The organism is Streptacidiphilus sp. MAP12-20 (assembly GCF_041262525.1).
In the GTDB taxonomy this organism is placed as follows: Bacteria; Actinomycetota; Actinomycetes; order Streptomycetales; family Streptomycetaceae; genus Streptacidiphilus.
Genome location: NZ_JBGCCK010000004.1, coordinates 1 through 230686 on the forward strand (window position 1 = coordinate 1; position 230686 = coordinate 230686).

Annotated in this window: 200 protein-coding genes, 2 pseudogenes and 1 riboswitch (1 of these 203 cut by a window edge); of the genes and pseudogenes, 89 read left to right on the forward strand and 113 right to left on the reverse strand. The window is 71.5% G+C overall.

The genetic code is table 11. The features are described from left to right. Window positions 1-179: 179 nt before the first annotated feature. From ABIA32_RS06145 to ABIA32_RS06155, 3 genes and pseudogenes are all read right to left on the reverse strand, one after another. Window positions 180-851, reverse strand: a complete 672-nt coding sequence (locus ABIA32_RS06145) for a class I SAM-dependent methyltransferase (protein WP_370092821.1) — start codon at window positions 849-851, stop codon at window positions 180-182. Then, window positions 848-1489: a DUF2064 domain-containing protein gene (locus ABIA32_RS06150; RefSeq protein ID WP_370093151.1), complete on the reverse strand. Its 642-nt coding sequence runs from the start codon at window positions 1487-1489 to the stop codon at window positions 848-850. The genes ABIA32_RS06145 and ABIA32_RS06150 overlap by 4 nt, the downstream gene beginning before the upstream one ends. After that, a pseudogene (locus tag ABIA32_RS06155) lies at window positions 1463-2170 on the reverse strand (glycosyltransferase family 2 protein); the annotation flags it as partial. The pseudogene ABIA32_RS06155 and the gene ABIA32_RS06150, both read right to left, overlap by 27 nt. A gap of 124 nt (window positions 2171-2294) precedes the next feature. Here ABIA32_RS06155 and ABIA32_RS06160 point away from each other — a divergent pair. From ABIA32_RS06160 to ABIA32_RS06170, 3 genes are all read left to right on the forward strand, one after another. Continuing rightward, on the forward strand, window positions 2295-3104 hold the full coding sequence (locus ABIA32_RS06160) for a response regulator transcription factor (RefSeq protein WP_370092822.1): 810 nt from the start codon (window positions 2295-2297) through the stop codon (window positions 3102-3104). Continuing rightward, window positions 3097-4227, forward strand: coding sequence for a sensor histidine kinase (locus ABIA32_RS06165; RefSeq protein ID WP_370092823.1), 1131 nt, complete (start codon window positions 3097-3099; stop codon window positions 4225-4227). The genes ABIA32_RS06160 and ABIA32_RS06165 overlap by 8 nt, the downstream gene beginning before the upstream one ends. Window positions 4228-4395: 168 nt before the next feature. Further along, the gene (locus ABIA32_RS06170) at window positions 4396-4857 is read left to right on the forward strand and encodes a cupin domain-containing protein (protein ID WP_370092824.1); all 462 of its coding nucleotides are present in this window, start codon (window positions 4396-4398) and stop codon (window positions 4855-4857) included. Here the strand turns inward: ABIA32_RS06170 and ABIA32_RS06175 are convergent. Further along, the gene (locus ABIA32_RS06175) at window positions 4854-5861 is read right to left on the reverse strand and encodes an NAD-dependent epimerase/dehydratase family protein (RefSeq protein WP_370092825.1); all 1008 of its coding nucleotides are present in this window, start codon (window positions 5859-5861) and stop codon (window positions 4854-4856) included. The two genes, ABIA32_RS06170 and ABIA32_RS06175, sit on opposite strands and share 4 nt — an antisense overlap. Before the next feature lie 89 nt (window positions 5862-5950). Between ABIA32_RS06175 and cofD the strand changes: the two genes are divergently transcribed. Together cofD and ABIA32_RS06185 are read left to right on the forward strand one after the other, a co-directional pair. Then, window positions 5951-6919, forward strand: a complete 969-nt coding sequence (cofD, locus tag ABIA32_RS06180) for a 2-phospho-L-lactate transferase (RefSeq protein ID WP_370092826.1) — start codon at window positions 5951-5953, stop codon at window positions 6917-6919. Beyond that, window positions 6916-8214 carry a coenzyme F420-0:L-glutamate ligase gene (locus ABIA32_RS06185; protein ID WP_370092827.1) on the forward strand — a complete coding sequence of 433 codons (1299 nt, stop codon included), beginning with the start codon at window positions 6916-6918 and terminating at the stop codon, window positions 8212-8214. The genes cofD and ABIA32_RS06185 overlap by 4 nt, the downstream gene beginning before the upstream one ends. A gap of 232 nt (window positions 8215-8446) precedes the next feature. On the opposite strand, the gene ABIA32_RS06190 is transcribed toward ABIA32_RS06185, so the two are convergent. Then, the gene (locus tag ABIA32_RS06190; protein WP_370092828.1) at window positions 8447-9499 is read right to left on the reverse strand and encodes a DNA-3-methyladenine glycosylase; all 1053 of its coding nucleotides are present in this window, start codon (window positions 9497-9499) and stop codon (window positions 8447-8449) included. On the opposite strand from ABIA32_RS06190, the gene ABIA32_RS06195 reads away from it, so the two are divergent. The 4 genes from ABIA32_RS06195 (at window position 9498) to ABIA32_RS06210 (ending at window position 14177) form a co-directional block, all read left to right on the forward strand. Then, window positions 9498-10262: a TIGR03089 family protein gene (locus ABIA32_RS06195; RefSeq protein WP_370092829.1), complete on the forward strand. Its 765-nt coding sequence runs from the start codon at window positions 9498-9500 to the stop codon at window positions 10260-10262. The genes ABIA32_RS06190 and ABIA32_RS06195 overlap by 2 nt on opposite strands. A gap of 118 nt (window positions 10263-10380) precedes the next feature. Further along, the gene (locus tag ABIA32_RS06200; RefSeq protein WP_370092830.1) at window positions 10381-11574 is read left to right on the forward strand and encodes an LCP family protein; all 1194 of its coding nucleotides are present in this window, start codon (window positions 10381-10383) and stop codon (window positions 11572-11574) included. Between the two features lie 66 nt (window positions 11575-11640). Then, complete coding sequence (locus ABIA32_RS06205) at window positions 11641-12258, forward strand: LytR C-terminal domain-containing protein (RefSeq protein ID WP_370092831.1); 618 nt, start codon at window positions 11641-11643, stop codon at window positions 12256-12258. Window positions 12259-12659: 401 nt separating this feature from the next. Continuing rightward, the gene (locus ABIA32_RS06210; RefSeq protein ID WP_370092832.1) at window positions 12660-14177 is read left to right on the forward strand and encodes an LCP family protein; all 1518 of its coding nucleotides are present in this window, start codon (window positions 12660-12662) and stop codon (window positions 14175-14177) included. Between the two features lie 22 nt (window positions 14178-14199). Here ABIA32_RS06210 and ABIA32_RS06215 read toward each other — a convergent pair whose 3' ends face one another. Next, window positions 14200-15228 carry a glycosyltransferase family 2 protein gene (locus ABIA32_RS06215; RefSeq protein ID WP_370092833.1) on the reverse strand — a complete coding sequence of 343 codons (1029 nt, stop codon included), beginning with the start codon at window positions 15226-15228 and terminating at the stop codon, window positions 14200-14202. Between the two features lie 145 nt (window positions 15229-15373). Here ABIA32_RS06215 and ABIA32_RS06220 point away from each other — a divergent pair, with 145 nt between their 5' ends. Continuing rightward, on the forward strand, window positions 15374-16618 hold the full coding sequence (locus tag ABIA32_RS06220; RefSeq protein WP_370092834.1) for an LCP family protein: 1245 nt from the start codon (window positions 15374-15376) through the stop codon (window positions 16616-16618). 31 nt (window positions 16619-16649) lie between these two features. On the opposite strand, the gene ABIA32_RS06225 is transcribed toward ABIA32_RS06220, so the two are convergent. From ABIA32_RS06225 to ABIA32_RS06240, 4 genes are all read right to left on the reverse strand, one after another. Further along, window positions 16650-17444, reverse strand: coding sequence for a ZIP family metal transporter (locus tag ABIA32_RS06225; RefSeq protein ID WP_370092835.1), 795 nt, complete (start codon window positions 17442-17444; stop codon window positions 16650-16652). A 106-nt stretch (window positions 17445-17550) separates the two neighbouring features. Then, window positions 17551-18174 (reverse strand): DUF4865 family protein, encoded by a 624-nt coding sequence (locus ABIA32_RS06230; protein WP_370092836.1) that lies wholly within the window; start codon window positions 18172-18174, stop codon window positions 17551-17553. An 18-nt stretch (window positions 18175-18192) separates the two neighbouring features. Then, entirely contained in the window at window positions 18193-18774 is a 582-nt protein-coding gene (locus tag ABIA32_RS06235; RefSeq protein ID WP_370092837.1) for a TetR/AcrR family transcriptional regulator, read from the reverse strand. A 69-nt stretch (window positions 18775-18843) separates the two neighbouring features. Beyond that, on the reverse strand, window positions 18844-19587 hold the full coding sequence (locus ABIA32_RS06240; protein WP_370092838.1) for a GntR family transcriptional regulator: 744 nt from the start codon (window positions 19585-19587) through the stop codon (window positions 18844-18846). Window positions 19588-19820: 233 nt separating this feature from the next. Between ABIA32_RS06240 and ABIA32_RS06245 the strand changes: the two genes are divergently transcribed. The 10 genes from ABIA32_RS06245 to ABIA32_RS06290 all read left to right on the forward strand — a co-directional run bounded on the left by ABIA32_RS06245 (window position 19821) and on the right by ABIA32_RS06290 (window position 29797). Beyond that, window positions 19821-20984, forward strand: a complete 1164-nt coding sequence (locus tag ABIA32_RS06245; RefSeq protein ID WP_370092839.1) for an ABC transporter substrate-binding protein — start codon at window positions 19821-19823, stop codon at window positions 20982-20984. After that, on the forward strand, window positions 20981-21865 hold the full coding sequence (locus tag ABIA32_RS06250; RefSeq protein ID WP_370092840.1) for an ABC transporter permease: 885 nt from the start codon (window positions 20981-20983) through the stop codon (window positions 21863-21865). Before ABIA32_RS06245 ends, ABIA32_RS06250 begins: the two co-directional genes overlap by 4 nt. Then, a complete protein-coding gene (locus ABIA32_RS06255) occupies window positions 21853-22770 on the forward strand; it encodes an ABC transporter permease (protein WP_370092841.1) in 918 nt (305 codons plus the stop codon). Before ABIA32_RS06250 ends, ABIA32_RS06255 begins: the two co-directional genes overlap by 13 nt. 55 nt (window positions 22771-22825) lie before the next feature. Next, on the forward strand, window positions 22826-24001 hold the full coding sequence (locus ABIA32_RS06260; RefSeq protein WP_370092843.1) for an ABC transporter ATP-binding protein: 1176 nt from the start codon (window positions 22826-22828) through the stop codon (window positions 23999-24001). A 271-nt stretch (window positions 24002-24272) separates the two neighbouring features. Then, window positions 24273-24944, forward strand: a complete 672-nt coding sequence (locus ABIA32_RS06265; protein ID WP_370092844.1) for an HAD family hydrolase — start codon at window positions 24273-24275, stop codon at window positions 24942-24944. A gap of 11 nt (window positions 24945-24955) precedes the next feature. Next, window positions 24956-25282, forward strand: coding sequence for a multidrug efflux SMR transporter (locus tag ABIA32_RS06270; protein WP_370092845.1), 327 nt, complete (start codon window positions 24956-24958; stop codon window positions 25280-25282). Window positions 25283-25291: 9 nt separating this feature from the next. Continuing rightward, window positions 25292-26446: a low temperature requirement protein A gene (locus tag ABIA32_RS06275; protein WP_370092846.1), complete on the forward strand. Its 1155-nt coding sequence runs from the start codon at window positions 25292-25294 to the stop codon at window positions 26444-26446. A gap of 88 nt (window positions 26447-26534) precedes the next feature. Beyond that, on the forward strand, window positions 26535-27992 hold the full coding sequence (locus ABIA32_RS06280) for a nucleobase:cation symporter-2 family protein (RefSeq protein WP_370092847.1): 1458 nt from the start codon (window positions 26535-26537) through the stop codon (window positions 27990-27992). 11 nt (window positions 27993-28003) lie between these two features. Continuing rightward, window positions 28004-29317, forward strand: coding sequence for a UDP-glucose/GDP-mannose dehydrogenase family protein (locus ABIA32_RS06285; RefSeq protein WP_370092848.1), 1314 nt, complete (start codon window positions 28004-28006; stop codon window positions 29315-29317). Window positions 29318-29386: 69 nt separating this feature from the next. Further along, window positions 29387-29797, forward strand: a complete 411-nt coding sequence (locus ABIA32_RS06290; protein WP_370092849.1) for a CoA-binding protein — start codon at window positions 29387-29389, stop codon at window positions 29795-29797. Here the strand turns inward: ABIA32_RS06290 and ABIA32_RS06295 are convergent. Then, window positions 29769-30419, reverse strand: a complete 651-nt coding sequence (locus ABIA32_RS06295; RefSeq protein ID WP_370092850.1) for a DUF4188 domain-containing protein — start codon at window positions 30417-30419, stop codon at window positions 29769-29771. The two genes, ABIA32_RS06290 and ABIA32_RS06295, sit on opposite strands and share 29 nt — an antisense overlap. A 58-nt stretch (window positions 30420-30477) precedes the next feature. Here ABIA32_RS06295 and ABIA32_RS06300 point away from each other — a divergent pair, with 58 nt between their 5' ends. Continuing rightward, a complete protein-coding gene (locus tag ABIA32_RS06300) occupies window positions 30478-31146 on the forward strand; it encodes a MerR family transcriptional regulator (protein WP_370092851.1) in 669 nt (222 codons plus the stop codon). A gap of 9 nt (window positions 31147-31155) precedes the next feature. Here ABIA32_RS06300 and ABIA32_RS06305 read toward each other — a convergent pair whose 3' ends face one another. The 4 genes from ABIA32_RS06305 to ABIA32_RS06320 form a co-directional block, all read right to left on the reverse strand. Further along, on the reverse strand, window positions 31156-32748 hold the full coding sequence (locus ABIA32_RS06305) for an amidohydrolase (protein ID WP_370093152.1): 1593 nt from the start codon (window positions 32746-32748) through the stop codon (window positions 31156-31158). 248 nt (window positions 32749-32996) lie between these two features. Then, entirely contained in the window at window positions 32997-34190 is a 1194-nt protein-coding gene (locus ABIA32_RS06310) for a dipeptidase (RefSeq protein ID WP_370092852.1), read from the reverse strand. A gap of 2 nt (window positions 34191-34192) precedes the next feature. Continuing rightward, window positions 34193-34729, reverse strand: a complete 537-nt coding sequence (purE, locus tag ABIA32_RS06315) for a 5-(carboxyamino)imidazole ribonucleotide mutase (protein WP_370092853.1) — start codon at window positions 34727-34729, stop codon at window positions 34193-34195. Then, window positions 34726-35865, reverse strand: coding sequence for a 5-(carboxyamino)imidazole ribonucleotide synthase (locus tag ABIA32_RS06320; RefSeq protein ID WP_370092854.1), 1140 nt, complete (start codon window positions 35863-35865; stop codon window positions 34726-34728). The genes purE and ABIA32_RS06320 overlap by 4 nt, the downstream gene beginning before the upstream one ends. 188 nt (window positions 35866-36053) lie before the next feature. Here ABIA32_RS06320 and ABIA32_RS06325 point away from each other — a divergent pair, with 188 nt between their 5' ends. Next, a complete protein-coding gene (locus tag ABIA32_RS06325; protein ID WP_370092855.1) occupies window positions 36054-36578 on the forward strand; it encodes a GtrA family protein in 525 nt (174 codons plus the stop codon). A 228-nt stretch (window positions 36579-36806) separates the two neighbouring features. Here the strand turns inward: ABIA32_RS06325 and ABIA32_RS06330 are convergent, their stop codons facing one another. Together ABIA32_RS06330 and ABIA32_RS06335 are read right to left on the reverse strand one after the other, a co-directional pair. Then, window positions 36807-38054 (reverse strand): ATP-binding protein, encoded by a 1248-nt coding sequence (locus ABIA32_RS06330; RefSeq protein ID WP_370092856.1) that lies wholly within the window; start codon window positions 38052-38054, stop codon window positions 36807-36809. A gap of 480 nt (window positions 38055-38534) precedes the next feature. Then, window positions 38535-39209, reverse strand: a complete 675-nt coding sequence (locus ABIA32_RS06335) for a response regulator transcription factor (RefSeq protein ID WP_370092857.1) — start codon at window positions 39207-39209, stop codon at window positions 38535-38537. A 147-nt stretch (window positions 39210-39356) separates the two neighbouring features. On the opposite strand from ABIA32_RS06335, the gene ABIA32_RS06340 reads away from it, so the two are divergent. Together ABIA32_RS06340 and ABIA32_RS06345 are read left to right on the forward strand one after the other, a co-directional pair. Continuing rightward, a complete protein-coding gene (locus tag ABIA32_RS06340; protein ID WP_370092858.1) occupies window positions 39357-40850 on the forward strand; it encodes a peptide MFS transporter in 1494 nt (497 codons plus the stop codon). Window positions 40851-41093: 243 nt separating this feature from the next. After that, a complete protein-coding gene (locus ABIA32_RS06345) occupies window positions 41094-42614 on the forward strand; it encodes a peptide MFS transporter (protein WP_370092859.1) in 1521 nt (506 codons plus the stop codon). A gap of 70 nt (window positions 42615-42684) precedes the next feature. Here the strand turns inward: ABIA32_RS06345 and ABIA32_RS06350 are convergent, their stop codons facing one another. The 9 genes from ABIA32_RS06350 to hutU all read right to left on the reverse strand — a co-directional run bounded on the left by ABIA32_RS06350 (window position 42685) and on the right by hutU (window position 54818). Beyond that, window positions 42685-44463: a hypothetical protein gene (locus tag ABIA32_RS06350; protein WP_370092860.1), complete on the reverse strand. Its 1779-nt coding sequence runs from the start codon at window positions 44461-44463 to the stop codon at window positions 42685-42687. Continuing rightward, window positions 44460-45593: a hypothetical protein gene (locus ABIA32_RS06355; RefSeq protein WP_370092861.1), complete on the reverse strand. Its 1134-nt coding sequence runs from the start codon at window positions 45591-45593 to the stop codon at window positions 44460-44462. Before ABIA32_RS06355 ends, ABIA32_RS06350 begins: the two co-directional genes overlap by 4 nt. Further along, the gene (locus ABIA32_RS06360; RefSeq protein WP_370092862.1) at window positions 45590-46648 is read right to left on the reverse strand and encodes a DUF916 domain-containing protein; all 1059 of its coding nucleotides are present in this window, start codon (window positions 46646-46648) and stop codon (window positions 45590-45592) included. Before ABIA32_RS06360 ends, ABIA32_RS06355 begins: the two co-directional genes overlap by 4 nt. A gap of 85 nt (window positions 46649-46733) precedes the next feature. Then, window positions 46734-48059 (reverse strand): WxL domain-containing protein, encoded by a 1326-nt coding sequence (locus ABIA32_RS06365; protein WP_370092863.1) that lies wholly within the window; start codon window positions 48057-48059, stop codon window positions 46734-46736. A gap of 269 nt (window positions 48060-48328) precedes the next feature. Next, a complete protein-coding gene (locus ABIA32_RS06370; RefSeq protein ID WP_370092864.1) occupies window positions 48329-49054 on the reverse strand; it encodes an LPXTG cell wall anchor domain-containing protein in 726 nt (241 codons plus the stop codon). Between the two features lie 151 nt (window positions 49055-49205). Continuing rightward, window positions 49206-50363 carry an imidazolonepropionase gene (gene hutI, locus ABIA32_RS06375; protein ID WP_370092865.1) on the reverse strand — a complete coding sequence of 386 codons (1158 nt, stop codon included), beginning with the start codon at window positions 50361-50363 and terminating at the stop codon, window positions 49206-49208. 138 nt (window positions 50364-50501) lie between these two features. Further along, complete coding sequence (locus ABIA32_RS06380; protein WP_370092866.1) at window positions 50502-51905, reverse strand: formimidoylglutamate deiminase; 1404 nt, start codon at window positions 51903-51905, stop codon at window positions 50502-50504. Continuing rightward, a complete protein-coding gene (locus tag ABIA32_RS06385) occupies window positions 51896-53086 on the reverse strand; it encodes an allantoate amidohydrolase (protein ID WP_370093153.1) in 1191 nt (396 codons plus the stop codon). Before ABIA32_RS06385 ends, ABIA32_RS06380 begins: the two co-directional genes overlap by 10 nt. Window positions 53087-53147: 61 nt before the next feature. Then, window positions 53148-54818: a urocanate hydratase gene (hutU, locus tag ABIA32_RS06390; RefSeq protein ID WP_370092867.1), complete on the reverse strand. Its 1671-nt coding sequence runs from the start codon at window positions 54816-54818 to the stop codon at window positions 53148-53150. A 152-nt stretch (window positions 54819-54970) separates the two neighbouring features. Here hutU and ABIA32_RS06395 point away from each other — a divergent pair, with 152 nt between their 5' ends. Next, window positions 54971-55399, forward strand: coding sequence for a DUF6325 family protein (locus ABIA32_RS06395; RefSeq protein WP_370092868.1), 429 nt, complete (start codon window positions 54971-54973; stop codon window positions 55397-55399). Between the two features lie 5 nt (window positions 55400-55404). Beyond that, window positions 55405-55596 (forward strand): SHOCT domain-containing protein, encoded by a 192-nt coding sequence (locus ABIA32_RS06400; protein WP_370092869.1) that lies wholly within the window; start codon window positions 55405-55407, stop codon window positions 55594-55596. A gap of 50 nt (window positions 55597-55646) precedes the next feature. Here ABIA32_RS06400 and ABIA32_RS06405 read toward each other — a convergent pair whose 3' ends face one another. The 5 genes from ABIA32_RS06405 to hutH all read right to left on the reverse strand — a co-directional run bounded on the left by ABIA32_RS06405 (window position 55647) and on the right by hutH (window position 60261). Continuing rightward, window positions 55647-56573, reverse strand: a complete 927-nt coding sequence (locus tag ABIA32_RS06405) for a hypothetical protein (RefSeq protein ID WP_370092870.1) — start codon at window positions 56571-56573, stop codon at window positions 55647-55649. A 50-nt stretch (window positions 56574-56623) separates the two neighbouring features. Next, window positions 56624-57178, reverse strand: coding sequence for a hypothetical protein (locus ABIA32_RS06410; protein WP_370092871.1), 555 nt, complete (start codon window positions 57176-57178; stop codon window positions 56624-56626). A 133-nt stretch (window positions 57179-57311) separates the two neighbouring features. Next, entirely contained in the window at window positions 57312-57485 is a 174-nt protein-coding gene (locus ABIA32_RS06415; protein ID WP_370092872.1) for a hypothetical protein, read from the reverse strand. A 152-nt stretch (window positions 57486-57637) separates the two neighbouring features. Then, window positions 57638-58564, reverse strand: a complete 927-nt coding sequence (locus ABIA32_RS06420) for a MurR/RpiR family transcriptional regulator (RefSeq protein WP_370092873.1) — start codon at window positions 58562-58564, stop codon at window positions 57638-57640. A 119-nt stretch (window positions 58565-58683) separates the two neighbouring features. Then, window positions 58684-60261, reverse strand: a complete 1578-nt coding sequence (gene hutH / locus ABIA32_RS06425) for a histidine ammonia-lyase (protein WP_370092874.1) — start codon at window positions 60259-60261, stop codon at window positions 58684-58686. A 248-nt stretch (window positions 60262-60509) separates the two neighbouring features. Here hutH and fdhD point away from each other — a divergent pair, with 248 nt between their 5' ends. After that, window positions 60510-61328 (forward strand): formate dehydrogenase accessory sulfurtransferase FdhD, encoded by an 819-nt coding sequence (gene fdhD, locus ABIA32_RS06430; protein WP_370092876.1) that lies wholly within the window; start codon window positions 60510-60512, stop codon window positions 61326-61328. Window positions 61329-61461: 133 nt separating this feature from the next. On the opposite strand, the gene ABIA32_RS06435 is transcribed toward fdhD, so the two are convergent. Together ABIA32_RS06435 and ABIA32_RS06440 are read right to left on the reverse strand one after the other, a co-directional pair. Continuing rightward, on the reverse strand, window positions 61462-63189 hold the full coding sequence (locus ABIA32_RS06435) for a hypothetical protein (RefSeq protein ID WP_370092877.1): 1728 nt from the start codon (window positions 63187-63189) through the stop codon (window positions 61462-61464). A gap of 118 nt (window positions 63190-63307) precedes the next feature. Further along, window positions 63308-65050, reverse strand: coding sequence for a diguanylate cyclase domain-containing protein (locus ABIA32_RS06440; protein ID WP_370092878.1), 1743 nt, complete (start codon window positions 65048-65050; stop codon window positions 63308-63310). A 160-nt stretch (window positions 65051-65210) separates the two neighbouring features. On the opposite strand from ABIA32_RS06440, the gene ABIA32_RS06445 reads away from it, so the two are divergent. The 5 genes from ABIA32_RS06445 to ABIA32_RS06465 all read left to right on the forward strand — a co-directional run bounded on the left by ABIA32_RS06445 (window position 65211) and on the right by ABIA32_RS06465 (window position 73926). Beyond that, entirely contained in the window at window positions 65211-65933 is a 723-nt protein-coding gene (locus ABIA32_RS06445; RefSeq protein ID WP_370092879.1) for a WXG100 family type VII secretion target, read from the forward strand. Between the two features lie 14 nt (window positions 65934-65947). After that, a complete protein-coding gene (locus ABIA32_RS06450) occupies window positions 65948-69772 on the forward strand; it encodes a DUF6531 domain-containing protein (protein ID WP_370092880.1) in 3825 nt (1274 codons plus the stop codon). Then, a complete protein-coding gene (locus ABIA32_RS06455; RefSeq protein ID WP_370092881.1) occupies window positions 69769-70254 on the forward strand; it encodes a hypothetical protein in 486 nt (161 codons plus the stop codon). Before ABIA32_RS06450 ends, ABIA32_RS06455 begins: the two co-directional genes overlap by 4 nt. Next, the gene (locus ABIA32_RS06460) at window positions 70251-70892 is read left to right on the forward strand and encodes a DUF4291 domain-containing protein (protein ID WP_370092882.1); all 642 of its coding nucleotides are present in this window, start codon (window positions 70251-70253) and stop codon (window positions 70890-70892) included. The genes ABIA32_RS06455 and ABIA32_RS06460 overlap by 4 nt, the downstream gene beginning before the upstream one ends. A gap of 184 nt (window positions 70893-71076) precedes the next feature. Further along, window positions 71077-73926, forward strand: coding sequence for a PKD domain-containing protein (locus ABIA32_RS06465; RefSeq protein ID WP_370092883.1), 2850 nt, complete (start codon window positions 71077-71079; stop codon window positions 73924-73926). A gap of 62 nt (window positions 73927-73988) precedes the next feature. Here ABIA32_RS06465 and ABIA32_RS06470 read toward each other — a convergent pair whose 3' ends face one another. Continuing rightward, a complete protein-coding gene (locus ABIA32_RS06470; protein ID WP_370093154.1) occupies window positions 73989-75125 on the reverse strand; it encodes an adenylate/guanylate cyclase domain-containing protein in 1137 nt (378 codons plus the stop codon). 151 nt (window positions 75126-75276) lie between these two features. Further along, complete coding sequence (locus tag ABIA32_RS06475) at window positions 75277-76140, reverse strand: biotin--[acetyl-CoA-carboxylase] ligase (RefSeq protein ID WP_370092884.1); 864 nt, start codon at window positions 76138-76140, stop codon at window positions 75277-75279. Window positions 76141-76290: 150 nt separating this feature from the next. Here ABIA32_RS06475 and ABIA32_RS06480 point away from each other — a divergent pair, with 150 nt between their 5' ends. The 5 genes from ABIA32_RS06480 to ABIA32_RS06500 all read left to right on the forward strand — a co-directional run bounded on the left by ABIA32_RS06480 (window position 76291) and on the right by ABIA32_RS06500 (window position 79854). Then, entirely contained in the window at window positions 76291-77886 is a 1596-nt protein-coding gene (locus tag ABIA32_RS06480; RefSeq protein ID WP_370092885.1) for an acyl-CoA carboxylase subunit beta, read from the forward strand. A 36-nt stretch (window positions 77887-77922) separates the two neighbouring features. Next, the gene (locus ABIA32_RS06485; RefSeq protein WP_370092886.1) at window positions 77923-78132 is read left to right on the forward strand and encodes an acyl-CoA carboxylase epsilon subunit; all 210 of its coding nucleotides are present in this window, start codon (window positions 77923-77925) and stop codon (window positions 78130-78132) included. Between the two features lie 74 nt (window positions 78133-78206). Next, a complete protein-coding gene (mmpB, locus tag ABIA32_RS06490; protein ID WP_370092887.1) occupies window positions 78207-78332 on the forward strand; it encodes a morphogenic membrane protein MmpB in 126 nt (41 codons plus the stop codon). Between the two features lie 50 nt (window positions 78333-78382). Then, window positions 78383-78982, forward strand: a complete 600-nt coding sequence (locus ABIA32_RS06495) for a nucleoside triphosphate pyrophosphatase (RefSeq protein ID WP_370092888.1) — start codon at window positions 78383-78385, stop codon at window positions 78980-78982. A gap of 77 nt (window positions 78983-79059) precedes the next feature. Continuing rightward, window positions 79060-79854, forward strand: coding sequence for a hypothetical protein (locus ABIA32_RS06500; protein WP_370092889.1), 795 nt, complete (start codon window positions 79060-79062; stop codon window positions 79852-79854). Here the strand turns inward: ABIA32_RS06500 and ABIA32_RS06505 are convergent. Then, complete coding sequence (locus tag ABIA32_RS06505) at window positions 79757-80227, reverse strand: hypothetical protein (RefSeq protein ID WP_370092890.1); 471 nt, start codon at window positions 80225-80227, stop codon at window positions 79757-79759. The genes ABIA32_RS06500 and ABIA32_RS06505 overlap by 98 nt on opposite strands. Before the next feature lie 183 nt (window positions 80228-80410). Here ABIA32_RS06505 and ABIA32_RS06510 point away from each other — a divergent pair, with 183 nt between their 5' ends. The 3 genes from ABIA32_RS06510 (at window position 80411) to ABIA32_RS06520 (ending at window position 84982) form a co-directional block, all read left to right on the forward strand. Further along, complete coding sequence (locus ABIA32_RS06510) at window positions 80411-82171, forward strand: biotin carboxylase N-terminal domain-containing protein (protein WP_370093155.1); 1761 nt, start codon at window positions 80411-80413, stop codon at window positions 82169-82171. Window positions 82172-82199: 28 nt separating this feature from the next. Then, window positions 82200-83204, forward strand: coding sequence for a bile acid:sodium symporter family protein (locus ABIA32_RS06515; RefSeq protein ID WP_370092891.1), 1005 nt, complete (start codon window positions 82200-82202; stop codon window positions 83202-83204). A gap of 95 nt (window positions 83205-83299) precedes the next feature. Then, window positions 83300-84982 carry an Ig-like domain-containing protein gene (locus tag ABIA32_RS06520; RefSeq protein WP_370092893.1) on the forward strand — a complete coding sequence of 561 codons (1683 nt, stop codon included), beginning with the start codon at window positions 83300-83302 and terminating at the stop codon, window positions 84980-84982. A gap of 104 nt (window positions 84983-85086) precedes the next feature. Here ABIA32_RS06520 and ABIA32_RS06525 read toward each other — a convergent pair whose 3' ends face one another. Beyond that, window positions 85087-85974: a DeoR/GlpR family DNA-binding transcription regulator gene (locus tag ABIA32_RS06525; RefSeq protein ID WP_370092894.1), complete on the reverse strand. Its 888-nt coding sequence runs from the start codon at window positions 85972-85974 to the stop codon at window positions 85087-85089. Between the two features lie 156 nt (window positions 85975-86130). Further along, window positions 86131-87582 carry an NAD(P)H-quinone dehydrogenase gene (locus tag ABIA32_RS06530; protein ID WP_370092895.1) on the reverse strand — a complete coding sequence of 484 codons (1452 nt, stop codon included), beginning with the start codon at window positions 87580-87582 and terminating at the stop codon, window positions 86131-86133. A gap of 83 nt (window positions 87583-87665) precedes the next feature. Here ABIA32_RS06530 and ABIA32_RS06535 point away from each other — a divergent pair, with 83 nt between their 5' ends. From ABIA32_RS06535 to ABIA32_RS06550, 4 genes are all read left to right on the forward strand, one after another. Continuing rightward, window positions 87666-88103, forward strand: a complete 438-nt coding sequence (locus ABIA32_RS06535) for a gamma-glutamylcyclotransferase (protein ID WP_370092896.1) — start codon at window positions 87666-87668, stop codon at window positions 88101-88103. A gap of 253 nt (window positions 88104-88356) precedes the next feature. Then, on the forward strand, window positions 88357-89187 hold the full coding sequence (locus ABIA32_RS06540; RefSeq protein WP_370092897.1) for a purine-nucleoside phosphorylase: 831 nt from the start codon (window positions 88357-88359) through the stop codon (window positions 89185-89187). Between the two features lie 137 nt (window positions 89188-89324). Beyond that, a complete protein-coding gene (locus ABIA32_RS06545) occupies window positions 89325-91058 on the forward strand; it encodes a phospho-sugar mutase (RefSeq protein WP_370092898.1) in 1734 nt (577 codons plus the stop codon). A gap of 56 nt (window positions 91059-91114) precedes the next feature. After that, window positions 91115-91855, forward strand: coding sequence for a tyrosine-protein phosphatase (locus ABIA32_RS06550; protein ID WP_370092899.1), 741 nt, complete (start codon window positions 91115-91117; stop codon window positions 91853-91855). Between the two features lie 243 nt (window positions 91856-92098). Here ABIA32_RS06550 and ABIA32_RS06555 read toward each other — a convergent pair whose 3' ends face one another. Beyond that, window positions 92099-92785 carry a PH domain-containing protein gene (locus ABIA32_RS06555; protein ID WP_370092900.1) on the reverse strand — a complete coding sequence of 229 codons (687 nt, stop codon included), beginning with the start codon at window positions 92783-92785 and terminating at the stop codon, window positions 92099-92101. 170 nt (window positions 92786-92955) lie between these two features. Between ABIA32_RS06555 and deoC the strand changes: the two genes are divergently transcribed. From deoC to ABIA32_RS06575, 4 genes are all read left to right on the forward strand, one after another. Continuing rightward, window positions 92956-93927, forward strand: coding sequence for a deoxyribose-phosphate aldolase (gene deoC, locus ABIA32_RS06560; RefSeq protein ID WP_370093156.1), 972 nt, complete (start codon window positions 92956-92958; stop codon window positions 93925-93927). A gap of 5 nt (window positions 93928-93932) precedes the next feature. Beyond that, the gene (locus ABIA32_RS06565; protein ID WP_370092901.1) at window positions 93933-95372 is read left to right on the forward strand and encodes an aldehyde dehydrogenase family protein; all 1440 of its coding nucleotides are present in this window, start codon (window positions 93933-93935) and stop codon (window positions 95370-95372) included. Further along, window positions 95365-96267, forward strand: coding sequence for an aldehyde dehydrogenase family protein (locus ABIA32_RS06570; protein WP_370092902.1), 903 nt, complete (start codon window positions 95365-95367; stop codon window positions 96265-96267). Before ABIA32_RS06565 ends, ABIA32_RS06570 begins: the two co-directional genes overlap by 8 nt. 133 nt (window positions 96268-96400) lie before the next feature. After that, entirely contained in the window at window positions 96401-97030 is a 630-nt protein-coding gene (locus ABIA32_RS06575; RefSeq protein ID WP_370092903.1) for a uridine kinase, read from the forward strand. Window positions 97031-97086: 56 nt separating this feature from the next. Here ABIA32_RS06575 and ABIA32_RS06580 read toward each other — a convergent pair whose 3' ends face one another. Together ABIA32_RS06580 and ABIA32_RS06585 are read right to left on the reverse strand one after the other, a co-directional pair. After that, window positions 97087-98214: an NADH:flavin oxidoreductase gene (locus ABIA32_RS06580; RefSeq protein ID WP_370092904.1), complete on the reverse strand. Its 1128-nt coding sequence runs from the start codon at window positions 98212-98214 to the stop codon at window positions 97087-97089. Window positions 98215-98468: 254 nt separating this feature from the next. Next, on the reverse strand, window positions 98469-99122 hold the full coding sequence (locus tag ABIA32_RS06585; RefSeq protein ID WP_370093158.1) for a SigE family RNA polymerase sigma factor: 654 nt from the start codon (window positions 99120-99122) through the stop codon (window positions 98469-98471). A gap of 330 nt (window positions 99123-99452) precedes the next feature. Here ABIA32_RS06585 and ABIA32_RS06590 point away from each other — a divergent pair, with 330 nt between their 5' ends. From ABIA32_RS06590 to ABIA32_RS06610, 5 genes are all read left to right on the forward strand, one after another. Beyond that, window positions 99453-100130 carry a response regulator gene (locus ABIA32_RS06590; protein ID WP_370092905.1) on the forward strand — a complete coding sequence of 226 codons (678 nt, stop codon included), beginning with the start codon at window positions 99453-99455 and terminating at the stop codon, window positions 100128-100130. After that, window positions 100127-101611, forward strand: coding sequence for a sensor histidine kinase (locus ABIA32_RS06595; protein ID WP_370092907.1), 1485 nt, complete (start codon window positions 100127-100129; stop codon window positions 101609-101611). The genes ABIA32_RS06590 and ABIA32_RS06595 overlap by 4 nt, the downstream gene beginning before the upstream one ends. A gap of 41 nt (window positions 101612-101652) precedes the next feature. Then, window positions 101653-102066: a hypothetical protein gene (locus ABIA32_RS06600; RefSeq protein ID WP_370092908.1), complete on the forward strand. Its 414-nt coding sequence runs from the start codon at window positions 101653-101655 to the stop codon at window positions 102064-102066. Window positions 102067-102122: 56 nt separating this feature from the next. Continuing rightward, a complete protein-coding gene (locus ABIA32_RS06605) occupies window positions 102123-102764 on the forward strand; it encodes a VanZ family protein (protein ID WP_370092909.1) in 642 nt (213 codons plus the stop codon). Between the two features lie 63 nt (window positions 102765-102827). After that, window positions 102828-103019, forward strand: coding sequence for a PspC domain-containing protein (locus tag ABIA32_RS06610; RefSeq protein ID WP_370092911.1), 192 nt, complete (start codon window positions 102828-102830; stop codon window positions 103017-103019). Window positions 103020-103086: 67 nt separating this feature from the next. Here ABIA32_RS06610 and ABIA32_RS06615 read toward each other — a convergent pair whose 3' ends face one another. The 5 genes from ABIA32_RS06615 to ABIA32_RS06635 all read right to left on the reverse strand — a co-directional run bounded on the left by ABIA32_RS06615 (window position 103087) and on the right by ABIA32_RS06635 (window position 107273). Next, window positions 103087-103485, reverse strand: coding sequence for a hypothetical protein (locus ABIA32_RS06615; protein WP_370092912.1), 399 nt, complete (start codon window positions 103483-103485; stop codon window positions 103087-103089). Window positions 103486-103649: 164 nt separating this feature from the next. Next, on the reverse strand, window positions 103650-104771 hold the full coding sequence (locus tag ABIA32_RS06620; RefSeq protein ID WP_370092913.1) for an adenosine deaminase: 1122 nt from the start codon (window positions 104769-104771) through the stop codon (window positions 103650-103652). Between the two features lie 61 nt (window positions 104772-104832). Beyond that, window positions 104833-105912, reverse strand: coding sequence for a methyltransferase domain-containing protein (locus ABIA32_RS06625; protein WP_370092914.1), 1080 nt, complete (start codon window positions 105910-105912; stop codon window positions 104833-104835). 16 nt (window positions 105913-105928) lie between these two features. Continuing rightward, window positions 105929-106225 carry a hypothetical protein gene (locus ABIA32_RS06630; protein WP_370092915.1) on the reverse strand — a complete coding sequence of 99 codons (297 nt, stop codon included), beginning with the start codon at window positions 106223-106225 and terminating at the stop codon, window positions 105929-105931. A 79-nt stretch (window positions 106226-106304) separates the two neighbouring features. Continuing rightward, a complete protein-coding gene (locus ABIA32_RS06635) occupies window positions 106305-107273 on the reverse strand; it encodes a LysR family transcriptional regulator (RefSeq protein ID WP_370092916.1) in 969 nt (322 codons plus the stop codon). Between the two features lie 63 nt (window positions 107274-107336). Here ABIA32_RS06635 and ABIA32_RS06640 point away from each other — a divergent pair, with 63 nt between their 5' ends. Beyond that, entirely contained in the window at window positions 107337-108587 is a 1251-nt protein-coding gene (locus ABIA32_RS06640) for an MFS transporter (RefSeq protein WP_370092917.1), read from the forward strand. Here ABIA32_RS06640 and ABIA32_RS06645 read toward each other — a convergent pair. Next, the gene (locus ABIA32_RS06645) at window positions 108569-109867 is read right to left on the reverse strand and encodes a DUF222 domain-containing protein (protein ID WP_370092918.1); all 1299 of its coding nucleotides are present in this window, start codon (window positions 109865-109867) and stop codon (window positions 108569-108571) included. The two genes, ABIA32_RS06640 and ABIA32_RS06645, sit on opposite strands and share 19 nt — an antisense overlap. A gap of 158 nt (window positions 109868-110025) precedes the next feature. Between ABIA32_RS06645 and ABIA32_RS06650 the strand changes: the two genes are divergently transcribed. Further along, complete coding sequence (locus tag ABIA32_RS06650) at window positions 110026-111213, forward strand: phosphodiester glycosidase family protein (protein ID WP_370092919.1); 1188 nt, start codon at window positions 110026-110028, stop codon at window positions 111211-111213. Window positions 111214-111240: 27 nt separating this feature from the next. After that, complete coding sequence (locus ABIA32_RS06655; protein ID WP_370092920.1) at window positions 111241-111804, forward strand: Uma2 family endonuclease; 564 nt, start codon at window positions 111241-111243, stop codon at window positions 111802-111804. A 10-nt stretch (window positions 111805-111814) separates the two neighbouring features. Here the strand turns inward: ABIA32_RS06655 and ABIA32_RS06660 are convergent, their stop codons facing one another. From ABIA32_RS06660 to ABIA32_RS06695, 8 genes are all read right to left on the reverse strand, one after another. Further along, window positions 111815-113098, reverse strand: a complete 1284-nt coding sequence (locus ABIA32_RS06660) for a thymidine phosphorylase (RefSeq protein WP_370092921.1) — start codon at window positions 113096-113098, stop codon at window positions 111815-111817. A gap of 160 nt (window positions 113099-113258) precedes the next feature. After that, entirely contained in the window at window positions 113259-113657 is a 399-nt protein-coding gene (locus ABIA32_RS06665) for a cytidine deaminase (protein ID WP_370092922.1), read from the reverse strand. Further along, window positions 113654-114904 carry an ABC transporter permease gene (locus tag ABIA32_RS06670; protein WP_370092923.1) on the reverse strand — a complete coding sequence of 417 codons (1251 nt, stop codon included), beginning with the start codon at window positions 114902-114904 and terminating at the stop codon, window positions 113654-113656. Before ABIA32_RS06670 ends, ABIA32_RS06665 begins: the two co-directional genes overlap by 4 nt. Further along, window positions 114901-116034, reverse strand: coding sequence for an ABC transporter permease (locus ABIA32_RS06675; protein ID WP_370093159.1), 1134 nt, complete (start codon window positions 116032-116034; stop codon window positions 114901-114903). The genes ABIA32_RS06670 and ABIA32_RS06675 overlap by 4 nt, the downstream gene beginning before the upstream one ends. A 50-nt stretch (window positions 116035-116084) precedes the next feature. Beyond that, entirely contained in the window at window positions 116085-117692 is a 1608-nt protein-coding gene (locus ABIA32_RS06680) for an ABC transporter ATP-binding protein (protein ID WP_370093160.1), read from the reverse strand. A gap of 166 nt (window positions 117693-117858) precedes the next feature. Next, window positions 117859-118935, reverse strand: coding sequence for a BMP family protein (locus ABIA32_RS06685; RefSeq protein ID WP_370092924.1), 1077 nt, complete (start codon window positions 118933-118935; stop codon window positions 117859-117861). A gap of 193 nt (window positions 118936-119128) precedes the next feature. After that, window positions 119129-120373 carry an amidohydrolase gene (locus ABIA32_RS06690; protein ID WP_370092925.1) on the reverse strand — a complete coding sequence of 415 codons (1245 nt, stop codon included), beginning with the start codon at window positions 120371-120373 and terminating at the stop codon, window positions 119129-119131. A gap of 238 nt (window positions 120374-120611) precedes the next feature. Continuing rightward, window positions 120612-122195 carry a methylmalonyl-CoA mutase gene (locus tag ABIA32_RS06695; RefSeq protein WP_370092926.1) on the reverse strand — a complete coding sequence of 528 codons (1584 nt, stop codon included), beginning with the start codon at window positions 122193-122195 and terminating at the stop codon, window positions 120612-120614. A gap of 158 nt (window positions 122196-122353) precedes the next feature. Here ABIA32_RS06695 and ABIA32_RS06700 point away from each other — a divergent pair, with 158 nt between their 5' ends. From ABIA32_RS06700 to ABIA32_RS06725, 6 genes are all read left to right on the forward strand, one after another. Continuing rightward, entirely contained in the window at window positions 122354-123100 is a 747-nt protein-coding gene (locus ABIA32_RS06700) for an SDR family oxidoreductase (protein WP_370092927.1), read from the forward strand. Window positions 123101-123506: 406 nt separating this feature from the next. Next, entirely contained in the window at window positions 123507-123998 is a 492-nt protein-coding gene (locus ABIA32_RS06705; protein ID WP_370092928.1) for a 2-oxo-4-hydroxy-4-carboxy-5-ureidoimidazoline decarboxylase, read from the forward strand. 288 nt (window positions 123999-124286) lie between these two features. Then, window positions 124287-124664: a succinate dehydrogenase, cytochrome b556 subunit gene (sdhC, locus tag ABIA32_RS06710; protein ID WP_370070962.1), complete on the forward strand. Its 378-nt coding sequence runs from the start codon at window positions 124287-124289 to the stop codon at window positions 124662-124664. Between the two features lie 7 nt (window positions 124665-124671). Then, a complete protein-coding gene (locus ABIA32_RS06715) occupies window positions 124672-125145 on the forward strand; it encodes a succinate dehydrogenase hydrophobic membrane anchor subunit (protein WP_370092929.1) in 474 nt (157 codons plus the stop codon). Window positions 125146-125171: 26 nt separating this feature from the next. Beyond that, window positions 125172-126926, forward strand: a complete 1755-nt coding sequence (gene sdhA / locus ABIA32_RS06720; protein ID WP_370092930.1) for a succinate dehydrogenase flavoprotein subunit — start codon at window positions 125172-125174, stop codon at window positions 126924-126926. Continuing rightward, a complete protein-coding gene (locus ABIA32_RS06725) occupies window positions 126926-127708 on the forward strand; it encodes a succinate dehydrogenase iron-sulfur subunit (protein ID WP_370092931.1) in 783 nt (260 codons plus the stop codon). Before sdhA ends, ABIA32_RS06725 begins: the two co-directional genes overlap by 1 nt. A gap of 63 nt (window positions 127709-127771) precedes the next feature. Here ABIA32_RS06725 and ABIA32_RS06730 read toward each other — a convergent pair whose 3' ends face one another. Next, window positions 127772-130429: a glycosyltransferase 87 family protein gene (locus tag ABIA32_RS06730; protein ID WP_370093161.1), complete on the reverse strand. Its 2658-nt coding sequence runs from the start codon at window positions 130427-130429 to the stop codon at window positions 127772-127774. A 227-nt stretch (window positions 130430-130656) separates the two neighbouring features. On the opposite strand from ABIA32_RS06730, the gene ABIA32_RS06735 reads away from it, so the two are divergent. Both ABIA32_RS06735 and ABIA32_RS06740 read left to right on the forward strand, forming a co-directional pair. Then, window positions 130657-132585: a glycosyltransferase family 39 protein gene (locus ABIA32_RS06735; RefSeq protein WP_370092932.1), complete on the forward strand. Its 1929-nt coding sequence runs from the start codon at window positions 130657-130659 to the stop codon at window positions 132583-132585. 11 nt (window positions 132586-132596) lie between these two features. Continuing rightward, a complete protein-coding gene (locus ABIA32_RS06740) occupies window positions 132597-133043 on the forward strand; it encodes a GtrA family protein (RefSeq protein ID WP_370092933.1) in 447 nt (148 codons plus the stop codon). Here the strand turns inward: ABIA32_RS06740 and ABIA32_RS06745 are convergent. Then, window positions 132957-133280, reverse strand: a complete 324-nt coding sequence (locus ABIA32_RS06745; RefSeq protein WP_370092935.1) for an SCO4848 family membrane protein — start codon at window positions 133278-133280, stop codon at window positions 132957-132959. The genes ABIA32_RS06740 and ABIA32_RS06745 overlap by 87 nt on opposite strands. A gap of 95 nt (window positions 133281-133375) precedes the next feature. On the opposite strand from ABIA32_RS06745, the gene ABIA32_RS06750 reads away from it, so the two are divergent. Continuing rightward, the gene (locus tag ABIA32_RS06750) at window positions 133376-134596 is read left to right on the forward strand and encodes a D-alanyl-D-alanine carboxypeptidase family protein (protein ID WP_370092936.1); all 1221 of its coding nucleotides are present in this window, start codon (window positions 133376-133378) and stop codon (window positions 134594-134596) included. 119 nt (window positions 134597-134715) lie between these two features. Here the strand turns inward: ABIA32_RS06750 and ABIA32_RS06755 are convergent, their stop codons facing one another. After that, window positions 134716-135633 carry a YihY/virulence factor BrkB family protein gene (locus tag ABIA32_RS06755; protein WP_370092937.1) on the reverse strand — a complete coding sequence of 306 codons (918 nt, stop codon included), beginning with the start codon at window positions 135631-135633 and terminating at the stop codon, window positions 134716-134718. Between the two features lie 61 nt (window positions 135634-135694). Here ABIA32_RS06755 and ABIA32_RS06760 point away from each other — a divergent pair, with 61 nt between their 5' ends. Then, window positions 135695-137014, forward strand: a complete 1320-nt coding sequence (locus tag ABIA32_RS06760) for a glycosyltransferase 87 family protein (RefSeq protein WP_370092938.1) — start codon at window positions 135695-135697, stop codon at window positions 137012-137014. Here ABIA32_RS06760 and ABIA32_RS06765 read toward each other — a convergent pair. Together ABIA32_RS06765 and ABIA32_RS06770 are read right to left on the reverse strand one after the other, a co-directional pair. Next, entirely contained in the window at window positions 136959-137714 is a 756-nt protein-coding gene (locus ABIA32_RS06765; RefSeq protein ID WP_370092939.1) for a decaprenylphospho-beta-D-erythro-pentofuranosid-2-ulose 2-reductase, read from the reverse strand. The genes ABIA32_RS06760 and ABIA32_RS06765 overlap by 56 nt on opposite strands. Window positions 137715-137906: 192 nt before the next feature. Beyond that, complete coding sequence (locus ABIA32_RS06770) at window positions 137907-139247, reverse strand: FAD-binding protein (RefSeq protein WP_370092940.1); 1341 nt, start codon at window positions 139245-139247, stop codon at window positions 137907-137909. Between the two features lie 190 nt (window positions 139248-139437). On the opposite strand from ABIA32_RS06770, the gene ABIA32_RS06775 reads away from it, so the two are divergent. Both ABIA32_RS06775 and ABIA32_RS06780 read left to right on the forward strand, forming a co-directional pair. Continuing rightward, window positions 139438-140415 carry a decaprenyl-phosphate phosphoribosyltransferase gene (locus ABIA32_RS06775; RefSeq protein ID WP_370092941.1) on the forward strand — a complete coding sequence of 326 codons (978 nt, stop codon included), beginning with the start codon at window positions 139438-139440 and terminating at the stop codon, window positions 140413-140415. Next, entirely contained in the window at window positions 140412-142148 is a 1737-nt protein-coding gene (locus tag ABIA32_RS06780) for a hypothetical protein (RefSeq protein ID WP_370092942.1), read from the forward strand. The genes ABIA32_RS06775 and ABIA32_RS06780 overlap by 4 nt, the downstream gene beginning before the upstream one ends. Here the strand turns inward: ABIA32_RS06780 and ABIA32_RS06785 are convergent. Then, on the reverse strand, window positions 142101-144329 hold the full coding sequence (locus ABIA32_RS06785; RefSeq protein ID WP_370092943.1) for a CDP-glycerol glycerophosphotransferase family protein: 2229 nt from the start codon (window positions 144327-144329) through the stop codon (window positions 142101-142103). The two genes, ABIA32_RS06780 and ABIA32_RS06785, sit on opposite strands and share 48 nt — an antisense overlap. Window positions 144330-144576: 247 nt before the next feature. On the opposite strand from ABIA32_RS06785, the gene ABIA32_RS06790 reads away from it, so the two are divergent. From ABIA32_RS06790 to ABIA32_RS06800, 3 genes are read left to right on the forward strand one after another with little or no spacing between them, the layout of a single operon-like run. Continuing rightward, the gene (locus ABIA32_RS06790) at window positions 144577-148161 is read left to right on the forward strand and encodes a CDP-glycerol glycerophosphotransferase family protein (protein WP_370092944.1); all 3585 of its coding nucleotides are present in this window, start codon (window positions 144577-144579) and stop codon (window positions 148159-148161) included. Then, window positions 148161-149690, forward strand: coding sequence for a DUF6020 family protein (locus tag ABIA32_RS06795; protein WP_370092945.1), 1530 nt, complete (start codon window positions 148161-148163; stop codon window positions 149688-149690). Before ABIA32_RS06790 ends, ABIA32_RS06795 begins: the two co-directional genes overlap by 1 nt. A 10-nt stretch (window positions 149691-149700) precedes the next feature. Next, complete coding sequence (locus tag ABIA32_RS06800; RefSeq protein ID WP_370092946.1) at window positions 149701-151239, forward strand: hypothetical protein; 1539 nt, start codon at window positions 149701-149703, stop codon at window positions 151237-151239. Here the strand turns inward: ABIA32_RS06800 and ABIA32_RS06805 are convergent. The 4 genes from ABIA32_RS06805 to glyA all read right to left on the reverse strand — a co-directional run bounded on the left by ABIA32_RS06805 (window position 151236) and on the right by glyA (window position 155890). Next, entirely contained in the window at window positions 151236-151784 is a 549-nt protein-coding gene (locus ABIA32_RS06805; protein ID WP_370092947.1) for a 2'-5' RNA ligase family protein, read from the reverse strand. The genes ABIA32_RS06800 and ABIA32_RS06805 overlap by 4 nt on opposite strands. A gap of 8 nt (window positions 151785-151792) precedes the next feature. Continuing rightward, entirely contained in the window at window positions 151793-152809 is a 1017-nt protein-coding gene (trpS, locus tag ABIA32_RS06810) for a tryptophan--tRNA ligase (RefSeq protein ID WP_370092948.1), read from the reverse strand. A 482-nt stretch (window positions 152810-153291) separates the two neighbouring features. Then, complete coding sequence (locus ABIA32_RS06815) at window positions 153292-154593, reverse strand: hemolysin family protein (protein ID WP_370092949.1); 1302 nt, start codon at window positions 154591-154593, stop codon at window positions 153292-153294. Between the two features lie 28 nt (window positions 154594-154621). Then, a complete protein-coding gene (gene glyA, locus ABIA32_RS06820) occupies window positions 154622-155890 on the reverse strand; it encodes a serine hydroxymethyltransferase (RefSeq protein ID WP_370092950.1) in 1269 nt (422 codons plus the stop codon). 51 nt (window positions 155891-155941) lie between these two features. Continuing rightward, window positions 155942-156032, reverse strand: a riboswitch (ZMP/ZTP riboswitch). A 26-nt stretch (window positions 156033-156058) separates the two neighbouring features. On the opposite strand from glyA, the gene ABIA32_RS06825 reads away from it, so the two are divergent. Further along, on the forward strand, window positions 156059-156493 hold the full coding sequence (locus ABIA32_RS06825) for a hypothetical protein (RefSeq protein ID WP_370092951.1): 435 nt from the start codon (window positions 156059-156061) through the stop codon (window positions 156491-156493). Here the strand turns inward: ABIA32_RS06825 and ABIA32_RS06830 are convergent. The 3 genes from ABIA32_RS06830 to ABIA32_RS06840 all read right to left on the reverse strand — a co-directional run bounded on the left by ABIA32_RS06830 (window position 156486) and on the right by ABIA32_RS06840 (window position 158944). Then, window positions 156486-157475 carry a malate dehydrogenase gene (locus ABIA32_RS06830; RefSeq protein ID WP_370092952.1) on the reverse strand — a complete coding sequence of 330 codons (990 nt, stop codon included), beginning with the start codon at window positions 157473-157475 and terminating at the stop codon, window positions 156486-156488. The genes ABIA32_RS06825 and ABIA32_RS06830 overlap by 8 nt on opposite strands. A 202-nt stretch (window positions 157476-157677) precedes the next feature. Then, entirely contained in the window at window positions 157678-158103 is a 426-nt protein-coding gene (locus ABIA32_RS06835) for a DUF3017 domain-containing protein (protein WP_370092953.1), read from the reverse strand. Continuing rightward, window positions 158090-158944, reverse strand: a complete 855-nt coding sequence (locus tag ABIA32_RS06840) for a bifunctional methylenetetrahydrofolate dehydrogenase/methenyltetrahydrofolate cyclohydrolase (protein WP_370092954.1) — start codon at window positions 158942-158944, stop codon at window positions 158090-158092. The genes ABIA32_RS06835 and ABIA32_RS06840 overlap by 14 nt, the downstream gene beginning before the upstream one ends. Before the next feature lie 183 nt (window positions 158945-159127). Between ABIA32_RS06840 and ABIA32_RS06845 the strand changes: the two genes are divergently transcribed. Together ABIA32_RS06845 and ABIA32_RS06850 are read left to right on the forward strand one after the other, a co-directional pair. Next, entirely contained in the window at window positions 159128-159565 is a 438-nt protein-coding gene (locus ABIA32_RS06845; protein ID WP_370092955.1) for a DUF2752 domain-containing protein, read from the forward strand. A 73-nt stretch (window positions 159566-159638) separates the two neighbouring features. Continuing rightward, a complete protein-coding gene (locus ABIA32_RS06850) occupies window positions 159639-160337 on the forward strand; it encodes an RDD family protein (RefSeq protein ID WP_370092956.1) in 699 nt (232 codons plus the stop codon). Window positions 160338-160412: 75 nt separating this feature from the next. Here ABIA32_RS06850 and purH read toward each other — a convergent pair whose 3' ends face one another. Further along, on the reverse strand, window positions 160413-161996 hold the full coding sequence (gene purH, locus ABIA32_RS06855) for a bifunctional phosphoribosylaminoimidazolecarboxamide formyltransferase/IMP cyclohydrolase (protein WP_370092957.1): 1584 nt from the start codon (window positions 161994-161996) through the stop codon (window positions 160413-160415). An 88-nt stretch (window positions 161997-162084) separates the two neighbouring features. Continuing rightward, window positions 162085-162759: a phosphoribosylglycinamide formyltransferase gene (purN, locus tag ABIA32_RS06860; RefSeq protein WP_370092958.1), complete on the reverse strand. Its 675-nt coding sequence runs from the start codon at window positions 162757-162759 to the stop codon at window positions 162085-162087. Window positions 162760-163111: 352 nt separating this feature from the next. Between purN and ABIA32_RS06865 the strand changes: the two genes are divergently transcribed. After that, on the forward strand, window positions 163112-163939 hold the full coding sequence (locus ABIA32_RS06865; protein ID WP_370092959.1) for a hypothetical protein: 828 nt from the start codon (window positions 163112-163114) through the stop codon (window positions 163937-163939). Between the two features lie 31 nt (window positions 163940-163970). Continuing rightward, a complete protein-coding gene (locus ABIA32_RS06870) occupies window positions 163971-164567 on the forward strand; it encodes a Uma2 family endonuclease (protein WP_370092960.1) in 597 nt (198 codons plus the stop codon). Here the strand turns inward: ABIA32_RS06870 and ABIA32_RS06875 are convergent. Next, complete coding sequence (locus ABIA32_RS06875) at window positions 164540-165799, reverse strand: DUF6350 family protein (RefSeq protein ID WP_370092961.1); 1260 nt, start codon at window positions 165797-165799, stop codon at window positions 164540-164542. The two genes, ABIA32_RS06870 and ABIA32_RS06875, sit on opposite strands and share 28 nt — an antisense overlap. 583 nt (window positions 165800-166382) lie before the next feature. On the opposite strand from ABIA32_RS06875, the gene ABIA32_RS06880 reads away from it, so the two are divergent. Continuing rightward, a complete protein-coding gene (locus ABIA32_RS06880; protein WP_370092962.1) occupies window positions 166383-167480 on the forward strand; it encodes a hypothetical protein in 1098 nt (365 codons plus the stop codon). A 75-nt stretch (window positions 167481-167555) separates the two neighbouring features. Here ABIA32_RS06880 and sucD read toward each other — a convergent pair whose 3' ends face one another. Together sucD and sucC are read right to left on the reverse strand one after the other, a co-directional pair. Beyond that, on the reverse strand, window positions 167556-168437 hold the full coding sequence (gene sucD / locus ABIA32_RS06885) for a succinate--CoA ligase subunit alpha (protein ID WP_370092963.1): 882 nt from the start codon (window positions 168435-168437) through the stop codon (window positions 167556-167558). A gap of 17 nt (window positions 168438-168454) precedes the next feature. Beyond that, complete coding sequence (gene sucC / locus ABIA32_RS06890; protein ID WP_370092964.1) at window positions 168455-169630, reverse strand: ADP-forming succinate--CoA ligase subunit beta; 1176 nt, start codon at window positions 169628-169630, stop codon at window positions 168455-168457. A gap of 442 nt (window positions 169631-170072) precedes the next feature. Between sucC and ABIA32_RS06895 the strand changes: the two genes are divergently transcribed. Beyond that, window positions 170073-170525, forward strand: coding sequence for an ATP-binding protein (locus ABIA32_RS06895; RefSeq protein ID WP_370092965.1), 453 nt, complete (start codon window positions 170073-170075; stop codon window positions 170523-170525). A gap of 8 nt (window positions 170526-170533) precedes the next feature. Here ABIA32_RS06895 and ABIA32_RS06900 read toward each other — a convergent pair whose 3' ends face one another. Genes ABIA32_RS06900 through ABIA32_RS06910 form a run of 3 tightly spaced genes read right to left on the reverse strand, consistent with a single transcriptional unit; the run spans window position 170534 to window position 175052 of the window. Continuing rightward, window positions 170534-171676, reverse strand: a complete 1143-nt coding sequence (locus ABIA32_RS06900; RefSeq protein ID WP_370092966.1) for a VWA domain-containing protein — start codon at window positions 171674-171676, stop codon at window positions 170534-170536. Next, window positions 171673-173937 carry a DUF5682 family protein gene (locus tag ABIA32_RS06905; RefSeq protein ID WP_370092967.1) on the reverse strand — a complete coding sequence of 755 codons (2265 nt, stop codon included), beginning with the start codon at window positions 173935-173937 and terminating at the stop codon, window positions 171673-171675. Before ABIA32_RS06905 ends, ABIA32_RS06900 begins: the two co-directional genes overlap by 4 nt. Beyond that, window positions 173937-175052 (reverse strand): AAA family ATPase, encoded by a 1116-nt coding sequence (locus ABIA32_RS06910; RefSeq protein WP_370092968.1) that lies wholly within the window; start codon window positions 175050-175052, stop codon window positions 173937-173939. Before ABIA32_RS06910 ends, ABIA32_RS06905 begins: the two co-directional genes overlap by 1 nt. Before the next feature lie 189 nt (window positions 175053-175241). Here ABIA32_RS06910 and ABIA32_RS06915 point away from each other — a divergent pair, with 189 nt between their 5' ends. Then, on the forward strand, window positions 175242-176564 hold the full coding sequence (locus tag ABIA32_RS06915) for an SWIM zinc finger family protein (protein ID WP_370092969.1): 1323 nt from the start codon (window positions 175242-175244) through the stop codon (window positions 176562-176564). A 41-nt stretch (window positions 176565-176605) separates the two neighbouring features. Beyond that, window positions 176606-178042, forward strand: coding sequence for a DUF5691 domain-containing protein (locus ABIA32_RS06920; RefSeq protein ID WP_370092970.1), 1437 nt, complete (start codon window positions 176606-176608; stop codon window positions 178040-178042). 2 nt (window positions 178043-178044) lie between these two features. On the opposite strand, the gene ABIA32_RS06925 is transcribed toward ABIA32_RS06920, so the two are convergent. Then, window positions 178045-178458 (reverse strand): cobalamin B12-binding domain-containing protein, encoded by a 414-nt coding sequence (locus ABIA32_RS06925; RefSeq protein WP_370093162.1) that lies wholly within the window; start codon window positions 178456-178458, stop codon window positions 178045-178047. Between the two features lie 359 nt (window positions 178459-178817). Here ABIA32_RS06925 and ABIA32_RS06930 point away from each other — a divergent pair, with 359 nt between their 5' ends. After that, complete coding sequence (locus tag ABIA32_RS06930) at window positions 178818-179597, forward strand: esterase/lipase family protein (protein WP_370092971.1); 780 nt, start codon at window positions 178818-178820, stop codon at window positions 179595-179597. 111 nt (window positions 179598-179708) lie between these two features. Continuing rightward, entirely contained in the window at window positions 179709-180746 is a 1038-nt protein-coding gene (locus tag ABIA32_RS06935; RefSeq protein WP_370092972.1) for a M23 family metallopeptidase, read from the forward strand. A 13-nt stretch (window positions 180747-180759) separates the two neighbouring features. Here ABIA32_RS06935 and pcrA read toward each other — a convergent pair whose 3' ends face one another. Together pcrA and ABIA32_RS06945 are read right to left on the reverse strand one after the other, a co-directional pair. Beyond that, window positions 180760-183324, reverse strand: a complete 2565-nt coding sequence (pcrA, locus tag ABIA32_RS06940; RefSeq protein WP_370092973.1) for a DNA helicase PcrA — start codon at window positions 183322-183324, stop codon at window positions 180760-180762. A 43-nt stretch (window positions 183325-183367) separates the two neighbouring features. Next, window positions 183368-183841, reverse strand: a complete 474-nt coding sequence (locus ABIA32_RS06945) for a low molecular weight protein-tyrosine-phosphatase (protein ID WP_370092974.1) — start codon at window positions 183839-183841, stop codon at window positions 183368-183370. Window positions 183842-183935: 94 nt separating this feature from the next. Between ABIA32_RS06945 and ABIA32_RS06950 the strand changes: the two genes are divergently transcribed. Together ABIA32_RS06950 and ABIA32_RS06955 are read left to right on the forward strand one after the other, a co-directional pair. Next, window positions 183936-184544, forward strand: a complete 609-nt coding sequence (locus ABIA32_RS06950) for an RNA 2'-phosphotransferase (RefSeq protein ID WP_370092975.1) — start codon at window positions 183936-183938, stop codon at window positions 184542-184544. A gap of 209 nt (window positions 184545-184753) precedes the next feature. Then, window positions 184754-185761: an NlpC/P60 family protein gene (locus ABIA32_RS06955; RefSeq protein WP_370092976.1), complete on the forward strand. Its 1008-nt coding sequence runs from the start codon at window positions 184754-184756 to the stop codon at window positions 185759-185761. Window positions 185762-185771: 10 nt separating this feature from the next. Here the strand turns inward: ABIA32_RS06955 and ABIA32_RS06960 are convergent, their stop codons facing one another. Together ABIA32_RS06960 and ABIA32_RS06965 are read right to left on the reverse strand one after the other, a co-directional pair. Further along, window positions 185772-186437: a LuxR C-terminal-related transcriptional regulator gene (locus ABIA32_RS06960; protein ID WP_370092977.1), complete on the reverse strand. Its 666-nt coding sequence runs from the start codon at window positions 186435-186437 to the stop codon at window positions 185772-185774. Continuing rightward, window positions 186434-187855 carry a PspC domain-containing protein gene (locus ABIA32_RS06965; protein WP_370092978.1) on the reverse strand — a complete coding sequence of 474 codons (1422 nt, stop codon included), beginning with the start codon at window positions 187853-187855 and terminating at the stop codon, window positions 186434-186436. The genes ABIA32_RS06960 and ABIA32_RS06965 overlap by 4 nt, the downstream gene beginning before the upstream one ends. Before the next feature lie 83 nt (window positions 187856-187938). On the opposite strand from ABIA32_RS06965, the gene ABIA32_RS06970 reads away from it, so the two are divergent. Together ABIA32_RS06970 and ABIA32_RS06975 are read left to right on the forward strand one after the other, a co-directional pair. Further along, entirely contained in the window at window positions 187939-189282 is a 1344-nt protein-coding gene (locus tag ABIA32_RS06970; protein WP_370092979.1) for a PspC domain-containing protein, read from the forward strand. Then, complete coding sequence (locus ABIA32_RS06975) at window positions 189279-189518, forward strand: hypothetical protein (protein ID WP_370092980.1); 240 nt, start codon at window positions 189279-189281, stop codon at window positions 189516-189518. The genes ABIA32_RS06970 and ABIA32_RS06975 overlap by 4 nt, the downstream gene beginning before the upstream one ends. On the opposite strand, the gene ABIA32_RS06980 is transcribed toward ABIA32_RS06975, so the two are convergent. The 16 genes from ABIA32_RS06980 to ABIA32_RS07055 form a co-directional block, all read right to left on the reverse strand. Then, window positions 189467-189958, reverse strand: coding sequence for a DoxX family protein (locus ABIA32_RS06980; RefSeq protein WP_370092981.1), 492 nt, complete (start codon window positions 189956-189958; stop codon window positions 189467-189469). The two genes, ABIA32_RS06975 and ABIA32_RS06980, sit on opposite strands and share 52 nt — an antisense overlap. Before the next feature lie 89 nt (window positions 189959-190047). After that, entirely contained in the window at window positions 190048-190815 is a 768-nt protein-coding gene (locus tag ABIA32_RS06985) for a class II aldolase/adducin family protein (RefSeq protein WP_370092982.1), read from the reverse strand. A 220-nt stretch (window positions 190816-191035) separates the two neighbouring features. Beyond that, window positions 191036-192631, reverse strand: a complete 1596-nt coding sequence (gene guaA, locus ABIA32_RS06990) for a glutamine-hydrolyzing GMP synthase (protein ID WP_370092983.1) — start codon at window positions 192629-192631, stop codon at window positions 191036-191038. A gap of 75 nt (window positions 192632-192706) precedes the next feature. After that, complete coding sequence (locus ABIA32_RS06995; protein ID WP_370092984.1) at window positions 192707-193039, reverse strand: chorismate mutase; 333 nt, start codon at window positions 193037-193039, stop codon at window positions 192707-192709. Between the two features lie 954 nt (window positions 193040-193993). Then, the gene (locus tag ABIA32_RS07000) at window positions 193994-194659 is read right to left on the reverse strand and encodes a TMEM175 family protein (protein WP_370092985.1); all 666 of its coding nucleotides are present in this window, start codon (window positions 194657-194659) and stop codon (window positions 193994-193996) included. A 28-nt stretch (window positions 194660-194687) separates the two neighbouring features. Further along, window positions 194688-196514: a GMC oxidoreductase gene (locus ABIA32_RS07005; protein WP_370092986.1), complete on the reverse strand. Its 1827-nt coding sequence runs from the start codon at window positions 196512-196514 to the stop codon at window positions 194688-194690. Window positions 196515-196559: 45 nt separating this feature from the next. After that, window positions 196560-198182, reverse strand: a complete 1623-nt coding sequence (locus tag ABIA32_RS07010) for a succinic semialdehyde dehydrogenase (RefSeq protein WP_370092987.1) — start codon at window positions 198180-198182, stop codon at window positions 196560-196562. A gap of 100 nt (window positions 198183-198282) precedes the next feature. Then, window positions 198283-199668, reverse strand: a complete 1386-nt coding sequence (locus ABIA32_RS07015; RefSeq protein WP_370092988.1) for an NAD(P)/FAD-dependent oxidoreductase — start codon at window positions 199666-199668, stop codon at window positions 198283-198285. Between the two features lie 63 nt (window positions 199669-199731). Next, window positions 199732-201594 (reverse strand): serine/threonine-protein kinase, encoded by a 1863-nt coding sequence (locus ABIA32_RS07020; RefSeq protein ID WP_370092989.1) that lies wholly within the window; start codon window positions 201592-201594, stop codon window positions 199732-199734. A 188-nt stretch (window positions 201595-201782) separates the two neighbouring features. Next, the gene (locus tag ABIA32_RS07025) at window positions 201783-202997 is read right to left on the reverse strand and encodes a hypothetical protein (RefSeq protein ID WP_370092990.1); all 1215 of its coding nucleotides are present in this window, start codon (window positions 202995-202997) and stop codon (window positions 201783-201785) included. Window positions 202998-203001: 4 nt separating this feature from the next. After that, entirely contained in the window at window positions 203002-204594 is a 1593-nt protein-coding gene (locus ABIA32_RS07030) for a serine/threonine-protein kinase (protein WP_370092991.1), read from the reverse strand. A gap of 282 nt (window positions 204595-204876) precedes the next feature. Next, window positions 204877-206586 carry a glycerol-3-phosphate dehydrogenase/oxidase gene (locus ABIA32_RS07035; protein WP_370092992.1) on the reverse strand — a complete coding sequence of 570 codons (1710 nt, stop codon included), beginning with the start codon at window positions 206584-206586 and terminating at the stop codon, window positions 204877-204879. Window positions 206587-206812: 226 nt separating this feature from the next. After that, window positions 206813-207925 carry a GuaB3 family IMP dehydrogenase-related protein gene (locus ABIA32_RS07040; RefSeq protein WP_370092993.1) on the reverse strand — a complete coding sequence of 371 codons (1113 nt, stop codon included), beginning with the start codon at window positions 207923-207925 and terminating at the stop codon, window positions 206813-206815. A 123-nt stretch (window positions 207926-208048) separates the two neighbouring features. Further along, on the reverse strand, window positions 208049-209548 hold the full coding sequence (guaB, locus tag ABIA32_RS07045) for an IMP dehydrogenase (RefSeq protein ID WP_370092995.1): 1500 nt from the start codon (window positions 209546-209548) through the stop codon (window positions 208049-208051). A gap of 338 nt (window positions 209549-209886) precedes the next feature. Continuing rightward, window positions 209887-210504 carry a sigma-70 family RNA polymerase sigma factor gene (locus ABIA32_RS07050; RefSeq protein WP_370092996.1) on the reverse strand — a complete coding sequence of 206 codons (618 nt, stop codon included), beginning with the start codon at window positions 210502-210504 and terminating at the stop codon, window positions 209887-209889. Between the two features lie 187 nt (window positions 210505-210691). Further along, window positions 210692-211303 carry a response regulator transcription factor gene (locus ABIA32_RS07055; protein WP_030251459.1) on the reverse strand — a complete coding sequence of 204 codons (612 nt, stop codon included), beginning with the start codon at window positions 211301-211303 and terminating at the stop codon, window positions 210692-210694. A gap of 465 nt (window positions 211304-211768) precedes the next feature. Between ABIA32_RS07055 and ABIA32_RS07060 the strand changes: the two genes are divergently transcribed. Next, a complete protein-coding gene (locus tag ABIA32_RS07060) occupies window positions 211769-212086 on the forward strand; it encodes a WhiB family transcriptional regulator (RefSeq protein WP_370092997.1) in 318 nt (105 codons plus the stop codon). Between the two features lie 84 nt (window positions 212087-212170). On the opposite strand, the gene ABIA32_RS07065 is transcribed toward ABIA32_RS07060, so the two are convergent. From ABIA32_RS07065 to groES, 3 genes are all read right to left on the reverse strand, one after another. Next, window positions 212171-213064, reverse strand: a complete 894-nt coding sequence (locus tag ABIA32_RS07065; protein ID WP_370092998.1) for a LysR family transcriptional regulator — start codon at window positions 213062-213064, stop codon at window positions 212171-212173. Between the two features lie 295 nt (window positions 213065-213359). Then, window positions 213360-214994, reverse strand: coding sequence for a chaperonin GroEL (groL, locus tag ABIA32_RS07070; protein WP_370092999.1), 1635 nt, complete (start codon window positions 214992-214994; stop codon window positions 213360-213362). Between the two features lie 104 nt (window positions 214995-215098). Then, the gene (gene groES, locus ABIA32_RS07075) at window positions 215099-215407 is read right to left on the reverse strand and encodes a co-chaperone GroES (protein ID WP_370093000.1); all 309 of its coding nucleotides are present in this window, start codon (window positions 215405-215407) and stop codon (window positions 215099-215101) included. A gap of 384 nt (window positions 215408-215791) precedes the next feature. Between groES and ABIA32_RS07080 the strand changes: the two genes are divergently transcribed. Beyond that, window positions 215792-216943 carry an SAM-dependent methyltransferase gene (locus ABIA32_RS07080; protein WP_370093163.1) on the forward strand — a complete coding sequence of 384 codons (1152 nt, stop codon included), beginning with the start codon at window positions 215792-215794 and terminating at the stop codon, window positions 216941-216943. On the opposite strand, the gene ABIA32_RS07085 is transcribed toward ABIA32_RS07080, so the two are convergent. From ABIA32_RS07085 to tsaB, 4 genes are read right to left on the reverse strand one after another with little or no spacing between them, the layout of a single operon-like run. Beyond that, window positions 216933-217799: a polysaccharide deacetylase family protein gene (locus ABIA32_RS07085; RefSeq protein WP_370093001.1), complete on the reverse strand. Its 867-nt coding sequence runs from the start codon at window positions 217797-217799 to the stop codon at window positions 216933-216935. The two genes, ABIA32_RS07080 and ABIA32_RS07085, sit on opposite strands and share 11 nt — an antisense overlap. Window positions 217800-217836: 37 nt before the next feature. After that, complete coding sequence (gene tsaD / locus ABIA32_RS07090) at window positions 217837-218913, reverse strand: tRNA (adenosine(37)-N6)-threonylcarbamoyltransferase complex transferase subunit TsaD (RefSeq protein ID WP_370093002.1); 1077 nt, start codon at window positions 218911-218913, stop codon at window positions 217837-217839. Then, window positions 218903-219424, reverse strand: coding sequence for a ribosomal protein S18-alanine N-acetyltransferase (gene rimI / locus ABIA32_RS07095; RefSeq protein WP_370093003.1), 522 nt, complete (start codon window positions 219422-219424; stop codon window positions 218903-218905). The genes tsaD and rimI overlap by 11 nt, the downstream gene beginning before the upstream one ends. After that, on the reverse strand, window positions 219421-220095 hold the full coding sequence (tsaB, locus tag ABIA32_RS07100; protein WP_370093004.1) for a tRNA (adenosine(37)-N6)-threonylcarbamoyltransferase complex dimerization subunit type 1 TsaB: 675 nt from the start codon (window positions 220093-220095) through the stop codon (window positions 219421-219423). The genes rimI and tsaB overlap by 4 nt, the downstream gene beginning before the upstream one ends. 195 nt (window positions 220096-220290) lie before the next feature. Here tsaB and ABIA32_RS07105 point away from each other — a divergent pair, with 195 nt between their 5' ends. Then, a complete protein-coding gene (locus ABIA32_RS07105; RefSeq protein ID WP_370093005.1) occupies window positions 220291-220860 on the forward strand; it encodes a hypothetical protein in 570 nt (189 codons plus the stop codon). Window positions 220861-220951: 91 nt separating this feature from the next. Here the strand turns inward: ABIA32_RS07105 and ABIA32_RS07110 are convergent, their stop codons facing one another. The 9 genes and pseudogenes from ABIA32_RS07110 to glmS form a co-directional block, all read right to left on the reverse strand. After that, window positions 220952-222916, reverse strand: a complete 1965-nt coding sequence (locus tag ABIA32_RS07110; protein WP_370093006.1) for a protease pro-enzyme activation domain-containing protein — start codon at window positions 222914-222916, stop codon at window positions 220952-220954. Window positions 222917-223137: 221 nt separating this feature from the next. Beyond that, window positions 223138-223341 (reverse strand): hypothetical protein, encoded by a 204-nt coding sequence (locus tag ABIA32_RS07115; protein ID WP_370093007.1) that lies wholly within the window; start codon window positions 223339-223341, stop codon window positions 223138-223140. A gap of 91 nt (window positions 223342-223432) precedes the next feature. Beyond that, on the reverse strand, window positions 223433-223966 hold the full coding sequence (gene tsaE, locus ABIA32_RS07120; RefSeq protein ID WP_370093008.1) for a tRNA (adenosine(37)-N6)-threonylcarbamoyltransferase complex ATPase subunit type 1 TsaE: 534 nt from the start codon (window positions 223964-223966) through the stop codon (window positions 223433-223435). A 65-nt stretch (window positions 223967-224031) separates the two neighbouring features. After that, window positions 224032-225435 carry an alpha/beta fold hydrolase gene (locus ABIA32_RS07125; RefSeq protein ID WP_370093009.1) on the reverse strand — a complete coding sequence of 468 codons (1404 nt, stop codon included), beginning with the start codon at window positions 225433-225435 and terminating at the stop codon, window positions 224032-224034. Next, a complete protein-coding gene (gene alr, locus ABIA32_RS07130) occupies window positions 225435-226571 on the reverse strand; it encodes an alanine racemase (protein ID WP_370093010.1) in 1137 nt (378 codons plus the stop codon). Before alr ends, ABIA32_RS07125 begins: the two co-directional genes overlap by 1 nt. A 95-nt stretch (window positions 226572-226666) precedes the next feature. Then, window positions 226667-227038, reverse strand: a pseudogene (locus ABIA32_RS07135) (L,D-transpeptidase); the annotation flags it as partial. Between the two features lie 206 nt (window positions 227039-227244). Further along, window positions 227245-228879 (reverse strand): NAD(P)H-hydrate dehydratase, encoded by a 1635-nt coding sequence (locus tag ABIA32_RS07140; protein ID WP_370093011.1) that lies wholly within the window; start codon window positions 228877-228879, stop codon window positions 227245-227247. A gap of 32 nt (window positions 228880-228911) precedes the next feature. After that, window positions 228912-229280: a holo-ACP synthase gene (locus ABIA32_RS07145; protein ID WP_370093012.1), complete on the reverse strand. Its 369-nt coding sequence runs from the start codon at window positions 229278-229280 to the stop codon at window positions 228912-228914. Between the two features lie 70 nt (window positions 229281-229350). Beyond that, on the reverse strand, window positions 229351-230686 hold the 3' portion of the coding sequence (gene glmS / locus ABIA32_RS07150) for a glutamine--fructose-6-phosphate transaminase (isomerizing) (protein ID WP_370093013.1). The gene runs 524 nt beyond the window's last position; the window shows 1336 of its 1860 coding nt (coding positions 525-1860); the start codon falls outside the window, past its right edge; its stop codon occupies window positions 229351-229353.

The following is a 230686-nucleotide window of genomic DNA, read 5'->3' on the forward strand; positions in this document are numbered from 1 at the left end:
CGCGAGGAACTGCGCGACAAGCCACCGACATGCGGATGGTCCTCAACGCGCAGGGCCATCCGCACGCGGGGGGTTGCTCGCGCAGTTCCTCGCGCCCCTGGTGGTGCAACGGACCCTCCGTCGAGACCTGTCGCGCCCACGCGGCGCAGCCGCATATCAGCAGAGCCTCGCGCCCCTGGTCAGCGCATCAGTGTGAGGAACGTTCGACCGTCGGCGTGCCAACTCTCAGTGGGGCGGAGGCCCGCCGCGGCAGCCGCGTGGCGGGTGGCCGCAAGGCCCAGGCGGGCCCAGGGGAAGGCGGGGCCGGGAAGCGCCGAGGGCGATTCGAGGCGGACGGTGAGGCGTTCGTCGACCTCGGCCGGTTCGACCTCGACGAGCAGCTGACCGCCCGGGGCCAGCAGTTCGGCGGCGCGCGTCAGCAGGGCGAGCGGGTCGCCGCCGATGCCGAGGTTGCCGTCGGCGAGCAGGGCGGTCCCCCAGCGGCCCTCGCCAGGCAGGCGGTCGAAGACCGAGCGGCACAGCGCGCTGCCGCCGAGCCCGACCGTGCGGACCACCGCCGCGTGCGTGACGTCGACGCCCAGGGCCGGGAGGCCGCACCGCTGCAGGGCGGTCACCAGGCGGCCGGGTCCGCAGCCGATGTCCAGCGTCGGGACACCGCGCCGCAGCGCGCGGGCCAGCAGGCTCGCGTCCGCCCCGTCCGGCTCGCCGCACCAGCGCTCGACATGAAGGGGGACGCGTTCGCCGGTGTCCTCGCGGCGCAGCCACAGCGGGCCGCGCCCGGTGCGCATCGCCTCCGCGAACGGATCGTCGACCCGGCCCCAGCCGAGGGGGACCGCGACCGCGACGCTCACCCGCGCACCGCCCCTACCCGCGCCTCACGCCAGGCCGCCGCGAAACGGGAGGTCGGGGCGAGGGCGGCGACCTCCGCCGCCGACGCCGCCGTGTCCACGTCCGTCAGCGCCGACAGCTCCCGCACCCGCAGGCCCGCCGCCGCCAGGCGGGAGCGCAGCACCGCCCCCGTCGTGTCCGTCGAGATCGGCAGCCCGTGCAGCAGCCGCGCCGCGAGCTCCGGCGTCGGACGGGCCAGGCCGAAGGCCCAGAAGCCGCCGTCCGTCGCCGGGCCGAACCAGGCGTCCACACCCGCCCGTGCCGCAGGCGACAGCGGCTCGGCCAGCGTGCGCGCGGCGAGCTGCGGCGTGTCCATCCCCACCAGCAGCGCTGGAGTGGAGCCCGCCACCGCCGCGAAGGCCGCGGCCAGCCTGCGGTCCAGGCCGCCCTCCGCCTGCGGGACGACCTCCCAGCCCGGCCGCAGCCACGGTCCCGGCGCGCCGTCCAGGACCAGGACCCGCCGCGAGGCCGGGACCTGATCCAAGGTCACGAGTGTGTCCGCGAGCGCCGCCTCCGCCACCTGCGCCGCCTGATCCGCCGTCAGTCCGTCGCCGATCAGCCGGGTCTTGACCCGGCCGGCGACCGGCGCCTTCGCCAGCACCAGCAGGACCGGCGCGGGCGCGGCCAGGATCGCGCTCATGTCCCGCACCGCCTGCCGCGTGCCGCGCAGTGTGCCGGTCACCTTCGAGCGGCCCGCGCGCGGCCGGTAGGTGACCGGAACCTCGCCCACCCGCATCCCGGCCGCCGAGGCGGCGAGCACCATCTCCAGCGGGTAGCCCGAACGCCGGTCCCCCAGCCCGAGGGCCAGCAGCCGCTCGCGGGAGGCCACCCGCATCGGTCCGAGGTCGTGCAGCGGCGCGCCCGTCCGCGAGCGCAGCCGCCGGGCCAGCTCCGCGTTGGCCAGCCGGGCGTGCGCGGGCCACGCGCCCCGTCCGGCCGGGATCCGGCGCCCGAGGACGAGGTCGGCCCGGTCCGCCGTGAGCTGTGCGAGCAGTCGGGGCAGCTCCGCCGGGTCCAGCGAGGCGTCGCAGTCGCAGAACGCGACCCACGGCGCCCGCGCCGCCAGCAGACCCGCGTGGCAGGCGGCGCCGAAGCCGCGCCTCGGCTCGTGGACGACGGTCGCGCCGAGCGAGGCGGCCAGTTCGGGCGAGCCGTCCGTCGATCCGTTGTCCACCACGATCGGACGAACCCCTGCGGGCATCCGGCCGAGCACCCAGGGCAGTGCCGCTGATTCGTCCAGACAGGGAAGTACCAGGTCGACGGCGTCCGCGGCGTTCTCCATACGCGTCATGGGCCTCACGCTACGAGCGCGACCCGGCCCGCAGACCGCAGCGGCACCTTACGGAACGCGAACGTCGGTGCCTCGAAAGGGATCACCGCAGGCCGAAGACTCCTACGGTGGAGGTGTGACCCAACCACTCGACGACGCGGCCGCCTCCGTACAGGCAGACGTACCGGTAGCCGTGCCCGCCCCGCTGCCTCGCCGGATCCTGGTCGTGGACGACGACCCGACCGTGGCCGAGGTCGTCACCGGCTACCTGCTGCGCGCCGGCTACACCGTGGACCGGGCCGGCGACGGCCGCGCCGCGCTGGAGCAGGCCGCCGCGCGACGGCCGGACCTCGTCGTGCTCGACCTGATGCTGCCGGAGATCGACGGCCTGGAGGTCTGCCGCCGCCTGCGCGCGGAGCCGGCGACGCGGAACGTGCCCGTCGTCATGCTGACCGCCAAGGGCGACGAGCACGACCGGATCCTCGGCCTCGAGCTGGGCGCGGACGACTACGTCACCAAGCCCTTCTCGCCGCGCGAGCTGGTGCTGCGGATCCAGTCCGTGCTGCGCCGCAGCGCGGGCGTCCCGACGCCGGCCGAGGAGGGCGGCCCGCTCGCCGCGGGCGACCTGCGGGTCGACCCCGCCGCCCGCCGGGCCTGGCGCGGCACCCGCGAACTGACATTGACCCTGCGTGAGTTCGACCTGCTGGCCTTCCTGCTCGCGCACCCGGGCACGGCCTTCGGCCGCGAGGAGCTGATGCACCGGGTCTGGGGCTGGGACTTCGGCGACCTGTCGACGGTGACGGTGCATGTGCGGCGACTGCGCGAGAAGGTCGAGGACGACGCCGCCGCGCCGCGCCTGATCACGACGGTCTGGGGCGTGGGCTACCGCTTCGACCCCTCGGACGGGCCGACCCGCGCCCAGGAGACGGTGGTACCCGATGCATGACCTGCTGGTGATGGCCGCCTACGCGGCCCTCGGCGCGGGCCTGGCCGGACTGGCCGGCTGGCCGGCGGTACGGCTGCTGCGGCGGCGCTCACTGTCCTGGTCGCTGTTCACGGTGGCGCTGGTGACGGTGCTGGCCGTGGCCGCCGGGACGATCGCGGTGGCGCAGGCGATGTTCCTGTCGAAGCACGACTACGGGGTCGTGGTCGTGGTGCTGTGCATGGGCTCGCTGGTCTCGCTGTTCGTGGCCTGGCTGCTGGGACGCCAAGTGGCGATCGGCAGCCAGGAGTTGACGCGCGCGGCGCGGACCGTCGGCAGCGACGCCGGCTTCTCGGCGCCTGCGGTGCCGCTGAGCTCCGAGATGTCCGCGCTCGGCGCGGAGCTGGCCGCGACCAGCGCGCGCCTGGCCGAGTCGCGGCAGCGCGAGCGCGCGCTGGAGTCCTCGCGGCGTGAGCTGATCGCCTGGATCTCGCACGACCTGCGCACCCCGCTGGCGGGCCTGCGGGCGATGGCGGAGGCCCTGGAGGACGGCGTCGCCGACGACCCGCGCCGCTACCACGCGCGGATCCGCACCGAGGTCGACCGGCTGACCGGCATGGTCGACGACCTCTTCGAGCTCTCCCGCATCCAGGCGGGCGCGCTCACCCTCACCCTCTCCCGCGTCTCCGTCTACGACCTGGTCGGCGACGCGATAGCGGGGGCGTACCCGCTGGCGCGCGAGCGCGGGGTGCGGCTGATCGGCGACGGCATCGTGCCCGTCCCGGTGGAGGTGGACCCGCGCGAGATGACCCGCGTGCTGGGCAACCTGCTCATGAACGCGATCCGCGCCACGCCGGTCGACGGCACCGTCGCCGTCGCGGCGCGCTCGCGGGACCGCGAGGTCGTCGTCTCGGTCACCGACGGCTGCGGCGGCATCCCGGAGGCCGACCTCCCCCGCGTCTTCGAAACCGGCTGGCGCGGCGCGGCCGCGCGTACCCCGCGAGCCCCGGTGGCCGGCGAGGCGGGCGCGGGCCTCGGCCTGGCCATCGTCCGCGGCATCGTCGAGGCCCACGAGGGCCGCGCGAGCGTCCACAACGTCAGCGGCGGCTGCTGCTTCGAGATCGCGTTGCCGACGGCGGGTCTCTGACGCCCGGCGCGCCGAGTCAGCGTGGCAAGCAGCCTGCCGAAGGCGATAGCTTCGGACCGTGGCTGCGCGGCGACGCAGTGCCGTTCGGCCCCTGCACGATCGACACCGCGTTGTTCAAGCAGTACAGCCGCTGACAGGCCGGTCGGCGGGCGAGCGAAAGACAGGGAATTGCGCGCGCAGGAGCTGATCGAGAGCCTCGGCCTGGAGCCGCACCCCGAAGGGGGCTACTTCCGCCGGATCTACACCAGCCCACACGGGCTCGCCACCGAGAGCGGCGAGCGGCCGACGGCGACGTCGATCTACTACCTGATGACGGACGCTCAGCCGTGCGGGCGACTGCACCGCAACCGCAGCGACATCCTGCACTTCTTCCTCGAAGGCGACCTGGTCGAGTACCAGCTCCTCGACCCGGACGGCGGGCGCAGCGTCCGGCCGCTGGGCGGTGCTGAGGAGCGCCACCTGCTGGTGCCCGGCGGCTGGTGGAAGGCATCCCTCCTGCCGGAAGGCTCCCGCTATGCGCTGGTGGCCGAGGTGGTCACGCCCGGGTTCGACTTCGCCGACCATGAGTTCGCGCGGGAGCAGGATCTTCCGTTGGACCATCGCCCGGCGCTCCGCCCGTTCCTGGGTTAGTCGGCTTCCCGCGAGAACTCCGCCATGCCGTCGGCGAAGGAGATCTGCGGCTTCCAGCCGAGTTCCTCCCGCAGCCGCTGCGAGTCGGCGGTGATGTGGCGGACGTCGCCGAGGCGGTACTCGCCGGTCACCTTGGGTTCCGGGCCGCCGCAGGCGGCCGCCAGCGCGGAGGCGAGGTCGCCGACGGTGTGGATCACGCCGCTGCCGACGTTGTAGCTGCGGAGGGAGCCGGGTTCGCGATCGTCCAGAGAAGCCAGCGCCGCCACGTTCGCCGAGGCGACGTCGGAGACGTGGACGAAGTCGCGGCGTTGGGCGCCGTCCTCGAAGACGCGTGGGGCCTCGCCGCGGGCCAGCGCCGAGCGGAAGAGGGCGGCGACGCCCGCGTAGGGGGTGTCACGGGGCAGGCCGGGGCCGTAGACGTTGTGGTAGCGCAGCGCGACGGCCGTGCCGCCGGAGGCGCGCGCCCAGGCGGAGGCGAGGTGTTCCTGGGCGAGCTTCGTCGCCGCGTAGACGTTGCGCGGATCGGTCGGAGCGTCCTCGTCGACCAGGCCCGGCGTCAACTCCGCGCCACAGCGCGGGCAGCGGGGCTCGAAGCGGCCCGCGTCCAGGTCCGCGACCCGGCGCGGCGGCGCGGCGACCCTGCCGTGCTCCGCGCAGTCGTAGCGACCCTCGCCATAGACCACCATCGACCCGGCCAGCACCAGCCGAGGCACTGATGCCCGCGCCATCGCGGCCAGCAGCACGGCCGTCCCCAGGTCGTTGCAGCCGACGTAGTCGGGGGCGTCGTCCAGGTTCACACCCAGGCCGACCTTCGCCGCCTGATGGCAGACCGCGTCGACGCCACGCAGGGCGTCCGCGACGACGGAAGGGTCGCGGACATCACCCTGGATGCCGCCCGGCACAGGCCGCAGATCGAGCACCCGCACGTCGTGCCCCGCCGCGAGCAGCGCCCGCGCCACGGCCGTTCCGATGAAACCGGCTCCGCCGGTGAGCAGTACCTGCATGCCTGCGACGCTAGGCCCGCCCACCCCCCGGCGCAGCACGCAGCGCCCGCGCGTCATGACTCCGTAAGACGCCTGCGAGGATAGGGCGCATGCGCATCACGGTACTGGCCGGAGGAATCGGCGGAGCGCGCTTTCTGCGCGGACTCAAGGCGGCGATCGGCGAAGCCGATGAGATCACCGTCATCGGGAACACGGGCGACGACATCCACCTGTTCGGGCTGAAGGTCTGCCCTGATCTGGACACCGTGATGTACACGCTCGGCAGCGGCATCAACGAGGACCAGGGCTGGGGCCGCGCCGAAGAGACCTGGTCCGTCAAGAACGAGCTGGCCGCCTACGGCGTCGGCCCCGCCTGGTTCGGGCTGGGCGACAAGGACTTCGCCACCCACATCGTCCGCACCCAGATGCTCGGCGCCGGCTACCCGCTCAGCGCGGTCACCGAGGCCCTGTGCGACCGCTGGCAGCCGGGCGTCCGGCTGCTGCCGATGTCCGACGACAGGATCGAGACCCACGTCGTCATCGAGGACCCCGAGCTGGACGGCAAGCGCCGTGCGGTCCACTTCCAGGAGTACTGGGTCAAGCTGCACGCCGCCGTCCCCGCACAGGCGATCCTGCCCGTCGGCGCGGAGACCGCGAAGCCCGCGCCCGGCGTGCTGGAAGCGATCGCCGAGGCGGACGTCATCCTCTTCCCGCCGTCCAACCCGGTGGTCAGCATCGGCACGATCCTCGCGGTGCCCGGCATCCGCGAGGCGATCGTCGCCGCGGACGCGCCCGTCGTCGGCCTCTCCCCCATCATCGGCGGCGCGCCGGTGCGCGGTATGGCGGACAAGGTGCTGGAGGCCGTCGGCGTGGAGACGACCGCCGCCGCGGTGGCCAGGCACTACGGCCCCGGCCTGGTCGACGGCTGGCTCGTGCACACCTCCGACGCCGGTTCGATCGCCGAGGTCGAGGCCGCCGGCATCACCTGCCGCGCGGTGCCGCTGCTGATGACGGACGTCGAGACGACGGCCGCGATGGCGCGTCAGGCGCTCGAGCTGGCCGAGCAGGTGCGCGGATGAGCGAGGTGCGGATCGTCGGGATCGACGGCCTGCCGGAGGTCGGCGCGGGGGACGATCTCGCCCAGCTGCTCTTCGCCACCGGGGCGGAGCTGGCGGACGGCGACATCCTGCTGGTCACCTCGAAGGTCGTCAGCAAGGCCGAGGGCCGCCTCGTCCGGGCGACGGACCGCGAGGCCGCGATCGACGCGGAGGCGGTCCGCGTCGTCGCCCGGCGCGGGCGGACCCGGATCGTCGAGAACCGGCAGGGCCTGGTCATGGCGGCCGCGGGCGTCGACGCCTCCAACACGCCGTCAGGCACGGTCCTGCTGCTGCCCGAGGACCCGGACGCCTCGGCGCGGACGCTGCGGAAGCGGCTGCACGAGCTGACGGGCAAGCGGGTCGGCATCGTGATCACCGACACCTTCGGCCGCCCCTGGCGTAACGGTCTGACCGACGTCGCCATCGGCGCGGCGGGCGTCTCGGTCCTGGAGGACCACCGCGGCCGGGTGGACAGCCACGGCAACGAGCTCGCGCTGACGGTCACCGCGATCGCGGACGAGCTGGCCGCGGCGGCGGACCTCGTGAAGGGCAAGACGTCGGGCCGTCCGGTGGCGATCGTGCGCGGCCTGGCGCACTTCGTGACGGAGGAGGACGGCGACGGCGTCCGTCCGCTGATCCGCCCGGCCGAGGAGGACCTGTTCCGGCTCGGCACGTCGGAGGCGATCCGCGAGGCGGTCCACGGCCGGCGCACCGTGCGCAGCTTCACCGCCGAGCCGGTGGACGCGGGCGCGGTCCGCCGCGCGGTCGCGGCGGCGATCACGGCCCCGGCCCCGCACCACACCACTCCGTGGCGGTTCGTGCTCGTCGAGTCGGCGGTCGCGCGAACCCGGCTGCTGGACGCGATGCTGAGCGCGTGGAACCGCGACCTGGTGGAGCTGGACGGCTGGGACCCGGACCGCGTCGCCCGCCGCGTCCGGCGCGGCGACGTGCTGCGCAACGCGCCGTACCTGGTCGTCCCGTGCCTGGTCATGGACGGATCCCACGCCTACCCGGACGCGCGGCGGGCGGCGGCGGAACGGGAGATGTTCGTGGTGGCGATGGGCGCGGCGGTGGAGAACATGCTCGTCACGCTCGCAGGTGAGGGCCTGGGCACGGCGTGGGTCTCCTCGACCATGTTCTGCCGTCCGACCGTGCGGTCAGCGCTCGATCTCCCTGCCAGTTGGGACCCGATGGGCGCGATCGCCGTTGGCCGTCCAGCCGCTCCGGCGCCTTCGCGCCCACCCCGCGACCCGGAAGCCTTTTACACAGTGCGGTAGTTGCACTCACCTCAGGGGCGCGAGGCTCTACCGATTTGCGGCTCCGCCGCGTGGGCGCGACAGCGCACGACGGAGGGCCAGTTGCACTGTCAGGGGCGCGAGGAACTGCGCGACAAGCCACCCACGCAGGTACTGATCCGAACGCACAGGGCCATCCGCACAGGGTGGTATCTCGCGCAGTTCCCCGCGCCCCCAGATAGTGAAGCTTCCCTGCGTGCCCCCGTGACCCGGACTACATCTGCCGAAAGTCCAGCGGAGCGTAGCGCGGCGCACGCCGGGGCGCGGCGACGTGCAAGGTGTGCAACAAGCGGCAGACGCGGTAGCGGTGGGGCCGATACGGCTCCAAGAGCTCCAGCATCACCGCGTCGTCGCTCCGCTCCCGCCCGGCAAGGGCCCAGCCGACCGTGTTCGGCAGGTGCAGGTCCCCCACTGACACGGCGTCCGCGTCGCCGTTACTGCGCTGCAGCGTCTCCGCCGCCGTCCAGGCGCCGACGCCCGGGACCGTCGTCAGCCGGGCAGCCGCATCGGCCGGGGACATCGCCGAGGCCTCCTCCAACCGCGGAGCGACCTTCGCAGCCCGCACGACAGTGCCCGCGCGCTTGCCGTCGACGCGGGCGCGGTGCCAGGCCCAGGAGGGGATCATCGCCCAGTCCCGCGCCGCCGGCGGCGCGTACATGTGCGGAGGCACCGCCGCGCCGCCAGGGGCCGGTTCGCCGTACTGACGCAGCAGCGTTTGCCACGCCTCGTACGCCTCGCCCGTGGTGACCTTCTGTTCCAGGATCGCCGGGACCAGCGACTCCATCACCAGCCCCGTCCGCCCGATCCGCAGCCCGGGGTTGCGGGCGTGCGCGTCCCGCAACAGCCGCTGGCCGCGTGGGTCGAAGCCGGCCGGGTCGTCCTCCGCGCCGAGCCAGCGCGGGACCGCGTCCAGCAGCCAGGACGCGCCCGCGCCCCACGCCGTGGCCTCGACCGCGCCCTCGGCCGGGCGCGTGCGAAGGCGCAGCGTGCCGACGCCACCGGGGGTGCGGGAGACCCGCCACAGCGCGCCGTCGCGGGCGCGGCGGTAGGACGGATCGAGGGGCCCGCGCCGCAGGAACCCGAAGGTCTGCGCGACGTCGAGCGGCCCGTCCGGCCTCCACACGCGCGTTGCCGCGCCCGTTGCCACGCCCGTCGCCGCAGCCGCACTCGTCCCGCTGTTCACGCGAGCCAGGCTACCCGGAAGGAAAGTTAGCGGTGGGGGTCTGGTCTCTTCACCCGTCCCACGCCGTAGGCTGGGCACCACCATGAGCCAGACACCCCTCAGCGGCGCAGAGACCCCCGCCGATCTGCTGCGCTCCCTCCTCGAAGTCGATCCCGCTCGTCCGCTGATCACGTACTACGACGACGCCACCGGCGAGCGGGTCGAACTGTCCGTGAAGACCTTCGACAACTGGGTGGCCAAGACGGCCAACCTGTTGCAGGACGAGCTCGCCGCCGCCCCGGACGACCGCGCGGCTCTGCTGCTGCCGGCGCACTGGCAGACCGCGATCTGGCTCTTCGCCTGCTGGTCGGTAGGCGTGCTGGCCTGTCCGGGCGGTGACCCGGCCAAGGCGCAGCTGGTGGTGAGCGGGCCGGACAGCCTCGAGGAGGCGCTCGCCTGCGACGGCGAACGGGTGGCCCTCGCCCTGCGTCCGCTCGGCGGGCGGTTCCCGCAGCTGCCGGCCGGCTTCGTGGACTACGCGGTCGAGGTGCCCGCCCAAGGGGACCGCTTCGTCCCTTACGCCCCGGTCGACCCGGAACGCCCGGCCCTGGAGATCGACGGCGAGCAGCTCAGCGGCTCGCACACGGTCGCGCTGGCCGTCGAGCACGCCCGTCAGCTGGGGATCGGCGCGGAGGACCGAGTGCTCTCGACGCTGACCTACGGGGACTGGGACGGCCTCGCGGGCGGCCTGCTCGCGCCGCTGGCCGCGGGCGCGAGCGTGGTGCTCTGCCGCAACAGCGAGTCGCTGGCCCCGGAGACGCTGGCCCGCCGCATCGCGGACGAGCGGGTCACGCGTCATCTGAGCTGAGCTGCTCGGCAGTCGAGGCCTTCCCTCGGACGGACCAGCCTGCCGTGTGCCCGAGCGACCCCCCGGTCATGATCAATGGACGGCAGCAGCGGGCTGCCCTCTCTCGACCGGGGGTTCCGTGGGCGGCAGCCGAAACGACCGCGACAAGGCTCCCGGCCGCCGCAGGCGCCGGGTGCTGCTGTGGATATCGCTGGGTCTCGGGGTCCTCCTCGTCGCCGCGATCGGCACGGCCTGGTTCGGCTACACCAAGCTGAACGGCAACATCCACACCGACACCACGACCGAACGCCTGCTCGGCCCCAACTCCTCCCGGCCGACCCAGGCGAACAGCGCCGAGAACATCCTGCTCATCGGCTCCGACTCGCGCGTCGGCGCGAACGCCGCCTACGGCAGCGCGGTCGGGGCCCGCTCGGACACGACGATCCTGCTGCACCTCTCCCGCGACCGCCGCCGCGCGGTCGGCGTCAGCATCCCGCGCGACGCGATGGTCGACGTGCCCGCCTGCACGCTGCCGGACGGGCGGGTGACCGACCCCTACCTGGGGATGTTCAACTCCGCCTTCGAGCAGGGCGGCACCGCCTGCACGATCCGCACGGTCGAGCAGATGACGGACATTCGGATCGACCACTTCGTCGTGGTCGACTTCACCGGCTTCAAGAAGATGGTCGACGCGATCGGTGGGGTCGACGTCTGCCTGTCCCAGCCGGTCGTGGACAAGGACTCCCAGCTGAACCTGCCGGCCGGGCGGCAGACGCTCGACGGCGAGCAGGCCCTCGGCTACGTCCGCGTCCGCTACGCGCTCGGCGACGGCAGCGACACCCAGCGGATGGGGCGTCAGCAGGACTTCCTCTCCTCGCTGGTGCAGAAGGTCGAGAGCTCGGGGGTCCTGTTCAACCCGACCCGGCTCTACCCCTTGCTGGACGCGGCGACCTCGTCACTGACCGTCGACCCCGGGCTGAACACGCTCAACAAGCTCTACGACCTCGCGTCGAGCCTCTCGCAGACGTCGGCCGGTCAGGTCGAGTTCCTCACCGCCCCCCGCGAGCCCTACGCGTACGACAACAACCGCGACCAGCTCAAGCAGCCGCAGGCGAACGAGCTGTTCCGGCAACTGCGCGACGACGAGCAGATCGCGGTCACCCCGCCGGTCCCGAGCGGGTCCGCGTCGGCGAACCCCGCCGCTGCGGGCACCACGGTGGGCGCCGCGTCCGCGCAGCTGGCCCGGCTGCTCAGCGCCGGGACGACCGTTCCTTCGCCCGCGCCCACCTTCACCGGGCGCACCGGCTCGCAGGACATCTGCGCCACGCCCTGAGCCGGTCCCGATACGCTGACGCCCGCAAGACCGATCGGTCCTAGGTCGGCAGGAACGGAGCGGGACGTGGGCACGCGCGGCAGGAACAGTCGACGGGCAGACTCCCAGGGTTCGAAGGGCAACCGACGCGCGGCCCGCGGTGGCGCGCGCAGCGGGCCGTGGCTGGCGGGCGCGGCCGGGTTCCTGGCGCTGAGCGGCCTCGGCGGCTTCCTGCTGCTTCAGGGCGGCAGTCCCAGCGCGGCCACACATGAGGCGCCGCCTGTGAGCGCCTCCGCATCGGCGTCCCCCACCGCCACGGCCACGCCCACGCCCAGCTGCACCGCGGAGCCCGCCGACGCGGCCTTCGCCGCGTCCGGGCCGAAGGCGAAGCCGATCGACGTCCGGGTGACCGTACTGAACGGCAGCGGGACCTTCGGTCAGGCCGAGTCGGTGCTCAGCTGGATGCAGAACACCGAGAAGTTCCTGCGCACCAGCAACGGCGGCCCGGCCGCGCACAAGCAGCCGACGACGACCCTCGGCTACGCCCCTAACCACGCCGACCAGGCGCGCACGCTCGTCGCCGCGCTGGGTCTGCCCGCCTCCGCGCTGCACGGCAACGGCACCGCGCGCGGCGCCCGCGACCCGATGGTGCTGACCCTGGGCGCGGACTTCCGCGGGATCGGGAAAACTCTCTCCGTCTGCTGAGGAACCGCGCCGCACAGCACTGCGTCCGTGCTGCGCAGGGAGAGAAAACGGCAGGTGAACCCAGCGGAATTCCCTAGGCACGGTGTGTGACGGAGCGCACCGGAACTAGAGATTTCTCTTGCCTGCTCCTTGACTTCGCCCTGTGAATCGTTGGACAGAAATCGCTAAAGTCTCCGGATGCAGCGCGCGGGGGCAGGGCTGCGCACGGACACCGCCTAGGGGGGATCTCGCCCTTGATGTACGAGGATGAACGCGCCGGTGGCACGACAGCGGACACCGAGGGGCAAATGCCCCGAACAGGCGGCCGCGCCGCAGCCAGAAAGGCGCAGCACTCACGGCGAAAGAAAGGAAGCCGGGCCAAACGAATACTGAAGTGGACGGCTATCGGCACGACTGCGGCCGTGCTGACCACGGCAGGAATCGGCTATCTCTACATCAAGAGCCTGGATGCGAATTTCAAGACCGGAGCCCTGGGCAACGGCAAGGTGGACGTCGCCGCGCCCAAGCCCGACAGGTTCGGCCACGTCCCGCTGAACATCCTCGTCATCGGCTCTGACGGCCGCGCCAGCTCCTCCGACTGCAGCCTCGGCGGATCCTGCGACGGAAGCCCGCCGCACGCGGACGTCGAGATGCTGCTGCACGTCTCTGCGGACCGCACCAACGCCTCCGTGATGAGTATTCCCCGGGACACCCGCGTGGACATACCCGCCTGCACGGACGCCAAGGGGGTGACGCACCCGTCTCGGCACTTCCAGATCATCACCGACAGCCTGAACTACAACGTGCCCGGCTGCGTGGTGGACACCTGGGAGTCGCTGACCCACATTCACATCGACCACTGGGTGATGGTCGACTTCTCCGGCGTGGTGAAGATGGCCGACGCCATCGGCGGTGTGCAGGTGTGCACCCGACAGAACGTGGTGGACTACCAGGTCCAAACCGACGCCAACGGGGTCGTCCACACGCCCGGGTCCCACCTCGTCCTGCCCGCCGGCACGCACTCCGTTTCAGGCGTACAGGCACTGGAGTGGCTACGCACCCGCCACGCCTTCGAGGACGGGTCCGACCTCGGCCGCGCCAAGGCACAGCACCTCTACCTCAACTCGATGATCCGTCAGATGAAGAGCCTGAACACGCTGGCGAACCCGTTCAAAATCAACTCCCTGGCCCAGGCCGCCACCAAATCGATCGCGGCCGACAAGGACCTCGGCAGCATCGAGGCGCTCAGCTCACTGGCGCTGGACCTGAACAAGGTCCCGTCAGACCGCATCACCACGGTCACCGTGCCGAACCACTACAGCACCGATCCCAACACCCCGAACAACGAGCCGGTCCTGCTGAGCGATTCGGCGAGCTCGCTCTTCGCCGCGATCGCCAACGACGTTCCGCTCGACAAGCAGGCGAGCAGCGCGCCCGCGCCCTCCGCGACCCCGGCGCCCGCGGCGCCGGTGGACAAGTCCACCGTCCAGCTCGACGTACAGAACGGCAGTGGCACCAACGGCCGCGGCGGGGCGATGACCGCGCTCCTGGTCGGCAAGGGCTTCACGCACGCCCTCCGCGACACCCGCACCGTCAGTTACAGCCTGACGACGCTGGTCTACCCGAGCAGCCAGCAGGCGGAGGCGCAGGCCGTGGCCTCGACGCTGGGGCTGCCGGGCTCGGCGCTCAAGAGCTCCTCCTCGGCGACGAAGCTGACCCTGCAGATCGGGACCGACTGGAAGACCGGCGACACGTTCGCGTCGGCCGCCCCGAAGGGCGGCGGGGTACCCACCGACGCCAAGGCGCAGAACGCGGCGGACACGAGCCAGTGCATGGACGTGAACCCGGCGCCGTACAGCTCGTTCTCGCCGAGCCACACGCACTACATCTACAGCTGGGTCGGCTCGACCCCGCCCAACGTGCCGCAGGCCACTGGCTGAGCCGAATGGCACCGCCCGCGCGTCACTCCGGACGCGCGTCGCCCGCCGTGCTCGCGATCACCTTGTTCGCAAGGGACCTGGGGCTGGTCAGGAAGCCCCAGCCCCAGGACATGTGCATGGTCGCGAGCGCCAGCGGCAGCTGCGCGCGGGCCGCGGGTGAGAGCCCGCGGCCCTCCTTGGCCGAGCCGAGGAGGATCGCCGCCGCGTAGCCGCCGGGCAGCAGGAAAGCGGCCGGCGTCAGCGCGACGCCGGCCACCAGGCCGACCGCGCAGCCGAGCAGCGCAGCCGGCGGGGCGAGGTAGCGCAGGTTGACCGAGCCGCGGTGGTAGCGGGTGACCACGCGCCGCCAGCGGCCGTAGTCCTTGTACTGCTTGGCCAGCGCGCGGACGCTCGGGCGCGGCCGGTAGGTGACCTTGAGGTCCGGGGTGAACCAGATCAGGCCGCCGTCCTGGCGGATGCGGTAGTTCAGCTCCCAGTCCTGGGCGCGGATGAACTCCTCGTTGTAGCCGCCCTGCCGCTCCAGCACCTCGCGCTTGAAGACACCCAGGTAGACGGTGTCCGCCGGGGCGGCCTCGCCGCCGGTGTGGAAGGCGGCGTTGCCGACGCCGATCTTCGAGGTCATCGCCGCCGCGACGGCTTTCTCCCACTCGGTCTCGCCCTCGGCGTTCATGATGCCGCCGACGTTGGCCGCGCCCTTCTCCTCGAGCAGGCGGACGGCGGTGGCGATGTAGCCGGGGGTGAGCAGACCGTGGCCGTCGACCCGGACGACGATCGGGAAGCGCGAGCCCTTGATCGCCGCGTTGAGCGCGGCGGGCGTGCGACCGGTCGGGTTGGGGACGGTGTGCACCTCACGCGAGGTGCCGGCGGTCTCCTCGACCAGGTGCGCGGCGATCTCGTCGGTGTTGTCCGTCGAGGGGCCGAGGGCGATCACCACCTCGACGTCGCCGGCGTACTCCTGTTCGAGGATGCGCTCGACGGCGGTTCGCAGGTGCCGGGACTCGTTGAGCACCGGCATGATCACGGAGACGGCGGGGTGGGGCGTGGCGTCCATAGTGGGGCCACGGTACAGCGGGCCCCCGGCCCGCTTCCAACGCGCGTATGGAGAAGGTCGGCAGTTCGCATCAGGATTGCTACAGCTTTCCCTTTTGCGGCTTTCGTCATACCGCAGGCCACCCGGATCCGGCATGCTCGGCTCCATGAGCGATCAGTCCGACCCCGGCGGCTTCCACAACTGGGAGACCCACACCTCCCCCGTGGGCGGCACCCCGAGCGGCGAGCCTCCCCTGCCCCCCGAGCTCAACCCGCGCGGCGGCGCGAGTGCGCGTCCGCGCCTGCGTCCCGGCCGCGCCGCGTCGAGCCCCGCGCCCGCGCCGGCCTCGGTCCCCGGCGGGCCCTCGGTCGGCACGCCCGCCGCGACGCCGTCGGGCGCACCCACGGTCGGCCGTCAGGGCAAGTGGTCGCGCAAGCGCAAGCTGCGGCTGACCGCGACCGTCCTGGTCGTCGGGCTGGTCGTCGTGGGCGGCGGCAGCTACGCCTGGGCCAGCTCCAAGCTGAACCACACCAACGTGCTCGCCGACTACGCGGGCCGCCCACCGGCCGGCAAGGGCACGAACTGGCTGATCCTCGGCTCCGACAGCCGCCAGGGCCTCTCCACGGCGGACCAGCAGCGCCTGCACACCGGCTGGGACACGGGCGCGCGCACCGACTCGATGATGGTGCTGCACATCGGCGCCAACGGCGACACGCTGATGAGCATCCCGCGTGACTCCTACGTCACCATCCCGGCCTGGACCGACAGCAAGGGCGTCCAGCACCGGGCCAACAAGCACAAGATCAACGCGGCCTTCGCCGAAGGCGACGGACCACTGCTGGTCAAGACGATCGAGTACAACACCGGCCTCCACATCGACCACTACGCGGAGATCGGCTTCTCCGGCTTCGTCAACGTGGTGGACGACCTCGGCGGCGTCGACATGTGCCTGGACAAGGCGATCGTCGACAAGGCCTCCGGCGCGAACCTGAAGGCCGGCTGCCAGACCCTGAACGGCACCCAGGCGCTCGCCTTCGTCCGCGAGCGGCACCAGGAGGCCTCCCAGGACCTCGCCCGGATGCAGCACCAGCAGCAGTTCCTCAACGCGCTTGCCCACAAGGCGACCTCGATGGGCACGCTGCTGAACCCCTTCACGCTCTACCCGACGCTCAACAGCGGCCTGTCGATGCTCTCCGTCGACGACAGCACCGGCCTGACCGACCTCAGCTCGATGTTCTTCGCCATGAAGGGCCTGAAGAGCGGTAGCGGCAAGACGATGACCGTCCCGATCTCGACGGCGAACTACCAGACGCCGGCCGACGGCGTCGCCGTGAAGTGGAACATGAGCGAGGCGCAGCAGGTCTTCGACGCCTTCAAGAACGACACCAAGGTGCCGACCTTCTCCAACTGACGCAGGCTTGCACCTTCGGGGGCGCGGGGGGCTACGCCCCCGCCGCAGTCACGACCGCGTCGGTCAGGAAGCCCGCCGTCACGCCGGCGAGGATGCCCCAGGTGACGAGTTCCTTCATGGCGACCTTGCGGGCGACAGCCAGGAGCTCGATCACGACGTAGAGGATCGACCCCGCCGCCAGCGTCAGGAAGCCGATCGAGAGCGTGTCGTTCGTGACCGACTGGCCCACCACCGTGCCCAGGAACGTCGGGCCGCCGCCGATCAGGCCCAGCACGGCGAGACGGCCCCACGAGGGCCGGCTGCCCTCGGCCGCCAGCGGAGCGACGATGCCGAAGCCCTCGGTCGCGTTGTGCAGGCCGAAGCCGATGATCAGCAGGACCGCCAACTGCAGCTGGCCCGTCGCCGCGCTGTTGCCGATCGCCAGGCCCTCGGCGAAATTGTGCAGGCCGATGCCGATGGCGATCATCATCGCCAGCGTGTCGAAGCGCGAGCGTCCCGCCCCCGCGAGCTCGCCCGCCGCCGCGGCCTTCCTGGCCATCAGCCGGTCGAAGTAGACCAGGCCCATCAGCCCGACCGCGAAACAGCCCACGAAGACCAGCCCGTTGCCCGTCGCAGACCCGTAGTGGTGCCCCGAGAGCGCGCTGTCGATCGGCTCCCAGGCGTGCGTGAGCACGTCCCACAGCAGGAAGACCAGGATCCCGATCGCCACCGCGTTCAACAGCGCGCGGGTGCGCGGCAGCGGTGCGCGCAGGCGGCCGATCGGGAGGCCCAGGAAGATGGTGAACCCGGCGATGGCGCCGAGCAGCGCGATCTCGGAGGAGGACATGGCGGTGAGGCCTCTCGACGGCAGGCGTAGTTGCGGCGAGTTAGGTTAGCCTAAGCACCCTTTTTGGGGAACCTGCCCGGCAGCGACCCGCGTCACACCTTCCCCCCTACGCCCAGCTGCGCCCCTGCGGGAGCTCCTCGAGGCCGGGCGACGAGACGTGCAGCACCTCGTACCGCTCGGTCGCCTGCTCCTCCTGCGCGGCCGCGTCCATGCCGCGCCACAGCACGAAGCGCACCAGTCGCCAGGCGTCCGGGTCGAGACCGAGCGCGGCGGTGTGCACGCCCGGGAGGGCGGCCAGCGCGCGCAGCTGCTCGATCTCCTTGTCGATCAGGGCGGCGAGCCCCATCCCCGTCCCGTCGGCGTCCGCGTCGACCGGGATCATGCCGAGACGGCGCGTCGCCGCGCGTGGGGCACTGTCGCGGGCGGAGCCCGCGACGCAGGCGAGGCCGGTCCAGCGGAGCACGGAGGGTCGGCCGAAGTCGCGCAGGATGTTCTGGAATCCGCCCCCGCCGAACAGGAATTGGGCCATCGCGCCGGAGTCGTTCCAGAGGTAGAACGGCGCGTACTCGTTGACCGGCGAGTCGGCGACGCCGCGCTCGCGGATGATCCAGGCCTTCAGGCCGAGCCCGGCCCGCTCGTCAAGGATCGGGCCGCCGAGGGCGACCCGCTTGCGGATGATCTCCATGTCGTAGTCGGCGGGCAGGGTGATCTGGTACTGGGCTGCTTCCATGCGGGCACGGCCTTCCGGTCAGCTCTGAACGGACGTGGAATGGGCGGCGAGCAGGCCGAGGACGCCGTCGACCGCCCGGTCGAACGGCTCCGGCGAACCGGCCGCCCGAGCCAGGACGTAGCCGCCCTGCAGCGTGGCGACGATCGTCGCCGCCGTGGCGCCCGGCTCCAGCGATTCGCTCAACTCCCCTGCCGCACGGCCCTCTTGCAGCACCTCGGCGAGGCGGCCACGGAGCCAGGCGAGGGTCTGCTCGACCGGTTCGCGCAGGGCGGGGTCGGCCATGATCTCCGGGTCCTGGGTGAGGCCGCCGATCGGGCAGCCCTTGAGCACGTCCCGCTCCCGCCGCAGGTACGCGGTGACGCGGTCCAGCGCGGGACCGGGCGCGGCGAACTGCGCCTCGGCCTTGGCGCGCATCTCGTCCGCCGTACGCCGGATCGCGGCCTGCGCGAGATCGGCCTTGCCGGAGAAGTGGTGGTACATGCTGCCCTGCCCGGCTCCGGCGCGCAGCTGGATGGCCTTGGGGCTGGTTCCCGTGTAGCCGCGTTCCCACAGCAGTTCGCGGGTGCTCTCGATCAGGCGGTCGGCGGTGCTCGCGTCCATGACCACGACTGTACATACCAGTAGGTACAGCCACAACCCACGGCCCGCCCTCTCCCCGACCACGCCCGGTCAGGCCTGGCCGGCCTGCCGCGCCAGCGGGTTGGAGCCGATGGAGTTGGCCACCGCGAAGCTGACCGTGCCGGAGACGTAGCGGTCGTCCGACCACTCAATGGGCCTCCCGGCCGGCGTCGTGGTCACCCGGCGGATCCGCAGCAGCGGGCTGCCGCGCCGGATGGCCAGCAGCCGGGCGTCCTCCGCGCCCGCCGCGACGGCGTCGATGACGTGCTCGCCGTAGGCGAAGATCATGCCGATGTCGTCGTAGAGCGCCTGGACCACCGACTCGCAGTCGGCCGGCAGCCGCTCCACCGCGTCGGCCATCCACTGCGCGTAGACGTTGCGCTCCAACAGTACTGACTCGCCGTCAAGTCCCCGCACCCGCAGGACCTGCAGCACCTCCTCGCCGGGTTGGACCAGCAGTCGCTCGGCGTCCTCGACGGTCGCCGCGCGGCGGAACTGCTGGATCACCTCCCCGGTAGCCGTGCGGCCCATCGCGCGCGCCCACTGCGCGAAGCTGCGCAGCTCCGCGAAGCTCTGGCTGCGGCGGCTGCCGAGCACGACCCGGCGGGCGCCCTGGCGGGAGCCGATCCGGCCCTCGGCGGTCAGCGCCGCGACCGCCTGGCGGACCGTGCCGCGGGAGACCGAGTAGCGGGCGGACAACTCGGTCTCCGTGGGCAGGGGGCCGCCCACCCGGTACTCGCCGCGGTCGATGGCCTCGCGCAACGCCTCGGCGATCTCCTCATGCCGTGCGGCCACAGTGCGCTCCTCATTCGGTCCGAACATGCCGTTCCGCGTGCGTCGCGGCGGCGGCGTGATCGTACCGTTACGTGCACGACCTGCGAAATGCCGTTCCAGCTGCGGAAAATCCGACAGCGAATCGCATACGGCTGTTGACGCGCCGTTAACCGTCCAGACACCATGCTCGGGCGTACTGTCATCGACTTGTTCGGACAAGTGATTCGCAACTGACGCCTCCTCAGGAGACCATCGTGACCTCCACCCCTGCCCGGGCCGCCGCTCTCACCGGCGTACTGGTCGCCTCCGCTCTCGCGCTCACCGCCTGTGGTTCCGCTGCCTCTGTCAAGGGCAACGCCCCCGGCTCCAATGACGCGGCCAAGGCCTCCTCCGCCACCTCCGTCGCCGACTTCGGTGGCATGGACGCGCTCGTCGCGGCGGCGAAGAAGGAGGGCACGCTCAACGTGATCACCCTCCCCAAGGACTGGGCCAACTACGGCAAGCTGATGGACGGCTTCACCGCCAAGTACGGGATCAAGATCAACGACGAGAACCCCGAGGGCTCCAGCCAGGACGAGATCAACGCGATCACGACCCGGAAGAACCAGGACCGCGCGCCCGACGCCGTCGACGTCGGCGGCGCCTTCGCGATCCAGGGTCAGAAGCAGGGCCTCTTCGCGTCCTACAAGGTCGCCAACTTCGCCGAGATCCCGGCCGGCCGCGCGGCCACCGACGGCACCTGGTTCAACGACTACGGCGGCTACGTCTCCATCGGCTGCAACGCCACCAAGGTCAAGGTCTGTCCGAAGAGCTTCGCCGACCTGCTCAAGCCCGACTACAAGGGCATGGTCGCCCTCAACGGCGACCCGACGCAGGCCAACGCCGCCTTCTCCGCCGTCTATGCGGCCGCGCTCGCCAACGGTGGCTCGCTGGACAACGTCCAGCCCGGCATCGACTTCTTCGGCAAGCTCAAGAAGGCCGGCAACTTCAACCCGGTCAAGGCCAAGCAGAGCACGGTCGAGTCCGGCGAGACCCCGATCACGATCGACTGGGACTACCTGAACGCCGGCTACGCCACCGAGTTCCAGTCCAAGGGCATCAACTGGCAGGTCAACGTCCCGACGGACGGTCTGTACGCGGGTTACTACAACCAGGCCATCAACAAGTGGGCGCCGCACCCGGCCGCCGCCCGCCTGTGGGAGGAGTACCTGTACTCCACCGAGGGCCAGAACGGCTTCCTCGGCGGCTTCGCCCGCCCGGTCCTGATGGACTCGCTGAAGACGGCCGGCACCCTGGACACCGCCCTCGCCGCCAAGCTGCCGGCCGTGACCGGCACCGCGCCGATCCCGAGCCAGGACCAGATCACCAAGGCCAAGGCGACGGTTGCCGCCAACTGGACCAAGGCCATCGCCGGGTGAGCACCGCTCCCCTGAGCGCGACGCCCGCCCGCCGCCGCCTGCGCAAGGCGGCGGCGGGCCGGCTCGCCGTTGCTCCGCTACTGGTCTTCGTCGCCCTGGCGTTCGGCGTCCCCGCCCTCGCCATGGCCTTCGGCGCCTTCACCACGTACAACCCCGGACAGCCCAGTCAGTACACGATGGGCAACATCAGCGCCTCACTGCACGGCGGCTACCTCGACTCCCTGCTCGGCAGCGTCAAGCTCTCGGCGCTCTCCGCGCTGATCGGCGTGGTGGCCGGGCTGATGCTCGCACAGGCCGTGGTCACCTCCCGCTTCACGTTGCTGCGCACGGCGGTGCTCAGCGCCTCCGGCGTGCTGGCCAACTTCGGCGGCGTGCCGCTGGCCTTCGCGTTCATCACCACGCTCGGCAACGCCGGGATGCTGACCACCCGGCTGCACCTGGACCAGCACGGCTGGAGTCTCTACTCCTTCAACGGCCTGACCCTGGTCTACCTGTACTTCCTGATCCCGCTGATGGTGCTGAGCGTCATCCCGTCCCTGGACGGCCTGCGCCGCCAGTGGCGCGAGGCCGCGCAGAACAACGGCGCGACCACCTGGCAGTACTGGCGTCACGTGGCCCTGCCGGTGCTGGCCCCCTCGCTGCTGGGCGGCTTCGTGCTGCTCTTCGGCACCGCGTTCGCCGCCTACGCCACGGCCGCGGCCATGGTCGGCGCGAGCGTCCCGCTGATCACGCTGCAGATCGCCACGGCGCTCAGCGGCAACGTCGACCCGAACGCCACCAACGTGGCCCTGGCCATGAGCCTCGACATGGTGGTGATCGCCACGCTGGTCATGGTCGTCTACCTCCCCCTGCAACGCCGGAGCGCCCGATGGCTGGTCTGACCGCGTCCGCCCCGATCCCCGAGCTCGCCGCCACGGACCCGAACGCGGGCGGCCGTCCGTCGCGCGGCCGCGGGGTGCTCTCCAGGCTCGGCCGGATCCGCTTCGGCCGCAGCGCGGTGCTGCTGATCTCCGGGCTGTACTTCGTCACCCCGCTGATCAGCACGCTCTGGTTCACGGTCGACAACTCGCCCTCCGGCTTCAGCCTGGACGCGTACCGGCAGATCTTCACGGTGTCGGGCCTGTGGCCCGCGCTGCAGCTCTCGCTGCTGCTCGCCGCCGGGACCATCCTGCTGGTCTACCTGCTGCTGATCCCGACCGTGGTCGCGGTCCGCCTGGGCGGCCCGAAGCTGCGCACCGTCGTCGAGCTGACCTGCACGCTGCCGCTGGTCGTCCCCTCGATCGCGCTGACGGCGGGCATCTCGACGGTGCTCCGCTGGTGCAACGACAACCTGGCGCCGACCCCCTTCTACCGGACCTACCTGCTCACGCAGAACGGGAACTTCCCGGTGGTGCTGCTGCTGGCCTACGTGGTGATGGCGCTGCCGCTGGCGTTCCGCACCCTCGACGCCGGTATGCGCGCGCTGGACGTGCGCACCCTGCTGGAGGCCGCGCAGAACAACGGCGCGAGCCGGGGCCGGGCCATCGTCAGCGTCATCCTGCCCAACATGCGCACGGCGCTGCTGAACACGGCGTTCCTCACGCTGGCGCTGGTGCTGGGCGAGTTCACCGTGGCCTCGATCCTCGGGTACGTGCCCTTCGCCGTCTGGATCGTCAACGGGAACAGCGCCGGACAGGGACCCGTCACCGTGGCCGTCTCCATTGTCAGCCTGCTGCTCACCTGGCTGCTGCTGCTCGTGCTCTCCGCCGGAGGCGGACGCCGCGGCGGCGCACCGGCCGGCAGCTGACCGGGCAACCGAACCACCTTCACAGCATCACCTCCGAGGAGCTCCAGGAGTGTCCATGACCACCGACCCCGCGCCCGCGACGTCCGTCGCCGCCGTGCCCTCCCCTGCGGGGCCGACGAATGACACTGTCGCCATTGCAGCACCCGCCACTGACAGGTCCCCGGAGAAGGCCGCCGCGAACGCAGGCGCGACCGTGGAATTCGTCGGCCTGCGCCGCGCCTTCGGCGCGACCACGGCCCTGGACGGCCTCGACCTGACGGTCCGCCCCGGCGAACTGCTGGCCCTGCTCGGCCCCTCCGGCTGCGGCAAGACCACCGCGCTGCGGATGCTGGCCGGCTTCGAGACCCCCGACTCGGGCAAGGTCCTGGTCGACGGCGAGGACGTCACGCACATTCCCGCGCATCGCCGTGACGCGGGCATGGTGTTCCAGTCCTACAGCCTCTTCCCGCACCTGAACGCCCGCGACAACGTCGCCTTCGGCATGAAGATGCGGAAGACGCCGGCCGCGGAGCGCCGCCGCCGCGCGGACGAGCTGCTGGAGCTGGTGGGTCTGCCGACCCACGGCGACCGCTACCCCCACCAGCTCTCCGGCGGCCAGCAGCAGCGGATCGCGCTGGCGCGCGCGCTGGCCCTGCAGCCGCGGGTGCTGCTGCTGGACGAGCCGCTGTCCGCGCTGGACGCGAAGGTCCGACTCAACCTGCGCGAGGAGATCCGCAGGCTCCAGCAGGAGCTGGGCATCACCACGCTCTTCGTCACGCACGACCAGGAGGAGGCGCTGTCGATGGCGGACCGCGTCGCGGTCATGCACGCGGGCCGCCTTGAGCAGTGCGACACCCCGGCGGAGCTCTACGCGCGCCCGACGACGGCGTTCGTGGCGGAGTTCGTCGGCACGATGAACCGGATCCCCGGCGCGGTCGCCGCGGCGGGCGACGTGGTCGAGGTCCTCGGCCAGCGCCTGCCGATCGACGGGACGACGACGGTCCGGGGCGACGCGGACGTGCTGGTCCGCCCGGAGAACGTGAACGTCACGGCGGGCGGCGGCCAGGGCGCGTTGGTCGCCGGCACGACCTTCCTCGGCGCGGTCACCCGCCTCGCGGTCCAACTCCCTGACGGCTCCATCCTCAAGGCCGACCTCTCCACCCACGACGCGGCGGTGCTCCCCGCGGGCACGGGCGTCACCGTGTCCCTCCCCGAACGCGCGGTCCTCGTGGACTCCCGCACCAAGAGCTAGTTGCACTATCTCTTCAGGGGCGCGAGGCTCTGCCGATTTGCCCCTCCGGCGCGTGGGCGCGACAAGGCTGCACTATTCGGGGGCGCGAGGAACTGCGCGACAAGCCACCCGGGGTGGGGAGCCGCCGAACGAGCAGGGCCATCCGCACAGGGTGGTTGCTCGCGCAGCTCCTCGCGCCCCCGAGGTGCAACTGCACGCGGCAGCGCACAGCAGAACCTCGCGCCCCCGAAGATTGCAACCGACCCATTCACTTCAACGAAAGGCGAGCTTCGTGCCCAGCCGCACCACCCTGCAGGCAGTCCTCTTCGACATGGACGGCACCCTGGTCGACACCGAAGGGCTGTGGTGGCAAGCGGCTGAAGAGGAGGCACGGCAGCTGGGTCTCACGCTCAGCGACGCCGACGTCCCCGACGTCCTCGGCCGCGCCGTCGAGCACACCGCAGCCCACCTCCACGGCATCTCGGACGGCGCGAAGTCGGAGGCGTCCATCGCCGCCGCTCTCGACCACCGATTCGTCGAGTTGGTGTCACAGCAGGTCGTCCCGCTGCCCGGCGCGCTCGAGCTGCTCGACGGCCTCGCCGACGCGGGGATCCGCACCGCGCTCGTCTCCGCGTCGCCGCGCCACGTCGTCGACCTCGTGCTCGACGCGCTCGGCCGGCGTCGCTTCGCGACGTCCTTCGCCGCAGGGGAGACGCCGCAGACCAAGCCCGCGCCCGACCCGTACCTCGCCGCCGTCCACGCTCTCGGCGCCTCCCCGGAGGGCTGCGTCGCCGTCGAGGACACCCCGACCGGCGTCGCCTCCGCCGAGGCCGCCGGGGTCGCGGTCGTCGCCGTGCCCTCCCTGACGCCGATCGCACCCGGCCCCGGCCGCGCCGTCGTGCGCAGCCTCCTGGACGTGGACCTCTCGCTGCTCCAGCGCCTGCTCGACTCCGCCGCCGCGTAGCCTCGTCGATCATGCCTGTTCTCTTTCTCGCCCTCGCCATCAGCTCGGAGATCTGCGCGACGGTCTCGCTCAAGTACACCCACGGCTTCACCCGGCTGCTGCCGAGCGTCGTCGTCGTGGTCGGCTACGTCGCCTCCTTCGCGCTGCTCAGCCAGGCGCTGAAGCAGATCCCGGTGAGCACCGCCTACGCGATCTGGTCGGGGGCCGGCACGGCTGTCGTCGCCGCGATCGGCTTCGCCTTCCTCGGTGAGGGTGTGAACCTGTGGAAGGCCGTCGGCATCGCCCTGATCATCGCCGGCGTCGTCGCCCTCAACCTAGGTGGCGCGGCGCACTCGTAGCATGGCGACATGACGGACGGGGTGGGGTTGGCAGAGGAGGACGCCGAGGGTCGGGAGGAGCCGGCGGAGAAGCGGGTCAGCTACGCGGAGGCCTTCTTCGACCTCGTCTTCGTCCTGTGCATCACCCAGATCTCCGGCCTGCTGCACGGTGACCACGACTGGGCCGGGGTCGGCCGCGCGCTGATCGTCTTCATCCCCGTCTACTGGTGCTGGGTCGGCACCAGCGTGCTGGCCAACACCCGCGACATGGACAACCCGCGCGGTCGGATCGGCATCTTCTCCGTCGGACTGTGCGGGCTCTTCCTCGCGCTCGCACTGCCGCAGGCGTACGGGTCGCGCGGGCTGCTGCTCGGCGCCTCCTACCTCGCCGCCCGCTGGCTGCTGGGTGGTCAGATAGCGGCCGGCCGAGGCGTACTGGTCGGCCCGATGGGCGTGGGCGCCCTGGTCACCGGCCCGCTGATGCTGGTCGGCGGCCTGGTCCACGACGGCCACCTCAGGGTCCTGCTCTGGGCCGTCGCCGCCGTGCTGGACCTGCTCACCCCGATGCTGGCCCGCCGTCAGCTGCGGGCGATCCGCTTCCACCCCACCCACCTGCCCGAGCGCTTCGCGCTCTTCCTGCTCATCGCGCTCGGCGAGGCGATCGTCTCGATCGGCGGACCGGTCGCGGCCGGGCCGACGCTGCGGGCGGACGAGGTACTGGCGGTGGCCGTCGCGTTCGTCGCCGCCTGCGGCCTGTGGTGGGTCTACTACGGCTACGCGGCGGACGCGATGCGGCACGCGATGACCACCACCCAGGCGCCCACGGACATCGTGCGCCAGGTGCTCTCGTACGGGCATCTGGCGTTCACGGGCGGCGTGATCGCCTTCGCCGCCGGGGTCTCGGCCGCTGCGACGCACCCCGGCGAGCGACTGCCGACCGGCGCGCTCGCCCTGCTCTTCGGCGGCTGCGCGCTGTTCCTGGCGACCTTCGGCTACACCCGCTGGCGCATGTTCCGCGCCATGGCCTGGACCAGGATCATCGCGGCGGCGGTCGTGCTGCTGATCGCGCCGCTCTGCTCCCGCCTCCCGGCCCTCGGCGCTCTCGGCGCGCTGGCCGCGGCGCTGGTCCTGCTGAACGTCGTGGAGTATGTGCGGGTCGAGCGCTCACCGAACCACACGATCTGAGCCCCCGAACGGCCTAGAGATTCCTCCAAAGCCTTACACATTCTGTTGACGCGGATCTTGGCCAGACCTACGTTTTCCTTCAGTCGAAATGCGGATACCACATCGCGGAATTCTGCCTCGCCCTGGCCACCCCCGGAGGTCCCGAGTGCCTGCTTCGCCCGCGTCCCACAACCAGTCCAGCCCCCACCCCGTCGACGAACTGCTGCCGCCGCCGAAACTCGTCGCCTACGGCCTCCAGCACATCGCCGCGATGTACGCCGGCGTCGTCGCGCCGCCACTGATCGTCGGCACCGCCGTCGGCCTGACCGGCAGTGAACTCACCCTGCTCATCGGCGCGGCGTTGCTCACCTCCGGCATCGCGACGCTGCTGCAGACTCTCGGCTTCTGGCGGATCGGTTCGCGGCTGCCCTTCGTCAACGGCATCAGCTTCGCCGGCGTCGCGCCGATGCTCGCGATCGTCAAGCAGTCCCATCCGGGCCAGGCGCTGCCCGCCATCTACGGCGCCCTGCTGATCGCCGGCGCGGCCGCGTTCCTGGCCGCTCCGTGGTTCGGCCGGCTGAACCGCTTCTTCCCACCCGTGGTCAGCGGCACCGTCATCACGCTGATCGGTCTCTCCCTCTTTCCGGTGGCGGCCGGCTGGGCGCAGGGCGGCAACCCGACCGCGGCCGACTTCGGCTCGGCCTCCAACATCGCCCTGGCCGGCGTGACGCTCGCGGTCATCCTGATCCTCAACCGCTTCCTGCGCGGCTTCCTCGGCAGCATCTCGATCCTGCTGGGCCTGGCCGCGGGAACGCTGCTGGCGATCCCGTTGGGCAAGAGCGACTTCGGCGCGCTGAGCAAGGTGCCGGTCTTCTCGATGCCCTCGCCGTTCCACTTCGGGGCGCCCACCTTCCAGCTCGGTGCGGTCATCTCGATGCTGATCGTCATGCTGGTCTCGATGACCGAGAGCACCGCCGACCTGCTCGCCCTCGGCGAGATCGTCGAACGCCCCGCCGACGAGCGCGTCATCGAGGGCGGCCTGCGAGCCGACGGCGCGGCCACCGTCCTGGCCGCCCTCTTCAACGGCTTCGCCGCCACCGCCTTCGCCCAGAACATCGGCCTGATCGCGCTGACCAAGGTGCGCAGCCGCTTCGTCGTGGCGACCAGCGGGGTGATCCTGATCCTGCTCGGCCTCTTCCCCGTGGCGGGCGCGCTGGTCAGCGTGGTGCCGCAGCCCGTGCTCGGCGGGGCCGGTCTTGCGCTCTTCGGCACGGTCACCGCGAGCGGCATCCGGACGCTGACCGCGGCGCGGCTGGACGAGAACGGCAACCTGCTGACGGTCGCGGTGGCGCTCGGCTTCGGCGTACTGCCGATCGCGGCGCCCAACTTCTACGCGCACTTCCCGCAGCTGGTGCAGACGGTGATGAACTCCGGGATCAGCGCGGGCTGCCTGGTGGCCATCACCCTGAACATCTTCTTCAACCAGCTCGGCCGCCGCCCGGCCCTGCCGCTCCCGACCGAAATCGTCGCCTCCGCTCCCGACCGGGCGGGAGCACCGACCGGGTAGGCTCCGGAGCCATGAGGATCACCGTCATCGGAACCGGATACCTGGGCGCGACCCACGCAGCCTGCATGGCCGAGCTCGGCTACGAGGTGCTGGGCCTGGACATCGACCCGGAGAAGATCGCCACCCTCTCCCAGGGCCGGTCCCCGATGTACGAACCCGGCCTCGACGAGCTGCTGGAGCGCCACGTCTCCTCCGGCCGGCTCCGTTTCACCACCGACTGGGCCGAGGTCGGCGGCTTCGGTGACGTGCACTTCGTCTGCACCAACACCCCGCAGCGCAAGGGCGAGTTCGCCTGCGACATGTCGTACGTGGAGTCGGCCTTCGACTCCCTCGCCCCGCACCTGCGCGAGAACGCGGTCGTCGTCGGCAAGTCGACCGTCCCGGTCGGCAGCGCGGCCCGGCTGGCCGAACGGCTGGCCGGGGTCGCGCCCGCCTCGGTCGAGCTGGCCTGGAACCCGGAGTTCCTGCGCGAGGGCTACGCGGTGCAGGACACCCTGCACCCGGACCGTCTGGTCGTCGGCGTCCGCAGCGAGCTCGCGGAGGCGGTGCTGCGCGAGGTCTACGCACCGCTGACCGAGGCCGGGGTGCCCTTCGTGGTGACCGACTTCGCCACCGCCGAGCTGGTGAAGACGGCGGCGAACTCCTTCCTGGCGACCAAGATCTCCTTCATCAACGCGATGGCCGAGGTCTGCGAGGCCTCTGGCGCGGACGTGGTCCAGCTCTCGGCGGCGCTCGCGTTCGACGAGCGCATCGGCGGCAAGTTCCTGAACGCCGGGCTGGGCTTCGGCGGCGGCTGCCTGCCCAAGGACATCCGGGCCTTCATGGCCCGCGCGGGCGAGCTGGGCGCGGACCAGGCGCTGACCTTCCTCCGCGAGGTCGACTCGATCAACATGCGCCGCCGCTCGCGCATGGTCGAGCTGGCCCGCGAGCAGTGCGGCGGCGGCTTCCTCGGCCGCCGCATCGCCGTCCTCGGCGCCGCCTTCAAGCCCAACTCGGACGACGTCCGCGACTCCCCCGCGCTCAACGTCGCCGCGCAGATCCAGCTGCAGGGCGGCCAGGTCACCGTCTACGACCCGAAGGCGATGGACAACGCCCGCAAGCTCTTCCCCGGCCTCTCCTTCGCCCCGACCGCGCTCGAAGCGGCGGCGGGCGCCCACGTCGTCCTCCACCTGACGGAGTGGCAGGAGTTCCGCGACCTCGACCCGGCCGCCCTCTCCTCGATCGTCGCCGAACGCCGCATCCTCGACGGCCGCAACGTCCTCGACCCCCAGCGCTGGCGCGCCGCGGGCTGGACGTACCGCGCGCTGGGACGCCCGGGGGAATGACCGGCGGCGGACCCTGGTTGTCCGTGGCGGAAGCGGTTACAGCGGTTGACCAGGAGGCGGAGGCGACGCGTGTACGGCGACGGCGAGACGGTACGGAAGATCCTCACGGAGTCCGGTGACACCTGGGCGATCGTCGGGCTCTCCTCCAACGAGCACCGCGCCGCCTACGGCGTGGCCCGGGTCCTCCAGCGCTACGGCAAGCGCATCGTCCCCGTCCACCCGAAGGCCGAGACCGTCCACGGCGAGCAGGGCTATGCGAGCCTCGCCGAGGTGCCGTTCCCGGTGGACGTGGTGGACGTGTTCGTCAACAGCGACCTGGCCGGAGCCGTCGCGGACGACGCCGTCGCGATCGGCGCGAAGGCCGTCTGGTTCCAGCTCGACGTCATCGACGTCGAGGCCTACGCGCGCACCCGCGAGGCGGGCCTCGCGATGGTGATGGACCGGTGCCCGGCTATCGAGATCCCGCGTCTCGGCGACTGAACGCCTCCTCCAGGGCGGCATCGGCCTCCGCCTCGGTGGTCGCGGCGAAGAGCGGGTCCTCGCCGCGCTCGTAGCCGTGGCCGTCGGGCGTGGCGACGGCCGGATCGAGGCCCATGATGGCGCCGAGACCCATCGGGGGCATGTCCCCGTAGAGGCACTGGTAGGCCCCCGCGCGGATCGAGAGCATCTCGTGCCAGATGCCGATGGCGCCGTTGCTCTTGAAGTAGCGCTTCCAGAAGGCGTCCTGGGCGGGGCGGTGGCCACGGTCGGGGGCGTGGGCGAAGGCGCGGATGTCGCCGGCGCGACGCCAGTACTGGATGACGGTCGCCTGCCCGGGGGCAGGGCCCAGGAGCATGCGGTAGCCCAGCAGCCCGCTGTCCGCGTCGGCGGCGAGTTCGCGCAGCATGCGCGGCATCGCCATCGCGACCGGGAGCCAGGAGCGGACCGCGCGCCAGCGGTTGACCCGCAGTCCGATCAGCAGGATCGCCACCGGCTCGCCGTTCTCGGCAGTGAACCGGCCGCGCATCGGTCCGGGCCCGTACTCGGCGGTGCGGGGGCCCGGACGGGTCCATTCAAGACGGGCGAGCAGACGTATACCGTTGGTCCTGTCGATTCCATCCATAGATGGATAGTGGCACTATCCATAGCATCTGTCGAGCCGTCAGAACGGAGATTCTCCCTTGCAGCTCTCGGAGTTGAGCGAACGCAGCGGAGTCTCCGTCGCCAGCGTCAAGTACTACCTGCGCGAGGGCCTGCTGTCGCCCGGCACCCCGGTGAGCGCCCGCAAGGCCGAGTACGACGAGGAGCATCTGCGCAGGCTGCGCCTGGTCCGGGCGATGCTGACCGTCGGCGGCATGTCCGTCGCCCAGGCGCGCGACGTGCTCGCCGTCGCCGAGGACCCGGCCTTCGGGCGGCACGAACGCCTCGGCGTCGCCCAGTACATGCTCCCCCCGCACGTCACGCCCCCGGCGGAGGACGCCCCTGAACGAGACGCCTGGAACGCGCTGCGCGGGGAGGTCCTCCAGCTGCTGCAGCGCGAGCTGGGCTGGCGGATCCACGACGCCGCCCCCGCTGTGGACACGCTGACCCAGGCCATCAGCACGCTGCGCGCGCTGGGCTATCGCAGCAGCACGGACGTGCTGCGGCACTACGCCGAGGCGCTGCAGCCGATCGCCGAGGCGGAGTACCAGGTGATCGAGGAGTTCCCGGTCATGGAGGAGGCCATCGAGGCGATGATCGCCTACACCCTCCTCTACGAACCGGTGCTGCTGTCGCTGCGGCGGCTGGCCCATGAGGACGTCTCCGCCGCCAGACTGCTGCACGCCGAGCCGACGGACGCACCCGCGTAGCGGCGACTGCTACCCGCCGAGCGCGAAGACCCGCTCGCCGCCGACGAAGGTCTGCTCGACGCGGGTCGCGCCGATCTCCTCCTGCGGCCCCGCGAAGGGGTCGCGGTCCAGGACCGTCAGGTCGGCGAGGGCGCCGGGGCGGATGACGCCGGCGTCGTCGAGGTGGTTCACGTGGGCGCTGCCCGCCGTGTAGGCGGCGATCGCCGTCGTCAGGTCCAGGCGCTGCTCAGGGAGGAAGACCTCGCGGTCGTCGCCGTGGTTGACGCGGTTGACCGCGACGTGGATGCCCTCCCACGGGTTCGGCGTGGACACCGGCCAGTCGCTGCCCGCGGCCAGCGTCGCGCCTGCCCGCAGCAGGTCGCCGAAGGGGTACTGCCAGGAGGCCAACTCGCCACCGAGGAAGGGGATGCAGAGCGCGTCGAGCTGCGGCTCGTGCGCCGCCCACAGCGGCTGCAGGTTCGCGACCGCCCCCAGCCGCGCGAAGCGCGGGACGTCCTCGGGGTGGACGACCTGCAGGTGGGCGAGATGGTGCCGGTTGTCGCGGCGGCCATTGGCCACGACGGCGGCCTCGACCGCGTCCAGCGCCTCGCGCACCGCGCGGTCGCCGAGGGCGTGGAAGTGCACCTGGAAGCCCAGCGCGTCCAGCTCGGTGACGTGCGAACGCAGCGCGACCGGGTCCACGAAGCTCAGGCCGGCGTTGCCGGTCGCGCAGCCGCAGGCGTCCTTGTAGGGGACGGTCATCGCCCCGGTGAAGTTCTCGACGATGCCGTCCTGCATGATCTTGACCGAACCGGCCCGGAACCGACCCACCGTCAGCTTGTCGCGTCTGGCGACCAGTTCGGGGATCTGCTCGGCCCCGCGCTCGCGGTCCCACCACAGCGCGCCGTTGACGCGCGCGGTCAGCCGACCGTCGGCCGCGGCGGCGAGGTAGGCGTCGGAGACGTCGGGCTGGCCGTTGAAGACGCCGAGGATGGCGTCCTGCCAGGCGGTGATCCCGAGCGAGTGCAGGTGCGCCTGCGCGCGGAGCAGCCCCTTGACGCGGTCCTCGACCGTCGCCTTCGGCACCAGACGGGCGACCAGAACCGTCGCGCCCTCCTGCAGCATGCCGCCGGGCGTGCCGTCGGGCTCCCGCTCGATCCGGCCGTCGGCCGGGTCCGGCGTGTCTGCGGTGAGGCCGGCCATCTCCAGGGCGCGGGTGTTGGCCCAGGCGCCGTGGTGGTCGCGGTTGAGCAGGAAGACCGGGCGGTCCGGCACGATCTCGTCGAGCTGGGCCCGGCTGGGCAACCCGCCCTCGAAAGCCTCCATGGCCCAGCCCGCGCCGGTGATCCACGGCCGGGTCGGCTGCGCGGCGGCGTACTCGGCGATGCGACGCCGGTACTCGCCGAGGTCGGTGGCCCCGGAGAGGTCGCACTCGCCCATCTCGACGCCTGCGTACACGGCGTGGACGTGAGCGTCCTGAAAGCCGGGCAGCAGGGCGCGTCCGCGCAGGTCGACGATCTCGGTCCCAGGCCCCGCGAGCTCCCGCAGGTCGTCGTGCCCGACGGCGAGAATCCGCTGCCCACTGACCGCGACGGCGGTCGCCCTGGTCCGGGCGGCGTCCATGGTGAGGACGGGACCGCCCACGAAGAGGACGTCGATGTCGTTTACCACGCGGTATCCCCCTGTCAACGGCGTTGTCACCAGGAATGCTAACCGCAAGATTCAGCCGCGGACGCGAAGGGCACGTTGCACCACCTCAGGGGCGCGAGGAACTGCGCGACAAGCCACCGGCATGCGGATGGTCCTCAAGGAGCAGGGCCATCCGCACAGGGTGGTTGCTCGCGCAGTTCCCCGCGCCCCTGAGGGAAAAGCTAGCCGTCCAGGCCGTCGATCGTCGCGATCGACGGCGCCTGCCCGCGCAGGTCGCGGGCGACCAGCTCGGCGTCGCGGAGGACGCGGACCGCGTTGCCCCAGGTCAGCTTCGCGAGGTCCGCGCGGGACCACCCGCGCCTCAGCAGTTCGGCGATCAGGTTCGGGTAGCCCGCCACGTCGTCCAGTCCCTGCGGGGTGAACGCCGTGCCGTCGTAGTCGCCGCCCACACCGATGTGGTTGACGCCGGCCACCTCACGCAAGTGGTCGAGGTGGTCGGCCACCGTCGCCTCCGTCGCCACCGGGCGGGGATTCGCCGCCTCGAACGCGGCCTGGACCGCCAGCCCCGCCGGAGAGAGGTCCAGCGGATGGAAGCCGTGCTCGACCATGTTCGCGTCCGCGTCCTCCGTCCACGACACCGCCGCAGGCAGCACGAACTTCGGCACGAACGTCGCCATCGCCACACCGCCGTTGGCCTGCAGCTGCGCCAGCACGTCGTCCGGGATGTTACGCGGGTGGTCGCAGACCGCACGCGCGGAGGAGTGCGAGAAGATCACCGGCGCCCGCGTCACCCGCAGCGCCGCCCGCATCGTGTCGGCGGACACGTGCGAGAGGTCGACCAGCATGCCGAGGCGGTTCATCTCGCGGACGACCTCCTCGCCGAAGCGGGTCAGGCCGCCGGCCTTCGGCTCGTCCGTCGCGGAGTCCGCCCAGGCGGTGTTGTCGTTGTGCGTGAGCGTCAGATAGCGCACGCCCAGCGTGTACAGCACCCGCAGCGTCGCCAGCGAGTCGTTGATCGAGTGGCCGCCCTCCGCGCCCAGCAGCGAGGCGATCCGGCCCCGGGCCCGCGCCTGCTCCATGTCGTCCGCGCTCAGCGCGAGCCGCAGCCGGTCGGGGTAGCGGGCGACCAGCGCGTACACGCAGTCGATCTGCTCCAGCGTCGCGCTGACCGCGTTGTCCCCGCCGAGGCTCGACGGCACGTAGACCGACCAGAACTGCGCGCCGACGCCGCCCGCGCGCAGCCGGGCGAGGTCGGTGTGCAGGTGGGCGCGCTGGTCCGTGGCGATGTCACGTCGCGTCAGGTCGTAGCCGACCTGCTCGCGCAGCTTCCACGGCAGGTCGTTGTGCCCGTCCACGATCGGGTACTCGGCCAGCAGATCACGCGCTTCCGCCAGCAGTTCGGCGTCCGCCACCACGCTCAGCCCCCGAAGCCGAAGCTGGCGCCGCCGCCCGCGACCTTGGACCGCAGCTTGCGGCCCTTCTCCGCGGCCTGCTCGTTCAGCTCCTGCTGGAAGTCCGCCATCTTCTGCGCCAGGTCTGCGTCGAACGCCGCCAGCAGCCGGACCGCCAGCAGGCCCGCGTTGCGGGCGCCGCCGATGGAGACCGTGGCCACCGGCACCCCGGCCGGCATCTGCACGATGGACAGCAGCGAGTCCATCCCGTCCAGGTACTTCAGCGGCACCGGCACGCCGATGACCGGCAGCGTGGTGACCGAGGCCAGCATGCCCGGCAGGTGCGCCGCGCCGCCCGCGCCCGCGATGACCGCCTTGAGGCCGCGGCCCGCGGCCTGCTCGCCGTAGGAGATCATCTCGCGCGGCATCCGGTGCGCGGAGACCACGTCAACCTCGAAGGGGACCTCGAACTCCTCCAGCGCCTGCGAGGCGGCCTCCATGACCGGCCAGTCGGAGTCCGAACCCATGACGATGCCGACGAGCGGACGCCCGTTCTCGGTCATTCTGTGATGTCCCCTCGGATGTAGGCGGCGGCGTGACGGGCGCGCTCGCGCACGTCGTCCAGGTCGTCGCCGAACACTGTGACGTGGCCCACCTTACGGCCGGGCTTCACGTCCTTGCCGTACATGTGGATGCGCAGCCCGGGATCGCGCGCCATGCAGTGCAGGTACGCGCTGTACATGTCCGGGTAGTCCCCGCCGAGCACGTTCACCATGACCGTCCACGGCTGACGCGGACGCGGGTCGCCGAGCGGCAGGTCGAGCACGGCGCGGACGTGGTTCTCGAACTGCGAGGTGACCGCGCCGTCGATGCTCCAGTGCCCGGAGTTGTGCGGACGCATGGCCAGCTCGTTGACCAGCACCCGGCCGTCGCGCGTCTCGAAGAGCTCGACCGCGAGGTGGCCGGTGATGTCCAGCTCCCCGGCGATCCGCAGCGCGAGCGCCTGAGCCTGGGCGGCGAGGGAGTCCGGCAGCTCGGGGGCGGGGGCGACGACCTCGTGGCAGATGCCGTTCACCTGGACCGACTCGACGACCGGGTACGCCACGGCCTGCCCGTGCGGGGAGCGCACGACGTCGGCGGCGAGCTCGCGGACGAAGTCGACCTTCTCCTCGGCGAGCACGGGCACGCCGGCGCGGAACGGCTCTGCGGCCTCCGCCTCGTCGGCGACAACCCAGACACCCTTGCCGTCGTAACCCCCACGGGTGGTCTTCAGCACGACGGGATACCCGTCACCCTCTTGGGCGAATTTCGTCACGTCGGCCGGGTCGGCGACGAGCCGGTGGCGCGGGCAGGGGGCCCCGATGGCGTCCAGCTTGGCCCGCATCAGGCCCTTGTCCTGCGCGAACACCAACGCGTCGGGCCCCGGCCTGATGACGACGCCCTCGGCCTGGAGGGTGCGCAGGTGCTCGGTCGGCACGTGCTCGTGGTCGAACGTGATCACGTCGCACCCGGCCGCGAAGCGGCGCAGCGTGTCGAGGTCGCGGTAGTCGCCGAGGACGACGTCGCCCACCACCAGGGACGCCGAGTCCTGCGGCGTGTCCGCCAGCAGCTTGAACCGCACGCCCAGCGGGATCGCCGAGTCGTGCGCCATCCGGGCCAGCTGCCCGCCACCGATCATGCCAACCACGGGAAAAGTCACACCGCAAGGATATCGGTACCCGGAATGCCCGGATCCGCCCACGTCGCAGCAGGTGCAGGTGGGGCAAAGTTCCATGAGGATTTAACAGGAGAAGTATTTGTCACACCGGCGCGCCGTCTATCGTCGTGTAGGGCACCCAGGCATCGTGCGCGGTTCTCCGCGCCGAGTAGAGACGGAAACCAGCAGCCATGACCGTAACCCCCCTCAGCGGTGGACGTACGCCGAGTGCTCTGCGCCGCCTTGCCAACGAGGTGGCGAAGTTCGGCATCGTCGGGATATCGGGCCTCGTGATCCAGCTGGTCGCGCTCGCGGTGCTGCTGGACTTCATGCAGCCGGTGCGCGCGAACATCGTCGCGACCCTGATCGCTATCGCGACGAACTACGTGGGCTACCGCTACTGGGTGTACCGGGACGCTGACAAGAAGACCAGGTCGCGGGAGATCACCCTGTTCCTGATCTTCAGCGGGGTCGGTCTGGTGATCCAGAACGGTGTGCTGTTCGCGCTGACCTACGGTCTGGGCTTCCACACCAAGCTGGAGAACATGATCTGCACGGTGGTGGGCATCGGCGTGGCCACGCTCTTCCGCTTCTGGGCTTACCGCACGTGGGTCTTCAAGGCCGTGCCCCAGGTCGAGGAGGCGGTGGAGGCGGCTGAGCAGATCCTCGCCGCCGAGCACGTCAAGCGCGCGGCTGCTTCCCGCAGCGCCCGCTGAGCCTTCCGCAAGCGAGGTAGTTGCACTGCCTCAGGGGCGCGAGGCTCTGCCGATATGCGGCTCCGCCGCGTGGGCGCGACACGTCACGACGGAGGGCCAGTTGCAACCTCCCAGGGGCGCGGGGAACTGCGCGACAAGCCACCGGCATGCGGATGGTCCTCAACGCGCAGGGCCATCCGCACAGGGTGGTTTCTCGCGCAGTTCCTCGCGCCCCTGACGTGCTGCAAGTCACTCTTCGTGGTAACCGGTGAGGAACAGCGCGAAGACCGGGGGTCGCTGCGAGAGCAGCTCCAGACGCCCGCCGTCCGCCTCCGCGAGGTCGCGGGCGACGGCGAGGCCGATGCCAGTCGAGTTGTGGCCGCTGACCGCCCGCTCGAAGACCCGCGCGCCCAGCTCGTCGGGTACGCCGGCGCCCTCGTCCTGGACCTCGATGACGACCTTCGTGTCCCGCACCCGGGTCCGCAGCGTGACGGACCCGTCACCGTGCATGAGCGAGTTCTCGATCAGCGCCGCGATCACCTGGGCCACCGCGCCGGGCGTGCCCACCGCCCACAGTCCGGGCGGGCCCTCCAGGTAGAGCTTGCGCCCGTAGCGCCGCAGCGCCGGGCGCCACTCCTCCGCCTGCTGCTTGATGACCTCGTCGATGTCGAAGGCGACAGCCGACGTGTTCCGCGACTCCCTGCTGTTGGTGAGCAGCCGCTGGACCACGTCCGTCAGGCGTTCCACCTGGCCCAGGGCGATCGCGGCCTCCTCCTTCACCGTGCCGAAGTCGTCCGTCTCTACGATCTCCTCCAACCGCATCGACAGCGCGGTCAGCGGCGTCCGCAGCTGGTGCGAGGCGTCGGCGGCGAGCCTGCGCTCCGCGGTCAGCATCCGGCCGATCCGCTCCGCGCTCTGGTCGAGCACCTCGGCGACGCGGTCCAGCTCGGCCATGCCGTAGCGGCGCTGTCGCGGTCGCGGGTCGCCGGAGCCGAGGCGCTCCGCGGTCTCCGCGAGTTCGAGCAACGGGCGAGTGATCCGCTTGGCCTGCCAGATCGCGAGCGCCATCGCCGCCGCGACGGTCAGCGCGGCCACACCGGCGAGCAGCAGCAGCATCCGCAGCACGGACGAGTCGACCGGCTCACGGGACTCCTGGACGACGACCGTCTCGCCGTGCGCGCCGGTCTCGGTCGCGGTCACCGGGTTGTCGCCCGTGGGCGGACTCCCGAGCTTGATCGTCTCCCGGCCGGGGATCTGGACGGTGGCGTAGCGCTGGGAACCCTTGTCGTTCAGACCGGTCAGCGCCGAGGGGTCGATCGGCTCCTTGGCCGCGTAGCGGTTCTCGACCACACCGAGCAGGTGCACTGCTTCGGTCTTCACCGAGTCCTGCGCCGCGCCCTCGATGCTGCGCTTCTCGACCAGCGCCAGCGGCACGCTGAACAGGGCGACGGTCACCAGCACCACAGCCAGCGTGGAGTTCAGCAGCCTCCGCCTCACCGAACCAGCCCTGCCCGCATCAACGCCCTCACCCTCTCCGACCCTCGCTGCAGGCCAGCGTACCGGGGGCCCCCACCCCTGCCGCCGCGCCCGCATCCCGCCCTACGCTGTCCGCCAAGCCCCCTCGCCACCCACGGATCACGGTGTCGCCGTCATCCGACGCAGGGGATCCTTCCGCTCCCGCCCTGCACGGCGGGGCCCAGTTGAGGGGGCACGTGCCCGCAGGACTGCCCGCAGACCGACACCCACGCCCGGTATCGCCGCCGCAAAGCAGGCCAACCGAACACGCACGCAGGCCACCGGAATGCGTTACCGGTATGGCTTGTTCATGTTGCCCGTTTTGACTGGCCAGCGCCCGCGCTTCCGCCCGGTCGCGCCGAGGGCGCTATGCTCCTCGATCCGCAGTCGCGGTCTGGTGACGCGGAGTTGGCAAGCGCGCAAGCTACCGAGGGGCCTGGTGCCCGCTCCGTGCCCCTGGCGTCAGCCCTTTTCGAAGCGGAAGCCGACGCCGCGCACCGTGGTGATGTAGCGGGGGCTGGCCGCGTCGTCGCCGAGCTTCTTGCGGAGCCAGGAGATGTGCATGTCCAGCGTCTTGGTCGAGGTCCACCACGTGGTGTCCCAGACCTCGCGCATGATCTGCTCGCGGGTCACGACGCGTCCGGCGTCGCGGACGAGGACGCGGAGCAGCTCGAACTCCTTGGCGGAGAGCTGCATCTCCTCGTCGCCGAGCCAGGCGCGGTGGGAGTCGACGTCGATCTTGACGCCGTGCGCGCCCGTCGTCAGGTCGCCGGTGCCGCGGCGCAGCAGTGCGCGGACGCGGGCCAGGAGCTCGGCCAGGCGGAAGGGCTTGGTGACGTAGTCGTCCGCGCCCGCGTCGAGGCCGACGACGGTGTCGACCTCGTCGGCACGCGCGGTCAGCACCAGCACCGGGAAGCCGTGGCCCTCGGCGCGGAGCCGGCGGGCGACCTCCAGGCCGTCCATGCCAGGGAGGCCGAGGTCGAGCACGAGCAGGTCGACGCTGCCGCCCGCGCTCGCGGTCTCCAGCGCGGAGGGGCCGTCCTCGCGGACGATCACCTCGTAGCCCTCGCGGCGCAGCGCGCGAGCGAGCGGCTCGGAGATGGCGATGTCGTCCTCGGCGAGCAGTACACGCGTCATGGCTCGATCGTAGTCCGCCCAGCGGCCGCCGTTCCGCTTCCATCGAACGGAGCATGACGGCCTGTTCCTCCGGGCCGATCGTGATCGACTGCCCTAACGTCAGCAAAAGGCATAAATGGAACATAAAGGGGAGAGGCGGCTCGGGCGATGACTCAGGACGTGGTTCGGGACCTCTCGGCGAAACCGGACCGCACCTTCTTCGGCCAGCCCTGGGGGCTGGCGACGCTCTTCACCACGGAGATGTGGGAGCGGTTCAGCTACTACGGCATGCGCGCGCTGCTCGTCCTCTACCTCACGGCCACGCCCGCCGAAGGCGGTCTCGGCTTCTCCACGAGCACGGCCACGGCGATCTACAGCGTCTACGTGTCCATGGTCTACCTGCTGACCCTGCCCGGCGGCTGGGTCGCGGACCGGATCTGGGGCCCGAAGAAGACGGTGGCCGTCGCCGGCTGCGTCATCATGATCGGCCACTTCACCCTGGCGGCGCCCGCGCCGTCCGCCTTCTTCATCGGCCTGGTCCTCATCGCGCTCGGCTCGGGCCTGCTCAAGGCCAACATCTCGACGATGGTCGGCCATCTCTACAGCGGCCCCAAGGACCCGCGCAGGGACGGCGGCTTCACCATCTTCTACATGGGCATCAACCTCGGCGCCTTCGCCGCCCCGCTGGTGATCGGCACCGTGGGACAGCGGGTCAACTGGCACCTCGGCTTCGCCCTCGCCGGAGTCGGCATGGGCATCGGCCTGATCATCTACCTGTTCGGGATGGGGACGCTGAGCCACCACAGCGACGCCGTGCCTACCCCCCTGAGTCGCGAGCAGCGGCGCAGCGTGCTGCGCAAGGGGCTGGCGTGGCTGGCCGTCGCCGTCGTCTTCTACGCCGTCGTCGGCGGGACCGGCCACTACACGGTGAACTGGGTGACGATCCCGCTGACCGTCATCGGCCTGCTCTTCCCTGCCTGGACGCTGCTCCGGATCAAGCGGGACCGCGACCTCTCCGCCGAGGAGAGCGCGAAAATGACCGGCTACATCTGGTTCTTCGTCGCTGCCGCCGTGTTCTGGATGATCTACGACCAGGGTGGCTCGACGCTCAACATCTTCGCCCAGAACAACACGGCCAACAGCCTCCTCGGCATCCACTTCCCCTCGAGCTGGTTCCAGTCGCTTAACCCCCTCTACATCATGGCGCTGGCTCCCGTCTTCGCCGTGATGTGGCAGCGCCTCGCCGCCCGGAACAAGGAGCCGGAGACCGCGACCAAGTTCTCGATCGGCCTGATGCTGGTCGGCGCCTCCTTCGCGGTCTTCCTGCTCGCCCTGGCCGCGGCCTCCGGCGGCACGAAGGTCACCCCGCTCTGGCTCTGCGTCGTCTACCTGATCCAGACCGTCGGCGAGCTCTGCCTCTCCCCCGTCGGCCTCTCGGTCACGACGAAGCTGGCGCCGGAGAAGTACGGCAGCCAGATGATGGGCGTCTGGTTCCTCGCGGTCACGGCGGGCGACTGCACGACCTCGCTCGCGACGACGGCCGGCGCGGACCTCAACAGCCGACCGTACGTCACGGCGGAGATCGCACTCGCGGTGCTGGCCGGCGTGGCGATCCTGCTGAACCGGCGGAAGATCCGGCGGTACCTCGGCGAGGTGCGCTGAGAACCATCTCACAGCGGGGAACCGGAGGCAGGACCTCCGGAAGCCATCGAATCAGCGGGCAAGTGGGTAAATCGCCGGAAGATTCATAGGCATCTCCGAGAATCGACGGAGGAATCTATGGCAGCTTTCGGGAAATACGTGAACCGGGCATAAAGATCAATAGCTCCGATCATGGTCAGACCCGCTCAAACGCTGACCTACAGTGGTCCGAATCCCGTAGCACCCGTTGCAAGGAACACAGCCATGCCGCCGATACCTGTCGACGTCGTCGCCGAGGCCACCGCCGTCGCCGCGAACGTCCCGAGCAAGAAGTCGTTCTTCGGTCACCCCCGAGGACTCTCGACGCTCTTCATGACCGAGATGTGGGAGCGGTTCAGCTTCTACGGCATGCGCGCGCTGCTGGTGCTCTACCTGGTCGCCCCGGCGAGCCAGGGCGGCCTGCACTTGAACGCCGCCACCGGCGCCGCGATCTACAGCGTCTACAACGCGATGGTCTACCTGCTCGCCCTCCCCGGCGGCTGGATCTCCGACCGCTTCTGGGGCGCGCGCAAGACCGTCATGGTCGGCGGCGTGGTCATCATGATCGGCCACTTCCTGCTGGCGGTTCCGGCCTCGGTCTCCTTCTTCGTCGGCCTCGGCTTCATCGCCCTCGGCTCCGGCCTGCTCAAGGCCAACATCTCGACGATGGTCGGCCACCTCTACCCGGACAAGAACGACCCGCGCCGGGACGGCGGCTTCACGATCTTCTACATGGGCATCAACCTCGGCGCCTTCGCCGCCCCGCTGGTGATCGGCACCGTGGGCCAGAAGGTCGACTGGCACCTGGGCTTCGCCCTCGCCGGAGTCGGCATGGCGGTGGGCCTGATCGTCTACATCTTCGGCGGTCGCCACCTGAGCCCGGTCAGCTCCGTCGTCACCTCGCCGCTGCCGGCCGCCGAGCGCGCGCCGCTGCTGCGCAAGGGACTGTTCTGGCTGGCCCTGGCCGTCGCCTTCTACGGCGTCGTCGCGCTGACCGGCAACTTCTCGATGCAGTGGATCATCTGGTCGCTGACCCTGGTCGGCCTGATCATCCCGATCATCGTCTTCGCCCGAATCAAGCGGGACCCCGACCTGTCCGGCGACGAGCGCAGCAAGCTCTCCGGCTACATCTGGTTCTTCGTCGCCGCCGCGATCTTCTGGATGATCTACGACCAGTCCGGCTCGACGCTGAACCTGTTCGCCCAGAACAACACGTCCAGCAAGCTCTTCGGCTTCGACTTCCCGAGCAGTTGGTTCCAGTCGCTCAACCCGCTCTACATCATGGCGCTGGCGCCGCTCGTCGCCTGGCTCTGGGTCTGGCTGCACCGTCGCGGGCAGAACCCGAGCACGGCCGTGAAGTTCGCCATCGGACTGGTGCTGATCGGCGTCTCCTTCGGCGTGATGATGCTGGCCATGGCCGCGGCCTCGGGCGGCGTGCTGGTCACCCCGCTCTGGCTGGCGCTTGTCTACCTGATCCAGACGGTCGGCGAGCTGACGCTCTCCCCCGTCGGGCTCTCGGTCACCACCAAGCTCGCGCCGAAGAAGTACGCCAGCCAGATGATGGGCATCTGGTTCCTCGCCGTCACGGCGGGCGACTGCGTCGCGGCGGTCCTGCAGCAGCTGATGGGCAACGCGTTCCTCAGCACGGCGTCCTTCGCGATCCAGGGCGCGGCGGCCGCGCTGGCCGGTGTCGCGATCTGGATGTACCGCAGGAAGGTGCGGGCCCTGATGGGCGACGTGCACTGACCTGACCCGTCTCGCGAAGAAGAGGGTGCCCCCGTCGGGGCACCCTCTTCTTCGCGTCGCGTCGCCGGGGTCAGCGCTGCTTGCGCAGTCGCCGCCACGGGGTCAGCACGAACACCGCCGCACCGAGCAGCAGCACCGTGCCGCCGACCAGGCCGAGCGCCTGGTACGGGGCGCTGCTGCCACCGGTGTTGGCGAGCCCGCCGTCCGCACCGCTGCTGCCGCCGATGCCGCTGGAGGCGGCTGCGGTCACCTGGAGGGTGAGCGAGGCGCCGGGCTTGCTGGCGGCGGTGCAGGTGGTGGTCGTGCCGAGCGCCTTGATCGTCAGCACGCCGGGGGCGAACTTCACCTCACCGGTGTGGCCGGGGGTGTAGGTCCCGGTCATGTCGCTGGGCTTGATGGGCGTATTGGCCGGGATGGCGGCCGGGTTGGCCTGACCGGTCAGGTTCAACTGCCCGTTGTCGGCGCCGGCGACGATGACGGTGGTGCTGGGCGTCATCGCCCCGGCCGGGATCGGCACCGGCGCGGTCGAGACGCCGGTCGCGAAGGACTCGGTGAGGGTGTACGAGGCACCGGACTTCACCGCGCTGATGGTGATGTCGGACGTGGCCGACTTGTTGCCGATCGGCGTGACGCAGTTGTAGTCGACGCTGACGGGCGTCCCGGGGAAGCTGGTGCCGCCACCGCCGCCGGTCGTGCCGCCCGTCGTCGTCCCGCCCGTCGTGGTTCCACCCGTCGTGGTCCCGCCGGTCGTGGTGGTGCCGCCGGAGGCGCCTGCGGTCACCTGGAGCGTGAGCGAGGGGCCGGGCTGGTTGGTGGCGGTGCAGGTGGTGGTCGTGCCGAGCGCCTTGATCGTCAGCACGCCGGGGGTGAAGGTCACCGAGCCACTGCCGTGCGGGGTGTAGGTGCCGGTCATGTCGGTGGGCTTGATCGGCGTGTTCGCCGGGATGTCGGCCGGATTGCCGGGGCCGGTCAGCGTCAGGCTGCCTTGGTCCGCGCCGCCGAGGACGACAGTGGTGCTGGGCACCATCGAACCGGCCGAGAGCGCGACCGGCGAAGAGGAGACACCGGAAGCGAAGGACTCGGTCAGGGCGTAGGAGTCACCGGACTTGACCGCGCTGATGGTGATGTCGGAGGTGGCGGACTTGACCCCGATCGGCGTCTGGCACGTGTAGGCGACGCTGACAGCGGTCCCGGGGAAGCTACTGCCGCCCCCGCCACCGGTCGTGCCGCCGGTCGTGGTTCCGCCCGTTGTCGTCCCACCAGTGGTCGTTCCCCCGGTCGTGGTCCCGCCCGTCGTGGTCGTGCCTCCCGTCGTGCCGCCTCCGCCCGACGCGACGTGAAGGGTCAGGCCGGGGGCGGGCGTGGAGTCCGGCTTGCACGAGGTGTCCGTGGACATCACGTTGACGTTGTAGTCCGCAGGCGTGAAGGTCACGTCGCCCGCCGTGGTCAGCTTCACCGTGGCCTTCATGTCCGAGAGGACCATCGGCGAGTTCTTCGGTATCGGCGGGTTGGTGCGGGTTCCGGCGACCGCGAGGGTCCCGGTCTGCGCGCCGCCCAGGGTCAGGTGGCCGGTCGGCAGGACCGAGTTGGCGCTCAGGTCGATGTAACCGGGATTGTCCGACGCCGCCTTCACCGTCTTCCAGGTGATGTTGACGGTGTCACCCGCCTTCGGACTGCTGTTGTCGCTGGTGATGTCCACGGTCGTGGTCCCGTGCACCGTGCTGCCGATCGGTGGGTTGCACGTGGTCGCGAAACTGAGGTCGGCCGCCGACGCGCTCGGCGCGCCCACAATGAGTGAGGTGCCGGCCAGGGCCATCACGATGCCCCCGGCCAGCCGGATCCTGTTCACGTGTCAGTGAGCCTTTCCGCTTGAGGTGGTCGGACCAGGGGTGCGGGCCTGGGTGGTGCGGTCGTGGTCACCGTGCCGGGGGCGAACCACGGCAGGGTGAGCTCGGAAGGTCGCGGGGGCCGGGCGGAGCGGTGGGCCGCCGTCGGCGCGTAGTCGGGCATCGGCGGCAGGAGCTGCGTCGGCGGTTCCGGGACCTCCGGACGATCCTCGGCCGGGGGCGGGTCGCCCGCGCGGCGGCGGCCGAGGCGGGCGCGTCGGCGTTCCCTGCGGCGTTCGGTGACGTCGGGGCGGACCTTGTCCAGCACCGCCAGTCCGGCCCGGAAGAGGCCGACCGCGACGACGATCCCGAGCAGCGCCCAGAAGACGTCCACGCCCCAGGCCACCGGCAGGTCCTCGCTCTCGGTGGCGAGCGTCCGGCCCTGGTAGCGGAGGGCCACGTAGTAGCGGCCGTTGGCCCCCGAGGCGAACTGCACCGGCAGGTCGATCTCCGCCTTCTGGCCGGGCTGCAGCACGCCCTGCCAGGGCGCGGCGCTCCAGTCGGGCGCGAAGACCGAGTGCCAGGTGCCGAGTTCGAACTCCGGGTTGGCGAGCGGGCTGCCGCCCATATTGGCGACGATCGCCTTGAACGTCCGGTTCGGTGGCGCGCCGAAGATGTTGAGCATGCCGTTGTCGCCGCTCAACGATGCGCTCAGCAGCACGAGTTGGCCGTTGCCTGCGGCGTCCTGCGGGATCGGCTTCGTCGGTGCGCCGATGACGTCGAAAGCGGTGTCGAGGCTCAGCTGTGCGCCGGTGACGGTGCTGACGTGGATCACGCAGGGGCACGGCTGCGGCGGCGTCTGCACGGCCAGCTGCTGCACGAAGCGGCCGGCGGCGTCGGTGGTGACCGCGCGGCCGGAGGCGTTGGCGCAGTCGTCGGTCCCGGCCACCGCGTTCTGGCCGCAGAGCAGCACGGTGAGCAGCGCGTGGGCGGGCCAGCCGGAGCCGGCCACGGTCGTGGTCGCGCCCGGCTTGGCCGCGTCCGGCAGCGGTGCGGCGACCGGGCCGCCCGCCGCGTGCGCGGTGGCGGCCGGAAGCGCGAGCACCGAGAGGGTGAGCAGAAGCGCCGTGAGCAGCGCGCGGAGGGTCTTCACGCCGCGGCCTCCACGGGCTCGCGGGTCCATCGGCGTCCGCCGCGGTGGATCCTGCGACGCTTGGCGCGCCGCCAGAACCACCAGCCCGCACCGGCCAGCAGCAGCACGACCACCCCGACCACCAGCCAGGGCATCGCCAGGTAGCCGCCGCTGCCGACCGCGCTCGTCGCGCCGTCGCTGGCCTTGACCGTCACCGACACGTCGTCGAACTGCGGCGGGCTCGGCAGCGCGAGAGTGAGCTGCACGGACTGGCCCGGCAGGAGCTCGATCCCGGTGTCTGTCGGTGCCCGGTGATAGACAGAACCGAACCAGCCGCTCTCGCTGATCTCGACGCGCGGGTGGAGCGTCGCGTTGCCGTGGTTGGTGAGCGTGAAGTGCAGTGTGCCCTTGCTCGCGCCCAGTCCGGGGAGGAGCGGGGCGGTGCGCTGCACGCTGACGGAGTCGACGCTGAGAGCCGGTACGGAGGTGCCGGACACGTGCAGGTAGATGCGCGCGCCCACGGCGCGCTTGATGCCTACGGCCATGCCGCCCTGCTGGGTGGTGGCCTCGGTCCCGGTCTCGACCGCGACGATCGCACCGGGGTGGTCGCCCGGCTCGGCGGTGGCGGGGATGGCCAGGGTGAAGGGGATGTCGGCGCGGGTCCTGGCGGGCACGGTGAGCTGCTGGGTGTTGAGTGTGAGCCACCTGCCCACGCCGGTCATCGGCTGGCCCGCCGTACGCAGCGCGAAGCCGCCGTCGCGCGGGGTGTTGTAGGCGTCGGCGCCGTAGAACTGGAAGGCCATCGGCTTGTCGGTCAGGTTGACCACGGAGACGCGGTCGCTGATCGTCCGGCCGGGGGCGGATTCGAGGTAGAAGTACTGCCGGTCACTCGGCCCCGGCGTCGCCGTACCGGCGGGCGGGGTCGGGAAGACGGCCCAGGTGCCGTTGTTCGCGGCCTGCGCGGCGCCTGCGCCGCCGAGCAGCAGCGCACCGAACGCCAGCAGCGCGGCCAGCACGGCCGCGAGAGGTCTGAGCAGCCATGCCGCTGGGGACGGTCGGGACGGTGGTACCGGCATGGGTCAGCCTCCCCTTGCGGGGCCCGGGGGTGTGCGCCCCCGGGCCCCTTGGACAAGTACGGTGGTGCGTCGTGCGCGGTGCTCCTTACGCCAGGGTCAGCGTCAGGGTCGAGGTGTAGGCCCCGGGCGCGGTGAACGCCGGGACGGTGAGGGTCAGGCCCGCGTTGGCCGCGAACTGACCACCGGTCAGCGTCGCTGCCGGGGTGCTGGCCAGGGTCGCGCCGGTCGCGCCGACGACACCGGCGGAGCCGGCGACGCAGGTGCTCGGGCTGCCCGTGGTGGTGGTGCAGGACGGCGTCCAGCTGAGGGCGGCGGCCGGGAGGCTCGCCGTGCCGGGGCCGGTGAAGTTGGTGTTGCTGGCCGTCAGGGTCCAGCCCGTGGATCCACCGCGGTAGTCCAGGACGGTGACGGTGTTGAGGGTGCCGGTCGACGCGCCGCCGGTACCGAAGGGCACGGGCGTCATGGTGACCGAGGTGCCCGACTGCGTCATGCTCAGGGTCCCCGCCAGTACGGTCGAGTTGAGCGACTGCTGCAGGTCACCGGGCTTGACGGTGGCGGTGACGGTGAACGGGATCGGCGGAGCGGCCTTGGTCGGGTCGTAGGTCGATCCCTCGAAGGCGATGATTCCGGTCGTGGTCGGCGCGTTGACGGTCAGCGTGCCGCTGATGTTGCCGCTGGCGTCCGAGGTCACCTGGGCCACGTCGCCGGTCCCGGCGGTGCCCGCGAAGCCCGCGATGATGACCGGGGAGCTCGCGGTGAAGCCGGATCCGGACACGCTCACCTTGGTGCCGACCGGGCCCTGGTTCGGCGTGGCCGTCGCGGTGCGGTTGTTCGGGATGGTGACGGTCAGCGAGTTGGACGTCGGCGCGGGCGGGGTGTCCACGGTGCAGACGGTGTTGGTTCCGGCCACGCTGATGGTGTCGCCGTCCGGCGCGAAGTTGATCGTTCCGGTGGCCGGAGCCACGAAGGTGCCGGTCATCTTGATCTCGGGGAAGGCCCCGCCCGGCGGGATGGCCGGGTTGTTGATCTGGGCCGCCGTGGCCGCGACCTGGACCTGCGCGGTCGACGCCCCGCTGAGCTGCACGTCACCGGTGGCGCTGACGCTGCCGGCCGGCACGGTGAAGCTGGAGACGTTGCCGGAGGCCGCCTTGACGACGTCGAAGGTGACCGTCACCGTCTCCCCCGCCGTCGGCGTGGTGTCGGAGAGGCTGACCGTCGCCTGCGTGGTGCCGTGCTGAGCAGGGAGACCGGCGATCGCCGGCGGCACGCAGGTGGTGGCGTAGGAGACGGTCGTCCCCGCCGACGAGGCGGCGCTCGCGGACCCGGCGAGGGCCAGCGGCAGGCCGACGACGAGCGCGGCAGCCCCGCCCCATGCTGCGGCTCGTCTGCGACGAGAAGAGTGCTGGAACACGTTGGTGGTGCTCCTTTCGGTGGTCGGACGGCGTACACGCCCAGTGCGTGACCGCCGTCACGGTCACCGCGGCTCCGCCGTCAGGAACACCAGCTACCGAGGGGTGCGGCCCCGGACTATCCTGCGATCGGCGCTACGGTGCCGTGCGGGCCGGCCGCCCTGATTCCCTTGCTGTGGACGGGGCGGTCGGCCTCGTGCACAGGGAAGTCCCATCCCCCCTGCAGGCCAATATTGACGACCCGTCAGATTTAGAAGTCAAGGCAAAACGTTCACATGCGCACATTGGGACGACCGGGGCGGTTGCGGCGGGTGAGCCAGAGGGCGCCGGAGACGCCGACGAGCAGCACGGTGCCGCCGAACAGGCCGAAGGCGACGGCGTCGTCCGCCGGTCCGGTCTGAGGCAAGCTGCCGCTACCGCTCGTGGTGCTGCCGGTGCTGCCCGTGCTGCCGGTACTGCCGCCGGTGCTCGTGGTGCTGCCCGACGAGGCGCCGGTGACGTTGAGCGTGAGTGCGACGGGGACGTTCGCGGCCGTGCAGTCGGTCTCGGTGCCGAGCGCCTTGATCACCAGCTTGCCGGGAGTCAGGGTGACCGAACCGTTCTTCTTCGGCGTGTAGGTGCCGGTCATGCTGCCGAGCCTGATCGGGCTGTTGGCCGGGATGGTCGCCGCATTGCCGGTGCCCTGCGCGAGAAAACTGCCCGAGTCGGCGCCGCCGACGGTCACATACACGCTCGGCACCATGGAACCCGCCCCGAGGGCGACCGGACTCGAGGAGACCCCATTGGTGAAGGTGACCGTCACCGCGTAACTCGACCCGCTGGGCGTCGCCTCGATATCGACCTGCGAGGTCGCCGACTTGTCGCCGATCGGCGACTTGCACGAATAGTTGACCGCTACGGTCGACGCCTGCGCGGGCGTGCCCGCCACCCCCGCGATGCCGAGGGCGAGCAGCCCCGCCGCAACCCCCTTCGTGACCCTTCCACTCCTGCCGCTCACGCTCGCCCTCCTCCGGACCGTGCACCTTACTGACGCGTCGTCAGATTCTCGCTGACGGTACGACAGGCACACGGCGGGGGGAACCCTCGTGCAGCGACCTTCTCATTGAGCAGTGGGAGCTTCCTGGTGCGCGAGCGCGGCCGGGGGCGCGTCAGAGAACCCGCACGCCTCCCTGCCAGACGCCGCTGACCAGCGGAACCCCCGGCCGGTACGCGAGGTGCACGTGCGAGGGCGCGTCCAACAGCGCGAGATCGGCGCGCGCCCCGGACGCGAGGTGCCCGACGTCGGAGCGGCGCAGCGCCCGCGCCCCGCCGAGCGTCGCGGCGACGACGGCCTCGTCCGGCGTCATCCCCATCTCCCGCACGGCGACGGCGATGCAGAACGGCATCGAGCTGGTGAAGCTCGACCCCGGGTTGCAGTCGGTGGAGAGCGCGACGCTCACCCCCGCGTCGATCAGCCGGCGCGCGTCGGGATAGACGGCGCGCGTGGAGAACTCCGCGCCGGGGAGCAGCGTCGCGACGGTCGTCTCGTGCGCGTCCGCGAGCGCCTTCACGTCCTCGTCGGTCAGGTGCGTGCAGTGGTCGGCGGAGGCCGCGCCGAGCTCGACGGCGAGCTGGACGCCGGGTCCGGCCGTCAGCTGGTTGGCGTGGACGCGCGGGGTCAGTCCACGGGCGGCTCCGGCGGTGAGGATCGCCCGCGCCTGGTCACCGTCGAAGGCCCCGCGCTCGCAGAACACGTCCACCCAGCGCGCGTGCGGCGCGCAGGCGTCGAGCATGGGTCCGGTGACCAGCTCCACGTAGCCGGCCGGGTCGTCCGCGTACTCGGGTGCGACGACGTGCGCGCCGAGATAGGTGGTCTCGGCGGTGTGCGCGGCGGCGATCCGCAGGGACCGGGCCTCGTCCTCGACGGTCAGCCCGTAGCCGGACTTCACCTCGACGGTGGTGGTGCCCTGTCGCAGGGCCTCTGCGAGGTAGCGGCGGACGTTGGCGTCGAGCGCCTCGTCGGTGGCGGCGCGGGTGGCCGCGACGGTGGTGCGGATGCCTCCGGCGGTGTAGCTCTGCCCGGACATCCGCGCGTTGAACTCGGCGGTGCGGTCGCCTGCGAAGACGAGATGCGAGTGCGAGTCGACGAACCCGGGGATGGCCGCGCGACCCTCGGCGTCCACCCGCTCGTCGGCGCCGGGCGCGGAGGCGGCTGCGCCGACCCAGGCGATGCGGGATCCCTCGATGACGAGCGCGGCGTCGGTGAGGGTGCCGTGCTCGGGGTCGTTGGTGAGCAGGGAACCAATATTGGTGATCAACGTCGACATTTCGCTCCTTGGGTTCGTTGCACCATCAGGGGCGCGGGGAACTGCGCGACAAGCCACCCACGAGCGGGCCACTGAACGAGCTGGGCCATCCGCACAGGGTGGTTTCTCGCGCAGTTCCTCGCGCCCCTGGGGGTCCTCTCAGCTTCTGAGTGCGGCAATTGCCTGGTGAAGCGCCTTGCCCGTCTCGGGGACAGCCAGATGCACACCGTCCCGCACCACGACCCGGCCGCCGACGACCACGTCCCGCACATCCGCCGACGTCGCCGCGAACACCGCCGTCTCCACGCCGAGTCGGGCCACCGGCCCGGCCGTGCGCGGCGTGTCCAGGGCCACCGTGCAGAAATCGGCGAGCGCCCCGCGCTCCAAGCGGCCGGCCTCGTCCCAGCCCAGGGACGCGTGGCCGTCCTCCGTCGCGGCGCGCAGCAGCGCCGCCGCCGTCCAGTGGCCGCGCTGCTGCGTCGCCAGACGCTCGTTCAGCTCCAGGGCCCGCGCCTCCTCGAAGAGGTCGATCACCGCGTGGCTGTCCGAGCCCAGCGAGATCGGGCAGCCGCCGCTCGCCAGCTGACGGGCGGGGCCGATGCCGTCGGCCAGGTCCCGCTCGGTCGTGGGGCACATGCAGATCACCGTGGAGGTGTCCGTCAGCAGCCGCTGGTCCTCGCTGGTCAGATGGGTCGCGTGCACGGCCGACGTACGCGGGCCGAGGACGCCGTGGCGGGCGAGCAGCTGCGTGGGCGTCAGCCCGTAGACGCTCTGGCAGGCCTCGTTCTCGGCGACCTGCTCCGAGAGGTGCACATGCAGCGGCGCGCGTCGCTCCTTCGCCCAGGCGGCGACCGTGCCGAGCTCCTCGGCGGGCACCGCCCGCACCGAGTGGATCGCCGCACCGATCTTCGCGTGATCGCGATCCTTGAGCAGCGACACGCGCGTCGCCCATGCCTCCGCCGTGACGTCGCTGAACCGCACCTGGTGCCGGTTCGGCGGCTCGCCGAAGCCGGAGGAGAGGTAGCAGGCGTCCAGCAGCGTGATCCGGATGCCGGCCCGCGACGCCGCCTCGATCAGCGCCTCGCCCATCGCGTTCGGGTCCGCATAGGGCGCGCCGCCCATCTGGTGGTGGACGTAGTGGAACTCGCCCACCGAGGTGACGCCCGCGAGGGCCATCTCCGCGTAGACCGCCGTCGCGAGCGCGAGGTAGTTGTCGGGGTCGAGCGCGTCGGCGGCCCGGTACATGGTGTCGCGCCAGGTCCAGAAGGTGCCGCTGCCCACCTGCACGGTGCCGCGCAGCGCGCGGTGGAAGGCGTGCGAGTGGGCGTTGGCGGTGCCGGGCAGGGCCAGCCCGGTGAGCACGGTCGCGCCCGCCGGCGCGGGGCCGCTGTCCGGGGTGAGCGAGCTGATCCGGCCCGTCGCGTCCACCTCGATCCTGACCGCGTCCTCGACGGCGGGCATCGACCCGCCCTCGCGACGCAGCCAGGCGTGCGGGGCCCAGAAGACACTCGACCCGGGCTCGCGCACCACTGGCTCACTCGCCACTGGGTCACTCAACGACATGCCAACGCCTCCAGTACCTTGGCCAGCGCGGCGACCCCGGCCAGGCAGTCGGGCTCCTCCGCCGACTCGGCGGGCGAGTGGGAGACGCCCGTGGGGTTCCGCACGAACAGCATCGCAGTCGGGATCGCCGAGGAGAGGATCCCGGCGTCGTGGCCTGCCCCGGTCGGCAGCACCGGGGTGTCCGGGCCGAGCACCGCGACGAGCTCGTCGCGCAGCGGCGCGTCGAAGTCGACGACCGGCGTGTACGACTCGCGCACGATCTCCGCCCGCACGCCGTCGCGCTCCGCCCGCTCACGGGCGGCCGAGCTGATCTCCTCGACGAGCGCCGTCAGCGTGGCCTCGTCCGCCGCACGCGAGTCGAGCCAGCCGCGTACCAGCGAGGCGATCGCGTTGGTGCCGTTGGGCTCCACGTTCACCTTGCCGAAGGTGGCGAGCGCGCCCGCGAGCCGTGCCTTCTTCCGCGCCGCGAGAACGGTGTTCGCGTAGGTGAGCATCGGATCGCGCCGGTCCTCCAGGCGCGTCGTCCCGGCGTGGTTGGCCTCGCCGTGGAAGTCGAAGCGCCACCGCCCGTGCGGCCAGATCGAGGAGGCGACGCCCACCGCGTTCGGGGTGTCGGCCAGGAACCGGCCCTGCTCCACGTGCAGCTCGACGTAGGCGCCGACGCGAGCGAGCCGCGCCGCGTCCTTCCCGATCGCGGCCGGGTCCTGCCCGGCCGCCTCCATCGCGTCCGGCAGCCAGACGCCGTCGGCGTCGCGCAGCTTGTACGCCTGGTCCTGCGTCAGCACGCCCGCCGTCAACCGGGAACCGACGCAGGCGACGCCGAAGCGCGCGCCCTCCTCGTCCACGAAGTTGGTCAGCGCGATCGGCCGCGTCGGACGCACCCCCCGCGCGCGCAGCGCGTCGAGCGCCGAGAAGGAGGAGATGACGCCCAGCGGCCCGTCGTAGGCGCCGCCGTCCGGGACGGAGTCCAGGTGGGAGCCGGTGACGATGGCCCCTTCACCTTCCGGATCTCCGTACCAGGCCCACTGGTTGCCGTTGCGGTCCACCTCGTAGGTCAAGCCGCGCTTGCCGGCCTGCTCCTCGAACCACGCGCGGCACTCGGCGTCGGCGCTGGTCCAGGCGTGCCGACGGTAGCCGCCGGACGCCTGGTAGCGGCCGACGGGGAGGAGCTCGTCCCACATCAGGCGGTAGCCGTCCGCGGCGTCGCCGAGCTCCTCCTCGTAAGCCTTCGTCATCGCGAGGTCACTCACCCTCGCGCATCGGCACGCGCACACCGCGCTCGTCCGCGACGTCCGCGGCGAGGTCGTAGCCCGCGTCGACGTGGCGGATGACGCCCATGCCCGGGTCGTTGGTGAGCACCCGGCGGATCTTCTCGCCCGCCAGCTTCGTGCCGTCCGCGACCGTGACCTGACCCGCGTGGATCGAGCGGCCGATGCCGACGCCGCCGCCGTGGTGGATGGAGACCCAGGACGCGCCGGAGGCCACGTTGACCATGGCGTTCAGCAGCGGCCAGTCCGCGATCGCGTCCGAGCCGTCCAGCATGGCCTCGGTCTCCCGGTACGGGGACGCGACCGAACCGCAGTCGAGATGGTCACGACCGATCACGATCGGCGCGGCCAGCTCGCCGGAGGCGACCATGTCGTTGAAGCGCTCACCGGCCTTGTCCCGCTCGCCGTAACCGAGCCAGCAGATCCGCGCGGGCAGACCCTGGAAGTGGACCCGCTCGCCGGCCATCTTCATCCAGCGAGCCAGCGACTCGTTCTCCGGGAAGAGCTCCAGGATCGCCTTGTCGGTCTTGGCGATGTCCTGCGGGTCGCCGGAGAGCGCGGCCCAGCGGAACGGGCCCTTGCCTTCGCAGAACAGGGGGCGGATGTAGGCGGGCACGAAGCCGGGGAAGTCGAACGCCCGGGAGTAGCCCGCGAGCTGGGCCTCGCCGCGGATCGAGTTGCCGTAGTCGAAGACCTCGGCACCCTTGTCCATGAAACCGACCATCGCCTCGACGTGCTTGGCCATCGCTTCGCGCGAACGCTCGGTGAACTCGGCCGGCTTCTCGGCCGCGTAGGCGGCCATGTCGTCGAAGTCGACACCGAGGGGCAGGTAGGCCAGCGGGTCGTGCGCGCTGGTCTGGTCGGTGACGATGTCGATCGGCGCGTCCATCGCCAGCATCGCCGGGACCAGCTCGGCGGCGTTGCCGAGCAGACCGATGGAGAGCGGCTTGCGCGCGTCGCGGGCCTCGACCGCCAACTCCAGCGCGTGCTTGAGGTCCTTCGCCTCCACGTCCAGGTAGCGGTGCTCGATCCGGCGGGAGATACGGGACGGGTCGCAGTCGATGCAGATCGCGACGCCGTCGTTCATCGTGACCGCGAGCGGCTGCGCGCCACCCATGCCACCGAGACCGGCGGTGAGCGTGATCGTCCCGGCGAGGGTCCCGTTGAAGCGCTTGGCCGCGACGGCGGCGAAGGTCTCGTAGGTGCCCTGGAGAATGCCCTGCGTGCCGATGTAGATCCACGAGCCGGCCGTCATCTGGCCGTACATCGTGAGACCGAGGTTCTCCAGCCGCCGGAACTCCTCCCAGTTGGCCCAGTCGCCGACCAGGTTGGAGTTCGCGATCAGCACCCGCGGCGCCCACTCGTGCGTCTGCATGACGCCGACCGGACGGCCGGACTGGACCAGCATGGTCTCGTCCTGCTTCAGGGTCTGCAGGGTTCGGACCATTGCGTCGTAGGAACGCCAGTCACGGGCGGCCTTGCCGGTCCCGCCGTAGACCACGAGCTTCTCGGGGTGCTCGGCGACCTCCGGGTCGAGATTGTTGTTCAGCATGCGCAGGGCGGCCTCCTGCTGCCAGCCCAAAGTGCTGAGGGTAGTGCCGCGTGCGGCACGGACCGTGCGAGGGCCGCTCTGCTGCTGCGCCATGGCTTCCGTCCTCCTTGGATGGATCCATTCAGTAGTGACGAGATTGAAGATAGCCGTTCATTCAGCTCGCCACCAGGGGGTGCCTGTCTCCTATGTCCTTTTCATTCCGATTTCGCACCTATGCTGACACGGACAACCGAGAGGAGACCGACGTGGGACCGGTGGAATTCCTGGTTCTCGCCTTCCCGGGCGAGCAGGTCGGCACGGACGTCGTTGCTCCACTGAATGCGCTGCGGCGGGCAGGCGGCGTGCGGCTCATCGACTCGCTGCTGGTGACCAAGGCGGCGGACGGCACGGTCAGCGCGTCCGAGCTGACGGACCAGGAGGAGCTCAAGGCCGCGCTGGACCCGGACCCGGACGCGACTCCGGAGACCAGCCTGATGGGCGAGGAGGACGCGGCGGAGGCCGGGGAACTGCTCGAACCCGGTTCGTGCGCGCTGCTGCTGCTCGTGGAGCACGTCTGGGCGGCGGAGGCGGTGGCCGCCTTCCGCGAGGCGAACGGCCGCGTGGCGGCCTCGGTCAGGATCCCGCCCGAGCACGTGGCCGAGGCTCGGCAGGCACTTGTGAATACGGAGAGGTAAAGGCCATGTTCGTGCGACCGATGCGACCGGTTCTGATGCGACGCCCGGTGGGCGCACCGCTGCTGCGCGGAGCGCTGATCGCTACGCCGCTGACGAATGACGTGGCGTCAAAGCTGGCTCAGCTGGGCGAGATGGTCCAGCAGGGCGTCCTCACCCGGGAGGAGTTCACCGCGGCCAAGGCCAGACTCTTGAGCTGACCTCTGGTTGCACCTCCAGGGGCGCGGGGAAGTTGCAACTGGCCCTAAGACTAAAAGGTCGCGGCGCGGATGAGGAGGCCGCAGCCCGCCAGGGTGCCGATCCCCCAGAGGGCGACCATCGGGGCCAGCGAAGCGTCCGTGCCGAGGATGGGGCGCCAGACGCCGGCGGCGTCATTGGGCATGTAGACCATGCTGACCGGGGTGCCGTACGGATCGGGGCAGGCGCGGCCGCCCCAGAGGTCGGCGTAGTTGCCGTCCGGCTCCCGCACCGTGCAGACCCAGTACGGCGTGTTGTGGCTGCCGGTCTCCCGCCGCTCGGTGTCGATCGCGCCGACGCCCTGCGCGCCGGCCAGCACCATCACCGCGTCCGCCGCGCCGACCGAGGCCACCAGGAAGCCCAGCGCGGCCAGCGCGTACGTCCGACTCACCCGCTTCGGGACCGGCGCGCCGCCGTAGACCGTACGGCGGACGATCACCGCGAAGCCGAAGATCAGCCAGATCCCGCCGAAGACCGCGCCGAAGCCGAGGTCCAGCGCCGCGACGCCGCTCGTCAGCGCGATCGCGAGAAAGCCGATCAGCAGCCAGCCCAGCCACCACCGCGTTCGCGTGGTGTAGCCGCCGGTCACCCGCGCGGGACGCTTGTCCGGGCTCGGGACCGGCGTTCCGTGCGAGTGCAGGCCGTGGGCGGCCAGGGCCTTTTCGAACTCCGCCGCGCTCCGCGTCGTGATCATGCGGCCGGCCTCGCCCGCGCGGGCGATGTCCGCGGTCGTCGCCGCCTGCGGGTAGGCGTCGGTGAAGCAGATCAGCACGCTCACGACGAGCGAACGCCCGTACTTCGTCGCCGCGAGGTGGCGCAGCTTGTCGGCCTGGAATCCGGCCCGCTTGAGCGACTTCACCCGCTCCGGCGTCAGCTCCGGCAGATGCACCTCACTCCACTGCCGCGCGTCCTCGTCCTGCGCGTCCCCATGCCGCACCATGTCTGGCCATCCCTCCCCGTGACGAGGAGGGACTCTAACGCAGAGCTGGTTCAGCCGTGGACGATCGCCTTGACGTTGCCGGCGGCCGGTCCGGTGGTGACGAAGTCGCCGACCTTGCCGCGCCGGCCCAGCAGGCGGCCGTCGTCCGTGCGGGACCAGAGCAGTTTCTCCTCGCGCCGCTCCCAACGGGCCAGGGCCAGCGCCCCCACCTGCACGCCGAGGCCGTAGCCGAGAACGGCCAGCCCCGCCGCCGGGCCTGCGACGACGCCGAGCGCAGCGGTCGCGCTGATGCCGATCAGCAGCCAGAGCGCGTGTCCGCGCGCCAGCCGCTGCCGCGTCTCCTGCGGCGGCTCCAGCGTGATAGCGAACGCGGCCTTCCCCGCGTCCCGCGCCCGCCCGGCGTACCAGCGCCGCCGCTGGAGCGCCCCGGCCAGGACACCCACGACGAACAGCCCGGCGCCGATCAGCGCGCCCCGGCCGAGCCCGGTCAGACTCGGGATGAGCAGCCCACAGAGAGCGCCCACCGCCCCGATCCACATCAGCGTGCGCGCAACAGTGCCCATGATCACGACGACCCGGGCGCGCGCATAGGTCCCACGCAGCATGGCGGGACGATAGCGCCAACAGATGAGAATTGTCTTGGGTGCGGTCAGTCGAAAGCCGCCGCCGAGACCGGGCGGTGGTGGAGGCCGAGGCGTTCGTAGACGCGGCGGGCGGGGGTGTTCCAGTCCTCGACCATCAGGCCCACGGCCGCGTGGTCGGCGAGGGCGGCCGAGACGAGGGGGCGGCGATCGCGGCGTCCTCCCCCACCCAGGCGCGACCCCGCCCGCGCAGGCCCTGAGCTGTCCAGAGCACGAGTGAGTCGTTGTCACAGTGGTCAGCCAGCTCACCCACGTCTATGACTTCACGCATCCCGCGAGGCTACCCGCTGCGCGGGCCCCGCAAGGGGCGCGAGGAACTGCGCGAGAAACCACCCGGGGCGGATGGCCCTGCCCGTTCGGATCAGTCCCTGCGAGGGTGGCTTGTCGCGCAGTTCCTCGCGCCCCTGGTGGTTCTCAGGTGCCTCAGCCCAAGAAGAGCCCGCGCGTCGTCGCGGCCTGCTCGAAGTCCTCCAGGCGCTGGACCGAGCCCGGGAGTTCGTCGCACATCGCCTGGAGCAGCACGCGCCCCAGCATCATCGGCGCGCAGGCCGTGTCGAAGACCAGGCTGGAGCCGACCGCCGCCGGGAGCATCACGTCCGAGACCGCCGCCACCGGCGCGAACGCGCTGTCGGCGACCGTCACCACGGTCATGCCGGCAGCCTTCGCCGCGGTCAGGGCCTCCATCACCTCGCGCGGGTAGCGCGGGAGGGCGAAGCAGATCAGGGCCGTCGCGCCCGCCTGGCGGGCCTGTTCTATGCGGTCGAGCAGCATGCTGCCGCCCTCGTCGAGCAGCCGGACGTCCGGGTGGACCTTCGCCGCGAAGTACGCGAAACCGTGCGCCTGCGCGGAGGCCGCCCGCAGGCCGAGGACCGGCAGCGGGCGGGACGCGGCCAGCACGCGGGCCGCGTGCAGCACCGGCTCGGGGTCGGCCAGCACAGCGGCCAGATGCTGCAGGTTGGCGATCTCGGAGAGCACCGCCTGCTGCTGCTCGTTGCGGACCACCTCGCCGGGCGTCTCCCGGACGCCGCCGGACGCGCCCCCGCCCTCCCCCGGCTCGGCGAGCCCGAGTTCGCGCAGCTGGCGGCGGAGCGCCGGGTAGCCGTCGAAGCCGAGCGCGACGGCGAAGCGGGTGACCGAGGGCTGGCTGACGCCGGCCAGCTCGGCGACCTCGACGCTGGACAGGAACGGCGCCTCGGCGGCGTTCCTGACCAGGCAGTGGGCGATCCGGCGCTGAGTCGGCGTCAGCCGGTAGCCCTCGAAGAGGCGCAGCAGCCTGCTGGACGGCCCGCTGGCCTGCGGTGCCTCCAGCAGTGTGGGGGCCTCGGCCGTCTGGGGCGGTGTCACGCTCATCTGCGCCTCCAACGGGCGGGCGATTCAGTAGGTGCCGACTGTGCATGAACGCATGCAGAGTCGGCAAGTACCTTCTCGCCCACCGGACGAATGACCAGCTCAGCCCCCACAGGCCAGGGTCAGGCCAGCGGGCCGGTGACCGACTCGACGGCTGTCACGAGGCCGCCGCTGCGGACGAACTGGTACGCGGCCTCCAGGTCGGGGGCCAGGAAGCGGTCCGGGCCCGGACCCGCCACGCCCGCCGCACGCGCGGCGGCGACCGCCGCGGCCGTGGCCGGGGCGAGCGGGCTGGCGCCCTCGCCGGTGTGGCTGTAGGTGCGGATCTCCAGCGCCCGCGCCGAGGCGACGAGCTCGACGGCCAGCACCCGGGCCAGGTTGTCCACGGCCTGACGCAGCTTGCGCGCGGCGGACCAGCCCATGGAGACGTGGTCCTCCTGCATCGCCGAGGAGGGGATGGAGTCGACCGAGGCCGGGACGGCGAGCCGCTTGTTCTCGCTGACCAGCGCGGCCTGCGTGTACTGGGCGATCATCAGGCCGGAGTCCAGGCCCGGGTCGTCGGCCAGGAACGGCGGCAGGCCGTGCGAGCGGTTCTTGTCCAGCAGCCGGTCCGTGCGGCGCTCGGCGATCGAGCCGAGGTCGGCGGCGGCGATGGCCAGGAAGTCGAGCACGTAGGCGACGGGCGCGCCGTGGAAGTTGCCGTTCGACTCGACGCGGCCGTCGGGCAGCACGACCGGGTTGTCGACGGCGGCCGCGAGCTCGCGGTCGGCGACCAACTGGGCGTGGGTCAGCGTGTCGCGGCCCGCGCCGGCGACCTGCGGGGCGCAGCGGATCGAGTAGGCGTCCTGGACGCGCGGCGCGTCGTCCTGGTGGTGGCCGGTGAGGCCGGAGCCCTCCAGCACCTTGAACATGTTGGCGGCGGACGCGGCCTGGCCGGGGTGCGGGCGGATCGCGTGCAGCTCGGGCTGGAGCACCTTCTCGGTGCCGAGCAGCGCCTCCAGCGACATGGCGGCGGTGATGTCGGCGACGGTGAAGAGGCGGCCGAGGTCGGCGCAGGCCATCACCAGCATGCCGAGCATGCCGTCGGTGCCGTTGATGAGGGCCAGGCCCTCCTTCTCGGCGAGCTCGATCGGGGTGATGCCGGCGGCGGCGAGCAGCTCGCCGGTCTCGCGGACCTCGCCGTCGGGGCCGTAGGCCAGGCCCTCGCCCATCAGCGCGAGCGCGCAGTGGGAGAGCGGGGCCAGGTCGCCGGAGCAGCCGAGCGAGCCGAACTCGTGCACGACCGGCGTGATCTGGGCGTTGAGCAGCGCGGCCATCGTCTCGGCGACGACCGGGCGGACGCCGGTGCGGCCGGAGGCGAGGGTCTTCAGGCGCAGCAGCATCAGCGCGCGGGTGACCTCGCGCTCGACCTGCGGGCCCATGCCGGCCGCGTGCGAGCGGACCAGCGAGCGCTGGAGCTGGGCGCGGAGCTCCGGGCTGATGTGCCGGACGGCGAGCGCGCCGAAGCCGGTGGACACCCCGTAGACCGGGCGCGGCTCGGCGGCCAGCGCGTCGATCCGCGCGCGCGAGGCGGTCATCTCGGCGACCGAGTCGGCGGAGAGCTCGATGCGCGCGTTGCCGCGCGCGACCGCGATGACGTCGGCCGGGCCCACGTTGGCCTTGCCGATCACGACGACGTTCTCGACGTTCTGCATATCCATATACGGAATCTCATCACGTGAATGGCTCTATGACAACAGCAGAGCCGGGACCGATCCGTCGGCCTCTCCTTCAGCCCCTTCCCGACCGGCGCCTCCGCAGCGCCTGGACCAGCGGGTCAAACGCGGCGACTGGATCCGATCATGGCGGGATATGACTGTCGTTCAGCCGTGCTCGGCCCCGACAGTCACCCCGCCGGCGGCAGGTACCGTGGTCAGGACAGAGCCGAACGAGGGACCGGAGGACCGGCATGGGCCGGGTGACCGAACGCCGCCGTGTGGTCCGCCTGCGGGACGGGCGCCGCGACGCGCGCCCCGACGCGCTGGCGGCGGAGGAGCCGCTGGAGATGCGCGTCGGCGGCCGCGCACTGACGGTCACCATGCGCACGCCCGGCCACGACTTCGACCTGGTCGCGGGCTACCTGGTCGCCGAGGGCATCGTCGCCACCGGCGAGGACCTTCCGGCCCTGCGCTACTGCGCGGGGACGAACGCGGAGGGCATCAACACCTACAACGTCGTGGACGCCCGGGTGGCCCGCCCGGAAACCGTCCCGGTCTCCGCCTACCGCTCGCTGCTGACCAGCAGCGCGTGCGGCCTCTGCGGCGCGGAGACGGTGGACGCGGTCCGCAAGCGCCTCCCCTACGACCTCGCCCTCGACCCGCTCACGGTCACCCCGGACCTCCTCTACTCCCTCCCCGACACGCTCCGCGCGGCGCAGCGCGGCTTCGACGCGACGGGCGGCCTGCACGCGGCGGGCCTCTTCACGGCGGACGGCCGCTTGCTCTGCGTCCGCGAGGACGTGGGCCGCCACAACGCGGTGGACAAGGTCATCGGCTGGGCCCTGCGGGAGGGACTGCTGCCGCTGCACGAGCATCTGCTGATGGTGAGCGGGCGCGCGTCCTTCGAGCTGGCGCAGAAGGCGGCGATGGCGGGCATCCCGCTGATGGCCGCGGTCTCCGCGCCGAGCGCACTCGCGGTGGACCTCGCCGAGGAATCCGGCCTCACGCTGATCGGCTTCCTCCGCGGGCGCTCTGCAAACGTCTACGCGGGCGCTCACCGCATCGCTTAGTTGCACTATCCAGGGGCGCGAGGAACTGCGCGACAAGCCACCCACGCAGGTACTGATCCGAGCGAGCAGGGCCATCCGCACAGGGTGGTTTCTCGCGCAGTTCCCCGCGCCCCTGGGGAGTTGCAACTGAACGTCAGCTCGTACCGAGGCGGGCGACCGGGACGGTCGCGTGGCGGGCGCGCTCCGCGCCGAGGCCGCTGGATTCGCGGAGGTGGCGGACCGAGGCCTCGATCTCCGTGGTGTCGTAGCCCTCCTGCTTCAGCAGGGCCACCACCGCCGCCAGCGTCCGCTCCCGCACCGCCGCCCAGACCCGCTGCGCGTCAAGATGCTGGAAGAGCACCTCGTAGCGGTCGTCCGCACCCAGCTCCCGCACGCTCACCCGCGGAGCGTGCTGCACCTTGCGGCCGTGGCTCAGCATCCGCTCGCGCCAGCGGCGGCGCAGCCAGCCGCGGACCAGGGAGCGCACCGTCGAGCCCACCTGCAGGGTGTAATCGGCGAAGTCACGGCCCAGGTTGGTCGTCGCCGCCCAGAACGCGCGCAGCAGGTCGAAGCCGTCCGGAGGCAGCAGCATGTCCACCGTGCGGTAACGCTCGTCCACCGGCGGGAGCAGGTACTCCAGGCCCTCGACATACAGCTGGTGCCCCTGCAGCGTGACGCGGACGAAGGTCGAGGCGACGACCTGCCCGTGCCACAGCTCGGCCCGCGCCTCGACGTAGTGCCGCAGCCGCGGGTGCGCCGTCTCGTCCATCTCGCGCACCCAGTCCGCCTGCAGCACCCGGCGGCCGTCCTGGTCCTCGGGCGAGAGCCCGCCGAACCAGTGCTCGTGCGGCTCCACCCGCAGGCCGGAGCGGAAGACCCGGTCCTGGACCGTCACGCTGTGGAGTGCGTCGCCCTGGTACGCCGTGCCCGACGCCAGTCCGCGCAGCCAGGCGGTGACAAACTCGTGCGCCTGCGGCACGGCGAGCGTACCGGGGGGCGTCTCGACGGAGGCCGGGCGCAGCTCGGCGCTGACGGCCCACTCCTCCCGGGCCACACCCGAGCCGACGAAGGGCTCGAAGTCCCCGTAGACCGTCTCGGCCTCGGGGGCGCCGCTGCGCAGCCGCTGAAAGACCTGCCGCAGCGAGGCGGGCGGTTGGCCGCCGGGCTCCGCGGACTTCTGGTCGCCGATGACCGCGAGCCGCTGGTGGCGCAGGAAGCGGGCCAGGGTGCCGATCAGGATCCAGAGCGCGAGCATCGCGAGCGGCACCTGCCAGCTGAGGCCGCTGGTGTCGGAGCCGCTCGCGTAGCGGTCGTAGCCCGGGTAGGGGCCGTAGCCGTTCGAGCTGCCCAGAAAGCCTCCCCCGCCGAAGGGGCCGGAGTCGCTCGACGACGCCGTCGCCAGCGCGGCGACGATCGCCGCCCACATCGCGGAGAAGCCCAGCACCAGCACGGCCAGCGCGGCGCGGCGCAACGTCGCCCGCCGCGCCGGGGTGTCCAGGGCCGGGAAGACCCGCACAGCCAGGGCCACCACCAGCCGTGCCAGTCCGCCGTAGAACAGCACGCTCAGCACGGCCGTCAGGCTGACCGCCGCGCCGGTCCGGCTGAACGCCGAGCCGACCAGCAGCACCACGAAGCAGGCCAGTGCCGCCCAGAGCGTGTGGCGGCGGGCGCGCAGGCACTCCATCAGCACGGCGCCGGTGTCCGTCCCCGGCGCGGGGGCCGGGACGCGGTGGCGTTCCTCGACGAGCTCGGTGATGACGCGGTCGCGGAACTCGCGATTGAGGTACGCGGCGGCCTGCAGGTGGCGGGTCGCGTTCCCGCCGGGCGGCCCGGCGTGGAAATCGATCCAGCCTGGAGCGGTCGCGTCCGTGGTGGCCACCATGCGGTGTCAACTCCCCCGAGTCGTCGTGTGAGAGGCACAGCATGATCGAGCCCGCGGCGCCGCGTCAACGCGGGTCGGGCGGCATCAGAGTTGAGCGACCTTCAGCTGTGCCGTCGCCTCACGGCGGGCTGGGCGGTCCGGCGAGCGCCACGGCGACGAGCGCGCGCAGCGTCGGGCCGACGCCCGCCAGGGAGAGCGTCGACTCGTCCGCGAAGAGCTCGACCAGCCAGCTGCCCGCCGGATTCGACCCGCCCGCCGCGACCATCGCCCGGTAGCCGCCGACGACCAGCACCGCCTCCTCCGCCGGGTCGTTGCCCGGCACGCCCGTGCGCAGCCCGAAGCAGCCGCCGCGGATGGCCGTCATGGTGAGCGGGTACGCGGCCAGGTCGAAGACCGCGTCCGGGGCCTCGTTGACCGCGCGCTGGACCTGGGCGCGGGTGCTGCCGGGGCCGCGCGTCATCCGGCGGATGCCGTAGCGCGCGGTCTGCATCCGACCGGAGCCGGGAGGGACGTAGGAGACCCACCAGGCGACCGCGTCCAGCAGCTGCGCGACGGTCTCGGCCACCGCCTCCAGGCGGCCGAGGGTGTCGGCGGGGTGCGGGCGTTCGTCGAGCACGGCGAGGGTGGCGGCCAGCAGTTGCCCGGGGTCGGCGGTGTGCCGGGCGCCGCGGAAGCGACGGCGCTCGGTGCGGCGGCCGGCGGGGCCGGGCTTCGGTCCGGCGTCGACCAGACTGACCGTCGGGTCGGGCAGGCTGCCGCGTCCGGCGACGACCGGGTGGGCGGCCGGGCCCGACTTGGCCCGGTACTGCGCCGCGTCGGCCAGGCGGAAGAGCCGGTCGGCCGTGGTGACCGGGCCGATCGGGTCACCGGTGGAGGCCACCCCGCAGGCCACGCCCTCGCCCTGATCGAGCGTCAGTGCCTGCGCGCACAGCTCCTCGGCGACCCTGACCACCTCGTCGGCGCTGGGTCCGGCCGAGACGAGGCAGAACTCGTCGCCGCCGAGCCGCCCGACCACCGCGCCGGGCAGCATCGCGCCGCAGAGCGAGAGCTGGTTGGCGAACTGTTCGAGCAGTCGGTCCCCGAACTCGTGACCCTTCTCGTCGTTGACCCGCTTGAGGCCGTTGACGTCGCAGACGACGAGGGAGACGACGGTGTCCTCGGCGCGGTGCTCCTCCAGCGCGGCGTCCAGCCGGGCGTCGATGGCGCGGCGGTTGGCGAGCCCGGTCAGCGGGTCGGTGAAGGCGAGCCGGCTCACCTCCTCCAGCCGCTCGCTCTGGGCCAGGCCGGCGGAGATCTGGGCGGCCAGCACGGTGCCGAACTCCGCCTCCTCGTCGTCGAAGTCGGACTTTCCGGCAACCCTGGCCAGGTAGAGCTCACCCCAGGCCCGTCCGCCGAGGAGGATCGGCGCGACCAGGCAGCAGGCGCGTCCGCGCCGCCGCAGCGAGGCAGCGCGGGCGCGGCAGGCGGGCCCGTTGCTGGCGCCGCCCTCGGCGCTCTGCACCCAGGCCCGCGGCAGCCCGTCCGGGGCGAACAGCTCGCCGAGGCCGCGTTGGGCCAGGAACTGGGCGATCTCCGGGTACTCGCCGAGCGGGTAGGACTCGTCCTCCGGCAGCGCCTCCTCGCCGGGCGCGAGCAGTCCGTCGTTGACCAGCACCCGTAGCCGGCCGCGCTCGCGCTCCCAGACCGAGATCGCGGCGAAGTCCGCGTCCAGCGCGCCCCGCGCCCGCCCGGCCCCGACCTGCGCGGCGCCCCGCGCGTCGGGCGCGGCCGCCATCGCCTGCGCCAACCCGACCACCGCACGCAGCCGCGCGTCCGCGACGCCGGTCGCGGCGGTCCCGGTGGTCTCCTCACTGGCCTGCACGGTGCTCCTCCGTCGCTGGTGCCTGCTCCGTGTCCAGCCTACGGACAAACGGGACAAATAACCTGCAGGCTGCTGAGCCGTCGGGGCTCGCTGCTACCGTGATCCGGACGCGACACTGCTCCATCCGAGTCAAAGAGTCACCGGGGTCACGGGGGAAACGATGGCCATCGAGCTACCTGGCGAAGTCGTCTCGTTCCTGCAGTTCATCGGGGTGAACTGGCCACAGATCAACGAGGACAAGGTCCGCGAATTCGCCTCGCACGTCCGCGAGTTCGCACACAACATCGAGGACACGCACCAGCAGGCCACATCCACGGTCCAGGCCATGAACCAGCACTACCAGGGCAACTCCTACGAGTTGCTGGTCTCCAAGTGGGCGCACCTCTCCCAGGGTCACATGGGCGAACTGCTCAACGCCTGCCACGTCCTCGCCGACGCACTCGATGTCGGCGCGGACTACATCGTCGCCATGAAGCTGGACTGCATCGCCGAACTCACCGCCCTGGCCGTGTCGTTCGTCGCCGACCAGGCTGCGGCCGTGGCCACCTTCGGCCTCGCCGAGGCCGCGATGGCGCTGATCGTCAAGGCGGCCGAGACGGCCGTGGACTTCATGGAGCAGCAGCTGATCCAGTACATCATCGCCCAGATCGTCGAGGCGGCGCTGACACCGCTGCTCGGCGTGGTCGAGAAGGCGGTGGCCGGGATGAGCTACTCCGCGCTGGAGGACATGCTCGGCGTCACCGGCAACGGCCCCGGCGACGGCTTCATGATCCACCCGGACAACCTCCGCACCCACGCCCAGCTCTTCGCCGTCCACGCGGAGACCGTCCAGGGCCACGCCCAGGCGCTGACCGGCAAGCTCGCCGGCATGAGCTTCGAATAAGGGGGGCTCGCGCCGTGAGCAAGCAGATCGCCCACGCGGTCGAGGACGCCGCAAGGAAGGCCGAGCAGGGCCTGGCCCAGGACTTCACCAAGGCCTACCACTCCATCCTCAAGGACACCGAGCACGGCGCGACCAAGGCAGCCGACCACGCGGCCGAGAACGAGGCCAAGACGGTCGAGGACCTCGCCAAGTCCACCGAACACCCGGGCGCGACCGGCGCCCACGACCCCCACGCGGGCGGCGCCGGAGGCGGTGGCCACCCCGGCGGCGAGGGCGGCGCCCCGCACGGCGCCGGACGCGAGCAGGTCAAGGACCCGCACGACGCGGGCCGCGGCGAGGACGCCGTCTGCGGCGGCGGCGAGCCGGTCGACATGGCGACCGGGCGGATGTACATCGACCAGACGGACGCCTCGCTGCCGGGCTCGCTGCCCCTGCTCTTCACCCGCAGCTTCGAGTCCGGCTACCGGGCCGGCCGCTGGATGGGTCGGCGCTGGGTCTGCACCTTCGACGAACGGCTGGAGATCGACGCCGAGGGCATCGTCCACATCCGCGCCGACCGCGTCACCCAGGCCTACCCGCACCCGGAGCCCGGCGAGCCGGTCCAGGCCTCGGCGGGCGACCGCCGCTTCCTGGACGTCGACGCCCGCGCCCGCTGCTACACCCTCACCGAGCCGGGCACCGGCCTGGTCCGCGAGTTCACGACGCAGCCAGGGGGCACCTCCCGGCCGGAGGCTGGGGGAGGGGCGACCGCCCTGCTCACCCGCGTCCGCGACCGCTCAGGCCGCCACTACGACTTCGAGTACGACGGCGCGGGCGCCCCGCTCGCCATTCAGCACTCCGGCGGCTACCGCCTCCTGGTGACGACGGAGTCCGGCCGGATCACCTCGCTGCTGCTGGCCCGCGCGGCCGCCGACGGCGGCGACCAGGAACTGCTGCGCTACGGCTACGACGAAGGCGGCAACCTCACGGAGGTCTACAACTCCTCCGGCCTGCCGATGCGCTTCGCCTACGACGCCTGGGACCGGATCACGTCCTGGACCGACCGCAACAACAGCCGCTACTGGTACGTCTACGACACTCTCGGTCGAGTAGTGGACGAGGGCGGCGAGGACGGTTCGCTGCGCTTCACGTTCCACTACGGCGAGCCCGACCCGGCCACCGGCCTCCGCGTCCACACCGAGACCAACGCGCTGGGCCACAGCACCCGCTATCACATCAACCCCCAGCACCAGGTCATCGCCGTCGTCGACCCGCTCGGCAACACCACCCACTACGAGCGCGACCCCTTCGACCGCCTCCTCGCCGAAACCGATCCCCTCGGCCGCACCACCCGCTACGAGTACGACGGCGCGGGCGATCTCGTCGCGGTCGTCCGCCCCGACGGCGAACGGACGACGGCGGAGTACGCGGGCGAGCTCAGCCTCCCAACCCGGATCGTCGAGCCGGGCGGGGCCGCGTGGCTGCAGACCTACGACGCGGCGGGCCGCCGCACCTCGGTGACCGACCCGCTCGGCGCAGTCACCCGGTACTCGTACGACGAGCACGGCCACCTCGCCGCCGTCACGGACGCGCTGGGACACACCGCGCGTGTGGTCTGCGACAGCGCCGGATTGCTCGAGGACTTGGCCGATCCGACGGGCGCCGTCACCCGACTGAGCCGCGATGCCTTCGGCCGCGTCGTCCGCGTGACGGACCCGCTGGGGCACGCGACCGAATCCACGTGGACCGTCGAAGGCCTCGTCGCGTCGCGCACCACTCCGGACGGGGAGGTGGAGACCTGGACGTATGACGGCGAGGGCAACCGGCTGAGCCACACCGACCAAGTCGGGCGGATCACCCGCTTCGAGTACACCCACTTCGAGACTCTCGCGGCCCGGATCACTCCCGACGGCGCCCGGATCGCTTTCACGCATGATCCGCACCTGCAACTCGTCGCCGTCACCGACCCGATGGGCCGCACCTGGGACTACACCTACGACCAGGCCGGTCGACTGGTCGCCGAGTCCGACTTCGACAATCGAACGTCTCGTTACCTCCTCGACGCCGCCGGCCAGCCGCAGACCGTCGTCAACGCGGCGGGCCAGACTCTCTCGTACAGCCACGACGTGCTCGGCCGGGTCACCGCCGAGGACTGCGACAGCATCCGAACCGCCTTCGGTTACGACCTGGCCGGAAAGCTGGTCACCGCCTCGTCCCCCAGCTCAAGACTGACCCGCGGCTACGATCTGATGGGCAACCTGCTGACAGAGACGGTCGACGGCCGCACCCTCAGCTACACCAGGGACTCGCTCGGACGCCCTGTCAGCCGAACCACCCCCTCGGGGCACCGCACCGAGAGGACCTACGACGACGCCGGTCGCCCCATCCACCTCCGGTCCAGTGGCGGGTCTCTCGACTTCCACCACGACGAGGCCGGACGTGAGCTCGAACGTGTCCTCGGGCCGGAGTTGACGCTCAGTACCGCTTGGGACCCCGTGGGCCGAACCACCGGCCAGACGGTCAGATCCACCTCCCCGGGCCGCGATCAGTTGCTCCAGCAGCGCCGATACAGCTGGCAGGCCGACGGCAGTCTTCTCGGCGTCCGTGACCAGCTCGGCGGCGACCGCGCCTTCGACCTCGACACTGTCGGTCGGGTCGTCCGCGTCCGTGCCGACAGGTGGAACGAGTCCTACGCCTACGACCCGGCCGGTGACGTCACCGACGCCCGCTGGCCCTCGACTGCCGCGACCCGCGCCGCCGAGGGCCCACGTGAGTACATCGGCACGCGCCTCACCACGGCCGGTCGGATCCGGTACGAACACGACGCAGCCGGACGCGTGATCCTGCGCCAGGTCACCCGCCTCTCCCGTCGGCCTGACACCTGGCGCTTCACCTGGAGCGCGGAGGGCCGGCTCTCGGCTGTCACCACCCCGGACGGCACGGTCTGGCACTACACCTACGATCCCCTCGGCCGCCGCACCGCCAAGCTCCGCCTGGGCGCGGATGGCGCCACCGTGGTGGAACGCACCGACTTCACCTGGGACGGTCCGGTCCTCGCCGAGCAGACCACCCACGCTCCCTACCTCCCCGGCCCCCACACCATCAGTTGGGACCACCAGGGGTTCGTGCCACTCAGCCAGACCGAGACCGTCACCGTCTCCGAACAGGAGCGCGTCGACCGGCGATTCTTCGCCATCGTCACCGACCTGGTCGGCACTCCCACAGAACTCCTGGACCCCGCCACCTCGAGCGTGGCCTGGCGCGCGACCACGACCCTCTGGGGCAACACCAGCTGGCCTGCCGACAGCACTGGCTACACCCCGCTGCGCTTCCCCGGCCAGTACTTCGACCCGGAAACCCGACTCCACTACAACGTCAACCGCTACTACGACCCGGAGACTGCCCGCTACACCACCCCTGATCCGTTCGGCCTGCTTCCCGCCCCCAACCCGCACACCTACGTACGGAATCCCCACACGTGGACCGACCCGCTGGGACTGTCACCGCACCCGCGTGGCAGGGGCGCGGGCAAGGGGGCGGACAAGCCCCATGTCTCCCCGGTGGCCTCGGACTGGGCCACCAAGGGCGCGCACATCCATGTGGGGTCGGACGAGGTGCGCGTCCACATGGTTGACGGGGAAGTCGTGGGAGAGCCGATCCGGCTGAGGACCGGCACGGCCTCGCCCAGGAGCGTGCGCACAGCCGTGGATCTCGTGAACTCGGATCCGAGCATCCGGGCTGATCTACTGGCCAAGGCGAAGTCGGCCCAGGAACATATGAAGGACCACAATTGGGGCAACACGAAGAACCGGGCCGACGAGATGCAAGCACTGATCGACTTCCTGAAGGGCACCCCGTGAAGGGATCGGACCTCATTGCGGAGATGGTCGCATCGGGCCGGATCAGAGGGATCGGCTTCGGATCGCCGGTTGCCGACGTCGAGTCGGCGTTCCCACTCGACTGCGTCGACGACGAGGACGACGAGGGGCTCTCGTTGCGCAGGGACTACGGCCTCGTTGAGTTCTTCTTCAACGGCGGACCGGAATGGGTGGTGGTCGGAGCGTCCGTGGAGGTCCACCGACTTGCCACTGACCCCGCGTTGCAGGAGGAGTGGCGCCGGATCCAGGGAGTCGATTTTCCGGAGTACCTGACCTGGGAGGACGTGGAGAGGTCGCTCTCACGCCTCCCGGTCGCCCCGGGGCTACGGGTCAGCCGCGATCAGACGGGATACGTCGAGTACCGGTCGATCGACACGAGGGTGTCCGTCCTGGTGGTGGACGGCCCGGAGGAACGCCATCACCGGCCCGGCGGTGGCGACGTCTTCTCCGTGGCGCTCGGGTGAAGCACGAGAAGCCGACACTGACGACCGCCCCGACACCACTCCGCCAGATCCGTGCTGACCACGACGCACAGGGCCTGACCGTCTACCAGGCGTACCCGCTCGAGATCGCGGACCCCGCGCTCGCGGCCGGCCGCTTCGTCGCGCCGTTCAAGCGGGAGCGGATGACGTGGATCAAGCCGTCGTTCCGCTGGATGATGTACCGCTCCGGCTGGGGCACCAAGCCCGGCCAGGAGCGGGTGCTGGCGGTGCGGATCAGCCGGGAAGGCTTCGAGTGGGCGCTCGCGCACTCCTGCCTGAGCCACTACGACCGGGAGCAGCACGCCTCCGCCGCCGAGTGGAAGGCGCTGCTCAAGCAGAGCCCGGTCCGTCTTCAGTGGGACCCGGAGCGCTCCACCAATCAGCAGGAGCTCCCCCACCGCGCCGTCCAGATCGGCCTCACCGGCGAAGCCGTCCACCGCTACGTCGACGACTGGATCCTCGGCATCACGGATGTCACCGCACTCGCCCACGAGACCCACGCCCTGGTCCGCGACCGGCAGGTCGCCGCCGCCGACGCCCTGATCCCGGCCGAGACGCCGTACCCGCTCCCCGAGCATCTGCGGGAGCGTATCGGCGGCAGCGGAGGGCAGCAGGCGTGACTCTGAGCCGCAGCCTGTGACCAGGTCATCCGTTCGGCTCGGGTCGGCGATGGCGCTCGCCCGGTCGCCGGTGTGCAACGGCTGAGCGACTTTTTTCTCGCCCCGGCACCTGCGCAGGCCCGGCAACCGCCATGATGTGGCCGCTCAGTTGTTCTCATCAATCGTCTCGATGGTTCGGGGACCCATGCTGAATCGAAGAACCGCGGCAGTCGCCGCCGCTGTCGTCGTCGGAGTGGTGGCGGCGGCCCTGCCGACGAGCGCGGTGGCGGCCGGCAGCACGCTGTACGTCAACGACGCTGCGACGGCGAACTGTTCGGACACCGCCCCGGGGGCGGGGACCGCGGCGCAGCCGTACTGCGGAATCCAGGCCGCCGTGGCCGCGGCGCTGCCCGGGACGGCCGTGCTGGTCGCGCCCGGCCGCTACGCGCCCGTCGACGTCAAGACGTCCGGGACGGCCACCGCGCCGATCACCGTCACCGCCTCGGGCCCGGGGCAGAGCAGCATCGTCGCGGGATCCGGTAGCCGCGTGCCCGCGCTCGCCTTCGACCGCGTGCAGGACGTGGTCGTGCACGGCTTCACCATCGGTGACGGAGTCACCGGGTCGCCCACGGTCGCCGTGACCGGGTCCGTCGACACGGTGCTGGAATCGAGCCAGGTCCGGCAGTCACCGTTCAACAACCCTTCGCCGGCGGTCAGCGTGGACGGGAAGAGCAGCGGCTTCGTGCTGCGTCGCTCCACCGTCAGCGGGCCCGAGCAGGGGGTCGCGGTATCCGTCGCGCCCGGGGCGCGGGGGACCGTGCTCACCACGGACGCGATCACCTTCGGGTCCGGTCCCGGGGTGTCGGTCCAGAGCGCGCCTGGGACCGTGATCGTCAGCAACCTGGTCAACGCGATGACCGGTTGCCCCACCGCGCTTGACGTCAGCGGCAGTTCGACGGGCTCGACCGTCGAGAACAACGCGTTCCGCACCGGCTTCGGACCCGGTTGCGGCAACACGCCGGTCTCCGTCCCCGTCTCGGTCTCCTCCGGTTCCCTCGCCGGCACCACCTGGGACTACAACACCGTCGAGACCGCCTCGACCGACGCGCGATACTCCTGGGGCGGCACCGCGTACGCCACCGCCGCCGCGCTGCACGCGGCCGCGGCCCAGGCCGCGGCGCACGACAACGGGCTCACCCTCACCAGCATGACGCCGGCCGACCAACTGGCCGCGCCGCTGATCGACTCCGCCGACGCGAACGCACCGGACGAGCTGCCCACGGACCTGAACGGCCTCGCGCGGGTCGACGACCCGCTCGTGACCAACGCCGGTACCGGCGTCGGCTACTACGACCGCGGCGCCTACGAGTACCAGGACCCGTACACGGTCCGGCCGACGGCCCCCGCGTGGAGGGGTCCGGTGCCGCTCGCCGAGACCTTCGGGGTCACCGAGTCGAACCCCTGGAACACGCACATCACCGGCTACACCTTCGACTTCGGCGACGGCACCCCGACCGTGTCGGCCGCGACAGCGTCGGTGCCGCACACCTTCACCGCGACCGGCACGTACACCGTCCGCGTCACGGCCACCGCGGCGACCGGAGCCACGTTCACCGGGACCACCAGCGTGCAGGCCGTTGCCCCGGCACCGCTCGTCCCCCTGCTCCACGTGGCGCAGACGCCGTCCCCGGCCCTCACCGCCCAGGCGAACTGCTGGAGCAGCACGGACTCCTGGTCGCTCACCACCTGCACCTACGACTTCGGTGACGGCTCCGCCGCACAGACCGTGGACGCCGGCGCGCAGGCCGTCCGCACCTACGGCAAGCCCGGCACCTACCCGGTGACGGTGACGGTCCACGACGCCGGAGGGAACAGCGCCACCACGGCGGGCACGGTCAGCGTCGGCAGCTCCCTGGTACCCGTCGCTCCGTTCCGGATCCTCGACACCCGCACCGGCACCGGCGCACCCAGGGCCAAGCTCGGCCCGCAGGGGGTGGTCCGGCTCAAGGTGGCGGGCGTCGGCGGGATTCCGACGTCCGGCGTGACGGCAGTGGTGCTGAACCTGACCGGTGTCGACGCCACCGGCAGCACCTGGGTGGCCGCGTACCCGGACGGAACCCGGACACCGACCGCGTCCAACCTCAACCTGGTGCGCGGGCAGGTGATGCCGAACCTGGTGACGGCGACCGTCGGGGCCGACGGTTACGTGGACCTGTACAACGCGGCAGGGTCGGTCGACCTGGTCGCCGACGTGGAGGGCTACTACACCACCGGCAACGTGACCGGTACGGCCAACGCTCCGGGCCTCGTCGCGGCGGTCGCGTCCACGCGAGTGCTGGACACCCGTCACGACGTGGGCGTGCCCACCCAGAAGGTCGGCCCGGGCGGGACGGTCACCTTCACCGTCCCGGCCATGTGGGGCGGCGACTCGGCCGTGGTCCTCAACGTGACCGTGACCGACGCGACCAGCTCGACCTTCATCGCGGTGCAGTCGTCCTCCGCGCCACCGACCACCTCGGTGCTCAACGTCGGCGCGGGCCAGACGGACGCGAACCAGGTCGTGGTGCCGGTCGGTGCCGGGAACCAGGTCACGCTCTACAACGCGGCCGGGTCCGTGGACCTGGTGGCGGACCTGCAGGGCTACGTGCTCGACAGCTCCTACACCGCGCCGCCGTTCGGCCCGACGGGCCGGCCGTACTTCCCGGTGGCCCCGATGCGGGTGCTGGACACCCGGACCGGCCTCGGCGCGCCCAAGGCCCCGCTCGGCGCGGCGGCCGTCGACACGGTGCAGGTCGCGGGCGTGCACGGCATCCCCGCGGGGGTGAAGGCGGTCCTGGTCAACCTGACCGGCATCGCCCCGACCGGGTCGACCTGGCTCTCGGTCTACGCCGACGGCCCACCCGCGCCCGGCGCCTCCAACCTCAACCTGAGCCCCGGGGCGATCCAGGCCGGTCTGGCCCTGGTCCCGGTCGGCTCCGACGGCGCGATCGACGTCTACAACGCGAGCGGCAGCGTCAATGTCGCGGCCGACGTCGAGGGCTACTACCTCGGCTGACAGCCGGCGAACAGTTCGGACAGGCGCCCGGTCGGGGTTCGTTTCCCGGCCGGGCGTCACCTTTACGAGGTGTGACTGCCCGGCATCCGGCGGGACAGCAGCCAGGGCTCGACCAGGCCCAGGCCGCGGACGGGGCGGCGCCACATCGGCTGGAGGGCGAAGCGGTACTCCGCGTCCGGGAGCGGGAGCTGGACGTGGTCCTCCAGGGGGGCCACGCCCACCGAGGAGATGGTCTGCAGGGCGTCCGCGCCCGACGGCTCCGCCGGGGGGACCGCGCCTTCGCGTTCGAGGGCGGCGGCGAGTTCCTCGTCGCAGAGGACCGCGTCCTTCGGGGCGATGGAGGTGAGGCGGGAGGCGAGGTTGACCGTCGTGCCGAAGACGTCGCCCATGCGCGTCGTGACCGCCCCGAAGGCCATGCCGACGCGCAGCGCGGGCATCGAGTCGTCCTTGCCGAGGGTTTCCACGAGCGCGAGGGAGATGTCCGCCGCCGTCGCCGCCTCGTCCGCGACGAACAGGATCTCGTCGCCCAGGGTCTTGACCAGGCGGCCGCCCCGCCCGGCGACCAGATCCGCGCACGTCGACTCGAAGTTCTCGACCAGCTCGCCCAACTCGTCGTCCTCCAGCCGACGTGAGAGCCGCGTGAAGCCGACCAGGTCGGCGAAGCCGACGGCCAGCCGCCCGCTCTGCATCTCCTCGTCGTTCTCGGCCTGGACCACCCGACCGGTCACGGCGGCCAGCTGACGCCGCCACACATAGATCAGGAACTGCTCCAGCTCCGGCAGCAGCAGCTCGACCAGCGGATAGGCGACCTCCGCGCGGGTCAGACCCGGCTCGGACGCGGCGGTGAGGTGTTCGAGGAAGGTGTCGATCTGCCACTCGGCCAGCCGCGCCGTCGTCTGCCCGGTCGAGCGGGCCACCTGGACGGCCATCCGCTCGCTCAGCAGCCCGGCCTCGACCAGGCCCGCCAGCCGCCGCAGCGCGATGACGTCCGACTCGGTCAGGGCCCGGGACTGCCCGATGTCGGCGAAGCCCATCGCCCGCCAGAAGCGGGAGGCCAGCTCCATCGAGACGCCGGCGGCACGCGCCGCCTGGTACGGGGTGTACTGGCGCTCGGAGTCGAGGATCAGCTGCTCCAGTTGCAACGCCACCGAGTCGCGGTGCTCCTGCTCGCCGTGCTGCTCCCGATCCCGGTCGCCCACCTGTCCGTCCCGTCCGTCCTCGCGACGCGCCCGTCCCACGCAGGAGAGGGGCGTGTCCTTGCTCACACCTCGCCCAGTGATACTCGCACGGAATGAGCCATTCCGGGACATCCGCCCCGGTCGAACCCCTTCCCGTGGGATGCCGCAGCGCTCAGGCCCCGCGCACGTGGATGACGTCGCCCGCACTCACGGCATGCTCCGCGCCACTGGGCTCACGCAGCACCAGCCGTCCCAGTTCGTCCACGTCCACCGCCTCGCCGACCACCTGCTTGTCGCCCGGCAGCAGCACCCGCACGTGCTTGCCGATCGTCGCGCACTGGTCCAGGTAGGCGTCGCGGAGCCGCGTCGCGGCCGGGTCGCCGCCGTCGGCGCACCACTCCCCGTAGAGCTCGGCGAAGGTCCGCAGCAGCTCGCGCAGCAGGATCTCCCGGTCCGTCACCGGCGCGCCCGCCAGCAGCAGCGAGGCCGCCGTCGGCACCGGCAGCTCCGCCTCCCGCAGGCTGACGTTGACGCCGATGCCCGCGATCACCGCCCGGCCGTCGTCGGACAGCTCGGTCAGGATGCCGCCGAGCTTGCGCTCCTCATGCTTTCCAGAGCCGCTGCCGACAGCGACCAGCAGGTCGTTCGGCCACTTCAGCCGCACCGGCGTCTGCGCCGCCCGGCTCAGCGCGCTGGACGCGGCCACGCCGACGAGCAGCGGCAGCCAGCTCCAGTTGTCCCGCGGCACGCCCGCGTCACCCGGGCGGAGCAGCACGGAGAGAAAGATCCCGGAGCGCGCGGGCGCGGTCCAGGCCCGGTCGAGCCGGCCCTTGCCGTGCGTCTGCAGTTCGGCGATGAGCACGGCGCCCTCCGGGGCGCCCTTCGCGGCCAGCTCCGCCAGATCGCTGTTGGTAGAGCCCGTCTCAGCGACCACCACCAGGCTGTTCCACAGCGCGCCGAGGCGCCCCGGGTCGCGGTTCAGCTGGGCGGCTCTCAGCGGCGGGCGGTCGAGGTCGTTCCACGGGGATTCACTCACGACGCAAGCGTATGACCCGTGTCACTCGCTGTATCCGAGGCAGGCCGTCGTGGCTAACCTACTGATCGGAAACCTCACCCGTTGGTGCCGCGCGCGCAGGCCTCCCCGGCCCGGCGCGGCACTACCCCTCCTGACGGGAGCCGCCCCCTCATGTCCTCCGCTGACCACGCCAACGCCGACGTGGACATCCACACCACCGCCGGCAAGATCGCCGATCTGCGCCGCCGCGTTGACGAGGCGGTCCACTCCGGCTCGGCACGCGCCGTGGAGAAGCAGCACGCCAAGGGCAAGATGACGGCCCGTGAGCGGGTGCGTCAGCTGCTGGACGAGGGCTCCTTCGTCGAGTTCGACGAGTTCGCGCGGCACCGCTCCATCAACTTCGGCCAGGAGAAGAACCGCCCCTACGGCGACGGCGTGGTGACCGGCTACGGCACCGTCGACGGCCGTCAGGTCGCGGTCTTCGCGCAGGACTTCACCGTCTTCGGCGGCTCCCTGGGCGAGGTCTTCGGCGAGAAGATCGTCAAGGTGATGGACTTCGCGCTGAAGACCGGCTGCCCGATGGTCGGCATCAACGACTCCGGCGGCGCGCGCATCCAGGAGGGCGTGGCCTCGCTCGGCCTGTACGGCGAGATCTTCCGCCGCAACGTGCTGGCCTCCGGCGTCATCCCGCAGATCTCGCTGATCATGGGCCCCTGCGCCGGCGGCGCGGTCTACTCCCCCGCGATCACCGACTTCATCGTGATGGCCGACCAGACCTCGCACATGTTCATCACCGGGCCCGACGTGATCAAGACCGTCACCGGTGAGGACGTCGGCATGGAGGAGCTGGGCGGCGCCCGCACGCACAACTCCAAGTCGGGCGTGGCGCACCACATGGCCTCGGACGAGAAGGAGGCCGTCGAGTACGTCAAGGCGCTCCTCTCCTACCTGCCCTCCAACAACCTGGAGGACCCGCCCTCCTTCCCGGAGGAGGCCGACCTGGCCACCACCGCGGAGGATGAGGAGCTCGACGCGATCATCCCGGACTCGGCGAACCAGCCGTACGACATGCACAAGGTCATCGAGCACGTCCTCGACGACGGCGAGTTCCTGGAGACGCAGGAGCTGTTCGCGCCGAACATGCTGACCGGCTTCGGCCGCGTCGAGGGCCACGCGGTCGGCGTCGTCGCCAACCAGCCGATGCAGTTCGCCGGCTGCCTGGACATCGACGCCAGCGAGAAGGCCGCCCGCTTCGTGCGGACCTGCGACGCGTTCAACATCCCGGTGCTGACCTTCGTCGACGTCCCGGGCTTCCTGCCCGGCACCGGCCAGGAGTGGGACGGCATCATCCGCCGCGGCGCGAAGCTGATCTACGCCTACGCGGAGGCGACCGTCCCGCTGATCACGGTCATCACCCGCAAGGCCTTCGGCGGCGCCTACGACGTCATGGGCTCCAAGCACCTGGGCGCGGACCTCAACCTGGCCTGGCCGACCGCGCAGATCGCCGTCATGGGCGCGCAGGGCGCGGTCAACATCCTGCACCGCAGCGCGCTGGCCGCCTCCAGTGACCCCGAGGCGACCCGGGCCGAGCTGATGCAGGACTACGAGGACACCCTGCTCAACCCGTACGTGGCGGCCGAGCGCGGCTACATCGACGCGGTGATCCTGCCGTCCGAGACCCGCCAGCACGTGGTGAAGGGCCTGCGCGCGCTGCGCAACAAGCGCGAGTCGCTGCCGCCCAAGAAGCACGGCAACATCCCGCTGTAGTCCGCCCGTCGGCTCGATCAGGAAGGAACAGGCCTGATGGCCCCCATTCGCGTGCTGCACGGGCAGCCCAACCCCGAGGAGCTCGCCGCCGTCCTGGCGGTGGTCTCCGCCCGGGCGGCGGCCCGCCCCGCCGCCGCTCACGAGGACGCCCCCGCGGGCGTCTGGCGCGACCGCGCCGCCGCGATGCGGCGGATGCCGCGCCCAGCCCCTCAGGCCTGGCGCACCTCGACCTGGGCCGGACGCTGAACGCCAGGCGCCGACGCCCGATTTGAGTAGGGATACTCATGCGACCCGCGAGGTTCTCGACGCACAGTTGAGACATGCTCTGGTCCGACCCACCCGACGACACCCCGTCGGAAGCACAGCGCCTCGGCGAACTGCTCCGTCGGGTGGGGATCCTGATCGCGATCTGCGCCTCGCTCGCGCTGATCGTCGTCATGGTCTGACGCGCGGGCAGGGCCAGGCGGCTTCCTGCCCCGGCATTAACCTGATCCCCATGACCGACAAGCGCACTCTCGTCCTCGCCTCCGCCTCCCCCGCCCGGCTGGGCCTGCTGCGGCAGGCCGGGCTGGACCCGAAGGTGATCGTCAGCGGCGTCGACGAGGACGCGCTCACCGCGCCCACCCCGGGCGAGCTGGCCCTGGTGCTCGCCGAGGCGAAAGCCGCGGCCGTCGCCGGGCAGCTGGGCGACGACGAGCTCGTGGTCGGCTGCGACTCCGTGCTGGAGCTGGACGGGCAGGCCCTCGGCAAGCCCGCCGACGCAGCGGAGGCGCGGGCGCGCTGGCACGCCATGCGCGGCCGCAGCGGGGTGCTGCAGACCGGCCACTGCGTCATCGACGTCCGCACCGGCGCGCGAGCCTCCGCGACCGCGTCCACGACGGTGCGCTTCGGCACCCCCGACGACGCCGAGATCGACGCCTACATCGCCTCCGGCGAGCCCCTCCACGTCGCCGGGGCGTTCACGCTCGACGGCCGCTCGGCGCCGTTCCTCGAAGGGATCGACGGCGACCACGGCAACGTCATCGGCCTCTCCCTGCCGCTGCTGCGGACGCTGCTCGCTCAGGTCGGCGTGCGGATCACCGACCTGTGGGCTTGAGCCCCCCACTTGAGCCGCAGCCGTCCGGTGCAGCATGCTCTCTGACGAGGTCTCAAGCCGACGTCGGGGGCACAGCAATGAACAGCGGCGACATATGGAACATCGTGCTCGGCGTGCTCTCCAGCGCGTTCAGCGCCGTCCTCGCCTGGTCGCTGCAGGCGCTGCTGCGCCGTCGGCGGCTGGAACGCAGGCGCGCGTTCTTCGGCATGCACCCGGGCAATGAGGCGCTGCTCGTCGTCCCGCGCAAGGCCGGCTCCAACGACCTGGACCGGATCGTCGCCCAGAGCGACGTCTACGCGCTGATGGAGCTCTCCGCTCTCGCCCACGAGTGCGGCGCGCAGTACGCGGTGAAGCCCGCCAACCAGATCCGGCAGGGCATCGGCGACCGCGCGGAGTTCTGCATCGGCGGGCCGGTCACCAACGAGCGCACCGCCGCGCACCTGCGGTTGAAGCTGCCCGGCTTCACGCACCACTCGGAGTGGGAGACCACCAAGCTCAACGAGTTCGTCGTCGGCGGCACCGACCACTACCCGCGCGAGGCCGGCGTCGCCGACTACGTGCTGCTCGCCAGGATCGCCGTCGGCACGCAGCGGCAGCCGACCTTTCTGGTCTGCGGCCAGACCGCGGTCTCCAACCTCGCCGGGGTGCGCCACCTCGCGCGCAGCTACCGTGAGTTGAGTCACGAATTTCCGGCCGACGCCACCTTCGCGCTGCTTTTCAAGGTGCTGCAGCCGGACAACTACGGTTCCGACGTCGTCGAACTGGTGGCCGATGTCACGCGAGCGGCGCAGCAGGCTCCGCCGCCGGAGGCGGAGGCGGGGCCAGCGGCGGAGTCGGCGCTGGCCGCCCACTCGAGTCACTCGGCGGAATGAACAGCTGCAGCACGAGCAGGGTCAACGTGAGCGCCACGACGAGGAAGGCCGTCACACCCGACATCGCGAGCAGCAACGCCGCCAGGATCCCGTGGAAGACCGCCGCCGCGATCACCGCGAGGCGGGTCGGCCGGCCCGGCGTCCGGGAGGCGCGGATCGCCACGCGCAGCAGCATCGCCGCGACCAGCAGCAGGAAGGCCGCCTGGATGCTGAGCCCCACATACGCGCCGTTGGCTATCGCGGACGTCGGCAGGCCGCCCAGCCGCATGTGCTGATAGTTGGCTGCCTTGCCCATCACCAGGGCGAAGAGCAGCGAGGCGCCCGCCTCCAGCACCAGCAGGACCATCGCCGCGACCGCTGTCCATCTCCGCATGGCCGTACCTTACTGAGCAGTAGTCAAGTGCGGAAGACCGTGGCACAACCATGCTTCAATCGGCGCGGCGTACCGTGGATCCAGGCCGCTCACCCAGCGTGTGGGCAAGGTCACCACCGGGACGGACTCGGCAGTACACCCCGGGATTCCCTAAACTCTCCTGGGTTCATGAAGGGAGCCACTGTGCGCAAGGTGCTCATCGCCAACCGCGGAGAAATTGCCGTCCGCGTCGCCCGTGCCTGTCGGGATGCCGGTATCGCGAGCGTTGCCGTCTATGCCGAGCCGGATCGGGACGCGCTGCATGTCCGCACGGCCGACGAGGCCTTCGCCCTGGGTGGCGACACTCCGGCCACCAGTTATCTGGACATGGCCAAGGTGCTGAAGGCAGCCGCCGACTCCGGCGCGGACGCCGTCCACCCGGGCTACGGCTTTCTCTCCGAAAATGCTGAATTCGCCCAGGCCGTGCTCGACGCCGGCCTGATCTGGATCGGTCCGCCGCCGCAGGCCATCCGCGACCTCGGTGACAAGGTCACCGCCCGCCACGTCGCCCAGCGCGCCGGCGCGCCGCTGGTCGCCGGCACGCCGGACCCGGTCGCGGGCCCGGACGAGGTCGTCGCGTTCGCCCGCGAGCACGGCCTGCCGATCGCGATCAAGGCCGCCTTCGGCGGCGGCGGTCGCGGCCTGAAGGTCGCCCGCAACCTGGAGGAGATCCCGGAGCTGTTCGACTCGGCCGTGCGCGAGGCCGTCGCAGCGTTCGGGCGCGGCGAGTGCTTCGTCGAGCGCTACCTCGACAAGCCGCGGCACGTCGAGACCCAGTGCCTGGCGGACAGCCACGGCAACGTGGTCGTCGTCTCCACCCGTGACTGCTCGCTGCAGCGCCGCCACCAGAAGCTGGTCGAGGAGGCCCCCGCGCCGTTCCTCACCGAGGCGCAGAACGCCGAGCTCTACGCGGCGTCCAAGGCCATCCTCAAGGAGGCCGGTTACGTCGGCGCCGGGACCTGTGAGTTCCTGGTCGCCATCGACGGCACGATCTCCTTCCTCGAGGTCAACACCCGCCTCCAGGTCGAGCACCCGGTGACCGAGGAGGTCACCGGCCTGGACCTGGTCCGCGAGCAGTTCCGCATCGCCGACGGCGAGGCCCTCGGCTACGGCGACCCTGAGGTGCGCGGTCACTCCTTCGAGTTCCGCATCAACGGCGAGGACCCGGGCCGCGGCTTCCTGCCGGCCCCCGGCACGGTCACCCTCTTCGCCCCGCCGTCCGGCCCCGGCGTCCGCCTGGACTCCGGCGTGGAGACCGGCTCGGTCATCGGCCCCGCCTGGGACTCGCTGCTGGCCAAGCTGATCGTCACCGGCGCGACCCGCGAGCAGGCGCTGCAGCGCGCGGCGCGGGCGCTGGCGGAGTTCAAGGTCGAGGGCATGGCGACCGCCATCCCGTTCCACCGCGCGGTCGTCGCCGACCCGGCGTTCACCAGCGACCCGTTCACGGTGTTCACCCGCTGGATCGAGACCGAGTTCGTCAACACCATCCCGCCGTTCGTCGCCCCGGGCGTCGACGGCGAGGAGGCCGAGGGCCGCGAGACGGTCGTCGTCGAGGTGGGCGGCAAGCGCATCGAGGTCTCCCTCCCGGCCGGCCTCGGCGCCTCCGCGGGCGCGCCCGCTCGGACGGCGTCCGGCGGCGGCAAGGCGAAGCGCCGCGCGGTCTCCGGCAAGGGCGGCTCGGCCGCCTCCGGCGACACGCTCGCCTCGCCGATGCAGGGCACGATCGTCAAGGTCGCCGTCGAGGAGGGCCAGACGGTCGCCGAGGGCGACCTGGTCGTGGTCCTGGAGGCGATGAAGATGGAGCAGCCGCTGAACGCCCACAAGGCGGGCACGATCGTCGGCATCAGCGCCGAGGTCGGCGCGACGGTCACCTCGGGTGCCGTGATCTGCGAGATCAAGGACTGACCTCCGGCACCTCGTCGGCTCTGTCGCTATGAGCACCACACGGAAGACGCCCCTCACGGCCCTGCGCGACGCGCTGGGCCGGGTGGGCGTCGACCCGTATCTCCTGGCGATCCTGGCCACGGTCGGCGTCGCCGCGCTGCTCCCCGCCCGCGGCGGCGCGGCGCACGCGGTCTCGGTGGCGACCGAGGTCGCGATCGGCCTGCTCTTCTTCCTCTACGGCGCGCGCCTCTCGCCGAAGGCCGCGCTGGACGGCGCGAAGCAGTGGCGGCTGCACCTGACGATCCTGCTGGCGACGTTCGCCTTGTTCCCGCTGCTGGGCGTGCTGGCGCAGTGGCTGACCACCCCGCTGTTGGGCGCGCAGCTCGCCAAGGGCGTCCTCTTCCTGACGCTGCTGCCCTCGACGGTCCAGTCCTCGATCGCGTTCACGTCCATCGCGGGCGGCACCGTCGCGGCGGCGGTCTGCGCAGCGACCTTCTCCAGCCTCATCGGCATCGTGCTCACCCCGCTGCTGACCGCCTGGATCATGGGCGGCAGCGCGCGCATCGACGCCTCGTCGGCGCTGGACCTCGTCCTGCAACTCCTGGTGCCGTTCCTGCTGGGCCAGCTCTCGCGCCGCTGGATCGCGGACTGGACGACCCGCCACAAGCCCGCCCTGACGCTGGTCGACCGGGGGTCGATCCTGCTGGTGGTCTACACCGCGTTCAGCGAGGGCATGGTCAACGGCGTCTGGAGCGCGCTCTCGCCTGCGCGGCTGGGGTTGCTGCTGGGCGTCTGCGTGGTGCTGCTCTTCACGGTGCTCGGGATCACGGCGACAGCGGGCAAGGAGCTGGGCTTCGCCCGCGAGGACCGCATCGTCCTGATCTTCTGCGGCTCCAAGAAGAGCTTGGCGAGTGGCCTCCCGATGGCTGCTGTCCTCTTCCCGGCTTCGTCCGTCAGCCTGCTCGTCCTGCCCCTGATGCTGTTCCACCAGATCCAGCTGATGGCCTGCACGGTCATCGCACGCCGGATGCGGGACCCGGGACGTGAGCGCTGAGCCCGAGCGCTAGTCTGTGCGCCTAATCGACTGACAAGCGATCACCTGCGGCAGCTCGGGACCGATGCGCAGGGATCTCCCCGGGGGGAACGAGCATGAGAGCGACACCGCGTGCGGCCCTGCGCACGCTCACCGCACTGGGTCTCGCGGCCTCGGCCGTCGTCGGCCCTTCCGTTGCCTTCGCCGACGGATCGGCGCCCGCGCCGGCACCCGTCGTCAGCATCCTGAGCCCGGCCGATCTGGCGCAGGTGAGCGGCACCGTCCAGGTCACCGTGCGGATCCAGGCGCCGGCCGGCGATCCGGTCACCTCCGTCGACGTCCGTCTCGACGGGGCCAACTACGTCGGTATGCCCACGCCCACCTTCACGCTGCCTCTGGCGCCCGGCGAGTGCGACGTCACGTGCACCAAGACGTTCAGCGTCGACACCGCTGAGACCCTGCCCACCATCGCGGGTGCCACCCCGGCATCCCTCTTCAGCGACTACAACCTTGTCGTCAGCGTCGCCGCTCACACCGCGCGGGCCGAAGGCTTCGCCGGGGAGCTGTTCCGCAACGACAACCATCTCCCCTTCGTCTACCCCGCGTCGGGCGGCTCCGCCGGGGGGAAGTCCACCACCGTCGACGTCGGCGTCGGGGTCTCGCCGACGGCCGCCGCGGGCACGAGCATCAGTGACGTGCAGCTGATCACCCCGGACTCGGCGCTCACCACCCCGGTCCACCTCACCCCCACCGGTCATGGCGCGGTCTGGCAGGCCGTCGTCGACACCATGTCTCTGTCTGCCGGTCGGCATCCGGCCGAGATCGTGGCTGTGGACAGCGCAGGACACATCAGCACCCCGATACCGGTCACGCTTCTCGTCGAGCACGGCTTCACCCTGTTGGCCCGACCGACGTCGGACATCTACCTCCCCGACGAGAGCCCCTTCCTCGTCATCGACTACACCGGCCTGGCCGGCTGCCCGTCGGCCCTGGCTCCGCTGAACGCGCCACGGCACCTCGACGTCCGGATCGACGGAACCCCCTGGCACGCCGAGGACCTGACGATGACCGGCGAGAACGCCTGCGCAGTCAGCTGGGACGGTCGCGCCTGGCCGCTGCCCACCGGCCGCCACCGGCTCGCCGTGACCCTCACCGACGCGGACGGCTACACGGCCCAATGGGCCCAGCAGATCACCGTGGTCCGCCCGCTGAAGGTCAGCACCCCGGGAGCCACCGTCCTCGTCCCCGGATCCGTCTTCCGGCCCAAGGTCACCGTCAGCAGCCAGGACGGCATCAGCCACGTCCAGAGCTGGAAGTTCACCCTGGGCACGACCGTCCTCGCCCACGGCCAGTACCCGACCCCGCCCAGCCTGCGCTGGACCACTCCCGTCAACAAGCAGGTCCACGGCACGGTGGTGTTCACTGCCACCAGCAACTTCGGTCTGACCGTGAGCACGGGCATGCGCCTGGACACCCGCTGGCTCACCGCTGTGTTTCTGACAGCCGGCAACCGGGGACTCGTCGGGCGAGGTCAACCGGGGTTTCTCGACGCCGCCGTCTGGCAGCGCATCGGCACGACCTGGTCCCGGACGTACGCGGGCGGGGTCCTGCTGGAGTGGCGGCCGGCCTCCGGGGGCGCCTGGCACGTCCCGCCCGTTGCCGACCCGACCAGGGTCGGTCTCCAGACGCAGCGGCTCTACCAGCCGGCCTGCTTCCGGGTCGTGACGGTCGATCTGAACGTCGACTTCGACGCCTTCTTCGACTCCGTCAGCAACACGGTCTGCTTCAGCCCGCGCTGACCGTGAAGCCGTCAGGGGCGCGAGGCAGTGCTCGATCGACTGCGCGCGCGACAAGCGCTTCTCGCGCCCACAGTTGATCAAGCAGAGCCTCGCGCCCCTGAGGGCTACCGCCGTCCGGAGACGACCGGCACCGGCGCACGCCGTTGCCCCGGGAAGCCTGCCGGGCGGCGGGGGGCGTCAGGAGGGGTGGACGGGTACGCCGCCGCCGGCGTCATCGGCGCGACGTGGACCTGGACGCCGCGGTCCGCCAGGGCGTCCAGCTCGCGGGCGGAGGGTTCCGCCAGCGTGGCCTGTTCGTCCGTGACGAGGTGGGTGATCGCCTCGCTGGGGACCGTCTGGAACATCGTGTCGTTGCCGAGCTTGCCGTGGTCCGCCAGGACCACGACCTCGGCCGCGGCGCTGACGAGCGCGCGGTCCACCGACGCGGACAGCATGTTCGTCGTCGAGAGGCCGCGCTCCGCGCTCAGGCCGCTGCCGGAGACGAAGGCACGGGTCACCCGCAGCCCCTGCAAGGACTGCTCCGCGCCGCTGCCCACCAGCGCGTAGTTGGTGCCGCGGAGCGTGCCGCCCGTCATCACCACCTCGACGCGGTTGGCGTGGGCCAGCGCCTGGGCGACCAGAAGCGAGTTGGTGACGACGGTGAGGCCGGGGACCCTGGCGAGCCGGCGGGCGAGCTCCTGGGTGGTCGTGCCCGCGCCGACGACGATGGCGTCGCCCTCGGCGACCATGGTCGCGGCGAGGTCCGCGATGGCGCTCTTCTCGGCGGCGGCGAGATGAGTCTTCTGTGGGTATCCGGGCTCTCGGGTGAATCCGCCGGGGAGCACCGCGCCCCCGTGCCGGCGGTCGAGCAGGCCTTCGGCCTCCAGGGCGCGCACGTCCCTGCGGACGGTCACCTCAGAGGTCTGGACGACGCGGGCGAGCTCACGGAGCGACACCGCTCCGTTCGCACGCACCATTTCGAGGATCAACTGGCGACGTTCTGCTGCGAACACGAAACAGACGGTAACGTGCACGACCGTTAGCTTTCAGGCGATTGCGCCTACTTGCCCAAAACGTCCACAGCAGACCGGCGCACTCCTCTACACTATGCGCCGCCTCAGCCCGGTTTCGCGCTCCCCCGACGCGCCGTCAGCTACCTTCGGCGACCCTCAGCTACCCTCGGCGCCTTCCGCGCGCTTGCGCACGTGCAGCTGCCGCGCCGCCTCCGCGATCGAGCCGGAGACCGAGGGGTAGACCGTGAAGGCGTTGGCGACCTGCTCCACCGTCAGGTTGTTGTCGACGGCCAGTGAGATCGGGTGGATCAGCTCGCTCGCGCGCGGCGCGACCACGATGCCGCCGACGACGATCCCCGTCCCGGGACGGCAGAAGAGCTTCACGAAACCGTCGCGGATGCCCTGCATCTTCGCGCGCGGGTTACTGCGCAGCGGCAGCTTCACGCAGACCGCGTCCATCTTCCCGCACTCGACGTCGGCGGCGCTGTAACCGACCGTGGCGATCTCCGGGTCGGTGAAGACGTTGGAGGAGACGGTCTTCAGGTTCAGCGGCGCGACCGCGTCGCCCAGTGCGTGGTACATCGCGATCCGGCCCTGCATCGCCGCCACCGAGGCCAGCGGCAGCACGCCGGTGCAGTCACCGGCCGCGTAGACGCCGGGCGCGGAGGTGCGGGAGACCCGGTCGACCTTGATGTGGCCGGACTCGGAGGTCTTCACGCCCGCCGCGTCCAGGCCCAGGCCCTCGGAGTTGGGGATGGAGCCGACCGCCATCAGGCAGTGCGAGCCGGTGATGACCCGGCCGTCGGAGAGGGTGACCTCGACCTTGTCGCCGACGCGGCGGGCCGCCTCGGCGCGCGAGCGGCTCATCACGTTCATGCCGCGGCGGCGGAAGACGTCCTCCAGCACGGTCGCGGCGTCCGGGTCCTCGCCCGGCAGCACGCGGTCGCGGCTGGAGACCAGGGTGACCTTGGAGCCCAGCGCCTGGTAGGCGCCCGCGAACTCCGCGCCGGTGACGCCGGAGCCGACGACGATCAGCTCGTCCGGCAGCTCGTCCAGGTCGTAGACCTGGGTCCAGGTGAGGATCCGCTCGCCGTCCGGCGCGGCGTCGGGCAACTCGCGCGGGTGGGTGCCGGTGGCCAGCAGCACGACGTCGGCGCGCAGCTCCTGCGTCTCACCGTCGACCAGGTCCACGATCACACCCCGCGAGCCGTCCAGCGCCTGCCCGCCCTCCAGGCGGCCGTGGCCACGCAGCAGGGTGACTCCGGCGCGGGTGACGGACTGGGTGATGTCGTGCGACTGGGCGACGGCGAGGCGCTTGACGCGTCGGTTGACCTTGCCGAGGTCGACGCCGACGACGCGGGCGTTCGAGGTCGGACCGCCGTCGGCGACGACGATGCCGAGCTCCTCGTAGGAGCTGTCGAAGGTGGTCATCACCTCGGCGGTCGCGATCAGGGTCTTGGAGGGGACGCAGTCGGTCAGCACCGCGGCGCCGCCGAGGCCGTCGCGGTCGACGATGGTCACCTCCGCGCCGAGTTGTGCGGCGACGAGCGCCGCCTCATAGCCGCCAGGTCCGCCACCGATGATCACAATCCGAGTCACGTGCTCCATTGTCCCGCACATTCGGCGCCCCCGGGCACCGGCCGGGACGGACCGAGGCCGGCCGGTCGTGCCGCTCCCGTACGCTATGTCCCATGACGCTCTACGCCGCGTATGCCAGCAACCTCGACGCGCGGCAGATGAGCCGCCGTGCCCCCCACTCGCCCTTGCGCGGCACGGGCTGGCTTGACGGTTGGCGGCTGACCTTCGGCGGCGAGCAGTTCGGCTGGGAGGGTTCGATCGCCACGGTCGTGGAGGACGAGAAGGACCAAGTCTTCGTCGCCCTCTACGACATCGCGCCGATGGACGAGCTGGGCCTGGACCGCTGGGAGGGCGTCCCGCTGGGCTTCTACCGCAAGCTCAGGGTCCGCGTGCACACCCTCGACGGCGACGTCACCGCGTGGACCTACGTACTCAACGACTACGAGGGCGGCCTCCCTTCGGCCCGCTATCTCGGCATCATCGCCGACGCGGCGGAGTCGGCCGGCGCGCCGCACGACTACGTGATGGAACTGCGAAAGCGCCCCTGCTGACCCCTGGTCGCCCGCCGAACGGGCCGGAATCGTTAGCCCTTCGTTACCGTCAGGCGCGCGTGAACCGCGCGTGAACCGCGCCTCGACCGCGAGGCTGCGCGTCGCCGGTCAGCTCCGGCTCCGGGCGGGCAGCGGTGCGGGCAACCGGGTCGTCGTTCCGTTCGTCCATTCGCACGAAGATCAACGCCACGAGGCCGGGAATGTCATCCTTTCGTGCTCTACGCGCGTAGGAGATTGCCGTTATCCTCGTGTTGTGAACGCTTTCCCGCAGCCGGACGCCGGCACGAACCCCGTCAGCCCCTACGACGCCGCGGTGACCGCCGCCGCGCGCCTCCGGGAGCTCACCGACGGGCAGCCGCACGACGTCGCCCTGGTGATGGGCTCCGGCTGGGTCCCCGCCGCCGACGAACTCGGCGAGCCCGACTTCGAGTTCGCCATCACCGAGCTGCCCGGCTTCCCGCCGCCCGCGGTGGCCGGCCACGCCGGCAAGGTGCGCTCGATCCGCATCGGCGACAAGCGCGCCCTGGTCTTCCTCGGCCGCACCCACTACTACGAGGGCCACGGCGTCGCCGCCGTCGCCCACGGCGTGCGCACCGCGGTCGCCGCCGGCTGCCGCACGGTCGTGCTGACCAACGGCTGCGGCGGCCTGCGCGAGGGCATGGCCCCGGGCCAGCCGGTCCTGATCAGCGACCACATCAACCTCACCGGCGCCTCCCCGATCGTCGGCGCCAACTTCGTGGACCTGACCGACCTCTACTCCTCGCGCCTGCGCGCGCTCTGCCAGGAGGTCGACCCTTCCCTCGAGGAGGGCGTCTACGTCCAGTTCCCCGGCCCGCACTACGAGACCCCGGCCGAGATCGGCATGGTCCGCGCCATCGGCGGCGACCTCGTCGGCATGTCCACCACGCTGGAGGCCATCGCCGCCCGCGAGGCGGGCGCCGAGGTGCTCGGCCTCTCCCTGGTGACGAACCTGGCCGCGGGCATCACCGGCGAGCCGCTCAACCACGAAGAGGTCCTGGAGGCCGGGCGCAGCTCCGCCACCCGCATGGGTGCGCTGCTGGCCAAGGTCCTCGAACGGATCTGAGAACCGATCTGAGACAAGGATCTGATCCTTCCGGCTTCTCCTCAGCATGGCATCCGACGGTTCCCGCGCCGGGTGCCATGCTTTTTGCACGGCGCTTTTACTGCTCTGCACGCACCAGGCTTTGAGGAAGTGACGCGATGACTGCCCATCAGGCCAATGCCGACGGCGACCTGCTCCACCGGGCCCGCACCTGGCTGGCCGAGGACCCGGATCCGGAGACCCGCGAGGAGCTGGAGAACCTGCTCGCCGCCGCCGAGCGCGGCCCCGGCGAGTCCAGCGCGGCAGCCTGGTCGGAGCTGGCCGAGCGCTTCGCCGGCACGCTCCAGTTCGGCACCGCGGGACTGCGCGGCGAGATGGGCGCGGGCCCGATGCGGATGAACCGCGCGGTGGTCATCCGCGCGGCGATGGGACTGGCCGCCTACCTCAAGCGCGAGTCCGGCAGCGGTCTCGTCGTGATCGGCTACGACGCCCGCCACAACTCCGACGTCTTCGCCCGCGACACCGCGGCCGTCATGGTCGCCCAGGGCCTCAAGGCCGCGCTGCTGCCCGGCCCGCTGCCGACCCCGGTCCTCGCCTACGCCGTCCGCCACTTCGGCGCGGCCGCCGGCGTCGCCGTCACGGCCAGCCACAACCCGCCCCGCGACAACGGCTACAAGGTCTACCTGGGCGGCGCGTTCGGCGGCTCGCAGATCGTCCCGCCGCACGACGCGGGCATCGCGGCGGAGATCGAGGCCGTCGGCACGCTGGACGAGGTGCCGCTCGCCGTCGAGGGCTGGGACGTGCTGACGGAGGCCGAGGTACTGGAGCCGTACCTGACCCGCGCCGCCGCCGTCGTCGACGAGCACGCGCCGCGCGACCTCTCCGTCGTCTACACCCCGATGCACGGCGTCGGCCGCGGCACGTTGCTGGCCGCGTTCGAGCGGGCGGGCTTCCCGACCCCGACGGTCGTCACCGCCCAGGGCGACCCTGACCCGGCCTTCCCGACCGTCGCCTTCCCCAACCCGGAGGAGCCGGGCGCGATGGACCTCTCCTTCGCGGCGGCGGCCGAGCACCAGCCGGACATCGTCATCGCCAACGACCCGGACGCCGACCGGCTCGCGGTGGCCGTGCCGGACCCGTCCGCCGCGAACGGCGGGGGCCGTGGCTCCGGCTGGCGGATGCTGCGCGGCGACGAGGTCGGCGCGCTGCTGGCCGCGCACCTGGTCGCCAAGGGGGCCAAGGGCACCTTCGCGACGACGATCGTCTCCTCCTCCCTGCTCGCCCGGATCGCGGAGGCGGCTGGCCTCGGCTACGAGGAGACGCTGACCGGCTTCAAGTGGCTCTCGCGGGTGGACGACCTGCGCTACGGATACGAGGAGGCGCTGGGCTACTGCGTCGACCCGGAGGCCGTCCGCGACAAGGACGGCGTCAGCGCGGCCCTGCTGATGGCCGAGCTCGCCGCCACCCTCAAGTCCCAGGGCCGCACGCTGACGGACCTCCTCGACGACCTCGCCGCGACGCACGGCCTGCACGCCACCGACCAGCTCTCGGTCCGCGTCGCCGACGTGCGCGTCATCTCCGACGCGATGGCCAGACTGCGCGAGCAGCCGCCGACGCGGCTGGCCGGCCTGCACGTCGACTCGGCGGAGGACCTGGAGGCCGGCTCGGCGGCGCTGCCGCCGACGGACGGTCTCCGCTACCACCTCAGCGGCGAGGGCGTGACCGGCGCGCGGATCGTGGTGCGGCCGTCGGGGACGGAGCCGAAGCTGAAGTGCTACCTGGAGGTCGTCGTCCCCGTCGGCGGCGTGGCGGAGCTGCGCGCGGCGCACGAGCTGGCGACGTCACTGCTGGCGGCGCTGAAGTCGGATCTGGGGGCGGCCGCCGGGCTGTGAGCCCGGTGCGCTGACCCGTCGGCGTTTCGGCCGGACGCCTCTGACATGCTGTCGGAGTGTCGATATCTGGAGCCGAACGCCTGATCCCCGTCCCCGGCGTGCTCAACTTCCGTGACGCCGGGGGCTTTCCGACCGCGTCGGGCGGCCGGGTGGCCGAGGCGCTGCTCTACCGCTCGGCCTCCCTGCACCAGCTGACCGACGAGGGCTCGCGCCACCTCGCCGAGCTCGGCCTGCGCACGGTGATCGACCTGCGCTCCCAGATCGAGCGCGAGGTCTGGCCGGACCGCGAGCTGGACGCGAACGTCCAGGTGCTCCACCTGCCGACCTTCCCGCCCCGCGTCCCGGAGCAGCAGGCACGCGATGAGCGCGACGCGGAGGCGGGCGCGGAGAGCCTGGACGGCCTCTACGCCTACATGGCCGCGACGGCCGGCCCGGCGATCGCGGCGTCGACGCGCGCGCTGGCCCGTCCGGGCGCGCTGCCGGCGCTGGTGCACTGTGCGGTCGGCAAGGACCGCACGGGCGTGACGGTGGCGACCATCCAGTCCGCGCTGGGCGTCTCCGACGCGGACGTGGTGGCGGACTACCACCTCTCCAACTCCGCACTCGGCCTGGACAAGGGCCCGGTCTACTACGTCGACGAGCACGGCGAGGAGCGCCGCTCGTCGCCGATCCACCCGGCGCTGCTGACCGGCTTCCTCACCCGCATCCGCGCCACCTACGGCGACGCCACCGGCTACCTCCTCGCCCACGGCGTCACCCAAACGGACCTGACCACCCTCCGCGCAACGTTGCTCTGACGCCGCGCGGGCGCGAGCCGTCCGCAGAGGGGCACGTTGCACCATCAGGGGCGCGGGGCTCTGCTCATTTGCGCCTCCGGCGCGCGGGCGCGACAGGCTACGACGGAGGGTCCGTTGCACCTCCAGGGGCGCGGGGAACTGCGCGAGAAACCACCCTGTGCGGATGGCCCTGCGCGTTCGGGGACACACCACATCAGTGGCTTGTCGCGCAGTTCCTCGCGCCCCCGAAGGTGCAACTACCTCTCAGCCCGTTGCCAGCAGGATGATCAACGCCAGCGCGCCCGCGGCGATCGGGGCGATCAGCCACCACGTCCAGGTGACCTTGACCTCAGGGACCGCCGCGTCCGCGACGAGCTTCCCGCGGGCGGTATCCGCCTTCTCGTTCAGCTCTAGCGCCGCCTTGTCCGCCGACGCCTGCGTCGGCCCGGACGGGGACGGCTGCATCGCCGCGCCGAAGCGACCGCCGCCGCCCCGCGAAGAAGCCAGCTGCCCACGATCGCCCGTGGCGATCATCGCGCGCCGGCCCGCGCGCTTCCGCTGCCGCAGCGAGACCGGCAGCGCCCAGATCACGAACTTGCGGCCGCCGGCCTTCAGCTCCACCGAGAGCGTCGCGGTCACCGACTCGATCGCGCCCCACGGGGCCTCGATCGTGCGGAAGGGGTTGCGTACCAGCAGCCGGTCCGCGCCCGAGCGGACGACCGGCCGGAGCGTGAAGGCCACGATCAGCGGTACGCCCAGTACCAGCACAGACGCGGCCAGCGCCGGCGCTGTGCCGGCGCCCTTGACCATCGCATCGATGCACAGCCACAGCATCACGGCCAGCAGCAGTCCGCCGCCGAAGATCCCGCCGACAGACCGGTAGGTCTTGTCGTGGAACGTGGGGGCAGGGCCGCTGGGATTGGTGTTCGCACGGTCCGGGGTGTCGCTCATGGTCACCGATTCTGCCCCAGGTTCGGGCGTTCCCCATGACCGACCGGGTCTCGGAATGGCATCGAGGTGACAGCCGGGACGAGCGCCGCGCAGCCCACTCGGTCGGCGAACGTCACACGGACGCCCCCCTGACGAAACGCTACGCGTGTAGATATGCTGCGCTGGTGAGCATGTCGTCCTCCCCCCTCTCCGCCAGCGGGTTCGCCGAGATCGCCTCCTCCGAGGCGTCCCTGCGCCGGTTCCTGCACGGCCTGCCCGGCATCGACGCCGTGGGCCTGCAGGCGCGCGCCGCCGGGCTCGGCACCCGGTCGATCAAGACCACTGCCAAGGCCTACGCCATCGATCTGGCCATCTCCATGATCGACCTGACCACGCTGGAGGGTGCGGACACCCCCGGCAAGGTGCGGTCGCTCTGCCAGAAGGCCAAGAACCCCGATCCGGGTGACCCCTCCGTGCCGCACACGGCGGCCGTCTGCGTCTACCCGGACATGGTCCCCTACGCCCGCGAGGCGCTCGGCTCCGCGCCGGTCAACGTCGCGGCCGTGGCCACCGCCTTCCCCTCCGGCCGGGCCGGCATGCCGGTCAAGCTGGCCGACACCGCCGAGGCCGTCGCCGCAGGCGCCGACGAGGTCGACATGGTGATCGACCGGGGGGCCTTCCTCTCCGGCCGCTACCTGGAGGTCTTCGAGATGATCACCGAGATCAAGAAGGCCTGCGTCCGCCCCGACGGCACCGCCGCCCACCTCAAGGTGATCTTCGAGACCGGAGAGCTGGTGACCTACGACAACATCCGCCGGGCCTCCTGGCTGGCGATGCTCGCGGGCGCGGACTTCATCAAGACCTCCACCGGCAAGGTCGCCGTCAACGCGACCCCCGCCAACACCCTCGTGCTGCTGGAAGCCGTCCGCGACTTCCGCGCCGCCACCGGCGTTCAGGTGGGTGTGAAGCCCGCCGGGGGTATTCGTACCACCAAGGACGCCATGAAGTACCTGGTCATGGTGAACGAGATCCTCGGTGACGACTGGCTGAGCCCGGACTGGTTCCGTTTCGGCGCGTCCAGCCTGCTGAACGACCTGCTCATGCAGCGGCAGAAGCTGGCCTCGGGCCGCTACTCCGGTCCCGACTACGTGACGGTGGACTGATCACCATGGCACAACTCTTCGAGTACGCCCCCGCGCCCGAGTCGCGCGCCGCCGCAGGCGACATCGCCTCGACGTACGGGCACTTCATCGACGGCGAGTTCGTCGAATCCACCGGTTCCGAGGCGCTGAAGACGATCGACCCCTCCACCGAGGAGGTCCTGGCCGAGTTCGCCCAGGGCACCGAGGCCGACGTCGACCGGGCCGTCGCGGCCGCCCGTAAGGCCTTCGGGTCCTGGTCCGCGCTGTCGGGCGGCGAGCGCGGCAAGTACCTGTTCCGGATCGCCAGGATCATCCAGGAGCGTTCGCGCGAGCTCGCGGTGCTGGAGTCGATCGACAACGGCAAGCCGATCAAGGAGACCCGCGACGTCGACCTGCCGCTGGTCGCCGCGCACTTCTTCTACTACGCGGGCTGGGCCGACAAGCTGGAGTTCGCCGGTTACGGCCCGAACCCGCGCCCGGTGGGCGTCGCGGCGCAGGTCATCCCGTGGAACTTCCCGCTGCTGATGCTGGCCTGGAAGATCGCGCCTGCCCTCGCCACCGGCAACACGGTGGTGCTCAAGCCCGCCGAGACCACCCCGCTGACCGCGCTGCGCTTCGCGGAGATCTGCCGCCAGGCGGGCCTGCCCAGGGGCGTCGTCAACATCGTCACCGGCGACGGCCGCACGGGCGCCGCGCTGACCGCGCACCCGGGCGTCGACAAGGTCGCCTTCACCGGCTCGACCGAGGTCGGCCGCGCCATCGCCCGCACCCTGGCCGGGACGCGCACGCGGCTCAGTCTGGAGCTGGGCGGCAAGGCCGCCAACATCGTCTTCGACGACGCGCCGATCGACCAGGCCGTCGAGGGCATCGTCGACGGCATCTTCTTCAACCAGGGCCACGTCTGCTGCGCGGGCTCGCGCCTGCTGGTGCAGGAGTCCGTCCACGACGAGGTGCTCGCCGCGCTCAAGCGCCGCATGTCGACGCTGCGCGTGGGCGACCCGCTGGACAAGAACACCGACATCGGCGCGATCAACTCCGCCGCGCAACTCGCGCGGATCCAGGAGCTGACGGCGGCGGGCGAGGCCGAGGGCGCCGAGCGCTGGTCCCCGGCCTGCGAGCTGCCGTCGTCCGGCTACTGGTTCGCACCGACGGTCTTCAGCAACGTCAGCGCCACCCACCGGATCGCCCGCGAGGAGATCTTCGGCCCGGTGCTGTCCGTGCTGACCTTCCGCACGCCGGAGGAGGCGGTCGCCAAGGCCAACAACACCCCCTACGGCCTCTCCGCGGGGATCTGGACCGAGAAGGGCTCGCGCATCCTGTGGATGGCGAGCAAACTGCGCGCCGGCGTGGTGTGGTCCAACACCTTCAACAAGTTCGACCCGACCTCGCCCTTCGGCGGCTACAAGGAGTCGGGCTACGGCCGCGAAGGCGGCCGCCACGGTCTGGAGGCCTACCTCGATGTCTGACCAGACTCTCCCCCGCCTGGACGTCTACAAGACTTACAAGCTCTACCTGGGCGGCACGTTCCCGCGCTCCGAGAGCGGACGGGTGTACGAGGTGACCGACCGCAAGACCGGCGAGTGGCTGGCCAACGCCCCCCAGGGCACCCGCAAGGACACCCGCGACGCGGTCTCCGCCGCGCGCAAGGCCTTCGGCGGCTGGTCGGGCGCGACCGCGTACAACCGCGGCCAGATCCTCTACCGCGCGGCAGAGATGCTGCAGGGCCGCCGCGAGCAGTACATCGCCGAAGTGGCGGTGTCGGAGGGCCTGACCGCGAAGAAGGCCGCGCCGCTGGTCGACGCGGCGATCGACCGCCTGGTCTGGTACGCGGGCTGGACGGACAAGGTCGCCCAGATCGCGGGCGGCGCGAACCCGGTCGCCGGTCCGTACTTCAACCTCTCCACCCCGGAGCCGACCGGCGTCGTCGGCGTCGTCGCCCCGCAGAGCGGCGTCGGCTTCTCGCTGCTCGGCCTGGTCTCCGTGCTGGGCCCGGTCATCGCGACGGGCAACACCGCGGTCGTGGCCCTGGCCCCGGACGCGCCACTGCCGGGCCTCTCGCTCGGCGAGGTCCTGGCCACGTCCGACCTGCCGGGCGGTGTCGTCAACCTCATCTCCGGCCGCACGGAGGACATCGCCCCGACCCTGGCCTCCCACGCGGACGTCAACGCACTCGACCTCGCGGGCGTCGAGTCGGAGGAGGGCCCGGCCTCGGCGAAGGCCCTGGAGACGCTGGCGGCGGACACGCTGAAGCGCGTGCGCCGCGCCGACCCGGGAACGGTGGACTGGACCGCCGCGCCGGGCACGGACCGCCTGCTGGCCTTCCTCGAGACGAAGACGGTCTGGCACCCCATGGGCATGTGATGCTCACCTCGCTCGCCGCCGACTCGTGACACGCCCGAACGCGTTGTTGTCCCGTTTTCCGGGACAAATTCGGGATTCAACGACCTCGGCGGCGGGCGGACCAGGTGGCGTCCGGATGTCACACTGGTGTCCCGTGAGCACCTCTCCCGTGAACCCCGCCCGCGTCGTCCTGCTCTGCGGCCCTTCCGGCTCCGGCAAGTCCACGCTGGCCGAACGCGCGGGGCTCCCGGTGCTCCAGCTCGACGACTTCTACAAGGACGGCGACGACCCCACGCTCCCCCGTCTCCACGACGGCAGCGTGGACTGGGACGACCCGCGGTCCTGGCACCGCGAGGACGCCCTCGCGGCGATCCGCTCGCTGTGCGCGGACGGCGCCGCGGAGGTCCCGGTCTACTCCATCCCCGCCAACGGCCGCGTCGGCTCCCGCCCGCTGACCGTCGACACCGCGGCGTTCATCGCGGAGGGCATCTTCGCCGCCGAGATCATCCGCGCCTGCGAGGCCGAAGGCCTCCTCGCCGACGCGATCTGCCTCCGCAACCGCCCGCTCACCACGGCCTATCGCCGCTTCCTCCGCGACGTCCGCGAGGCCCGCAAGTCGGTCCCCTACCTCCTCCGTCGCGGTATCCGCCTGATGCGCGCCGAGCGCGCCCTGGTCACCGACCAGCAGTCGCTCGGCGCCTACGCCTGCAACGGCCAGGAGGCCCTGACCCGCCTCGCGAAGACCTCCGCCCACCCGCAGCCGACGGCCTACGCGGCCCGCTGATGCCGGGGCCGGTCGCGCCGTTCTCGACGCGACCGGCCCCGAGGTCTGAGGACTCGCTAGCTCAGAGTCCTCAGCGCCGCCGCGTCGAACGGCTTCAGCTCGCCGGAGCGGCCCCCCAGGACCTTCGCCGCCCACTCCGGATCCTGGAGCAGGGCGCGTCCGACTGCGACCATGTCGAACTCGTCACGCTCCAGGCGGTCGAGGAGGTCGTCGATGCCCTGGACCGGGGCGCCCTCGCCCGCGAAGCCGCGTAGGAAGTCGCCGTCGAGGCCGACCGAACCGACCGTGATGGCGGGACGTCCGGTGAGCTTCTTGGTCCAGCCCGCGAGGTTCAGGTCCGAGCCCTCGAACTCCGGGAGCCAGTAGCGACGGGTCGACGCGTGGAAGGCATCGACGCCGGCAGCGGCAAGCGGGGCCAGGATCGCGTCCAGCTCCTCCGGGGTCTCGGCGAGCCGTGCGTCGTAGGCCTCCTGCTTCCACTGCGAGTAGCGGAAGATCACCGGGAACTCGGGCGAGACGACCTCTCGGACCGCGGCCACGATCTCGGCCGCGAACCTCGTCCGGGCCACGGCGTCGCCGCCGTAGGCGTCCGCACGGCGGTTCGTGCCGGCCCACAGGAACTGGTCGAGCAGGTAGCCGTGGGCACCGTGCAGCTCGACGCCGTCGAAGCCGATGCGCTCGGCCGCCTCGGCGGCCTCGGCGAAGGCGCCGATGACGTCGTCCAGGTCGCGCTGGGTCATCGCTTTGCCGGCGCCCTCGGTGCCGTCGACGCGGATGCCGGAGGGGCCGACGGCCGGGGCGTCGGCGTAGGGCGGCTCACCCTGCTTGCGCACCATCCCGATATGCCAGAGCTGCGGCACGATCGTGCCGCCCGCCACGTGGACGGCCTCGGCGACCTTCGCCCACCCGGCCAACTGCTCCTCACCGTGGAAGCGCGGCACCCGGTCGCTCTGGCCGGCCGACTCGTGGCCGACGTAGGTCCCCTCGGTGACGATCAGGCCTACCCCCGCTGCGGCACGCCGGGCGTAGTACGACTGCACGTCCTCACCGGGGACGCCGCCCGGGGAGTGCATGCGCGTCATGGGCGCCATCACGAGACGGTTGGGGACGGTCAGCCCGTTCAGCGCGACGGGCCGGGACAGGATCTCGGCCGCGCGGGAGGCGGAGGACTCGGTGATGGTCATGGATGTTCCTCGGGGGTGCCGGACGGTGTGTGGTGCGCACGCAGGGAATGCGTGATGGCATCAACCATTCCTTCGATCCCCGAATTTCGTCCGCCCGGCAGATCGCCGTGTGATCCAGAACACGCGCATTCCGGTCTGCTCGCCCGGTCGGGACGCAAAAAGGCTTGGGCACCGGCATCCCCCAACGCCGGCGCCCAAGCCTCATGCTGCTGCGGGCCACCCCCGTACCCGCAGCACCCCCCTCAATAAAGTCCTTACGCGACCAGCTCGCCGAAGGCGTGCCCGAGGTCGCCGTCCTGCGAGGCCAGCGTCTCGTCCTCGCGGAGCCGCCGCAGCGCGCGCCAGATGCTGCTCTTGACCGTGCCCACCGAGATCCCCAGCACGTCGGCGATCTCCGGGTCGGTCTTGCCCTCGTAGTAGCGCAGCACCAGCATCGTCCGCTGGTTCTCCGGCAGCTTGGCCAGCGCCTGCCACAGCACCGCGCGCAGCTCCGTGCCGCCCATCGCGTCGCTGTCGCCGACCGTCTCCGGCATCTCCTCGGTCGGGTACTCGTTGACCTTGCGCCGCCGCCAGGCGGAAATGTGCAGGTTGGTCATCGTGCGGCGCATGTAACCGCCCACCGCCGCCTTGTCGGAGATCCGGTCCCAGGCCCGGTACGTGCTGAAGAGCGCGCTCTGCAGCAGGTCCTCGGCCGCGAAGCGGTCGCCGGTCAGGTGGTACGCGGTGGCGTACAGGGAGGCGCGGCGCTCGCGCACATACGCGGTGAAGTCGTCCTCCACTTGCGACAGGTGCGTTCCCGTCGCGTCTCCCTGTGCCACCTCGGCCGTCGGCTCCCCCACCTGCCGGCCGTTACCCGTCCCCCCGGGCAGTGCGCGCAGCCGCAGCGTCATCGTGCTGCTGGAGTCCATGGAACCGCCCAGTCCCCCCTGGCGTCCGATTCCATGAACGTGCTGCTTGGTTCCGTAGGACCCCGTGCGAACGGAGTACAGCGGCTGAGGCAGGGTCGCGGCGGGCTTGTCGGCCTGGGCCTCGATGACTGCGTTCATCGTGTGCTCCCTCGGTGTCCAGTAGTGCTTCGGTACTTTGCGGCGCCGGGCCCCCGTTGGTTCAACCCGACAGAGAAAATCCTGCCCGGGGGTCGTCATGGCGCTGTCCGCCGACTGTCACAGACGTGTCACAGAGCCCCAGCAGCGGGAACAGGGTCGATCCCGCGCGGCGGGTAGGCCACAATGAACGCCGTGTCTCACCTGTTGCTCATCGAAGACGACGATGCGATCCGCACCGGACTCGAACTCGCGCTGACCCGGCAAGGCCACCGGGTCTCCGTCGCCGCGTCCGGCGAGGACGGGCTGCGGCTCTTCAAGGAGCAGCGTCCGGACCTGATCGTGCTGGACGTGATGTTGCCGGGGATCGACGGTTTCGAGGTCTGCCGCCGGATCCGGCGCACCGACCAGCTGCCGATCATCCTGCTCACCGCCCGTTCGGACGACATCGACGTGGTCGTCGGGCTGGAGTCCGGCGCGGACGACTACGTCGTCAAGCCGGTCCAGCCGCGCGTGCTGGACGCGCGGATTCGCGCGGTGCTGCGGCGCGGCGAGCGGGAGAGCTCGGACTCGGCGGTCTTCGGCGACGTGGTGATCGACCGCAACGCCATGATCGTGACCAAGTCCGGCAACGAGCTTCAGCTCACCCCGACCGAGCTGCGGCTGCTGCTGGAGCTCAGCCGGCGTCCGGGCCAGGCGCTGTCGCGGCAGCAGCTGCTGCGGCTGGTCTGGGAGCACGACTACCTGGGCGACTCCCGGCTGGTGGACGCCTGTGTCCAGCGGCTGCGGGCCAAGGTGGAGGACGTGCCGTCCGCGCCGACGCTGATCCGCACGGTGCGCGGCGTCGGCTACCGCCTGGACACCCCCGCGTGACCGAACGCCACCCGCGCGCCACCTGGCTGGCCCGGCGGCTGCGGCTGACCTCGCTGCGGATAAGGATGATCGCCGTCTTCTCGGTGGTCGCGCTGGCCGCAGCCGTCTCCTCCTCGGGGATCGCCTACTGGCTCAACCGGGACGCGGTGCTCAAGCGCACCCAGGACACGACGCTCTCCGACTTCCGCAACTCGCTCGACCGGACCTTCACCGCGCTGCCGCTGGACCCCAGCTGCGACGCGCTGAAACGCGCCGCGTTCGTCGTGGCGAACACCGGGCTCCGTTACGACGTGGTGCTGACCACGCCCGCCTGCTCGTACTCCACGAACGAGAAGTTCACCCCGTCCACGGTGCCGACCGCGCTGCAGCAGCAGGTCGAGAAGCCCTGTCAGCACTGCACGACCAGCCCGGGCCAGTACCACCTGTTCTGGCAGCGGGTCAGCCTGGCCGGCGTCCCCTACCTGGTGGGCGGCACCAGGGTGCTGCCGACCGGGCCGACGGCGTACATGTTCAAGTCCCTGGACGACGAGCGCCGCGACATGGACTCGCTCGCCTGGTCGCTCGGCATCGCGACGCTGCTGGCGCTGGTCGGCGCGGCGCTGCTGGCACAGGCCGCGGCGGCGACGGTGCTGCGCCCGGTCGCCCGGCTTGCGGAGGCCGCGCGGCAGCTCGGCGAGGGCAACCTCGCCACCCGGCTCGACGTGACCGGCCAGGACGAACTGGCCGAGCTGTCACGGACCTTCAACCACACGGCCGCCGCGCTGGAGGAGCAGGTCGACGAGCTGAGCGCGCGCGAACGCGCCAGCCGCCGCTTCGTCGCCGACATGTCGCACGAGCTGCGCACGCCGCTCACCGCGATGACGGCGGTGACGGACATCCTGGAGGACGAGGCGGACTCGCTCGACCCCATGATCGAACCGGCGGTCCGACTGGTCGTCAGCGAGACCCGCAGGCTCACCGAGCTGGTGGAGAACCTGATGGAGGTGACCCGTTTCGACGCGGGCACCGCCCGGATGGTCGTCGACGAGGTCGACATCACGGACCTGATCACCTCGACGATCGACGCGCGGGCCTGGCTGGACGCGGTGGAGGTCGACGCGGACCGCGGCCTGCTGGTCAGGGTCGACCCGCGCCGGATCGACGTGGTGCTGGCCAATCTGATCGGCAACGCGCTCAAGCACGGCGGCTCGCCGGTCCGGGTCCGCGCCTACGAGGACGGCGACTGGCTCGTCGTCGAGGTCGCCGACGGCGGCCCCGGCATCCCCGACGACGTGCTCCCGCACGTCTTCGACCGCTTCTTCAAGGCGGACGCCTCGCGCCGCCGCTCCGAGGGCAGCGGCCTCGGTCTGTCCATCGCCATGGAGAACGCACGGATCCACGGCGGCACCATCTCGGCGGCCAACGCGGAGGACGGAGTGGGCGCGGTCTTCACACTCCGGCTTCCGAAGGCCCCGCCGACGGAAGGCAGCACCCAGCAATGACGGCGTTGAGGAGAGCGGAGCCGGCTGCGGACGGGGGGTCGGTGCCGGTCGAGAGGTCGGCGCGCGGGCGGACGACCGTCCTGGTGGCGACGTCCGCGGTGGCCGCGGTGACGGCGCTGCTCGCGCTGAGCGGGTGCGGGATCCGCAGCACGGCGGTGCCGGTCGACGCCGGCCTGCCGGCCTCGCGGACGGCCTGTCCGCCGACGCCGGGCGCGACGGCCCCGCTGACGCCCAGCGTGCCCGCCGACCTGGCCAGCGCCGAAGCCAGCTACCTGCTGCCCGGCCTGCCCTCGACGACGCCGTGGGAGCAGCTGTCCTCGGCCGTCCCCGCGCCCTCCCGGCCCAGCGTCAAGCACTCCCACGCCGCGCCGCGGGCCGCCGCGACACCATCACCGAGCGGGCAGTCGTCGGCGGCCTGTCCGAGCGTGCCGGCGTCGACGCCGACCGCCCCGTGACCGCCGCCACGGGACGCCCCGCAACCGCGGACACCGTTGCGAGCGTCCTCGCAGGCGTGCAGCACGCAGAGAGCAGTGGCATCGCCGAAGCGGGGAACCCCGAAGCGGGAAACTCGGAGCGGGGCCACGTGTACGTCGGCGCCCGGCGGCTCGGGCTCCTGCTGCTGACGGTGCATCTGGCCGTGCTGCTCTGGATCGCCCTGCACGGCAGCCCGTCCGTCTGGCTGGCGGACAGCAATCTGACGCCCTTCGCCTCGGTCAGGCTGGAGCTCGCGGCCGGCACCGGGCACGCCTATCTGGAGCTGCTGGGCAGCCTCCTCGCGCTGGCCCCGCTGGGCGTGCTGTTGCCGCTGGCGGGCGGACGCCTCGACTCGCCGCTGCTGACCTCGTTCACCCGGACCCTGCTGGCCGGGGTGCTGGTGGCGACCGGCCAGGAGGTGCTGCAGACCACGCTGTCGCTGCGGCTGCTCAATGTCGACGACATCCTGCTGGCCTGCCTGGGCATCGCGCTGACCCACCTCGCGGTGGTCCCGGCCGCCCGCTCCTGGCTCCGCCGGCGCGTGGGCAGCCGCCCGCACGCCCCTGAGACCGGCCCTGAGAGCACCCCTGAGGTCAGGTCCCCCTTGAGCACGGGTCCCGCCAGGGTCCGAATCATCGGCCGGGCTGACGGAACGGGTCTTCCGGCGCGAGAGGCTTGAGGCATCAAGCAACCGGCCGGCCGGCGCCACGAGCGCCAGGGCCTGATCGTCTGGAGTGATCCCATGTCCGCCACCGCCACCCTCGCCCGCCCCCGTCGCGGCCGCATGATCGGCGGCGTCTGCGCGGGCCTCGCCCGGCGTTTCGGGGTGAGCCCGCTCACCGTGCGCGTGCTGTTCCTGCTGTCCTGCCTGCTGCCGGGGCCGCAGTTCCTCATATACCTGGCGCTGTGGCTGGTGCTCCCCGCCGAGGGCTGAACCGCGAACGGCGGCGGGCCCCCACGGGTGAGGGGGTCCGCCGCCGTTCCATGCCTTGCGCCGAGGCTCAGCCGATCGAGGGCGCGTGCACGGGCAGGCCGTGCAGGGCGTCGAGCGCGTGGCTCGTGCCGCCCTGGAGCTGGTCCGCGCCGGGCAGCTGCCCGAGTACGCCGCCCACGGCCGGCAGCCCGTCACGGTGCTGCGGCACCGAACGCGGCGTGGAGACCGGCAGCGAGGACGTCGCGTTCTGGACGGCGGGCGCGGCGTTGTTGATCAGGCCCTGCGCGGTCGAAGTCACGCCCGCCAATCCGCCGTTCGGCGCGGTGAGCGCCGAGGTCGAGCCGGTCAGCGAGCTGACCTGCGGCAGTCCACCGACCGGGTCCGCCGCGGCCGGACCGGCGACAGCCGCGACGACCGCGACACCCAGCACGGCGGTCCCGGCCGCCTGCAGCGTGGCCTTCTTCATGAGCAGTCTCCTCGATCTCCTGGTGTCCTGCCTGCGAGCCCGCAATGACACCGCGTTCGTGACACTGCGTGCTCGACTGGCCGCCCAAGGTATCCACGAGGCGCCGCCCGCCCCAAATCCCCTTTCGCCCGATCGGGTGAGGCTGGATCCGGGTCGGGTCCCGCTCAGGCGAAGAGCCACTCCGCCTTGAGCGAGGCGTAGCCCGGCTTGATCACGTCGTTGATCATCGCCAGCCGCTCGTCGAAGGGGATGAACGCGCTCTTCATCGCGTTGACGGTGAACCACTGCATGTCGTCCAGCGTGTAGCCGAAGGCGTCGACCAGGTGGCCGAACTCCTGGCTCATGCTGGTCCCGCTCATCAGCCGGTTGTCGGTGTTGACCGTGACCCGGAAGTGCAGCGTGCGCAGCAGCCCGATCGGGTGCTCCGCGTAGGAGCTCGCGGCGCCGGTCTGCAGGTTGGAGGTGGGGCACATCTCCAGCGGGATCCGCTTGTCGCGCAGGTAGGCGGCCAGCCGGCCGAGCTTGACCTCGCCGTCGGGCTCGACGGTGATGTCGTCGATGATGCGGACGCCGTGGCCGAGGCGGTCGGCGCCGCAGCACTGGATCGCCTCCCAGATGGAGGGCAGGCCGAAGGCCTCGCCGGCGTGGATCGTGAAGTGGTTGTTCTCGCCGGCCAGGTACTCGAAGGCGTCCAGGTGCCGGGTCGGCGGGTGGCCCGCCTCGGCGCCCGCGATGTCGAAGCCGACCACGCCCATGTCGCGGTAGCGGTTCGCCAGTTCGGCGATCTCGCGGGAGCGGGCGGCGTGCCGCATCGCGGTCAGCAGGGTGCCGACCCGGATCCGGTCGCCGTTCTCGCGGGCGCGCTGCTCGCCGAGACGGAAGCCCTCGTTGACCGCCTCGACGACCTCGTCGAGAGTCAGCCCGCGCTCCAGGTGCTGCTCGGGCGCGTAGCGCACCTCGGCGTAGACGACGCCGTCGGCGGCGAGGTCCTCGGCGCAGTCGGCGGCGACGCGGATCAGCGCCTCGCGGGTCTGCATGACGGCGCAGGTGTGCGCGAAGGTCTCCAGGTACCGCTCCAGCGAGCCGGAGTCGGCGGCGTCACGGAACCACTGGCCCAGCTTGGCGGGTTCCCGCTCCGGAAGGGCGTCGTAACCGACCGCGTCGGCGAGCTCAATGATCGTCTCGGGGCGCAGGCCGCCGTCGAGATGATCGTGCAGGACCACCTTCGGGGCGCGACGGATCTGCTCCGGAGTGGCGGCGAGGATGTGGGGAGTGTGGGTCACCATTGCCAGATGGTAGCTCCTACGCGCGTAGATTTCCACGCGCGCAGGGTAACCACTCACCTGTTCAGCTCCTCAGCTCGTAGACCAGGTTGAACGGGGTCTCCGTCGCCCGGCGGAAGTGCCGGAATCCGGCCTCGGCCGCCACCTCGCGGGTGCGCGCCTCCCCCGCCTGCGCGCCGAGCGCCCGGCCGACCGGCTGCGCCTGCGACGCGGGCACGCAGACCAGCGACGACGCCGCGTAGAGGGCGCGCCCCAGCGGGTTGAGGTTCTCCGCCAGGTTGTCTTCGGCGTGCGGCTCGACCAGCATCACCACGCCCCCCTCCGTCAGCCGCGCCCGGCAGTGCGAGAGGCCGCCGACGGGATCGCCCATGTCGTGCAGGCAATCGAAGAAGGTGATCAGGTCGTAGGGCCCGCCGCCGAAGTCGGCTGCCCCGGCGACCTCGAAGGTGACCCGCTCCCCCAGCCCGGCCTTCCCCGCGAGCTCGCGCGCCGCCTCGATCGACGGCGCGTGGTAGTCGAAGCCGACGAAGTGCGAGGCCGGGAAGGCCTCGGCCATCAGCATCGTGGAGTGGCCGAGGCCGCAGCCCACGTCCGCGACGCTGCCGCCGGTCCGGAGCCGGTCGGCCGTGCCGTCCAGCGCGGGCAGCCACTCGTCCACCAGGTGGGCGGCGTAGCCGGGCCGGAAGAACCTGGCCGTGCCGGAGAAGACATCGGGATGGTGCTGATCCCAGCCGAGACCGCCGCCGTCGACGAAGGCACGCGCCAGCTTGTCGCGCGTCTCCATCCGGGCCGCCGCGGTGAACAACTGGAAGCCTCCGAGCGCGTAGAAGGGGCTGTCTTCGTCACAGAAGGCGACCACCTGCTCGGGGGTGAGCCGGAACCTGCCGTCCGGGTCGAGGGTGACGTACCCGCCGGCCGCCATCGCCGACAGCCACTCACGGACGTTGCGCTCCTGTGTGCCGGTGGAGTGTGCGAGGTCCGCGGAGCCGACCGGCTCGCCTCCGGCCATCGCCCGGAAGAGTCCGAGCTTCTCCCCGATCAGCAGCAGCGGGGCGCTCGCCACCGCGCCAAGATCGGTGACCACCTTGCCCATCAGGGCTTCGAGTGCGCTCTCGTCGAGCGCGACGTGCGCTTGCGTGGCCATGACGGCTCCTCGCTCGTCAAATCTGCTCGTCGCGGACAATGTCGAGATTGACGAAGCGAGGGGCGTCGAGGCAGGCGATCTGCATCTCCTCGGCGATGTGCCGGGTCTCCGGCAGGTCGCTGTTGCGCATCGCCTGCTCGTACGAAGGGAACTCCACCATCTGCATGAAGTGCGAGGGCTTGTCGCGGTCCTTGCCGAGGGAGGAATGGAACGCGGTGCGCTTGCCCTCCGTGGCCTTCAACCACTCGTCCATCAACGCGTCCATGCGCGCTGCCTGGGTGGTTTCGTACTCAATCACCTGCATGAAGGTCATCCCGATCGACCTCCTTCCGAGGTACAGAACCAGCCTCCCGCGCGCACGGAATCCCCACAACCCGGATAATCCGCACTTTTCAGCTGTGCAGCGGCAGGCGGTCCTTCATGGAGAGCACGAAGTCCCTGAACGACACCGCGGGGGGTGGCAGCGGACGCACCGCCGACCAGACCAGCGCGAGCTCCCGGCGCGCCGAGGCCGAGGCGAGGGCGAGCTCCACCAGGTCCGGTCGGGGCACCGACGCCGGCGGCAGCACCGCCACACCGAGACCCGCCGCGACCAGGCCGCGCAGCGTCTCCGCCTCCTCCCCCTCGAAGGAGATCCGCGGCGCGAAGCCGGCCTCCGCGCAGAGCGCGTCGGTGATTCGCCGCATGCCGTAGCCCGGCTCCAGGGTGACGAAGGGGTCCTGCGCCACCTCCTCCAGTCGGACCCGACGACGTCCCGCGAGCCGGTGGTCGGTCGGGACGACCAGGCAGAGCCGCTGATCACCCATCCGACGCGACGTCAGTTCTGTTCCCTCGGGGCGGGGTGAGAGCAGGCACAGGTCCAACTCGCCCTCGCGCAGCCGGTCCAGCATCGAGTCGGTGTAGTCCTGCACCAACTGGAAGCGCACCCGCGGGTACTCCGCCCGGAAGCCGCGCAGCAGCATGGGCACCGCCTCCGAGCCCATCGTGTGCAGGAAGCCGAAGGTCACCCGCCCGCCGGTCGGGTCCGCCTCCGCCCGCGCGGCGTCGGCGCCCCGCTCCAGCTCGGCGAGGGCGCGCTCGGCCGAGGCCAGAAAGATCCGCCCGGCCCGCGTCAGCCGGACCGCGCGGCCCTCGCGGGAGAGCAGGGCCACGCCCAGCTCCGCCTCCAGCCGCGCGACGGCCCGACTCAGTGTCGGCTGCGGCATGCCCAACTCCACCGCCGCGCGGGTCACGTGCTCCCGGCGCGCCACGGCCGCGAACTGCGCCAGCAGCGGCGAGAGCAGCGCGGCGGGTGACGTGGGCGACAGCTCCGCCTGCTCGGCGGGCAGGGACAGCGGCTCCGAGCTGCGGTCATACGTCATGGCATCGATTGTCGCCCATTCATGTATTGGACGCATCAATGGGCCCGTCCTAACGTCATCACCATGCCAGCGGTCGCATTCACAGCAGCCAGAGCCAGCACCCCCGCCGATGTCCGCCACCTCCCCGGCTCCCCCGGCCTTCGGCGCACCCAGCTCGCGCTCTTCGGCGCGGGCCTGGCGACCTTCCTGCTGCTCTACTCGACCCAGGCACTGCTGCCCTCCCTCTCCTCGAGCCTGCACCTGACGCCGAGCCAGGCGAGCTGGACCGTCTCGGCCGCGTCGATCGGGCTGGCGGTCGCGGTGATCCCGATCAGCGCCATGTCCGAGCGCTTCGGCCGGACCAGGATCATGACGATCTCGGTGTTCGCCGCCGTCGCCATCGCCCTGGTCCTGCCCTTCACCGGCGACCTGGCCACGCTGACCGCCCTGCGCGCGCTCCAGGGCGTCGCCCTGGCCGGCCTCCCGGCGACGGCGATGGCCTACCTCGCCGAGGAGGTCCACCCCTCCGCGCTGGCCTCGGCCATGGGCCTGTACGTCGCGGGCAACTCCATCGGCGGCATGAGCGGCCGGCTGCTCTCCGGCGTGGTCGCCGGCTCCTACGGCTGGCGGGCGGGGCTCGCGTCGGTGGCCGTCGCGGCGCTGATCTGCGCGGTCGCCTTCCGGCTGCTGATCCCCCGCGCGCGGTGCTTCCGTCCCGGCCCGGTCAACCCGCGCGCCCTCTGGCGTACCGTCACCGGCCACGTCGCCAACCCGCTGCTCGCGCGGCTCTTCGCACTCGGGCTGCTCTTCATGACCGTCTTCGGTGCGGTCTACACCGTGCTGGGCTACCGCCTGGTCGCCGCACCCTTCGGACTCCCGCAGGGCGTCGCGAGCTCCATCTTCGTGGTCTACCTGGTCGGCACCGTCGCCTCGGCCGCCAGCGCCCGCGTCGGCGCCCGGCTCGGCCGCCGCGGCGCGCTCTACGCGGCGGTGGCCACGACGACCGTGGGCCTGCTGCTCACCCTCCCGGAGTCGCTGCCGCTCACGCTGATCGGGCTGGTGCTCATCACCGCCGGGTTCTTCACCGGCCACTGCGTCGCCTCAGCCGCGGTCGGCCGCACCGCGACCCACGGCCGCGCCCAGGCCTCCGCCCTCTACCTGGCGGCCTACTACGTCGGCAACAGCCTCGGCGGCGCGGCGGGCGCGGACGCCTACCACTCCGTCGGCTGGGGCGGCACGGTCGCCGTCGCCCTCGCCGCGATGGCCCTCGCGGGCTGCGTCACCGCCTACGGCACGGTCTCCGCCCGTCGGCACCCTCAGGCGGCGTTGGGGTAGGAGTGGGCGTCGGTTGAGTAGGTGTGGCCGGTGGGGGCGGTCCAGGTGACGGTGTTGGTGGCCGGGTCGTGGTGAACCTGCCAGCCCGCGCGGTGCTTGGTCAGGTGGTGGCGGCGACACAACGCGATCAGGTTCTCCGGCGTCGTCGGGCCCCCGGCCTGCGGGTTCTCGTGGTCGAACGGGCGCACGTGGTCCAGGTCGCAGCGGGCGGCGGGACGCGGGCAGCCGGGGAAGCGGCAGTACGCGTCGCGGGCCACGACGTGCCGCTGCACCTCGGCGGTGGGCCGGTAGCAGGTCGGGTCGGTCTTGACGACCCGGCCGGTGCCGGGCTCGGTGATCAGCCGCCGCCACACACTGCCCGGCGCGAACGCGAGGGCCTTGGCCTGGCCGGGAGTGAGCGGACCGTAGCCCTTGAGGTCGGCGGGCTCGCTGCCCTCGCCGATCAGCGTGTCGAACGGGACGGTTACCACGATCGTGGCACGGGGGGAACCTGTCCCGTTTTCCGGGACAAATCCAGCATTCAACATCCCGGCCCGGGTGACCAGTTCGACCAGCGCGTCCGCCCGCCGCTGCGGCAACGTCCGCCCGTCCCCCTCCAGCGAACGGGCGTGCGCGTCCACAGCGGCGTCGACCATGGCGGCGTCCTCGGCCGCGAGCAGCGCCCCGTACCAGGCCATCCCGTCCGGCTCCGCCCGCAGCGACGTCCTGCGCTCACGCCGCGCGGACGCGTGCCGCTGCTCGGCACCCTCCGGGTCGGCCTTGAGCACCGCGCGGGCCACCGCCTTGCGCGTCGCGGACACGACCTGCTCCGGCATCCGCCCCACCACCAGCGCCTCCACCCGCGCACACGCCGCATCGTCGAGCTGCGCGGTCAGCTCCCGCACCACCCGCGCGTGCATCACCTGCACCCGCCCCTGCGCCAGCAACCCCAGCACCGCCGGGAACCGGGACGCGATCTGTGACGCCTCCCACAACCTGGCCCCCGCCGTATCCGGCGTCACCCGCAACGCGCACGCGACCTGCTCCCGGGTCTCCTGGAAATCCGCCAGCGCGTCCGGCGCCCCCGGAATGCACGTCAGCGGACGCTCCTCCAACCCGGCCAGCAGCCGGATCTCCATCGCCTGCAGCCACCCCACATGCCGCTGCACCGCCACCAGAGCATCCACCCGACCCACCGCCGACAGCCCCTCAGCGTCCAGCCCGTCCAGCAGCGCCGCGCTCCCCGCCCCAGGCACCACCCGCGCCAGCCACGCCGCCAGCGCATCCCCCTGAAGCACCATCAGAACCACCCCCTGACCTGCTGATTTCGTACACCAACAGCCTATCCGGCAGCACTGACAACACCCCCGAACTGGTCCGGATGGGTGAGGTCTCGTCAGAGGCGGCGTCGTCCGGGGTACTGCTCTGTGGACCCATGCGCCGAGCGAAGAGGTGTCCCATGCCGTCTGGCGAAACGCCCACCGACACCCAGCCCGCGCCCGCCGCTGAGCCCTCGGCGGAGGGGGCGCGGCGGCGTCGGCTTCGCTGGGTCGCGCTCGGGACGGCCGTGGTGCTCGTCGGCGGGACCGGCTACTGCATCCAGGACGCGCTCGCCGCGCCCGGCGCCGGCGGCACGCAGACGAAGCTGGCGCGCTGGGGCCGCTGCCACGGGCTGAGCGCCGTCGTGGATCTGGTCGACAACCGGCACCAGCACTCCGCCGCGCCCGTCAGCTGCAACGCCGTGGCCACCGCGTTCGCACACCCCGCCGCTCGGCCCAAGCCGAAACCGAAGCCGACGCCGACGGTCCCGCCGATCCCCCTCCACGCCTCCGTCCGACCACTCGTCAGCCCTGCCCTCCCCGGCGAGGGGGTCTTCACACCGCTCACCTTGGTGAAGGGCCAGCCCGCCGTCCAGAGCGCCACCGTGCGCCCGGACCCCTGGAACACCGACTTCATGGTCGGCATCGTCTGGATGAAGCAGCACGATCTCCGCTTCGACCTGCACCCCGGCGTCTCCGAGCCCGGCGGCAACTGGAACATTCCGGCGACCGTCCCGCTCAGCCAGCGCACGGGCCTCGTCGCCACCTACAACGGCGGGTTCAAGGTGTCCAACGGTGATTCGCACGGCGGTTTCTACCTCGCCGGTCAGACCATCGGCGACCTCCGCGACGGCGCGGCGTCCGAGGTCTTCCACCGCGACGGCACGGTGAGCGTCGGCGTGTGGGGGCAGGACGCCCGAATGGCGCCCGACGTCGTGGGCGTCCGGCAGTGCCTGGTCCCGCTGGTACGGAACGGTGCGGTCACCGATGACGCCCTCTACGGCGGCGTGAACACCTGGGGCCTGACCGACGGCGGCAATTCCGTCGTCCCCCGTTCCGGCGTCGGCATCGACAGGAACGGGAACCTGATCTACGTCGGTGGCCGCGCGCTGACGGTCCAGTCGCTCGCGACCATGCTTCAGCGCGCGGGCTCGGTCACGGCGATGATGCTGGACATCAACCTCAGCTGGCCGTCCTTCATCACCTACGACGCCACCAAGAGCCCGCACGACCCGGTCCCCCACAACCTGGTCAACTTCGTCCGCGCCCCCACCCGCTACTACGACTACTCCAGCCGCGACTTCGTGGCCGTTTACGCCAAGCCGTGATCCTCATGAGCTCGTTACACTCAGTACATGAGCATTGACGCCACCACGTACGCCAGGCTCCGGGAGATCGCGAACGAGCTGCCCCAGATCCCCGGGATAGGGCGCGTGGAGATCGCACACGGCGAGATCGTCATGATGATGTCCCCGGTCAAGCGTCACGAGCTCGCGGTGCTCAAGCTCAGCCGGCAGCTCAATGACCAGTTGCCGGCGACCCACCCGGACTTTGTCGCCCACGGGGGAGCCGATCTGGAGGATGTCGGCCTGGGGCGCCTGCGTCGGCCGGACATCATGGTGTTCCCCGAGGCAGCCCTGATGGAAGCGGACGCCGCTTTCCACCCGTCTGAGGTTCTCCTCGTCGTCGAGATCGTCTCGAAGTCGAACCCCGAGAACGACTACGAGGACAAAGTCCTCGACTACGCCGCCATGGGCATCCCGCTCTACCTGCTGGTCGACCCGCGCGACGGCACGGGGATCATCCACTCCCAGCCCAACTACACGAGCCGCCTGCCCTTCGTCTTCGGCGACACGATCAAGGTCGGCCCGTGGCAGCTGGACACGAACGTCCTGCTGACCTACGGGCCGAAGGCTTGAGCGTGCCGGATCAGGCGATCCGGTCCAGCACGATCGGGGTCGGCCGGAAGGCGGTGCCCGCCGGGGCGACCGTGACGGCCTCGGGACCGGCCAGCGCCTCGAGCGCGTACTCGAAGCGCTCCGGGGTGTCCGTGTGCAGGGTGAGCAGCGGCTGACCGGCCGTCACCTGGTCGCCCGGCTTGGCGTGGAGCTCGACGCCCGCGCCCGCCTGGACCGGGTCCTCCTTGCGGGCGCGGCCCGCGCCCAGACGCCAGGCGGCGACGCCGACGGCGTACGCGTCGAGGCCGGTCAGCAAGCCGGAGGCGGGCGCGGTGACGACGTGCTGCTCGCGGGCGACCGGCAGCGCCGCGTCCGGGTCACCTCCCTGGGCGGAGATCATGCGACGCCAGTGGTCCATGGCGGAGCCGTCCTTGAGCGCCGTCTCAGGGTCCTTGCCGCTCACGCCCGCTGCGGCCAACATCTCCCGTGCCAGAGCCAGCGTCAGCTCCACCACATCCGCCGGGCCTCCGCCCGCGAGGACCTCGACCGACTCCCGCACCTCCAGCGCGTTGCCGGCTGTCAGACCGAGCGGGGTGCTCATGTCCGTCAGCAGTGCGACTGTGTTGACGCCGGCTGCCTTCCCCAGACCCACCATGGTCCGGGCCAGCTCCTGCGCGTCGCCGAGCTGCTTCATGAACGCGCCCGAGCCGACCTTCACGTCCAGGACCAGCGCGCCCGTCCCCTCCGCGATCTTCTTCGACATGATCGAGGACGCGATCAGCGGGATCGCCTCGACGGTCCCCGTCACGTCGCGCAGCGCGTAGAGCTTCTTGTCGGCCGGAGCCAGCCCGTCGCCCGCCGCGCAGATGACCGCGCCGGCCTCGCGCAGCACGTGCATCATCTCGTCGTTGGAGAGCAGCGCCCGCCAGCCGGGGATCGACTCCAGCTTGTCCAGCGTTCCGCCGGTGTGGCCGAGGCCGCGCCCGGAGAGCTGCGGCACGGCCGCGCCACAGGCCGCGACGAGCGGGGCCAGCGGGAGGGTGATCTTGTCGCCGACCCCGCCCGTGGAGTGCTTGTCACTGGTGGGCAGCGGCAGCGAGGAGAAGTCCATGCGCACGCCGGACCGGATCATCGCCTCGGTCCAGCGGGAGATCTCGCGCAGGTTCATGCCGTTGAGCAGGATCGCCATCGCGAGGGCGGACATCTGCTCGTCGGCGACCTCGCCGCGGGTGTAGGCGTCGATCACCCAGTCGATCTGAGCGTCGGTCAACTCGGCGCGGTCGCGCTTCGCGCGGATGACGGAGATGGCGTCCACGGAGACTCCTGACGTGCGGAAGGAACTATGCGGAAACTCTACGCGCGTAACCAGCGGTTGCAAGCGTCAGGGGCGCGAGGCTCTGCTTGATCAACTGCCCGCGCGAGAAGCCACCGACGAACGGATGGTCCTCAATGCGCCAGAGCCTCGCGCCCCTCGGCTACAGCCGCTCGGGCCCGAACGCGTCCGGCAGCAGTTCGGCCAGGGGCCGGATCCCGCTGACCGACTCCACGATCAGCTCCGCGCCGCCGTGCTCCCACAGCAGTTGCCGGCAGCGCCCGCAGGGCATCAGCGGCGCGCCGTCACGGTCGCAGCAGGTGAACGCCACCAGCCGCCCACCGCCGGTGGCATGCAGCGCGGACACCAGCCCGCACTCCGCGCACAACCCCAGCCCGTACGACGCGTTCTCGACGTTGCACCCGCTGATGATCCGCCCGTCCTCGACCAGCGCGGCCGCGCCCACCGGGAAGCCGGAGTACGGCGCGTACGCACGCGTCATGGCCTCCCGCGCCGCGGCCCGCAGCGCGTCCCAGTCGACCGAAGGCGAAGGCGCGGTCACTTGCCCTGACCCTTGCGGTAGGGCATGCCGTCCGCCTTCGGCATGCGCAGGCGCTGCGAGGCGAAGGCCAGCACCACCAGCGTGATGACGTACGGCGAGCAGTTGACCAGGGCCGGCGCCACCTCGTGGGTGGTCCCGTACCAGAGCCAGAAGACCCCGGCGAAGACCACGTAGACGACGGCCTGGCGGTACGCCTTCGACAGCGCCTTGCGGATCGCGATCGCGGCCAGCAGCACCGCCACGCCCAGCAGCAGCGCGTGCACCGCGTCGCTGCCGCGCAGCTGGAGGCTGTCGGTGTAGCCGAACAGCATCGCGCCGAGCGAGAGCCCGCCGACGCGCCAGTTGCCGAAGATCAGCGCGGCGAGACCGATGAAGCCTCGACCACCGGTCTGGCCGTCCTGGTAGACGTTCGACGAGACCATCACCATGAAGACGCCGCCCAGTCCGGCCAGCGCGCCGGAGACGACCACGGCGATGTACTTGTACTTGTAGACGTTGACGCCCAGCGACTCCGCCGCGATCGGGTTCTCACCGCAGGACCGCAGGCGCAGACCGAACGGCGTGCGCCAGAGCAGGAAGTACGTGCCCACCATCAGCGCGGCCGCGAGGACCGTCAGCACGGACAGGCCGGTGACGAAGCCGCCGAGGATGCCGGCCACGTCGGAGACGAAGAACCAGTGGTGCGCCTCCAGCTTCGTCAGCCATGGCGAGACGCCGGGGATGTTCCACGACGACAGCGCGGCGAGCGGCGGCGACTGCTTCGAGCCGACCACCTTCTGGAAGGTCTGCGAGGCCAGGTACTGGGTGGATCCCAGGGCCAGCAGGTTGATGGCCACACCGGAGACGACGTGGTCGACGGTGAAGGTGACGGTGACCAGAGCGTGCAGCAGTCCGCCGAGCGCGCCGCCGAGAATCCCGGTCAGCACGCCCGCCCAGGCGCCCCAGTGCCAGGAGCCCCAGGCGCCGAAGAAGGTCCCTAGGATCATCATGCCTTCGAGGCCGATGTTCACCACGCCGGAGCGCTCGGACCAGAGGCCGCCCAGACCGGCCATGCCGATCGGCACGGCGAGGGCCAGGGTGCCGGCCACCTGGCCGGAGGAGGTCAGGTCGGTCGCGCTGGTGAGGGCGCGCACCGCGGAGACGCCGATCAGCGCCAGGGCGATGAGGAAGTAGACCGTCGAGCGGCGCATGCCGACCCGCTTGCCGTCCTGCTTGTCGTTCTTGACGACAATGCTCGACGTGCTCATGCCGCCGCCTCCTTGTTCTTGGAGCCGGCCGCCTGCGCAGCCGCGGCCGCGAGTTCGCGGCCGACCCGCGACTGCTGGCGTTTGAGCCCGTAGCGGCGGACCAGCTCATAGGCGACGACCACCGAGATGACGATGGTGCCCTCGATGATCAGGGTGATCTCCGGCTGGAAGCCGTCGAAGCCGAGCTGGTTCGAGGCGCGGTCGAAGGCACCCCACATCAGCGCGCCCAGAGCGATGCCGATGGGGTTGTTGCGGCCGAGCAGTGCGATCGCGATGCCGGTGAAGCCGATCCCGGGCGGGAAGGTCAGGTTGTAGCTGCCCGCGTCCTGCAGCAGTTCGGGGATTCCGGCCAGTCCGGCCAGACCGCCGGAGAGCAGCAGCGCGGTCAGGATCATCCGCTTGACGTTGACCCCGGAGGCCTGCGCGGCACCGTCCGACTGACCGGCGGTACGCAGGTCGAAGCCGAAGCGGGTACGGGACAGCAGCAGGTGGAAGCCGACGCCCAGGACGACCGCGATGATGACGAAGCCCCAGATCTGGCCACCGTACGTGCCGATGGTGAAGAACATGGCGTCCGCCGGCAGCGGCTTGGTGCTGACGTTGTTGCTCCCGGGTGGCTGGTACCCGAGGGTGTTGGTCTGGAGCAGGTAGGCGATCAGGTTGATCGCGATGTAGTTCAGCATGATCGAGGCGATGACCTCGTTCACGCCGCGGGTCACCTTCAGCACCGCGGCGATGCCGGCCCAGAGCGCGCCGGCGAGGACGCCGACGAGGATCGCCAGGATGATCTTCACCGGCCCTGGGGCGCTGACCACACCCGCGACATAGGCCCCGAAGAAGGCGCCGATCCGATACTGACCCTCGACACCGATGTTGAACAGGTTCATCCGGAAGCCGAGCGCGACCGCCAGGCCGGCAAGGAAGTAGGTCGTTGCCCGGTTGAGGATGGCGACCGTCGAGTCCGGATGGATGTCGTAGCTGAAGATGTCGCTCAGCGCGAGCGTCGGGCTCTTGCCTGAGATCAGCAGCACGACCGAGGTGACCAGGGCTGCGAAGAGGATCGCCAGCACCGGCGCGGCGACGGCCAGGCCGATCCGCTCCCAGTCCAACCGGTCGAAATAGGCGCGGATGCGGGAAGACCCACCTCCCGCGCTGCCGGCGTTCTGATTGTCGCTCATGCTCACTCCCCCGCCTCGTGGTCGGCGTCGGTGTAGTCGGTCGGGGGCTCGGTCGGGGTCTCTTCGATGTGGCCCGTCGCCGCACCGGTCATCGCGGTGCCGAGCGCCTCCGGCGTGACGGTGCTCGGGTCGGCGTCGGCAACCAGGCGGCCGCGGTAGATGACGCGCAGGGTGTCGGACAGGCCGATCAGCTCGTCCAGGTCGGCGGAGATCAGCAGCACCGCCATGCCCTCGCGCTGCGCGGTGCGGATGTGGTCCCAGATCTGCGCCTGCGCGCCGACGTCGACACCGCGGGTCGGGTGCGAGGCGATGAGCAGCTTGGGGCTGTGGCTCATCTCGCGGCCTACGATCAGCTTCTGCTGGTTGCCGCCGGACAGGGACGAGGCGGTGACCTCGATGCCGGGGGTGCGCACGTCGTACTCGCGCACGATCCGCTCGGTGTCCTTGCGGGCGGCCTTGGGGTGGATCAGCCCCTTGCTGCCGCTGGGCTCCTCCGTGACGTGACCGAGGATCCGGTTCTCCCAGAGCGGGGCCTCCAGCAACAGGCCGTGGCGGTGGCGGTCCTCGGGGATGTAGCCCATGCCGGCCTCGCGTCGGGCGCGGGTATGCACGTGGGTGAGGTCCTGGCCGTCGAGCTGGATCAGGCCGGCGTCGGGCTTGCGCATGCCCATGATCGCCTCGACCAGTTCCGCTTGGCCGTTGCCCTCGACCCCGGCGATGCCGAGGATCTCGCCCTTGTGGATGGTCAGGTTGATGCCGCTGAGCAGCGTGCGCTCGATGCCGTCCGGATCGACCTCGACCAGGCCCAGGCTCTCGACCTGCAGCACCGGCACGGTCGTGACCGTCGACTCGCGCGACTCGGGCGAGGGCAGCTCGCTGCCGACCATCATCTCGGCCAGCTGCTTGGCCGTGACCGCGTGCGGATCGGCGTCGCCGACCGTGGTGCCGCGGCGGATCACGGTGATCGCGTCGGCGACGGCGAGCACCTCGTTCAGCTTGTGGGAGATGAAGATGACGGTCAGGCCCTCGGACTTGAGCTCGCGGAGGTTCGCGAAGAGCGCGTCCACCTCCTGCGGGACCAGCACGGCCGTCGGCTCGTCCAGGATCAGCGTCCGGGCGCCGCGGTAGAGGACCTTGAGGATCTCCACGCGCTGCCGGTCGGCCACACCCAGGTTCTCCATCAGCTCGTCCGGGCGGATGCCCAGGCCGTACGCGTCGGAGATCTCGGTGATCTTCGCTCGCGCCTTGCCGCCGATGCCGTACAGCTTCTCGGCGCCGAGGACGATGTTCTCCAGCACGGTCAGGTTGTCCGCCAGCATGAAGTGCTGGTGGACCATGCCGATGCCGCGGCCGATCGCGTCGGCGGGCGAGTGCAGTTCGACCTGCGCGCCGTCCACGGTGATGGTGCCCTCGTCGGGGCGCTGCATCCCGTAGAGGATCTTCATCAACGTCGACTTGCCCGCACCGTTCTCACCGACGAGAGCGTGCACGGTGCCGCGTTGAACCGTGAGATTGATGTCGTGGTTGGCCACGACGCCGGGGAACCGCTTGGTGATGCCGCGCAGTTCGACTGCGGGCGCTCCGGCGGCCTGCGGGGTGGGGGCGTTGATGGCGCACTCCTGGGGAGAGTTACGGCGGGTGAAGCAGAGTCTCTCCCTCCGTGGACGGAGGGAGAAGACACAGGGAGAAGGGGGGTTGCTCACCCGATCGATCCGGGTGTGCGAACCCCCCTTCCTACCGCCTCACGGAGGTGAGGTCAGCGGTCCTGAGAAGGTGTCAGGACGTGGTGGTCGGAACGGTGACCTTGCCGGAGATGATGTCCGCCTTGGCCTTCTCCAGCTGGGGCTGGATGTCGTTGACGAAGCCGCCGGAGGTGGCGTAGCCGACGCCACCCTTGGCCAGCGAGAACTGCTGGGTGCCGGTCAGCGGCGTGCCGTCGTGGATCGACTTGATGTAGTCGTAGACCGCGACGTCGACGTTCTTGAGCGCCGAGGTCAGGATGCTGTTCTTGTACGGGGCCAGCGCAGGCAGGTTGTGCTGGTCGGAGTCGACACCGATGGCCCAGGCGCCCTGCTGGGTGGCGACGGCCTGGATCGAACCGTCACCGGAGGAGCCGGCGGCGGCGTAGATCACGTCGGCGCCCTGGGAGAGCATGCCCTGCGCGGCGGCCTTGCCCTTGTTCGGGGAGGCGAAGCCGGAGAAGTCGCCGGCCGGCGACAGGTACTTGACGATGATCTTGTCGTTCGGCTTGACCGACTTGACGCCGGCCTGGTAGCCCGCCTGGAACTTGTGGATCAGCGGGACGTCCACGCCCCCGATGAAGCCGACGGTGTTGGTCTTGGACTTCAGCGCGGCGGCGACGCCGACCAGGTAGGAGCTCTGCTCCTCGGTGAAGACCAGGTTGGTGACGTTCGCCGCGGTGTTCGAGGCGTCGTCGACGATCGCGAACTTGACGTTCGGGTACTTCGCGGACTCCGTCTTGACGGCGTTCGCGTAGTTGAACCCGATCGCGACGATCGGGTTGTAGCCATTGGACGCCAGCGAGTCGAGCTTGGCGGCGCGGTCGGCGTCGGACTCGCCGGTGACGGCCTGGAGCTCCTTGAACTGAACGCCGTAGTCCTTGACGGCCTTGTCCAGGCCCGCGGCGGCGGAGTCGTTGAAGGAGTGGTCCCCACGGCCGCCCACGTCGTAGGCGATACCGACCTTGAGGCTGGACGAGGAGGCGGAGCCCGCGGAAGAGCCGCCCGAAGGCGTAGACGAAGACGAAGTGCTGTTGCTGCCACAGGCGGCGAGAGCGGTGACGCTGAGAGAGCCGCACAGCAGAGCCGCGGCGAGCTTGGTAACCCGGCGCAAGGGAATCACTCCTTGGTCGACGCGCACCTGGTTCGGCGCGGATTGGATGCGACGTTAACGCGCGTAGAACACGTTTGTGTTACGGCCACGGGGCCGTTATCAGATCGTCGCATTTCTGCCATCCCGGCCGATGCGAACAAGTCGGGGCAAACGGATGAATTCGCTCCGGTTTCCTGCTCGGTTTCCCCTCTGCCTACCCCAGTGCGAGGCGCGCGAAAAGCTCCGCGCCGACTCCGATCGCCCGCTCGTCCGCATCGAAGCCGCCCTGGTGCAGGTCGCGCACGCCCTGCTCGTCGGGCGCCCGGACGCCGAGGCGGGCCAGGGCGCCGGGCACCTCCTGGAGGTACCAGGAGAAGTCCTCGCCACCCAGGCTCTGCTCGGTCGGCTCGATCGCCTCCGCGCCGAAGGACGCCGTCATCGCCCGCTCGATCATCCCGATCGACTCCGCCTCGTTGACCACCGGCGGGACGCCGCGGCGGTAGTCCAGGACCCACTTCGCCCGATGCGTCTCGGCGATCTGCCCGACCAGCTCGTCGATCGCGCCCGGCGCCTCGCGCCAGCCGGCCTGCTCCAGGCAGCGGACCGTGCCCTCCAGCTCCGCGTGCTGCGGGATCGCGTTGGCGGCCGAGCCGGAGGCGATCCGGCCCCAGACCAGGCTGACCCCCCAGCGCGGGTCCATCCGGCGCCCCAGCGCGGAGGGGAGCTCGCTTGCCACCTTGGCCACGGCCGTCACCAGATCCGTGGTCAGGTGCGGCCGCGCGGTGTGACCGCCGGGGCCGTCCAGGCTGAGTTTGAGCAGGTCGCAGGCGGACGTGATCGCACCGACCTTGAGGCCGACCTTGCCGACCGCGACACGCGGGTCGCAATGCACCGCGAAGATCCGCTCCAGACCGTCCAGCACGCCTGCCTTCAGCACATCGAGCGCGCCGCCGGGCATCTGCTCCTCGGCCGGCTGAAAAACCAACCGCACGGGGCGCCGGAGGGCGCCGGACCGGGCGGCCTCGGCGAGCACCAGACCGGCGCCGAGGACCACGCTGGTGTGCACGTCGTGCCCGCAGGCGTGGGCGCGGCCGGGGACCGTCGAGCGGTAGGGGACGGTGAGCGGCTTGGCGTCGTCGATGGGCAGCGCGTCGATATCCGCGCGGAAGGCCATGACGCCCTCGGCCGCGGAACGCCCTTCGGGCACGATGTCGCAGAGCAGCCCCGTGCCGCCGGGCAGCACGCGCGGCGCGAGGCCGACCTGCTCCAGGCGCGCCTTCACGACCGCGGTGGTGCGGAACTCCTCCCGCCCCAGCTCGGGGTGCATGTGCAGATCGCGCCGGAACGCGATCAGCTCGGGCTGGAGGGCTTGGACGCGGGACCGCAGGTCATTCCACTCGCTCACCTCCACAAGGCTACGGCCCTGAGGCGGATGTGGCAGGGGATCACGGAAATTCATTCCGCCGGACGAGAAGGTTGTCGCCCGCTCGGCGCATGGTTCCGCCGTGGCGGGGTAGATAAGCCTTTTCACGCAGCTTTCAACGAGTCACTGCGTCCAGAGGCAACTACCTCCAGGGGCGCGAGGAACTGCGCGAGGAACCACCCTGTGCGGATGGCCCTGTCCGTTGAGGACCATCCGCATGCCGGTGGCTTGTCGCGCAGTTCCTCGCGCCCCCGAGGTAGTGCAACTTCCCTTGTCAGAAGCTGTCGACAGGGACGTACGTGCCCCAGACCTCACGAAGCGCGTCGCACGTCTCCCCCACCGTCGCGCGAGCGGCCAGCGCCTCCTTCATCGGGTAGAGCACGTTCTCGCCCTTGCTCTCGGCCGCCCGCTGCAAGGCGGAGAGCGCGCGGTCCACGGCCGCGCTGTCGCGGTCGGCGCGCAGCTTGGCCAGGCGGTCGGCCTGCTGGAGCTCGATCGCCGGGTCCACCCGCAGCGGCTCGTACGGCTCCTCCGCGTCCAGCTGGAAGCGGTTGACGCCGACGACGGTCCGCTCGCCCGAGTCCGTCTGCAGCGCGACCTGGTACGCGCTGCGCTCGATCTCGGACTTCTGGTAGCCGCGCTCGATGCCGGCGACCGCGCCGCCCATCTCCTCGACCTTGTTCATCAGCTCGACCGCCGCCGCCTCGACCTCGTCGGTCATCTGCTCGACGACGTAGGAGCCGGCGAAGGGGTCGACGGTCGCGGTCACGTCGGTCTCGTACGCCAGCACCTGCTGCGTCCGCAGCGCCAGCCGCGCGGACTTCTCCGTCGGCAGCGCGATGGCCTCGTCGAAGCTGTTCGTGTGGAGCGACTGCGTCCCGCCCAGCACCGCGGCCAGCGCCTGCACCGAGACGCGGACCAGGTTCACCTCGGGCTGCTGCGCTGTCAGCTGCACGCCCGCCGTCTGGGTGTGGAAGCGCAGCATCTGCGACTTGGGGTTCTTGGCCTTGAACTCCTCCTTCATGACCCGCGCCCAGATCCGGCGGGCGGCACGGAACTTGGCCACCTCCTCCAGCAGGGTGGTGCGGGAGACGAAGAAGAACGAGAGCCGGGGCGCGAAGTCGTCCACGTCCATGCCCGCCGCGATCGCGGTGCGGACGTACTCGATGCCGTTGGCCAGCGTGAACGCGATCTCCTGCGCGGGCGTGGCTCCGGCCTCGGCCATGTGGTAGCCGGAGATGGAGATGGTGTTCCAGCGCGGGATCTCGGCCTTGCAGTACTGGAAGATGTCCGAGATCAGGCGCAGGCTCGGCTTGGGCGGGAAGATGTACGTCCCGCGCGCGATGTACTCCTTGAGCACGTCGTTCTGGATCGTGCCGGTCAGCTTGTTCGACGGCACGCCCTGTGCCTCGCCGACGAGTTGGTAGAGGAGCAGCAGCAGCGAGCCGGGCGCGTTGATGGTCATCGAGGTGGAGACCTCACCCAGCGGGATGCCGCCGAAGAGCACGCCCATGTCCTCGACGGAGTCGATGGCCACGCCGACCTTGCCGACCTCACCGGAGGCGATCTTCGCGTCGGAGTCGTAGCCCATCTGCGTCGGCAGGTCGAAGGCGACCGAGAGACCCATGGTGCCGTTGGCGATCAACTGCTTGTAGCGGGCGTTGGACTCGGCGGCGGTGCCGAAGCCGGCGTACTGCCGCATCGTCCAGGGCTTGCCCGTGTACATCGACGGGTAGACGCCGCGGGTGAACGGGTACTGGCCGGGCTCCCCGAGCTTGGTCGCCGGGTCCCAGCCCTCCTGGGCGGCCGGTCCGTAGACGGGCTCGATGGGCAGTCCGGACTCGGACAGGCGGGACATGGGGGTCCTCCGCGACTCTGGTGAGGCTCTGGTGAGGGTGTTAGCAGCGATTAACGTCTGCTTCGCTACGTACGGTAATGATGCGCGCCAGTGAGGAATAGTCGCATCCTCTGGGAGCTTGCTCACATCAGACGAAGGCCATTGGAGGAACGGATCACATGACGGTGCAGAAGGTCGCGGTCGTCACCGGCGCCAGCAGCGGTATCGGCGCGGCGACGGCCCGGGGGCTGGCCGCTGCCGGTTACCGGGTCGCCCTGGTCGCCCGCCGGGCGGACCGGCTGGAGGCGCTGGCCAAGGAGATCGGCGACGCCGCGAGCGTGCACGCAGTGGACGTCACCGATCGCGCTGCGGTGGACGCGTTCGCGGCGGGGCTCACCCACGTGGACGTCCTGGTCAACAACGCCGGCGGCGCGTTCGGCGCGGACCCGGTCGCCTCGGCGGACCCGGCGGACTGGCAGCGGATGTACGAGGTGAACGTGCTGGGCGTGCTGCACGTCACCCAGGCGCTGCTGCCTGCGCTGCGCGCGAGCGGGGACGGCACGATCCTGGTCCTCTCCTCGACGGCGGCGCTGGCGACGTACGAGGGAGGCGGCGGCTACGTCGCGGCGAAGATGGGCGCGCATGCGATCGCGGGGACGCTGCGTCTGGAGCTGGTGGGCGAGCCGGTCCGGGTGATCGAGATCGCGCCGGGCATGGTCAAGACGGACGAGTTCGCGCTGACCCGCTTCGGCGGCGACGCGGCGAAGGCCGCGGCGGTCTACGCGGGCGTGGCGGAACCGCTCACTGCGGAGGACGTGGCGGACACCATCGTCTGGTCGGTGACCCGCCCCTCCCACGTGAACATCGACCTCCTGGTCGTCCGACCCCGCGCCCAGGCCGCGAACCACAAGGTGCACCGCAGCTGACGCTGGGGGCGCGAGGCTGCGACAAGCCACCGAGGTGGTGAGTCCCCGAACGCGCAGGGCCATCCGCACAGGGTGGTTGCTCGCGCACGCAGTTCATCGAGCAGAGCCTCGCGCCCCCGAGGTGGTGCAACTTCCCCGAGCCCGAACGGTGCACGCCGTGCCGTTCACCTTGCTGACGCCGTCTCATAATTCGGCCGTAGGGGTCTCGACTTAATACCCCGTGCGAGTGAATCCTGGTCTCGGGCGTCGTTGCAGCAGCGGCCCCGGCGTCTATGACAGTGCCGACGCTGTCGGCAGCAAGCCCTAACCTCAGGGGCTTCCGTCCGTCCGCCACCCGCAGTCCGAGGAGGACCCGCTGGCCAGGCCGCCGATCCCGCCGCAGTCCCAGTCCACACCGACGCCGCCCGTGCCCGGGCTCGACCGGCTCAACGAGGCCACGCCCGGCGCCGCTGAGGAGGCCCTGCTGGCCTGCTGTGGAAGCCGCCGTTGGGCGATAAGGATCACCGCGCACCGGCCGTACCCGGACGTCGACTCGCTGCTGGCCGCCGCCAGCGAGGCGTCGTACGACATGTCGCATCGCGACCTGACCGAGGCGCTCGCCGACGAGAGCTGCATGCCGCAGCCCCTGCTGGGCATGCGCGCGCCCGGGAGCAACGCCGCGCGGACCGCGCTGCGCGCCGCGCACGCCGCGTACGAGGCGCGGTTCGGGCACGTCTTCGTGGTCTGTCTGGACGACTGCCCGCCGGAGGAAATGCTGGACAGAGTGCTCGCCAGCATCCGGACCCGGCTCGCCAACGACCCGGACGAAGAGCGCAGCACCACCGCCGAGGAGCTGCGGCGGATCAGCATCAGCAGGCTCGCTCATCTGGTCGCGTCTCACGCCTCGGCGGCTTCGTGAGACGGCGGGGTGAGATCGCCCACATCGGTCTGATCCGGCAGTCACGCCGGAGCTGACAAAGTCCCAGGCGAAGTCCCTGAAAATCGGGACGAAAGTCCTCCGCTTCGCCGAATCCGGTGATCATCTGAGTGGATCTGGGGCCGCCGCACGGCCCCCAACAGGCCCGAGGGCCCCCCGCCTGGCTACGATGGCCGCGGCCGGTGGACAAGATCCGGCCGGGCCGACCGACACCGACGTTGCCGCCGAGCTGCTCGGGCGACCCCCGCCCCGCTCCCGGAGGGTTCTTCCGTGCCGGCTGGAACGCTGTACCGCGGCCGGGAAGGCATGTGGTCCTGGGTGGCTCATCGAGTCACTGGCGTCCTCATTTTCTTCTTCCTGTTCGCCCACGTCCTCGACACCGCTCTCGTCCGCGTCTCCCCGCAGGCGTACAACAGCGTGATCGCGACGTACAAGACGTGGCCCGTCAACCTGATGGAGTACGGCCTCACCGCCGCCATCCTCTTCCACGCGCTGAACGGCCTCCGGGTCATCGCGGTGGACTTCTGGGCCAAGGGGCCGAAGTACCAGGCCCAGATGCTGTGGACCGTCGTGACCGTCTGGGTCCTGCTCATGGCGGGTGCGTTCTACCCGATCCTGCAGGAGACCCTGAAGAACTGGTTCGGGTGATCGAGAGATGACAACCGACTCCATCGGCAGCGTCGAGCTGACCGACTCCAGCGCTCCGACGGACCCGACCGCGTTCCTGATCGAGCCGCCGCGCAAGCGCACCAAGACCACCTCGGGTCGCCGCAGCCGGACCAACTTCGAGATGCTGGCCTGGCTCTTCATGCGCCTGTCCGGTGTCGTGCTGGTCTTCCTGATCCTGGGCCACCTGATCATTCAACTGTTCCTCGACGGCGGCGTGACCAAGATCAGCTTCGCCTTCGTGGCCGGCCGCTGGGCCTCGCCGTTCTGGCAGGCCTGGGACCTGCTCATGCTCTGGCTCGCCATGCTCCACGGCGCCAACGGCATGCGCACCGTCATCAACGACTACGCCGAGCGCGACACCACTCGGTTCTGGCTGAAGGTCCTGCTGGTGACCGCCACGGTCTTCACCGTGCTGCTGGGCACCCTGGTGATCTTCACCTTCGACCCGAACATCAGCTGACGCGGACGGACGAGGCAGCAAGAGACATGCAGATTCACCAGTACGACACCGTCATCGTCGGCGCCGGCGGCGCCGGCATGCGCGCCGCGGTCGAGGCGACCAAGCTCAGCCGCACCGCGGTGCTGACCAAGCTCTACCCGACCCGCTCCCACACCGGCGCGGCCCAGGGCGGCATGGCCGCCGCCCTCGCCAACGTCGAGGACGACAACTGGGAGTGGCACACCTTCGACACCGTCAAGGGCGGTGACTACCTGGTCGACCAGGACGCCGCGGAGATCCTGGCCAAGGAGGCGATCGACGCCGTCCTCGACCTGGAGAAGATGGGCCTGCCCTTCAACCGCACGCCGGAGGGCCGGATCGACCAGCGCCGCTTCGGCGGCCACACCCGCAACCACGGCGAGGCGGCCGTGCGCCGCTCCTGCTACGCGGCGGACCGCACCGGCCACATGATCCTCCAGACGCTGTATCAGAACTGCGTCAAGGAGGGCGTGGAGTTCTTCAACGAGTTCTACGTCCTCGACCTCCTCCTCACCGAGGTCGACGGGGTCAAGCGCACCGCCGGCGTCGTCGCCTACGAGCTGGCCACCGGCGAGGTGCACCTCTTCCAGGCGAAGTCCGTCATCTTCGCCTCGGGCGGCAACGGCAAGTTCTTCAAGGTGACCTCCAACGCGCACACCCTGACCGGTGACGGCCAGGCCGCCGCGTACCGTCGCGGTCTGCCGCTGGAGGACATGGAGTTCTTCCAGTTCCACCCGACGGGCATCTGGCGGATGGGCATCCTGCTCACCGAGGGCGCCCGAGGCGAGGGCGGCATCCTGCGCAACAAGGACGGCGAGCGCTTCATGGAGCGCTACGCGCCGGTCATGAAGGACCTCGCGTCCCGTGACGTCGTCTCCCGCGCGATCTACTCGGAGATCCGGGCCGGTCGTGGCTGCGGCCTCAACGGCGACCACGTCTACCTGGACCTGACCCACCTGCCGCCGGAGCAGCTGGACGCCAAGCTCCCGGACATCACCGAGTTCGCGCGCACCTACCTCGGCATCGAGCCCTACACGGACCCGATCCCGATCCAGCCCACCGCGCACTACGCCATGGGCGGCATCCCGACCAACAACGAGTCCGAGGTCCTCCTCGACAACACGACCGTTGTCCCGGGTCTGTACGCCGCAGGTGAGGTCGCCTGCGTGTCGGTGCACGGCGCCAACCGCCTGGGCACCAACTCGCTGCTCGACATCAACGTCTTCGGCCGCCGCGCGGGCATCGCCGCCGCGAAGTACGCCGAGACCGCCGAGTACGTCGAGCTGCCGGAGAACCCGGCCGCGCAGGTCATCGAGCAGCTGGAGCACATCCGCACCGCGACCGGCACCGAGCGCGTCTCGGACATCCGCAGCGCGCTGCAGGAGTCGATGGACACCAACGTGTCCGTCTACCGGACCGAGGAGACCCTGAAGCAGGCGGTGGCCGACATCGCCGAGCTGAAGGAGCGCTACAAGAACATCTCGGTGATGGACAAGGGCAAGCGGTACAACACCGACCTGCTGGAGGCCGTCGAGCTGGGCAACCTGCTCGACCTCGCCGAGGTCACCGCGACCTCGGCGCTGGCCCGCAAGGAGTCGCGCGGCGGTCACTACCGCGAGGACTTCCCGACCCGTGACGACGTCAACTTCATGCGCCACACCATGGCGTACCGCGAGGTCGACGCGCAGGGCAACACGACCGTGCGCCTGGACTACAAGCCGGTCGTGGTGACCCGCTACCAGCCGATGGAGCGTAAGTACTGATGAGCACCCCCACCATCGAGGACACCACCCCCCACTCGGCCGCGCTGGACGCCGCCGAGTCGGGCAAGGTCGAGCTGATCTCCATCACCCTCCGCATCCGCCGGTTCAACCCGGAGGAGCACCCGGACGCGGTGTGGGTCGACTACACGCTCACGGTGGACCCGAAGGAGCGCGTCCTGGACGCGATCAACACGGTCAAGTGGGAGCAGGACGGCACGCTGACCTACCGTCGCTCCTGTGCGCACGGTGTCTGCGGCTCCGACGCGATGCGGATCAACGGCAAGAACCGTCTTGCCTGCAAGACCCTCATCAAGGACGTCAACCCGGAGAAGCCCATCACGATCGAGCCCATCAAGGGCATGACGGTCCTCAAGGACCTGATCGTGGACATGGACCCGTTCTTCCAGGCGTACCGCGACGTGATGCCCTTCCTGATCACCAAGGGCAACGCGCCGACCAAGGAGCGGATCCAGTCGGAGGCGGACGTCCAGCGCTTCGAGGACACCACCAAGTGCATCCTCTGCGCCGCGTGCACCTCCTCCTGCCCGGTGTTCTGGAACGACGGCCAGTACTTCGGTCCGGCCGCGATCGTGAACGCCCACCGCTTCATCTTCGACTCGCGTGACGAGGGCGCGGAGCAGCGGCTGGAGATCCTGAACGACCGCGAGGGCGTGTGGCGCTGCCGCACGACCTTCAACTGCACCGACGCGTGCCCGCGTGGCATCGAGGTGACGAAGGCGATCCAGGAAGTGAAGCAGGCGCTGATCAAGCGTCGCTTCTGAGCGTCCCCCAGAACAACGGAGGGCGGGTCACCGGTCGGTGGCCCGCCCTCCGTGTCTTTCCCGTTACCTGGCACCGGCACCGGCCCGCGCGCGATCCTTCGCACCTCCGGTACGGGCCGGGGGGACCGGATCGGTGGCCGGTCCGGTGCTGCGCAGCAGGGCCCGGACCACGCCCGCGAAGACCGCGAGCCCGAACAGCACCAGGCTGTTGCCGACCAGCCACTGCGCCGCCGTCCAGTGCAGGTCGCGTCCGTCCTGGTGCGGACCGAGCAGCACCAGCGAGGTCGGCAGCGGCGGCTGACGACGGGACCAGTAGCCGTGCGGGTCCAGCGCGAGGGGCCAGCAGAGGGTGACCGCAAGTCCGGCGAGCAGCGTCGCCCAGGCCAGCCTGCGCCGCGGCGGCCGCCACTGCAGGAGCAGGTGGTGGCCCATCAGCAGCAGTGCGGGCACCGCCCAGACCCAGTGGTGCGTCCACGAGATCGGGCTGACCAGCAGGCCGATCCCGCCGCAGAGACAGACCGCGAGCAGCCGCTGCCCGCGCACCTCCGCGCGGCGGGCGGCCAGCAGGCCGAGGACGAGCACGGCCAGACTCAGCACCGCCCAGAGCAGCGAGGCGGCGCGCCCGTCCCCGAGGGTGCGCAGCAGCAGCGCGCGCAGCGACTGGTTGGCCGCGTCGGCGAGCGAGACGTGGCTGTTGATGCGCTGCGGCAGGCCGATGGTGTGGAACCAGTAGGTTCGGGCGGCCTTCGGCAGCGCCAGCGCGCCGACGACCACGGTGGCGGCGAAGGTCGCCGAGGCCACGGCGGCGGCCCGCCAGCGTCGGGTGACCAGGAAGTAGAGCACGAAGAGGCCTGGCACCAGCTTGACTCCTGCGGCCAGCCCGATCAGCACGCCCTTGCTGCGGAAACGGTCCGGCAGAGCGCAGTCGACGAGCACTGCCGCCAGCAGCACCAGGCTGACCTGCCCGAAGAAGATCGTCCGCTCGACCGGCACCAGCCACAGCGCCACGCCACCGGCGGCCAGCAGGAGTCCGGTGGCGCCCGCGCTGAACCTGCGGCCCAGCAGCGACCAGGAGGCGGCCAGCACGGCGAGCAGCGCGAACTGGTCCAGCACGACCGCGAGGTGCTGCAGGCCGTGCAGGCCGAGCGGGGCGAGAGCGAGGAAGGCGAGCGCGGCGATCGGCGGGTAGATGAAGGGGCCCGGCCAGGGCCCGAACTCCTGTGCGTAGAGGGCCTGCTGGCCGTGATGGAGACTCAGCACGGCGCCGTAGTAGGTGGCCAGGTCGGGCGTCGCGGCGCCCATGAAGGGCCAGTGACGCACCATCAGCGCCCGCAGCAGCAGCGAGCCCGCGTAGCCCGCCGAACCCAGGACCAGCAGTCGGCGGCCCGAAAGCGGGCGCAGCTGCCAGATCGCCGCGGAGACCCAGCCGCGCCGGACCGCCCAGACGGCCACGGCCAGCACGAACGCGAGCCCGCTCAGCACGATGGCGTTGCCCACCAGCCCTTGGACGAAGGTCCAGCGCAGCTCACCGGAGCGGCGGTGCGGCGCGAGCCAGAAGAGGCCGAGCGGCTGCGGCCGCTCGTGATGGCGCGAGTGCAGCGGCAGCCGCAACGGCCAGGCGGCGAACCAGAGGCAGTAGGCCGCCGGCAGCAGCCACCGCGCCGCGCTCCTGATCCGGGCGCGGAGCCGCAGCGCCGCGTGGGCGGCGAGGGCGAGGCCCGGGACGACCCAGACCCAGTGGTGCGACCAGGCCACCGGCGAGACCAGCAGGCTGAGCACGCCGCACAGGATCGCCCCGGCCAGCTCCCCCGCCCGGCCGCCCCTGCGGGCGATCAGCGCCGCCAGCGGCAGGCCGAACACGACCAGGGCCGCGCAGCAGGCGATGTCCAGCAGGCGGGTGTCCGGATGGCTGCCGTAGAGGCGGATCAGCAGGCCGCGCAGGCTCTGGTTGTTGATCGCGAACAGACCGATCCTGGCGTTGACCGCGCTGCTGATCCGTCCCAGGTTCCACCAGTAGGTGGCCGAGGCGGAGGGCAGCAGCGCCCAGCCCAGCAGTACCGTTCCCGCGGCGACCACCCCGGCCCGGACGGCCGCCCGGTACTGCCGGGTCAGCAGCAGGTGCAGGACGAAGAGCCCCGGCGTCAGCTTGATGCCCACCGCGATGCCGGTGCCGACGCCGCGCCAGCGCGAGCCGCGTGGCAGCGCGAGGTCGACCAGGACCAGGGCGAGCAGCAGCAGATTGACCTGACCCCACATCAGGGTCCACTGCACCGGCTCCAGCCAGAGCGCCAGCCCGGTCGTCAGCAGCACCGCCCCGGTCCTGGCCGGACCACGCCGGTAGCCGAGCAGCCGCCAGGACGCCCAGGAGGAGGCCAGCAGCGCGAGCAGGCTCAGCGTCAGCATCGCGGCGCGCACGGTGTCGAAGCCGAACCAGGAGCCGGGCAGGAAGAGCAGGGCGGCGAAGGGCGGGTAGATGAAGGGCAGCCGGGCCGGGCCGAAGTTCGCGGTGTACAGCCGGTGCTGCCCGTGGTGCAGCGAGCGGGCGCCGTCCCAGTAGACCCGCAGGTCGCCCTGCTGCCACTGGGCGTACGGCCATGCCTTGATGCTCCACCACCACAGCGCCACCGCCAGCGTCAGCACGCCCGCTCCCAGAGCCGCGAGGAGACGGGGGCGCGTCAGCGGGCGCAGGCGGCGGAGTGGGAGGGCGAGAACGTCTGGCATCACGGGCTCTGACTCCGGTTGTCGTTCGGGGCTCCGGGACGGTGAGCTCCGTTCAAGAACTACGACATTGGTCAACGCGAACGGCGCATTCGCGGTCACCTGGGTCACCTGTACGGCGGGCCCGCTTCACTGGTCCGGGTGAGTGGACGGACCCCGAACGGCCCGGTGCTCGTTGAACGAGTGCGCAGCGTGTCCACGATGGACCGGCGTTGCTGTTGCTGTTGCTGGTGGAGGGAACACCCGTGGTGCTGCTGACGGCTGCGGCCGGTGCCGTCGCGCTCGTCGTCGGGCTGCTGGTCGCGCTCGCCCTCGGACTCGGTGAGCGCTCGCGCGCAGAGCTGGCGGTCGGCGCGCTGGCGGCGACGCTGCTGCTGCTGACCCTGGAGGAGAAGGCACTGCTGCTGGCCGGCTGGTTCCGGCCGCTGCCCCTGCTGCTGGCGCTGCTGCTCTCGCTGGCGGCAGCGCTGTGCCTGCCGCGCGCGCGGCTGAGCCGGGCGTCGCTGAACTGGCCGTCGCTGAACTGGCGGGGACCGCTGCGGGCGCCGCTGGTGTGGGCGGTGACGGCGGTGACGGCGGCGGTCTACGGGTTTCAGGCGGCGGTCGCCGTCCGGCTGCCGCCGCGCGACATCGACAGCCTCTGGTACCACCTGGTCAGCATCGCGGGCTGGGTCCGCACCGGCTCGCTGGCCTCCCCCATCGCCCATCTGTCGGCGGCGCGCTCGCTGGGCTGGACGGTGGTCTCGGACAGCTACCCCCGCGACACCGAGCTGATCGGCGCCTTCCTCTCTGTCTTCACCCATGACACGAGCCTGGTGGCGCTGACCCAACTCCCCTTCGCCGCGCTGCTGCTGCTCGCCGTGTACGGGCTGGCCCGCAGGCTCGGCGCGGCGCGGGGCCTCGCGTGGTGCGCGGCCTGCGCGGTACTACTCGCGCCGGTGGTCGTCTCGCAGGCCGGGATGGCCTACAACGACATCGCCCGGGCGGCCGTACCGGCGGCCGCCTGGCTGGTGCTGCTCGCGGCGTGCACGGACCGGGAAGGGGCACGGGAACGGCTGTCGGTGCGGCAACTCCTGTTCGCCGGAGCGCTGTTCGGCCTGGGCCTGGGCATCAAGCCGGCCAACGCCTACCTGCTGGCGGTCGCCCTGCCCACGGCCGTCTGGCTGCGTGGCGGCCGCGACCGGCTGCGGGCGCCGCTGCTGCTGGGCGCACCGGCGGTGCTGGTCGGCGGCTTCTGGTACGCGCTGGCCTGGCGGCGCTGGGGCTCGCCGGTCTGGCCGCTGCGGATGGGGCCCTTCCGCGGCCCGATGACGATGTACGACCTGGTGGACTCGTTCCTGCCGAAGGCCTGGCGCGGCAGCAGCCTGCCGGTTCAGGTGCTGCGCTCGTGGCTGGACGCCTTCCCCGCGCTGGGCCGCCCGCACTGGTACGTGAGCTGGACGGGGCTGCTGGGCCTCGGCTGGCTGCTCTTCCTGCTGCCGGCTGTCGTGCTGCTGACGGCACGGGCCGTGCGCCGTCCGGAGCTGCGGGTCGCGAGCTTCGGGGTGGTCCTGCCGCTGGTCGCCGGGACCTTGGCGGCGCCGGGGGCCTGGTTCTCCCGCTACACCATGCCATTGCTGGTCGCGGGCGCGGTCGCCTTCGCGGTGCTGGGGGCTCACCCGCGACGCACTCGGGTGACGGGGTGGCTCACCGGCGCGCTGGTGCTGTGCACCTGTCTCGGGCTGGTCTCCGGCTTCCGCTGGTCCACGTACTGGCGCATCGAGGACCCGAAGCAACTGAACGCGGCCGGGACCGCCGCGCTGATCGCCGGCCCCGAGGCGGCGCGTGAGCACGCGGGGATCTGGGGCAGCTATCCCGCTGCCCGCTCCCTGCCCGACGCGGCCTCGATCGGCTTCTGCGACGAGGATCCGCCGGTCAACTGGTTCCCCATGCTGCTGATCGGCCCGCGCTACCAGCGCACCCTGGTCGACCTGGGCCGCTGCGGCAGCCCCTCCGGCGCGACCGCGCGCGTCGCGGCTCGGGGCGCGGACTTCGTCTACGCGACCTGCGCGAGCCGGATCGGAGTCGGCCTGGCCGCCGACCCGGCGCGCTTCACGGCCCTGACGCCGACCGCTCCTCGCGCGGCGTGCTGGCTCCGCCTTTACCGACCGACGAGCTGAGAGGACGGACCGTGGTGGAACTCACCGACCGGCTCCGCCGGTTCATGCCCGAGCTGGCCCGCTTCGGCGTCGTGGGAGTGGCCGGCTACGCCACCGACGTCGTGCTGTTCAACCTGCTGCGGGCAGGCGCGGGCGCCGGACCGCTGGCGGCGAAGGCGGTCTCGCTGACCTTCGCCACGGCCGTCGCGTACGTCGGCAACCGCTGGTGGACCTACCGTGAGCGCACCGCCGTGCGGACGGAGCAGGCGCCCGTCTACTGGGAGGTCCTGCTCTTCGTACTGGTCAGCCTCGGCGGGCTGCTGATCCAACTGAGCTGCCTCGCGGTCTCGCACTACCTGCTGGGCTTCACCAGCCTGCTGGCCGACAACATCTCAGGCAGCGTCGTGGGCATGGCCGGAGCGACCGGCTTCCGCCTGCTCGGCTACCGTACGTGGGTCTTCCGCGCGAGCAGCGCCTGAGCGCAAGCTGCGCAGGCTGCGGACGCCGAGGGAGCCGACGACCAGGCCGAGCAGCAGCGAGGTGAGAGCGAGGGCGGCGTGCACCCAGAAGTAGGCGGTGGGCTTGGAGTGGTCACCGTGGGTGAAGGCGAGGCCTTCTCCGTCGGCCCACAAATTCTTGAAGAACGTGGCCCAAATCCAGATCGACCAGACGCCGAAGGCTGTCAGGAACCAGGAAGCACGTCGGCTGAGTCTCATAAGGTCAGTATGGTCGGCCACTCGGACGCATCCGGACGAGGGGTCCCATCTTCTTTTACGACCATAGACGAGATGGATTGGGTACGGTCGACCGCGTGCAGCTACGTGATCAAGCGCTGAGGAAGGCCGTCTCCGGCGTCGCCGCCGCAACGGCGGTACTGACCGTCACGGCCGCGGGACACTCGCCGAGCCCGGGCGGGAGCCCCGTCAGAAAGCCGCCGACGCAGATGTCGACGGTCGGCGGCGAGGCGCTCGGGCGTCCTGGCCCCCAGGTCGGCGCGGGCGCGCCGGCCCTGCCGACGGGCATTTCGTCGCTCTCCTGGATCGTCTCCGACGTGGACTCGGGTCAGGTGCTCGCCTCGCAGAACCCGCACTGGGCACTGCCGCCGGCCAGCACGCTGAAGACCCTGTTCGCCGACACCGTCCTGCCGAAGTTCCCGCAGACGGCGACGCACAAGGTCGCCGACGCGGACTTCACCGGGATGGGCGACGGCAGCAGCATGGTCGGCGTGATGCCGGGTCAGACCTACTCGGTCTCCGACCTCTGGCTCGGCGTCTTCCTGCGCTCGGGCAACGACGCGGTGCACGTGCTCGCCGCGATGAACGGCGGCGTCGCGACGACCGTGCAGGAGATGCAGGCGAAGGCGGATTCGCTGGGCGCGAAGGACACCCGCGTGGTCAGCCCGGACGGCTACGACATGCCGGGGCAGGTCTCCTCGGCCTACGACCTGACCCTGTTCGCCAGGGACGGACTGAAGAACCCGGACTTCGCGAAGTACTGCGCGACGGCGATCGCGCACTTCCCCGGCGGCCCGAGCACGAAGGGCAAGCCCTTCGAGATCGACAACACCAACCGGCTGCTGACCGGCTTCGACGGTGTGGGCGGTCGCTACCCGGGCGTGATCGGCGTCAAGAACGGCTACACCACGAACGCGGGCAACACGCTGATCGAGGGCGCGCGCCGCGATGGGCACACGCTGCTGGTGACCCTGATGAACCCGCAGAACCCTGCGCGGGAAGAGGTGTACCGGGAGGCACGGGCGCTGCTGGACTGGGGCTTCTCAGCCGACGGCAAGGCCCCTGCGGTCGGCACGCTCGACGCGGTCAAGTCCATCGCGGCCCAGGACGCGGCGCCCCCGTCCGCGAGCGCGCAGGCGAAGCCGTGGGCAGCGGCAGCGGCGAAGCCTTCGGCTTCCGGCAGCGGCACGGCGTACGCGGCGGCGGGCGTCGCGGTCGCCCTGGCCGCGGGCGGCACAGCCTTCACCCTCACCCGCCGTCGCCGCAAGCGTCCTGCGACGCAGGACCCTCTGGACTAGCAGTAAGTTGCACCACCTGGGGGCGCGGGGAACTGCGCGAGAAACCACCCTGTGCGGATGGCCCTGCGCGTTGAGGACCATCCGCATGCCGGTGGCTTCTCGCGCAGTTCCCCGCGCCCCTATGGTTGCTCGCTTGCCTCTTTGAGGGCTTCCTGCGCGCGGGCGCGAGCCCGTTCGCGGGCTGCCTGGGGGTCCGCCGTCGCCGTCCAGGCGACGCAGTACAGGAGCCAGCGGCACATGAAGTTGATCCAGAGCAGCAGCGCGATCGGCGTGCCGAAGGCCCCATACATGCTCTTCGTCGCGACCCCCGCCACATACACCGCCAGTGCCTGCTTCAGGATCTCGAAGCCGATCGCGCCCAGCAGCGCAGCCTCCAGCACCACCCTCCTGCGTTGGCCGAAGATCCGCGGCAGGCCCACCAGCAGGTAGGAGAAGACCAGCAGGTCCACCCCCACCGCGATCACGAACGCCGCCGCCGTCAGCGCCGCCCGCCCGGCGGGCGCGTTCTCCGCGCCGAGCCACTTGGCGACCTGCGTCGCCGCCGCGCCCCCCGCCGTGGACGCGCCGAGGGAGACCGCGCCGACGAGGCCGAGGCCGATCAGGACGCCCACGTCCCACAGCTTGCGGACGACCACGTTGCCCGGCTCGATCGGCAGCGACCACGACGTGCGGATGCTGACGCGGGTGGTGTCCACCCAGCCGAGGCCGGAGACGAGCAGCACCACGCCACTGACCAGCCCGACCGTGCCCGCGTTGTGGGCGATATCGCGGATGTTGAGCTGGTTGGAGAGGCCGGGGATCTGCTCCGCGATCTTGCGCTGGAGCTGATCGGTCTGACGATTGGTCAGCAACGCCGCCGCGATCGCCAGGCCCACCGTGAGCAGAGGGAAGAGTGCCAGGAAGCCGAAGAAGGTCACCGACCCGGCCATCCTGTTCGAGCCGACCTCGTTGAAGTGCTCGAAGACGCGGTACGCGCGGGTCCGCATCACCCACCCGACGAGCGGACCGATCACCGGTACTCGCTTCAACCAATCCATCGGTCGAACCTAGCGCCCGCGCGGCCGTGACAGGAGGCCGACACACATCGTTGACCATCGAGTGGAACGTGCGACGACGAAGCGTCTGCTGCTGCCGGCCGCCGGAGCGCTGGTCTTCGCGACGGCCCTGGCCGCCTGGCTGTGGAGCCTGCGGGCCTGGCCCTACGCGCAGCTCCGGCAGGCGGATCTTGAGGTCTACTGGCTGGCCGCCACGTCCCTGCGGCACGGTGACGGGCGGCTCTACACGATGGCCTTCGGGCCGCTGAAACTCCCTTACATCTACCCGCCGTTCGCCGCGCTGCTGTTCCGGCCGACGGTGCCGCTCGGGCTCGGTGCGGTGCGGGTCGGCATGCTGGCCCTGTCCGTGCTGACGCTGCCCGTCGTCGTCGCGGCGAGCCTGCGGCTGCTCGGCCACCGGCTTCGCCTCGGCGCGGTGCTGCTGCTGTCCGGGCTCGCGCTCTGGTCGGCCCCCGTGCAGTGGACGCTGATGTGGGGTCAGGTCAATCTGCTGCTGCTCGCGCTGGTCATGGTCGACCTGGCTCTGCCCGCGCACTCGCGGTGGAAGGGCGTCGGCATCGGGCTGGCCACCGGCATCAAGCTCAGCCCCGGCCTCTTCCTCGTCCTGCTGCTGCTCACCCGGCAGCGTCGCGCCGCACTGACCGGCGCGGCGGTCACCGGCGCGACGATGGTGCTGCCCTGGCTGCTGCTGCCGCGCAGTTCCGGCTACTACTGGCTGCACCTGGGCCGGATCACCACGGCGGTGGACCGCAGGGTGGGGCTCTACATCTCCAACAACCAGTCCCTGCGCGGCGCGCTGGTACGCGCGTTGGGCGACCACGGCACGGCCGCGACGCTCGCCGCCGGGCTCAGCGTGCTGCTGGTCGCCGTCGCGCTGCCGCTCGCCGCCGTCGTCGCGCTGCGCGGCGGACGGAGCGGGCCGCTGGCAGCCGCCTGCGCCTGCGGCGCGTTGACGCTGCTGGTCTCGCCGGTGGCCTGGATCCACCACTGGGTCTGGGTGATCCCCGCGCTGGTGCTGCTCGCGGACGGCATGCGACGGCACGCGCCGCGCCCGCTGCTGCCCGCGGCGGCCGCCTGGGCGCTGCTCTACGGCGCCTGGCCGCTGCTGGACCGCATCACCGACCACAGCAGGCCGATGCGACAGCCCTACGGCGTGGTCTTCCTCGCCCCGCACCTGCACCGGGGCGAGTACCACTGGACCGTGACGCAGAGCCTGATCGGCGATTCACTGCTGCTGAGCGGCTTGGCCTTCTGCCTGGGCGTGGCGGGCTACGGCGCGCGGCTGCTGCTCGCGGAACGCGCGCAGCTCACACCGGCAGCTTCCGGAACAGCGCCCGCGGCACGTGCCGCAAGCCGGACATGACGTAGCGCAGCGCACCCGGCACCCAGACCGTCTCGGTGCCGCGTCGCAACCCCGTCACGATGGCCTCGGCGACGGCGTCCGCCGTCGTCGCGAGCGGGGCCTCCTTCATTCCCTCCGTCATCCGGGTGCGGACGAAGCCGGGCCGGACGACCATGACCCGCGCGCCGGTGCCCTGCAGCGAGTCGCCGAGCCCCTGCGCGAAGGCGTCGAGGCCGGCCTTGGTCGAGCCGTAGATGAAGTTGGACCGGCGGGCCCGCTCCCCCGCCACGGAGGAGAGGACGACCAGCGCGCCGTGGCCCTGCCTCCGCAGCGCCTGCGCGCAGACCAGGCCGGAGGTGACCGCGCCGAGGTAGTTGACCTGCGCGACGGAGGCGGCGGCCATCGGCTCGCGCTCGTCGCGCTGCTGGTCGCCGAGGACGCCGAAGGCGAGCAGTGTGACGTCGATGTCGCCCTCGGCGAAGATCTTGCCGAGCACCGTCTCGTGGCTGTCCACGGCCGCCGCGTCGAAGTCGTGCACGGAGACCTCCGCGCCGAGCGCGCGCAGCTCGTCCGCCGCGGCGTCGAGCGCGGGCGAGGGCCGCCCGGCCAGGTGGACCACGCGAACCCGGCCCGCGACCAGCCGCCGCGCGGTGGCCAGGCCGATCTCGGAGGAGCCGCCGAGGAGGAGCAGGGACTGGGGGTCGCCCAGGGCGTTCAGCATGGGTGGAGCCTTTCTGGCTTGTTCAGGAGGCGAGGAGGGTGCTGAAGATCTAGGCCGGATCAGGGAGCGGCGTCATGTGGCTTCGATTGCAAGGCGGAGGAGGGAGTCGATGCGGAGCATCGGCGACCGACGACAACGCGGCAAGCGGAGTCGCAGGGCGTCGCGAGCCCGGCCTAGATCTTCAGCACCCTCCTAAAGGGCGAGCCGGCGGGCGAGGTCGGAGGTGAAGGCGCCGTGCGGGTCGATGCGTTCTCGCAGCGCGCGGAAGTCGGCGAGCTTCGGGTACATGCCGGGCAGCGACTGCGGACGCATCCGCGAATCCTTGGCCAGGTAGATCCGGCCGCCGGCCGCCAGCACCTGTTCGTCGAGCCGGTCCAGCAGCGGGCCGAGGCCGGGGACCGTGGCCGGCAGGTCGAGCGCGAGCGTCCAGCCGGGCATCGGGAAGGAGAGCCAGCCGGGCCCGCCCTCGCCGAAGCGCTTGAGCACGGCCAGGAAGGACGGGCAGCCGTGCCGGCTGAGCTGTTCGACGATCGAGCGCAGCACCGCCTCCTGCCCGTAGGGGACGACGAACTGGTACTGCAGGAACCCCGCCCGGCCATAGACGCGGTTCCAGTCGGGGACGCCGTCGAGCGGGTGGAAGAAGGCGCCGATGCGCTGGAGCTGGCCGCGCTTCTCGCGCGGGGCTTTGCGGAACCAGAGCTCGTTGAAGGCTCCCACCGTGGCCGTGCGCAGCAGCCCGCCGGGGATGCCGCGCGGCGCGGCGGGGAAGCTGCGCGGGCGGAAGGCGAGCGGGTCGGCCAGCTGACGCGGGCTCAGCATGTCGGGTGTGGCGTGCTCACCGCGGGTCAGTACGGCGCGGCCGGTGGCGGCGCCGCGGGCGACCAGGTCGATCCAGGCGACGGAGTAGCGGTAGCGGTGGTCCGTCGTCTCCAGGCGGTGCATCAGGTCGTCGAGGTCGTCGGCGCGCTCGGTGTCCACCGTCATCAGCGAGGTGGAGACGGGCAGCAGCTGGATCGTGGCGTCGAGGATCACGCCGGTCAGACCCATGCCGCCGGCCGTGGCGTCGAAGAGCTCGTCGCCGGGGCGCAGCTCGTGCGTCGCGCCGTCGGCCGTGAGCAGCCGCATGCGCGTGACGTGCTGGCTGAAGCTGCCGCTCAGGTGGTGGTTCTTGCCGTGGATGTCCGCGCCGATCGCGCCGCCGACCGTGACGTACCGCGTGCCGGGGGTGACCGGGACGAACCAGCCGAAGGGCAGCAGCAGCCGCATCAGCTTGTCGAGACTGACCCCCGCCTCGACGCCGACCAGGCCCTGCTCCAGGTCGAGCGACTGGACCGCGGCGAGCCGCGTCATGTCGAGGACCGTGCCGCCGGCGTTCTGGGCGGCGTCGCCGTAGCTGCGGCCGAGCCCGCGTGCGACCGCGCCGCGTCCACCCGCGTCGCGCAGCGCGGCGGCCGCCTCGGCGGCCGTCGTGGGCGCGCAGAGCGTGGCCGTCGTGGGCGCGGTGCGTCCCCACCCCGTGAGTTGTCCTTCCATGCGTGCGACGCTAAGCCCGACCACCGACAGCGTGCAGGGGGCGCATTTTGGGGTATTTCGTTACCTCAGCCCCAACCCGCCGGTTAGCCACGCGGAATGCAGCACGGCACGGGGCCCGCGCCCCCACCGCGAAGCACACCCGAACGGGTGAGTGAGTACCGCGGCAGTGAGTTGACGGCGAGGTTAGGCCATGATCGAAGAGTCCTCCGTGACGACGCCCGCAGCCGCCGGGACCACTCTCCTCCCACCTCCGGTCGCGCCTCTCCCCACCGGGCCCCTCTCCCTTCCGCTCGGCCTGCTCCGGACCGCGAGACCACGCCAGTGGATCAAGAACGTCCTGGTCCTCGCCGCGCCCGCCGCGGCCGGCATGCTCGCCGCGCCCGGCGTCCCGGTCCGGCTCGCGGAGGCCTTCGGCCTGTTCACCTGCGCCTCGGCGTCGATCTACCTGATCAACGACGCCAAGGACGTCGCCGCCGACCGGGCCCACCCGACCAAGCGCCTCCGCCCGGTCGCCTCCGGACGCGTCCCGGTCCCGCTGGCCTACGCGGCGGGGCTGACCCTCGCGCTCGCCGCGCTCGGCGGCGCGGTCGTCCTGTGCAACCCGGCGACCGCGCTGGTCATCGGCGCCTACCTGGTGATGCAACTCCTCTACTGCACCTCGCTCAAGCACCTCCCGGTGGTCGATCTGCTCGTGGTCGCCAGCGGCTTCCTGCTGCGGGCGATGACCGGCGGCACGGCGATCGGCGTGCCGCTGAGCCGCTGGTTCCTGATCACGGCGGGCTTCGGCGCGCTGTTCATGGTCGCGGCCAAGCGCTACTCGGAGCGCGCCAGCCTGGACGGCAGCGGCCGGACCCGGCCGCTGCTGGCCGCGTACTCGGCGGAGTACCTGCGCTTCGTCTGGCAGCTCGCGGCGGGTGTGACGATGCTCAGCTACTGCCTCTGGGCGCTCGGCAGCCCGACCGACGCCCCGCACACCACGACGTCCATGACGCTGCCCTGGCGGCAGCTCTCGATCATCCCGTTCCTGGTCGTGCTGCTGCGCTACGCGGTCTTCGCCGACCGGGCCGAGTCCGGCGCACCGGAGGACGTCGTGCTGCGGGACCGGCCGCTGCAGATCGCGGCCGTCTCCTGGCTGCTGCTCTACGGTCTCTCCGTGGTGGCCCTGTGATCAACCAAGCCGGTCCCGACACGACGACCAGGGCGCCGGTCACCGCAGCCGTCGCGAAGAGTTCGGGCGGCCGCCTCGCCCGGGTGCGCGCCATCGCCGCCGTCCTCGTCGGAAGCCTGGTCGTCGCCGCCCAGGGCGCCCGGATGCGGGCCTGGATCGTCGACGACGCCGCCGTCACCTTCGCCTACGCGCGCAGCCTCGCGCACGGGCTCGGCCCGGTCCAGCAGGCCGGCTCCGCCCCCGTCGAGGGCTACTCGAACCCGAGCTGGCTGGTGCTGCTGACGCTCGGTCACGAACTCGGCCTGTTCGACCGCGGCAGCATCGGCGGGGTCCCCGACCTGGTCTGGTACCCGAAGCTGCTGGCCCTGTTCTGTGTCGTCGGCATCCTCTGCTGCGTCCGCGCCGCGACCCGCTCCGCCGCCGCGACCCTGCTGGCCGCGCTGGTGCTCGCCGCCAACTGGTCCTTCGTCGCCTGGTCCTGCTCCGGGCTGGAGAACCCGCTCTACGGCCTGCTCGCCGTCGCGCTCGCCACGCTGCTGGTCCGGGCGGCCGAGGAGAACAGGCTCGCCCGGCCGCGCACCGCCGTCCTCGCCGGCCTGCTCGCCCTGCTGGCCGCGCTCACCCGCCCCGACGGCGTGGTCTACCTCGCGGCCTACCCCGCCGCTCTGCTCCTGCGGCAGCGGCGCGACGCGCCCGGTCAAACGCTGCGTCCGGCGCTGCTGTCGCTGGGCGTCTTCGGCGCGCCCTACGGCGGGTTCCTGCTGTGGCGGCGGATCACCTTCGGGCAGTGGCTGCCCAACACCGCCGTGGCCAAGGCCCAGGGCACGCCCGGCCTGGACGCCCTGGAGCGGGTCGGCGGACTGCTCCAGTACGCGGGCTGGGCCGCGGTCCTGCTCGTCGCCGTCGCGGCCGGGCGGGTAGCCGCCCGACCGGGCCCGGCCCGGCGCGGTCTGGCGGCGGCTGCGCTCCCGCTGGGACTCGCGCTGCTCGGCTTCGCCGTGCTGCGGCCGGACTGGATGGCGCTGTACCGCTTCGCCACCCCGGTCTGGACGCTCGGCACGCTCTTCGGCGCGATGGCCCTGACCAGGGCCTTCGCGGAGCTTGACCGCACCGCGGCCCGAGCCCTGCTCGCGGTCGCGACCGCCCTCGCGCTGGCGGCCTCCGCTGCCACCCAGTCCGCTTCCGCCGCCGCGTTCCGCGCCGCGCCGACGCTGTCGATGTGCAAGGTCGCGGACCGCTACGGCCGCCTCTTCAACACCTACGCGCAGCGCCTGGGTCTGCGCGCCGAGGGCACGAGCGTGCTGCTGCCGGATCTGGGCGGCACGCTGCTCACGACCCGCCTGCGCGTGGTCGACCTGGCGGGCCTGACCGACCCGACGATCGCCCGCGCCTACGCGGCGGGGGACATGACCCGGCTCCGTGCCTACGTCCTCGACGAGGTCCGGCCCACCTTCGTGCACGTCCACGGCCCCTGGTCCAGAGGCCCCGGCCTCAGCCCGGGCCGGCTGCGCGCGGCGGGCTACCTGCCGGTCTACGCCTCAGCCGTGAGGGCGGGCGACGGCGCCTTCGACGGTGACTGGATCCGCGGCGACGCGGTCACCTCCCCCACGGCGCTGACCGCCCTCCGCGCCTGGGCGGCCACCGCCGTCCCGGCGATCGAGGCCCGCTGGCGGGCCCACCCCTTGTCAGACTGCGAGCTGGGAGGCGGCGACCCGGGAGGCGGCCTGCGGTGAGGGCGCCGGGGTGCGCTCGGCGAGCGGGACCACCGGGAGCGGCTCGGACTCGCCGAGGAACACCGTGCGCACCACCCGCTCCGCGGCTCTGCCGTCGTCGAACTCGCAGAACCGCTCGCGGAACGCGGCCCGCAGCCCGGCTGACTCCCCGTCGCACCAGGCGCCGGAGCGGAACACGTCGACGAGCTCGGCCTCGGTCGTGGCGACCGGTCCCGGCGTCTCGCCCGGCCGGCCGGAGAGGAGGTCGAGGTAGACGCCGCGGGTCTGCCGGTAGACCTCCCAGTCGTCGGCGAAGACGACGATGGGCCGGTCCAGGTTGGCGTAGTCGAACATCACCGAGGAGTAGTCCGTGACCAGCGCGTCCGCGGCCAGCGCCAGGCGTTCGAGCGACGGATGCGTGGACACGTCGATCACCTGTCCGCCGCCCGGTCCGTCGGACCGCTTCCCCTGGTCGTAGAGGTAGTGGGCCCGGTTGAGCACCACGTGCCCCTCGCCGAGCCGCTCCGCGAAGCGGTGCAGGTCCAACTGCGGCCGGTACGAGGCGCGGTAGTCGCGCAGCGTGGGCGCGTAGAGCAGCACGGTCGCGCCCTCGGGGATGCCGAGTTCGCGCCGGGCGGCGCGCACCTCCTCGGCACCCGCCGAGTAGTAGACGTCGTTGCGCGGGTAGCCGTACTCCAGGCTGCGGAACGAGGAGGGGTAGACCCGCTCCCAGATCAGCGTCGAGTAGCGGTTCGAGCTGAGGCTGTAGTCCCAGCGGTCGACCCGGCCCAGCAGCTTCCTGAAGTCGATCGCCTGCCCGGCGGCCGGGTAGTCCCTCAGGTCGAGGCCCATCTTCTTGACCGGCGTGCCGTGGTGCGTCTGCAGCTGCACGGTTCCCCGACGCTTGGGGGCCCCGTCGGGGAAGTTGACGTTGTTGACGAAGTAGCGGGCGCGGGAGATCGCCTCGCGGTAGGCGCGCGAACCGGGCGAGACGCAGTCGAGCCCCTTGGACACCTCTCCTCTGCGCTTCGCCTCCACCACCCAGACGGTGCGCAGCTCGGGGGCGAGCTCGCGCAGCTTCGCGTGGATCGCGGCGGGGTTGCAGGCGGGCGTTCGGGCCCAGTAGCTGGCGAAGACCGCGAGGTCGTCCTCGATCGGCAGGCGCCGCTGGATCCGCTGGTAGCCGCCGAGCAGCGGCCCGGCGACGGCGCGCTTCAGCTCGGGCTGGGCCGCGCGGGCGACGTGCTTGGCCTTGCGGGCCGCCTGGCCGAGCGGGCCGGCCTTCCAGCTCCCGCGCAGCTCGATCGCGGCGACGTCGGCGGGCCGGTGCCGGAGCTCGGCCTCGGCGGCGCGCTCGAAGAACTCCTTGCGGGCTGCGGCGGGCACCCGGTCCGGGTGGTTGCCGATGGTGCGCAGGTGCTCGGCCATCCGCCGGTGCAGCAGCGGCCGCCAGTGGTCGAGCGCGGGGTGGGCGTCGACGAAGACGAAGACCCGGTCGTACTGCTCGAAGATGTCGAAGTGCTTCCGGCTGACCGTGGCCAGGATGTTTCCGCCCTGGCGGCGCTGCCGGTAGTGGACGACGACGCGGTCGAGCATCGCCACGGTCCGCGCCGCGAGCAGCACCGGGTAGGTCCACGGGGTGTCCTCGTAGTACCCGGGCGGGAAGCGGAACGCGTGCTTGGCGACGAAGTCGCTCCGGTAGACCTTGTTCCAGACCACCATCAGCAGCCCGAGGACCTCCTCGCGCTCGCCGATGGCGAAGACCTCGGGCCGGTCGTCCGCGGGGGCGAACAGCTCGGCGTCCCTGCTGCGGACCTCGCGGCCGTCCCAGTAGGTGCGGGCGTAGTCGTAGATCAGCACCTCGGGGTCGCCGGTGGCGTCCAGCCGGTCCGCGACCGCCTGGAGCGAGCCGGGCGTCAGTGTGTCGTCACTGTCGAGGAAAAGGAGGTAGTCCCCGGTCGCCAGTTCCATGCCGGCGTTCCTGGCCCGGCCGAGGCCCACGTTCTCCGCCAGGTGGAGCACCCGTACCCGGTCGTCGGCCTGTGCGAATCCGTCAAGAATCGCGCCGCTGCCGTCGGGCGAGCAGTCGTCGACGGCGATCACTTCGATGTCCCTGAAGGACTGCCCCAGGACCGATTCCAGACACTCGCCCAGGTACGCCTGTACCTGGTAAACGGGCACGACGACGCTGATCCGAGGCATGCCGGTACGATACAGGGACCCACGGGCGGTGAACGGTCGGTGAACGGTCGCGGTCCAACGGCCCCGGCTCGGCGAGTGGCCCCGGTTGCTCAGATCACTCTTACCCGGACGGCCGCTGTCACCCGGGGCGCGGCCTCCTGGCCGACCCCCGGTGCGGATAGGCTAAGGATCGTTCCTATGTGCGGTTAGCCCGAGTAATGCCCTCCGGGGGCTGCCGTGCCAGCAAAGAAAGGCTCGTGCGTACCCCATGGCCCCCCGCCTCTCCGTCGTCGTCCCGATCTACAACGTCGAGCGGTACCTCGACGAGTGCCTGGCCTCGCTCGCCGCGCAGACCATGAGCGACCTCGAGGTCGTCATGGTGGACGACGGTTCCAAGGACGGCGGCGCGGACATCGCCAGGGCCTGGGAGGCGAAGGACACCCGGTTCCGTCTGGTCCAGAAGCAGAACGGCGGCCTCGGTCCGGCCCGCAACACCGGCATGGAGCACATCTCCCCGGACAGCGAGTTCCTGGCCTTCGTCGACAGCGACGACACCGTGCCGCCCACCGCGTACGAGCTGATGCTGGAGACCCTCGACCGCACCGGCTCCGACTTCGTCGCGGGCAACGTGCTGCGGTTCCGCTCGGTCGGGTACCAGCAGTCGCCGGTCCACCGGCGGCCCTTCGCCAAGACCCGGCTGGCCACCCACATCAGCGAGTTCCAGCCGCTGACCACGGACCGCACGGCCTGGAACAAGGTCTACCGCCGCTCGTTCTGGGACAAGCACAACCTGCTCTACCCCGGCATCCTCTACGAGGACGCTCCCGTCTCCATCCCGCTGCACTACCTGGCGGACAAGGTCGACGTCCTCGCCGAGCCGATCTACAACTGGCGCGAGCGCGAGATCGGCGCCCGTTCGATCACGCAGAACCGCACCGACCCCAAGGGCCTGATCGACCGGGTGGCCTCGATCGGGATGGTCAGGAAGTTCCTGCAGAGCCAGGACGGGCCCCAGTTCCACAAGTTCCTCACCGCCTACGACCGCAACGCGCTGGTCGAGGAGATCCCGCTCTTCTTCAAGGCGCTCCTCGAGGGCGGCGACGAGTACCGCACCGCCTTCCTCGACCACGTCGGCAGGATGATCGAGCAGATGGGCCCGGAGGCGATGAACTCGCTGCCGCAGCCGATGCGGCTCAAGTACTTCCTGACGGTCAAGCGCCGCCTGGACGACCTGATCGCGGTGCTGGAGTTCGACCGCACCCACCCCTGGACCATCCCGCTGCGCGGCAACGTCCGGCACCTGGCCGACTACGCCTTCCTCAGCGCGCCGGTGCCGGACTCGGTGCTGCGACTGGACTCGGAGCTCGTCGTGCGCAGCGGCCTGCACCGCGTGGACTGGAACGAGGACGGCAAGCTCTTCCTGAAGGGCTTCGCCTACCCCCGGCACCTGGGCGCGATGCACCGCCGCGACTCGATCAAGGCGCTGATGCTCCGTGAGCACGGCAGCCGCCGCACCGTGGTCGTGCCGGCGAAGACGGTCAAGGACCTCGAGGCCACGGCGGACGCGTACGACCAGCCGATGCGCCACTGCGACTTCGCCGGCTTCGAGCTGAACTTCGACCCGAAGCGGCTCAAGAACCGCGGCCACTGGGTCGACGGCACCTGGCGGATGACGATCGGCGTCTTCGGCCCCGGCCGTCCTCGCCGCAGCCGGATCAAGGCCGGTCACTACGACTCCGCCGCGAACCCGGCCCCGCACTGGGTCTCCGACAACGTCCGGGTGATCCCCGAGATCCGCGACGACCACCTCTACATCCGCGTCGAGACCGTCAGCGCGGTCGTCGGCTCGGCCTCGTCCGCGGGCGACGCGTTCCAGCTCAGCGGCCTGGTCGAGACGGCCAAGGCGAGCCAGGTCCGTTCGCTGCGGCTGAAGCACCAGGAGGACGGCGCCACGGCGGAGCTGGACTTCCCCGTCGTCCTGGGCGAGGCCGTCGGAGCGTGGACCTCGTTCACCGCCTCCGTGGACCACGCGCTGATGTCCTCCGCGCGCAAGGAGCTGGTGCGGCTGCGCCCGAGCCTGCAGGAGCAGGCCCAGGACCGTTGGGGCGCCCATCTGCTGCTGGCCGACGACTCCACGCTCGAGCTGGTGATCGACGACCGCGAGGGCCGCACCACGGTGCAGTACCCGGTGTCCGGGCCGGTCGAGGACCCGCAGGTGCTCTGCTTCAAGCGCTCGCCGCGCGGCTACCTCCAGGTCGTCGAGCAGCCGCTGCAACCGCTGTTCGAGAAGGTGACCGCGCTCCCCGCGGAGCAGGGCTTCGCGCTCGAGGGCACCTTCCCGCTCGACGGCCGCCACGCGCTGGAGCTGGTGCTGCGTCACCGCTACCACGCCCAGGTCCACGTGTACCCGGCGGAGGCCGTCGACGGCCGGATCTACGCCACGCTGCCCGCGCTGCCCAACGCCGGCTGGAACGGCGAGGTGCCGCTGCTCTCGGGTCAGTGGTCGCTGTTCGTGCGGGTGCTGTCGGAGACCCCCGAGAGTGAGGGGCCCCAGACCGGGCCGGTCGAGGTGCCGGCCAAGCTGGCCGCCCCGGCGCACGCGTCGCTGCCGCTCCCGGTCGAGGCACGCGGGCGGACGGTCAGCCTGCGCCGCCGCTACTACGACACCCTGCTGCTCGACGTGGAGCCCGCGGTCCCGCTGGCCGAGCGCGGCACCTTCCACCGCCGCCAGCTGCGCGAGGAGATCTACCCGGCCGCGCTGGCGCAGCCGATCCTGCCGCAGGTCCTCTACGACGTCTTCGAGGGCAAGGACTACTCCGACTCCCCCAAGGCGATCCACCAGGAGATGCTGCGCCGCCGCGACGACCTGGAGCACCTCTGGGTGGTCAGGGACCACCGCGCGGTCACCCCGCCCGGGACGCGGGCGGTCGTGCTGGACAGCGCGGAGTGGTACGAGGCGTACGCGCGCAGCCGGTACATCGTGGGCAACACGCACTTCCCGCGGTGGATCAGCAAGCGTCCGGGCCAGACGATCGTGCAGACCTGGCACGGCACGCCGCTGAAGCGGATCGGCTTCGACTTCGACAACGACTGGTTCGCCGACACCGACTACCTGGAGGCGCTGGAGCGCGAGGGCCGGCAGTGGCGACTGCTGCTGTCACCCAACCGGTTCAGCACCCCCATCTTCGAGCGGGCGTTCCACTACGAGGGCGAGATCCTCGAGTCCGGCTACCCGCGCAACGACATCCTGCTCGCCGAGGACCGCGAGCTGCTCGCGCGCCGGGTGCGGGAACAGCTCGGCGTGCCGGAGGGCAAGAAGGTCGTGCTCTACGCGCCGACCTGGCGCGAGGACCGGGTGCGTCACGCCGGCGGCCACCAGCTGGACCTCCAGCTGGATCTGGAGCTGCTGGAGCGCGAGCTCGGCGACGACCACGTGGTGCTGGTCCGCCCGCACGCGCACGTGGTGGACCAGGTGCACGGCGCCGGGAACGGCTTCGCCTGGGACGTCGGCAGCTACCCTGACATCGCCGAGCTCTACCTGGTCGCGGACGTGCTCATCACCGACTACTCGTCGGTAATGTTCGACTACGCGGTAACCGGACGCCCGATCCTCTTCTTCACGTACGACCTCGAGCACTACCGTGACTCCCTGCGCGGCTTCTACTTCGACTTCGAGCAGCAGGCCCCCGGTCCGCTGCTCGGCACCTCGGCCGAGATCGTCGACGCGCTGCGGAACATCGACCACGTGGTCAAGGACAGCGCTCCGGCCTACGAGGCGTTCCGCACCACCTACTGCGACCTCGACGACGGCCACGCCACCAGGCGCGTGGTCGACCGAATGCTGGAGCTTTGATGGCTGTGGGCTCGACCTCGACCCGCCCCACGCCGCCCCCGACCGCACCCGGTGTGCGGTCGCGGGTCGGCGGCCTGACCCGGCGGATCCGTCCGCTGGTGGAACGCATCCCGCCGCGGCTGCGTTTTCCGCTGGCGGTGGCCGGTATCTCGTTCCTGATCTCCCTCGTGTGGTGGGCAGCCTTCTACCCCGGGCTGATGAGCTTCGACAGCTACACCTACACGTGGGAGTCGACCACAGGTCACTGGATCAACGACCACTCGATCCCGTACATCACCTGTGTCTGGCTGACCCTCCAGATCACCGGCACCTACGCGCTGCTGACCTTCTGCCAGATCGTGGCTGCCGCGCTGACGATCGGCTACCTGGCGGCCGGACTGGACAAGTTCAAGATCCGGCGGGGCTGGATCATCGCCGCCGTCGTGCTCTGCGGCGTGCTGCCGCCGACCGGCGACTTCTTCATCTTCGTCTGGAAGGACGTGCCCTTCGTCCTGGGCGCGATGCTGGCCGCGGCCGCCGTGGTCCACCTGGTGGGCGACATGCTGCGCCGGCCGCGCGAGGCGCGGCGTGCGGTGCCCGGCCAACGACGGGACTGGCTGGCCTTCGGCGGCGGCATGCTGCTGCTCTGCCTGGCCCGGAACAACGGCTTCCTCACCGTCGTCCTGATCGGCCTGGTGCTGCTCGCCTGCCTGCCCTGGAACTGGCGCCGGATCGCGCCGATGACCGTGGTGCCGGTGCTGTTCTACTTCTTCCTCACCAACGTGCTCTACCCCGCCGTCGGGGTGCAGCCGCAGGTGAACAACTCGGCCTACACCTTTTTCTACGCCGACGTGGCCTACGGCTACAGCAAGAACCCGGGCATGTTCAGCGCGGCGGAGGTCCAGGCCATGGCCGCGGTGGCCCCGCTGGACCACTGGAAGACGGCCGGGGCCCAGTGCTGGGACACCGACCCGCTGACGATCGCCTCGAACAACTTCAACATGGCGGCCGCCTCGGCCAACCAGTCGGAGCTGATGTCCGCGTTCACGACGGTGCTGAAGAAGGCCCCGCAGTACGTCGCCGACGCGCACCTGTGCCGGGCGCACAACGCCTGGGCGGTCTTCCCCGACCACGGCATCTTCATGGCGCCGGTCAACTACACCGGGCCCTACCACGACTCGCTGATCTCGCACCCCGAGCTGAAGACCAGCCCGTACCACAGCGCGTTCCACGCGCAGCCGCTGTCGAAGAGCCTGAACCACCTGGCTGCCTGGTGGTTCCAGGTCTCGCGGACGCCGCAGCTCCAGTGGATCCTCTGGGGCGGCGCGGTGTGGTGCTACCTGACCTACGCGATCGTGGTGCGGCTCACCCGGCGGGTGTGGCGGCGCGAGGTGCTCGCGACCGCCGCGGTCATGGCCGGTCTCCAGCTGACCGTGCTCGCCGGAACGCCGGCCCCGCTCTACCGCTACATGGCCGGTCCGACGATCATCGGCGTGCTGCTGCTCCCCCTGGCCTTCGCAAGGCTCCGCCGCGACCCCGCGAATGACTGAGGACTCCCCCATGACCCTGACCCCCGTCCGCGAGCGTTCCGCGGACCGGCCGCGCGGTGAGCGTCCCGGTGTCCTGGGCGGGCTGCGCGCGCGCGGCGAGGACCTGATCGAGAGGATCCCGCCCCGCCTGCGGATGCCCGTGGGCGTGGCCGCGCTGGCCCTGGTCGGCTACCTGCTGTGGTGGGCGGCGTTCTATCCGGGGCTGATGACGTACGACAGCTTCAACTACACCTGGGAGTCGACGACCGGGCACTGGATCGACGACCACTCGATCTTCTACCTGGCCTGCGTCTGGCTCACCCTCAAGATCACCGGCGACTACGCGCTGCTGACCTTCTGCCAGGTGCTGGGGATGTCCCTCTCCATCGGCTACCTGGCCGCGGGGCTGCGCAAGTACCGGATCCGGACGCGCTGGATCGTCGCCTCGGTGGTGCTGCTGCTGGCGCTGCCCTCCAGCGGCGACTTCGTGATCTACATCTGGAAGGACGTCCCCTACGTCATCGGAGGCGTGCTCGCCTTCGCCGCGCTGACCCACATCGTCGGGGACGCGCTGCGCGTGCCGCGCGCGGAGCGCCGCGCCAAGCGGAACGGGAACGGTCCCGCCTGGGGCCAGCGCCGCGACTGGTGGCTGCTGGGCGCCGGGCTCACGCTCGTCTGCCTGTCCCGCAACAACGGCTTCCTCGCCGTCTTCCTGAGCGGCTGCGCGCTGCTGCTCTGCGTGCCGTGGCTGTGGCGCCGGATCGCCGTGGTGACCGTGATCCCGATCATGATCTTCATGGGGCTCGACAAGGGCGTCTACCCGGCGCTGGGCGTGACCAAGCCGACCGACTTCGCCGGCAACACCTTCTTCTACGCCGACATCGCCTACACCTACAGCAAGTCGCCGCAGGTCTTCTCCGCCGCGGATCTGGCCCTGCTCGGCGAGATCGCTCCGCTTCAGCACTGGAAGACCAAGGGCGCCGACTGCTACGGCGTCGACGGGCTGATGAACGGCGGCTTCAACAAGCAGGCCGCCGTGGACCACCACGCCCAGCTGATGACCCTCTTCTACAAGACGGTCCGCAAGGCCCCGCAGGACTTCCTGGACGCGACGATCTGCCGCGGCACCCCGGCCTGGGCGATCAACCCGGACCAGGACCGCACCTTCGTCATGGACGTCCGGTCCTCGGCCAACGGCTACACCTTCATGAACGCCCACCCCGAGCTCTACGCCAGCCCGTACTACCCCTCGATGCATGTGCGGCCGCTCTCCACGGTGCTGCACAAGGCTGCCAACTGGTGGTACAACCTCGGCAAGACGCCGCAGCTGAACTGGATCATCTGGGGCGGCGCCACCTGGTGCTGGTTCGGCTACCTCGTCCTGCTCCGGCTGACCCGCAAGGTCCGGCGCCGCGAGGTGCTCGCCATCGCGGCGATCAGCATCGGAATGCAGCTCAACGTCCTCGTGGCCACCCCCGGACCGCTGTTCCGGTACATGGCGACGCCGTTCTTCATCGGCGTGCTGACGCTGCCGCTGGCCTTCAGCCGGCTGAAGCGCGAGGAATCCTAACCGCAGGCGAACGCGAAGGTGCGGACGGGACGCCAGATCTCGTCCGCACCGAAGCGGTAGAGGCTGAAGCCCCCGGCGGTGAACTCCCCCCGGAACTCCTTCAGCTCCGCGAACGCGCGGTCCAGCGCGGCGGGTTCGACATCGTGTGCCACCGTGACATGCGGGTGGTAAGGGAACGCCAGCTCGCGGGCGAGCGGACCGGAACGGACCGAAGCCTCCAGCGCGCGGCACTCGCGCACCCCCGCGTCCAGGCGTAGGTAGACCACCTGCGAGACCGGCCGGAAGGTGCCCGTCCCCCGCAGCTGGACGGGGAAGGGCCGGTGCGCGGCGGCCGCCGCGGCGAGGTGGCGACCGACGGCCTCCACCTCCGCCACGGGGACGAGGGTCGGCGGCAGCAGGGTCACGTGCGTGGGTATCGCCCGGGCCTTCGAATCGCCGTAGCCGGCGCGGGCGTCCTGGATCAGCGAGGCGTAGGGCTCGGGCACCTCCAGGGAGACCCCGATCAGTACCGGGTCCCCCGGGTTCGTTATGTGACTCTGATCCATGCCGCCGCTCAGTGCTGGACCGGCTGGAGGAAGCCGATCCGGTCGTACGTCTCGGCGAGCGTCGGCGCGGCCACGGCGCGCGCCTTCTCCGCGCCGCGCGCGAGCACGCGGTCCAGCTCGGCCCGATCGTCCAGGTAGAGGCTGACGCGGTCCTGGATCGGGGCGACCCACTCGCTGTAGTAGTCGGCCAGCTCGGTCTTGAGCGCGCCGTACATCTTGCCCTCGAAGTGCTCGACCAGCTCGGGGATCGAGCGGCCGCTGATCGCGGAGTAGATGCTGAGCAGGTTGGAGACGCCCGGCTTCTGCTTCTCGTCGAAGGCGATGACGGTGTCCGTGTCGGTGACCGCGCTCTTGAACTTCTTCGCGCTGACCTTGACGTCGTCGAGCAGGCTGACCAGGCCCTTGGGAGAGGAGGCGGACTTGCTCATCTTCGCCGCCGGGTCCTGCAGGTCGAAGATCTTGGCCGTCTCCTTGGGGATGTACGGCTTCGGCACGGTGAAGGTCTGCCCGTAGCGGCTGTTGAAGCGCTCGGCCAGATCGCGGGTCAACTCGACGTGCTGGCGCTGGTCCTCGCCCACCGGGACCTGATCGGCCTGGTAGAGCAGGATGTCGGCGACCTGGAGGATCGGATAGGTGAAGAGGCCGACCGTGGTGCCGTCAGTGCCCTGCTTGGCGGACTTGTCCTTGAACTGCGTCATCCGGGACGCCTCGCCGAAGCCGGTGATGCAGTTCATCACCCAGGCGAGCTGCGCGTGCTCGGGCACGTGCGACTGGACGAAGAGCGTGCAGCGCTCCGGGTCGAGCCCGACGCCGAGCAGCTGGGCGACGGAGACGCGGGTGTTCTCGCGGAGCACCGCCGGGTCCTGCGCGACGGTGATCGCGTGCAGGTCCACGACCATGTAGAACGCGTCGTGCGACTCCTGCAGGGCCACCCACTGGCGCACCGCGCCGAGGTAGTTGCCCAGGTGGAAGGAGCCCGACGTGGGCTGGATACCGGAGAGCACGCGAGGACGGTCGATGGCCATGCGCACATTCTCTCAGGTGCGCGGCGGATCTTTCGCGCGGCTCCCGACGATCGAGCGCCCCCTCTTTGTGGCACGACCGCCACCTGCGCCTCGCGGCGGCGTTGTTCACCGCGCGGACCTGTGACAAAGGCACGGAGGTGCGGCAGCATGCCCACGCCGCTGGTGACGGTGATCACACCTGTCCACGACACGCGGGACTACGAGTCGACGTTCGCCGGCCGGGACGTCACCGGTTCGATCACACCCGCGCCGGGCCTCGGTCAACGGCGTGTCTGGCGCGCCGGCCGCGTCCATCGGCTGACGCCGATCCCCGGCCCCCACGGCGAGCTGGTGGTCTGGGTCGCCCCGATCCGCCTACGGCGCGTCGTGAAGCTGCGGCTTCAACGCCTGCTGCGGTTGCACCGCCAGGGGCGCGAGGAACTGCGCGACAAGCCACCCACGAGGTACAGCACCGAACGCGCAGGGCCATCCGCACAGGGTGGTTACTCGCGCAGTTCCTCGCGCCCCTCGGGGGGTGCCGTCACTCGGACACGGTCGACGCGGCGGCCGTCGAGCGTGGCCACCTCGATGACGTAGCCGTCCTCCGTGGTGATCCGGTCACCGATCAGCGGCAAGCGGCCCAGCTCGGCGACCACGTAGCCCGCCACCGTCTCGTACGGGCCCTCCCGCAGCTCGACGCCCGTCTCCTCCTCGAAGTCGCCGAGGTTCAGCAGCCCGTCCACCTCGATCGAGCCTCCGGCGAGCCGCCGCGTCGTCGAGAGTTCCTGCGAGTCGTACTCGTCGCGGATCTCGCCGATCACCTCCTCGACCAGGTCCTCCAGCGTCACGATGCCCGCCGTGCCGCCGTACTCGTCCACCACGATCGCCAGGTGGTGGCCCTCGTGCCGCATCTCCGACATCGACGGGAGGACCCGCTTCGTCGCGGGCAGCAGCTTCACCGGGCGGGCGATGTCGCGGACCGTGCCCACCGCGTCGGCCCGGTACAGGTCGCGGACGTGCACGAAGCCGACGACGAGGTCGTACGAGCCGTCCACCACCGGGTACCGCGAGTGCGGATACGCGGTGACCTCCTCCCGCACCGCCGCCACGTCCTGCGAGGCGTCCAGGAAGGTCACCTCCGTGCGCGGCACCATCACCTCGCGCAGCTGCCGCTCGCCCGCCACGAAGACGTCGCCGATCAGGCGCCGTTCGTCGCTGCCGAGCTCGGTGTTCGCGGCCACCAGACCGCGCAGCTCCTCCGAGCTCATCGCGTTGCGCCCCGCGCTCGGGTCGCCGCCCAACAAGCGGACCATCAGGTTCGTCGAAGCCGACAGCAGCCAGATCACCGGACGCAGCACCCGCGAGATCACGTCCACCAGCGGCGCCGCCGACAGCGCGATCGACTCCGCGCGCTGCAGGCCGATCCGCTTCGGGGTCAACTCCCCCAGCACCAGCGACACATAGGAGATCACCAGGGTCAGCCCGACCAGCGCCACCGCGTCCGCCGGGCCCTTGCTCATGCCCCAGTCCACGAAGATCGGCGACAGCTTCTTCGCCAGCGTGTCCGCGCCGAACGCCGCCGACAGGAAACCCATGCAGGTGACGCCGACCTGCACCGAGGCCAGGAACCGGTTCGGGTCCGCCGCCAGATGCGCGGCACGCGCCGCGCGCTTCGTGCCGCGCTCGGCCAGCGCGCGGATCTGGCCCTCGCGCAGGGAGATCAGGGAGATCTCGGCGACGTTGAAGATCCCGCCGACCACGATGAACAGAAGGACCAGCCCGGCATCGCGCAACGTCTCGCTCACCGGGCCAGTGTAGGGACCCCGGGTGCCGCTACCGGACCGGGAGGCCCGGCGCGGGGTACGCGTCCATCAGTGCCTTGACCTCGGCGCGGACCTTGCCGATCGTCTCCTCGTCGCCGCTGCGGGCCGCGACGACCACGCGGTCCATCCATTCGGCGACCACGGCCATCTCGCTCGCGGGGATCCCGCGCGAGGTCAGCGCGGGCGTGCCGATGCGGATGCCGGAGGGGTCGAAGGGCTTGCGGGTGTCGTAGGGCACGGTGTTGTAGTTGACGACGATGCCCGCGCGGTCCAGCGCCTTCGCGGCGACCTTGCCGGGGACGTCCTTGCCGGTGAGGTCGATCAGCAGCAGGTGGTTGTCGGTGCCGCCGGAGACGAGGTCGAAGCCGCGCGCGGCCAGGTGCTCGCCGAGGGCCTGCGCGTTGGTGACGACCTGGCGGGCGTAGGCGCGGAAGTCCTCGCCCCCGGCCTCCTTGAGCGCCACCGCGATGGCCGCCGTGGTGTGGTTGTGCGGGCCGCCCTGCAGGCCGGGGAAGACGGCACGGTCGATCGCCTTCGCGTGCTCCTCCGTGGAGAGCAGAATCGCGCCGCGCGGGCCGCGCAGCGTCTTGTGGGTGGTGGTCGAGACGACGTCCACGTGGCCGGCCGGGGAGGGGTGCGCGCCGCCCGCGATCAGCCCGGCGATGTGCGCGATGTCCGCGACCAGCACCGCGCCCACCTCGCGGGCGATCTCGGCGAAGCCGGCGAAGTCGATGGTGCGCGGCACGGCGGTGCCGCCGCAGAAGATCAGCTTGGGCCGCTCGGCCAGCGCCAGCGCGCGCACCTCGTCCAGGTCGACCCGGCCTCGCGTCTCAGAATTTCCAGTCCGGCGGACGCCGTACTGCACGCCGCGGAACCAGGTTCCGGTCGCGGAGACGCCCCAGCCGTGGGTGAGGTGGCCGCCCATCGGCAGCGCCATGCCCATCACCGTGTCGCCGGGCTTGAGGAAGGCCAGGTAGACGGCGAGGTTCGCGGGCGAGCCGGAGTACGGCTGGACGTTGGCGTGGTCCATCCCGAAGAGGGACGTGGCGCGCTCGATCGCCAGCGACTCGACCAGGTCGATGTTCTGCTGGCCCTCGTAGTAGCGCTTGCCGGGGTAGCCCTCGGAGTACTTGTTCGTCAGGACCGTGCCGGTGGCCTCCAGCACGGCGTGGGAGACGTAGTTCTCACTGGGGATCAGGCGCAGCGTGTCCGCCTGGAGCTGCTCCTCGGCGACGATCAGTGCGGCGATCTCGGGGTCCTGCTGGGCAAGGTACGACATGGCGTCCTCCGGGTCTCTACTCCACGCTACGTCCGTCGTAGCGGAGTCCGACCCGGCTGCCCAGGCGTACGGCAGACCGGAGGTGGTGCACCTCGCCGCTCCCTCGGGGTCCCTTCCCCGTGCGCCAGTCACGGCCCGGCCAGCCTACGGGACGGCTAGCCTGCGATGGTGGAGACGCTCACAGACCGAGACTTCTGCCCGGAGTGGCACGACGCGCTGGACCTGGTGAACCGGGACCTGGCCGCGACCGAGCCCGACGTCGAACCGTTCGCGCTGCTGCTGGACGACTGGGGTGTCCGCGTGGGCTTCGCCTCCTGGGGCAGCCAGGGCAACGCGCTGCCCGAGGAGTCCGGCCTGCCCGAAATCGCCGACGCAGCCCAGGAGTCGGCGACGGAGTATCTGTGGCGCGCGTGGCCGGTCTGCCCCGCGCACGAGCTGGGCATGCACGTGAGGCCACGCCCCGAGGACGGGGTGACCGTCTGGTGGTGTCGCGGGCGCGGCCCGGGAGGAGCACACAGCACCCCGGTGGGAACGCTGGAGGCCCGGCGGACAACCGGCCGCCGGGCCTCGAAGCGTGCGGGGAAGCGCAAGCAGGTCAGATGAGGCCGAGCTCCTTGACCGCGTCGCGCTCCTCGATCAGCTCGTTGACCGAGGCGTCGATGCGCGGGCGGGAGAACTCGTTGATCTCCAGGCCCTGGACGATCTCGAACTTGCCGTTCTTCGCCGTGACCGGGAAGGAGGACATGAGGCCGGCCGGGACGCCGTAGGAGCCGTCGGAGACGACACCCGCGGAGGTCCAGTCGCCCTCGGCGGTGCCGTTGACCCAGGTGTGGACGTGGTCGATCGCGGCGTTCGCGGCCGAGGCGGCGGAGGAGGCGCCACGGGCGTCGATGATGGCCGCGCCGCGCTTGGCGACGGTCGGGATGAAGTCCTCGGCCAGCCACTTCTCGTCGGAGACGGCCTCGGCGGCGTTCTTGCCGGCGACCTCGGCGTGGAAGATGTCCGGGTACTGGGTGGCGGAGTGGTTGCCCCAGATGGTCAGGCGCTTGACGTCGGAGACGGTGACGCCGAGCTTCTTGGCCAGCTGCGCCACGGCGCGGTTGTGGTCCAGGCGGGTCATCGCGGTGAAGCGGTCGGCCGGGACGTCGGGCGCGTGGTTCTGGGCGATCAGCGCGTTGGTGTTGGCCGGGTTGCCGACGACCAGGACGCGGATGTCGTCCGCGGCGTTGTCGTTGATGGCCTTGCCCTGCGGGCCGAAGATGCCGCCGTTGGCCGCGAGCAGGTCGCCGCGCTCCATGCCGGCGGTGCGCGGGCGGGCGCCGACCAGCAGGCCGACGTTGGCGCCGGCGAAGGCGGCGTTCGGGTCGTCGAAGATGTCGATGCCGGCAAGCAGCGGGAAGGCGCAGTCGTCGAGCTCCATCGCGGTGCCCTCGGCGGCCTTGACGCCCTGCGGGATCTCCAGCAGACGCAGCTTCACCGGCACGTCCGCGCCCAGCAGGTGGCCGGAGGCGATGCGGAAGAGCAGCGCGTAGCCGATCTGGCCGGCGGCGCCGGTCACGGTGACATTGACGGGGGTGCGGGTCATTTCTACCTTCTCCAGCTGTCGCCGACGCGTCTCTCGACGTCGAGAGACCAGCGTCAGGCTATCGCAACCGGCACGAGCCGAGGGCGTGCTGTCGTCACGCCCCCGGGAGTCCTTCATCACGTTTCCGACGTGCTCATGCCGATCCGGCATCAACCCAGCTCAGAGCGGTATCACCGGGGCTCACCGGAGCCCACCGAGGCGCTCAGTTCCCGCTGTTGTCGCTGTGTACGAGGTCGCCCAGCTGGTTCACGAGCGGCAGGTGAATCACCGGATCGGGCAACGCGGCGAGCGCGAGCACCACGATCACCGCGCCCATCACACCCATCACCACGATGTCGGTGAACCGGCTGCGCACGGCCAGCATCCCGACCTCGGGCAGCACGGCGCGCAGCAGGGCCCCGAGCAGCATGCCGACGCCGATGGTGACGATCCCGGCCCGCCAGGCGTTCAGCGCGGTGACCAGCAGCCCGACGCCGACGACGACCAGCACCAGCACGATCGGCCACTGCCGCACCGGCACCGGCTTGTCGCGACCGGCCGCCGCCGAACCACCCTCGGGACGGAAGGTCCCGGTGGTCTTCACCGGCGGCCGCTGCTGCGCCTTCGGGCGCTTCTCAACCCTCGGCACGTCGCTCGGCCGCCTCGACGACGTTGCTGAGCAGCATCGCCCGGGTCATCGGGCCGACGCCGCCGGGGTTCGGGGAGACCCAGCCGGCCACCTCGGCGACCTTCGGGTCCACGTCGCCGGTGTACACGCCGTCCACGCGGCTGACGCCCACGTCGAGCACGGTCGCGCCCGGACGGACGTCCTCCTGCTTGATCAGGTGCGGCACGCCCGCCGCCGCGACGATGATGTCGGCGGCGCGCAGGTGCGCGGAGAGGTCGCGGGTGCCGGTGTGGCAGAGGGTCACCGTGGCGTTCTCGCTGCGGCGGGTCAGCAGCAGGCCGATCGAGCGGCCGACGGTGATGCCGCGGCCGACGACGCAGACGTTCGCGCCGTTGAGCTCCACCTTGTGGCGGCGCAGCAGCTCGACGATGCCGTAGGGGGTGCACGGCAGCGGGGCCTCGACGTTCAGCACCAGCCGGCCGAGGCTCATCGGGTGCAGGCCGTCGGCGTCCTTGGCCGGGTCGATCAGCTCCAGGACGCGCTTCTCGTCCAGGTGCTTGGGCAGCGGCAGCTGGACGATGTAGCCGGTGCAGTCGGGGTTCGCGTTCAGCTCGCGGACGACGTCCTCGACCTGCTCCTGCGTCGCGTCCGCGGGGAGCTCGCGCTGGATGGAGGCGATGCCGACCTGCGCGCAGTCGCGGTGCTTGCCGCGCACGTAGGAGTGGCTGCCGGGGTCGTCGCCGACCAGGACGGTGCCGAGACCGGGGTTGACGCCCCGCGCCTTCAGCGCCTCGACCCTGGTGACGAGCTCGGACTTGATCGCTGCGGCGGTGGCCTTGCCATCGAGAATCTGGGCGGTCATGAGGCCATTCTCCCGGATCGCGGAAGTGCTTGTGTCACGGCACCCTCCTCACGCACGGACCGTGGTGGTCCGGTTGCAAATACGCCACAAGTCCGTCCCCGCCCCTTATCGAGGTGGACACGGCAGGAGCGGATCGGAACGATGGAGCGGTATCAGAAACGGGGACGGGGTGTCGGGGGGACCGTGAGCACTACGAGCGCGCCAGGCGCGCGCGCCGCGTGGGAGTACCGCTGGTCAAGGATCGCCGGGAGCCGCTACGGCGCGCCCCTGCGGGTGCTGCTGCGTGGCAGCGGCGCCGGGGTCCTCGCACTGGCGGCTGCGGAGGTCCACGCGACGCACGATCCTGGCGTGCTCTGTCCGCTGCGCCGCTTCACCGGGATCCCGTGTCCCGGCTGCGGCAGCACGACGGTCTTCATCGAGCTGGGCGCCGGTCATCTCGGCGCGGCGATCGCTGCCAACCCGGTCACGGTGCTGGTCGGCCTCGGTCTGCTGTTCGCCCCGCTCGGTGGTGGCCGCTGGTGGTGGCGACTGCCGTCGCGACAGAAGAACATCGTCATCTTCTCGGCCGCGGCCGTCTCCTGGGCCTGGCAGTTGCACCGATACGGCTTCCTGCCCTCCTGAGCGTCACTCCCCTCCGATAATCTCACCGCCCGTCAGTACGTCACGTCCCGCATCCCTGCCCGGAGGCATGAGCATGAGTTACCCGCCCGACCCGAACAACCCCTACGGCCAGCCGCAGCAGCCCAACCCTTACGGGCAGCAGCCTCCCCAGCAGCCCCAGCAGCCGCAGCCGGGCTACGGCTACCCGCAGCAGCCCCAGCAGCCGCAGCCGGGTTACGGCTACCCGCAGCAGCCGCCGGCCGACCCGTACGCGCAGCAGCAACAGCAGCAGGCGTACGGCTACCCGCAGCAGCCGCAGTACCCGGGCTACCCGGGCGGCGACCCGTACGCGGGCTACGTCCAGAACGCGTACGCGGGCTGGGGCGGCCGCGCGGTCGCGCGGATCATCGACACCTTCGTGATCGGGATCATCCCCTGGATCATCCTGTTCGCCGCCGACGGCCCGTCGAGCACGATCAACGCTGACGGCAGCGTCAGCAGCAACGTGGGCAGCTTCCAGCTCGGCGCGTTCTTCGTGAACATCCTGGTGCTGATCGGCATCGGCGTCATGAAGGGCACCATGGGCCAGTCCCTGGGCCAGAAGGCCGTGAACATCCACACCGTGCGCGAGGCCGACGGCCAGCGCCTGGAGATCGGCCCGGCGGTCGTCCGCGAGATCGCCCACGTGCTCGACGGCATCTGCTGCATCGGCTACCTGTGGCCGCTGTGGGACGCGAAGAAGCAGACCTTCGCGGACAAGATCATGAACACCGTGGTCGCCAAGTCCAACTGACCTGACGCCACCTGAAGAAGGCCCGCCGCCCCGAGGAGGAGCGGCGGGCCTTCGTCATACCTGCTGCCGTACGGCTCAGTGGAAGAAGTGCCGCGTCCCGGTGAGGTACATGGTGATGCCTGCCGCCTTCGCGGCCTCGGCCACCAGGTCGTCGCGGACCGAACCGCCGGGCTGGACCACGGCCTTGACGCCGGCCTCGATCAGCACCTCGAGCCCGTCGGGGAACGGGAAGAACGCGTCCGAGGCCGCGAACGAACCCTGCGCCCGCTCACCCGCGCGCTGGACCGCGAGCTTCGCCGAGTCCACCCGGTTGACCTGGCCCATGCCGACGCCGACCGAGGCGCCGCCCTTGGCGAGCAGGATCGCGTTGGACTTGACGGCCCGGCAGGCACGCCAGGCGAAGGCCAGCTCGGCCAGATCCGCCTCGCCGAGCGCCTCGCCGCAGGCGAGCGTCCAGTTCGCCGGGTCGTCGCCCGCCGCGTCGATCCGGTCGGCCTGCTGGAGCAGCAGACCGCCGGTCACCGCGCGGGTCTCCACCGCCGCGACGGCGGGGGTGCCGCGCAGCACGCGGATGTTCTTCTTCTGCGCCAGCACCTCGACCGCGCCCGGCTCGTAGTCCGGGGCGAAGACGACCTCAGTGAAGATCGGCGCGATCTGCTCGGCCAGCGCCACCGTCACCGGACGGTTGACGGCGATGACGCCGCCGAACGCCGAGACCGGGTCGCAGGCGTGCGCCTTGGCGTGCGCATCGACGACGTCCGCGCCGACGGCGATGCCGCACGGGTTGGCGTGCTTGATGATCGCGACGCACGGCTCGGCGTGGTCGTACGCGGCACGGATCGCGGCGTCCGTGTCGGCGTAGTTGTTGTAGGACATCTCCTTGCCGTGCAGCTGCTCGGCGGCGGCCAGGCCGGTGCCGCTGCCGTCGACGTAGAGCGCGGCGGCCTGGTGCGGGTTCTCGCCGTAGCGGAGCACGTTCTCGCGCTCCCAGGTGGCGCCGAGGAACGCCGGGAACTGCTCCTCGTCCTGCGGGGCGTAGCCGCTGGAGAACCAGGAGGCGACGGCCACGTCGTAGGCGGCGGTGTGCGCGAAGGCCTCGCCGGCCAGGCGCTTGCGGGTGGCCAGGTCGAAGCCGCCGTCGGCGACCGCCTTCAGCACGTCCGCGTAGCGCTCGGGCGAGGTGACCACGGCCACGGAGGGGTGGTTCTTGGCCGCGGCGCGGACCATGCTCGGGCCGCCGATGTCGATCTGCTCGACGCACTCGTCCGGGCTCGCGCCGGAGGCGACGGTCGCGGCGAACGGGTAGAGGTTGACGATCACCAGGTCGAAGGGCTCGACGCCCAGCTCCTGGAGCTGCTCGCGGTGCGAGGCCAGGCGGAGGTCCGCCAGGATGCCCGCGTGCACGCGGGGGTGCAGGGTCTTCACTCGGCCGTCGAGGCACTCGGGGAAGCCGGTCAGTTCCTCGACCGGAGTGACCGGCACGCCCGCGCCGGCGATCTTCGCCGCGGTCGAGCCGGTGGAGACCAGCTCGACGCCGGCCGCGTGCAGGCCCTGGGCCAGCTCGGTGAGACCGGTCTTGTCGTAGACGCTGACGAGCGCCCGACGGAGGGGACGAACGTTCTCGGAGGTGGGCTGCGGCTGGTTGCTGCCTGAGCTCATTACCGAATCCTTCTGCAATGCCCCGACGAGATGACCACCCCGTCGGCGCGGTTGATGTGTGGTGGTGCTGGTGGTGCGCGCCGCGGTGTTACTCGGCGGGCGCCGGGATCAGCACCCGGCGTCCGTCGATCCGGTGGCCCTCGCGGGCCAGCCGTCCCACGGCGTCGACGAGCAGTTTCCGCTCGACGTTCTTGATGCGCTCGTGGAGCGCTTCGCCCTCGTCCTCGTAGTCCGAGTCGGCGACCTCGACCACGCCCTGGGCGATGATCGGTCCGGTGTCCACGCCCTCGTCGACCAGGTGCACGGTGCAGCCGGTGACCCGCACCCCGTACGCGAGCGCGTCGCGCACTCCGTGCGCGCCGGGGAACGCGGGGAGCAGGGCGGGGTGGGTGTTGACGATGCGGCCCTCGAAGCGGCGCATGAAGGCACCGCCGAGGATCTTCATGAAACCGGCCGAGACGACCAGGTCCGGCGTGTGGAAGGCGGTGGCGGCGGTCAGCTCGGCGTCCCAGTCGGTGCGCTCGGGGTAGTCCTTCACCCGGTGCACGAAGGTGGGGATCCCGGCGCGCTCGGCGCGCTCCAGGCCGGCGATGCCGTCGCGGTCGGCGCCGACGGCGACGATCACAGCGCCGTAGGCCGGGTCGGCGGCGGCGTCGATCAGCGCCTGGAGGTTGGTGCCGGAGCCGGAGACGAGGACGACGAGGCGGGCGGGCGCCGCAGGTGCGGCGAAGTCCAGCGGTGCACTGCCAGGCGCAAGAGCCACAGCTCGGTCCTTCGGGTCGGGCCCGCGGGCGTCCTGCCGCCTGCTGCTGCTTCCGCGCGGCGTGCCGGGACGTCCATCGAGCTCAATCGGTGGCAGGCGCGGGGTGTCATCTCGTGACCGGCATCCGCGTCCGCCGAAGTGTGTCCGCGGTCGTCCCGCGGACCGGACGGGAACCTCTTGGGCACGCCGTCCGTCAGCAACTTTACCGGTACCCGCGCGCGGTCCCGTACCCCGGCTGTTCCCCGGCGGCTCCCCCGCCGACGATCATCCTGGGGTCGCACGCCGCAGAAGGGTCCGGAGTGAGAGGGTGTCTCCTACAAGGAGACCGCACACAGCGCGTCCGAAGCGGAAGATGCAACCAGGAGTAACGGCGAAGACCATGGGCCACAGCGGCGACACCAATCGGACCGGCTCGCAGGCGCGGGACCCTTTCGCGCCACCGCCCGCCGGCACGCCCGACCGGCCCTGGCAGCCGCGCGGTCCGATCGCGCACCAACAGCAGCCGCACGCGCAGCCCCCGGCGCAGGGCGGCGCGCCCGAGGGCGGCGACGAGCCGCGTGACGCCGCGCCTGACGGCTCGGCCCGGCCGGACGGTGCGGCCGCGCCCGAGGACGCCACGCCCCCGTCGCGCGGACGCGCCCAGGTCCCGCCGCCGCACCCGTGGAGCCCGGGCTACCAGGGCCAGCAGCCTCCGATGCCGCGCTTCCCGTACCCGCCGCAGAACTCCGGCCCGCGCTTCGACCCGACCGACCCGGTCCAGCGCCGGGCCCGGTACGCGATGCTCAGCGGCATGTGGGGATTCCTCTTCCTGATCCTCGGCATCCCCTACCTCACGCTGCTGCTGGGCGCCCTGGCGCTGTACTGGGGCATCAGCGCGCTGCGCGGCGAGGCGAAGACGCCGACCCCCGCGGTCAACGCCGGGCTGCCCCCGATGCCGCACGGCCCCGGCTACTACCCGACGGCCCCCGCCAAGCCGCAGGCCCCGGCCGCGATCGGCGGCCTGATCGCGGGCGCGGTGGGGCTGGCGCTGGTCGGGGCGGTCTTCGGCGTGCAGCTCTACTACAAGAGCTACTACGACTGCCAGGCGAACGCGCTGACCAAGGCGGCCTACAACACCTGCGCCACGTCTGTCACGCCGACCCCGCCGGCGTGGCTGGTGCAGCTCAACGGCGGCGGCTGAGCGGGCCGGTCTTTCGCGCTACTTTGGTGGCATGGCGACCACCGACGAGGTCTACCGACGCCTGCGCGAGTACCGCGACGAGCTCACGCTCCCCTCTGGCTTTGCCTGGCCGGAGATCAGCGCGGGACAGATCCTGATGATGATGAGCCCGTCGACGGCTCATGATTTCAATGCGATCCGCCTCCGGCGTCAACTCGATGTCCAACTGACAGCAGGCCTGCTGGCAGCGACCACCGGTGATGTCGAGGACATAGGGCACGGTGTGCTGCGGCGCCCGGACGTGTTCGTCTATCCCGAGGCGGAGTTCGAAGCAGCCGCCGAACGGGGTGACGCTGCCCTCGATCCGCACGCGATTCTCCTGGCCATCGAGATCGTCTCGCCCTCCAACCCTGAGAACGACTACGAGGGCAAGATGCGGGACTACCCGGCGATGGGCATCCCCCACTACCTCATCGTCGACCCACGAAACGGCACCTGCGTGCATCACTGGGCCATCAGCGTCAAGAACGGCGTACCGACGTACGAGGGCACCGCGCCGTACGTGTTCGGCGACAAGATCACTATCGCGGAGTGGACCCTCGATACGGGAGAGCTCCGCCGCTACAAGAAGGCCGCCGCCTCCGGCTGAGGGCTCACGCCGTCCTCCGTCTCGGCGGTCTCCGCGACCTTGTGGGCGCGGCGGGCGGCGTGCCAGCGGAGGGCGAACAGGGTCGGCAGGGCGAGCGCGGCGGTCCAGCCGAAGGCAGCCAGCGCGCTCCAACCGACGGGTGGGCCCACCTGCGCCAGCGCTGCGGTCCCCAGCGCGCCACCGGCCCAGAGGGCCGCCGCGCCGGTCAGCAGTCCGGTGCAGGCGGCCGCGGCCAGTGCGGTGAACGCGGCCGTCCAGGCGCCCGGCAGCGCCGACGCGGCGAGGAACCGGCCGACGACCGGGCCGGCGACGGCGGGAACCGCCAGCGCGCAGAGGCCGAGCAGCGAGCGTCCTGGCGTGGGGGCGTCGGCGAGCAGCGGCAGCGCGAGCGGTGACAGCGCGGCCGAGCCGGTCGCCGCGGCGTGGCCGCCGAGGGTGAAGCCGGGCCCGAGCGCATAGCCCGCGGACCAGACGGCGGCGTTCGGCAGCAGCGCGGCGCAGAGCAGCAGGAGGGCCGCGCGCCCCGCCGGGTCCGGGGCGAGCTGCGCGGCGAGCGCCCCGGCGTCGCCGAAGTGCGCGAGCAGTGACCCCAGCAGCACGAGCCCGCCACCGCCGAACAGCGCGAGCGCGCCGGCCAGCCCGGCGCGCAGCGCGACATCCCGGTACGGCGCGACGGCCCGCAGCTGCTCCACGCGCCGGGCGAGCCACCCGTCCGGCACGGAGACCGGCCAGACGCCGAGCCACTCGCCGTGCGCGCGGAGCGCCTGCCAGCCCGCGACCAGCCCCCAGACGCCCGTGCTGCGTCGAGCCCCGGCCATCGCGGCGGGGAGCGCGAGCAGGGCGACCCAGCACAGGTCCGGCAGCGGCTCGCTGCGCGGGGCTCCGCCCAGGCCGACGAGGACGGCGAGCAGCGCGACGGCGAGGTACCCGAGCACGACGCCGCCGATCCGCGCGGTGCGGGCAGCGGCCCGGAAGACGAGCGCGGCGGCGAGCGCGGTGACGAGCAGCGGGGCCACGCCGAGCGTGGCGGCTCCGGCGAGGCCCTCCCAGCGCAGCGGTCCACCGTGGCCGAGCAGCCAGATCCCGGCAGCGGTACGGGGAACGGCGGCGAGTCCGCCCCCGGCGTAGGGGGTGACCACCCAGAGCAGGAACACGGGTCCAGCGACGACCCCCCACCCCGCGGCGGCGGCCGCGGCACCGGCGAGGAGGGCGGGTCGGTCGAAAAGCGGCATGGTCCAGGGTCGACCCGTGACACGCCCGATCTGTCACAAAACATGCAGTTATCACTCTTTGCTCCAACAATTCATATATGCGACTGAGCCTCACCGTGGCCACGACGACCCCTGGGGGGCTCGCATGACCGCGCCCTCATCCCGCACCCCCCGCACCAAACGCCGGGCCCAAGCCGCCCGCCGCGCAGGCACGGAGAAGCCCCCGCCGAGCACCCCCAAGGCCACAGCCCCAGACCCACCCCGGCCCACCCGGCCACCGCGCACCGGCAAGGCCGGAGCCGAGAGCCCAACGCGGGAACCGGCGCAGGCGCCGACAGCCCCATCTCGGACCACACCTGACCCAACGTCCATCGCAGGGGCCCGCGCAGCGGTCGACGGCGCGCCCGCCGCCAAGCCGGTCGCCGACCGGTCAAACCGGACATCCGAATCTCCGCGAAGCGGCAAGACCGGGGCTGAGAAGGCAGCGGGCGGTGACCAGCAAGCCGCACCAGCGGTCAGCAGCACGGCGCAGGCGAGGGAGGGGGTGGAGCCGTCGTTGTCGTCGTTGGCGCCGGCGCCGGTCGCGGTGGGGAGGCGTGGGGCGGTGGGGCATGTCGCCGTCGACGCCACGCGGAGCGTGGAGGCCGCGGCGGCGGGGCGGGGTGGGGCCCGGGGCGCTGCCGTCGGTGTCGAGGAGGCGCGGGCGCTGGGAGTGACCGCCGAGGCGTTCGACGCGCTGTACGCCGCCGCCGGGCCGCGGCTGGCCTGGCAGACGTACCTGCTCACCGCGCACCGCCACCGCGCCGCCCACTGCGTGCGCCGCGCGTTCCAGCTCGCGTGGACGAACTGGGAGACCGTCAGCGCCGACGCCTCCCCCGAGGGCTGGGTCCGGGCCGGCGCGTTCGAGCTCGCGCTCTCGCCCTGGCACAGCGGCGGTCCCCGCATGCAGCACCTGCTGCACCTACCGCACCGACAGCTGCGCACCCCTGACGGCGAGGAGAATCTGACCAAGCGTGACAAGGCGCTGATGTCAGCGCTCATGCGCCTGCCCCGCCCGCAGCGCCGCGCGCTGGTCCTGCACGACGTGATAGGGCTCGACTGGGCGCAGACCGCCGTCGAGGTCGAGGGCAGCACGCCGGTGGCCTTCGGGCGCGTCGCCCTCGCGCGGCGCGCGCTCGCCAGGACGGTGCCCGGGATCGTCGGCACCGACGCGGACGCCCCCGGTTTCGGCCGTCGCGTCGGTGAGCAGCTGCGCGCCACCGCGATCCGCGCGTTCGGCGACCAGGCGAATCTGCCGCACCTCGCGCCGCCGCAGCGCACCCGCGTCCGCGCGCGGCTGCACGACCGCGGCATGACCGCCGCCGCGGGCGCGCTGACCCTGGCCACGGCAGGTGGTCTCGCCGCCTCGCTGATCTGGGGCACCCCGATGCACCCGAAGGAGCAGCCCTTCATCAGCCATCGCCAGCCGACCCCGGCCGACCAGGCGTTCTCCATGCCGCAGCCGCTCCCGCCCCAGCCGCTGATGCACACGATCCCGGTGACCCGTCACGACACCACCGCCGCCGCCGTGAACGCGGCCCTCCGCGGCAGCGGCAGCAGCAGCTCCAACGGGAACGTGGCACAGCAGCACCCGCACCACGCGGGGAACACAGGGAACACAGGGAACGCAGCGCACACCGGGCAGCACAAGAAACACCACTGAAAGCAGACACGGCGAAGGGCCGCCCCCGCAGGTGGGAACGGCCCTTCGTTCGTGGAACGACTCAGCGGTGAGCGATCAGCCGATCAGCTCGCGCGCCAGGCGCGCGGTCTCGGACGGCGTCTTGCCGACCTTGACGCCGGCGGCCTCGAGGGCCTCCTTCTTCGCCTGCGCCGTGCCGGAGGAGCCGGAGACGATGGCGCCGGCGTGGCCCATGGTCTTGCCCTCGGGCGCGGTGAAGCCCGCGACGTAGCCGACGACCGGCTTGGTGATGTGCTCGGCGATGTACGCCGCCGCGCGCTCCTCGGCGTCGCCGCCGATCTCACCGATCATCACGATGATGTCGGTGTCCGGGTCGTCCTGGAACGCCTGGAGGGCGTCGATGTGCGTGGTGCCGATGACCGGGTCGCCACCGATGCCGACCGCCGACGAGAAGCCGATGTCGGACAGCTCGTACATCATCTGGTAGGTCAGCGTGCCCGACTTCGACACCAGGCCGATGCGGCCGGCCGAGGTGATGTCCGCCGGGATGATGCCCGCGTTGGACTGTCCGGGGCTGATCAGGCCGGGGCAGTTCGGGCCGATGATCCGGGTCTTGTTGCCCTTGGAGGTGGCGTAGGCCCAGAAGTTGGCGGTGTCGTGGACCGGCACGCCCTCGGTGATCACGACGGCCAGGCCGATCTCGGCGTCGATCGCCTCGATGACCGCGTCCTTGGTGAAGGCCGGCGGCACGAAGATCACGGAGACGTCGGCGCCGGTGGCGGCCATGGCCTCCTTGACCGAGCCGAAGACCGGCACCTCGGTGCCGTCGACGTCAACAGTGGTGCCCGCCTTGCGCGGGTTCACGCCACCGACGATGTCGGTGCCGGAGGCGAGCATGCGGCGGGTGTGCTTCATGCCCTCGGAGCCGGTCATGCCCTGGACGATGACCTTGCTGTCCTTGGTGAGGAAGATAGCCATTTCGGTGTCCCCAGCCCTTACTTCGCAGCCGCGAGCTCAGCGGCCCGGTCAGCCGCGCCGTCCATGGTGTCCACCTGCTGAACCAGCGGGTGGTTCGCGTCGGTCAGGATCTGACGACCCAGCTCCGCGTTGTTGCCGTCCAGGCGGACGACGAGAGGCTTGGTGACGGCCTCGCCCTTGCTCGCGAGCAGCTCGAGCGCCTGCACGATGCCGTTGGCGACCGCGTCGCACGCGGTGATGCCGCCGAAGACGTTGACGAAGACGGACTTGACGTCCGGGTCGCCCAGGATGATCTCCAGGCCGTTCGCCATCACCTCGGCGGACGCGCCGCCGCCGATGTCGAGGAAGTTGGCGGGCTTGACGCCGCCATGGTTCTCACCGGCGTAGGCGACGACGTCCAGGGTGCTCATGACGAGACCCGCGCCGTTGCCGATGATGCCGACCTCGCCCTCGAGCTTGACGTAGTTCAGGCCCTTGGCCTTCGCCTTCGCCTCGAGCGGGTTGGCCGCGGCCTTGTCCTCCAGCGCCTCGTGCTCCGGCTGGCGGAAGTCGGCGTTGGCGTCCAGGGAGACCTTGCCGTCGAGCGCGACGATCTTGCCCTCGCCCGTCTTGACCAGCGGGTTCACCTCGACCAGCAGGGCGTCCTCGGCGATGAAGACCTTCCACAGCTGCTGCAGCACGTCAGCAACCTGGTCGGCGACCTCGGCCGGGAACTTCGCCGCGGCGACGATCTCGGCGGCCTTCGCGGCAGTGACGCCCTCGACGGCGTCGACCGGCACCTTGGCCAGCGCGTCCGGGTTCTCCTCGGCCACGACCTCGATCTCCACGCCGCCCTCGACGGAGGCCATGGCGAGGAAGGTGCGGTTGGTCCGGTCGAGCAGGAACGAGACGTAGTACTCGTCCTTGATGTCCGCCGTCTGGGCGAGCATCACCTTGTGGACGGTGTGGCCCTTGATGTCCATCCCGAGGATGGCTTCGGCCTTGGCCACGGCGTCCGCCGGGTCCGAGGCCAGCTTGACGCCGCCGGCCTTACCGCGGCCACCGACCTTCACCTGAGCCTTGACGACCGCGCGGCCGCCCAGGCGCTCCGCGACCGCACGAGCAGCCTCCGGAGTCTCGATGACTTCACCGTCCAGCACCGGTACACCGTGCTTGGCGAAGAGATCCCTCGCCTGGTATTCGAACAGGTCCACGCGCGTCCGTCCTTGTGATCGCGACTGCTTGTCTTCCCAGCGTGCCGCACGGACCGAGGTAGGCGGAGTACGCAGGCCCTGGCAGGGGCCTTGCGTCAGCGCCGTCGCTACGGGGAGCACACGGCGGCGTGGCACGCGGCATGTCCGTCTCGCAGGTTATCCCCGTCCGGGGGGCGGGGTTCACCCGGAGGACTCCGTCGGCCGGTGATAACCATCACAACGGGGTAGCGCGGGGCGACTGGCGTCCGGATCGGGCGCTTTCCGGCGACCCGCCGCAACCTCCTGGTCGATCGTCCGAAGCGCCTCGGCGGGGGTAGCGCAGCGGGTATAACGGATGCATCACGGTGGCCGCCTCAGGCGCCACCTGTGCCCGAGAAGCGGACGCCCGATGCACAGAAGCGCGCACAGACCCGGTCACAGCCCCGGCTCAGCCGAGCTCACCATGGAGCTCACCGTCGACAGTGCCGCGCTGGGCGCGGCACGCTACACCTGGGCGATGGACCGGCAGGCCGCCGCGACCTTCGTCGCCACCGCCGAGTCCGTGGCCCGCGCCCGCCGCTTCGTGCGGATCACGGCGGCGATGTGGCGGCTGCGCCCGGACACGGTCGCCGACACCGAGCTGTGCATGTCGGAGCTGGTCGGCAACGCCATCCGGCACACCCGGAGCGCGCGCCTGCACTGCAGGCTCTGGAGTGCGCGCGGCATGCTCTTCGTCGAGGTCGACGACGAGGACCTGCGGGACCTCCCGAGGCTCGAGCACGCGGGCGAGGACGACGAGGGCGGTCGCGGCATGCTGCTGATCGACACCTTCACCACGGCCTGGGGCACGGTGCCGCGCCCCGGCAGCGGCGGCAAGACCGTCTGGGCGGCGCTGCCGCTGCCGCTGCCGCGCTGAGGTCCTTCTCAAGCGGCCGGTATCGGCAGCGGGCGCTTCTGCAGGGCGGCGGCCATGATCTCGGGGAAGAGGTCCGGCATGCAGGCGAAGGCGGGCGCGCCGAGCGCCGCGAGCGCGGCGGCGTGCTCGCGGTCGTAGGCGGGCGCGCCCTCGTCGCTGAGCGCGAGCAGGGCGATGAACTGCACCCCGGCCGCCTTCATCGCGGCGACGCGCTTCAGCATCTCGGCCCGGATGCCCCCCTCGTAGAGATCACTGACAAGGACGACCACGGTGTCGGCCGGCCGGGTGATGCGCGACTGGCAGTAGGCGAGCGCCCGGTTGATGTCCGTCCCGCCGCCGAGCTGGACCCCGAAGAGGACGTCCACCGGGTCGGCGAGCTCCTCGGTGAGGTCGACCACGGCGGTGTCGAAGACGACCAGCCGGGTGCTGAGCGAGTGCATCGACGCGAGCACCGCGCCGAAGACGGAGGAGTGCACGACGGACGCGGCCATCGATCCCGATTGGTCGATGCAGAGGATGACGTCCTTCTTCACCGCCTGCTGGGCGCGGGCGTAGCCGACGAGACGCTCGGGCACGACGGTGCGGTGGTCGGGCAGGTAGTTCTTCAGATTGGCCCGGATGGTGCGGTCCCAGTCGATGTCACGGTGGCGCGGTCGGTGGGTCCGGGCGCTGCGGTCGAGCGCGCCGCCGACGACGGAGCGGGTGCGGGCCGCGATCCGACGTTCGAGATCGGCGACGACCTTACGGACGACCGCGCGGGCCGTCTCCCTGGTGGTCTCCGGAAGCGCCTTGCCGAGGGAGATGAGGGTGCCGACGAGATGGACGTCGGGCTCGACGGCCTCCAGCATCTCCGGCTCCATCAGCAGTCGGGTGAGCCCGAGGCGCTCGATGGCGTCCTGCTGCATCAGTTGAACGACGCTGGTCGGGAAGTAACTGCGTATGTCCCCCAGCCAGCGGGCGACCTGCGGCGCGGAGCCGCCGAGTCCGGCGCTGCGCGGCCCGCCGCCGGGCTGGGAGGCGTAGACGGCGGCGAGGGTGCGGTCCATGGCGGCGTCGCGCCCGGTGAGCGCGCGGCCGGTGCCGTCGGCGTCGCCGCCGAGGACGAGCCGCCAGCGGCGCAGGCGCTCGTCGTGCGTGGGCGTGGTCGTCATCGTGTCTCCGTAGGGCCGAGGATCAGCTGAACCGTCGCGAGGGCGGGGGCGGCCTGCGCCGCGTCGAGTTCGGTGGCGAAGCCGGCGTGTTCGGTCTCCGCGTCGTGGCGCCGGCCGCCGCGGACCAGCTCCCCGACGCTGCGCCGGACTCCCGGCTCCAGCCTGGAGAAGGTGCGGCGCAGCAGGGGCAGGACGTCCGGGAAGGCGGCGTCGGGGATCCTGGCGATCCATGCGTCGACGAGCCCGAGCAGCCGCTGGTCGTGCACGAGCAGCACGCCGCCTCCGGCGAGGAACCCGTCCACCCACGCCGCGCCCTCCGCCGGCGGCACGCCCGGCGTCAGCACGAGCCCCAGCAACCGTGCCGCCTCCCCCTCCTCCAGCCACCCGTCGTCCAGCAGCAGCCGGGCCGCCCTCCCGCGCACCACGCCTGCGGCGAGCTCCCGCTCCACGAGCCCGCGGAGGCAGGCCACCCACCGCGCCTGCACCCCGGGCTCACCGAGCAGCGTGATCGCCGTGTGGGTGGCTGTCAGGTGGCCCGCCAAGGCTTGGGCCGCTGTCGCGTCGAGGGAGGTCGCCGCTGAGGGGAGGCCGATGCAGATGCGGGTGGCGAGGGAGGTGGCCAGGTCCGCCAGGAGTGGGGTCGCGGTGGCGCGGACGTCGCCGTAGCGGAGGGAGCGGACCAGGGCCGGGAGCGCCTCCGCGAGGTGGGCGACGTCGGTGTCCAGCGCCGCACGGTCGGCCAGGCAGCGCAGGACGACGGGCAGGGCGTCGGGGAGGGAGGCGAGCAGGCACGTCTCGGCGAGCGCGGTGACCTCGCCCAACTGCCGCGCGTCCACCGCGCGCGCCGATGCCCGCGCCGACGCCGCCGCCTCGACCGTCGTGCCCCAGATGCCCGCCTCCGCGACGCGGACGGCCAACTCCGGCTCCCAGGAAAGCTCCCAGCTCTCCCTGAAGGTTCCCGTCGCCCGCGTCTGCGACTCCGTCGGGACCGCCCAGTCGATGCCCAGCAGCACCAGCCGGTGCAGCAGCCGGCTTCGGGCCGCGTCCACGTCCTTGCGCAGATCCAGGTCGAGGGCCCGCACCCGCGTCTCCGGCTTGAGCCGGAGCTCGCGCTGGAGGCGCGTCAGGTCGCGTTGCAGCGGGACCGCCGGGGCCGCCTCCGGCACCTGGCCCAGTGCGTCGCCGACGATCAGCCGCTCCTCGATCAGCCGCAGCGGCACGTCCGAGCCCTCACAGAGCACCGCCCGCACCGCGTCGACCGTCTCCGCCAGCCCCGCCAGCGGCCGCCCGCGCATCGCCGCCAAGGTCTCGGCGAGGCGTACCGCCTCGATCACGTGCGCGGAGGAGACCGCGTAGTCCTCCTCCCGCAGCAGCGCCGCGACGCGGGCCAGCCAACGTTCGACGACCTGGCGGCCGTCCGAGTCGAAGAGGTGCTGGTACCAGCCCGGCGAGGCGATGCCCGCGCCGTAGCCGGTGTGCTGGGAGAGTCGGCGGTGCGTCCAGGGGACCCAGGTCAGCTCGACCTTGGCCTTGGGCAGCCCGCGCAGCAGCGCGTTGTCGGCGGCGACGGGGACCTTCGCCGCCAGCGCGGGGACGTGCCAGGCGCCGCAGACGACCGCGATCCGCTCGTGGCCCGCCCGCGCGGCGGCGCGGATCTGCTTGCGCATGTACGCCTCGCGGCGCGCGTCTTCCAGCACCTCGGGCGCCTCCTCGCGCAGCGCCGTCATCGCCTCCGCCAGCGCCTGGAACGGCGCCAGCGCGTCCTCGCCTCCGCCGCCGGGACGCGCGTGCTCGACGACGTCGTCCCACCAGCGCTCCGCGTCCTCCTGTCCGGCCGCTCGCGCCAACTCGCCGATCGGGTCCACCGCGTACGCCTCTCGCTCCTCGCCGTCGCTGGAGGCGGGAGCGGTCAGCGCGAAGGTGTGCGCAGCCGGCAGATCGATGAAGCGGACCGGGATCTCCTCCTCCAGTGCGTGCCGCAGCGCGACCCACTCCGGGGAGAAGGCCGCGAAGGGCCAGAACGCAGCGCGGGCGGGCTCGTCGACCACGTGCGCGAGCAGCGCGACCGGCGGCGTCATCTCCTTGTCCGCGGCGAGCGCCAGCAGCGCGTCCGCCTCGGGCGGGCCCTCGATCAGCACCGCGTCGGGCCGGAACTGCGCGAGCGCCGCGCCCACTGCCCGTGCGGAGCCTGGACCGTGATGACGCACGCCGAGCAACGCGATCTCCTGGGCAGCGCTGATGAGGGAAGGCACCCCGCCCATCAGCGCGCAGCCGCGTCGCGGCAGCTGCGGTAGAAGTCCTTCCAGTCCGCGCGCTCACGCACGACGGACTCCAGGTACTCCTGCCACACCAGTTGGTCCGCCGCCGGATCACGGACCACCGCTCCGAGGATGCCCGCGGCGACGTCCCCCGCGCGCAGTTCTCCGTCGCCGAAGTGCGCGGCGAGCGCGAGACCGCTGGTGACGACGGATATCGCCTCCGCCGTGGAGAGCGTGCCGGAGGGCGACTTGAGTTTGGTGCGGCCGTCGGCGGTGACGCCGGCGCGCAGTTCGCGGAAGACCGTGACGACGCGCTGGATCTCGGTCAGCGCGCTGGGCAGCTCCGGCAGGTCGAGCGAGCGGCCGAGCTCGGCGACGCGGCGCGCGACGATCGCGACCTCGTCGTCCAGCGAGGCGGGCAGCGGCAGCACCACCGTGTTGAAGCGGCGACGCAGCGCGGAGGAGAGCTCGTTGACGCCTCGGTCGCGGTCGTTGGCGGTGGCGATCAGGTTGAAGCCGCGGACGGCCTGCACCTCCTCCCCCAACTCCGGTATCGGCAGCGTCTTCTCGGAGAGGATGGTGATCAGCGTGTCCTGCACGTCGGCCGGGATCCGGGTCAGCTCCTCGACCCGGGCGGTCTTGCCCTCGGCCATCGCGCGCAGCACCGGGCTCGGCACCAGCGCCTCCCTGCTGGGGCCCTCGGCGAGCAGCCGGGCGTAGTTCCAGCCGTAGCGGATCGCCTCCTCGGGCGTGCCCGCCGTGCCCTGGACCAGCAGCGTCGAATCGCCGCTGACGGCGGCGGCGAGGTGTTCGGACACCCACGTCTTGGCCGTGCCGGGCACGCCGAGCAGCAGCAGCGCCCGGTCCGTCGCCAGCGTAGTGACCGCGACCTCGACGATCCGGCGCGGGCCGACGTACTTGGGCGTGATCACGGTGCCGTCCGGCAGTGTGCCACCGAGCAGGTAGGTCGCGACGGCCCAGGGCGAGAGCCGCCAGCGGACCGGGCGCGGCCGGTCGTCCGCTGCGGCCAGCGCGGCGAGTTCGGCGGCGTAGGCCGTCTCCGCGTGCGGCCGGATGGCCTCGGGGGTGGGTGTGGGCGTGAGTGCGGACGTGGACATAGGTCTCCTCAGGGAGGAAGGCACCAGGGCGTCGTCAAAGACCAGGGCGTCGTCAAAGAGCAGTCGAAAGGGCGCTCACAGCTCGGGCGCCGCCTGCAACAACCACTCTGCACGGTGGGTCTGACAATTCCTCGGGGCGTCGGGATCGGCCCTCGGGACTTGTCAGTGGTGCGTCCTAACGTCGGAGGCATGGACGTTCGCTGGACTACCGATCACGTTCTCTCCCTCTCCCCCGACGCCGCCTCCGCCAAGGCCGCCGCCAAGCTCGCCAAGGCGGAGCCCTGGTCCGGCACGGGGGCGAGCGCGGAGGCCGTGTGGGGCGCGTGCAAGGGCAGCGGGTCGCGGCCGTACCAGACGGTCGTCGCGCTCGACGGTCCCGCCTACCACTGCTCCTGCCCCAGCCGTAAGTTCCCCTGCAAGCACGCGCTCGCACTGCTGCTGCTCTGGTCCGCTGAGGCACTGGCGGGCGAAGCTTCACCCGAATGGGCGGATTCCTGGTTGACGGGCCGTCGGCAGCGCGCCGAACGTGCGGCGGCTGATCCGACTGATCCAGCGTCAACCATCGTGCCTCCGCGCGACGACGCGGCCGCGGCGGCCCGGAGGCGGCGTCGCGAGACGCGGGTGGCGGCCGGCGCGGCCGAGCTCCAGGCCCGCCTGACGGACCAGTTGCGCGGCGGCCTCGCCGACGCCCCGACGCGCGGCCACGCGTTCTGGGAGGGCGTGGCCGCGCGGATGGTCGACGCCCAGGCGCCCGGTCTCGCCGCGCGGGCAAGGGAGTTGGGATCCCTCCCCGCCTCCGGCGGGCCCTGGCCCTCGCGGCTGGTGGAGGAGTACGGGCTGCTGCACCTGCTGACGGCCGGCTACCGGCGCGTCGACGCCCTGCCCGGCCCGCTGGCGGCGACGGTCCGGGCGCGCGTCGGCTTCACCGTGGACAACGCCGACGTGCTGGCGAACGGCCGGCTGATACGCGACCGCTGGCTGGTGCTGGGCTCCCGCGACAGCGCGGACGATCGCCTGACCACCCGCCGTCTCTGGCTGCGCGGTGCGGAGTCCGGGCGGCTCGCCCTGCTGCTCTCCTTCGGACGCCCCGGCGTCGCCCCGGAGTTGTCTCTGCCCATCGGCCTGGAACTGGACGCGGACCTCGCCTTCCACGCCGCCGCCCGCCCGTTGCGCGCCGCGCTCGGTCCGCGCTACGCCGCGCCCGCCTCCCCGGCCGCAGCGCGCCCGATCGGCGTCACCCTGGACGCGGCGCTGGCGGAGTACGCACGCGCGCTCGGCGAGGATCCGTGGCTGGACGCCTGGCCCACCGTGGTCTCCGGTGTGACGCCGGTGCCCACGGAGTCCGGTTGGCAGCTCGTCGACGCGACCGGGGCGGTGCCGCTCCGGACCGCCTCGCTCTGGCGCCTGGTCGCAGCGTCCGGCGGGCGTCCGGTGACGCTCTTCGGCGAGTGCGGCCACCGCGGCTTCTCGGCGGTCACCTGCTGGACCGACGCCGGATCGCTCTCGCTCTGACCACCTCACCCAACCAGCCGGACGACACCGAAGGGTTCGCTGTGAACGACTGGACCGACCTCGTCGAGGACGCCCTCCTGGGCACCAACCGGCGTGACAGTCCCGATCTCCTCGACCGCGCCGCCGCCTGCACCCTCGCCCGCCGCGCGGGCCTGCGTCCCGCGCCCGCGCCGGAGACGCCCGCGCCCGCACCGCTCGACCACCGGCCGCCGCTGCCCGCGACCGCTGCCCGGCGGCTCGCGTCCTTGCTCGCCGAGAGCGGGAGCGAGCTGCTGCCGCAGTGGCTCGGCACCGCGCGGTCCCGTGGCTTCGCGCCCCCACCCGCCCTGGTGCCGCCCCTGCTCGACGCCGCCCGCCAGCGCAGCGACCTGCGCGGGGACGCCGTCGCGCTCGCCGGACCGCTGGGCCGCTGGCTGGCCGAGGTCAATCCGGACTGGCGCTACGTCCTGCGCGTGCCCGCCGTCGGCCAGGACGGGGAGCAACATGACCACACCGACGATGCCGCCGCTTGGGAGGAGGGCCTCTTCGCCGAGCGGGTCACCCAACTGACCCGGCTGCGGCGCCGCGATCCCGCCGCCGGCCTGGCCCTGCTCCGCTCCACGTGGCGCACCGAGCGCGCGGAGGACCGGCTGCTCTTCCTCGACGCCCTCCAGGAGGGCCTCGGTCCAGCCGACGAACAGTTCCTCGAGGAGGCCCTCGCCGACCGCGCCAAGAACGTCCGCGCCACCGCCGCCGAACTGCTCTCCACTCTGCCGGGTTCGGCGCTCTCCACGCGGATGGCGGCGCGAGCCCGGGAGGCCGTCAAGGTCACGGCCGAGGGCCGCCTGGCCGTCGAGCCGCCGACGGCCTGCGACGCCGCGATGCAGCACGACGGGATAGCCCCCACCTCGCCCACCGGGCGCGGCGACCGGGCATTCTGGCTCGGCGAGGTGATCGCGGCGACGCCGCTCTCGTGCTGGACTGAACTGCTGGGACCGCCGGAGCTCGTCCTGTCCCTGCCCATGACGCCCGCCTGGGCGGAAGAGCTGCACGAGGCCTGGGCCCGGGCAGCCGTCCGGCAGCACGCCGCCGCGTGGGCGCGCGCGCTGCTCACCCGTCATCAGGGCCGTGGAACCAGCGGGACGCAGTCCCGGCTGCTCTCCGTCCTGCCGCCGGTGGAGCGGGCGGCCTGGACGGCGCGGTTCGTGCTGGAACAGGGGCCGGCGGAGGCGTTCCAACTGCTCGTCACCTGCCCGCCGCCCTGGCCCGAGGAGCTGGCCGACGCCGTCCTGGACGCACTCGCCCACGTGGCGGGCTCCGGGGCGTACCCGTGGAGCCACAGCGGCGTGCTCGGCGTGGCCGAGCGCTCGCTGCCCTTCGCCGCGGCCGCGCGCGCCGACGCGCTCGCCGAGGCGTCGTCCCCCGCCTGGGCGGAGGTCTTCACCCGGCTCGCGACGACCGTGCGCACGCGCTCCGCGATGCTCGCCGAACTGGCCTGACCTCAGGCGGTGGCGCCCGCGCGGAGGTTGGACTCGACCCAGCTCACGACATCACGCGTGGGCGTGCCCGGCGTGAAGATCGCGGCGACGCCGAGCGCCTTGAGCTGCGGAATGTCTCCGTCGGGGATGATCCCGCCGCCGAAGACCACGATGTCGGCCGCGTCGCGTTCGCGCAGCAGCTCGACCACCTTCGCGCAGAGCGTCATGTGCGCGCCCGAGAGGATCGACAGACCGATGCCGTCGGCGTCCTCCTGGATCGCGGTGTCGACGATCTGCTCCGGGGTCTGGTGCAGGCCGGTGTAGATGACCTCCATGCCGGCGTCGCGCAATGCGCGAGCGATCACCTTGGCGCCACGGTCGTGACCGTCGAGCCCAGGCTTGGCCACGACCACGCGGATAGGGCCGGACACGCCCATCTTTGCCTCCTGCATCATCCCTGCGTCCTTGCAGCTGCTGCGTTAACCGGCGTTCCCATCCGGTGAGGGAACGTTATCGCCAGCCGGGCCCAAACGCTGTTTCGCGGGCCCAAGCGAGGGGAGAATCACACTGATCAACCAGTTCACTGCGCGTTCGAGCACCGGCCGCACCGACGACACCCACCTGTGGCGGTCGGTCGTGGCCCAGTCGCGGACACGCGCAGCGGGGAGCCGCAAGCCGTCACGCACACCTGCCGCCTTGGCCTCTTTCGCGCTTGCCTGCTCTCGCGAGGGCCGTGCACGTTCGCCTGTCCGCGCCGCACGCTTCCCGGATCTGTACCTGCGGGGAGGTCGGAGCCGTGAGCGTCCCGTTCTGTCGTACTGCCGCGCTGGCCAGAGGCGTGGGGCTGGAGGGCGCCGCCCTCGCCGGACACCTGGCCCTCTACCCGGGCGGCTTCACGCCCGAACGCCGACCGCTGCCGCCGGAGCACTGCGACCACGGCGCGGCCGCCGGACACAGTCCGGTCCTGCTGCTGCACGGCCTCTTCGACAATCGCGCGGTCTTCACCCTGCTCCGCCACAACCTCCACGTCCACGGCTGGGACCACCTGCACGGCCTCAACTACAACCCGTTCACCCTCGACGTCCCGCGCGCGGCGGCACTGCTGGGCCGACACGTCGAACACGTGCGCAAGGTCTACGGCGGCGAGCGGATCGCGATCGTCGGCCACAGCCTCGGCGGACTGATCGCCCGCTACTACGTGCAGTTGCTGGGCGGTGACGCCCACGTGCACACCCTCGTCACGCTGGGCACCCCGCACCAGGGCACGGTGATGGCGCACGCCCTGCGCCCGCTGCCGATCGTCCGGCAGATGCTGCCGGACAGCGAGGTGCTGGCCGCGCTCAACACCCCCGCCACCGGCTGCCGGACGCGCTTCCTGTGCTTCTGGGGCGATCTGGATCCACTGATCGTCCCGAACGGGAACGCACGGCTTGCGCACCCCGACCTGATGGCGGAGAACGTGCTGATCAGAAACGCGGGGCATCTGACGCTCCCGGTGCACTGGGAGGTCCTGGCCCGGATCCGCGAGGAGCTGACCCATGGGCAACCCACGGTGATTGATCGTCAGATCGCTTGATGTGACAAATGGTGCACGAGGGATAATTCGGCTGTTCTCTTGTTTCCGATCCGTGACCGGGGATACAGTCACGCTCAATTTCTCGCCGTCGCCGAGGTGGATTGGGAGCCCGTGACCACTGACACCAGTTGGTACGGCCAGCAGACCCTGGTTCATCCGGAGTACCCCCAGCAGTACACCGAGTACGCCGCGTACACCGACTACTCGGCCTACGGGTACGAGTACCGGAACCACTACCAGTACCCGGCCTACGAGCAGCCGCAGGCGGAGTATTACGAGCAGCCGGTCTACGAGCAACCGGTCTACTACCAGCCGGAGCCCGTTCCCGGCTACTACGAGCACTACGAGCACTACGAGTACTACGAGCCGGAACCGGAGCTGGTACTCGAGGCGGAACCTGAGCCGACCCCCGAACCCGACCCGGAGCCCGAGCCCGTCGTCGGGGGCCGCGCCGCGGCGCGGGGTGCGCGCCGGCGGCCTGCGCGGCGCAGGTCCGCCGTGCTGACGATCGCCGTGCCGTCCGTGGCGGTCCTTGGCGTCGCCGGAGCCGCCGCCGCGACGATCGGGCCGCTGCGCCCGCACCACCCCACGACGACCGCCTCCGCGTCGGTCGACGCCGCCGCCCAGGCGAAGGCCCAGGCGCTCGCCGCCGCCGAGGCCAAGGGCGCTGCCGAGCGCGCCAGCCGGGACAAGCAGCGCACGGCGCTGCAGCTGCGCAACGCCGCCGCCAGGAAGGCCGCCGCCGAGGCGCCCAGGTTCACCCTGCCGATCGCCTACCACTCGGGCCTGAGCGCGCTGTTCGGCCAGGCGGGCACGCACTGGATGCAGCTGCACACCGGGATCGACTTCCCCGTCCCGGTCGGCACCCCCGTCCACGCCGTGACCGGCGGGACCATCGCCACGGAGTGGAACCCTTTCTACGGGTACATGGTCAAACTGACCGCACCCGACGGCACCGTCACCTGGTACTGCCACCTCAGTTCGTACCGGGTGCGCAGCGGCCAGGTGAAGATGGGCGACATAATCGCCTACTCCGGCGACACCGGTAACTCCACCGGCCCGCACCTGCACTTCGAGGTGCACCCCAGCGGAGGCGACCCGGTCGACCCCCTGCCTTGGCTGCTGGCAAGGGGCCTCGACCCCCGATAGCTCTTCTGACTCGCTACAACTTCTCCACCGGCGCGTAGCGCAGCAGCAGCTGCTTCGTTCCCTCGGCGCCGAAGTCGATCGTCGCCTTGGCGTCGTCCGCAGGACCGGAGACGGACACGACCGTGCCCAGCCCGAAGCGGTCGTGGGTGACCCGGTCGCCGACGGCCAGGGTGACCGTCGGGCGCTCCTTCATCCGGCCGGCGTTCTTGCCCCAGCCCGCGGCCGGAGCGGAGCGCCGTGAGAACCCCCCTGCGCCCGAGCCGCCTCCCGATCCGCCACGCGAACCGAATCCTGACGGCACGGCCGCGGCAGCCGAGCGCTTCTCCTCGACCAGCGTCGGCGGGATCTCGTCCAGGAAGCGGGAGGCCGGGTTGTAGGACGGCTGGCCCCACGCGCTGCGCAGCACCGCGCGCGAGAGGTAGAGCCGCTCGCGTGCCCGGGTCAGCCCGACGTAGGCGAGCCGGCGCTCCTCCTCCAGCTCCTTGGTGTTGCTCATCGCCCGCATGTGCGGGAAGACGCCGTCCTCCATGCCGGTCAGGAAGACGACGGGGAACTCCAGACCCTTGGCCGTGTGCAGCGTCATCAGCGTGATGACACCGCGGGGCTCACCACCCTCGCCCTCCTCGTCCGGGATCTGATCGGAGTCCGCCACCAGCGCGACCCGCTCGAGGAAGCCGGGCAGGCCGGGCTGCAGCAGCGGCTCGCCGTCCGGGCCCTCGACGGGCTCTTCCTGCTCGAACTCCAGCGCCACGGCCGCGAGTTCCTGAAGGTTCTCCACGCGCGTCTCGTCCTGCGGGTCCGTCGACGCCTGGAGCTCGGCCAGATAGCCGGTCTCCTCCAGCACTGCCTCCAGGACGGCGGCGGGCCCTGCACCCGACTCCACCACACCGCGCAGCTTCGCCATCAGGTCGTTGAACTTCTTCACCGCATTGGCGGAGCGCGCGGCCATGCCGTACGCCTCGTCCACGCGCAACAGCGCCTGCGGGAAGGAGATGCGCTCGCGGGAGGCCAGCGCCTCGATCATCGCCTCGGCCCGGTCGCCGATGCCGCGCTTGGGCACGTTGAGGATCCGGCGCAGCGGCACGGAGTCCTCCGGATTGGCCAGCACCCGCAGGTAGGCCAGGACGTCACGCACCTCCCTGCGCTCGTAGAAGCGGACACCGCCGACGACCTTGTAAGGCAGGCCGACGCGGATGAAGACCTCTTCGAAGACGCGGGACTGCGCGTTGGTGCGGTAGAAGACCGCGATGTCACCGGCCTTCGCGTCGCCCGCGTCGCTGAGCCTGTCGATCTCGTCGGCGATGAACTGCGCCTCGCCGTGCTCGTCGTCGGCGACGTAGGAGGTGATCCGGGTGCCCTCGGCGCCGGCCGTCCACAGGTTCTTCTTGCGGCGGCCGCTGTTGCGCTCGATGACGGAGTTGGCGGCGCTCAGGATCGTCTGCGTGGAGCGGTAGTTCTGCTCCAGAAGGATCGTGGTCGCGTTCGGGTAGTCCTCCTCGAAGTCGAGGATGTTGCGGATCGTCGCGCCACGGAAGGCGTAGATCGACTGGTCCGCGTCACCGACGACGCAGAGCTCGGCGGGCGGGATCTGCGCCAGCTCGGCGGCCGCCGGGTTCACGAACTCGCCGTCCACCGTCTTCTTCGGGGCCTGACCGCTCGCGCCGCCGCTCAGCTCGCGGACGAGCATGTACTGGGCGTGGTTGGTGTCCTGGTACTCGTCGACCAGGATGTGCCGGAACCGGCGGCGGTAGTGCTCGGCGGCATCGGGGAAGGCCTGGAGCAGGTTGACCGTGGTCATGATGATGTCGTCGAAGTCCAGCGCGTTCGCCTCGCGCAGACGGCGCTGGTAGAGCGCGTAGGCCTCGGCCAGCTTGCGCTCCATCGGGTTGGCGGCCTGTCCGGCGTAGGAATCCTCGTCGATGAGCTCGTTCTTGAGGTTGGAGACCTTGGCCGTGAAGGACTTCGGCGGGAACTGCTTCGGGTCCAGGTCGAGATCGCGGCAGACGAGCGCCATCAGGCGCTGCGAGTCGGCGGCGTCGTAGATCGAGAAGCTGGAGGTGAAGCCGAGCCGCTTGCTCTCGCGGCGCAGGATGCGGACGCAGGCGCTGTGGAAGGTGGACACCCACATCGCCTTGGCCCGCGGCCCGACCAGGGCCTCGACGCGCTCGCGCATCTCGCCGGCGGCCTTGTTGGTGAACGTGATCGCGAGGATCTCGCCGGGCTGCACGTCGCGCGCGGCGAGCAGGTAGGCGATGCGGTGGGTGAGCACGCGCGTCTTGCCGGAGCCGGCGCCGGCCACGATGAGCAGCGGGGAGCCGGCGTGCACGACGGCCTCGCGCTGCTGCGGGTTCATCCCGTCCAGCAGCGTCTCGGGGTCCGCGACCGGGTGTGCGGCGCCATTGCGGTAGTACGAACCTGGCACAGGCTCGGCCGAATCGAACGACTGGAAGAGATCCGCGGGGATCTCCTCCTCGTACGGCGAGTAGGCGGCGTCGTCGTACGGCTCGTCGGCCGGGGGCGGAACCGTCGCGGAGACGTCCAGGCCGGGCAGGGGGATGTCGTCAAAGAGGCTGCTCATCACCCCCGAGTCTAGGCCGCCCGACCGACACCCAGGGACGGGTTCACCGCACCTGGCTCCTGACCTCGGCGAGCATCCCGTCGCATCCGGCCTCGCAGAGCTTGAGGACCTCCTCGAAGCCCTCCTTGCCGCCGTAGTAGGGGTCGGGGACGTCGAGGTCCCCGCTCGCCGCCGGGTCGTAGGAGCGCAGCAGGCGGACCTTGGCGGCCTCCTCGGGTGTCCGGGCGAGGCGGCGCAGGACGCGCTCGTGGCCCTGGTCGAGGGCCACGACCAGGTCGAGCGTGCGGAACCACTCGGGCCGGAACTGTCGCGCCTCATGATCGCTCGTGTACCCGGCCTCGCGCAGCACCCGCACCGCACGCTCGTCGGCCGGGTCGCCCTCGTGCCACGAGCCGGTGCCGGCGCTGTCGACCAGGACGAGACCGTCGAGGCCCGCCTCGGCCAGCCGCTCCCGCATGACGTGCTCGGCGATGGGCGAGCGGCAGATGTTCCCGGTGCAGACGAAGCAGATGCGCATCACAGCACCATGATCCTCCAGCCCTGCTCCGCACGGGCCTGCGACCCCGGAAACTCGCGCGACGTACGCCCCGACGGCGGCCTACCGTCGCCGTATGGAAGACAACAGAAAAATGATCAAGAACTCCAAGTTCCTCTCCCGGGTGCTGCGGCACGATCCGGAGAGCATCGGGTTGAGGCTGGACCGGGCCGGCTGGGTGGACGTGAAGGAGCTGCTCGCGGCGGCCGCCGCGCACGGGCGCCGGATGTCCCGGGCGCAGCTGGACCAGGTCGTCGCCGAGAACGACAAGCGACGCTTCGCCTTCAGCGAGGACGGCAGCCGGATCCGGGCCAGCCAGGGCCACACCGTCCCCGTCGAGCTCGGGTACGAGGAGGCCGCTCCGCCGCCGCGGCTGTTCCACGGCACCTACCCGGGTGCGCTGGATGCCATCCGGCGCGAGGGACTGCGGCCGATGCAGCGGCATGCGGTGCATCTGTCGCCGGACGTGGCGACGGCCGAGCGGGTCGGCGGCCGACGCGGGCGGCCGGTGGTGCTGACGGTCGACGCGGCGGCGATGGCCGCGGCGGGCTTCGCGTTCCGGGTGAGCGCGAACGGGGTGTGGCTGGCGGAGCGGGTGCCGCCGGAGTACCTGAGCCCGGCTGCAGGCTCCAGCGAAATCGGGCCGGACGAAATCGGGCCAGATGAAATCGGATCGTCGGATTGATGTCCCGATCGATCGTCAAATGATCGATCCTCGCCGGGAAGACGACAGGAAGCCGTGATCGGAACAACTGATTCCGCCTAGTTCCGGCCAGCCTCGTCAACCTCAGGGTGCACACCACTCGCAGGGGGTTAGCGTCACGGTCCGACCACTCCCCCGGCGAAGGGAACGCCCTCGTGGCGTCACATCGAAAACCCCGAACCTCCCCGCTCGTGGGCCCCACGGCCCGCGCCGCCGCCACTCTCGCGACGGCGGCAGCGGCCTCGGTCGCCGTCCTGGCCCAGCCCGGACACGCCGATCCCCAGCCGACGGCCGGCCAGGTCAAGGCCCAGGTCGACACGCTCTACCAGCAGGCCGAGCAGGCCACCCAGAAGTACGACGGCGCGACCGCCGCGGCTCAGGCGCTGCAGACGCAGGCGACGCAACTGCAGGAGCAGGCCGCCCGCACCGACGAGGCGATGAACGCGCTGCGCACACGCCTCGGCTCGATGGCCGCCGAGCAGTACCGCAGCGGCGGCTTGGACCCCCAGCTGGAGCTGCTGACCTCGGCCCACCCCGACGACTACCTCCAGCGAGCCGGGGACCTCTCCCAGGCCATGACCTCCCAGGCCGGGCTGATGTGGCAGTTCGAAGCCCAGGCCACGACGCTGGCCACGCAACGCGCCGCCGCCGGGGCGAAGCTTGCCGCGCTCCAGGCCGAGCAGGCCAGGCTCGCGGCCGCCAAGGCCGAGATCCAGCGCAAGCTGGCCGCCGCACAAGCCCTCCTCAACAGCCTGGACGCCGCCACCCGCGCCACCATCGACCAGTCCCTGAGCGGCTCGGGAAGCACCAGCACCACCACCCCGCCGGACCTGGGCTCCGTTCCGGTCTCCGGGCGGGCTGCCGTGGCCGTGGCCTTCGCCCGCGCGCAGCTCGGCAAGCCGTACGTCTGGGGCGCGACCGGCCCCGGCTCCTACGACTGCTCCGGCCTGATCCAAGCCGCCTGGGCCGCGGCCGGCGTGGGCCTGCCGCGCACCACCTACGAGCAGATCAACGCCGGACGCCGGGTCTCAACCGCCGACCTGCAACCGGGCGACCTGGTCTTCTACTACTCCGGCGTCAGCCACGTGGGCATGTACGTCGGCGGCGGCATGATCATCCACGCCCCGCACCCCGGTGCCTCCGTGGAGTACGCCCCGGTCGGCGAGATGCCGATCGTCGGCGCCGTCCGTCCGGGCTAGTTCAGCTCGACTACACCAGTCGGCGAGCCGTCGCCCACCGCGTGAGCTCGTGACGGTTGCTCAGCTGGAGCTTGCGCAGCACCGCCGAGACATGGCTCTCCACCGTTTTCACCGAGATGTAGAGCTGCTTGGCGATCTCCTTGTACGCGTACCCGCGCGCGATCAGCCGAAGGACCTCGCGCTCGCGCTGGGTCAGCCGGTCGAGATCCTCATCGACGGGCGGGGTGTCCGTGGCGGCGAAGGCGTCCAGCACGAAGCCCGCCAGGCGCGGCGAGAAGACCGCGTCGCCGTCCCGGACCCGGAAGATCGCGTCGACCAGATCCGTGCCCGTGATCGTCTTGGTGACGTAGCCGCGCGCACCACCGCGGATGACGCCGATGACGTCCTCCGCCGCGTCGGAGACCGAGAGCGCCAGGAACTTCACGCCCTCCAGCGAGGCACAGCGGCGCAGCACCTCGACGCCGCCGCCGCCGGGGAGGTGGACGTCGAGCAGCACCACGTCCGGCAACGTCGAGCTGACCACCGAGACCGCCTGCTCGACGTCGGCAGCCTCACCCACCACGTCGACGTTGGTGCGCTCGGTCTGGCCGATCTCCGCGCGCACGCCCGTCCGGAACATCCGGTGGTCGTCCACCAGGACCACCCGGGCCTGGCTCCGCTCCGCGTTCGCGCTCATCCGCTCGCCCTCTCCATCTCCAGCTCGACCTCCGTGCCGCCCGCGGGGGCCGGACGAACGCGGGCGTGGCCGCCGTTGCGCTGCATGCGGCCGATGATCGAGCCGCGCACGCCCATCCGGTCCTCCGGGACCGCGTCCAGATCGAAACCGGGGCCGCGGTCGCGGACGAACACCCACACCGTACTGCCCTCGACCTCCGCGTAGACCGAGACCGGCTCGCCGCCACCGTACTTCGCAGCGTTGACCATCGCCTCCCGCGCCGCCTGGAGCTGGGCGGCGAGGCGTTCGTCCATGGGAGCGTCGCCGACGCAGATGACCTCGACCGGAACGCCGTGGTGGTCCTCGACCTCCGCGGCGACCGCGCGGACCGACTCGGCCAGGGTGTCCGGCGTCGTCTCGTCCTTCGGATCCCCGGAGCGGTAGAGCCATTGGCGCAGGTCGCGCTCCTGAGCCCTGGCCAGACGGGCGACCTCCTTCGGGTCGTCCGCGTGGCGGAGGATGAGCGTCAGCGTGTGCAGCACGGAGTCGTGAATGTGGGCGGCGACCTCGGCGCGCTCCTGGGCCCGGATGCGCTCGCGGCGCTCCGTCGTCAGGTCCTGCCACATGCGGAGCAGGTAGGGGCCGGCCAGCAGCAGGACGCCGGCCAGCACCACCAGGACGGCCTGCATCACCTTGCCGAACTCCGCGAGCGAGCCGGACACCACCAGGAAGCTGATCACCCCGGCGGCCACCAGCACCACGCCCGCGCCCAGCCGCAGCGTGACCGCGCCCTTGCTGCTGTCGTCGAGCGAGAACCAGCGGGCCCAGCGGGCGTCGTCGACCTGGCGCCAGACCAGGGCGACCCCGGCCCCGGAGATCAGCACCGGCCAGAAGTACGGGTCGTCCCGCCCGGCTGTGAGCACGTTGACCAGCACCAGCACCCCGGCGAGCACCGCGATCAGTGCCAGCAGCCGCCCTCGGTCCTTGACCGCGCGCTGGCCCTCGGGCGAGGGATCCCCACGGAAGAGCGCCTGGAGCGAGCGCCTGGCCCGCGCCAGGCCGCCGGGCGGCCGCCCGGAACCCGGATCCCCCGACTCGGGGCCGCCGACGGGCCGGCCGGACGCCCCCGCGCCGCCCACCCCGCCCATCGGGACCACGAACCAGAACGCGGCGTAGAGCACCAGGCCCAGCCCCTGACCCAGCGTCAGCACCACGAAGGCCGCCCGCACCCAGAGCACCGGAATGCCCAGGTGCGCGGCGAGCCCGCTGGCAACGCCGCCGACCACGCGACCCTCCGGACGGCGGTACAGCTTGCGGACCGGCGCGCCGAGCGACCCGGCCACGTCGGGCCGGGCTTCGGGCCGCGGGTCCGGGCGGTCGGGAGAGAGGTCGCTGGTTGCCACGGGTCGATCGTCACACGACGCACCCGCGAAAAGCATCAGGGTCGACCCCGATCGTCGCCCTGGTTCCGCTCGGGGCGTATGTCAGGGTGGATCTCAGGGTTCGACCAGGGAGATGACGGATGGGCACAGCCGCCGACGACCCGCAGGATGAGGGTATGGATGTCACGCCCGGCACGCCCCCCTTCTCGGAAGGCGCTCCCGCCCCCGGTGGCCAGGAGCCCGAGAGCTCACGCCCGCCGCTGGAGCGCAGCGCCAGCCACCGGGTGGTGACGGGCGTCTGCGGTGGCCTCGGCCGTCGGCTGGACATCGACCCGCTGGTCTTCCGCGTGGTGATCGCCGTGCTCTGTCTCTGGGGCGGTATCGGGCTCTTCATCTACGGGGTCGCCTGGCTGATGATCCCGATGGAGGGCACGGGCAAGAACGAGTTGCAGCGGCTGATGTCCGGCCGGGTCGACGGCCAGTCCCTCGGCGCGGTGCTGGTCACCGTGCTCGGCACCGGCATCTTCTTCTCCTACATGGGCGCCAAGGGCCACATCTTCCCGCTGCTTTTGATCGCGGCGCTCGCCTTCGCCGCGCTCCGCTACGACCCGAAGCGCCACCAGCTGCCCCCGCGCGAGCCGGAGCCCGCCGTCGCCCAGGAGCCGCCGCCGGCCGCGCCGAACTGGTGGCAGCGGCCCGATCCGCTGCTCAAGACCTCCGCGCCGCCGGCCCCCTCCGATGCGATCCCGGGCACTGCGATCCCGGGTGCTGCGGGCAGTCCCCTGGACCCCATGGACCCGCTGGACGCGCCGCCCGCCTGGGCCGCTGCTCCTGCGCAGCCGCCCCTGCCGCCGCCCGCACCCGAGGGTCCGCGTCGGGTGCGCGGCCCCTGGGGCCTGCTGACGCTGCTCCTCGCCGCAGGCACGGCGGCCGTGGTCTTCGGCCTCGGGCACAGGCACCACCAGGTCAACGCACTCGCCGTCGTCGCCTCGGCGCTGGCCGTGCTCGGGCTAGGGCTGATCCTCAGCGGCATCCTGCGCCGCCGGGCCGTCGGGCTGGCCGTGGTCGCCGTGCTGCTCTCGGTCTCCACGGTCGTGGTCGGCGTCTCGCCCTGGCACCACTGGAGCCGGACGACGTGGGCGCCGGCCTCCGCCGCCCAGTTGGAGACGCACTACTCACTACACGCCGGGGAGGCCACCTTGGATCTCACCCAGGTCCTGCCGTTGTCCGGCCAGACGGTCGGCACGCACATCAGCATCGGTGCGGGCGAGCTCCAGGTGCTGTTGCCCACGGGGGCGAACAGTCCGGAGATCAAGATCGACGCCCAGATCGGCGCCGGCGAGCTCCGGCTCCCGGACGGCACCACCTCGTCCGGCCTGGGCCGCTCCCGCACGGTCGACCTCAACGCAGGTGCCTCAGCCACACACGGCACGGTCCAGATAGAGCTCCAGGTAGGCGCCGGTCAGGTGGAGGTGGTCCAGTGAAGCGGCAGCGCAGCACCCGCCCGGTACGCCCGGTCCGGCTCTTTCCGATCCTCAGCGGCCTGGTCTTCGTCGTCGTGGCGGTGCTCTACCTGCTCCAGGCGAGCGGCGCGCTCACGGTCGGCTGGAAGCTGCTGCTCCCGCTGGAGCTGATCGGCCTCGGCCTCGCCGGGCTGCTCACCGCCCTCTACAGCCGGGCGCCCCGGCGGGAGGCCAGCCAGGAGTCCAGGGAGAGGTAGGGCGTGCCGGCCAGGATCAGCGGCAGCCACGCCATCAGGTAGATCAGGTCGTTGCCCAGGAAGTACGGGTACGTCTGCCAGCTGACCGTCAGGAACAGGCTCAGGTTCAGCAGCGCCCCGCCGAACGCGGCGACCCGGCCCAGCAGCCCGAAGAAGATGCCGAGCCCCACCGCGAGCTCCCCTATGGCGAAGGCGACCGCGAAGGCGGTCGGCGCCTTGAGGGCCAGATCCAGCAACGGACCGATCGGGCTCCCCACCTTGACTCCCTGCGTCATCGACGCGAAGGAGAGGGGATCGGAGAGCCCGGCGAGATAGTGCGTGTCGGTCAGCTTGTACAGCGCCGCGTAGACGAAGGTCACCCCGAGGAAGACCCGCAGGGGCAGCAGCGCATAGGTGGTGCCGAGTTCCTTCAAGCGCTTCCGCGAAAGCGTTCCACCCATGGCTGCTGCTCCCGACATCCCTCTGCCCCGCGTGTACTCGGTCCCCGGTTACTACGCGACCGGCCCGCCCAAGGTTCACCCTAGGGTGATCAGCTCTCGTCGTACGCGCCGACGAGGGCGTCCGAGTGTCCGGCCGCGAGCGGCTGGTAGTTGATCCAGGCGACGAGGTCGTTGCCGAGCTGGTCGCGGGTGAGGACGGCACTCTCGTGGTCGATCGGCACGACCTTGCCGGCGGCCTGCGCGAGCAGCTGCACCTGGCAGGAGCGCTCCATGGTGATGAACCACCAGGCGGCGGCGTCGACGGAGTCGCCGACGGTCAGCAGCCCGTGATTGCGCAGCACGACGGCCTTGTGCGGGCCGAGGGCGGCGCCGATCCTGCGCCCCTCCTCGCGGTCCAGCACGACGCCGGTGTAGTCGTCGAAGAGCGCGTGGGACTGGTAGAAGGCGCAGACGTCCTGGGTGATCGGCTCCAGCAGCTGGCCCAGCGCGGAGAAGGCGCGGCCGTAGGTGGAGTGGCTGTGCGCGGCGGCGACGACGTCGGGGCGCGCGGCGTGCACCTCGGAGTGGATGGCGAAGGCGGCCTGGTTCACGTGGTGGCGGCCATGCACGACCTGGCCCTCGTGGTTGACCAGCAGCAGGTCACTGACCTTGATCTGCTTGAAGGACATCCCGAAGGGGTTGACCCAGAAGTGGTCCGTCCACTCCGGGTCCCGCGCGGTGATGTGACCGGCGACGCCCTCCTCGAACCCGAACTTCCCGAAGAGCCGGAGCGCGGTGACGAGCCGCGCCTTGCGGTGGGCCCGCTCGGCCTCGACGGTGTCGAACTTCTGCGGCATCGCGAAGTGAAGCTGATCCATGGGCACGGGCTGCGGCGGCGGGTTCGTCATACCGGGAAGCTACCGCGCGGTAGCGCCGGAGAACAGAGGCAGGTGAGCAAGCACAACAGGGGCACGGGGAACTGCGCGACAAGCCACCCAGCGAGGTAGAACCCCGAACGTGCAGGGCCATCCGCATGTCAGTGGTTGTTCGCGCAGTTCCCCGCGCCCCTGGAGGTGCAACCTCAGCGCTTGCCGAGAATTACTCCCACTCGATCGTCCCCGGCGGCTTGCTCGTCACGTCGACGACCACGCGGTTGACGTCACGGACCTCGTTGGTGATCCGGGTGGAGATCTTCTCCAGCACCTCGTACGGCAGGCGCGACCAGTCCGCCGTCATCGCGTCCTCGGACGAGACCGGGCGCAGCACGATCGGGTGGCCGTACGTGCGGCCGTCGCCCTGGACGCCGACGGAGCGGACGTCCGCGAGCAGCACGACCGGGCACTGCCAGATCTGCCGGTCCAGGCCCGCGGCCGTGAGCTCCGCACGGGCGATCGCGTCGGCGTCGCGCAGCAGGTCGAGTCGGTCCTTGGTGACCTCGCCGACGATCCGGATGCCGAGGCCCGGGCCCGGGAACGGCTGCCGCTGGACGATCTCCTCCGGCAGGCCCAGCTCCTGGCCGACCATCCGGACCTCGTCCTTGAACAGCTTGCGCAGCGGCTCGATCAGCTGGAACTCCAGGTCCTCAGGGAGCCCGCCGACGTTGTGGTGCGACTTGATGTTCGCCGTGCCGGCGCCGCCGCCGGACTCGACCACGTCCGGGTAGAGCGTGCCCTGGACCAGGAACTCGACCGGCTCCCCGGACGCGCCCGCCTCGGCGATGATCTCCACCTGGGCCTGCTCGAAGACGCGGATGAACTCGCGCCCGATGATCTTGCGCTTCTCCTCGGGGTCGGTGACCCCGGCCAGCGCGGTGAGGAATCGCTCCTCGGCGTCGACGACCTTGAGCTTGACGCCCGTGGCCGCGACGAAGTCCTTCTCGACCTGCTCCGTCTCGCCCTTGCGCATCAGGCCGTGGTCGACGTAGACGCAGGTCAGCTGGTCGCCGATGGCGCGCTGCACGAGCGCGGCCGCAACCGCCGAGTCGACGCCGCCGGACAGGCCGCAGATCGCCCGCTTGGTGCCGACCTGGGCGCGGATCGCGGCGACCTGCTCCTCGACGACGTTGTGCGTGGTCCACGTCGGGGCCAGGCCTGCGCCGCGGTACAGGAAGTGCTCGAGAACCTGCTGGCCGTGCGTGGAGTGCATGACCTCGGGGTGGTACTGCACGCCGTAGAGCCGCTTGGCGTCGTTCTCGAATGCGGCGACCGGAACGACCTCGGTGGAGGCCGTGACGGTGAAGCCCGCCGGCGCGGCCGAGCAGGCGTCGCCGTGCGACATCCACACCGGCTGCTCGGCGGGCGTGCCCTCGAACAGCGTGGAGCCGGTCTGGCTGACCGCGAGCGGCGTGCGGCCGTACTCTCGCGCGCCACTGTTGTCGACCACGCCGCCGAGCGTGGTGGCCATCAGCTGGAAGCCGTAGCACATGCCGAAGACCGGCACGCCGGCCTCGAACAGGGCCTTGTCGACCGTCGGGGCACCCGGCTCGTAGACCGAGGACGGTCCGCCGGAGAGGATGATCGCCTTGGGGTTCTTGGCGAGCATCTCGGAGACCGGCATGCTGTGAGGCACGATCTCGCTGTAGACGCGGGCCTCACGGACTCGCCGTGCGATGAGCTGGGCGTACTGCGCGCCGAAGTCGACGACCAGAACGGTGTCGACGGCGCTGTCCGCGGGGTCGGGGGTCGCTGTTGCCACAGGGCGGCCTTCCGGCGGTTGCTATGGGGGGTCAACCGCCATTCTACCGGCCGACCCGCCCACCCCCAGCCACGCTCAGACGCGGCCCCGGCAGAGCTCCAGCATCAGCATGGCGATCTCGGTGCCCGGACGGCCCAGCCTGGCGCGGTAGCGGTCGAGGATCTCCATCTCCCGCGTCAACGAGAGCCGGGGCCCGCCGGTGGCGATCCGCGCCGCCTGCACCTCCGCCGAGACGGCGATCCGGCGCCGCAGCAGGTCCAGGATCTCGGCGTCGAGCGCGTCGATCCGCCCGCGCGCGTCGGCGATGACGGTCTCGGCGGCCTCCTTGGTCATGGTGTCGCTGGTCATGGTCTGGCTGGTCGCGGTCTGGCTGGTCGCGGTCGCGCTGGTCGTGGTCTCGATGCTCATGCGTCGTCCTCCGGGGTTCGGCGCCGCCGACGGTCCTGGGAGACGAAAAAGCGCCCCTGGGCCATCGGCCCGGGGCGCTCTCAGGGTCTGCGTCAGTTCAGACGGCATCACCATGGCGACCGGAGCCTCCGGTGCCATAGGTAAAGAAGTAGGCCATCTGGAACATGCGGACATCCTAGCGCGTGACCCGCCGCCAGAAGAATCGTTGTGCCCGATGACCGTACGGGGTGCAGCGTCCCCGCCAAGGACGGGCTCCAGCCTCCTTCCGGGGGCGATCGTGCGGCAGGCAGGACCACGCGTGGGAGTGACACCCAGTCCGTGGACGCGATGAGGCGTACGCCGTGGCGTGCGTCGTGGGACCTCGCGGCCACGCTGTGACCGGACAGCAGGGGACAGCGGCCCGGTTGCGACTGCAGAGAAGGGGTGGTCGGCAACGGGGACGCCCGACGCCGACCACCCCTGATCTCGTCCCGCTGATCCCGTCCCACCCCGTCCCGGGGGTGGCGCTGCGCCACCCGGCGCACAACCGGAGCCGCGCTACCTACAAGAATCCTTGCTGAGCGTGACCAAAATCGAGTGTGCCGAAGTATGTCGAACTGGTTGCGCCGAGCGGTCCATATCCCCCACGATGCTGGTGAGGGGGTGGACCACACGCACCAGGGACGCCCGGCGACAGGCCGGTCCCTGCTGCCGAGAGCGGCCGGACACGAGCGGTATTCGGTGACGTTCCGTAGTCTCTTGGCCGCTCGCGGAACGCAGCAGGCGCACTGTGAACGCGCGCGCCCCACACACGAACCACCATCCGACGGCACCCATCCCCCGGTGCCGTTACCACAGCACCGGCGCAGCCCTGACGCCGTGTGCTGCCAGCAAGGGGCCCCGTCTTCCCCCGCGGGGCCCCTTGCCGCTGCCTCAGACGGATACCCGGATACCCGGATACCTCAAGCGGAGACGTCAGGCGGACACAACGGCCTCGTCGTCGGCCTCGGCGCCCGGATTCAGCGGGATCGGCAACTGGTTGAAGGCGTAGTAGAGCGCCATCGCGCCGTGCAGCCCCAGCGTCGCCACCGGCGAGACGAAGGACAGGCCGAACAGCAGCGGATAGACCACCGTCCCCACCGCGAAGCGCACCCGCAGCGCCCGCGCCGCGGCCACGTCCACGCGTGAGTCGAAGAGGTGCCCGGTCCGGGTCAGCCACCACCACAGGGACTGGAAAGTGAACGCGTGCGCCACCATGAACCCGCTGAAGACCGCGACGGCCACCTTGCCCGCACCCGGAATGCGCAGCCAGTCCGAGACCAGCCCCGTCGGGAACGGCAAGGCCGCCACCACGAGCAGCAGGAGCAGGTTCAGCACCAGCAGTCCGCGGTCGACCCGGGCCACGTAGCCGAAGACGGTGTGGTGGTTCAGCCACATGATGCCGATGACCAGGAAGCTGACCACATAGGCGTCGTAGGAGGCCCAGATGCCGCCCAGCTGCGACCACGCGTCGGCCCCGTTCTTGACCGACGCGGGATCCTTGACCGCCACCTGCAAGACCAGCAGCGTGGTCGCGATCGCGAAGATCCCGTCGCTGAAGGCCTCGACCCGACTCGACTCACTGCGCCCCGTGTTGTCCACCCGCGACAAGGTACCCGAGCGGCGGCGCCTACTCCCCCTTGCGTGGCGGGATCTGAGGAACCGCCAGCAGCGGGAGCCGCAGCGCGCCGAAGGCGTCCGCAGGGACGACCGGGCGGGCCGGCGTGACCGCGGCGACGCGGCGGTAGGGCTCGTCCTGCGTCGGACGTGGGTCCGCCTCGCCCTTGTTGGGCCAGAAAGACATCGCCCGCTCGGTCTGCGCGGTGATCGTCAGGGAGGGGTTGACGCCCAGGTTGGCCGAGACGGTCGAGCCGTCGGCGACCGTGATGCCCGGGTAGCCGTAGAGCCGCTGGTAGGGGTCGACGACTCCGTGCTCCGGCGAGTCGCCGATGGGGCAGCCGCCCAGGAAGTGCGCGGTGAGCGTGCGGCCCATCAGGTCACCGACGTTGGTGCCGGGGAAGCCGCCGATCTCCGACGCGATCCCCGCGGCGGCCGTCTCCGCGGCCGGGATGAACTTCGGGTTCGGCGCACCGTGTCCCTGACGCGAGCTCAACTGCCCCTTCAGCGGCCCGCTCGTGCGTCGCGAGACGTTGATCGAGTTGTCCAGCGACTGCATCACCAGGCCGATGATGGTCCGCTCGGACCAGCGGCGCTTGTTCATCGCGTGCGCCACCAGGTCGGGACGCTTGAGCGAGAGGCCGACGGCCCGGAGCAGGCGCGGCGCGCGACCCTCCCCCGGCACCTGGATGGTGGTCATCAGGCTCATCGCGTTGGAGCCCTTGCCGTAGCGGACCGGCTCGATGTGGGTGTGCTCGTCCGGGTGGACGGACGAGGTGATGGCGACGCCCTTGGTGAAGTCGACCCGCTGCCCGTAGCGCTTGTCGGTGGTCATCGCGCCCACCAGCGCCTCGGAGTTGGTCCGGGTCAGCTCGCCGAGCCGGGCCGAGATCTTCGGCAGCACGCCCTCGTCGCGCAGCCGGTGCAGCAGCTTCTGTGTCCCGTAGGTGCCGGCCGCGACGACGACGCGCTGCGCGCGGATGCTCCGGAAGCCGTTCTTGGCTGGGTTCTTGGAGCGCGAGTCGGTGCGCTTCACGTCTACCGCGTAGCCCTCGCCGTCGACCCGGATCGCGGTGACCGTCGTCATCGGGACGATCTCCGCGCCGGCCTTCTCGGACAGGTAGAGGTAGTTCTCCGTCAGCGTGTTCTTGGCTCCGTGGCGGCAGCCGGTCATGCACTCGCCGCACTCGGTGCAGGCCTTGCGGCGCGGCCCGGCCCCGCCGAAGTACGGGTCCTCGACCTCCTCGCCGGGACGCGTCTTCGCGCCCGCGCCGCCGCAGTCCTCGCCGTCGCCGAAGAAGACGCCGACCGGGGCCAGGTGGAAGGTGTCGCCGTACCCGAGCTTCTCCGCGGCGGCCTTCAAGTGCACGTCCGACGGGGTGACCGTCGGGTTGGTGCGGACGCCGAGCATGCGCTGGGCCTGGTCGTAGAAGGGCGCGAGCTCGTCCGACCAGTCGGTGATGTCCTTCCACTGGTCGTCCTGGAAGAACGCCTTCGGCGGGACGTAGAGCGTGTTGGCGTAGTTGAGCGAGCCGCCGCCCACACCCGCGCCGCCGAGCACCATCACGTCGTCGAGGACGTGGAAGCGCTGGATGCCGTAGAGGCCGAGGGCGGGGGCCCAGATGTAGTTCTTGGTGTCCCAGGAGTTCTTGGGCAGCGTCTCCGGCGTGAACCGGCGACCGGCCTCCAGCACGGCGACCTTGTAGCCCTTCTCGGTCAGCCGCAGGGCCGACACCGACCCGCCGAACCCGGAGCCGACGACGACCACGTCGTAGTCGTAGCCCGTCTCCGCGACCGGCTGTTCCGGATTCTCCTGCACCTCGGACACCTCAGAACTCATCAACGCGCCCCGCCTTCAGCTTCAGCCTCAACAGATGTGGGTGACCTACTTGAACCGCAGTGCCTTGAGCATGCCGAGCGACTTGCCCATGAGCTTGGCGTAGCCCTCGTCGTCCATCCCGAAGGACGGCGACATCTGGATCAGCCGCTGCACGGCGACCGTCTGTACCTCGGTGTACTTCCAAATGCCCTCGGCGCCGTGACGGCGGCCGATGCCGGAGTCGCCCATGCCGCCCATCGGCGCGGCGACGCTCGCGTACGCGGGCGCGTAGCCCTCGTTCACGTTGACCGTGCCGGTGTGCAGGCGCGCCGCGACGGCCTTCCCGTGACGGAGGTTCTTGCTCCAGACACTGGAGTTGAGACCGTAGGAGGTGCTGTTCGCCCGGTTGATCGCATCCTCCTCGTCGTCGAAGCGGTAGATGGAGACGACCGGGCCGAAGGTCTCCTCGTTGCAGACGGCGCTGTCGGCGCCGACGCCGTCGAGGATGGTCGGCTCGTAGAAGAGGGGGCCGACATCGGGGCGCGGCTTGCCGCCGGCCAGCACGGTGGCGCCGTTCTTGACGGCGTCCTCGATGTGGCGGGTGACGGTGTCGAACTGGCGCTGGGAGACCAGCGAGCCCATGTCGGCGCCCCAGGAGAGGCTGTTGCCGAGCTTGAGGGCCCGGGTGCGGGCGACGAACTTCTCCAGGAAGGCGTCCGCGATCGACGAGGCGACGTACATCCGCTCGATCGAGATGCAGAGCTGACCGGCGGAGGAGAAGCAGGCGCGGACGGCGCCCTCGGCGGCCTTGTCCAGGTCGGCGTCGGCGAGGACGAGCATCGCATTCTTGCCGCCGAGCTCCATCGACGCGCCGATCAGGCGTGCGGCGGCGCGGGTCGCGACGTCGCGGCCGGTGCGGGTGGAGCCGGTGAAGGACACGTAATCCGCGTGGGCGACGACCTCGGGGCCGACGACCGGACCGTCACCGATCACGATCTGCCAGACCTCGGCGGGCAGCCCGGCCTCGACCATCAGCTCGCGCGCGCGCAGCGCGGTCAGCGCGGTCTGCGTGTCCGGCTTGGTGACGACGGCGTTGCCGGCGACGAAGGCGGGGACGGCGTCGCCGGTGAACAGCGCCAGCGGGTAGTTCCACGGCGAGATCTGCCCGATGACGCCCTTGGGCTGACGCAGCTCCAGCACCTGGGTCAGGACAGGGAAGACGCCGCCGCGACGGCGGGGCTTGAGGTACTTGGCGCCGGCGCGGCCGTAGTGGCGCGCCTCGATCGCCGAGGCGAGCACCTCCTCGAAGGCGTGCGCGCGGGTCTTGCCGGTCTCGGCCTGGACCAGGTCGAGCAGCTCGTCCTTGTGCTTGAGCACCAGGTCGTGGAAGCGCAGCAGCACTGCGGCGCGCTCGCGCACCGGCCGCTTGGCCCAGTCCCGCTGTGCGGCGCGCGCCCGCACGAAGGCGGTGGCCACGTCGGCGGGCGAGGACTCGGGGATCTCGGCGAGCCCGTCGCCCGTGAACGGGCTGCGGCTGGTGGCGATCGTGGGCTCGGAGCCCGTGACGACCGCGCCGACCAGGCGCGCGACCAACTGCGCCGACACGGCGTCGGCGGCGCTCCGCGCCCCCGGGGTGGCCACGGGATTGCCTGCGACGGCAGTGCTGCCGCCGGTGCTGATGTCAGTCATGCCCGCAGCGTAGGCGGTTTCGGGCTGTTGCGATACCCATCGGTAACCAGAAATATGTCTGCGACCGAGCAAATGCGCGGCGCGGGCGAGCGGCAGCCCGCTACCCCAGCGCCGCCACCGCCGTGCCCACCGCGCGGTGGAACGTCGGGTAGGCCCAGATCGTCGAGGCCAGTTCGCTGATCGGTACGCGGGCCGAGACCGCCAGGGCCAGCAGGCCGAGGACCTCGCCGCCGGTCGGGCCGGCGGAGGTCGCGCCGAGAAGGGTGTCGCCGGAGGCGATGAGCTTGATGAAGCCCGCGTTGCCGTTCGCGCCGTGGATGTAGCCGCGACTGCTGGTGGCCAGGTCGGTGGTGGCGACGCGGACGACGTGGCCCTCCGCGCGGGCCTGGTCCTCGGTGAGACCGACCGCGCCGATCTCCGGGTCCGTGAAGGTGACCCTGGGGACCGCGTGGTAGCGCGCGGGCGCTCCACCCTGGCCGAGGATCGCGCGGACGGCCACATCCGCCTGGTACATCGCCATGTGCGTGAACGCGCCCTTGCCGGTCACGTCGCCGATCGCCCACACGCGCGGAGCGCCGACCACCCGCAGCCGCTCGTCCACCGGCAGCGCTCGCGCGTCCGCCGGCACGCCCAGCACGCCGGCGCCGATCCGGTCCAACGCGACCCTGCGGCCCGTCGCGACCAGCAGCCGCTCCCCGCTGAGGCGTACGCCGCGACGGCAGCGCACCTGGAACCGGTCGTCGCTGTATTCGACGGAGACGATGTCGGTACCGGTGTGGACCGAGACGCCGTCCGTGGTCAGCACCCGGGTCACCAGCTCGCTCGACTCCGGCTCCTCGCGACCGAGCAGCCGCGGCCCGGCCTCGATCACCGTGACGTCACAGCCCAGCCGCTGCCAGGCCTGCCCGAGCTCCAGACCGATCGCGCCGCCACCGAGGATCAGCAGCGACTCCGGCAGCTCGTCCGCCTCGATCAGGTCCCTGTTGGTCCAGTACGGCGTCGACGCCAGACCCGGCACCGGCGGCGCCACCGGCTCCGAACCGCTGGCGATGACCACGGCCTGACGGGGCCTCAGCGCCGTCTCCCGCCCGTCCGGGCCGAGCACGGTGACCTCGCCCGGCGCGGTCAGCCGCGCCGTCCCGCGCAGGAACCGCCCGCCGCGGGCGGTGAAGCGGTCGACGGCGACCTTGTCGTCCCAGGTGTCGGTGGCCTCGCGCACGCGCCGGGCGACGGGCCGGAAATCCGGGTGGACTCTCGCGATGCCGGCCATGCCGGGGATCCGGTGCGCCTCACCGACCAGGTCCGCCGAGCGCACCATGATCTTCGAGGGGATGCAGCCCCAGTACGGGCATTCCCCGCCCACCAGCCGTTCGTCCACGCCGACCACGTCCAGTCCGGCGTCGGCCAGGCGGCCGGCGACGTCCTCACCTCCGGGGCCCATTCCGATGACGACCGCGTCCGGGGTCTCTCGCACCGCAGCGGGCATGGCGTGCCTCCCGGTGAATCAGTCAATCTCGGGGGACGGCTCGGTTCACACCACGGTACCGGTCTACTGTGCGCCGGGCACGGTGAGCGTCTCAATGACTTCCTCGAAGCGGCCCTGGCCGGTCTTCCAGTCAGTCGCCGGGTAGGCGACGTACACGTCGTACTCGTTGCCGTTCGCCGCCTTGTAGAACTGCTCCATCCCGTGGCGCAACTCGTGCGTCTTGGCGTCGACGAAGGTGAAGTCCAGCTGGGCGCCCTGGGTGCCCTTGTAGACGTTCGAGCCGAAGCTGAGCTCGTTGAAGGTGTGGTCGTGCGCCCGGACCTGCTGGACGATCCACTGACCCTGCTCGTACGCGCTGCGCGGGTTGGCGTAGGTGACGCCGAAGCGGAGCAGGTGCTCGCCGTTGTCCGGGCTGTAGTCGATCCGGCCCGAACCCTTGCTGCCGTCCCTGGTCCACTCCGCAGGGCCGCCGGTGGGCAGCCCGAAGCTGAACCCGCCGTCCGGGTCCGTCGTCCAGACGTAGCCCGCAGGGACACGGCCAGGCGAGGTGGGAGTTCCGCTCGGGGCGGGAGTGGACGGGCCGCCGGTGGGGCCGGTGGTGTGCGCGGACCGGTCGGTACCGGGATGGCGGTTGACCCAGTACGCCGCGCCCCCGCCCGCCGCGCCCGCGACCAGCGCCGCAACCAGCAGCCACGGCCAGGCGCGGCGTCGCGGCCGCGCCGGACGCTGCCCGCCGGTCGTTCCGTAGTGCGACCCGTTCCCCGCACCGTACGGCTGGGACTCGTACGGCTGGGACTCGTACGGCGGCTGCTGGGTCGGCGGTTGCTGCGTCGGCGCTGACACCGCGGTCTGCCCGGCCTCGGCGTAGAGCGGCCCGGAGACCAGCCGCGGCGAGCCGGAGGCGGATGCCGGGACGAAGCCCGACTGCGCCGACACCCGCGCCGTCGGCCCGGTCGGCATACCGCCGGGACGCGCCTCCGCCTCGGCACTCGCGACGGCCGTGCCCAGCTGGGTCGGGGTGTAGCCGCCGTCCTGCCGGTCCACCGCCGGCACGGCCTGCGTGGGCGTGCGCAGCGGGCTCGGGCCCAGGGTGATGTTGGTGGTGTGGCCGGCCGCGACGTGCTCCAGCATCCGGACCACGTCCGCCGCCGGGGGCCGCTCCTGCGGCTCCTTGGCCATCAGCGCGCGCAGCACCGGCGCCAGCGGGCCCGCGTTGCGCGACTCCGGCAGCGGGTCGGTGACGACCGCCGCCAGCGTCGTCAGCGGGGAGTCGCGGCGGAACGGCGACTGGCCCTCCACGGCCGCGTAGAGCGTCGCGCCGAGCGCCCAGAGGTCCGATTCGGGCCCGGGGCGGCCGCCGTGGACCCGCTCGGGGGCCAGGTAGTCGGGCGAGCCGACCAGGTCGCCGGTGCGCGTCAGCGCGGAGTCACCCTCGAAGGTGGCGATGCCGAAGTCGGTCAGCACGACGCGGCCGGTGCCGTGCTCCAGCAGCACGTTGGCAGGCTTCACATCGCGGTGGATCACGCCGACCCGGTGGCCGCGGTCCAGCGCGGCGAGCACCTGCGCGCCGATCCGCGCGGCCTCGCGCGGGTCCAGCACGCCGTCCTGCTCCACCAGCTCGGAGAGGGAGCGGCCGTCGATCAGCTCCATCACGATCCACGGCTTGCCGTCCTGCTCCAGGACGTCGTGGATGGTGATCACGCCGGGGTGCTTGATTCTGGCGGCGGCGCGGGCCTCCTGCTTCATCCGGGACTGGACGATCTGCAGGTCCTCCTCGGCGAGGTGGCCGACGGAGAGCTCCTTGACCGCGACCTCCCGGTCGAGCATCTGGTCCGTCGCCTGCCAGACCGTGCCCATTCCGCCGCGCCCGAGGCGTGCGCCCAGCAGGTATCTGCCCGCGAGCATCCGCCCCGTCTCCGTGCCCACCGTCTGCCCCCTTGTCCGCGGGTCCTGCCGTAGGTCCATGGATGGCCCTGTCCGCGGCTGGGACCGCGGTAACGCGCACCCTATCCCGATCGTCGAACACTCCGCCGCCCCGGCTGCCACCGAGACCGGGATGTGACGCTCCGGCACCCGCCGGGCAGGAGCCCCAAGGGAGGAATCGACTGCGCGACTCAGCGCGCGAACATGGCCGTCAGTACCAGAGTGCCCAGCACCGCAAGGATTATCGCACCGACCAGCACCGGTCCCAGCAGCACCGATCCGCGCCGTGGAGCGGCATGGTGATGCCGCTCGGCCACCTCCGCGGGCGTCCGCTGCGCAGGCAGTCGCGCGGCGACGGGCAGCGGCACGGCCAGCCGGGCGGAGCTGGGCAGCATCGGCGCCGAGAGCACCGTGAACGGCGTCGGCTCCTCCAGCGGCTCCGGCGCGCGCTGCAGCAACTGTCGCAGCGCGGCCCTGACCTGGGGCAGCGTCGGCCGTCGCGCCGGATCCTGGTCGAGCAGCCGGTCGAGCAGCGGGCGCAGCGGACCCGTCTGCCGGGTGTCCGGCCGCGCTCCGGTGCGCACCGCGTCGAAGAGCCGGTCCACCTCGTGCTCGGGGAACGGCGGCACGCCGGTCACCGCGCGGAACAGCAGCACGCCGAGCGCCCAGGCGTCCGCGCCGGGGCCGACCGGCAGGCCCGCGCCGCCGACGATGCCGAGCTGCTCCGGCGCCCAGCGCTCCGGCACCGCACCGACGATGACGGCCCGCGCGTCCCTGGCCCGCACCCGCGCCGGGCTCCACAGCGCCGTCGGCACGCCCGCGCCGGATTCGGCGGTGCCCGGTCCGCCGCAGAGCGCCTCCTGCGCTGCGGAGACGACCAGGCCGCCGACGAGTGCCGTGCCGTCCTCGCAGACGGTGACCGTGGTCGGCGTCAGGTTTCCGTGCACCAGCCCGGCGCGGTGCACGGCGCCCAGCCCCGAGCTGAGGTCGTAGGCCAGCTCGGCAGCCCGATAGGGCGTCAGCGGCCCGGCCTCCAGCAGCTGTGCGAGCGGCACGCCGGGAACCCACTCGCCCGCGACCCAGAGGTAGCCGTCCTCGGCGAAGACCTGGAAGACCTGGCTGAGCCGGGGGTGGTCGGCGACCGCCTGCGCCGCGAAGGCGGCGTGAGTGAGCGCCAGCCCGCGGGCGTCGTCGGTTTCCGGACGGTCCGGTGCGGATGCGTCCCCCGCGTCCCCCGTCGCATCCGCCAGCTGGTCGAAGGGCGTCACGAGTTCAGGCAGCGGCACCGCGTCCAGCAGCACCGGCGCGCCGCTGCGCAGATCCCGGGCCTCGGCCGCCCCGCCGCGGCGCAGCTCGGTCAACTGGTAGCGCTCGGCGAGGAGCCGGCCACCGGACGCCTTCGCCATCGGCTCAGCCCCCCGGCTTGAAGGTCTTGAAGAAGTGAGCGAGCAACTGCTCGCTGCGGCCGACCTGCCACGTCGACTCGGGTGCCGTCCAGTAGATCGCGTACGCGTGGCTCGCGTCCACCACGAAGCCCCGGTTGAGGGAGTGACGTGTGGTCACCCCCGTACGGAAGCTCCACTCCCAGTCGGCTGCGTCCCAACCACGCCACTCGACCTGGGCCAGCTTGATCCGGTGGTAGTCGGCGAGCTTGCCCGCAACGGCCGGCTCCTCCTGCTGCCAGGCCCGCAGCGCGCCGACCTTGAGCGGGTGCGCCGAGAAGTCGATCTGCAGCGTTCCGGCCGCGCCGGTGTACACCATCGCACTGCCGGTCTGCTTGGTGAGCCGCCAGCCATCGGGGATCTCCACACTCGACCCGCCCGGACCGGCGACGCGCTGGAAGGCGAGAGGCGCGACGGTGTCGTTGTCGGCGGGAGTGCTGCCGGTCCCGGCAGGGACGCCGGTCTGCGCACCGGACGCGGAGGCGGAGGCCTTCGGATGGTGCCCGGTCCGGTCCTGGCTCGTGTTGCCCCCGCCGTTGTTCATGGCGGCGACGGCGGCGGTGACCAGCAGGGCCACGGCCAGCACGATCCCGCCGACGACCAGCCCCCGCCGGCTGCGCCGCGCGGGCGCGGATGCCGGCGCCGGCTGCACCTGCGTGCGCTCCGGCTCCGGCACGACCTGGGTGGGCGCGTCGGGCAGGCCCACGAACTGCGTCGCGACGCGCGACCGCCGCTCGTACTCGCCGACCACCCCGCGCAGCATGGCCTGCGCGGTCGGCGCGTCCAGCCGCTGGGCCGGATCCTTGCGCAGCAGGCCGGCGATGACCGGACCGAGCAGCCCGCCGTTGGTCAGCGGCGGCACGGGTGCCGTCATCACCGCCGTCAGCGTGGACAGGGCCGAGCCGCTGTCGTACGGCGGAACGCCCTCCACCATCGCGAAGAGCGTGGCCCCGAGCGACCACAGGTCCGCGGGCGGTCCCGGCACGCCACCGCGGGCCCGCTCCGGCGAGATGTACGAGGGCGCGCCGACGAGCATCCCGGTGGAGGTGACGGAAGGGTCCCCCTCCACCCGCGCGATCCCGAAGTCCGTGAGCACGACGCGGCCGTCATGGCCGATCAGCACGTTGGACGGCTTGACGTCCCGGTGCAGGATGCCGACCCGGTGCGCCTCGGCGAGCACGCCGAGCAGCTCCAACGCGACCTCGGCGGCCCGCTGCGGCGGGAGCACCCCGTCGTCCCTGATCACCTCGCTGAGCGAACGCGACTCGACCAGCTCCATGACGATCCACGGGCGGCCGTCCTCCTCGACCACGTCGAAGACGGTGACGGCGCCGCTGTGCCGCACCCGCGCGATCGCCTTCGCCTCCGTCAGCGTCCGCGCGACCAGCCGCCGCTGCTCGTCCTCGTCGACCCCGGCAGCGAACCGCAGCTCCTTGACGGCGACGTCCCGCCCAAGAAACTCGTCCTCGGCCCGCCACACGGTCCCCATCCCGCCCTGCCCCAGCACGGACGCCAGCCGATACCGCCCTGCCAGCAGTTTGCGCTGGTGCTCGCCGTTCATCCGGACCCCTCCGCGTCGCCACCGCTGTCACCGCCCATCATCCCGTGACGGACGCATGCAGCTGACACAGGGTTGCACCTTCTCAGGGGCGCGGGGATTCTGCAGGCGAGGTAGCTGCACCATCCAGGGGCGCGGGGAACTGTGCGAGAAACCACCGTGTGCGGATGGCCCTGAGCGTTCGGCCTGCCACGTGGGTCGGTGGCTTGTCGCGCCCACGCGGCGGAGCCGCATATCAGCAGGGCCTCGCGCCCCTGGAGTTGCAACTACCTGCGGCAGCGAAAACTACTTCAGGGGAACGATATCCGCCGCGCCGAGTCGCGCCGCGTCCGCTGTCAGATCGTCGGGCTGTTGCTGGGACTCCCGCTCCGCGGCCACGCGCTTGCGGTAGTGCTCGACCTCCTTGTCGATCTGCGCCTTGTCCCAGCCCAGTTCGGGCGCCATCAGCTCCGCCGCCTCCGTCATCACCGCCGTCCCCCGGTCGAAGGTCTCGATCGAGATCCGCGTCCGCCGCGCCAGCACGTCGTCCAGGTGCCGGGCCCCCTCCGCCCGCGCCGCGTAAACGACCTCCGCCCGCAGGTAGTCGTCCGCGCCGTCCAGCGGCTCGCCGAGACCCGGGTCGGCCACGACCAGCTGCAGGACCTCCTCCGCCAGCGAGCCGTAGCGGTTCAGCAGATGCTCGACCCGAGCCACGTGCAGACCGCTGCTCCGCGCCAGCTCGCCCCGCGCGTTCCACAACGCGCGGTACCCCTCCGCGCCGGCCAGCGGGACGGTGTCCGTGCAGCAGGGGGCCACGCGCTGATCCAGCGCGTGCACCACCTCGTCCACCGCGTCCTTCGCCATCACCCGGTACGTCGTGTACTTGCCGCCTGCCACCACGACCAGTCCCGGCGCCGCGTGCTGGACGACGTGCTCACGGCTCAGCTTCGACGTCGCGTCCGACTCGCCCGCCAGCAGCGGGCGCAGACCGGCGTAGACGCCCTCGACGTCCTCGCGGGTCAGCGGCATCGCCAGCACGGAGTTGACGTGCTCCAGCAGGTACTCGATGTCCGCGCTGCTCGCGGCCGGGTGGTCCTTGTCCAGGGTCCACTCGGTGTCGGTGGTGCCCACGATCCAGTGGCGACCCCACGGGATCACGAAGAGCACGCTCTTCTCCGTACGCAGGATCAGCCCGGTCGAGGAGTGGATCCGGTCGCGCGGCACGACCAGGTGGATGCCCTTCGACGCCCGGACGTGGAACTGTCCGCGCTCGCCGACCATCGCCTGCGTCTCGTCCGTCCACACGCCCGTCGCGTTGACGATCTGCCGGGCGCGGACGACGAACTGCGCGCCGGTCTCCAGGTCGTGGACCCGCGCGCCGACGACACGCTCGCCCTCGCGCAGAAAGCCGACGACCCGCGCGCGGTTCGCCGCGTACGCCCCGTACGAGGCCGCGGTCCGCACCAGCATCGTCACCAGCCGCGCGTCGTCCACCTGCGCGTCGTAGTACTGGATCGCACCGACCAGCGCGTCCTTGCGCAGCGCGGGTGCGGCGCGCAGCGCCTGACGCCGGGAGAGGTGCTTGTGCAGCGGCAGCCCACGCCCGTGGCCGCTCAACACCGACATCGCGTCGTAGAGCGCGACCCCGGAGCCGACGTACGGCCGCTCCCAGCCGCGCCCCTGCAGCGGATAGAGGAAAGGGACCGGCTTCACCAGATGTGGCGCCAGCCGCTCCAGCAGCAGCCCGCGCTCCTGCAGGGCCTCCTTGACCAACGCGAAGTCGAGCATCTCCAGATAGCGCAGACCGCCGTGGATCAGCTTGCTCGACCGCGAGGACGTCCCCGCGGCCCAGTCCCGCGCCTCCACCAGCCCGGTGACCAGCCCGCGCGTCGCGGCGTCCAGCGCGGTCCCCGCGCCGACGACTCCACCGCCGACCACCAGCAAGTCGAGCTCGCGCTCCCCCATCCTCGCGAGCGCGGCCGCGCGCTCCTCCGGACCCAGCTTGATGCTCCGCATGACGCCTCCGCGTGTAGCCCAGCCTTCCGATCAACAGTACGTTCGGGCACTCGGGAAACCGTTGAGGGGCGCGGGGCTCTGCTTGATTTACTGCTGCGCGACAAGCCACCCCAGGCGGTGAGTCCCCGAACGTTCAGGGCCATCCGCACAGGGTGGTTGCTCGCGCACGCAGTAAATCAAGCAGGGCCCCGCGCCCCTAAGGATGTTGCAACTGACCGTCGGTTGCTCAGCGGGCGACGGTGACCTCGACGCGCTGGAACTCCTTGAGCTCCGAGTAGCCCGTCGTCGCCATCGCGCGGCGCAGCGCGCCGAAGAGGTTCATCGTGCCGTCCGGGGTGTGCGACGGGCCGAGGAGGATCTCCTCGGTCGTGCCGACCGTGCCGAGGTCCACGCGCTTGCCGCGCGGCAGCTCCTCGTGGACGGCCTCGGCGCCCCAGTGGAAGCCACGGCCCGGCGCGTCGTTCGCGCGCGCCAGCGCCGCGCCGATCATCACGGCGTCCGCGCCGCAGGCGATCGCCTTGGACAGGTCGCCGGAGAAGCCCACGCCGCCGTCCGCGATCACGTGGACGTAGCGGCCGCCCGACTCGTCCATGTAGTCCCGGCGCGCCGCCGCGACGTCCGCGACCGCCGTCGCCATCGGGACCTGGATGCCAAGGACCGTGCGCGTGGTGTGCGCCGCGCCGCCGCCGAAGCCGACCAGGACACCCGCCGCGCCCGTGCGCATCAGGTGCAGGGCAGCCGTGTAGGTCGCGCAGCCGCCGACGATGACCGGGACGTCCAGCTCGTAGATGAACTGCTTCAGGTTGAGCGGCTCGGCCGCGCCGGAGACGTGCTCCGCGGAGACCGTCGTCCCGCGGATCACGAAGATGTCGACGCCCGCGTCCACGACGACCTTCGAGAACTCCGCCGTGCGCTGCGGCGACAGCGCCGCCGCCGTCACGACGCCCGAGTCGCGGATCTCCTTCAGGCGCTGCGTGATCAGCTCCGCCTTGATCGGCTCGCGGTAGATCTCCTGGAGGCGACGGGTCGCGACGGCCTCGTCCTTGACCTCGGTGATCTCCTCCAGCAGCGGGCGCGGGTCCTCGTAGCGGGTCCACAGGCCCTCGAGGTTCAGCACGCCCAGGCCGCCCAGACGGCCGAAGGCGATGGCCTGCTCCGGGGAGACCACGGAGTCCATCGGCGCGGCCAGGAACGGCAGCTCAAAGCGGTAGGCGTCGATCTGCCAGGCGATCGAGACCTCCTTCGGGTCCCGCGTACGGCGGCTCGGGACGACCGCGATGTCGTCGAAGGCGTACGCCCGCCGGCCCCGCTTGCCCCGCCCGATCTCGATCTCGGTCACCTGTACTGCTCCCTCGGTTGTGCTCAGCGTGCGACTGCCGTGCCCCAGTATCCCGCACAACGCGAAGGGGAGCCGCCCGGTCTCATTCCCCGGTGCGGCTCCCCTTCGGGACGCTGGCTACGTTCAGCTGTGGTAGTTCGGCGCCTCGACCGTCATCTGGATGTCGTGCGGGTGGCTCTCCTTGAGCCCCGCCGAGGTGATCCGGACGAAGCGGGCGTCCGTCTTCATCGACTCGATCGACTCCGCGCCGACGTAGCCCATGGACTGCCGCAGACCGCCGACCAGCTGGAAGATGACCGAGCTGAGCGGGCCGCGATAGGCGACCTGGCCCTCGATGCCCTCGGCGATCAGCTTCTCGTCGGAGCTGACGTCGCCCTGGAAGTAGCGGTCCTTCGAGTAGGACTTCGCCTGGCCGCGCGACTGCATGGCGCCCAGCGAGCCCATGCCGCGGTAGGACTTGAACTGCTTGCCGTTGATGAACAGCAGCTCGCCCGGCGACTCCTCGCAGCCGGCCAGCAGGCTGCCCAGCATGACCGTGTCGGCGCCGGCGGCGAGCGCCTTGCCGATGTCGCCGGAGTACTGCAGACCACCGTCGCCGATCAGCGGCACGCCGGCCGCCTGCGCGGCCACCGCGGCCTCGTAGATCGCGGTGACCTGCGGCACGCCCACGCCGGCGACCACGCGGGTGGTGCAGATGGAGCCGGGGCCGATGCCGACCTTGATGCCGTCGCAGCCGGCGTCGATCAGCGCCTGCGCGCCGTCCCGCGTCGCGACGTTGCCGCCGATGACGTCGGCGTCGATGGACGACTTGATCTTGGCCATCCAGTTGAGCGCGTTGCGGTTGTGGCCGTGCGAGGTGTCCACGACGATAAAGTCCGCACCGGCGGCGGCGAGGGCCTGCGCCCGCTCCAGCGCCTCGGCGGAGGCGCCGACAGCGGCGCCGACGATCAGACGGCCCTCGGCGTCCTTGGCGGCGCTCGGGTACTTCTCGGCCTTGACGAAGTCCTTGACCGTGATCAGGCCCTTGAGCTTGCCCTGGTCGTCGACCAGCGGCAGCTTCTCGATCTTGTGGCGACGAAGCAGCCCGATGGCGTCCTCACCGGAGATCCCGACGTGGCCGGTGATCAGTGGCATCGGCGTCATGATCTCGCGGACCTGACGGGTGCGGTCCAGCTCGAAGGCCATGTCGCGGTTGGTGACGATGCCGAGGAGACGACCCTCGCCGTCCGTGACCGGCACGCCGCTGATCCGGAACTTCGCGCACAGCGCGTCCGCTTCGGCCAGCGTGGCGTCGGGCGAGACCGTGATCGGGTCGGTGACCATGCCGGACTCGGAGCGCTTGACCAGGTCGACCTGGTTCACCTGGTCCTCGATGGAGAGGTTCCGGTGCAGCACGCCGACGCCGCCCTGGCGGGCCATGGCGATCGCCATGCGGGCCTCGGTGACCTTGTCCATGGCGGCGGAGAGCAGCGGGATGTTCACCCGCACATTGCGCGAGACGCGCGAGGAGATGTCCACAGCGTTGGGCAGGACCTCGGAGGGGCCTGGCAGTAGCAGCACATCATCGTAGGTAAGCCCGAGCATGCCGAACTTCTCGGGTACCCCAGCTGCGTTGTAAGACATGACACCCTTCCCGAAGTGGATCCGTGGATCTCCTGGACGGGAAGCTGGTGGCCGCACCCGCCCGACGCGACACGGCGCCTACGGGGGCCGCAGGGTGGGCAGCTCGGCACCGTTGACTAATTCTACCGGGCCCGGCGGGGCCCTCTTGTGCATCAGGAACAACTGAGGTAGCAGTCACATTCCTGCCCTTCGGCAGAACGTCCAGTTGCACTACCCAGGGGCGCGGGGCTCTGCTTGATCAACTGCGCGCGCGAACAACCACCCTGTGCGGATGGCCCTGCGCGTTCGGTGCTCTACGTCCCAGGGTGGCTTGTCGCGCAGTTCCTCGCGCCCCTCGGCTACGCCGACAAGCCTTCGGTGCCGCCCTCGGCCAGGGCCCGGAGGCGGCTCAAGGCGCGGTGTTGGGCAACCCGCACCGCGCCGGCGGACATGCCCAGGACCTCGCCCGTCTCCTCCGCCGTCAGCCCCGCCGCAACGCGCAAAAGCACGAGCTCCCGCTGACGCTCCGGCAAGAGCGCAAGCAGCTCGCGCATCCACGCCGCGTCACTGCTGAGCAGCGCCCGCTCCTCAGGGCCCAGCGCGTCGTCCGGGGTGTCCGGGAGCTCCTCGCCGACCGGGACACTGTGGCCGGGGCCACGCATCGCCGCCCGCTGGAGATCCGCGATCTTGTGCGCGGCAATGCTGTAGACGAACGCCTCGAACGGGCGACCCTCGTCGCGGTAGCGCGGCAGCGCGCAGAGAACGGCGAGGCAGACCTCCTGCGCCACGTCGTCCACGTGGTGCCGGGCGTTGCCGGGGAGCCGGACCAGTCGGGCCCGGCAGTACCTCAGGACCAGCGGGTGGACCTGCGACAACAGGGCGTCGACCGCGTCGGGATCACCCTCGACCGCATGCAGGACCAGCGACCCGATGGGCACGCCCGGCCCCGTCGCAGGGCTCGCCTCGTCGTCACGCACTGGTCCATGGTGCCTGGTCATGGGCGAAAACGTGACACCGCACCCTGACTTGTGCATCGGAACGTTATCCGCCACGCCACCATCCCCGCCCAGCCGGACTCCGCGCTACACCCCCATGGTGCGCCCTCGGGTGGGAAGCGGGCCATGCCCCCTCCCACCCGGGAAGCCATCCCACCCGGGCAGGCGGTCAGCGGACCAGACCCCAGCGGAAGCCGAGCGCCACCGCGTGCGCGCGGTCCGACGCGCCGAGCTTCTTGAAGAGGCGACGTGCGTGCGTCTTGACCGTGTCCTCGGAGAGGAAGAGCTCGCGGCCGATCTCGGCGTTGCTGCGGCCATGGCTCATGCCCTCCAGCACCTGGATCTCACGAGCCGTCAGCGTGGGGGCCGCGCCCATCTCCGCGCAGCGGAGCCGGCGCGGGGCGAGGCGCCAGGTCGGGTCGGCCAGGGCCTGGGTGACCGTGGCGCGGAGTTCGGCGCGGGACGCGTCCTTGTGCAGGTAGCCACGGGCGCCGGCGGCGACGGCCAGCGCCACGCCGTCCAGGTCCTCGGCGACGGTGAGCATGATGATGCGCGCGCCGGGATCGGCGGACAGCAGCCGCCGCACGGTCTCGACCCCGCCGAGGCCGGGCATCCGGACGTCCATCAGCACCAGATCGGACCGGTCCGCAACCCAGCGGCGGAGCACCTCCTCACCGTTGGTAGCCGTGGTCACCCGATCGACACCGGGGACCGTGGCCACCGCGCGCCGCAGCGCCTCCCGGGCCAGCGGGGAATCGTCACAGACGAGAACGGATGTCATGACCCGCCTCCGCAGCTGATGAGCGTCACGTTGAGCCTCCTGGCTGGTACGAATCGTCACCGGCACGGCCTCCGGTGTACTGGCGTCTTCCCCGACGCCCGTGCCGTTTGCCGCCTCCGCACTCCCAACGACCGTCACCCGAATGAGTTACGGCCTGGCAGCAGCCTCCACCACTCTACGTGGCTGACCCGCTACGGATCATCCACCTCGCGGGTGCACAACGGCGCAAATGCGTCGCTCGTGCGACGCCCGCGCGCCTCGTCGGGCGTGCCGTTAGGCCCAACGAGTGCACCCGCATGCAGGACACGCTTCCCTTCCGCTTGCCCGGTTAGTCCGTTTTCATGGGATTTGATGGTTATCGGCACGTTATGCAACGCTGATGGCCTCTTGTCCGTTAGATCTGCATGAGTCATATTTCCATCAGTTCGTACTGAATCGCTAGCACCACTCAAGGGAATGACGACCATGGCCGACTACTCACGGCTCCCTGGCCCGAACGCAGACCTGTGGGACTGGCAGCTCTCCGCCGCATGCCGCGGCGTGGACAGCTCTCTGTTCTTCCACCCGGAAGGCGAGCGCGGGGCAGCCCGCAGCTCGCGCGAGCAGTCCGCGAAGGAGGTCTGCATGCGGTGCCCGGTGCGCGCGGAGTGCGCGGCGCACGCGCTGGCGGTACGGGAGCCCTACGGGGTGTGGGGCGGACTCACCGAGGACGAACGCGAGGAGCTGCTGGGGCGTGCCCGCCGGCGCACGCTCGACCCACTCTCGCTGCTACCCGTCGACTGACCGACCGACTGACTGTCGATCAAGGCGGAACGTTTCTTCACATACACGCGCCGCGTCCCACGGCGTGTCAGCCTGGGCCTGTCGTCACAGGCCCTTCAGTTTCTCCAGCATCAGCGCGACTGCCGGGACCCGTCCCAGGTCCGGCAGCGTCAGCGCGACGATCTCGCGGGCGATGCCCGCACCCAGCGGGACCACGGCGACGCCGTCCGTCCGGCTCGCGGCCAACGCGAGCTCGGGCAGCACGGCCACGCCCAGACCGGCGGCGACCAGGCCGAGCACGGCCGGGTAGTCGTCGGTCGCGAAGTCGATCCGCGGGGTGAACCCGGCGGCTTCGCACAGGTCCACGAGATGCCCCCGACACTGCGGGCACCCGGCGATCCACGGCTCGTCCGCGAGGACGGCCAGGTCGCTCACCTCGGCGCGCCCCGCGAGCGGGTGGCCCTCCGGCAGGAGTGCGACGAGCGGGTCACGCCGCAGGCGCGTGACCGCGAGGTCACTCCAGTCATCCGGCTCCGCCACGGCGTTCGGGTAGCGGAACGCGAGGACGACCTCGCACTCGGCTGCGCGGAGCATGCCGACGGAGGCCGGCGGCTCGGCCTCGGTGAGGGAGACCTTGACCCCGGGCTGCTCGGCGCGGAGCGCGGCGACGGCGGCGGGCACGAGGGTGGCGCTCGCGGTCGGGAACGAGACCAGGCGGACGCGCCCGGCGCGCAGCCCTGCGATGCCGGCGAGCTCGTCCTCGGCGGCGGTCAGCCCGGCGAGGATGCCTGCGGCGTGCCCGGCGAGCACCTCACCCGCTTCGCTCAGCGCGACGCCGCGTCCGACCCGGACGACGAGGGGGGTGCCGACGGACTTCTCCAGCGCCTTCATCTGCTGGCTGATGGCGGGCTGCGTCAGCCCGAGCTCGCGCGCGGCGGCGGAGAAGGAGCCCTGCCGGGCGACAGCGCGCAGTACTCGTAGATGACGGGCCTCGATCACGGGCCTCAGCATAGGCACATCCGAGGTTGCACCTTCAGGGGCGCGGGGAACTGCGCGAGCAACCACCCTCTGCGGATGGCCCTGCTCGTTCGGCCCGCCAGCTCGTTGGGTGGCTTGTCGCGCAGTTCCCCGCGCCCCTGAAGGTGCAACGGGCCCTCCGTCGTGACCTGTCGCGCCCACGCCGCGGAGCGGGCGCGAGTCCGCCGCCAAACGCCTCAATGCCTGAGACCCCCAGCGAACGCCGGAAGCCCGGCTCCCCGAAGGGGGGCCGGGCTTCCGGTCGAACGCGAGAGCGTCAGTGCGAGTGGCCGTGGCCACCGTGCGAGTGACCAGCGGCGGCCGGCTCCTCTTCCTTCTTCTCGACGACCAGGGTCTCGGTCGTGAGCAGCAGGGACGCGATGGACGCGGCGTTCTCCAGCGCGGAGCGGGTGACCTTGACCGGGTCGATGACGCCGGCCTTGAGCAGGTCGCCGTACTCGCCGGTGGCGGCGTTGAAGCCCTCGCGGGCGTCGGTCAGCTCGGCCACCTTGGTGGTGATGACGTAGCCCTCGAGGCCCGCGTTCTGGGCGATCCAGCGCAGCGGCTCGATCAGCGCGCGGCGGACGACCGCGACACCGACAGCCTCGTCACCGGTCAGGCCCAGGCCGCCGTCGAGCACCTTCTGCGCGTGGACGAGCGAGGCGCCGCCGCCGGCGACGATGCCCTCCTCGACCGCCGCGCGGGTCGCCGAGATGGCGTCCTCGAGACGGTGCTTCTTCTCCTTGAGCTCGACCTCGGTGGCCGCGCCGACCTTGATGACGCAGACGCCGCCGGCCAGCTTGGCCAGGCGCTCCTGCAGCTTCTCGCGGTCCCAGTCGGAGTCGGTGCCCTCGATCTCGGCCTTGATCTGCGCGACGCGACCCGCGACCTCCTCGGAGGAGCCGGCGCCGTCGACGATCGTGGTGTCGTCCTTGGAGACGGTGATGCGGCGGGCGGAGCCCAGCACGTCCAGGCCGGCCTGGTCGAGCTTGAGGCCGACCTCCTCGGCGATGACGGTGGCGCCGGTCAGCGTGGCGATGTCGCCCAGCATGGCCTTGCGGCGGTCACCGAAGCCGGGGGCCTTGACGGCCACGGCGTTGAAGGTGCCACGGATCTTGTTGACGACGAGGGTGGAGAGCGCCTCGCCCTCGACGTCCTCGGCGATGATCAGCAGCGGCTTGGAGGCACCGCCCTGAAGGATCTTCTCCAGCAGCGGGAGCAGGTCCTGGATCGAGGAGATCTTGCCCTGGTGGACGAGGACGTACGGGTCCTCGAGCACGGCCTCCATCCGCTCCTGGTCGGTGACCATGTACGGGGACAGGTAGCCCTTGTCGAACTGCATGCCCTCGGTGAACTCGAGCTCGAGACCGAAGGTGTTGGACTCCTCGACGGTGATGACACCGTCCTTGCCCACCTTGTCCATGGCCTCGGCGATCAGCTCGCCGACCTGGGTGTCCTGCGCGGAGAGCGCGGCGACGGCGGCGATGTCCTCCTTGCCCTCGATCTCGCGGGCGACGGAGAGCAGGTGCGCGGAGACGGCCTTGACGGCGGCGTCGATGCCGCGCTTCAGGGCGGCCGGGCCGGCGCCGGCGGTGACGTTGCGCAGACCCTCGTTGACGAGCGCCTGGGCCAGCACCGTGGCGGTGGTGGTGCCGTCACCGGCGACGTCGTTGGTCTTGGTGGCGACCTCCTTGACGAGCTGCGCGCCAAGGTTCTCGTACGGGTCGTCCAGCTCGACCTCACGGGCGATGGTCACGCCGTCGTTGGTGATGGTCGGAGCGCCGAACTTCTTGTCGATGACGACGTTGCGGCCCTTGGGGCCGATCGTCACCTTGACCGTGTCGGCCAGCTTGTTGACACCGCGCTCCAGCGAGCGGCGGGCGTCCTCGTCGAACTGCAGGATCTTGGCCATGCTATGAGGTTCCCTCTCAAACAACCGCGCCCCGGGCCCCGTGTACGGGTCCCGGGGCGGGTCACGACTTAGCCGTCTTGACGGTCAGGTCAGGTGGAGCAGTCTTACTTCTCGATGATCGCGAGCACGTCGCGGGCCGAGAGGACCAGGTACTCCTGGCCGTTGTACTTGACCTCGGTGCCGCCGTACTTGCTGTAGAGGACGACGTCGCCGACGGAGACGTCCAGCGGAAGACGCTGGCCGTCCTCGAAGCGACCCGGGCCCACGGCGAGGACGACGCCCTCCTGGGGCTTCTCCTTCGCGGTGTCCGGGATGACCAGGCCAGAGGCCGTGGTCTGCTCGGCGTCGAGCGGCTGGACCACAATGCGGTCCTCAAGCGGCTTGATGGCAACCTTGGAGCTGGTGGTCGTCACGATCCGACCTCCCCCTTCGGAGATCCGGGGTACACATGTCTTGGGGCGTGAGACATGGCAAGCCCGTCGTCGCGGTGCCGGACGTGCCGTTTCACGCTTAGCGCTCTCTGGTGGAGAGTGCCAACGACGACAGTAGGCGGCGCTTAGCACTCAGTCAACCAGAGTGCCAACGCGTCGCTTATCTGGAGGCGTGCAAGCGGGTCAGTTGCACCGCCCAGGGGCGCGAGGAACTGCGCGACAAGCCACCCTGGGACATCGAGCACCGAACGAGCAGGGCCATCCGCACAGGGTGGTTGTCGCGCACGCAGTTCATTGAGCAGAGCCCCGCGCCCCTGGGCGGTGCAACACAATGTCGGTGTGGAGATCGACTCGTTTGCCCAGCTGATGACCCCGGAAGGCCAGGCCCTCCTGGCCGAGCTGCGCGACTACGCGCCCAGTGACGAGCTCGCGCTCGCCACGCGGCTGCGCCGCTCCTACGACGCCGGGCTGGTGTCGGCAGCGCTCGCGCAGGCCCGGCTGAGGACTCGAGCGGCAGTCAAGTTCGGCCCCGACGCGCAGCGCATGTACTTCACGCCGAACGGCGTCGAGCAGTCCACCCGATCGAGTGTCGCCGAGTGGCGCGCACAGCGGTTCGCCGCGCTCGGGGTGACCTCCGTCGCCGACCTCTGCTCCGGGATCGGCGGGGACGCCGTCGCGCTCGCGCGGGCGGGGATCCGGGTGCTGGCCGTCGACCGGGATCCGGTCGCCTGCGCCGCCGCCGAGGCGAACGCCGAGGCGCTCGGGCTCGCCGGCCTGATCGAGACGCGCTGCGCCGACGTCGCCGAGATCGACACCGCCGGCTACGACGCCGTCTTCGTCGACCCCGCCCGCCGGGGCGGTCGGGGCCGGATCTTCGATCCGGAGGCGTACTCACCGCCGCTCAGCTGGGCCGTCGAGGCAGCGCGCAGCGCGCCCTTCGCCGCGCTCAAGGTGGCGCCGGGCATCCCGCACGACGCCGTCCCCGAGGACGCCGAGGCCGAGTGGGTCTCCGAGAGCGGGGACGTGAAGGAAGCCGCCCTCTGGTTCGGCACGAAGGCCGCGCAGCCGCACCGCGCGACCCTGCTCCCCGCCGGGGCCAGCCTGACCGGCGGCCGGCTGCCCGACCCGCCTGCCGGGCCCGTGCGGCGCTACCTCTACGAGCCCGACGGCGCGGTGATCCGCGCGCACCTGGTCGCCGAGGTCGCCGCGCAGCTGGGCGGGGCCACGCTCATCGACCCGACCATCGCGTATCTGACGACGGACCAGCTCACGCCCACCCCCTACGCGACGGCCTACGAGGTCACCGACGCGCTCCCGTTCAACCTCAAGAAGCTGAAGGCCCTCGTCCGCGAACGCGGCATCGGCACGCTCGTCGTGAAGAAGCGCGGGTCCGCGATCGAACCCGAGGAGCTCCGGCGGAAGGTCAAGCCCGAAGGGGCGAACTCGGCGGTCGTCGTGTTGACCCGGGCCGCCGGAGCGCCCGTCATGCTGCTGGCTCAGCCCGCCGTCAGCCCGTAGGCGGCTGAATGTAGTCGTCGAGCCGGGCGACGGTGAAGCCCTGCTCCTCGATCCGCTTCACCATGTTCACGAACATCTGCACCATGGACTCCCCCTTGAGCTCGGAGGGGCCACGGAAGTGCGCGAGGATGATGTCGCCGGGCCGGAACTTCTTGTCCGCCGTCTGGTACTGCAGGCCGGTGATCTGCATCGTCTCCTTCCAGAGCACGACCGCGCGCGGGCCGCAGGCCTGAACCGCCTGGTTGAGGCTGCTGGTGTGCGCTCCGGCGCCGAAGGGCGGGCGGAAGAGGAACGGCGCGGTGCCGTACTCGGTCGTCAGCGTCTTCTGGTCCTCGCACACCTGCTGCTTCTGCGCGGCGAGGGAGATGGTGTTCATCGGCGGGTGGCTGACGGTGTGGTTCTGGATGCTGTTGCCCAGCGCCTGAAGGGGTTTGAAGTAGCCGTAGTTGCTCTTGATGATGTCCCTGGTCAGGAACATCGTGACCGGGATCTTCAGATCCTGCATCAACTGGACGAAACGCGGATCCTTCTCGGCCCCGTCGTCGAGGGTGATGAAGACGACCTTGTCGGTGGTCGGCACGTTCGAGAAGACCGGGACCGTGCCGGTCTTCGTCAGCTTGATCGGCTTGTCCGCGGGCGCGGCGGGCGCGGGCAGCAGTGGCTGCAACCCCCACTTCGCCCAGGCGGCGGCGTCGACGCCGCCGGTCTCCGTGCTCGTCTGGGGCGTCGCTGAGCTCGCGTCCCCACTGGTCGACTTGGGCGAGCCGTTCGTACCGCTGCCGCCGCTGCTGCTGCCACAAGCGCCGACGGTCGCCGCCATCCCGAGCGCGATCGCCGCGCCGAGCCACCTCTTCATGACGTACTCACTGACCCTTACTCAGACGTACTCAGACTTACTCAGACAAACGGTGCAACTCATCATGAGACGCAGGAACGTGCGTCTCGGTTACCGGCAGGGAGGAATCCGCGGAGAGATCGAACGCCGAGGGCGCGCGGTCGCGCCAGACCATCTCCGCGCCGAGCGCGGCGACCATCGCCCCATTGTCGGTGCAGAGCTTGGCGCGCGGCACACGCAGTGTGATGCCGGCCCGGTCGCAGCGCTCCTGAGCCATCGCGCGCAGGCGGGTGTTGGCGGCCACGCCGCCGCCGATCATCAGGTGGTCGACGCCCTCGTCCTTGCAGGCGCGGATCGCCTTCTTCGTCAGCACGTCCGTCACCGCCTCCTGGAACGACGCGGCGACGTCCCGGATCGGGACCTCCTCGCCGGCGCGGCGCTTGGCCTCGACCCAGCGGGAGACAGCGGTCTTGAGGCCGGAGAAGGAGAAGTCGTACGCCGGGTCCTTCGCGCCGGAGAGCCCGCGCGGGAAGGCGATGGCCTTCGGATCGCCCTCACGCGCGTAGCGGTCGATGACCGGGCCGCCGGGGAAGCCGAGGTTCAGCAGCCGGGCGACCTTGTCGAAGGCCTCCCCCGCCGCGTCGTCGATCGTCGCGCCGAGCGAGCGGACCTGGCTGGTGATGTCCTCGGTGAACAGCAGCGAGGAGTGCCCGCCGGAGACCAGCAGCGCCATCGTCGGCGAGGGCAGCCGACCGTGCTCCAACTGGTCGACGCAGATGTGCGAGGCGAGGTGGTTCACCCCGTAGAGCGGCTTGTCCAGCGCGTAGGCGTAAGCCTTCGCCGCGCTCACGCCGACCAGCAGCGCGCCGGCGAGACCGGGCCCTGCGGTGACGGCGATGCCGTCGAGGTCGCTCGCCTTGACCCCGGCCTCGTCCAGCGCGCGCTGGACGGTGGGGACCATGGCCTCCAGGTGCGCGCGGCTGGCGATCTCGGGCACGACGCCGCCGAAGCGGCCGTGTTCCTCGACGCTGGAGGCGACGGCGTCGGCGAGCAGCGTGGTGCCCCGGACGATCCCGACGCCGGTCTCGTCGCAGGAGGTCTCGATCCCGAGGACCAGCGGTTCGTCAGCGGCCATCGTCAGTCTTTCCTTCATCCTTCATCTGGCGGAGCATCACCAGGGCGTCGACACCGGACGGTTGGTAGTAGTTGCGGCGAATGCCGACCGGCTCGAAGCCGAAGCGGGCGTAGAGGCGCTGGGCCCGCTCGTTGTCGACGCGAACCTCCAGCAGCAGCTCGCCGCAGGAGGCGGCGGCGGCCTGGTCGATCAGGCGCTGGAGGAGCCGTGCGCCGAGCCCGGTTCCCCACTGGTCCCTGGCGACGGCGATCGTCTGCACGTCGCCTTCTCCGGCGATGGCCATCAGCCCGGCGTAACCGACGATCCGCCCCTCGGCGTCCTCGGCGACGGTGTACCACCGCGTGGCCCGCGCGTGCCGCGCGTCGGCGAGCTCGGACCAGAACATCCCGGCCGACCACGCATCTTCGGGAAACAGTTCCCGCTCCAACTCCAGCACGGCCTCGATGTCCCACCACCGCATCTCCCGCACCGCGGCTGCGCCGCCCGCCGAGGTCGGGTCGGAGGCCGTCATGCCGGGAGGACCGTCTTGTAGTTCTTCGGGACCTCCGCGTCAGGGCGGCGGAGATAGAGCGGGGTCGGGGGGAGGAGGGGGGCGCCGGAGGCGAGCGCGTCGGCCGCGTAGGCGGCGAGCGCGGCGGCGGACTGGTGGGCCGGGGCCTCGGGGAGTGCGTCGGGGAAGGTCTCCGGGTAGAGCAGCGCGCCCGCGCCGACCGAGGCGAGGCCGGAGACGCGGTCGGCGATCTCGGCGGGGCGGTCCACCGCAGGGCCCTCGACGCGGACGCCGTCCGCGTCGTACCTGGCCCAGTAGACCTCCTTGCGGCGCGCGTCCGTCGCCGCGACGAAGGGACCGGTCACGCCCGCGTCGCGGGCCGCGCGGGCGACGCCGTCGAGCGTGCAGACGCCGTGCACGGGGATGCCGAGCGCGTGGCCGAGCGCCGCGGCCGTGGCCAGACCGACGCGCAGCCCGGTGTAGGGGCCCGGGCCGACGCCGACGACGATCGCGCCGAGCTTCTCCTTCGGCGTGCCCGCCTCCCGCAGCACCGCGTCGAGGGTGGGGAGCAGCAGCTCACCGTGGCGCCGCGCGTCGACCTGATCGGCGGAGGCGAGCACCGTGCCGGTCTCCGTGTCGAGGACGGCGGCGGTGACGGCGGGGGTGGCGGTGTCGAAGGCAAGCAGAAGCACGCCCCCAGGTTAGTCGCCCGCCCCCACGCCCGCCCCCACCCCCGACGCCGCGCCCCGAGGCGCTGCCTGTGGCGGGTCGCGGCTGGCAGGATGAGAGGCTTGGTCCGGCTGCCGCGATTCGGATATGGACCAAGCGGAAGCAAGCGGAGCCAAGCGGCATCAACCGGAATCTAGTGGAACCAAGTGGAGGAGACCGTGGCGAAACTCGGGTCGGGCACGGTCGTCACCGCGCTGACCGCCGGCGCGCTCGCCCTGGTGGCGATGCTGGCCGTGCAGGCGAAGAGCTCCGCCTCCACCACCGTCGCGAGCGGGACCGGCGGCAAGACGCCCGCCGTGAGCGCGTCGAGCACGCCGGGCGCGGTGACGCCGGCCAAGCCGGTCACCGTCCCGAAGGACTCCGGCACCGGCAAGCGGGTCGTGTACTCCGTCGGGCAGAAGCGCGTCTGGCTCGTCGACCCCTCGCAGCCGGGACAGGTCCGGACCTTCACCGTCCAGCCGGGCACCGTCGATCCGGCTGCCGGGAGCTACGCCGTCTTCCGCACCCGGTCCGGCCCCTACCAGGGCTCCGACGGCAAGCAGATCAAGAACGCGGTGCTGTTCACCACCCGGAACGGCTCCATCATCGGGTTCAGCTCGGCCGTCGACGGCAGCACGCCCGTTCCCGACCCGAGCAAGCACACCGGCGGCATCCGCGAGACCGTCGCCGACGGCCAGGCGCTCTTCGACTTCGCGCCGTACAACACCAAGGTCGTCGTCGTGGCGTGAGTGGCGTGAGTGGCGTGAGTCACGTGGCTCACGTGAAATGAGATGCGCCCCCGCACCATCGGTGCGGGGGCGCATCTCATGATCGGTCAGATCAGTGGATCTGCCGCCAGGCGAAGGACTCGATGTAGTCCTCCGACGGGCTGCCGAGCCCAGTGACGTTGTCGTAGCCCTTCGTCGCCGCGAGCGACGAGTCCTGGCCGAGCGTGCGGAGCGAGGTGACCAGGCCGTTCGTCGCGTCGACGCCGTTCGCGAAGTCGACACGCGCCACCGCCAGGCCCACCTTCGGGCCGTAGGGGTGGTCGGTCACGTCGTGGAGCGTGTGCTGCCGGGCGTAGATCGCCGGGTTGGCGAAGCCGAGCGCGAAGCCCTGCTCCTGCTGCACCAGCGCCTGGATGCCCGCGAAGACCGGGGAGGCCAGGCTGGTGCCGCCGATGCGGTACTCGCTGTACTTCACCGTGCCGTTCGGGAAGGTCTGGGTCTGACCCACCAGGAAACCGGTGTTCGGGTCGGCGACCGCCGCGACGTCCGGCACGACGCGCTTCGCGCCGCCGCCGTTCGCGTTGGCCAGGGCCGAAGGAACGATGCCCTTCTGGTACCACGGCTGCGCGGTCCGCGCGCTGGTGCCGCCGCCCGCGCCACCGTGGAAGGCGCCCGGGAAACCGACCCAGCTCTTGCGGTCCTTGGAGAGCGCGGACTTGCCGGTGCCCCAGCCCGTCTCGAACATGTAGTTGTTGTTCTTGCCGACCGCCAGCGAGGTGCCGCCGACGCCCGTCGCCCAGGCCAGGGAGGCGGGCATGTCGCTCTGCTTCGTGCCGGTGTTGGCGAGCTCGTCGCCGTTGTCACCGCTGGAGAAGTAGAAGCCGATGCCCTCGACCGCGCCGCGCTCGAACACCAGGTTGTAGACCGCGTCGTTCGCCGGGTCGCTGCCGTTCTCCGGGGAGCCCCAGGAGTTGGTGACGATGGTCGCCAGGCGGTTGTCCACGACGCGGTTGAGCGAGTCGATGAGGTCCGCGTCCTGGCAGGAGGCCGCGCCGACGTAGGAGATGTTCGCCGCCGGGGCGATCGCGTGGACCGCCTCGACGTCGAGCGTCTGCTCGCCGTACCAGCCGGACGCGCCACAGCCGTTGGGGTTGGTCTGCGACGGGTCGGCCGTGTCGATCCAGGTCGCCGCGTCGTACTGCTTGAGCTGGCCCTTCTTGTACGCCGCGTCACCGTTGCGCTTGGCGTAGGTGGCGGCGTCGCCGGCGATGGTCGGCGAGTCGTACGCGTCGACGATGGCGACCGTCACGCCCTTGCCGGTCAGGCCGGTCGCGGTCGCGCCGTAGGCGGCGCGCAGCTGGTGACCGTTGTAGCCCTTGACGGTGTAGGACACCGTCTTGCCGTACGCCTTCGGCAGGGTCTTGGCCTCGGTCGAGCCGTAGTACGACGAGAACGGCCCGGCGTTGACGAAGGCCGCGCCCGGTCCGGGCAGCGTGTCGCCGTGCGTCATCTTGGTGGGCTTGGTGCTCAGCCCGGTCACCGTGAGCACGGCGTCCGCGACGTCGGCCGGCACGCTGAGCGCACCCGCCGGGGCGCGGTAGACCTGACCGGCGACCGCGTAGGAGCGCAGCTGGGTGCCGAAGGCACGCTGCGCGGCGGCGACGTCGCCGCTGACCGAGATGTAGTGCTGGTTGGCGCCGGTGATCCGAAGGCCGGCCTTGGCGAGCCACACCTTGACCCGCTCGATCTGGCCGGCCGTGGCGCCGAACTTGGCTTCCGCCTGCTGTGCCGTCAGGTAGTGGCCGTACTGCGCGTTCTGCGGGTTCGACACCTGCTGTGCGAAGGCGTCGAGACCGGCCTGGTCGCCCGCGAGATAGACGCGAGCGTTGACCGCGCTGCTCGGGGCGGCCTGCCCCTTGTCCGCAGCGGCTGCGGCCCACGCCGGCTTTCCGCCGGCGATGGCGTGCCGCGCGGACGTGGCACTTGCGGGCGCCCCCGCCGCGACGGCGGCGGCCAGCATCGGCAGGGTTGCTGCCAATGCGATGCCGATACGCCGATTCGTTCCCCTGCTGTGCATCAAACGCCCTCCCCGGGCCGTTGACTGTGGGCCTAGCGTTTCCCCTGTGATGTGGGGGCAAGGAAAAGGGAACCGGGGAATGAAGCTTCGGTCAAGAGTGCGAGCCCGGTGTGTTACTGACCTGAGTGGTGACAGCACAAAGTTTTAACAACCGGAAACATTTGGACAGCCTGATATCGCGTCAGGCGAATATCCCCGCACCGCGCGTAGATGGCCTTCGACTACTCGTCCGCAGCCGTGCCGCCGGCCGGCCCGCCGGCTTCGGGCGGCAGGCAGACCGCCGCGACGGACGCGGTGCAGGCGAGAACCCGGGCCGCGCTCACCTCGGGCACGCGGACATCAGCGGTCCGCTGAGCGGCGTCACGGGCGGCGTCTCGCGCGGCGGCGCGCAGCTCTTCGCGGACGGGCGGGGTGGTGCCGGGCATGCGGTCTCCCGGGGGTCGGCGCTGGCTGATCCCATCTTCCCGACACCGCGTCGGAATAACAACAGCTGCCCGCCACCAGGGTCAACCGAGGTCAGGCGCGGGCGACCGCCAGCGCGGACAGCTCGACCCCGGCCCAGCGCGGGCCGAGACCGTTGAGGGTGACGGAGCGCTCGTCCGGGATGTCCGGGTTCAGGTCCTGTTCCAGCGAGAGCTCGGCGTCCCCGCCCATGGCCCGCTCGATCCTGACCTCCAGTCGGGACTCGGAGAGGTCCTCGACCTTGCCCTCGCCCCACTCCACGACCACCACCGAATCCGGGAGGCTGACATCCAGGTCGAGATCCTCCATCTGGTCGAGCCCCCCGCCGAGGCGGTATGCGTCCACATGCACCAGGGCCGGGCCGCCGACCAGGGAGGGGTGCACCCTGGCGATGACGAAGGTGGGCGAGGTCACCGCGCCGCGCACCCCCAGGCCCTCGCCCAGACCACGGGTCAGCGTCGTCTTGCCCGCGCCGAGCTCGCCGGAGAGCAGCACGAGGTCTCCGGGGCGCAGCACCGTGGCCAGGGTCCGGCCCAGCTCCTGCATCGCGGCCGGGTCCGGAACGGTGAGGGTGGCGACGTTGCCCATGGTGGTGCGGGTCCTTCCGTGCTGCGATCGGGCTGCGATCGGTCTCTACGGTCTACGGTCTGCGGTCAGGCACGCTGCGCGAGGTCGTGCACGTGCTGGGGCAGCGGCGCACCGCAGTGCGCGGCCGCGCGTTCGAGCAGGTCGGCGAGGCGGGCGTCGACCAGCCCCGGGCGTTCGAGCATCAGCAGATGGCCGGTGTCGGGCACTATCTCCAGCTCGGCGTCCGGGAGTTGGGCGGCGATGGCCTCACTGTGCGAGGGCGGCGTGAGCAGGTCCTGCTGGCCTGCCATCACCAGGGTCGGGATGTCGCGGAGGACCGCGAGCGCTGCGGTCTTCTCGTGGGCGGCGAAGACCGGGAAGAACTCGGCGACGACGTCGACCGGCGTCGATTCCAGCAGCTGCTGCGCGAAGCGGGCGAGGGCGGGGTCGATGTCTTCGGAGCCGAAGGAGAACCGATGGTAGATGGCCGAGGTCAGCTCGCTGCTGAGGCGCCGGCCGCGCTCGACGAGTCCGGCCTGACGGCCGAGCGCCTTGATGACGCCGGGACCGACCCGGTGGAACATCTTCGCGCCGACGCCGGGCAGCCCGAGGGTGACGCCGCGCCAGCTCCCGGACGTGGTGCCGAGGAAGGCGACCCCGGCGACCCGTTCGGCGAACAGCTCGGGCCGCTGGTCGGCGAGGGCCATGATGGTCATGCCGCCCATGGAGTGGCCGACCAGCACAAGCGGGCCGGTGGGCGCGACGGCGTCGATGACCGCGCCCAGGTCCCCGCCGAGTTGGTCGATGGAGGCGGGCTCACCGGCGAGGAAGCTGCGGCTCCGCTCGGACCGGCCGTGGCTGCGCTGGTCCCAGAAGACGAGCCGCAGGCCGTCGCGGAAGGCCTCGCGCTGGAAGTGCCAGCTGTCCTGGTTCAGGCAGTACCCGTGCGCGAACACGACGGTCAGCGGCGGCGTCGGCGGCATCCCGAGCCAGCTCCCCACCCCCGACAGCACCCCGCCGAGCGGCCCCGGCTGCGGCTCGGCGGAGGCGCCGCGCTTGCGGCCCAGCCAGCTGCGGCGGAAGGAGCGGGAGGGTGCCTGCTCCGCGGGAGATTCCGCCGCGGCGGCGGCCGCGTCTGCGGCCTCGCCCGCCACCGCTGCCTCCGCGCCGGCCCAGCCGGAGCCGTCCAGTTCGACGTAGAGGTCGGTGCCGTCGGGGGCGGGGACGTGGAGGGGGGTGCCGCGCAGGGAGCCGAAGGAAGCGGCGGCGTCGAGTTCGGCCTCGGCGCGGCGACGCATGTCACGGCCGACGGTGAGGCGTTCCAGCGCGACGCCGGCGACCGCGCCTGCGGCGACGACGCCGAGGGAGACTCCGACGATGCCCGCGCGACGCCAGCGGCCCGCCGCGACGTCGCCGACGACGGCGCCCGCCGCGTCCCTCACCTGACGGACGACGTCCCCGCCGGATCCGCCGCCGCTCTCGCCGGCCATCAGTCGTCGCCGCCCAGGTAGCGGCGCGGCACCCTGGCCCCGATGCGGGTGACGATCTCGTACGAGATGGTGCCCGCCGCGCGCGCCCAGTCCTCGGCCGTGGGCTCGCCGCGCTCGCCGCTGCCGAAGAGCACCGCGACGTCCCCGACCTCGGCCGCGTCGCCGCCCAGGTCCACCACGAACTGGTCCATCGCGACCCGCCCGGCGACCGTGCGCCACTTGTCGGCCAGCCAGACCGGCCCGGCGCCGCTCGCGTGGCGCGGGATGCCGTCCGCGTAGCCGAGCGGCACCAGCGCGAGCGTGGTCTCGCCGGGCGTGACGTAGGTGTGCCCGTAGCTGACGCCGTGCCCGCCCGGGACCTGCTTGACCTGCGCGATCCGCGCCACCAGCGACATCACCGGCCGCAGGCCGAAGTCCGCCGGGCTGCCGATCTCGGGCACGGGCGACAGCCCGTACTGCGCGAGGCCGGCCCGGACCAGGTCGAAGTGGGATTCGGGCAGCGTCAGCGTCGCGGGCGAGTTGGCGATGTGCCGGACCTCCGGGCGCAGCCCGGCCGCCTCGGCGACGGCCAGCGCCTCGCGGTACGCGGTGAGCTGCGCGGCGATGGAGGGATGCCCCGGCTCGTCCGCGCAGGCGAAGTGCGACCAGACTCCGGTGACGCTGATCAGGCCCTCCGCCTCGGCGGCGCGCGCGGCGGCGACCAGCGCGGACCATTCGGCGGGCTGCGCGCCGTTCCGGCCGAGGCCGGTGTCGGCTTTGAGCTGCACGCGCGCGGGCCGCCCGACGGCGCGGACCGCGTCCAGCACGTGCGGCAGCGCCCAGAGCCCGCTCACGGAGATGTCGATGTCCGCCGCGACGGTCTCGCGCCACGGGCTGCCCGGCGTCCACAGCCAGCAGAGCATGCGCGCGTCCTGCGGGCCGATCCCGGCCGCGCGCAGCGCGAGCGCCTCCTCCGGTGTGGCGGTGCCGAGCCAGCCGGCACCGGCGGCCAGCGCCGCGCGGGCGCACGGGACCGCGCCGTGGCCGTAGGCATCCGCCTTGACCACGGACATGATTCCGGCCGACCCCACGCGGTCCCGCAGCGCGGCGATATTGCCGCGCAGCGCCGCCAGGTCGATCAGGGCTTCGGCTCGCATCGCAGTGTCCATCGGGTGACAGTCTCCCAGAAGCACGAGGGCGCCCGTCCCGAAGTGACGGGCGCCACAGTGGCGCGTTGCGGTGGTGCGGTGGATCAGGTGCCCGGCTTGCGGCCGAAGACGTCGACGGCGTTGCCGACCCGGAGCAGGTTCCAGACGGCGGCCGCGTCGTGCATGGTCATGTTGACGCAGCCGTGCGAGCCGGGCGGGGTGGACATCGGGATGCCCACGGCGTGCAGGGCCTGGCCCTTGTCGAAGAACTCCGCGTACGGCATGTACACGTGGTAGATCGACGAGACGTGGTACCGGTCTCGCCAGTAGATGTGGAAGAGCCCCGGCCGGGTGGCGTAGCCCTTGCGGCCGGTGCGGACGGTGACCGGGCCGTAGATCACCTTGCGGCCGTCCTGTATCCAGAGCTTCTGGTGCGTCAGGTCGACGCACGCCACCCGGCCGATGTTCGTCGGACAGGGTGACGTCGCCCTGGTCGCTGCGTCGGCCTGCCCGGCCCCGAGGGTGCCCACCCCGCCGAGCAGTGCCGCCGTCGCCATCGCAATCGCGGTGACGCGCGCCTTCAACTGCTTCAACTCGCCCCTGCTTTCCTGCTTGAGATGCTCAGCTGATTGTCGTGCCGATCTGAAGACATTGAAGTCCACGGATTGGTTGCACGGAACACTCAGATGTCACTCGAACGGTCGGCCGAGAGTGAGAGCCGCCAGGCCTCGGGAAGCGCGGCCGTGATCGCGGTGGCAGTGATCGGCGCTCCGCGGGAGGAGAGCCGTCCGGCGAGCCCGTGCAGGTACGCGGCGACGGAGCCGGCGTCGAGGGGGGCGAGTCCGGCAGCGAGCAGCGCGCCGGCGAGGCCGGCCAGGACGTCGCCGCTGCCTGCCGTGGCGAGCTGGGAGGTCCCGGTCGGGTTGACCCTGACCGGCCCTTGGGGGCCGGCGACGAGGGTGGTGGAGCCCTTGAGCAGCACGGTGCAGCCGTAGGCACGGGCAAGCTCACGGACGTAGCGCAGGCGCTCCCCCTCCACCTGCTCACGGCTCGCGGTGATCCCCACGCCCGCCAGCAGCGCGACGGCCTCACCGGCGTGCGGCGTCAGCAGCGCGTCGGCGGGCGCGGTGCCGCTCTGCGCGAGCAGACGCAGGCCGTCGGCGTCGACCAGCACCGGCGTCTCGGCGGCGAGCGCCTCCCGCACGGCCCGCTCCGCCTCCTGCCCCTGCGCGAGCCCCGGCCCGACCACCCACGCCTGCACCCTCCCGGCGTCAGCGGGCCCACCCTCCCCCACCAGCGCCTCGGGATGCGCCCGCACCACGTCCCCGACGGCAGCCCCGACATACCGCACCGCCCCGGCCCCACCCCTCAGCGCGGCCCCCACGGCGAGCACGGCCGCCCCGGGATACCGCGCCGACCCGGCCGCGATCCCGACGACCCCACGCCGGTACTTGTCACTCTCCGCCGCGGGCCGGGGCAGCAACGCCGCCACATCGGCGGCCTCCAACACCTCGACGCCATGCGCCGAGCGCAGCCGCCGCGCGGCGGGGGCGGAGCCCGAGGGCGAAGCCGAGGCCGGGCCGGACGGGGCGGCGGGGTGGAGGGCCGAACCTGTCCCGAATTCCTGGACAGGTTCCCGATCCGACGTCCTCGCCCCGCCCCTTGAGGCCGAAGTTGTCCCGAAATCCTGGACAACTTCCCCCTCTGCGCCCCGCAGGCCGATGTCGACGAGGTGGACGACGCCCGCGTGGGAGGCGCCCGGGTCGATGAAGAGGCCCGGTTTGTGGGTGCCGAAGGTGACCGTCACGTCTGCGTGGACCGCGCGGCCCGGGACGGCGCCAGTGTCGGGGTCGACGCCACTGGGGAGGTCCACCGCCACCATCGTCGCCGCGCCGCGTTCCGCCGCGTCGACCCAGGGCAGCGCCGCGTCACGCAGCGGCCCCCGGCCACCGATGCCGACGATGCCGTCGAGGACGAGGTCGGCCCCCTCCGCGTCGGCGAGGTCGTCCGTCACCCGCCCGCCGGCCGCCAGCAGGGCGCCCAGCGCGGCCGCATGGACGTGGTCCGGCGCGAGCAGCGCCGCGCGGACGCGGGCGCCGCGGCGGGCCAGGCGGGCGCCCGCGTAGAGCGTGTCGCCGCCGTTGTCGCCGCTGCCGGCCAGCACCAGCACGCGGCTGCCGTACACCCGCCCCAGCAGCGACGCGCAGGTCACCGCCAGCCCGGCCGCCGCCCGCTGCATCAGCGTGCCCTCCGGCAGACGGGCCATCAGCTCTCTCTCGGCCGCCCGCACCCAGTCCACGGCGTGTGCACAACGCATGGCTCAACCCGCTCCCGTCAGCCTTGGACTGCTCACCCCTCGGCGATCACCACCGCCGACGCTACGCCCGCGTCGTGGCTCAGCGAGAGATGCCACGACCGCACGCCCAGCCGCGCCGCGCACGCAGCCACCGTCCCGCGCACCGTCAGCACCGGCCGGCCGGACGGCTCCGTCTGCACCTCCGCGTCCGTCCAGGACAGCCCGCCCGGCGCGCCCAGCGCCTTGGCCACCGCCTCCTTCGCCGCGAAGCGCGCCGCGAGCGAGGCGATGCCGCGCCGCTCGCCGCTGGGCAGCATCAGCTCGTCCGCCGTGAAGAGCCGGTCCGCCATGCCGGGCGTGCGCCGCAGCGCCTCGTCGAAGCGGTCGATCTCCGCGACGTCGATGCCCACCCCGATGATCATTCAAGCTCCTGGGAAGTGAAGAGGCCCGGACGTCGACAAGACGTCCGGGCCCCACCCTGCCACCGATCGCTTACTCGACCGTCACCGACTTCGCCAGGTTGCGCGGCTGGTCCACCTCGTGGCCCTTCGCCGTGGCCAGCTCGCACGCGAACACCTGCAGCGGCACCGTCGCGACCAGCGGCTGCAGCAGCGTCGGGGTCTGCGGGATGCGGACCAGGTGGTCGGCGTAGGGAACGACCGCCTCGTCGCCCTCCTCCGCGATCACGATGGTCCTGGCGCCGCGCGCACGGATCTCCTGGATGTTGGAGACGATCTTGTCGTGCAGCACCGAGCGCCCGCGCGGCGAGGGGACGACCACGACGACTGGCAGCCCCTCCTCGATCAGCGCGATCGGACCGTGCTTCAGCTCGCCCGCCGCGAAGCCCTCGGCGTGCATGTAGGCGAGCTCCTTGAGCTTGAGCGCGCCCTCCAGGGCCACCGGATAGCCGACGTGCCGGCCCAGGAACAGCACCGACTTCGCGTCCGCCAGCGAGCGCGCGAGCTCGCGCACCGGCTCCATGGTCGTAAGCACCTGCTCGACCTGACGCGGCGCGTCGGCGAGCTGGCGGATCACCTCGAAGATCTCGTCGCCCCACTTGGTGCCGCGCACCTGACCCAGGTAGAGGGCGACCAGGTAGCAGGCGACCAGCTGGGTCAGGAACGCCTTGGTCGAGGCGACCGCGACCTCGGGGCCGGCGTGTGTGTAGAGCACGGCGTCCGACTCGCGCGGGATGGTCGAGCCGTTGGTGTTGCAGATCGCCAGGACCTTCGCGCCCTGCTCGCGCGCGTGACGCAGCGCCATCAGGGTGTCCATGGTCTCGCCCGACTGCGAGATGGCGATGACCAGCGTCTGCGCGTCCAGGATCGGGTCCCGGTAGCGGAACTCGGAGGCGACCTCGACCTCGCAGGGGATGCGGGTCCAGTGCTCGATCGCGTACTTCGCGATCAGCCCGGCGTGGAACGCGGTGCCGCAGGCGACGATGACGACCTTGTCGACCTCGCGCAGCACCGAATGGTCGATGCGCAGCTCGTCGAGCGTCAGCGAGCCGTTCGCGTCGATCCGGCCCAGCAGCGTGTTGGCGACGGCCTCCGGCTGCTCGGCGATCTCCTTGAGCATGAAGTAGTCGTAGCCGCCCTTCTCGGCGGCCGACGCGTCCCAGTCGACGTGGTACTCGCGGAACTCGCCGGGCTTGCCGTAGAAGTCGGTGACCGTGACGCCCTCACGCCGCAGCTCGACGACCTGGTCCTGCCCGAGCTCTATGGCCTCGCGCGTGTGCGCGATGAACGCGGCGACGTCGGAGGCGAGGAAGTTCTCGCCCTCGCCGCGCCCGACGACGAGTGGCGAGTTGCGCCGCGCGCCGACGACC

Coding starts and splice junctions, on each gene's coding strand:
- ABIA32_RS06165 (WP_370092823.1), top strand. CDS start 3,097: ATGCATGACCTGCTGGTGATGGCCGCCTACGCGGCCCTCGGCGCGGGC.
- ABIA32_RS06175 (WP_370092825.1), bottom strand. CDS start 5,861: ATGCAGGTACTGCTCACCGGCGGAGCCGGTTTCATCGGAACGGCCGTG.
- cofD (WP_370092826.1), top strand. CDS start 5,951: ATGCGCATCACGGTACTGGCCGGAGGAATCGGCGGAGCGCGCTTTCTG.
- ABIA32_RS06185 (WP_370092827.1), top strand. CDS start 6,916: ATGAGCGAGGTGCGGATCGTCGGGATCGACGGCCTGCCGGAGGTCGGC.
- ABIA32_RS06195 (WP_370092829.1), top strand. CDS start 9,498: ATGAGCCAGACACCCCTCAGCGGCGCAGAGACCCCCGCCGATCTGCTG.
- ABIA32_RS06190 (WP_370092828.1), bottom strand. CDS start 9,499: ATGGTGGTGCCCAGCCTACGGCGTGGGACGGGTGAAGAGACCAGACCC.
- ABIA32_RS06215 (WP_370092833.1), bottom strand. CDS start 15,228: ATGGACGCCACGCCCCACCCCGCCGTCTCCGTGATCATGCCGGTGCTC.
- ABIA32_RS06220 (WP_370092834.1), top strand. CDS start 15,374: ATGAGCGATCAGTCCGACCCCGGCGGCTTCCACAACTGGGAGACCCAC.
- ABIA32_RS06225 (WP_370092835.1), bottom strand. CDS start 17,444: ATGTCCTCCTCCGAGATCGCGCTGCTCGGCGCCATCGCCGGGTTCACC.
- ABIA32_RS06230 (WP_370092836.1), bottom strand. CDS start 18,174: ATGGAAGCAGCCCAGTACCAGATCACCCTGCCCGCCGACTACGACATG.
- ABIA32_RS06235 (WP_370092837.1), bottom strand. CDS start 18,774: ATGGACGCGAGCACCGCCGACCGCCTGATCGAGAGCACCCGCGAACTG.
- ABIA32_RS06255 (WP_370092841.1), top strand. CDS start 21,853: ATGGCTGGTCTGACCGCGTCCGCCCCGATCCCCGAGCTCGCCGCCACG.
- ABIA32_RS06260 (WP_370092843.1), top strand. CDS start 22,826: ATGACCACCGACCCCGCGCCCGCGACGTCCGTCGCCGCCGTGCCCTCC.
- ABIA32_RS06270 (WP_370092845.1), top strand. CDS start 24,956: ATGCCTGTTCTCTTTCTCGCCCTCGCCATCAGCTCGGAGATCTGCGCG.
- ABIA32_RS06275 (WP_370092846.1), top strand. CDS start 25,292: ATGACGGACGGGGTGGGGTTGGCAGAGGAGGACGCCGAGGGTCGGGAG.
- ABIA32_RS06280 (WP_370092847.1), top strand. CDS start 26,535: ATGCGGATACCACATCGCGGAATTCTGCCTCGCCCTGGCCACCCCCGG.
- ABIA32_RS06285 (WP_370092848.1), top strand. CDS start 28,004: ATGAGGATCACCGTCATCGGAACCGGATACCTGGGCGCGACCCACGCA.
- ABIA32_RS06295 (WP_370092850.1), bottom strand. CDS start 30,419: ATGGATGGAATCGACAGGACCAACGGTATACGTCTGCTCGCCCGTCTT.
- ABIA32_RS06305 (WP_370093152.1), bottom strand. CDS start 32,748: ATGGACGCCGCCCGGACCAGGGCGACCGCCGTCGCGGTCAGTGGGCAG.
- purE (WP_370092853.1), bottom strand. CDS start 34,729: ATGACCGAGAACGGGCGTCCGCTCGTCGGCATCGTCATGGGTTCGGAC.
- ABIA32_RS06325 (WP_370092855.1), top strand. CDS start 36,054: ATGACCGTAACCCCCCTCAGCGGTGGACGTACGCCGAGTGCTCTGCGC.
- ABIA32_RS06335 (WP_370092857.1), bottom strand. CDS start 39,209: ATGACGCGTGTACTGCTCGCCGAGGACGACATCGCCATCTCCGAGCCG.
- ABIA32_RS06340 (WP_370092858.1), top strand. CDS start 39,357: ATGACTCAGGACGTGGTTCGGGACCTCTCGGCGAAACCGGACCGCACC.
- ABIA32_RS06345 (WP_370092859.1), top strand. CDS start 41,094: ATGCCGCCGATACCTGTCGACGTCGTCGCCGAGGCCACCGCCGTCGCC.
- ABIA32_RS06360 (WP_370092862.1), bottom strand. CDS start 46,648: ATGCCGGTACCACCGTCCCGACCGTCCCCAGCGGCATGGCTGCTCAGA.
- hutI (WP_370092865.1), bottom strand. CDS start 50,363: ATGTCGACGTTGATCACCAATATTGGTTCCCTGCTCACCAACGACCCC.
- ABIA32_RS06380 (WP_370092866.1), bottom strand. CDS start 51,905: ATGTCGTTGAGTGACCCAGTGGCGAGTGAGCCAGTGGTGCGCGAGCCC.
- ABIA32_RS06385 (WP_370093153.1), bottom strand. CDS start 53,086: ATGTGGGACGAGCTCCTCCCCGTCGGCCGCTACCAGGCGTCCGGCGGC.
- hutU (WP_370092867.1), bottom strand. CDS start 54,818: ATGGCGCAGCAGCAGAGCGGCCCTCGCACGGTCCGTGCCGCACGCGGC.
- ABIA32_RS06400 (WP_370092869.1), top strand. CDS start 55,405: ATGTTCGTGCGACCGATGCGACCGGTTCTGATGCGACGCCCGGTGGGC.
- ABIA32_RS06405 (WP_370092870.1), bottom strand. CDS start 56,573: ATGGTGCGGCATGGGGACGCGCAGGACGAGGACGCGCGGCAGTGGAGT.
- ABIA32_RS06410 (WP_370092871.1), bottom strand. CDS start 57,178: ATGCTGCGTGGGACCTATGCGCGCGCCCGGGTCGTCGTGATCATGGGC.
- ABIA32_RS06415 (WP_370092872.1), bottom strand. CDS start 57,485: ATGCGTGAAGTCATAGACGTGGGTGAGCTGGCTGACCACTGTGACAAC.
- ABIA32_RS06420 (WP_370092873.1), bottom strand. CDS start 58,564: ATGAGCGTGACACCGCCCCAGACGGCCGAGGCCCCCACACTGCTGGAG.
- hutH (WP_370092874.1), bottom strand. CDS start 60,261: ATGGATATGCAGAACGTCGAGAACGTCGTCGTGATCGGCAAGGCCAAC.
- fdhD (WP_370092876.1), top strand. CDS start 60,510: ATGGGCCGGGTGACCGAACGCCGCCGTGTGGTCCGCCTGCGGGACGGG.
- ABIA32_RS06435 (WP_370092877.1), bottom strand. CDS start 63,189: ATGGTGGCCACCACGGACGCGACCGCTCCAGGCTGGATCGATTTCCAC.
- ABIA32_RS06445 (WP_370092879.1), top strand. CDS start 65,211: ATGGCCATCGAGCTACCTGGCGAAGTCGTCTCGTTCCTGCAGTTCATC.
- ABIA32_RS06465 (WP_370092883.1), top strand. CDS start 71,077: ATGCTGAATCGAAGAACCGCGGCAGTCGCCGCCGCTGTCGTCGTCGGA.
- ABIA32_RS06480 (WP_370092885.1), top strand. CDS start 76,291: ATGTCCTCCGCTGACCACGCCAACGCCGACGTGGACATCCACACCACC.
- ABIA32_RS06485 (WP_370092886.1), top strand. CDS start 77,923: ATGGCCCCCATTCGCGTGCTGCACGGGCAGCCCAACCCCGAGGAGCTC.
- mmpB (WP_370092887.1), top strand. CDS start 78,207: ATGCTCTGGTCCGACCCACCCGACGACACCCCGTCGGAAGCACAGCGC.
- ABIA32_RS06495 (WP_370092888.1), top strand. CDS start 78,383: ATGACCGACAAGCGCACTCTCGTCCTCGCCTCCGCCTCCCCCGCCCGG.
- ABIA32_RS06500 (WP_370092889.1), top strand. CDS start 79,060: ATGAACAGCGGCGACATATGGAACATCGTGCTCGGCGTGCTCTCCAGC.
- ABIA32_RS06505 (WP_370092890.1), bottom strand. CDS start 80,227: ATGCGGAGATGGACAGCGGTCGCGGCGATGGTCCTGCTGGTGCTGGAG.
- ABIA32_RS06515 (WP_370092891.1), top strand. CDS start 82,200: ATGAGCACCACACGGAAGACGCCCCTCACGGCCCTGCGCGACGCGCTG.
- ABIA32_RS06520 (WP_370092893.1), top strand. CDS start 83,300: ATGAGAGCGACACCGCGTGCGGCCCTGCGCACGCTCACCGCACTGGGT.
- ABIA32_RS06530 (WP_370092895.1), bottom strand. CDS start 87,582: ATGGAGCACGTGACTCGGATTGTGATCATCGGTGGCGGACCTGGCGGC.
- ABIA32_RS06535 (WP_370092896.1), top strand. CDS start 87,666: ATGACGCTCTACGCCGCGTATGCCAGCAACCTCGACGCGCGGCAGATG.
- ABIA32_RS06545 (WP_370092898.1), top strand. CDS start 89,325: ATGACTGCCCATCAGGCCAATGCCGACGGCGACCTGCTCCACCGGGCC.
- ABIA32_RS06555 (WP_370092900.1), bottom strand. CDS start 92,785: ATGAGCGACACCCCGGACCGTGCGAACACCAATCCCAGCGGCCCTGCC.
- deoC (WP_370093156.1), top strand. CDS start 92,956: ATGTCGTCCTCCCCCCTCTCCGCCAGCGGGTTCGCCGAGATCGCCTCC.
- ABIA32_RS06565 (WP_370092901.1), top strand. CDS start 93,933: ATGGCACAACTCTTCGAGTACGCCCCCGCGCCCGAGTCGCGCGCCGCC.
- ABIA32_RS06570 (WP_370092902.1), top strand. CDS start 95,365: ATGTCTGACCAGACTCTCCCCCGCCTGGACGTCTACAAGACTTACAAG.
- ABIA32_RS06580 (WP_370092904.1), bottom strand. CDS start 98,214: ATGACCATCACCGAGTCCTCCGCCTCCCGCGCGGCCGAGATCCTGTCC.
- ABIA32_RS06585 (WP_370093158.1), bottom strand. CDS start 99,122: ATGGACTCCAGCAGCACGATGACGCTGCGGCTGCGCGCACTGCCCGGG.
- ABIA32_RS06610 (WP_370092911.1), top strand. CDS start 102,828: ATGTCCGCCACCGCCACCCTCGCCCGCCCCCGTCGCGGCCGCATGATC.
- ABIA32_RS06615 (WP_370092912.1), bottom strand. CDS start 103,485: ATGAAGAAGGCCACGCTGCAGGCGGCCGGGACCGCCGTGCTGGGTGTC.
- ABIA32_RS06620 (WP_370092913.1), bottom strand. CDS start 104,771: ATGGTGACCCACACTCCCCACATCCTCGCCGCCACTCCGGAGCAGATC.
- ABIA32_RS06625 (WP_370092914.1), bottom strand. CDS start 105,912: ATGGCCACGCAAGCGCACGTCGCGCTCGACGAGAGCGCACTCGAAGCC.
- ABIA32_RS06630 (WP_370092915.1), bottom strand. CDS start 106,225: ATGACCTTCATGCAGGTGATTGAGTACGAAACCACCCAGGCAGCGCGC.
- ABIA32_RS06635 (WP_370092916.1), bottom strand. CDS start 107,273: ATGACGTATGACCGCAGCTCGGAGCCGCTGTCCCTGCCCGCCGAGCAG.
- ABIA32_RS06640 (WP_370092917.1), top strand. CDS start 107,337: ATGCCAGCGGTCGCATTCACAGCAGCCAGAGCCAGCACCCCCGCCGAT.
- ABIA32_RS06645 (WP_370092918.1), bottom strand. CDS start 109,867: ATGGTGCTTCAGGGGGATGCGCTGGCGGCGTGGCTGGCGCGGGTGGTG.
- ABIA32_RS06650 (WP_370092919.1), top strand. CDS start 110,026: ATGCCGTCTGGCGAAACGCCCACCGACACCCAGCCCGCGCCCGCCGCT.
- ABIA32_RS06655 (WP_370092920.1), top strand. CDS start 111,241: ATGAGCATTGACGCCACCACGTACGCCAGGCTCCGGGAGATCGCGAAC.
- ABIA32_RS06670 (WP_370092923.1), bottom strand. CDS start 114,904: ATGAGCACGTCGAGCATTGTCGTCAAGAACGACAAGCAGGACGGCAAG.
- ABIA32_RS06690 (WP_370092925.1), bottom strand. CDS start 120,373: ATGAATTTCCGTGATCCCCTGCCACATCCGCCTCAGGGCCGTAGCCTT.
- ABIA32_RS06695 (WP_370092926.1), bottom strand. CDS start 122,195: ATGTCCCGCCTGTCCGAGTCCGGACTGCCCATCGAGCCCGTCTACGGA.
- ABIA32_RS06700 (WP_370092927.1), top strand. CDS start 122,354: ATGACGGTGCAGAAGGTCGCGGTCGTCACCGGCGCCAGCAGCGGTATC.
- ABIA32_RS06715 (WP_370092929.1), top strand. CDS start 124,672: ATGACAACCGACTCCATCGGCAGCGTCGAGCTGACCGACTCCAGCGCT.
- sdhA (WP_370092930.1), top strand. CDS start 125,172: ATGCAGATTCACCAGTACGACACCGTCATCGTCGGCGCCGGCGGCGCC.
- ABIA32_RS06725 (WP_370092931.1), top strand. CDS start 126,926: ATGAGCACCCCCACCATCGAGGACACCACCCCCCACTCGGCCGCGCTG.
- ABIA32_RS06730 (WP_370093161.1), bottom strand. CDS start 130,429: ATGCCAGACGTTCTCGCCCTCCCACTCCGCCGCCTGCGCCCGCTGACG.
- ABIA32_RS06745 (WP_370092935.1), bottom strand. CDS start 133,280: ATGAGACTCAGCCGACGTGCTTCCTGGTTCCTGACAGCCTTCGGCGTC.
- ABIA32_RS06755 (WP_370092937.1), bottom strand. CDS start 135,633: ATGGATTGGTTGAAGCGAGTACCGGTGATCGGTCCGCTCGTCGGGTGG.
- ABIA32_RS06765 (WP_370092939.1), bottom strand. CDS start 137,714: ATGCTGAACGCCCTGGGCGACCCCCAGTCCCTGCTCCTCCTCGGCGGC.
- ABIA32_RS06770 (WP_370092940.1), bottom strand. CDS start 139,247: ATGGAAGGACAACTCACGGGGTGGGGACGCACCGCGCCCACGACGGCC.
- ABIA32_RS06775 (WP_370092941.1), top strand. CDS start 139,438: ATGATCGAAGAGTCCTCCGTGACGACGCCCGCAGCCGCCGGGACCACT.
- ABIA32_RS06785 (WP_370092943.1), bottom strand. CDS start 144,329: ATGCCTCGGATCAGCGTCGTCGTGCCCGTTTACCAGGTACAGGCGTAC.
- ABIA32_RS06790 (WP_370092944.1), top strand. CDS start 144,577: ATGGCCCCCCGCCTCTCCGTCGTCGTCCCGATCTACAACGTCGAGCGG.
- ABIA32_RS06795 (WP_370092945.1), top strand. CDS start 148,161: ATGGCTGTGGGCTCGACCTCGACCCGCCCCACGCCGCCCCCGACCGCA.
- ABIA32_RS06800 (WP_370092946.1), top strand. CDS start 149,701: ATGACCCTGACCCCCGTCCGCGAGCGTTCCGCGGACCGGCCGCGCGGT.
- ABIA32_RS06805 (WP_370092947.1), bottom strand. CDS start 151,784: ATGGATCAGAGTCACATAACGAACCCGGGGGACCCGGTACTGATCGGG.
- trpS (WP_370092948.1), bottom strand. CDS start 152,809: ATGGCCATCGACCGTCCTCGCGTGCTCTCCGGTATCCAGCCCACGTCG.
- glyA (WP_370092950.1), bottom strand. CDS start 155,890: ATGTCGTACCTTGCCCAGCAGGACCCCGAGATCGCCGCACTGATCGTC.
- ABIA32_RS06830 (WP_370092952.1), bottom strand. CDS start 157,475: ATGACCCGCACCCCCGTCAATGTCACCGTGACCGGCGCCGCCGGCCAG.
- ABIA32_RS06840 (WP_370092954.1), bottom strand. CDS start 158,944: ATGACCGCCCAGATTCTCGATGGCAAGGCCACCGCCGCAGCGATCAAG.
- ABIA32_RS06850 (WP_370092956.1), top strand. CDS start 159,639: ATGAGTTACCCGCCCGACCCGAACAACCCCTACGGCCAGCCGCAGCAG.
- purH (WP_370092957.1), bottom strand. CDS start 161,996: ATGAGCTCAGGCAGCAACCAGCCGCAGCCCACCTCCGAGAACGTTCGT.
- ABIA32_RS06865 (WP_370092959.1), top strand. CDS start 163,112: ATGCAACCAGGAGTAACGGCGAAGACCATGGGCCACAGCGGCGACACC.
- ABIA32_RS06870 (WP_370092960.1), top strand. CDS start 163,971: ATGGCGACCACCGACGAGGTCTACCGACGCCTGCGCGAGTACCGCGAC.
- ABIA32_RS06875 (WP_370092961.1), bottom strand. CDS start 165,799: ATGCCGCTTTTCGACCGACCCGCCCTCCTCGCCGGTGCCGCGGCCGCC.
- sucD (WP_370092963.1), bottom strand. CDS start 168,437: ATGGCTATCTTCCTCACCAAGGACAGCAAGGTCATCGTCCAGGGCATG.
- ABIA32_RS06895 (WP_370092965.1), top strand. CDS start 170,073: ATGGAGCTCACCGTCGACAGTGCCGCGCTGGGCGCGGCACGCTACACC.
- ABIA32_RS06900 (WP_370092966.1), bottom strand. CDS start 171,676: ATGACGACCACGCCCACGCACGACGAGCGCCTGCGCCGCTGGCGGCTC.
- ABIA32_RS06905 (WP_370092967.1), bottom strand. CDS start 173,937: ATGGGCGGGGTGCCTTCCCTCATCAGCGCTGCCCAGGAGATCGCGTTG.
- ABIA32_RS06910 (WP_370092968.1), bottom strand. CDS start 175,052: ATGTCCACGTCCGCACTCACGCCCACACCCACCCCCGAGGCCATCCGG.
- ABIA32_RS06915 (WP_370092969.1), top strand. CDS start 175,242: ATGGACGTTCGCTGGACTACCGATCACGTTCTCTCCCTCTCCCCCGAC.
- ABIA32_RS06925 (WP_370093162.1), bottom strand. CDS start 178,458: ATGGGCGTGTCCGGCCCTATCCGCGTGGTCGTGGCCAAGCCTGGGCTC.
- pcrA (WP_370092973.1), bottom strand. CDS start 183,324: ATGAGCAGCCTCTTTGACGACATCCCCCTGCCCGGCCTGGACGTCTCC.
- ABIA32_RS06945 (WP_370092974.1), bottom strand. CDS start 183,841: ATGCGCATCTGCTTCGTCTGCACCGGGAACATCTGCCGCTCGCCCATC.
- ABIA32_RS06950 (WP_370092975.1), top strand. CDS start 183,936: ATGGAAGACAACAGAAAAATGATCAAGAACTCCAAGTTCCTCTCCCGG.
- ABIA32_RS06960 (WP_370092977.1), bottom strand. CDS start 186,437: ATGAGCGCGAACGCGGAGCGGAGCCAGGCCCGGGTGGTCCTGGTGGAC.
- ABIA32_RS06965 (WP_370092978.1), bottom strand. CDS start 187,855: ATGCTTTTCGCGGGTGCGTCGTGTGACGATCGACCCGTGGCAACCAGC.
- ABIA32_RS06970 (WP_370092979.1), top strand. CDS start 187,939: ATGGGCACAGCCGCCGACGACCCGCAGGATGAGGGTATGGATGTCACG.
- ABIA32_RS06980 (WP_370092981.1), bottom strand. CDS start 189,958: ATGGGTGGAACGCTTTCGCGGAAGCGCTTGAAGGAACTCGGCACCACC.
- ABIA32_RS06985 (WP_370092982.1), bottom strand. CDS start 190,815: ATGGATCAGCTTCACTTCGCGATGCCGCAGAAGTTCGACACCGTCGAG.
- ABIA32_RS06995 (WP_370092984.1), bottom strand. CDS start 193,039: ATGAGCATCGAGACCACGACCAGCGCGACCGCGACCAGCCAGACCGCG.
- ABIA32_RS07005 (WP_370092986.1), bottom strand. CDS start 196,514: ATGAGTTCTGAGGTGTCCGAGGTGCAGGAGAATCCGGAACAGCCGGTC.
- ABIA32_RS07010 (WP_370092987.1), bottom strand. CDS start 198,182: ATGACTGACATCAGCACCGGCGGCAGCACTGCCGTCGCAGGCAATCCC.
- ABIA32_RS07015 (WP_370092988.1), bottom strand. CDS start 199,668: ATGCCCGCTGCGGTGCGAGAGACCCCGGACGCGGTCGTCATCGGAATG.
- ABIA32_RS07025 (WP_370092990.1), bottom strand. CDS start 202,997: ATGGCGAAGGCGTCCGGTGGCCGGCTCCTCGCCGAGCGCTACCAGTTG.
- ABIA32_RS07030 (WP_370092991.1), bottom strand. CDS start 204,594: ATGAACGGCGAGCACCAGCGCAAACTGCTGGCAGGGCGGTATCGGCTG.
- ABIA32_RS07035 (WP_370092992.1), bottom strand. CDS start 206,586: ATGCGGAGCATCAAGCTGGGTCCGGAGGAGCGCGCGGCCGCGCTCGCG.
- guaB (WP_370092995.1), bottom strand. CDS start 209,548: ATGTCTTACAACGCAGCTGGGGTACCCGAGAAGTTCGGCATGCTCGGG.
- ABIA32_RS07055 (WP_030251459.1), bottom strand. CDS start 211,303: ATGACATCCGTTCTCGTCTGTGACGATTCCCCGCTGGCCCGGGAGGCG.
- ABIA32_RS07060 (WP_370092997.1), top strand. CDS start 211,769: ATGGCCGACTACTCACGGCTCCCTGGCCCGAACGCAGACCTGTGGGAC.
- groL (WP_370092999.1), bottom strand. CDS start 214,994: ATGGCCAAGATCCTGCAGTTCGACGAGGACGCCCGCCGCTCGCTGGAG.
- ABIA32_RS07080 (WP_370093163.1), top strand. CDS start 215,792: ATGACCCCGGAAGGCCAGGCCCTCCTGGCCGAGCTGCGCGACTACGCG.
- ABIA32_RS07085 (WP_370093001.1), bottom strand. CDS start 217,799: ATGAAGAGGTGGCTCGGCGCGGCGATCGCGCTCGGGATGGCGGCGACC.
- tsaD (WP_370093002.1), bottom strand. CDS start 218,913: ATGGCCGCTGACGAACCGCTGGTCCTCGGGATCGAGACCTCCTGCGAC.
- rimI (WP_370093003.1), bottom strand. CDS start 219,424: ATGACGGCCTCCGACCCGACCTCGGCGGGCGGCGCAGCCGCGGTGCGG.
- ABIA32_RS07110 (WP_370093006.1), bottom strand. CDS start 222,916: ATGCACAGCAGGGGAACGAATCGGCGTATCGGCATCGCATTGGCAGCA.
- ABIA32_RS07115 (WP_370093007.1), bottom strand. CDS start 223,341: ATGCCCGGCACCACCCCGCCCGTCCGCGAAGAGCTGCGCGCCGCCGCG.
- tsaE (WP_370093008.1), bottom strand. CDS start 223,966: ATGGGCAACGTCGCCACCCTCACCGTTCCGGACCCGGCCGCGATGCAG.
- ABIA32_RS07125 (WP_370093009.1), bottom strand. CDS start 225,435: ATGGCCGGCGAGAGCGGCGGCGGATCCGGCGGGGACGTCGTCCGTCAG.
- alr (WP_370093010.1), bottom strand. CDS start 226,571: ATGCGAGCCGAAGCCCTGATCGACCTGGCGGCGCTGCGCGGCAATATC.
- ABIA32_RS07140 (WP_370093011.1), bottom strand. CDS start 228,879: ATGCGTTGTGCACACGCCGTGGACTGGGTGCGGGCGGCCGAGAGAGAG.
- ABIA32_RS07145 (WP_370093012.1), bottom strand. CDS start 229,280: ATGATCATCGGGGTGGGCATCGACGTCGCGGAGATCGACCGCTTCGAC.